The 174,273-nt window shown below is 69.4% G+C and carries 177 protein-coding genes and 2 pseudogenes; 94 read left to right on the plus strand and 85 right to left on the minus strand.

Going from position 1 to position 174,273, the window contains the following annotated elements; all coding sequences use genetic code 11:
- On the minus strand, positions 1-177 hold a 177-nt coding region (locus tag C1I89_RS29850; protein ID WP_219929622.1), incomplete at its 3' end, for a DNA-binding protein.
- Positions 174-470 carry a helix-turn-helix domain-containing protein gene (locus tag C1I89_RS29855; protein WP_102775890.1) on the minus strand — a complete coding sequence of 99 codons (297 nt, stop codon included), beginning with the start codon at positions 468-470 and terminating at the stop codon, positions 174-176. The genes C1I89_RS29850 and C1I89_RS29855, both read right to left, overlap by 4 nt.
- A gap of 161 nt (positions 471-631) precedes the next feature.
- On the opposite strand from C1I89_RS29855, the gene C1I89_RS29860 reads away from it, so the two are divergent.
- From C1I89_RS29860 to C1I89_RS29865, 3 genes are all read left to right on the plus strand, one after another.
- On the plus strand, positions 632-1,366 hold the full coding sequence (locus C1I89_RS29860) for a S24 family peptidase (protein WP_102775891.1): 735 nt from the start codon (positions 632-634) through the stop codon (positions 1,364-1,366).
- A 474-nt stretch (positions 1,367-1,840) separates the two neighbouring features.
- A complete protein-coding gene (locus C1I89_RS34720) occupies positions 1,841-2,008 on the plus strand; it encodes a hypothetical protein (protein WP_181391086.1) in 168 nt (55 codons plus the stop codon).
- Positions 2,005-2,331 carry a hypothetical protein gene (locus C1I89_RS29865; RefSeq protein WP_102775892.1) on the plus strand — a complete coding sequence of 109 codons (327 nt, stop codon included), beginning with the start codon at positions 2,005-2,007 and terminating at the stop codon, positions 2,329-2,331. The genes C1I89_RS34720 and C1I89_RS29865 overlap by 4 nt, the downstream gene beginning before the upstream one ends.
- A 34-nt stretch (positions 2,332-2,365) precedes the next feature.
- Here the strand turns inward: C1I89_RS29865 and C1I89_RS29870 are convergent, their stop codons facing one another.
- Complete coding sequence (locus tag C1I89_RS29870) at positions 2,366-3,124, minus strand: DUF4365 domain-containing protein (protein WP_102775893.1); 759 nt, start codon at positions 3,122-3,124, stop codon at positions 2,366-2,368.
- 214 nt (positions 3,125-3,338) lie between these two features.
- On the opposite strand from C1I89_RS29870, the gene C1I89_RS29875 reads away from it, so the two are divergent.
- The 10 genes from C1I89_RS29875 to C1I89_RS29920 all read left to right on the plus strand — a co-directional run bounded on the left by C1I89_RS29875 (position 3,339) and on the right by C1I89_RS29920 (position 11,934).
- Complete coding sequence (locus C1I89_RS29875) at positions 3,339-3,968, plus strand: hypothetical protein (protein ID WP_146196956.1); 630 nt, start codon at positions 3,339-3,341, stop codon at positions 3,966-3,968.
- Positions 3,968-4,909: a hypothetical protein gene (locus C1I89_RS29880; RefSeq protein ID WP_102775895.1), complete on the plus strand. Its 942-nt coding sequence runs from the start codon at positions 3,968-3,970 to the stop codon at positions 4,907-4,909. Before C1I89_RS29875 ends, C1I89_RS29880 begins: the two co-directional genes overlap by 1 nt.
- Positions 4,906-6,849, plus strand: coding sequence for a hypothetical protein (locus C1I89_RS29885; protein ID WP_102775896.1), 1,944 nt, complete (start codon positions 4,906-4,908; stop codon positions 6,847-6,849). The genes C1I89_RS29880 and C1I89_RS29885 overlap by 4 nt, the downstream gene beginning before the upstream one ends.
- 106 nt (positions 6,850-6,955) lie before the next feature.
- Entirely contained in the window at positions 6,956-7,819 is an 864-nt protein-coding gene (locus C1I89_RS29890) for an N-6 DNA methylase (protein ID WP_219929621.1), read from the plus strand.
- A 99-nt stretch (positions 7,820-7,918) separates the two neighbouring features.
- Complete coding sequence (locus C1I89_RS29895) at positions 7,919-8,725, plus strand: DUF7694 domain-containing protein (protein WP_102775897.1); 807 nt, start codon at positions 7,919-7,921, stop codon at positions 8,723-8,725.
- Complete coding sequence (locus tag C1I89_RS29900) at positions 8,707-9,327, plus strand: hypothetical protein (RefSeq protein ID WP_102775898.1); 621 nt, start codon at positions 8,707-8,709, stop codon at positions 9,325-9,327. The genes C1I89_RS29895 and C1I89_RS29900 overlap by 19 nt, the downstream gene beginning before the upstream one ends.
- A 60-nt stretch (positions 9,328-9,387) precedes the next feature.
- Positions 9,388-10,002, plus strand: coding sequence for a hypothetical protein (locus C1I89_RS29905; protein ID WP_102775899.1), 615 nt, complete (start codon positions 9,388-9,390; stop codon positions 10,000-10,002).
- 2 nt (positions 10,003-10,004) lie between these two features.
- Positions 10,005-11,162 (plus strand): phosphoadenosine phosphosulfate reductase domain-containing protein, encoded by a 1,158-nt coding sequence (locus C1I89_RS29910; RefSeq protein WP_102776050.1) that lies wholly within the window; start codon positions 10,005-10,007, stop codon positions 11,160-11,162.
- A gap of 77 nt (positions 11,163-11,239) precedes the next feature.
- On the plus strand, positions 11,240-11,527 hold the full coding sequence (locus C1I89_RS29915; RefSeq protein WP_102775900.1) for a hypothetical protein: 288 nt from the start codon (positions 11,240-11,242) through the stop codon (positions 11,525-11,527).
- Entirely contained in the window at positions 11,524-11,934 is a 411-nt protein-coding gene (locus tag C1I89_RS29920; RefSeq protein WP_102775901.1) for a hypothetical protein, read from the plus strand. The genes C1I89_RS29915 and C1I89_RS29920 overlap by 4 nt, the downstream gene beginning before the upstream one ends.
- Before the next feature lie 81 nt (positions 11,935-12,015).
- On the opposite strand, the gene C1I89_RS29925 is transcribed toward C1I89_RS29920, so the two are convergent.
- Entirely contained in the window at positions 12,016-12,333 is a 318-nt protein-coding gene (locus C1I89_RS29925) for a hypothetical protein (RefSeq protein WP_102775902.1), read from the minus strand.
- 284 nt (positions 12,334-12,617) lie between these two features.
- Here C1I89_RS29925 and C1I89_RS29930 point away from each other — a divergent pair, with 284 nt between their 5' ends.
- The 11 genes from C1I89_RS29930 to C1I89_RS29980 all read left to right on the plus strand — a co-directional run bounded on the left by C1I89_RS29930 (position 12,618) and on the right by C1I89_RS29980 (position 20,860).
- Positions 12,618-13,292 (plus strand): tyrosine-type recombinase/integrase, encoded by a 675-nt coding sequence (locus tag C1I89_RS29930; protein WP_181391087.1) that lies wholly within the window; start codon positions 12,618-12,620, stop codon positions 13,290-13,292.
- Between the two features lie 67 nt (positions 13,293-13,359).
- Positions 13,360-13,860 (plus strand): hypothetical protein, encoded by a 501-nt coding sequence (locus C1I89_RS29935; protein ID WP_102775904.1) that lies wholly within the window; start codon positions 13,360-13,362, stop codon positions 13,858-13,860.
- Positions 13,861-13,964: 104 nt separating this feature from the next.
- The gene (locus C1I89_RS29940; protein ID WP_102775905.1) at positions 13,965-15,728 is read left to right on the plus strand and encodes a PRTRC system ParB family protein; all 1,764 of its coding nucleotides are present in this window, start codon (positions 13,965-13,967) and stop codon (positions 15,726-15,728) included.
- A 76-nt stretch (positions 15,729-15,804) separates the two neighbouring features.
- Complete coding sequence (locus C1I89_RS29945; RefSeq protein WP_102775906.1) at positions 15,805-16,293, plus strand: PRTRC system protein E; 489 nt, start codon at positions 15,805-15,807, stop codon at positions 16,291-16,293.
- 101 nt (positions 16,294-16,394) lie between these two features.
- Positions 16,395-16,823 (plus strand): PRTRC system protein C, encoded by a 429-nt coding sequence (locus C1I89_RS29950; RefSeq protein ID WP_102775907.1) that lies wholly within the window; start codon positions 16,395-16,397, stop codon positions 16,821-16,823.
- A 32-nt stretch (positions 16,824-16,855) separates the two neighbouring features.
- Positions 16,856-17,875: a PRTRC system protein F gene (locus C1I89_RS29955; protein ID WP_258231552.1), complete on the plus strand. Its 1,020-nt coding sequence runs from the start codon at positions 16,856-16,858 to the stop codon at positions 17,873-17,875.
- Positions 17,876-17,900: 25 nt separating this feature from the next.
- A complete protein-coding gene (locus C1I89_RS29960) occupies positions 17,901-18,641 on the plus strand; it encodes a PRTRC system protein B (RefSeq protein WP_102775909.1) in 741 nt (246 codons plus the stop codon).
- Positions 18,638-19,345 carry a PRTRC system protein A gene (locus C1I89_RS29965; RefSeq protein WP_440130673.1) on the plus strand — a complete coding sequence of 236 codons (708 nt, stop codon included), beginning with the start codon at positions 18,638-18,640 and terminating at the stop codon, positions 19,343-19,345. The genes C1I89_RS29960 and C1I89_RS29965 overlap by 4 nt, the downstream gene beginning before the upstream one ends.
- Positions 19,333-20,166, plus strand: coding sequence for a PRTRC system ThiF family protein (locus C1I89_RS29970; RefSeq protein ID WP_102775910.1), 834 nt, complete (start codon positions 19,333-19,335; stop codon positions 20,164-20,166). The genes C1I89_RS29965 and C1I89_RS29970 overlap by 13 nt, the downstream gene beginning before the upstream one ends.
- 5 nt (positions 20,167-20,171) lie before the next feature.
- Entirely contained in the window at positions 20,172-20,381 is a 210-nt protein-coding gene (locus C1I89_RS29975) for a hypothetical protein (protein WP_102775911.1), read from the plus strand.
- A gap of 131 nt (positions 20,382-20,512) precedes the next feature.
- Complete coding sequence (locus C1I89_RS29980; RefSeq protein WP_102775912.1) at positions 20,513-20,860, plus strand: H-NS histone family protein; 348 nt, start codon at positions 20,513-20,515, stop codon at positions 20,858-20,860.
- Positions 20,861-20,880: 20 nt separating this feature from the next.
- Here C1I89_RS29980 and C1I89_RS29985 read toward each other — a convergent pair whose 3' ends face one another.
- The gene (locus C1I89_RS29985) at positions 20,881-21,999 is read right to left on the minus strand and encodes a phage integrase N-terminal domain-containing protein (protein ID WP_102775913.1); all 1,119 of its coding nucleotides are present in this window, start codon (positions 21,997-21,999) and stop codon (positions 20,881-20,883) included.
- 1,188 nt (positions 22,000-23,187) lie between these two features.
- On the opposite strand from C1I89_RS29985, the gene C1I89_RS29990 reads away from it, so the two are divergent.
- The 4 genes from C1I89_RS29990 (at position 23,188) to C1I89_RS30005 (ending at position 25,490) form a co-directional block, all read left to right on the plus strand.
- A complete protein-coding gene (locus C1I89_RS29990) occupies positions 23,188-24,219 on the plus strand; it encodes a PRTRC system protein D (protein WP_102775914.1) in 1,032 nt (343 codons plus the stop codon).
- The gene (locus C1I89_RS29995) at positions 24,216-24,497 is read left to right on the plus strand and encodes a hypothetical protein (RefSeq protein WP_102775915.1); all 282 of its coding nucleotides are present in this window, start codon (positions 24,216-24,218) and stop codon (positions 24,495-24,497) included. The genes C1I89_RS29990 and C1I89_RS29995 overlap by 4 nt, the downstream gene beginning before the upstream one ends.
- A 139-nt stretch (positions 24,498-24,636) precedes the next feature.
- Positions 24,637-24,957, plus strand: a complete 321-nt coding sequence (locus C1I89_RS35665; RefSeq protein ID WP_308810296.1) for a CFI-box-CTERM domain-containing protein — start codon at positions 24,637-24,639, stop codon at positions 24,955-24,957.
- Entirely contained in the window at positions 24,945-25,490 is a 546-nt protein-coding gene (locus C1I89_RS30005) for a PD-(D/E)XK nuclease family protein (protein ID WP_181391088.1), read from the plus strand. The genes C1I89_RS35665 and C1I89_RS30005 overlap by 13 nt, the downstream gene beginning before the upstream one ends.
- A gap of 53 nt (positions 25,491-25,543) precedes the next feature.
- Here C1I89_RS30005 and C1I89_RS30010 read toward each other — a convergent pair whose 3' ends face one another.
- Both C1I89_RS30010 and C1I89_RS30015 read right to left on the minus strand, forming a co-directional pair.
- On the minus strand, positions 25,544-26,353 hold the full coding sequence (locus C1I89_RS30010) for a hypothetical protein (protein WP_102775916.1): 810 nt from the start codon (positions 26,351-26,353) through the stop codon (positions 25,544-25,546).
- An 869-nt stretch (positions 26,354-27,222) separates the two neighbouring features.
- Entirely contained in the window at positions 27,223-27,573 is a 351-nt protein-coding gene (locus C1I89_RS30015; protein WP_102775917.1) for a nucleotide pyrophosphohydrolase, read from the minus strand.
- A 127-nt stretch (positions 27,574-27,700) separates the two neighbouring features.
- Between C1I89_RS30015 and C1I89_RS30020 the strand changes: the two genes are divergently transcribed.
- Together C1I89_RS30020 and C1I89_RS30025 are read left to right on the plus strand one after the other, a co-directional pair.
- Entirely contained in the window at positions 27,701-27,964 is a 264-nt protein-coding gene (locus tag C1I89_RS30020) for a helix-turn-helix domain-containing protein (protein WP_102775918.1), read from the plus strand.
- Between the two features lie 3 nt (positions 27,965-27,967).
- On the plus strand, positions 27,968-29,314 hold the full coding sequence (locus C1I89_RS30025) for a type II toxin-antitoxin system HipA family toxin (RefSeq protein WP_102775919.1): 1,347 nt from the start codon (positions 27,968-27,970) through the stop codon (positions 29,312-29,314).
- Positions 29,315-29,426: 112 nt separating this feature from the next.
- Here C1I89_RS30025 and C1I89_RS30030 read toward each other — a convergent pair whose 3' ends face one another.
- A complete protein-coding gene (locus C1I89_RS30030; protein ID WP_102775920.1) occupies positions 29,427-30,233 on the minus strand; it encodes a hypothetical protein in 807 nt (268 codons plus the stop codon).
- 184 nt (positions 30,234-30,417) lie between these two features.
- Here C1I89_RS30030 and C1I89_RS30035 point away from each other — a divergent pair, with 184 nt between their 5' ends.
- Positions 30,418-31,689, plus strand: coding sequence for a hypothetical protein (locus tag C1I89_RS30035; RefSeq protein ID WP_102775921.1), 1,272 nt, complete (start codon positions 30,418-30,420; stop codon positions 31,687-31,689).
- Here C1I89_RS30035 and C1I89_RS30040 read toward each other — a convergent pair whose 3' ends face one another.
- From C1I89_RS30040 to C1I89_RS30065, 6 genes are all read right to left on the minus strand, one after another.
- Complete coding sequence (locus C1I89_RS30040) at positions 31,690-32,253, minus strand: hypothetical protein (RefSeq protein ID WP_102775922.1); 564 nt, start codon at positions 32,251-32,253, stop codon at positions 31,690-31,692. It abuts the gene before it with no gap.
- Entirely contained in the window at positions 32,250-32,831 is a 582-nt protein-coding gene (locus C1I89_RS30045; RefSeq protein ID WP_102775923.1) for a hypothetical protein, read from the minus strand. The genes C1I89_RS30040 and C1I89_RS30045 overlap by 4 nt, the downstream gene beginning before the upstream one ends.
- The gene (locus C1I89_RS30050; RefSeq protein WP_102775924.1) at positions 32,828-33,406 is read right to left on the minus strand and encodes a hypothetical protein; all 579 of its coding nucleotides are present in this window, start codon (positions 33,404-33,406) and stop codon (positions 32,828-32,830) included. Before C1I89_RS30050 ends, C1I89_RS30045 begins: the two co-directional genes overlap by 4 nt.
- Before the next feature lie 127 nt (positions 33,407-33,533).
- Positions 33,534-34,709: a DJ-1/PfpI family protein gene (locus C1I89_RS30055; protein WP_102775925.1), complete on the minus strand. Its 1,176-nt coding sequence runs from the start codon at positions 34,707-34,709 to the stop codon at positions 33,534-33,536.
- A 220-nt stretch (positions 34,710-34,929) separates the two neighbouring features.
- The gene (locus C1I89_RS35480) at positions 34,930-36,078 is read right to left on the minus strand and encodes an MFS transporter (RefSeq protein WP_258231553.1); all 1,149 of its coding nucleotides are present in this window, start codon (positions 36,076-36,078) and stop codon (positions 34,930-34,932) included.
- 220 nt (positions 36,079-36,298) lie between these two features.
- Positions 36,299-37,678: an MFS transporter gene (locus C1I89_RS30065; RefSeq protein WP_102775926.1), complete on the minus strand. Its 1,380-nt coding sequence runs from the start codon at positions 37,676-37,678 to the stop codon at positions 36,299-36,301.
- Between the two features lie 155 nt (positions 37,679-37,833).
- Between C1I89_RS30065 and C1I89_RS30070 the strand changes: the two genes are divergently transcribed.
- On the plus strand, positions 37,834-38,643 hold the full coding sequence (locus tag C1I89_RS30070; RefSeq protein ID WP_102775927.1) for a fatty acid hydroxylase: 810 nt from the start codon (positions 37,834-37,836) through the stop codon (positions 38,641-38,643).
- 25 nt (positions 38,644-38,668) lie between these two features.
- Here the strand turns inward: C1I89_RS30070 and C1I89_RS30075 are convergent, their stop codons facing one another.
- Positions 38,669-39,322, minus strand: coding sequence for a GntR family transcriptional regulator (locus C1I89_RS30075; protein ID WP_102775928.1), 654 nt, complete (start codon positions 39,320-39,322; stop codon positions 38,669-38,671).
- A 200-nt stretch (positions 39,323-39,522) separates the two neighbouring features.
- Between C1I89_RS30075 and C1I89_RS30080 the strand changes: the two genes are divergently transcribed.
- The gene (locus C1I89_RS30080) at positions 39,523-40,257 is read left to right on the plus strand and encodes an alpha/beta fold hydrolase (RefSeq protein ID WP_102776054.1); all 735 of its coding nucleotides are present in this window, start codon (positions 39,523-39,525) and stop codon (positions 40,255-40,257) included.
- Entirely contained in the window at positions 40,247-41,497 is a 1,251-nt protein-coding gene (locus C1I89_RS30085) for an iron-containing alcohol dehydrogenase (protein ID WP_102775929.1), read from the plus strand. The genes C1I89_RS30080 and C1I89_RS30085 overlap by 11 nt, the downstream gene beginning before the upstream one ends.
- A 15-nt stretch (positions 41,498-41,512) precedes the next feature.
- On the opposite strand, the gene C1I89_RS30090 is transcribed toward C1I89_RS30085, so the two are convergent.
- Complete coding sequence (locus C1I89_RS30090; protein ID WP_102775930.1) at positions 41,513-42,505, minus strand: XdhC family protein; 993 nt, start codon at positions 42,503-42,505, stop codon at positions 41,513-41,515.
- A gap of 152 nt (positions 42,506-42,657) precedes the next feature.
- On the opposite strand from C1I89_RS30090, the gene C1I89_RS30095 reads away from it, so the two are divergent.
- From C1I89_RS30095 to C1I89_RS30190, 20 genes and pseudogenes are all read left to right on the plus strand, one after another.
- The gene (locus C1I89_RS30095) at positions 42,658-43,476 is read left to right on the plus strand and encodes an AraC family transcriptional regulator (RefSeq protein WP_102775931.1); all 819 of its coding nucleotides are present in this window, start codon (positions 42,658-42,660) and stop codon (positions 43,474-43,476) included.
- A gap of 89 nt (positions 43,477-43,565) precedes the next feature.
- Positions 43,566-46,406 carry a xanthine dehydrogenase family protein molybdopterin-binding subunit gene (locus C1I89_RS30100; RefSeq protein WP_102775932.1) on the plus strand — a complete coding sequence of 947 codons (2,841 nt, stop codon included), beginning with the start codon at positions 43,566-43,568 and terminating at the stop codon, positions 46,404-46,406.
- Entirely contained in the window at positions 46,403-46,963 is a 561-nt protein-coding gene (locus C1I89_RS30105; RefSeq protein WP_102775933.1) for a (2Fe-2S)-binding protein, read from the plus strand. The genes C1I89_RS30100 and C1I89_RS30105 overlap by 4 nt, the downstream gene beginning before the upstream one ends.
- Positions 46,953-48,257 carry a cytochrome c gene (locus C1I89_RS30110; RefSeq protein WP_102775934.1) on the plus strand — a complete coding sequence of 435 codons (1,305 nt, stop codon included), beginning with the start codon at positions 46,953-46,955 and terminating at the stop codon, positions 48,255-48,257. Before C1I89_RS30105 ends, C1I89_RS30110 begins: the two co-directional genes overlap by 11 nt.
- A gap of 292 nt (positions 48,258-48,549) precedes the next feature.
- Positions 48,550-49,263, plus strand: a complete 714-nt coding sequence (locus C1I89_RS30115) for a gluconate 2-dehydrogenase subunit 3 family protein (protein WP_102775935.1) — start codon at positions 48,550-48,552, stop codon at positions 49,261-49,263.
- A 3-nt stretch (positions 49,264-49,266) separates the two neighbouring features.
- Complete coding sequence (locus C1I89_RS30120) at positions 49,267-51,042, plus strand: GMC family oxidoreductase (protein ID WP_102775936.1); 1,776 nt, start codon at positions 49,267-49,269, stop codon at positions 51,040-51,042.
- A gap of 12 nt (positions 51,043-51,054) precedes the next feature.
- Positions 51,055-52,368, plus strand: a complete 1,314-nt coding sequence (locus C1I89_RS30125) for a c-type cytochrome (protein WP_102775937.1) — start codon at positions 51,055-51,057, stop codon at positions 52,366-52,368.
- A 99-nt stretch (positions 52,369-52,467) separates the two neighbouring features.
- On the plus strand, positions 52,468-54,111 hold the full coding sequence (locus tag C1I89_RS30130) for a VRR-NUC domain-containing protein (protein WP_102775938.1): 1,644 nt from the start codon (positions 52,468-52,470) through the stop codon (positions 54,109-54,111).
- Positions 54,108-56,378, plus strand: a complete 2,271-nt coding sequence (locus C1I89_RS30135) for an ATP-dependent DNA helicase (protein ID WP_102775939.1) — start codon at positions 54,108-54,110, stop codon at positions 56,376-56,378. Before C1I89_RS30130 ends, C1I89_RS30135 begins: the two co-directional genes overlap by 4 nt.
- Before the next feature lie 91 nt (positions 56,379-56,469).
- Positions 56,470-57,942 carry an amidase gene (locus C1I89_RS30140; RefSeq protein WP_102775940.1) on the plus strand — a complete coding sequence of 491 codons (1,473 nt, stop codon included), beginning with the start codon at positions 56,470-56,472 and terminating at the stop codon, positions 57,940-57,942.
- A 213-nt stretch (positions 57,943-58,155) separates the two neighbouring features.
- Entirely contained in the window at positions 58,156-59,775 is a 1,620-nt protein-coding gene (locus C1I89_RS30145; protein ID WP_102775941.1) for a methyl-accepting chemotaxis protein, read from the plus strand.
- Positions 59,776-59,783: 8 nt separating this feature from the next.
- Entirely contained in the window at positions 59,784-60,284 is a 501-nt protein-coding gene (locus tag C1I89_RS30150) for a chemotaxis protein CheW (RefSeq protein ID WP_102775942.1), read from the plus strand.
- Positions 60,281-61,540, plus strand: coding sequence for a CheR family methyltransferase (locus C1I89_RS30155; protein ID WP_102775943.1), 1,260 nt, complete (start codon positions 60,281-60,283; stop codon positions 61,538-61,540). The genes C1I89_RS30150 and C1I89_RS30155 overlap by 4 nt, the downstream gene beginning before the upstream one ends.
- A 4-nt stretch (positions 61,541-61,544) precedes the next feature.
- Positions 61,545-61,652, plus strand: a pseudogene (locus C1I89_RS35485) (chemotaxis protein CheW); the annotation flags it as partial.
- Positions 61,653-61,660: 8 nt separating this feature from the next.
- A complete protein-coding gene (locus C1I89_RS30165; RefSeq protein WP_440130674.1) occupies positions 61,661-62,059 on the plus strand; it encodes a chemotaxis protein CheW in 399 nt (132 codons plus the stop codon).
- Entirely contained in the window at positions 62,056-63,315 is a 1,260-nt protein-coding gene (locus C1I89_RS30170; RefSeq protein ID WP_102775943.1) for a CheR family methyltransferase, read from the plus strand. The genes C1I89_RS30165 and C1I89_RS30170 overlap by 4 nt, the downstream gene beginning before the upstream one ends.
- A complete protein-coding gene (locus C1I89_RS30175; RefSeq protein WP_102775945.1) occupies positions 63,308-63,967 on the plus strand; it encodes a chemotaxis protein CheW in 660 nt (219 codons plus the stop codon). The genes C1I89_RS30170 and C1I89_RS30175 overlap by 8 nt, the downstream gene beginning before the upstream one ends.
- The gene (locus C1I89_RS30180; protein WP_102775946.1) at positions 63,964-66,204 is read left to right on the plus strand and encodes a hybrid sensor histidine kinase/response regulator; all 2,241 of its coding nucleotides are present in this window, start codon (positions 63,964-63,966) and stop codon (positions 66,202-66,204) included. Before C1I89_RS30175 ends, C1I89_RS30180 begins: the two co-directional genes overlap by 4 nt.
- Positions 66,201-67,211: a chemotaxis response regulator protein-glutamate methylesterase gene (locus tag C1I89_RS30185; RefSeq protein WP_102775947.1), complete on the plus strand. Its 1,011-nt coding sequence runs from the start codon at positions 66,201-66,203 to the stop codon at positions 67,209-67,211. Before C1I89_RS30180 ends, C1I89_RS30185 begins: the two co-directional genes overlap by 4 nt.
- Positions 67,212-67,245: 34 nt before the next feature.
- A complete protein-coding gene (locus tag C1I89_RS30190) occupies positions 67,246-68,268 on the plus strand; it encodes a response regulator (RefSeq protein WP_102775948.1) in 1,023 nt (340 codons plus the stop codon).
- Between the two features lie 212 nt (positions 68,269-68,480).
- Here the strand turns inward: C1I89_RS30190 and C1I89_RS30195 are convergent, their stop codons facing one another.
- Positions 68,481-68,960 carry an Lrp/AsnC family transcriptional regulator gene (locus tag C1I89_RS30195; RefSeq protein WP_102775949.1) on the minus strand — a complete coding sequence of 160 codons (480 nt, stop codon included), beginning with the start codon at positions 68,958-68,960 and terminating at the stop codon, positions 68,481-68,483.
- Between the two features lie 168 nt (positions 68,961-69,128).
- Here C1I89_RS30195 and C1I89_RS30200 point away from each other — a divergent pair, with 168 nt between their 5' ends.
- The gene (locus C1I89_RS30200) at positions 69,129-70,412 is read left to right on the plus strand and encodes a cystathionine gamma-synthase family protein (RefSeq protein WP_102775950.1); all 1,284 of its coding nucleotides are present in this window, start codon (positions 69,129-69,131) and stop codon (positions 70,410-70,412) included.
- A 2-nt stretch (positions 70,413-70,414) separates the two neighbouring features.
- On the opposite strand, the gene C1I89_RS30205 is transcribed toward C1I89_RS30200, so the two are convergent.
- Entirely contained in the window at positions 70,415-71,923 is a 1,509-nt protein-coding gene (locus C1I89_RS30205; RefSeq protein WP_102775951.1) for an MFS transporter, read from the minus strand.
- Between the two features lie 96 nt (positions 71,924-72,019).
- Between C1I89_RS30205 and C1I89_RS30210 the strand changes: the two genes are divergently transcribed.
- Entirely contained in the window at positions 72,020-72,910 is an 891-nt protein-coding gene (locus tag C1I89_RS30210; RefSeq protein ID WP_102775952.1) for a LysR family transcriptional regulator, read from the plus strand.
- Here the strand turns inward: C1I89_RS30210 and C1I89_RS30215 are convergent.
- The 8 genes from C1I89_RS30215 to C1I89_RS30250 all read right to left on the minus strand — a co-directional run bounded on the left by C1I89_RS30215 (position 72,907) and on the right by C1I89_RS30250 (position 82,786).
- Positions 72,907-73,593: a GntR family transcriptional regulator gene (locus C1I89_RS30215; protein ID WP_102775953.1), complete on the minus strand. Its 687-nt coding sequence runs from the start codon at positions 73,591-73,593 to the stop codon at positions 72,907-72,909. The two genes, C1I89_RS30210 and C1I89_RS30215, sit on opposite strands and share 4 nt — an antisense overlap.
- A 175-nt stretch (positions 73,594-73,768) precedes the next feature.
- The gene (locus C1I89_RS30220; protein ID WP_102775954.1) at positions 73,769-74,755 is read right to left on the minus strand and encodes a tripartite tricarboxylate transporter substrate binding protein; all 987 of its coding nucleotides are present in this window, start codon (positions 74,753-74,755) and stop codon (positions 73,769-73,771) included.
- Between the two features lie 48 nt (positions 74,756-74,803).
- Positions 74,804-75,805 (minus strand): Bug family tripartite tricarboxylate transporter substrate binding protein, encoded by a 1,002-nt coding sequence (locus C1I89_RS30225; RefSeq protein WP_102775955.1) that lies wholly within the window; start codon positions 75,803-75,805, stop codon positions 74,804-74,806.
- 34 nt (positions 75,806-75,839) lie between these two features.
- Positions 75,840-77,090, minus strand: coding sequence for a CaiB/BaiF CoA transferase family protein (locus C1I89_RS30230; RefSeq protein ID WP_102775956.1), 1,251 nt, complete (start codon positions 77,088-77,090; stop codon positions 75,840-75,842).
- 4 nt (positions 77,091-77,094) lie between these two features.
- Positions 77,095-78,231: an acyl-CoA dehydrogenase family protein gene (locus C1I89_RS30235; protein ID WP_102775957.1), complete on the minus strand. Its 1,137-nt coding sequence runs from the start codon at positions 78,229-78,231 to the stop codon at positions 77,095-77,097.
- A 12-nt stretch (positions 78,232-78,243) separates the two neighbouring features.
- On the minus strand, positions 78,244-79,440 hold the full coding sequence (locus C1I89_RS30240) for an acyl-CoA dehydrogenase family protein (RefSeq protein ID WP_102775958.1): 1,197 nt from the start codon (positions 79,438-79,440) through the stop codon (positions 78,244-78,246).
- A gap of 14 nt (positions 79,441-79,454) precedes the next feature.
- The gene (locus C1I89_RS30245; protein ID WP_102775959.1) at positions 79,455-80,636 is read right to left on the minus strand and encodes an acetyl-CoA C-acyltransferase; all 1,182 of its coding nucleotides are present in this window, start codon (positions 80,634-80,636) and stop codon (positions 79,455-79,457) included.
- Positions 80,637-80,662: 26 nt separating this feature from the next.
- Positions 80,663-82,786: a 3-hydroxyacyl-CoA dehydrogenase NAD-binding domain-containing protein gene (locus tag C1I89_RS30250; protein ID WP_102775960.1), complete on the minus strand. Its 2,124-nt coding sequence runs from the start codon at positions 82,784-82,786 to the stop codon at positions 80,663-80,665.
- Between the two features lie 147 nt (positions 82,787-82,933).
- On the opposite strand from C1I89_RS30250, the gene C1I89_RS30255 reads away from it, so the two are divergent.
- The 3 genes from C1I89_RS30255 (at position 82,934) to sodC (ending at position 85,890) form a co-directional block, all read left to right on the plus strand.
- Positions 82,934-83,863: a LysR family transcriptional regulator gene (locus C1I89_RS30255; RefSeq protein WP_102775961.1), complete on the plus strand. Its 930-nt coding sequence runs from the start codon at positions 82,934-82,936 to the stop codon at positions 83,861-83,863.
- Positions 83,864-83,901: 38 nt separating this feature from the next.
- Positions 83,902-85,227 (plus strand): DUF445 domain-containing protein, encoded by a 1,326-nt coding sequence (locus C1I89_RS30260; protein WP_102775962.1) that lies wholly within the window; start codon positions 83,902-83,904, stop codon positions 85,225-85,227.
- Between the two features lie 138 nt (positions 85,228-85,365).
- Positions 85,366-85,890, plus strand: coding sequence for a superoxide dismutase family protein (gene sodC, locus C1I89_RS30265; protein ID WP_102775963.1), 525 nt, complete (start codon positions 85,366-85,368; stop codon positions 85,888-85,890).
- A gap of 4 nt (positions 85,891-85,894) precedes the next feature.
- Here sodC and C1I89_RS30270 read toward each other — a convergent pair whose 3' ends face one another.
- The 11 genes and pseudogenes from C1I89_RS30270 to C1I89_RS30320 all read right to left on the minus strand — a co-directional run bounded on the left by C1I89_RS30270 (position 85,895) and on the right by C1I89_RS30320 (position 97,160).
- Positions 85,895-86,518, minus strand: coding sequence for a glutathione S-transferase family protein (locus C1I89_RS30270; protein WP_102775964.1), 624 nt, complete (start codon positions 86,516-86,518; stop codon positions 85,895-85,897).
- An 85-nt stretch (positions 86,519-86,603) separates the two neighbouring features.
- Positions 86,604-87,824: an MFS transporter gene (locus C1I89_RS30275; protein ID WP_102776055.1), complete on the minus strand. Its 1,221-nt coding sequence runs from the start codon at positions 87,822-87,824 to the stop codon at positions 86,604-86,606.
- A gap of 80 nt (positions 87,825-87,904) precedes the next feature.
- On the minus strand, positions 87,905-88,786 hold the full coding sequence (gene map, locus C1I89_RS30280) for a type I methionyl aminopeptidase (RefSeq protein WP_102775965.1): 882 nt from the start codon (positions 88,784-88,786) through the stop codon (positions 87,905-87,907).
- Positions 88,787-89,032 (minus strand): ParD-like family protein, encoded by a 246-nt coding sequence (locus C1I89_RS30285; RefSeq protein WP_102775966.1) that lies wholly within the window; start codon positions 89,030-89,032, stop codon positions 88,787-88,789.
- Positions 89,033-89,106: 74 nt separating this feature from the next.
- Positions 89,107-89,751 (minus strand): DUF2894 domain-containing protein, encoded by a 645-nt coding sequence (locus C1I89_RS30290; protein WP_102775967.1) that lies wholly within the window; start codon positions 89,749-89,751, stop codon positions 89,107-89,109.
- Positions 89,741-90,391, minus strand: a complete 651-nt coding sequence (locus C1I89_RS30295; protein WP_102775968.1) for an OmpA family protein — start codon at positions 90,389-90,391, stop codon at positions 89,741-89,743. Before C1I89_RS30295 ends, C1I89_RS30290 begins: the two co-directional genes overlap by 11 nt.
- Positions 90,388-91,740, minus strand: a complete 1,353-nt coding sequence (locus C1I89_RS30300; RefSeq protein WP_102776056.1) for a DUF802 domain-containing protein — start codon at positions 91,738-91,740, stop codon at positions 90,388-90,390. The genes C1I89_RS30295 and C1I89_RS30300 overlap by 4 nt, the downstream gene beginning before the upstream one ends.
- 313 nt (positions 91,741-92,053) lie before the next feature.
- Positions 92,054-94,538: pseudogene (locus C1I89_RS35675) on the minus strand (DUF802 domain-containing protein); the annotation flags it as partial.
- A gap of 10 nt (positions 94,539-94,548) precedes the next feature.
- Positions 94,549-95,316: a DUF3348 domain-containing protein gene (locus C1I89_RS30310; protein WP_102775969.1), complete on the minus strand. Its 768-nt coding sequence runs from the start codon at positions 95,314-95,316 to the stop codon at positions 94,549-94,551.
- Positions 95,317-95,423: 107 nt separating this feature from the next.
- Positions 95,424-96,335, minus strand: a complete 912-nt coding sequence (locus C1I89_RS30315) for a LysR family transcriptional regulator (RefSeq protein ID WP_102775970.1) — start codon at positions 96,333-96,335, stop codon at positions 95,424-95,426.
- A gap of 39 nt (positions 96,336-96,374) precedes the next feature.
- A complete protein-coding gene (locus C1I89_RS30320) occupies positions 96,375-97,160 on the minus strand; it encodes a MipA/OmpV family protein (RefSeq protein WP_102775971.1) in 786 nt (261 codons plus the stop codon).
- Between the two features lie 134 nt (positions 97,161-97,294).
- Between C1I89_RS30320 and C1I89_RS30325 the strand changes: the two genes are divergently transcribed.
- From C1I89_RS30325 to C1I89_RS30370, 10 genes are all read left to right on the plus strand, one after another.
- A complete protein-coding gene (locus C1I89_RS30325; protein WP_102775972.1) occupies positions 97,295-97,957 on the plus strand; it encodes a response regulator transcription factor in 663 nt (220 codons plus the stop codon).
- On the plus strand, positions 97,954-99,312 hold the full coding sequence (locus C1I89_RS30330; protein WP_102775973.1) for an ATP-binding protein: 1,359 nt from the start codon (positions 97,954-97,956) through the stop codon (positions 99,310-99,312). The genes C1I89_RS30325 and C1I89_RS30330 overlap by 4 nt, the downstream gene beginning before the upstream one ends.
- Before the next feature lie 50 nt (positions 99,313-99,362).
- Positions 99,363-100,592, plus strand: a complete 1,230-nt coding sequence (locus C1I89_RS30335) for a helix-turn-helix domain-containing protein (RefSeq protein WP_102776057.1) — start codon at positions 99,363-99,365, stop codon at positions 100,590-100,592.
- 31 nt (positions 100,593-100,623) lie between these two features.
- On the plus strand, positions 100,624-101,253 hold the full coding sequence (locus tag C1I89_RS30340; RefSeq protein WP_102775974.1) for a Vgb family protein: 630 nt from the start codon (positions 100,624-100,626) through the stop codon (positions 101,251-101,253).
- A 175-nt stretch (positions 101,254-101,428) separates the two neighbouring features.
- On the plus strand, positions 101,429-102,556 hold the full coding sequence (locus C1I89_RS30345) for a TRAP transporter substrate-binding protein (protein WP_102775975.1): 1,128 nt from the start codon (positions 101,429-101,431) through the stop codon (positions 102,554-102,556).
- A 136-nt stretch (positions 102,557-102,692) separates the two neighbouring features.
- Positions 102,693-103,316, plus strand: coding sequence for a TRAP transporter small permease subunit (locus C1I89_RS30350; protein ID WP_102775976.1), 624 nt, complete (start codon positions 102,693-102,695; stop codon positions 103,314-103,316).
- The gene (locus C1I89_RS30355; protein ID WP_102775977.1) at positions 103,313-105,238 is read left to right on the plus strand and encodes a TRAP transporter large permease; all 1,926 of its coding nucleotides are present in this window, start codon (positions 103,313-103,315) and stop codon (positions 105,236-105,238) included. Before C1I89_RS30350 ends, C1I89_RS30355 begins: the two co-directional genes overlap by 4 nt.
- Positions 105,239-105,310: 72 nt before the next feature.
- Positions 105,311-105,841: a MarR family winged helix-turn-helix transcriptional regulator gene (locus tag C1I89_RS30360; protein ID WP_246842359.1), complete on the plus strand. Its 531-nt coding sequence runs from the start codon at positions 105,311-105,313 to the stop codon at positions 105,839-105,841.
- Positions 105,838-106,623, plus strand: coding sequence for a DNA alkylation repair protein (locus C1I89_RS30365; RefSeq protein WP_102775978.1), 786 nt, complete (start codon positions 105,838-105,840; stop codon positions 106,621-106,623). The genes C1I89_RS30360 and C1I89_RS30365 overlap by 4 nt, the downstream gene beginning before the upstream one ends.
- Positions 106,624-106,677: 54 nt before the next feature.
- A complete protein-coding gene (locus tag C1I89_RS30370) occupies positions 106,678-107,463 on the plus strand; it encodes a DUF169 domain-containing protein (RefSeq protein WP_102775979.1) in 786 nt (261 codons plus the stop codon).
- A gap of 4 nt (positions 107,464-107,467) precedes the next feature.
- Here C1I89_RS30370 and C1I89_RS30375 read toward each other — a convergent pair whose 3' ends face one another.
- Complete coding sequence (locus C1I89_RS30375) at positions 107,468-108,376, minus strand: LysR family transcriptional regulator (RefSeq protein WP_102775980.1); 909 nt, start codon at positions 108,374-108,376, stop codon at positions 107,468-107,470.
- A 107-nt stretch (positions 108,377-108,483) separates the two neighbouring features.
- Between C1I89_RS30375 and C1I89_RS30380 the strand changes: the two genes are divergently transcribed.
- A complete protein-coding gene (locus tag C1I89_RS30380) occupies positions 108,484-109,662 on the plus strand; it encodes an MFS transporter (RefSeq protein ID WP_102775981.1) in 1,179 nt (392 codons plus the stop codon).
- A gap of 70 nt (positions 109,663-109,732) precedes the next feature.
- Complete coding sequence (locus tag C1I89_RS30385) at positions 109,733-110,401, plus strand: HAD family hydrolase (RefSeq protein ID WP_102775982.1); 669 nt, start codon at positions 109,733-109,735, stop codon at positions 110,399-110,401.
- Between the two features lie 35 nt (positions 110,402-110,436).
- Here the strand turns inward: C1I89_RS30385 and C1I89_RS30390 are convergent, their stop codons facing one another.
- The 4 genes from C1I89_RS30390 to C1I89_RS30405 form a co-directional block, all read right to left on the minus strand.
- A complete protein-coding gene (locus C1I89_RS30390) occupies positions 110,437-110,721 on the minus strand; it encodes a type II toxin-antitoxin system RelE/ParE family toxin (protein WP_102775983.1) in 285 nt (94 codons plus the stop codon).
- 105 nt (positions 110,722-110,826) lie between these two features.
- Positions 110,827-112,110, minus strand: coding sequence for an RNA polymerase sigma factor (locus C1I89_RS30395; RefSeq protein ID WP_102775984.1), 1,284 nt, complete (start codon positions 112,108-112,110; stop codon positions 110,827-110,829).
- A complete protein-coding gene (locus tag C1I89_RS30400) occupies positions 112,107-112,514 on the minus strand; it encodes a VOC family protein (protein WP_102775985.1) in 408 nt (135 codons plus the stop codon). The genes C1I89_RS30395 and C1I89_RS30400 overlap by 4 nt, the downstream gene beginning before the upstream one ends.
- Positions 112,515-112,565: 51 nt before the next feature.
- The gene (locus tag C1I89_RS30405; RefSeq protein ID WP_102775986.1) at positions 112,566-112,976 is read right to left on the minus strand and encodes a YciI family protein; all 411 of its coding nucleotides are present in this window, start codon (positions 112,974-112,976) and stop codon (positions 112,566-112,568) included.
- 227 nt (positions 112,977-113,203) lie between these two features.
- On the opposite strand from C1I89_RS30405, the gene C1I89_RS30410 reads away from it, so the two are divergent.
- Positions 113,204-113,362: a hypothetical protein gene (locus C1I89_RS30410; RefSeq protein ID WP_102775987.1), complete on the plus strand. Its 159-nt coding sequence runs from the start codon at positions 113,204-113,206 to the stop codon at positions 113,360-113,362.
- 16 nt (positions 113,363-113,378) lie between these two features.
- On the opposite strand, the gene C1I89_RS30415 is transcribed toward C1I89_RS30410, so the two are convergent.
- From C1I89_RS30415 to C1I89_RS30425, 3 genes are all read right to left on the minus strand, one after another.
- The gene (locus C1I89_RS30415; protein WP_102775988.1) at positions 113,379-113,732 is read right to left on the minus strand and encodes a YciI family protein; all 354 of its coding nucleotides are present in this window, start codon (positions 113,730-113,732) and stop codon (positions 113,379-113,381) included.
- Between the two features lie 137 nt (positions 113,733-113,869).
- On the minus strand, positions 113,870-114,280 hold the full coding sequence (locus C1I89_RS30420) for a VOC family protein (protein ID WP_102775989.1): 411 nt from the start codon (positions 114,278-114,280) through the stop codon (positions 113,870-113,872).
- On the minus strand, positions 114,280-114,771 hold the full coding sequence (locus C1I89_RS30425; RefSeq protein ID WP_102775990.1) for a helix-turn-helix domain-containing protein: 492 nt from the start codon (positions 114,769-114,771) through the stop codon (positions 114,280-114,282). The genes C1I89_RS30420 and C1I89_RS30425 overlap by 1 nt, the downstream gene beginning before the upstream one ends.
- A 148-nt stretch (positions 114,772-114,919) precedes the next feature.
- On the opposite strand from C1I89_RS30425, the gene C1I89_RS30430 reads away from it, so the two are divergent.
- Positions 114,920-115,273, plus strand: coding sequence for a glycine zipper 2TM domain-containing protein (locus C1I89_RS30430; RefSeq protein WP_102775991.1), 354 nt, complete (start codon positions 114,920-114,922; stop codon positions 115,271-115,273).
- 10 nt (positions 115,274-115,283) lie between these two features.
- Here C1I89_RS30430 and C1I89_RS30435 read toward each other — a convergent pair whose 3' ends face one another.
- Entirely contained in the window at positions 115,284-116,225 is a 942-nt protein-coding gene (locus tag C1I89_RS30435) for an OmpA/MotB family protein (RefSeq protein ID WP_102775992.1), read from the minus strand.
- Positions 116,222-117,088, minus strand: a complete 867-nt coding sequence (locus C1I89_RS30440; RefSeq protein ID WP_102775993.1) for a motility protein A — start codon at positions 117,086-117,088, stop codon at positions 116,222-116,224. Before C1I89_RS30440 ends, C1I89_RS30435 begins: the two co-directional genes overlap by 4 nt.
- 245 nt (positions 117,089-117,333) lie before the next feature.
- Between C1I89_RS30440 and C1I89_RS30445 the strand changes: the two genes are divergently transcribed.
- Together C1I89_RS30445 and C1I89_RS30450 are read left to right on the plus strand one after the other, a co-directional pair.
- Positions 117,334-118,758 carry an NYN domain-containing protein gene (locus C1I89_RS30445; protein WP_102775994.1) on the plus strand — a complete coding sequence of 475 codons (1,425 nt, stop codon included), beginning with the start codon at positions 117,334-117,336 and terminating at the stop codon, positions 118,756-118,758.
- A 17-nt stretch (positions 118,759-118,775) separates the two neighbouring features.
- Positions 118,776-119,282 carry a DUF523 domain-containing protein gene (locus tag C1I89_RS30450; RefSeq protein WP_102775995.1) on the plus strand — a complete coding sequence of 169 codons (507 nt, stop codon included), beginning with the start codon at positions 118,776-118,778 and terminating at the stop codon, positions 119,280-119,282.
- 92 nt (positions 119,283-119,374) lie between these two features.
- On the opposite strand, the gene C1I89_RS30455 is transcribed toward C1I89_RS30450, so the two are convergent.
- A complete protein-coding gene (locus tag C1I89_RS30455; protein ID WP_102775996.1) occupies positions 119,375-120,355 on the minus strand; it encodes a Bug family tripartite tricarboxylate transporter substrate binding protein in 981 nt (326 codons plus the stop codon).
- Positions 120,356-120,435: 80 nt separating this feature from the next.
- Positions 120,436-121,560 carry a muconate/chloromuconate family cycloisomerase gene (locus C1I89_RS30460; protein ID WP_102775997.1) on the minus strand — a complete coding sequence of 375 codons (1,125 nt, stop codon included), beginning with the start codon at positions 121,558-121,560 and terminating at the stop codon, positions 120,436-120,438.
- Between the two features lie 107 nt (positions 121,561-121,667).
- On the opposite strand from C1I89_RS30460, the gene C1I89_RS30465 reads away from it, so the two are divergent.
- Entirely contained in the window at positions 121,668-122,549 is an 882-nt protein-coding gene (locus C1I89_RS30465) for a LysR family transcriptional regulator (RefSeq protein WP_102775998.1), read from the plus strand.
- Here C1I89_RS30465 and C1I89_RS30470 read toward each other — a convergent pair.
- The gene (locus C1I89_RS30470; protein WP_102775999.1) at positions 122,546-123,133 is read right to left on the minus strand and encodes a hypothetical protein; all 588 of its coding nucleotides are present in this window, start codon (positions 123,131-123,133) and stop codon (positions 122,546-122,548) included. The two genes, C1I89_RS30465 and C1I89_RS30470, sit on opposite strands and share 4 nt — an antisense overlap.
- Positions 123,134-123,250: 117 nt before the next feature.
- Positions 123,251-123,712 (minus strand): hypothetical protein, encoded by a 462-nt coding sequence (locus tag C1I89_RS30475; protein WP_102776000.1) that lies wholly within the window; start codon positions 123,710-123,712, stop codon positions 123,251-123,253.
- Positions 123,713-123,784: 72 nt separating this feature from the next.
- On the opposite strand from C1I89_RS30475, the gene C1I89_RS30480 reads away from it, so the two are divergent.
- Both C1I89_RS30480 and C1I89_RS30485 read left to right on the plus strand, forming a co-directional pair.
- A complete protein-coding gene (locus tag C1I89_RS30480; protein WP_102776001.1) occupies positions 123,785-124,411 on the plus strand; it encodes a TetR/AcrR family transcriptional regulator in 627 nt (208 codons plus the stop codon).
- Positions 124,412-124,613: 202 nt separating this feature from the next.
- Positions 124,614-124,925 (plus strand): helix-turn-helix domain-containing transcriptional regulator, encoded by a 312-nt coding sequence (locus tag C1I89_RS30485; protein ID WP_102776002.1) that lies wholly within the window; start codon positions 124,614-124,616, stop codon positions 124,923-124,925.
- 2 nt (positions 124,926-124,927) lie between these two features.
- Here C1I89_RS30485 and C1I89_RS30490 read toward each other — a convergent pair whose 3' ends face one another.
- The 7 genes from C1I89_RS30490 to C1I89_RS30520 form a co-directional block, all read right to left on the minus strand.
- Positions 124,928-126,322, minus strand: a complete 1,395-nt coding sequence (locus C1I89_RS30490; RefSeq protein ID WP_102776003.1) for a M20 family metallopeptidase — start codon at positions 126,320-126,322, stop codon at positions 124,928-124,930.
- On the minus strand, positions 126,319-127,293 hold the full coding sequence (locus tag C1I89_RS30495; RefSeq protein ID WP_102776004.1) for an ABC transporter ATP-binding protein: 975 nt from the start codon (positions 127,291-127,293) through the stop codon (positions 126,319-126,321). The genes C1I89_RS30490 and C1I89_RS30495 overlap by 4 nt, the downstream gene beginning before the upstream one ends.
- Entirely contained in the window at positions 127,290-128,279 is a 990-nt protein-coding gene (locus tag C1I89_RS30500; RefSeq protein ID WP_102776005.1) for an ABC transporter ATP-binding protein, read from the minus strand. The genes C1I89_RS30495 and C1I89_RS30500 overlap by 4 nt, the downstream gene beginning before the upstream one ends.
- Before the next feature lies 1 nt (position 128,280).
- On the minus strand, positions 128,281-129,186 hold the full coding sequence (locus C1I89_RS30505; RefSeq protein ID WP_102776006.1) for an ABC transporter permease: 906 nt from the start codon (positions 129,184-129,186) through the stop codon (positions 128,281-128,283).
- A 1-nt stretch (position 129,187) separates the two neighbouring features.
- Positions 129,188-130,105 carry an ABC transporter permease gene (locus C1I89_RS30510; RefSeq protein ID WP_102776007.1) on the minus strand — a complete coding sequence of 306 codons (918 nt, stop codon included), beginning with the start codon at positions 130,103-130,105 and terminating at the stop codon, positions 129,188-129,190.
- 67 nt (positions 130,106-130,172) lie between these two features.
- The gene (locus C1I89_RS30515) at positions 130,173-131,747 is read right to left on the minus strand and encodes an ABC transporter substrate-binding protein (protein WP_102776008.1); all 1,575 of its coding nucleotides are present in this window, start codon (positions 131,745-131,747) and stop codon (positions 130,173-130,175) included.
- Positions 131,748-131,810: 63 nt separating this feature from the next.
- A complete protein-coding gene (locus C1I89_RS30520; protein ID WP_102776009.1) occupies positions 131,811-132,527 on the minus strand; it encodes a GntR family transcriptional regulator in 717 nt (238 codons plus the stop codon).
- Positions 132,528-132,724: 197 nt separating this feature from the next.
- Here C1I89_RS30520 and C1I89_RS30525 point away from each other — a divergent pair, with 197 nt between their 5' ends.
- The 3 genes from C1I89_RS30525 to C1I89_RS30535 all read left to right on the plus strand — a co-directional run bounded on the left by C1I89_RS30525 (position 132,725) and on the right by C1I89_RS30535 (position 136,051).
- On the plus strand, positions 132,725-133,900 hold the full coding sequence (locus C1I89_RS30525; RefSeq protein ID WP_102776010.1) for a pyridoxal-phosphate-dependent aminotransferase family protein: 1,176 nt from the start codon (positions 132,725-132,727) through the stop codon (positions 133,898-133,900).
- Positions 133,901-133,917: 17 nt separating this feature from the next.
- Entirely contained in the window at positions 133,918-134,973 is a 1,056-nt protein-coding gene (locus C1I89_RS30530; protein ID WP_181391089.1) for a serine hydrolase domain-containing protein, read from the plus strand.
- Between the two features lie 67 nt (positions 134,974-135,040).
- A complete protein-coding gene (locus C1I89_RS30535; RefSeq protein WP_102776011.1) occupies positions 135,041-136,051 on the plus strand; it encodes an aldo/keto reductase in 1,011 nt (336 codons plus the stop codon).
- Here the strand turns inward: C1I89_RS30535 and C1I89_RS30540 are convergent.
- A complete protein-coding gene (locus tag C1I89_RS30540; RefSeq protein WP_102776012.1) occupies positions 136,024-137,358 on the minus strand; it encodes an MFS transporter in 1,335 nt (444 codons plus the stop codon). The two genes, C1I89_RS30535 and C1I89_RS30540, sit on opposite strands and share 28 nt — an antisense overlap.
- A gap of 57 nt (positions 137,359-137,415) precedes the next feature.
- Entirely contained in the window at positions 137,416-139,053 is a 1,638-nt protein-coding gene (locus tag C1I89_RS30545; protein ID WP_102776013.1) for a GMC family oxidoreductase, read from the minus strand.
- Positions 139,054-139,275: 222 nt separating this feature from the next.
- Between C1I89_RS30545 and C1I89_RS30550 the strand changes: the two genes are divergently transcribed.
- Entirely contained in the window at positions 139,276-140,088 is an 813-nt protein-coding gene (locus tag C1I89_RS30550; protein WP_440130675.1) for an IclR family transcriptional regulator, read from the plus strand.
- Positions 140,089-140,098: 10 nt separating this feature from the next.
- Here C1I89_RS30550 and C1I89_RS30555 read toward each other — a convergent pair whose 3' ends face one another.
- Positions 140,099-140,815 (minus strand): GntR family transcriptional regulator, encoded by a 717-nt coding sequence (locus C1I89_RS30555; RefSeq protein WP_102776015.1) that lies wholly within the window; start codon positions 140,813-140,815, stop codon positions 140,099-140,101.
- 136 nt (positions 140,816-140,951) lie between these two features.
- Between C1I89_RS30555 and C1I89_RS30560 the strand changes: the two genes are divergently transcribed.
- Both C1I89_RS30560 and C1I89_RS30565 read left to right on the plus strand, forming a co-directional pair.
- Positions 140,952-141,962 (plus strand): Bug family tripartite tricarboxylate transporter substrate binding protein, encoded by a 1,011-nt coding sequence (locus C1I89_RS30560; protein WP_258231555.1) that lies wholly within the window; start codon positions 140,952-140,954, stop codon positions 141,960-141,962.
- A 58-nt stretch (positions 141,963-142,020) separates the two neighbouring features.
- Positions 142,021-143,220: a M20 aminoacylase family protein gene (locus C1I89_RS30565; RefSeq protein ID WP_102776016.1), complete on the plus strand. Its 1,200-nt coding sequence runs from the start codon at positions 142,021-142,023 to the stop codon at positions 143,218-143,220.
- 7 nt (positions 143,221-143,227) lie between these two features.
- Here the strand turns inward: C1I89_RS30565 and C1I89_RS30570 are convergent, their stop codons facing one another.
- Together C1I89_RS30570 and C1I89_RS30575 are read right to left on the minus strand one after the other, a co-directional pair.
- Positions 143,228-144,667, minus strand: a complete 1,440-nt coding sequence (locus C1I89_RS30570) for a DHA2 family efflux MFS transporter permease subunit (RefSeq protein ID WP_102776017.1) — start codon at positions 144,665-144,667, stop codon at positions 143,228-143,230.
- A gap of 29 nt (positions 144,668-144,696) precedes the next feature.
- Positions 144,697-145,125, minus strand: coding sequence for a VOC family protein (locus C1I89_RS30575; protein WP_102776018.1), 429 nt, complete (start codon positions 145,123-145,125; stop codon positions 144,697-144,699).
- A gap of 98 nt (positions 145,126-145,223) precedes the next feature.
- On the opposite strand from C1I89_RS30575, the gene C1I89_RS30580 reads away from it, so the two are divergent.
- The 3 genes from C1I89_RS30580 (at position 145,224) to C1I89_RS30590 (ending at position 147,139) form a co-directional block, all read left to right on the plus strand.
- Complete coding sequence (locus tag C1I89_RS30580; protein ID WP_102776019.1) at positions 145,224-145,568, plus strand: GFA family protein; 345 nt, start codon at positions 145,224-145,226, stop codon at positions 145,566-145,568.
- Positions 145,569-145,683: 115 nt separating this feature from the next.
- The gene (locus C1I89_RS30585) at positions 145,684-146,295 is read left to right on the plus strand and encodes an LON peptidase substrate-binding domain-containing protein (protein ID WP_102776020.1); all 612 of its coding nucleotides are present in this window, start codon (positions 145,684-145,686) and stop codon (positions 146,293-146,295) included.
- Between the two features lie 22 nt (positions 146,296-146,317).
- Positions 146,318-147,139 (plus strand): hypothetical protein, encoded by an 822-nt coding sequence (locus C1I89_RS30590; protein WP_102776021.1) that lies wholly within the window; start codon positions 146,318-146,320, stop codon positions 147,137-147,139.
- A 7-nt stretch (positions 147,140-147,146) separates the two neighbouring features.
- Here the strand turns inward: C1I89_RS30590 and C1I89_RS30595 are convergent, their stop codons facing one another.
- From C1I89_RS30595 to imuA, 4 genes are all read right to left on the minus strand, one after another.
- On the minus strand, positions 147,147-147,518 hold the full coding sequence (locus C1I89_RS30595; RefSeq protein WP_102776022.1) for an I78 family peptidase inhibitor: 372 nt from the start codon (positions 147,516-147,518) through the stop codon (positions 147,147-147,149).
- An 84-nt stretch (positions 147,519-147,602) separates the two neighbouring features.
- On the minus strand, positions 147,603-150,821 hold the full coding sequence (locus C1I89_RS30600; protein ID WP_102776023.1) for an error-prone DNA polymerase: 3,219 nt from the start codon (positions 150,819-150,821) through the stop codon (positions 147,603-147,605).
- Between the two features lie 8 nt (positions 150,822-150,829).
- Positions 150,830-152,299, minus strand: a complete 1,470-nt coding sequence (locus C1I89_RS30605; protein WP_102776024.1) for a Y-family DNA polymerase — start codon at positions 152,297-152,299, stop codon at positions 150,830-150,832.
- Positions 152,229-152,933 carry a translesion DNA synthesis-associated protein ImuA gene (gene imuA, locus C1I89_RS30610; RefSeq protein ID WP_102776025.1) on the minus strand — a complete coding sequence of 235 codons (705 nt, stop codon included), beginning with the start codon at positions 152,931-152,933 and terminating at the stop codon, positions 152,229-152,231. Before imuA ends, C1I89_RS30605 begins: the two co-directional genes overlap by 71 nt.
- Positions 152,934-153,099: 166 nt before the next feature.
- On the opposite strand from imuA, the gene C1I89_RS30615 reads away from it, so the two are divergent.
- The gene (locus tag C1I89_RS30615; protein ID WP_102776026.1) at positions 153,100-153,402 is read left to right on the plus strand and encodes an addiction module antidote protein; all 303 of its coding nucleotides are present in this window, start codon (positions 153,100-153,102) and stop codon (positions 153,400-153,402) included.
- On the opposite strand, the gene C1I89_RS30620 is transcribed toward C1I89_RS30615, so the two are convergent.
- On the minus strand, positions 153,399-154,934 hold the full coding sequence (locus C1I89_RS30620) for an amino acid permease (protein ID WP_102776061.1): 1,536 nt from the start codon (positions 154,932-154,934) through the stop codon (positions 153,399-153,401). The two genes, C1I89_RS30615 and C1I89_RS30620, sit on opposite strands and share 4 nt — an antisense overlap.
- A gap of 135 nt (positions 154,935-155,069) precedes the next feature.
- Here C1I89_RS30620 and ypfH point away from each other — a divergent pair, with 135 nt between their 5' ends.
- Positions 155,070-155,774 carry an esterase gene (gene ypfH / locus C1I89_RS30625; RefSeq protein ID WP_102776027.1) on the plus strand — a complete coding sequence of 235 codons (705 nt, stop codon included), beginning with the start codon at positions 155,070-155,072 and terminating at the stop codon, positions 155,772-155,774.
- Here ypfH and C1I89_RS30630 read toward each other — a convergent pair whose 3' ends face one another.
- From C1I89_RS30630 to queE, 7 genes are all read right to left on the minus strand, one after another.
- Complete coding sequence (locus C1I89_RS30630) at positions 155,775-157,196, minus strand: efflux transporter outer membrane subunit (protein ID WP_102776028.1); 1,422 nt, start codon at positions 157,194-157,196, stop codon at positions 155,775-155,777. It abuts the gene before it with no gap.
- Positions 157,197-157,248: 52 nt separating this feature from the next.
- A complete protein-coding gene (locus C1I89_RS30635; RefSeq protein WP_102776029.1) occupies positions 157,249-158,163 on the minus strand; it encodes an efflux RND transporter periplasmic adaptor subunit in 915 nt (304 codons plus the stop codon).
- Entirely contained in the window at positions 158,160-158,378 is a 219-nt protein-coding gene (locus C1I89_RS30640; protein ID WP_102776030.1) for a DUF1656 domain-containing protein, read from the minus strand. Before C1I89_RS30640 ends, C1I89_RS30635 begins: the two co-directional genes overlap by 4 nt.
- Positions 158,375-160,429 (minus strand): FUSC family protein, encoded by a 2,055-nt coding sequence (locus C1I89_RS30645; protein WP_102776031.1) that lies wholly within the window; start codon positions 160,427-160,429, stop codon positions 158,375-158,377. Before C1I89_RS30645 ends, C1I89_RS30640 begins: the two co-directional genes overlap by 4 nt.
- Positions 160,426-160,902, minus strand: coding sequence for a MarR family winged helix-turn-helix transcriptional regulator (locus tag C1I89_RS30650; RefSeq protein WP_102776032.1), 477 nt, complete (start codon positions 160,900-160,902; stop codon positions 160,426-160,428). The genes C1I89_RS30645 and C1I89_RS30650 overlap by 4 nt, the downstream gene beginning before the upstream one ends.
- A 144-nt stretch (positions 160,903-161,046) precedes the next feature.
- Positions 161,047-161,490, minus strand: coding sequence for a 6-carboxytetrahydropterin synthase QueD (gene queD, locus C1I89_RS30655; RefSeq protein WP_102776033.1), 444 nt, complete (start codon positions 161,488-161,490; stop codon positions 161,047-161,049).
- 28 nt (positions 161,491-161,518) lie between these two features.
- Positions 161,519-162,151, minus strand: a complete 633-nt coding sequence (gene queE, locus C1I89_RS30660; protein ID WP_102776034.1) for a 7-carboxy-7-deazaguanine synthase — start codon at positions 162,149-162,151, stop codon at positions 161,519-161,521.
- Between the two features lie 125 nt (positions 162,152-162,276).
- On the opposite strand from queE, the gene arfB reads away from it, so the two are divergent.
- From arfB to C1I89_RS30680, 4 genes are all read left to right on the plus strand, one after another.
- Positions 162,277-162,693: an alternative ribosome rescue aminoacyl-tRNA hydrolase ArfB gene (gene arfB / locus C1I89_RS30665; RefSeq protein ID WP_102776035.1), complete on the plus strand. Its 417-nt coding sequence runs from the start codon at positions 162,277-162,279 to the stop codon at positions 162,691-162,693.
- Between the two features lie 2 nt (positions 162,694-162,695).
- The gene (locus C1I89_RS30670; protein WP_181391090.1) at positions 162,696-163,379 is read left to right on the plus strand and encodes a DUF2238 domain-containing protein; all 684 of its coding nucleotides are present in this window, start codon (positions 162,696-162,698) and stop codon (positions 163,377-163,379) included.
- Between the two features lie 75 nt (positions 163,380-163,454).
- Positions 163,455-163,784: an ArsR/SmtB family transcription factor gene (locus tag C1I89_RS30675; protein WP_102776037.1), complete on the plus strand. Its 330-nt coding sequence runs from the start codon at positions 163,455-163,457 to the stop codon at positions 163,782-163,784.
- A 26-nt stretch (positions 163,785-163,810) separates the two neighbouring features.
- The gene (locus C1I89_RS30680) at positions 163,811-164,866 is read left to right on the plus strand and encodes an alkene reductase (RefSeq protein ID WP_102776038.1); all 1,056 of its coding nucleotides are present in this window, start codon (positions 163,811-163,813) and stop codon (positions 164,864-164,866) included.
- A gap of 5 nt (positions 164,867-164,871) precedes the next feature.
- Here C1I89_RS30680 and C1I89_RS30685 read toward each other — a convergent pair whose 3' ends face one another.
- Positions 164,872-165,675 (minus strand): CPBP family intramembrane glutamic endopeptidase, encoded by an 804-nt coding sequence (locus C1I89_RS30685; RefSeq protein WP_102776062.1) that lies wholly within the window; start codon positions 165,673-165,675, stop codon positions 164,872-164,874.
- A gap of 134 nt (positions 165,676-165,809) precedes the next feature.
- Here C1I89_RS30685 and C1I89_RS30690 point away from each other — a divergent pair, with 134 nt between their 5' ends.
- Positions 165,810-166,184, plus strand: a complete 375-nt coding sequence (locus tag C1I89_RS30690; RefSeq protein ID WP_102776039.1) for an MAPEG family protein — start codon at positions 165,810-165,812, stop codon at positions 166,182-166,184.
- Between the two features lie 9 nt (positions 166,185-166,193).
- Here the strand turns inward: C1I89_RS30690 and C1I89_RS30695 are convergent, their stop codons facing one another.
- The 9 genes from C1I89_RS30695 to C1I89_RS30735 all read right to left on the minus strand — a co-directional run bounded on the left by C1I89_RS30695 (position 166,194) and on the right by C1I89_RS30735 (position 174,254).
- The gene (locus tag C1I89_RS30695; RefSeq protein WP_102776040.1) at positions 166,194-166,628 is read right to left on the minus strand and encodes a carboxypeptidase-like regulatory domain-containing protein; all 435 of its coding nucleotides are present in this window, start codon (positions 166,626-166,628) and stop codon (positions 166,194-166,196) included.
- Between the two features lie 121 nt (positions 166,629-166,749).
- Positions 166,750-167,535, minus strand: a complete 786-nt coding sequence (locus C1I89_RS30700) for an NRDE family protein (protein WP_102776041.1) — start codon at positions 167,533-167,535, stop codon at positions 166,750-166,752.
- 3 nt (positions 167,536-167,538) lie between these two features.
- Complete coding sequence (locus C1I89_RS30705) at positions 167,539-168,048, minus strand: YbaK/prolyl-tRNA synthetase associated domain-containing protein (RefSeq protein ID WP_102776042.1); 510 nt, start codon at positions 168,046-168,048, stop codon at positions 167,539-167,541.
- 57 nt (positions 168,049-168,105) lie between these two features.
- Positions 168,106-168,825: a response regulator transcription factor gene (locus C1I89_RS30710; protein WP_102776043.1), complete on the minus strand. Its 720-nt coding sequence runs from the start codon at positions 168,823-168,825 to the stop codon at positions 168,106-168,108.
- Between the two features lie 140 nt (positions 168,826-168,965).
- Positions 168,966-170,447 carry an efflux transporter outer membrane subunit gene (locus C1I89_RS30715; RefSeq protein ID WP_102776044.1) on the minus strand — a complete coding sequence of 494 codons (1,482 nt, stop codon included), beginning with the start codon at positions 170,445-170,447 and terminating at the stop codon, positions 168,966-168,968.
- A 6-nt stretch (positions 170,448-170,453) separates the two neighbouring features.
- A complete protein-coding gene (locus C1I89_RS30720; RefSeq protein WP_102776045.1) occupies positions 170,454-171,599 on the minus strand; it encodes an ABC transporter permease in 1,146 nt (381 codons plus the stop codon).
- On the minus strand, positions 171,596-172,558 hold the full coding sequence (locus C1I89_RS30725) for an ABC transporter ATP-binding protein (RefSeq protein WP_102776046.1): 963 nt from the start codon (positions 172,556-172,558) through the stop codon (positions 171,596-171,598). Before C1I89_RS30725 ends, C1I89_RS30720 begins: the two co-directional genes overlap by 4 nt.
- Positions 172,555-173,523, minus strand: coding sequence for an HlyD family secretion protein (locus C1I89_RS30730; RefSeq protein WP_102776047.1), 969 nt, complete (start codon positions 173,521-173,523; stop codon positions 172,555-172,557). Before C1I89_RS30730 ends, C1I89_RS30725 begins: the two co-directional genes overlap by 4 nt.
- 2 nt (positions 173,524-173,525) lie before the next feature.
- Entirely contained in the window at positions 173,526-174,254 is a 729-nt protein-coding gene (locus C1I89_RS30735; protein ID WP_181391091.1) for a TetR/AcrR family transcriptional regulator, read from the minus strand.
- Between the last annotated feature and the right edge of the window lie 19 nt (positions 174,255-174,273).

A 174,273-nucleotide genomic window follows, 5' to 3' on the forward strand; every position in this document is an offset into this window, starting at 1 on the left:
CGCCGCTTGGGTTTCGACGGGCAGCGACGCGAAGGCATACTCACGGCCGCCGCCGCGACCGGCGCGGCAGCGGTGGCTCCAGGCGTCCGCCTTGGCGCGACGCACTACCGCGCTATGCGTGGCGGGCATGCCGGGTAGCCCGGCAAGCTCCTTTGCCGTGAACCACTCGCGGCTCATGCGGCCTTCCTTTCCGCCATGTTTTGGTCGGGTTTGTAAGCGGCAGTGTTATCCTTTTTCGGATAACGTCCGGGCCAAATGTCAGCCGGGGCAACACCAATCGCGGCAGCGATCAGCCGCTCACCCTTGGGCCAGGGCCGCGCCAGCGCGGTGGTCAGTGTCGTGGGCGAGGCATAGCCGTGGTGTGTTGCCAAGCGGCGCAGACTCCAGCCGGACTTACGCAGCGCCGCGACGATGTCCGCGCGATGCCAGTCTTTCAGGCTGGCTTTTTTCGGGCCGTTGCGTTTGGTCATGTAGTAACGTCCTCATGCGTTTTCGTTTACTTCATGGCCTAAAGGATGCGACACAAATGGAGCGCCGTCAAGCACATTTGGAGCGGTCAAAGTTCGCAGCGCCGATATGCCCGTAGCGATTTTTATGTTTTTCTTTAATTATCAATGACTTGGATATAACTATGACGCGTCAACCTAAAAAGCCTCCAAGGGTCAGTGTTCAGAAGTCGAAGATTGACGCGTTCGGTGAACGCATGAACGTAGCGATACAGCGCGCTGGTGGCGCCACGGTTATGGCGGAAAAAGCCGGCGTTTCCGGCTCGGTCCTAAGGAAATGGCGGGCCGGCCACTCCGAGCCGACGCGCATCAACCTAATCAACATGGCCCGCGCGGCCGGCGTTTCCTTGGAATGGCTAGCGACCGGCAGCGGCGATATTGATGGCGGGGCAGCGGCTTACTCGGGGGCAGGGCTGGCGCCGGCCGAGCTAGGCAAGGAATATGCGCTGGTGCCGCTTTACGACGTGCGCGCGGCAGCCGGGCATGGCGCGGTGGTTGAGCATGAGCAGGTGGCCGATGTCCTGGTGTTCAAGCGCGAATGGATACACCAGGAACTGCACGCTAATCCGGCCGACCTGTACCTGATTCATGTGGATGGTGAGTCGATGGAGCCGACGCTGCGGCCTGGCGACGTGATCCTGGTGGACAGGCGAAACGCCCAGGCCGTGCCGCGAGACGGCATCTACGTGCTGCGGATGGACGGCAGCCTGCTGGTAAAGCGCCTACAGCGCCTTCCTGGTCGCCAGGTGAAGGTCAGCAGCGACAACCCAGCGTATGAGCCATTCGACCTGCGTCTGGACGCGCCCGGCGAGGATCTGGCCATCATCGGCCGCGTGGTGTGGGCCGGGCGCCGGATGTAGGGTGGACTTTCAAGTTTGCGCACGCATGGCTACACGGTGCGCCGCAAATAATATCTTTTAAAACATTGACTTATGAGAACTTGAAAACGCCAGCAGCGGTCCACCCGCTTTTTCAAGTTGCACCACCCAGCCTGAAAGCCGGAATCGGAACGGGGCTTCCGATTCCGGTGGCACGCATCGGAAATATGGGCGTCTGAAAGCCCGGTTAAACTGGTTTTACGCGCCCTGTAATGACGGCCCGTTAAACGCCGACGCCCAGGCTTTCGGGCTTGTCGCAAATCATGTGGCGCAATTCCGCCCGCTTGGCCTGTTTGTCGCAAACCGCCCGCCACCGCTCGCCGTGTGCCAGGCACCACCCAATGCCCGCTAAGCCTTTGTTTTTCTGGGCTTCATCCCGCAGCAACCCGCATCAACCCACATAGACCCGGTTGTCGCAATCCTCTTGTCCCCTCACAGCGAGGCCTCATCGACGCGGTGACGCTGATCTACGACAGCTCGCAGGCAGTCGACGCCATCGGCTATGTGCTGGACGAGGAGATATCCAGGATCGATCCCGATTGGCGCGAGCACGACCGCGAGTTGGGGGATGGGCATCCGGCCAGCGCGGCGGCCCGGGGCGGTACGGACGAACAACGCGGATGACGTCTTCGGTTGATCTCAAGGTACGCGAGCGGAGGCCGGCGCATACGATTCCGCAGGATCTGGTGGCATTCCTGCGAATGCAGGGCTACCGTGAACTCCGGCTTGTCGGCGCCGGGGTCTGCGGCTTGCACAGGTTCAACTTCACCATGGGGCTGGTGGTCGGTTTGACGTTCGAAGGCTACGAGCGGCGCTACTGCTACAGGTATCAGAAGGACGCGCGGTCGGCCCTGGCAACCTGGGACGGCCACGAGCATCCGGGCGGCCCTTGGATCAAGTGCAAAGGCGCGGGCATCGATCTGCTCAACCCGGCATTGATCGCATAGCGGGAGGAAACCGGGCGTTGGGCCGCCGCCACCGCTAGCGCCCTTCGGCAACGAACCTGGTGATTTCCCCGTCGTCATCCCAGTCCCTGTGCATGTTGCACTCGACCATGTGGTCCCTGAGCGACTGCAAGGCTTCGTCAAGCTCCTGCTCGGCGCCCTTGCATCGGTCCGAACCGATGCGAAGCGCGCCGGCCAACGCTTGGGCTTGTGCCAGCTTCTCTCGCAGGGATGTTCGCTCTTGCATGGTTTCGATCAGCTCGCGGGGGTTCCCGTACGCTTCGGTCCGAGCTATCTCGCCGCGAATGGACTGGATGCCTTCACGGACTTCGCTCAGATATTTTTCGATGTGGGCAAGTGCGGCCTCGTTCGCTGCAGCCGTGATGCGCTTCGCGCTTTTCTTGTCGAAACGGTCCTTGGCAAGGTCGAAGTCGATCCGGACTGATCCCTTTTTCGTAGGGGGATAGGCCTTGTCCAGACGGACATGGTGCAGGTACATCCATTCCTTCGACAGATCCACGAGCACCACGAAGACGGGCAGATCCAACTCGCGCCAGTAGGCCAGTTGCCTTTCACTGACATACCGGCAGCTTTGTTCTTCCACGCTGGTGGCCTTCACCTGGAAGGCGACGAAGCGCCCTGTGCTCGTTCCATCCTCGTTGAGGATCTCGACCTGGGCGTCGATGCCAATGTCGATGTCCAGCAATCGGCACGGCCACTTGAGCACGCTTGCCACCTTGTAGGCGAAGAAGAACTCGCCCGCATCGCCATTCGCTGCCTTCTCCGGGTATTTCATCGAACTCCTCGCCTGCCTGGCCGATTGCCGTGGTCTGCCTTGATGCGACGCCGGCCTGGCCGGAGGGCATCCATTGGGTAAGGGCGTCGTCGGGTTGCAGGGGAATTATCCCTTGCGCGTGGCCGTGCTGCCATAGCGCCCAAAGGGCAGTCCCCCGTGCCAGGCCTTGATGACGCCGAAGCGGCCCGTAAGGTGGTTCCCAAAGGAGCCACCCATGCCTTCTGCTACAGCCCACCATACCGCGCTCAACGGTTTCGCCACGGCCCGCCACCGCGTTTCCGGCATTCCGACCGGCGCGGCCCCGGTCTTACCGACGCCTTCCGCAACCGCCGTCCGCTGCCGGTTGTGCACCTGCCTGCTCGGCGCGGAGGATGACGACGATCCGGCACTCGAACTGTGCGGCTCCTGCCGGCGCCGGCCCGAGGCGCGCCGCCTGGGCTTGCCGGTGCCGCCAGCCACCGAGCGGCCCGCCGCCGCGGCCAGGCCAGCGCGCGACTTCACCGAGGCCGAGCGCGCGCTGATCCGCAAGATCCACGGCTTCATGCCTGCGCAGCAACTGCTGGCCCTGCTCAACGAGCGCCTGGCCTGCGACCTCGGCCCCGACGCCACGCCCTACAGCATGGAGCAGCTGCACGCCGCGATCGGCGGCCTCGCGTCCCCGGCGCCGGCCGGTGGCCACGGCTGGGCCGCGCAGCGCAAGCTGATCGCCCAGGCGCGCAGGGCCGGCCTGCTGGCCGCCGTCACCGAACAGCTCATCGACGACTTCGCGGTCGTGTTTTCCCTCAACCCCAAGCAGGTGCTCGTGCTGCGCGACACCCTGCTGCAACCTCAGGAGGACGCCTGATGCAACACGCCGTCATCCAGCGCGACGAAATGCTCACCGCCCAGCTCGACCTCGGCGGCGCGCCCATCGACCTCGCCGAATACGCCACCACCGGACTGCTGGCCGTCGCGGTCGGCCCGCGCGGCATGGGCAAGACCAACGCTGGCCTGCTCATGGCCGAGCAACTCGCGGCCCAGGGCTGGGTCAGCGTGCTGATCGACCCCGAGAGCGAAATGGAATCCCTCTACGGCGCAGCCGTGCGCGACGCCGCCCACCTGGGCACGCTGCTGGAAACCCGCGAGCAGCCCATCGTGGTGGTCTGCGCGCGCGACGCCACCGAGTTTCTGCCCTACGGCCGCGCCATCCTCGACGCCGCCGAACGCTGGCGCAAGCCGCTGTTCGTGATGATCGACGAGGGCCAGCTGTTCAGCGCCACCAAGAAGCGCAAGGAGGACGTGGGCGAGGCCGCCGAGATCATCAACGAGTTCGCCGGCCGGGGCCGCAAGCGCGCGCTGGACCTGTTCATCACCGCGCTGCGCTACACCGGCACGCTGCACCGCTCCATCTTCAGCAACAAGAACCTCACCCTGATCGGCTGCCAGGAGGACCCGACCGCCTGGGCCGCGCTGGCGCCGCAGTTCCGCGCCTCGCGCATCGAGTTCAACGACCTCAACGCGCTCGCGCCGGGCGAGTTCTTCTGCTTCTCGCGGCGCGGCGTCGAGAAGGTCAGGATGCCGATGGCCGACGCCCTGCGCCAGGTCGCGCCCAAGGCCCGGCCGGTGCGGCGCACGCTGCCGGCCACCTTCAGCCAGTGGGACCGGGCGATGCGCGCGATTCCGACCGAACGCCTGCGCGCACTGTCCGACCCGCTCGTGGGCCTGCTCGGGGCCATCGCCGGGTTGTCCAGCCAGCAGATGATGGCCGGCGCCGGCGCGCTGCAGGACGAACTGGAGACGCGATGATGGCGGCGAGCGACGACACCAGGGCCGCGCCCCGCTGGCAGGATTTCGCGCTGGTACACGGCTGGCGCGCGGCCCGGCACGAACTGGCCGCCGTGCTCGGCGTGCCGGCCGACGCGGTCGAGGCGCTGCGGCGCACCGGCGCCTGCACGCGGCTGGCGCAGCCCCACGACTTCCCGGCCTTGTTCGCGCTCTGGCATGGCCGCCCGCCCGTGGAGGACGACTGGCCGGCGCCGCGCAAGGCCGGACACGGCGGCTACGAATGGCAGGCGCCAGAACTCGCGCTGCTGGCCAGCCTCGTGGGCCAGGTCGGCATCCCCGAGATCGCCCAGGTGCTCACGGCCCGGCTGCGCGAACGCACCGGGGACGCCGGGGCCGAACGCAGCGCCACAGCGGTGCAGGTCCGCACGAACCTGATCGGGCTGCAGAGCAGCGACGTACTCGGCGGCATCACGGTCGCCGACGCGGGCCGCGAGGCCGGCTCCACCGCCGTCATCCATCAGGCGATCCGCAAGGGCACGCTGGCCGCCCACAAGACCGGCCGGCTGCTGGTCATTCCGCACGACGCCTGGGCGGCCTGGAAGACGCAGCGGTCCGCGCCGCCCGAGGGCCATGTGCGGCTGGCCACGCTGCGCCAGCCGCTGGGCATCCGCAGCGACAAGCTGTCCGAGTTCGCCCGGATGGGCTACGTGCCCGGTGCGGTGCGCTGCAATCCCTTCGGCGCCAGGGGGCCGTCCACGCAGTACGGCACCTGGTACATCGACCCGCAGGCGGCGGACCGGCTCGTGGCCGACCGCCGCGCGGGACGCCCGATGCCCTGGCACGGCAAGCCCTTGCTCGACAACCTGCGCATCACCTACCGGCTCTGGCAGCAGCGCCGGCATCCGCCCGGCTGCCGCGCTTGCGCGGAGATCTGGGGCGAGCAGGGCGCGCCCGCGGACTTCGACGACTACCTCGCGCGCTACCCCGCGCTGGCCCAGGGTGCCAAGCGCCACCTGACGATGCCGTGGTCGCCGGGGCTGACGGTGGCCGAGACGGCGGCCCAGGCCGGGCGCAGCCCGCAGCACGTGCGGCGAGCCATCGCCAACGGGGTGCTGGCGGCTTCTCCGGTCGAGGGGGTGCTGCGCGTGACGCGCACGGACGCCACGCGCTGGATAGCGCGCCACTGCCCGAGCGGCGATGGCGAGAAGTCCTGGATCGCGGTTAGCACGGCCTGCCGCCAGTACCTGTTCACCGAGAGGGAGCTGCGCCAGCACATCGCCGGCGGCCGGTTGCGCTCCAAGGTGGGTACCGAGGGCGCGATGCGCGGCATCGAATACGTGCCGCGCCAGCAGTGCGCGCAGTTGCGCGAGACGCAAGGCTTCACCGAGGAAGAGGCCGCGCGGCGCGTCGGCGTGAGCGTGGAGCGGCTGCGCGCGCTGCTCGACGGGTTGGCTTGGCGCCAGGCCGAGGGCATCCCGCTGGCGACGGTGCAGGCGGCGATCAAGCGCCGGGACTCCCAGGAGGGGCACACGCTGGAGGAGGCCGCCGAACTGCTCGGCGTGCCGCTGGCCTGGGTGAAGGCGCGCAAGCGCGACGGGACGGTGCGGGTGTCGCAGGTCCGCTGGGATCGGCGCCGCCAGTACCTCAGCGCGCCGATGCTGGAGCGCCTGCGCGAGGCGCTGCGCCGTCCGGCCCCGCAGGCCAGCCTGCCGTCCGGCGACTGGCTCCGGCTCGGCGACGCCGCGCTGGAGGCCGGCGTGTCGGCGGCGACGATCCAGCGCTGGGCGAACGACGGCGAACTCGAGCGGCGCGAAGCCATCGGCGGCCACCGCTACCACCGCGAGGCGGTGCGTGCCCGCGCGCGTCGCTACTGGGTTCAGGTGCGCTTTCACCGGGCGAGGCCGCCGGCCTGGCTGGCCATGGAGGGGCGCGCACGGATGCCGGCAGAGGTCGCCGCGTAGCCGGGCCGGTGGGGCGATGGGCGCCGGCACGGTGCCGTTGACCCGGGGCGGTCCGGCGCGAAGCTGTTCCTGACGACTCGCAGGGGCGAGTGCGAAGGGAACTCCTTTGGCACATAAGACCTTTTCGGCGCCGCGCGGCCCGTTCGGCGCCGATCAGGCGCAGGCGCTGGTGAAACTGATCCAGACCACCGCGCACCGCTGGGGCCAGCACGAGGTGTTCTCGGACTTCGTGGAGCTGGCGGCCCTGTCCATCAGCAACGCCGTGGACCGCCGGCAGGCCGAGCCCCGGGAGGCGCGCTACCTGGAGATCGCCAAGAAGTACCCGAAGCCGGATTTCGAGCGCTTCCCGCAGATGCTGGGCCATCTGACCCTGGCGCTAGAGGCGTGCGGCATCGTCGGCGAACTGGACGACGTGCTCGGCCGCGTCTACATGCAGCTCGAACTGGGCAACGAGCGGGGCGGGCAGTTTTTCACGCCCTACCACGTCTCCCGGATGATGGCGATGCTGCTCATCGGCGACGGCGTGCAGGTGCGAGAAAAGGGATTCATCGACGTCCTGGAGCCCGCCTGCGGCGCCGGCGGCATGGTCATCGCGATGGCCGACGCGCTGCGGCAGGCGGGGCTCAATTACCAGAATGCGATGCACGCCTCTTGCATCGACATCGACGCCCGCTGCGTTCACATGACCTACCTGCAGGCTTCGCTGCTGCACATTCCCGCGACCGTGCTGCACGGCAATTCGCTGTCGGGCGAGGTCTGGAGTCGCTGGTACACGCCGGCGCACGTGCTGGGGGGCTGGCGTGCCCGTCTTCATGTCCGGCGTTTGCGCGAGCCGGTGCCGGTCGTGGTCGAAGATGCGCCCGCCCCAGCCCCAGCCCCAGCACTGGCCACCGATCCGGCACGGCAGGCACGCCGCAGGCCGCCCGTGTCGCCGAGCGTGGTGCAGCAGCTCAGTCTGTTCGAGGAATGACAGCCGGGGCCGTGGCGTGGTCGGGCTTGAACCCGGCGCGCGGCGCGAGATGCTGGTCCAGACCGCCAAGGTCAAGCGATCAACCGCACCGACACCACCATGAACTCCATCGAATTCTCCGAGGAAGTCCGCTGCCAATTGCGCGCCGACGGCTACGAGGTCCGTCAGGGCAGCGAGGCCCGCAGCGAGGAACACGCCGGCAAGCACGGGTTCACCTGGACGAGGCCGGGCAGGGCCAGCGCCGAGCCCGGTCCCCCGCAGGGGAGCGAATGGGAGGCCTGGGCCGCCGCCTTGGCGCATCGGCTCGCCGAAAGCACAGTCTCGCCGTACCGGGTGGGGGAGTCGCCACTTCCGGCGATGGGGCCGTTCTTCACGGCACACCTGCCCGACAGCGCTTTCGATGCGGACGCCCTGGCGGCACGCTTCGGCATCACGCACGAGGCCGCGCAGGAGCAGGTGGAGCAACTGCGCAGCCAGACGGTCTACATGAACGAGCGCTACCAGGTCAACGTGCAGGTGATCCCCGCGCCCTTCGGACCGGACGCCGGCGACATGGTCTGGCTGTCCATCAAACGCAGCGACCGCGAGGCGATCCACGACTGGCGCGAGCTGCAGGCGATCAAGAACCAGATCGTCGGCGACGAGCACGAAGGCTTCGAGGTCTATCCCGCCGAGTCGCGGTTGGTGGACTCCGCGAACCAGTTCCACCTGTGGGTGTTCGCCGATCCGAAGGTGCGGCTGCCGGTGGGCTTTCGCGCGCGGGAGGTGATGGGCGCGCGGGCCGCGGCGTCGGTGGGTGCCAGGCAGCGGCCTTTTGCCGGCACGCAGGATGCGCAGCCGCAAGGTGCCGATGCCTGCGGTGGATCCGCTGAGAAGGGAGAGCATGAATGGCCGAGTTCAAGCTGACGCCGCCGCTGGTGCGGCAAGAGATCAGCGCCCGCCGACGCAGGGGAGGGGCGGGAGGCGTGGCGGATCGAGACGTCGAGTGGCTGCGGCGGTTGCAGCGCGAAGCGGCTACGCTACCCGGCGGTTTCGTCAAGAAGATCGTATGGGACGGGGAAGACGGCTATCCCGAACACGCCTGGGGTTTCATTCAGTGGACGGTTCGCCCTTTCGTCCAGGGCTACGGCTGCGACGGCACCACCGACCGCAACGTGCATCTCGTGGCGCTGACGCTGTGCGGCATGCTGGGCATCGACTACCAGCGCTGCTACCGCGAGGCCTATGCGGACAACGACCATGCCTGGATCGACGCGCTGCCCGATGACGCGAGCTTGGTCGAGGAAACCCGTTTGCCGGCCGAACCATCGCTGGACGCCATCGTGCTGATGCTCGCCGACCTGGAGCAGATCAACAACCGATCGCTGGTCGCCGTTCTGGCCGGCGTGCTGGAAGAACGGAGGCGGCTGCCGGCGTGCTACTGGGAGCGCGAGGATGCCGCCAAGGCGCGCGTGCGCGCTGCCGTGGACGCGGAGGGCCGGCTTCCCACATGCGCGCGTGTGCTCTGAAGGCAGAGTAGCTGAAAAACCTGCTCTTGTGCCTGCGGGTTCCGATGGGAACCTGGGCACATGAACACCCCGACACCTCCCCCAATCGGGCCGCTGTACCACGGCACCCGCGCCGCGAGTGCGCGCAGCATCCTCCGCGATGGATTTCGGCGCTCGGGTTCGCGCAGCTACACCGGCACGGGCGTCTGCCTCAGCGAGGCGATCACGGTGGCCTACGAATACGGCATGTACGAGACGGGCGGCTGCGTGCTGGAGGCCCGGCTGGCGCCGACGGCACGCTGGACTGACCGGATCGACGGCGATGGAGGCCGACGCACCATGGGCGAAGTCTGGGATCGGTTCTTTGCGCGCACGCACCATGATGCGGTGCGCAGCTTCGGCGGGAACGTCTGGGTGGTCTGGAATCCGGCCGTCCTGGTGTCGGTTCGCAGGCTGTCGCACCGCGAGGCGATCGGCCGGCTGTGCGCCGCGTTCGACGAGGACGGCCCGGACTGCGGCTACAACGGCGTGGCCTCGGAATACGCCGCCATCTGGTGGGGCCGTGAAGCACTGGATCCGAACCTGACGCGCTTCCCCGAAGAAGAAAAGCGGCTGCGGCAGTCCCTGCAGCGCTTCGTGGGCCGCAGCCGGTCGGCGCTCGCCGCCACGCCTTGCGCGCAGTCGGCAGGGGTTTGATCGTGCAGCAGATCGAACTGCCCGGACTGGCGCTGGCGGTGCCGCAGGCACCGGCCTTGTCCGGTGTCGCGGCGCCGGCGCGCTTCGGCATCGCGCTTGACCCGATGATCGACCTAGCGCTGGCGGGCCATGCGCCGGTCTATGTCGGCGTGAGCGGCGGCAAGGACAGCCAAGCGCTGGCCTACCGCGTCCGGGAACACCTCGACGCCATCGGCCATGTCGGCGTGCGCGCGTTGATCCATGCCGACCTCGGGCGCATCGAATGGCGCGATTCGGCACCGGTGTGCGAGCGGCTGGCCGAGCGCCTTGGATGGGAACTCGTGACGGTGCGCCGCCCGGCCGGCGACATGGTGGACCGCTGGCTGTCGCGCTGGGCGGCCAACATCGAACGCTATCGAACCCTGTCGTGCGTGAAGCTGATCATGCCCTGGAGTTCGGCGGCACAGAGGTTCTGCACCAGTGAAATGAAGCCCCAAATCATCGCCCGCGCGATCCGCGCACGTCACCCCGGCGGTCCGGTGGTTTCGGCGGTCGGGTTGCGCAGGGACGAGAGCGCGGCGCGGGCGCGCCGGCCGGTGGCCAAGCAGGATGCCGGGCTGACCCGCGTGCGGGGCGTGGGGCTCGCCTGGAACGCCATCCTCCACTGGCCGCGCCAGGACGTGCTCGACTACATCGCGCAGTGCGGCGGCGTGCTGCACGAGGCGTACCGGATCTACGGCAGCACCCGTGTGTCCTGCGCCTTCTGCGTGCTCGCCTCGCGCGGCGATCTGCGGGCATCTGCGCGCTGCGAGGACAACGCGGCGGTCTACCGCGAACTGGTCGAACTCGAAACGCGCAGCACCTTTTCGTTCCAGCCGGGCCACTGGCTGGGCGATGTCGCGCCGGAACTGCTCACCGCCGAACTGCGGTCGCAGCTTGTCGAAGCGAAGGAGCGAGCCGCGTTGCGGCAGGCCGCCGAAATGGAGATTCCCGCGCATCTGCTCTACGAGGCGGGTTGGCCGACGTGCCTGCCAACACCCGCGGAGGCGCGGCATCTCGCGTCGGTGCGCCGGCGCGTCGCGGAAGCGGTCGGGATCGCTGCTGACTGCCTGGACGGTGAAGCGGTCCAGGCCCGCTATGCCGCGCTGATGCAGGAGCACGCGCAACGCCGGCCGGCATGAGCCACCGCAAGCCGTCAGGCCGGCTTGACGCCCTCCCGTAAACTGGATATCTTATTGATATCCAAAAGGAGTCTCCCATGCCTTCCCGCAACACTGCGAACCAGATCGCCTTCCGCTACCGCTCGGTGGACAGCGCCACCGGCGTCACGCGGGAGACCGCCAAGCGTCTGGCCGAGCACCTCGGCGTCGACGAGACGCAGGCGATCCACCGCGCGCTGCATGAACTAGCCGTGCGGGTGCTGCCGCAGTACGAGGCCGACGACGGTCCGCTGACGGCCGCCCAAATCCGCCAGATCAAGAAGCGGGTTCCGCAGGGAGAAAAGCGTTCGGTACGGTCGAGCCTGTTCGACATGGAGACGGCGTGATCCATCCGTGGTGGGGCGAACCCACCGCTGGCGAGATCGTCTGGTGCCATTTCCCCGATGACGTTCATCCCCGGCCGAAACCCCGGCCCGCGCTGATCCTGGCCGTGTTCGACGACGACGCGCCGCAGTTCACGGTGCGGGTCGCGTATGGCACCAGCCAGCGTACGACGACGTTGTACCAGGGCGAATTCGCCATTCTGCGCGAGCGCAACCCGGCCGCGTATGCGGCCGCAGGCTTGAGCTACGACACCAAGTTCAACCTCAAGCGCGCCCTGGATCTGCCCTATAGCGCCGAGTGGTTCTCGGTGCCGCCCGCCGCCCCCCACGGGCAGACGCCCAAGCTGGGTGTGCTGCACCCCTCTTTGGTCCGCGCGGTTCAGGCCGCTTTCCGCGCCGCTTCCGAATGACCGGCTGAGGCCGGTCGCCATCGCTCTCCCATTACCCCGGCATCCCGCAGCGCGGATGCCGCCGCGGACTTTCACCCGCGCTCAGTTCAGGTGCTGGTGGATCAACTGCTGGAACGCGGGGCGCAGCGTACGGCTTGGATCGACCGCCAGCACCTCGCACCGCCCGCTGGGCCATAGCAGTTCGCCGCGTGTGCCATCGACCGTCAGTACGGCGCGGTCGAAGATGCGTTTCGACGGCTGGCCGCTGCCGACCACTTCCAGCGACGTGACCGTGTTGCCCTCGATCCAGAGCCATCGGCTCTCTTGCTTCGGGGGCAGGTCGGGCCGCGCCAGCTCGATCTCGGCGAGGTTGCCGTGGGCGGCGTCGAGCAGTTGGAGGATGGTGTAGCGGACGGACATGGGCAGGAGAAAACCGGGAGGCAGGACAGGCCCCTCCATTGTCCCCGAGGCGCGGGGCGGCGCGTGGCATCGAGGGGGCGCAGGCGAAATCCCACCCAATCAGCCGTCATTGCGCGTGGCGGCCGTGCGCGGATCGGGAGATGCTGGGGGCGCGGTCGCATCGGCTGTATCCGTGCCAGGGGCGCATTGCCGGGATACACGGGGTTGAGCGCCGCGTCACGCGTGTTTCCATGGAACAGCGAGTTCGGGCCGGTCGCGCCCGACGCATCGGGAAGGAGTTGAAGATGGTGATCAGAACGGGAAGTGATAGTGCCGCCGGTGGCGGTGCCCACCGGCAAACGCCCCGGCGTTACGCCGCGCTCCGGCGCTTGCGGATCAGGCCGACGTTGCGGGCGAACGATCTGCCTTATCAGGAAATCGGCGCCTTCGTGCTCGGCTTGCGGCAGGAGCAGGACATCGCCGCGCGGGCGTTGGAATTCATGGTGCTTACCGTCTGCCGTCTGGAAGAAGCCTGCCAGGCCGCGTGGCGCGAGTTCGATTTCGAGGCGCGGGTCTGGACGATTCCGGCCGAAAGGTCCAAGAGCGGCAAGGTGCATCGCGTGCCCCTGGGCGACGCGGCCATCGCGGTGCTCGAACAGGTTCGCGGCTGCGATCCGACCTGGGTGTTTCCGGGCATCGGGAAGGAGAGGGGCCGGCATCTGGCATTCAAGAAACTGCTCGACCGGCTCGAGTGGCCCGCCACTGCGCTGCATGGGGTGCGCACGGCCTTCCGGGACTGGGCGCTGGCACGGACGCAGTACCTTGAAACCAGGGCGACCGTGGCCCGGTGCCTGGGGCACAAGACCGCAGAGCAGGAAGCGCCGATCACCCGCTACGCCCATCCCGACCGCTTCGAGGAGTGCCGCGCCCTGATGGCGGACTGGGCGCGCTGGTGCGCAACGGTGAGGCCCGCTCGCTGAGTCGATGGCCTTGAAGCCCGCATGCCGCATGGAAACATGGCCTGCATCGCTTCAAGGAGAACCGACGATGACGACCTACCTGACCGCGATGGCCTCGGCCCTGGCCATGCGCGACCTCTGCCAGCGGCAGATCGACAAGCATCGCCCCCTCGACAGTCTCATCCTCAATGCCGTCGTGGAGCGGGTGATGCGCGATACGGCGGCCCTGCTGCCATGTGCGGATGACGTGTTCCAAGGCATAGCCCAGGCCATTCAGGCGCAAAGCCATTGCACCGAAGCGGACGCCTTCGCGCAGGCGCTGCATCTTCTGGACCCCTCGCGCTCGTTCGCCTACACGCGGTGGCGGCACGGCGGCTGGTACGTGAGCGGGGTCCGCTATCCGAGCGGGGCCTGCGGTTGCGTGAGCAGCAACTACCCCGACAAGAAGTGGCGGATCGTCTGCGACGGGCGAAGGCAGGACTTGAACGCGCCGGGCGACGTGACGTTTCGCTCGCGCGAGGAAGCGGCGCGCGCCGAGCAGGTGCTGGCACTGGAAGCCTGGGCGGCGGCGGTTCGCTCGCCGGCCTGACCGATTTTTCCGAGAGGTGGCCCCGCTGCGCGACGCCCTTGAAGGCGTGCGGTGCGGCGGGACCATGACTGCATCGCAACCGATGCAGCCAGCCAGGAGAAACCATGACCCTGCCCATTCAGCCCACCTTGAAGATCCGACTGATCGTTCAAGGCAAGAACCCCCGCGAATACTTCGACCCGGTCGAGATGGCCGAACTCGAGGAAAGCATCCGTGCCCTCGGTGTGATCGAACCCATCGTGGTGCGGCCCATTCCCGGCAGCGACCTCTACGAGATCATCGCAGGCGAGCGCCGCTGGCGCGCCGCCAAGAACGTGTTCGGCGACGACTACGACATGCCCATCACCTTCAAGGCGGTTGGCGATGCCGATGCCGAGGCGATGGCGGTCAGCGAAAACTACCACCGCGCCTCGATGTCGGCGGCCGAGGAAGCCCGCGCCGCGCAACGCCAGCTACACCGCAACCACGGCGACCGCGAGGAAACCGCACGCGCCATGGGCTGGTCCCCGGACGTGCTGGACCGCCGGCTGGCGCTGCTGACCTGCACCCCCGAAGTGCTCAAGGCGCTGACCGAGCGGCGCATCCAGATCGGCCACGCCGAACTGCTGGCGGGCATCGCGCCCGAGAAGCAGGACAGCGTGCTCACCGGCATCGTCACGCACAAGGTGACGGTCGCGGTGCTCAAGGCCCAACTCGGGCAATTCGCCCGCAAGCTGGTGGACGCGATTTTCGACACCGCGCCCTGCGCGTCCTGCCAGCACAACTCGGCCCGGCAGGCCGGCCTGTTCGCGGAATCCCTGGGCGAGGGCTATTGCCAGCACCCGAGCCACTTCGAGGAACTGACGCAGCAGGCCATCCAGGCCAGAGCCGACGCGTTGCGCGACGAGTACCCGGTGATCCGCATCGTGAAGGCGTCCGACGGCTTCGCGCCGCTGCCGGTGGGAGCGGATGGCGACCTCGGGGTGGGCGAATCGCAGTACGCCGCCTGTCAGGGATGCCAGTCCTTCGGCTGCGCTGTCTCCGCGATGCCGGGCAGCTACGGGCAGGTGACGGCTTCGCTTTGTTTCGATGCCGCATGCAACAGCCAGAAAGTCGCCCTGTGGCGCAAGACGCAGCGCGAGGCATTTCAGGAGGACACGCCCGACGCCGATGCGGCCACGAAGCCCGGCACGTCCCGCGCCGCCAAGGTCAGTACCAAGCCCGCCGCCAAGGCCTCCAACCAGACCCCGCAGCGTGTCGTCTCGCACCGGCTGTCCGAGTGGCGCAAGTGGACCGCCCGTGCGTTGATGAAGCAGCCGCAGCGCAACCAGCGCGTGCTGATCGCGCTGGCCCGCTACGGCCATGCGGGCGATGCGCGGGTGATCGAGTACGGCGTGGCGATGCAGCGGATCGCGGGCGGTTGGACCAGCGAATCCGGCTGGGGGTTGGCGTCGCACCTGTCGCAGGCCGATCAGCTCGCGCCCGAGCACCTGGACCCGCTGGTGCAGGCCGTCGCCGCGTCCGCCGCCTTCGGCGTGACCGAGCGCGACTTGCTGGCGCTGCTGAACTACCTGCAGGTGGAGGAGGCGGACTACTTCAAGTGGGACAAGGAATTTCTCGACCTGTTCACGATGAGCGAACTGGAAAGCCTCGCCGGTGAAGTCGGGTTGAAGAAGGCGATGGGCTCGCGCTTCAAGGTGGCGCGGGCGGCACGCAAGCCGGAGTTCATCGCTGCGCTGCTCGGCGTCAACGGCTTCGCCTACCAGGGCACGGTGCCCGCCGTGATGCGCTACCCCCGGCAGCCCCTGGGCGGCGCGGCCCGGCCCGAGGGCCATCGCGCCAGCCTCGCGCAGGCCGAGCAGGAGGCGCTGGAAGCCGAACCCGCGTGACGACGCAGGCCCTGGACGCGGCAGAACCGGGGCCTAGCATGGACGCATGCCCCTGAACCCTTCAAGGAGAACCCAGATGACGATGTTCGAGGAACTGTATGCGCTGGCGCTGAACGCCACGCTGACGATGACCGTGAGCGCCGACGAGAAGTCCGGGCGGCTGACGGTCAACGTGATCCCCAAGCCCCGCGCCGACGCGGGCGAACCGGCGCTCGCGCAGCCGTTGAGCCTGACGGCCACGCCGCAGGAGTTCGATACCGGCTTCATCGATGCCCTGTGCGGCTACCGCGAGACGCGCCAGAGCCTCGCGCAGCAGGTCGAGGCGACCAAGGAAGTGATCGAGGCGGCGAAGGCCGCATCCGTGAAGAAGGCCAGCGAGGCGACGGCCAAGGCCAGCACCGCGAAGGCTGCGCCCAAGCCCGCGCCCGCCGCTTCCAGTCCCGCGCCTGCGCTCGCATCCACCGATGACGATGGCGATGATGGCGAAGGCGACGACACCCCGGCATCCGGGTCTGCCACCGCCCCCGCTGCGGCCAGCGGCGACTCCTTCGACCTGTTCGGCTGAAGGCGCAATGCCGGGTTGAAGGCAGCGGACGCACTGAGAAACTGATCTGTAAGGCGGTCGTGGGGACCGCCAATACCCACCGACACAAGGAGAGCGACACCATGTCGATTGAAGTCAGTCCCATCGTGCGGACGTTCACCTACCAAGGCATCATGCTGCCGGACGTGCCCGGCCTCGCGCCCGGTGAAGTGCGCAACCTCTACAGCGCGCAGTACCCCGAACTCATCAGCGCCGAAATCGACGGCGGGGAAGTCGTCAACGGGCGGCAGGATTACACCTTCCGCAAGGCGGTCGGCGTCAAGGGGGCCACGCGCAGCGGCGGGCGGCTCGCCGCGCTGCGCCAACGCGTGCAGGACGAGGCCGAAGGCCGCAGCGGTTCCGACCCCCGGCTCGACCTTGCCCTGACGCGGCGGGCATCCCAGGCCTGCGCACAGGCGTGGAGCGGTTTCGCGGAACTGGACAACGCCCGGCATGCGAATGCCCGCGCTGCCGTCACCATCACCAGCGACATGCTCGCGCCGCTGCCATGAACGCCGTCCGCCAGCCGTCTCCAGCGTCCGCCATGCCGCTGACGCTGCCCCGCCTGTCGGGCGCGGTGCCGCGTACCGTGGTGCCGGGCGTGCTGGCGGCGGCGAACACGCGCATCGCCCGCTTCCTGATCGACGCGGACGTGTTCGGCGCAGCGGATATTCCCGAGTCCTGGGACGATTCCCTGCGGGCGTGCGAGCAGGCCATCGCCGCCTGCATCCGCCGCGAGATCGGTCCGCTGCATTGCTTGCGGCCCGGTTTCGGGATGCACGTGCTCGACGCGGACGGCTTCCCCATCGGCGGCTACAGCGTGGGCCGGGCTTCCGACAAACCCCGCGTTTATACCGCCGTCGAGGTCTATTGGGGGGAAACCAGCGAGCAGGCATGGCCGGTCGGGCAGCGACTGCAAGCCTTGGAGGCAGCCCTGCCGGGCCTGGGCCGCACGGTCCTGCAGGCATTGCGAGAGGGCTGCGCCCAGGTGTATCCGCTGTTCACGCCCGACATCGCCTGCGACGTGGCCAGCATGATCTACTGGTGCGGCGAGGAAAACGAGGAAATCGCCCTGGACATGAACTGTGGCGATGACGAGAAAGAACGCGAGGCCATGCGCTGCGACATGCTGACCCGCGCCGAATTGGACGAAACCTATCCTGAGTGGGTGAGGCAATGGATGGGGCAGACAGCGAAGAAGCGCCCCGGCCGCTGCAGCCTGCGCCGTGCCGTCAAGACCCTGACCGACCCCGGCCTGCGCCAGATCGCCGCCGATGCGCTATCGCTGTCGCGGCTGCAATGCGATGACACGTTCCGTCCCGAGATCGAAGGCGAGTACGTGGGGTTCGGTGCCGTCCTGTCCTGGGAGGACGGCGACCTGACCACGCGCATCTACGACGACTTGCTGCAACTGGCCCACCAGAGCGAGTTCTGCGAACGCATGGGCGAGTTCACCATCGCGTTGAACGATCCCGGCGCACTCGGCGCATGGGTGCGGGCGATGCGCCCGCGCTTCCGGGCCATCGGCCTGATCGACCGCTTGATCCACCAACTCGCGGCCTGAGACTGTTCCCAGGAGGTCATCGACCATGAACGAAGCGGAATTCCATATCCATGCGCCATCGGACGGCGTGCTGGCGCTCGACGCCGCCGTGCTGATCTACCGGGGCGCGTCCGGCGGCGCGCTGGCCACGCTGCACGACGTGCATCACGTGGACGGCGAGGCTGTCATCGGCGCGGGCCAGCCGATGACGCCGCGCAAGGCCATCGAACTGTCGCGGGCGTTGCTCAAGCGCGTCGCCCACGGCGGCTTCCTGCCCGCCAACGTGCTCTATATGGATGGCGACCTGATCCTCTGGTGGGAGCCGCCGGCGCGGCGGCATGTCACTTTCCGGGTGGCCGACAGCCACGCCGACCTGTTCGGCGGCAGGGAGCGCGGCGAATCGGTGCCGCATCCGGGCTTGATCTTCGCCGCATCCACCCGCGTCTGGCGGGTGTGGGCCGTCAAGGGCCGCGAGCGTCCGACGCCGCAGACGGCGCTCTACCAGGCTCCGTATTTCAACGTCAACGGACAGGGCCAGATTTGCCAGGGCAATGTGCCCCGGCCCGAAGGCACGACCATCGACAAGATCCAGATCTGGAACGACGCCTTTTTCCGTTCCTACTTCACCCACCCCAACGTCCCGGCCAAGCTGGTCAAACACCGGGGCGGCGCCTATGCCTTCTGGCGCGAACTGCTCGACGGCCGATTCGAGCGATTCCCGGAGCGCGTGCTGGTGCCCGCCAAGAGCACCCTCGGGGCGCTGCTCGGCATGAAGGAGAAACCATGATGGACCCGCGCGATGTTGCGCTGCAGACCAGTTGCCCGGTCGTGGCCGCGCCGCGTTTCGGGGAACTGCCCGAGATGGCCAACGGCCAGCGCCTGATCGTCGCCGCCAACGGCTTGTTTGTGCAGGTGCGGCTGGATTGGCTCGACTGCGTGCAGCGGCTCACGCCGGCCATTGGCCTGCCGCTGCCCTATGGCCTGCTGGATGAACGGCTGCGGTTCGCGTTCGGCGTGCTACCGATCCGGCTCATCGAGGATTTCGTTGAAGCGGGCCGCAAGGGGCTGCCCGACGAGGTCGCCGGTGTGCTGATCTACCGGCGCTCCACGCGCAGCCTGCGGTTGGCCCTGTGCGAGCCGCTGTACGCCTCGCCGGGCCGCATCGAGTACCGCCGTCCCGCGATGGCGGACGGCGAAACGGTCGCGGTCGATCTGCACACCCACGGGCGCGGCCGGCCGTTCTGGTCGGCGGACGACGACCGCGACGACCAGGGCATCAAGGTCGCTGGCGTGTTCGGATGCCTGCACCAACCCAGGCCGCTGGCCGAGTTCCGGCTGGTGCTCAATGGACGGTACAAGGCGCTGCCGCATCCTTGGCAGGCCGCGCCAGGGAACGCGGTCGATGCGGACCTCGACCCCGGCCTTGAGCCGGGCCTGATGCACCGGATACTGAAACGGTGGCATACGAGAGGACTTCCATGGAACACCTGATCAACCCCGATCTCATCGACCGCCGCGTCACTGTGCATCTGGTGGGTGTGGGCGGCAACGGCGCGCAGATGGCGGCCTGTCTGGCACGGCTGGACATCGCCATGCGCGCCCTCGGTCACCCCCACGGCCTGCATGTCACGGCCTTCGACGCCGACCGCGTGAGCGAGGCCAACGTGGGGCGGCAACTCTACAGCGCCGCTGACGTGGGTCGCCACAAGGCGCTGGTGACCATCCACCGGCTCAACCAGTTCTACGGTCTGGATTGGGAAGCCGAGCCACTGCGCTACGAGGTCCACCAGCAGCAGGCCAGGGTCGGCAGATCGGCCCATCTGCTCATCAGTTGCGTCGATAGCCGAGAGGCGCGCCGCCAACTGCATCGGTTGGCCTTCCACGACCAGATGGGCTACCTCTACTGGCTGGACCTGGGCAACACCGAGGCCACGGCTCAAGTGGTCCTGGGTGAGCCTGAAGGCCGCTGCAAGCCATCGTTAAGAGGGCCACGGCTGCCGTGCGTGACCGAACTATTCCCGGAACTGCTGGACGAAGGCGTTCCCGAGGACAACCAGCCCTCGTGCTCGGTGCGCATGTCGCTGGCATCCCAGGGGCTGTTCGTCAACGACGTGGCCGTGCGGTTCGCGGCGCAGATGCTCTACGAACTGTTCTCGAAAGGACGGCTGTCGGCGCATGGCGTGGTCATCAATCTGGACTCGAAGCGTACCGGCCCGATAGAGGTCGATCCCCGCACCTGGGCACGGTTCGGCTTCCATGCCGAGGAAGCCAAGGAATCTCAACAACCCGAAGAAGCAGCGATGACGGAGTGAGTGGCATGAGCATGAAGCAATGGAATGTGCGCGTGGTGCGCGGCGGCGAAGCGGTGCATATCGGGCAGGTCGCGGAAACCACGGAAGCCATGGCGCGGTGCGCCGCGCTGTCGCACTACGGCGTTTCCGAAGACGAAGTCGAAGCTGGTGGCGTCAGGCCGCGCGGCGAGGCCATCTATCCCGACGAGGCGTTCGAGGTCACGCCCGCGCTGTAGGGACGGACGCCGGTATCGGCAGCGTGCCGGGAACCGGCCTTGGGGCTGGCAGGTTACTATTACCTGGGATGAGGCATGGGACGGCTGCACGCCATGCCCCGCATGCTTGCCCTTCGTGACGACAAGGTTCTATGGCCCGCAAACTCACTCTCCTCGAAATCAACCAGCAGATCACCAAGCTGCAGCAGCAGGCCGACGAGGTCAGGCTTGCCGAGAAAGCGGAAGTCGTGGCCCGCATCAGGAAGGCCATCCCGGTCTACGGCATTACGCCGGCCGATCTGTTTGACGCGCCCGCCAAGCGAGGAGGGCGCAAGACCAACGGGAAGGCGACTGTGAAGGACAAGCCCAAGCCTGCGAGGACGGGACGCATCAAGTACCGGGACGATGCCGGCCATACTTGGTCGGGCTACGGCCCCAAGCCGCAATGGCTTGTCGCCGCGCTGGCCAGCGGCAAGACCGAAGCCGATCTGCTCGCCTGAACCGCCGCCCTCGCGGCGCATCACTTGTCCGGCTGGCGCGGCAGGACTGCGCCGATGTACGCGCCCGAGGCGCGCATCCTCGAATGGCCGGCTCGTTCGGCCACCGCCAGTCTGGCGGCACGATCCACGTCCACCGGCACCGGCCCCCCGCCGCGCACTGGCGAGGCGCTGCCTGACTGGCTCTCGTAGAAGTCGTTCAGGTTGCCATGCCGCAGGCCATGTCCTGTGACGCCAGCCTGCCGCCGCGTGATCCCGAATTTCTCCAGGGCGTAGTCGAACCGGCGCAGGTTGCGTTCAAGACTGTGGGCCGGGTGGCCCATGTGCGCATCGCGGCTCGTGACCAGCGAGCGCGCCAGCGCCACCGCCGACTGCTGTTCGGGCGTCTCCAACGCCACCCACCGAACGCGCCCGCCTTTTCCTTTCACCCACACATACTCATCCGCCTTGCGCTTGTCCGTGGGCAGCCCGGTCTGCTCGAAGGGCATGACGTGTTCGTAGGGCCGGAACATCACGGATTCCTTGCGACGCAGCGCCAGGGTGTGCATGAGGCGCAGCGAGGCGGCCACGCGTGCGTCGAACACGGCCACCTCGGCCAGTTTCGCTTCCACGTCCACCCCTTGCGCGGCCCAGCTCTTGTCGCGCTGCGCGTATTCGTGCCGCTCGTATTCCTCCAGGCTCAGGCCGTAGTGGGCGGGGCCACGCACGAAGCCGGGCTTGTCGAGCCAGGACGCGAGTCCGCGCAGGAAGCTCAGGTAAGTCTGGATGGTCGCCGGTGCCAACTGCTCGCGCTGCCACACCTGCACCATCGCATGCACATGCTTCTGGCCCAGGTTGCGCGGGTCGGGCGGCGTGCGGAACCCCGCCTTGCGCTGGAGATCGCGGAAGAACTGCCGCAGGAAGCGCGCCCGCTCGTGGCGTGTCTTGTGCGAGACGGTTTTCTCGCGGGCCGTGTGCTGGGTGTTGAACAGCGTGATGAGCACGTCGAGCACTTTCATCGGGTCGGCCCTGCCGGGCTGGTAGCGCGCCAGCACTTCCTTCGGTGACTTTCCGGCCCAGTCCTGGCGGCGGGGCGTGTCAGAGCCTGGGATGCGGCCGGGGCTTACCGGATCGGCGGTGCCTGGGCGTGAGATACGGGACATGGCGGTTCTCCATCAAGATCGGCCCGCCGCCCGAACGGCTCACCGGCTGGAATCGAAGGGCTCGCCACAGCGGACGGATTCCGTCATCCGCTGCGGCGCGTGGTCTGGCGATGCCGGCGGCGCGCGACCACGATGCGCGCCGCCTCCCCAGGGGTTGTGCCGAATGCGCTTGCACGCGCCGGCTCGGTCGGTCTTAAAAATGAAAACGTGATCCAACTCCGCCCGCGCATTTCTGCGACCACGGAGGGGGTTGACGCGCAACCGCCTCTAAGGGCGTGCTGCCGCGTCGGCGCGAAGGTCTGGCCTTGCGCCCGCTTGGGGGATCAGTCCTGGTGTGCGTAGCGCCATCCGCTCGCATGGGGCCGCCCCTGACCGAAAGTCCAGGGCGGTGTCGAGCGTCTGAGCGGGGACCAGCAGGGAGCCCACGAGGGCAAACACAACTGCTGGCGGCGTGAAACACGCGTGCTCGGTGATGGCGGGATCGGGAATCGGCATCGGGTGCCGGTCCGGGAGATCGACGGTCTTGACGCGCTTCGGGGAGCGCCCAGCCGCAGGGCTGGCGATGGTCAGAGGCCTGTTCACTACGAAAGGAAACCTCGGGGCGGTCGCCTCGGGGGCGACGGCCACCCCGGCTCGGGGCCGGGGCTTGAAGGGCAGGTAACGACTGCGACGCCTTTTGCTCCATCAAGGAGCGGGCCAAGGGTGGCCCTCGGGAGTCTGTAGTGGATGACGAAAGCGGGTTGCGCGTCAACGGCCATGCGGTAGTGCGACGGCATGGGACGCCGGTTCGCCGTGGCGCTTGCGGCAACGCGACGGCGTGATAGGGGCGATCTAGCGTCCCAAACGCCCGCAGAGCGTGTCTGCGCGCGGGCTTGACAAGGGAATGCTCTGCCTCTGGTCCCAGACGGGGGCCTCAAGGCGGCGAAGGGGGCAACGCGCCGGCGTGTGCTGGCGCGGCGCGGACGGGGTTGACGAGTGTCGAAGTGGTGAGACCGTGGTGACACGCGCACAACTTGCGGCGGAGAAAAGCAGCGGTGGGTGTCAGTGCGGTGTCGCCGCGCTCCCAGTGGAGTGACGGCTGACAGCCGCCGATGCCGAAACCCGGTTCATTCCGTGCGGATTGTGCGTGGCGTGGCCGCGTCGGTTTGCCGATGCTGGCTGACATCTTTCTTCACCAGGAGCACTCTCATGGAATTGATCGTCCGAGCCGTGGATGTCGGATCCGGCAACACCAAGTTCGTTACTGGCGTCGCAGGGGCCGACATCCGCTGCGCCAGCTTCCCCTCCGTTGCTTATCCGTCCAGTGGCGAGGCGCCGCACTGGCCGGCCAGCGAACGGCGCAAGACCGTCTGCATCCCGGTCGGGCCGCTGTTCTACGAGGTCGGGCCCGATGTGGGCCTGGCCGCCGATACTTTCCGCGCCAAGCAGTTGCACGACGACTACATCGACTCGCCCGAGTACATGGCGCTGTTGCGCGGTGCGCTGAGCCTCATGAAGGTGCCGCACATCGACCTGCTGATCGTCGGCCTGCCGGTGGCGTTGTTCACCCTCAAGAAGACGGCGCTCGAAAAGGCCATGACGGGCAGCCATCCCGTCGGCAACGGCAAGACCGTGACGGTTGCCAAGGCGATGGCCGTGGCCCAGCCCCAGGGGGCGCTGGTCCACTATGCCGCCGAGCACGAGAAGATGGCGAGCATCGGCAACGAACAGAGCCTGGTGATCGATCCCGGCTCGCGCACCTTCGACTGGCTGGTCACGCGCGGCATGCGTCTGGTGCAGAAGCAGTCGAATTCGATCAACCGCGGCATGTCCGATGTCCTGCGGCTGCTGGCCGACGAGATTTCCAAGGACATCGGGACCCCGTACCGCGACTATGACGCGATCGACTTGGCGTTGCGCACGGGCAAGGCACCGGTGATCTTCCAGAAGTCCTACGACATGAAGAAGCACCTGCCGCTGGCCGAGAGCGTGGCCCAACAGGCGGTCTCGACCATGCGGCAGTGGATCGAGACGCCGGAGAGCCTGCAGAACATCATCCTGGTCGGCGGCGGAGCTTTCCTGTTCAAGAAGGCCGTGAAGGCGGCCTTCCCGAAGCACCGAATCCACGAGGTCAAGGAACCGATGTTCGCCAATGTCCGGGGTTTCCAGGTCGCGGGGCAGAACTACGCAACCACCACGCTGGCCGCGAGCCGGGACCGTGGGGCAGGGGAGGTCGCATGAACGGGAAGGCGCAACAGGAGCCGAAGCCGATCCGGCTGGTGTTCGAGCTGGCACGCGCGGACAACCCTCGGCTGTATGACGAACTCGTGCGCTTTCCCCAAGGGGCGAAGCGGGTCAACCGGCTGCGCGTGCTGGCCTATGACGGGTTGCTCGCCCAGTACGGGGTCTTTACTTCGGTCGGGGCGGGAGTCATGCCGGCCTCAGCGCGAATTGACACGGTGGCCGCGGGATCTGCCGCGGTGACCAACGCGGTCTTCGAGCCTGGTTTTTCCGAGTGAGGTGGTCATGACACAACGTAGACCAGGCCGCCGTGGCGAGGTAAGCGCCACGGATCTGGCCAAGATGGGGTTCTGCGAGAAGCGAGTGCAACTCGCGCATCTGTACGGGGAACGCACGACGGCCGAACAGCGCAGGGGTATGGCCCGTGGGCAGGCTGTGCATCAACGGTATTTCGAGGAGGGCGTGGCAGCCACCGCGGACCGCCGTTGCTTCGTTGCGACCTGCGTTTTCGGTCCAGACGCAGCGGAAACGCAAGTGCTTCGCGCCTACCGCGATGTGGTGCTCATGCGCTGGCGCTGGGGACGGTGGGCGGTGGCGGCGTACTACCGGACTTCACCGACTGTTTGCAGGGTTCTGGACCGTTCCCCTGTGATGGTGGCATGCGTGCGTGCGGTGCTGCGCATCGTGGTCGCAGGGTGCTGCAACACGCTGGCCGGAGGTACATCATGGAAGAACTGAGCTTTGCGGCATTGGGCGTGGCGTTGCTGCTGGTACTGATCTGGTGGTTGGCCAGGAGGCCCAGGACGGACGAGCGGGCGTCGAGGCCCAGGGCGTTGGCCGGGGCCGAGCTGGTCTACATGGAGACGCTCTTTCGCATCAAGGTCCCCATTCCGTTGGTGGCAAAGGTCGATCGCGGCTATCGGCTGCCGGGAGGTTCGCTGGTGCTGGTGGAGCTGAAGACCAGGCGGCAGGATCGCCCGTACCTGTCCGACGTCATACAGCTGTCGGCGCAGCGGCTTGCGATCGAGGCGCAGACGGGAGAGGTGGTTGAGCCCTATGCGTTCGTTTCCATCCCGAAATCCGGACGGCTTGGAAAGGTCAAATCGCACCGTGTTTCGCTGCTGGATGCGGAAACTGTCGTGCGCATCTACGAAAGGCGTGAAGCAGTTCTCGCAGGTGTGGTCGCCCCTTCTTACGCTTCGTCGGAGCGGGCGTGCCACGGATGTGCTTTACGGCCTATGTGCGATCGGTTCGCCAAAACCGGCAGGTGATGGATGCCGTAAGCCTTCCAGTTTCTTTACCTCAAGATTGGAGGCGCTTGCGCTCAAATTTTGGCCTTCAACTGACCTTGGGCACCAAGCAGAAAACTTCGCAGGTATTCCGCCCTGGTGGCAACCAGGCAGCCATGGTTTGAGGGCCAGCCCCATACGACGCCGGTGACTTTTGCGAATTCCGGTGTCCACGTGATCCCACGCATTCTTGCCTCGACGAATCCGGTATTCCAAACCGTGGACCCGCTGAGTCCGGGAGGAAGCGGCAGGCTCTTGTCGCCGATTACCGTGGACGCCAGATCAGGACGGTAGTCGATACCGAAATGAAACCGAGGGGAGAAGCGGTCATCTTGCGGAAGCTCAACCTCCCGTGCGGTATAGCAGGTTCCGTTTGCAAGGAGCGTGTTGAAGTGGAAGGCCACATTGCTGCCTGAAAAACCGGTGAACGTGAGCAGTTCGGTTTCTACCGGGGCATGGCAGATGGAAATTTGGTCAATTTCAATGGCCTTTGATCCGTGTGGAGAGGTCGACCAGGCATCAATGGAGACAGGCAGGAGTGCAAGATCGAGCGGCGCTGGATATTCGCAGTGGTCGCCGACGACGCGCCGAATATCGTCTTGATCTTCGAATTGATATGCCAATGTCCTGTTGTCGCTTCTGATGCACGCAACATGTTGGTTGGTGAGTATGGAAACCTGGCCGTTAAGGCGCAAGTAGGATCCGCTTCCCCAGCCTGCGCCGTGACTCTCGTGGTCCTCATAAACCGCGACTCGATATTGCCTGAGATAGGCGGTCATCTCTCGGACGACACGTGGTATTTCGGCATTCCATTCGGCTTCGGTAAAGAGAAGGGATTGGGTCATGTTTTGGTTTTTGCAGATATGGCTACAGAGGTGTCACAGAGGTCTTGCTGGAGTAAAATACAACGGTTCTGAAGGTCGAGCATTGTGATGTCAGTTCGGCTGCTGTAGGTGAACCGTCGTGCCGTGTGCCAGTGGGCTTTGGTGAGACTCCATTGGACAGCATGGGACTACTTTTACGGTATCAAGGAGGGTGTCCGGGGCCCGTCAGCGCCGATACCGTCGAGGTACCGGATGTTCCAAGCCTCTGATACCGTCAAATCTACCGTGGCGGTGCAGGTAGGATGTCGGCGTCAGGTTCGCGATGCACGGATGCGGTCTATCTAACGCCCGTGTGGTCGCCTGACAGTGGGCTTTGGTGGCACTGCATGGCACGGCATGGGACTGGTTTGACGGTATCAGAGACGGTGTTCGAGGGGCTTCAGCGCCTGCTACCGTCCGGAAGCGGTCAGTGGCTCCGGTGCCGATACCGTCAGCCCCTCTGAAAACGCCGCCGCCGATACCGTCAGGCAGAGGCCGAAAGTCGCTTCTGATACCGTCAACTTCCCAGTTGAAGAGGCTGCGAGGCCTGCTGGAGGGATCCGACGGAGGGTGTGAGAAGGGGGTGTGAAGGGATGGCCAGCTCGATGGGACAACATGAGCCTGCATGGAGCCAGTGGGATGAACTTGCCAAGGCACGTCGATTTGTCGGTATCGCTGGCGGTATCAGAAGCCCCTCATCGGGCTGGAAGCCTTGCTACACAACGGTTTCCACGGGGCTATTGACAATCGAGTGGGAGTGATCCTGCCCTCGATGTAGGAAGGCAAGAGAAAAGGCGCTTCGGCGCCTTTTCTCATTTGCGCCGTCTGTCACGCGCACCCGTTCCCGCAGCTCATATCTGATCGTATTTCCTGCTGCTGCCTTTGGCGCGGCTGACCGGATACTTCTGCGCATTGATGCGGATTTTGGCCTGCGCGGCTTTCACGGGGTCGATGCCCAGCACGTTGCTCAGCTGGACGAGATAAAGCAGCACATCGGCGATTTCGTAGCCGACGGCTTCCCGCTTCTCGGGAGAGAGCGCCCGGCTTTGTTCTTCGGTCATCCACTGGAAATGTTCCAGTAGTTCTCCCGCTTCGACGATCAGGGCGGAAGCCAGGTTCTTGGGCGAGTGGAACTGCTCCCAGTCGCGTTCGTTGGCGAACTCGCGTTGCTGCTGGCTGAGGTGCTGGAGCGTATCGGTCATGGATATTCAGCGGGGGAGGCTGCCGGTCGATGTGTAGCGGTCGCAGCAAGAATAGTTGGTTTACAACTAATTGACAATTATCTGATTTACAGCTATTTCTTATTTAGCTGTACCTCGGGTATTCGCCATGTCTGCGCGATCACATACGCTGCTCACCGCCGTTCAACTGGGTTCGATCCTCCAGGCCGCCCGCAAGGCGCAAGGCCTGACGCAATCGGCCCTGGCCGCTCGCATCGGCCTGAGCCAGTCGCGCGTGTCGCATCTGGAATTGAACGCGGATGAATTGAGCGTGGAGCAGCTCATGGCCTGGTGCGCGGTCTTGGGGCTGGAGTTGGCCATCGGGACGCGGGGCGGTCCCGCGCCGGCTTCGGGCGCGCAGACGGATTGGTGAGATATGGGACGCCGCTCGCATAGTCGCAGTCTGTCGGTCTGGACCAACGGCCTGCGCGTGGGGCGATGGACGATTCCCGCCCGCGGAGAGATGGAGTTGCGCTATGACGCGGATTGGGTCGGCCTGGATGCAGGCCGACCGCTTTCGCTGTCGCTGCCGTTCAATCTGCAGAATCTGCCGCTCAAGGGCGAGCGGGTCGCCAATTATTTCGACAACCTGCTGCCGGACAGCGATGCCATCCGCCGCCGCGTGGCCGAGTGGTTCAGGACGGGCTCGACCGGCGCATTCGATTTGCTCAAGGCGGTGGGGCGCGATTGCGCGGGCGCGGTGCAGATCCTGGGCGAGGACGAGGAGCCAGAGGGTTTCGACCGGATCGACGGCGTGCCGTTGTCGGAAGAGGATATCGAGCGGCATTTGATCGAGATCGTGTCGCCTCGGGCCTTCGCCGCGGGTCGGGACCCGGATGCGGATTTCCGGATTTCTCTGGCCGGGGCGCAGGAAAAGACGGCTTTTCTACGGTGGGACGGCCGGTGGCTCGCGCCGCGCGCTGCGACGCCCACAAGCCATATTTTCAAGCTGCCGATGGGACTGGTGGGCGGACGGCGGGCGGACTTCAGCACCTCGGTGGACAATGAGTGGTTGTGCCTGCGTTTGTTGAAGGCCTACGGCCTGCCCGTGGCCGAGGCGCATATCGCGACCTTCGGCCGCCAGCGCGTGCTGGTGGTGGAGCGCTTCGACCGCCGCGTTTCGCCCGATGGGCGGTGGCTGATGCGTTTGCCGCAGGAAGATTTCTGCCAGGTCGAGGGATGTTCGCCGCTGCGCAAGTACGAGAACGAGGGCGGTCCGGGGCTCAAGGCCCTGTTCGGGACGCTGCGCCAGTCGTTGAACGCCGAAGCCGACATGAGAACCTTGATGGCGGCGCAGGTGCTGTTCTGGCTGCTGCGGGCGCCCGACGGGCATGCCAAGAACTTCAGCATTCAGCTGCTGCCACGCGGGCGTTTCCAGTTGACCCGGCTGTACGACGTGATGTCGGCCTATCCGGTGTTGGGAGACGGTCCCAGCCAGTGGTCGCCGTACGAAGTCAAACTGGCGATGGCTTTGCTGGGCAAGAATCGCCACTACGAGATGCACGCCATCCGGCGCAGGCACTTCGGCAGCACGGCGCAGAAAGTGGGCTTAGGGTCTGGCGCCGAGCCGATCATCGAAGAGATCCTGGCCCGCACGCCGGCGGCCGTGGCCGAAGTGCGGGCCGAGTTGCCGCGGGATTTTTCGCCGCGGGTCGCCGAGTCCATTCTGGGCGGGCTGGAGCAGGCTGTGCGGGCGCTGGGCGACCAGCCTTCGCGCCGGTGATACGCCGCGAACCGGCGTTCGTGGGATAGCCGACCGCGTCGGCGGCTGCTGGGACTGGACTCGGCCGGCAACGTCGGCAAGGCACAGGCGGCCCGGGCCGACCGGGATGGCGTCAGCGCGCCATCGCCAGCCGCCGCCGGATCACCAACGCCAGCGTGAACGTCATCGACGCCGCCAGCGCCCAGGCCAGCGCCGCGTTCGGCGTCCAGTGCGGGGCGGCGAGCGCGAGCGCCGCGCAGAAGGCGGCCAGGCTGGCGGTGCCGAGCAGCGCGGAATAGAGCGTGGCGATCAGGCTGGCGGTGCCGAGTTTCTGGTGCAGGGTGATGGCGACCACGCTGTAGCCGATGGGAAACGCCAGCAGCAGGCCGGCGCCGGTGGCGCCCAGCCATTGGCTGGCGGTGGTGACGGCGGCCACCAGCGTGCCGGCCAGCAGGCCGCGCAGGGCGAGCAGGCCGAAGCCGGCCTTGCCTTTGGCGGGGCCGCGCGGCAGCAGGAAGCGGCGGCCGATGCGCAGGCATAGCGCGGTGACCGCGATGAAAAGCAGGGCGCCGGCCACGGGTTGCGCGGGCAGCTGGCGCAGCGCCAGCGCGGCCAGCAGCCAGGCGCCGACGGCGCAGCCCAGGCTGGTCCAGGGCGGCGTCCTGGCGGCGACGGCGATGTAGCACAGCAGAAAGCATTGCGTGGCGCACAGCGACAGCAGCGCGTAGGCGGCGGTCTGCGCGACGAAGGCGGCCGGGGCTTGCGCGGCCAGGAAGTAGAAGCCGGGCCCGAGGATGATGGGCAGGCCGGCCAGGGCGCCGCCGATGAGCGGGCCGAAGGCGCCCACGGCCCATGAAACCGCCATGACGACGAAGGCCGTGGCCAGCATTCTTACGGCGAGCGCGTCCAGGGGGACGGTGGAGAGCAGGGTGTCCAGCATGGCGATCCGGTGTCCGGGGTTGGTGGATCGTACATTATCTGGAACATCCGTTCCAGTATTGCCGGCCGGGGCGGGGCCGCGGCGCTGACACGCTGTGCGCAATCGTGGCAAGCGGTAACAAGTCGCCCGCCGGCGTAGTCTTATGATCGACCGCTACTGATCTGCGCGACGACAGGGTGGCGAAATGCTCGATGCGGTGCTTGCGCCGTGGGCGCTTACCGGCAGGCTGTGGCTGCGGTTCTGGCCGCAATTGATGGCCCTGGTGCTGGCCGGCTCGCTGGCCCACGATGTGCTGCTGTGGGCGGCGGTGCATACCGGTTTCGCCCACCATCTGTCCGGCCTGGCGGTGCTGACGCTGGTGGCGCTGGCGCAGCTGGTGACGACGGTGGCCATGTTCCTGGTGCTGCTTCCGGGCCTGCCGGCCTTGCGCGGCGCGCAGGAAGCGGCGCGCGCCGGCGCGGCGGCGGATGGCGGCGGGCAGGGGCGGCTGGGGCAGGTGCTGACCGTGGCCTTGCTGCCGTTTTTCGCGTATTACGCGGCCTGGGGATTCCTGGGCGATACGGTGCGGCAGTATTCGCGGCTGGCCTTGGGCCTGGACCCGCTGGGCGAGCACGGGCAGGTGCTGGACGCGCTGGATTCGCGCTGGCTGCTGGTGTCGGTGGCGATCTCGTGGCTGGTGCGCAAGGCGGCGGTGGCGGCGCGCGACCGCACGGGGCGCAGCGGCTGGCAGTGGCTGGTGGTGCTGTGCGAGACCAACTGGATTCTTATCGGCCTGTACGTGATCAGCCGCTGGAAGGACCAGGCCTGGCAATGGCTGATCGACAAGCGCGGGCTGGACGCGCTGCTGCAGTCTTTTCTGAACGCGCTGACGCCGCTGTCGGACGCTTGGGCCGCGGGCATGACGCCGGTGGAGGCGCAGGGCCCGACCCTGGGGGCGGCGCTGGCGCGCCTGTTCTTCTATGCGCTGCTGCCGGTCGTGTGGCTGGTGATGGCGGCCCTGGTCTATGGCTACGACGTGCGCGAGGACGCGGAGTTGCGGCGCTATGACCGTCTGCAGCGCCTGGGCGAGCGCTACCGTTCGATGCCGCGTTTCCTGCGGGATTTCGTCGAGCATTTCGTGGCGGGCTATCGCAAGCGCTATCTGCCGCTGGCCAATGGCGTGCGGCTGGCCTTCCATAGCGGCACGCTGCTGCTGGTGACGCTGATCGTGGGGTATCGGCTGATCGATTGGGGCGCGGCGTGGCTGTGGTATGGCGCGGCGCGCCTGATCGGGCCGCATGACCTGGACACCTGGCAGGTGCTGGCGCAGGCGGTGTCGCTGTTGTTCGGCAGCCCGTTCCGGGATTCGTCCACCGGCCTGCTGATCGAGCCTTTGCGCATCTGCTTTCTGGCGGCCGTGCTGGAGAGCGCGTTCGCGCCATGGCAGTCGCGCCGCGCGGCGGCCGCGGCCGCCTGATCAGCCGGGCGCGGGCGGCGTGAAGCGCAGGTAGGCCGGCCGGTCGCTGTCCATGGAGACGGACAGCGACCAGGGCGGCTCGGCGTCGGCCGGCACCATGAAGGCTTCGATGATGACGACACGCGAGCCGGGCGCGATGCCGCGATGCGCGGCGGCCACGCAGCCGCGCGCCGCGGCCGGCGGCACGCGCAGCGCCGGCTCGATGGCGGGCAGCCAGGTGCGTCCGCGCGCGTCGTGCAGGGCGATGCGGCAGCCGCGCCAGCGCACGGGCAGGTCGGAGGCTTCCACGTGCACCGAAAAGGCGGCCAGCGCCGCGCGCGAGCCGGGCAGCCAGCCTTTGTTGGCCGGCGGCTCCATGACGCCGAATTCCTGCAGGCTCCAACGGGCGCCACCCAGCGGCGCCGTGGCGCCTGCCGCCACGTCGTGCGGCCGCAGTTCGCGTCCCTGAAGCCAACGGGCCGCGTTTTCGCGTCCGCCCCAGAAGAGCGTCAGCAGCAGCAACGGAGGCAGGAGCCAGAGGCTGCGCCGGCGCCAGCGGCGCTCGGCGGGCTGGACGTCGTTCAAGGGGGGCTCTCCTGGTCCAGATCGTATCGGGCGATGGCTTGCGGCCGGCCATCGGCGTCGACGGGTACGTCGTCCAGCGCGATGCGCGCCTGCGAATCCAGGCGCGGCCCGTAGCGCGAGGACAGCAGCAGGGCGGCGCCGCGCGCCTGGTCGGGACGGATTTCGAACACCAGCCGCACGCTGCGCGGCAGGCCCGGGTCCAGTGCGTAGGGCGGCACGCCGCGCGCCAGCGACAGGCGGTCGGTGTGGCGGTAGGCCAGGCCGTCGGGCCCGAGCCACGCGGCTTCGGCCATGGTGGCCGAGGTGTCGGCGGCGGCCAGGCGCAGCCACACGATGGCCCATACCCCGCCGGTGTCGCGGACCTGCTCCGCGCCCAGGCGCCGATAGGCCAGTTGCCGCGCGAACTGGACGCGCTCGACCGTGGCCTGGAACAGGCGGGTGTCGACCGCCTCGCCCATGACGCCGCGTTCGACGATGGGACCGGTCAGGTCCATGTAGCGCGGCGTGCTGCGCTGCATGCCGTACAACGCCAGCGCCGAGGCAAGAATCAGCAGCAGCGAGCCCAGCCGCGCGCTCATTGCACCGCCTTCGCGCCGTCTTGCGCCACGGGCAGCTCGACCCGGCCCACGACGGCGGGATTGAACCAGCCGGGCGCGCCGTACAGGTTGTCGATGGGCTTGTAGGTCTTGCTCGCCACCGCGAAGGCGGCCTGCGCGGGCGCGGCGGCGGAGGGCGGCAGCGTCCAGATGAAGGCGACGCGTTCGGGCAGGCCGGGCTGCAGGTAGGGCATTTGCAGCGAGTCGCGCAGGCCCACCACATACGGCTTGCCGGCGGCCGCGTTCCAGCGGAACACGCCGAGATAGTCGGCGCTGGATTCCGCCGTGCGGTTGGTCAGTTCGGCTTCCAGCACCAGCGCCGTGGCGCCGGGCTTTACCGGCACGCCGTAGGCCTTGCCCGACGCGGTCCAGGCGCGTTGCGGCACCACCCGCCATTGGCCGGTCTGGATGGCCGCGCCGGCGGCGAACACCGGCTCGGCGCCGCGGCTGATCTTGCCATACGCGCCATAGAGCGCCACGCTGGCCGCGGCCACGAGCGTGCCGATGCCGGCCAGCGCGGCTGCGATACGGGACTTGAGCGACTGCAATACGCGCATCGGAGCTCCAGGGCGGCGCGAGTCGAGTCACCGATCGTAGGCGGGTGTTTCCAAACCGGCCAGCCCGGATGTTTCCAGGCGTGTCATCAACGGCCGGACGGCGCGGCTGCGCCAGGTTTTGACACAATTACCGCGGCAGCGCTGCGGAAAAACGGCCATGCGCTTCTTGCCACGGGTATTCCAATTGCACGGCGACCATGTCGGCGGTGGACGCGCCGTAGCGGCCCGCGATGGCCTGCAGGGTCCGGTCCAGCGCCTGGGCCGGCCGCTGCTCGGTCGCGGTGGCGATGCGCGCGTGCGCCGGCCAGTCGGCCGCGGCCGCGTCGGGAACGATGCGTATGCCGTTGCGGGTCTGTACCGGTTGCGGCGAATCCGCGTACGACGCGGCTCTGGAACGGTAGGTGCGCGACCAGGCGTCGGCCACCAGCGCAAGCGAGACTTCGTCCATGCCGGGCGCAAGCGCCACGCCGATCCGTTCGCGGTTCCAGAACGCCAGCGAGTTGCCCAACACCGTCGTGACGAAGGGCCGGGTCAGCGCATAGTTGCGGCTGGCGTGGCGAGCGTCCCAGGCGGGCAGGCCGAGGTCGCCGGCCACGGCCTCGGCCTTTTGCCGCCCGGCGATGGCCTCGATCAGCATGAGCATCATGGGCATGGAGGCGGAGATTCCGGTGCTGGTCGCCACGCCCCGGTCCGTCACGACGCGCCGGTCCGCGACGTAGGAGATCGACGGATGCGCGCGCAGCAGGTCGTTCAGGTAGTACCAATGGGTGGTGCCGCGCTTGCCGTCGAGCAGGCCGGCGGCGGCAACGACCTTGGCCCCGGCGCACACGCCGAGTATGGTCGCGCCCTTGCGGGACTGTGCAAGCAGCCAGGCCAGGATGGCGGGATCGTCGTCGCGGCTCATGGCGGGCACGATGACGTAGTCGGCCCCGGCCGGATGGCGCGCGTCGAAACTGGCGAGCGTGGCGTCGGGCTGTACCGCGAGCGCGGGATACAGCTTTACCGGACCGGCCGCGCTCGCCAGCATTTCCACGTCGGCGATGTCGGCGCGGCGCAGTATGCCGGCGGGCATCAGATAGTCGGTGGTCTCGGTGGCGTCGTTCAGGCCCACCACCGCTACCAGCGGGCGCTGCCGTTTGGGCGGCGCGAGCGCGGCCAGCATGGCCTTGGTTTCATCGGCCGCGATGGGCGGCGGTTCGGCGCGTCCGGGCTGGGACGGCAGGCTGAGTATCCAGGCGCCGAAACCGGCCAGCGCGAGCAGCGGCAGGGCCAGCGCAATCCGGACGGCATGGCGGTTCGGCATGATCGGAATTCTTCGAATGCGGGCCGTTGGCCGGCGGTGCTGCAATGGCCGGCGGCAGGTTGGGGCGGGTGTTGAAATAGTACTTCCCGCCGTCACACGGCACCGGAATTGGCATATATGCCAATATTGTTATATTCACCTGAGCGCCATCCACAGGCGGGCAGCTCGATGGCTGGATTTCGGCTCTCCACTACTGCGCAATCCGATATTCTCGACACCCTCAATGCGACAGCTCCTCCAGCGACCGCCCCTTGGTTTCCGCGCCCAGCACGATCACGACCAGTCCCGCGATGACGAAGGACGCCGCGCCCAGCGCGAAGATGCCGGCCTGGCCGGTAAGGGGCAGCAGCACGCCGACCACGTAGGGGCCGACCAGCGAGCCGACGCGGCCGATGGACGAGGCGAAGCCGGCGCCGGTGGCGCGCGAGCGCGTGGGGTAGAGCTCCGGCGTGTAGGCGTATAGCACCGACCACATGCCGAAAAGGAAGAACTGCATGCACAGGCCGGCTCCGATCAGGTAGGGCAGGGGCGCCTGCATGGCCGCGGCCTGTCCGTAGAGGTAGGCGGACACGGCGCTGCCGAGCAGGGTCAGCACGCAGGCGGGCTTGCGGCCCCAGGCTTCCAGCAGCCAGGCGGCGAAGATGAATCCGGGGATGCCGGCCAGCGAGATGTACACGGTGTACAGCACCGACTTGGTGGCTTCGTAGCCGGCCTGCTGCAGCAGCGCGCCCAACCAGGTGGTCAGGCCGTAGTAGCCGAGCAGGGCGAAGAACCACAGTATCCACAGCATGGCCGTGCGCTTGGCGTAGATGCCGTGCCACAGTTCGGCATAGAGCGCGCGGCGGCTGGGGCGGGCCTGGGCGGTGAGGTCGGTGACGGGCGGCAATTCGCTCAGGCGGCCCGAGCGCATCACGGAATGTTCGAAGCGGCCGGTGACGGCGNGGATGGCGGGATCGTCGTCGCGGCTCATGGCGGGCACGATGACGTAGTCGGCCCCGGCCGGATGGCGCGCGTCGAAACTGGCGAGCGTGGCGTCGGGCTGTACCGCGAGCGCGGGATACAGCTTTACCGGACCGGCCGCGCTCGCCAGCATTTCCACGTCGGCGATGTCGGCGCGGCGCAGTATGCCGGCGGGCATCAGATAGTCGGTGGTCTCGGTGGCGTCGTTCAGGCCCACCACCGCTACCAGCGGGCGCTGCCGTTTGGGCGGCGCGAGCGCGGCCAGCATGGCCTTGGTTTCATCGGCCGCGATGGGCGGCGGTTCGGCGCGTCCGGGCTGGGACGGCAGGCTGAGTATCCAGGCGCCGAAACCGGCCAGCGCGAGCAGCGGCAGGGCCAGCGCAATCCGGACGGCATGGCGGTTCGGCATGATCGGAATTCTTCGAATGCGGGCCGTTGGCCGGCGGTGCTGCAATGGCCGGCGGCAGGTTGGGGCGGGTGTTGAAATAGTACTTCCCGCCGTCACACGGCACCGGAATTGGCATATATGCCAATATTGTTATATTCACCTGAGCGCCATCCACAGGCGGGCAGCTCGATGGCTGGATTTCGGCTCTCCACTACTGCGCAATCCGATATTCTCGACACCCTCAATGCGACAGCTCCTCCAGCGACCGCCCCTTGGTTTCCGCGCCCAGCACGATCACGACCAGTCCCGCGATGACGAAGGACGCCGCGCCCAGCGCGAAGATGCCGGCCTGGCCGGTAAGGGGCAGCAGCACGCCGACCACGTAGGGGCCGACCAGCGAGCCGACGCGGCCGATGGACGAGGCGAAGCCGGCGCCGGTGGCGCGCGAGCGCGTGGGGTAGAGCTCCGGCGTGTAGGCGTATAGCACCGACCACATGCCGAAAAGGAAGAACTGCATGCACAGGCCGGCTCCGATCAGGTAGGGCAGGGGCGCCTGCATGGCCGCGGCCTGTCCGTAGAGGTAGGCGGACACGGCGCTGCCGAGCAGGGTCAGCACGCAGGCGGGCTTGCGGCCCCAGGCTTCCAGCAGCCAGGCGGCGAAGATGAATCCGGGGATGCCGGCCAGCGAGATGTACACGGTGTACAGCACCGACTTGGTGGCTTCGTAGCCGGCCTGCTGCAGCAGCGCGCCCAACCAGGTGGTCAGGCCGTAGTAGCCGAGCAGGGCGAAGAACCACAGTATCCACAGCATGGCCGTGCGCTTGGCGTAGATGCCGTGCCACAGTTCGGCATAGAGCGCGCGGCGGCTGGGGCGGGCCTGGGCGGTGAGGTCGGTGACGGGCGGCAATTCGCTCAGGCGGCCCGAGCGCATCACGGAATGTTCGAAGCGGCCGGTGACGGCGTCGGCCTCGTCGGTGCGTCCGGCGTCTTCCAGCCAGCGCGGGGATTCGGGCACATAGCGGCGCACGTAGAAGACAAAGAGGGCGGGGATGGCCAGCAGGATGAAGATGCCGCGCCAGCCTATCAGCGGCAGACAGAAGTACGCCACGATGCCGGCGGCGATAAAGCCGATGGGCCAGAAGCCTTCGAGGATGGCGACGTAGCGGCCGCGGCTTTTGGCGGGCACGATCTCGGACACCATGGACAGGCCGATGGGAAACTCCATGCCCATGCCGAAGCCCAGCAGTACGCGGTAGATCATCAGCGAGTCGACGTCCTGGGCGAAGCCGCAAAGCAGGCTGCCCATGCCCCAGAACACCATGCTGACCTGGAACACGGGCTTGCGGCCGAAACGGTCGGCCAGCAGGCCGGCGGTAGCCGCGCCGAGAAACATGCCGAGGAAGCTGGAGCTGGCCAGCAGGCCGGTCTGCATGGCCGTCAGGCCGAATTCGGCTTTGATGGAACCCAGCACGAAGGTCATGATTCCGAGGTCCATGGAATCGAAGAACCAGGCGGTCGCAATGATGGCGAACAAGCCTCGCTGATAGCCGGTGATCGGCAGGCGCTCTAGACGAGCGGCGACACTGGTGCGTGCTGCTACCGCGCTAATGGACATATCCATAGCTAGTCTCCCGTTGTGGTCCTGCGATTGTTGTACTCAACTAATATATTAGTTGGATTCAAAAAATATCCGATAGGGGTTTGTACCGGGGCGCGCACTTGCCTGTGCAAACTAATATATTAGTTGTGTATGTTATCGGCGTAAGGAGGCTGGCCATGATGACCGAACGACAACGCAAGTTCCGCGAGGAGTACAAGGCGGACATCAGTCCGCTGTACAACGGCCTGCTGCACATCGGCGTGATGTACGCCGTGGGCGCGGCGGCGATCTGGTACTGCCTGACCCAGATCCAGGGCGCGACCTGGGAGTGGCTGCTGGTCGTGCCGGTGTTTCTGGCCGGCAATTTCGTGGAGTGGTTCCTGCACCGCTACGTGATGCACCGGCGCATCGACGTGTTCGCGCTGCGCGCCATCTATGAACGGCATACGCGCCAGCATCACCAGTACTTCACGGACCTGGAGCCCACCATCGACAGCACGCGGGAGTTTCGGATCGTGTTCTTTCCGTGGCGGGTGCTCGCCACGCTGGGCGTGGCCGGCACGGCGCTGGGTTACATCGCTTCGCTGGTGTTCAATCCGAACGCGGGCTACATCCTGTTTCTGACGATGGTGGGGCAGTACCTGATCTACGAAACCTTCCACTATTGCTGCCACGTGCACGACAACTGGTTCGTGCGCAACATGCCTTTCATCAATACGATCCGGCGCCATCACACCGCGCACCACAATATGGGGATCATGATGAAGTACAACATGAACCTGACGTTTCCCATCGCCGACTGGTTCATGGGCACCTCGGACCTGCGCCGGGGGCTGGCCGGGCACCTGTTCAACGGCTATAGCGAGAAGCACGTGAAAGAGGAGCTGCGGCCGGTGATCGCGCGCTTTCGCAACGACCACTCGCGCGTCACGCTCGACGGCCCGCAGCTGTCGGACGAAGAGGCCGCCATCCTGCAGGGGCGCTAGGGTGCGGCGGCGGGCAGGGGCCGGTTCAAAGCCGGTCGAGCGCCACCGTGGCCCGGGCGAAGGCTTCGACGTTGTCGACCAACCGGTCCAGCGCCTCGCCGGCGCCGGCCACGTCGCCCTGCGCGATCGCCGACGCGACCGCCGCATGCAGGCGCGCCATTTCCGGCAGGTCGGCCGCCTGCTTGTAGTGCAGATACCAGAACCGGCGCGACAGGCCGTGCAGCGCGCGCATGGCGCTTTCGGTGAATTCGTTGCGCGCCACGGTCAGGCACAGTTCGTTGAATTCGCGGTCCGAACGCATGAAGGCGACGTCGTTGTTCTTGGCCGAGGCCGCGCTGAATTCGTCGGCCAGCCGCTGGAAGCGCTTGCGTTCGCTGGCCGTGGCGCGTTTGGCCGCGCTGCGGCACACCAGCCGCTCGATCTCGCGCCGGGTTTCCAGCAGCCGCAGCTGCCTGCCGATGTCTATGGTTGGGATCTGCAGGCCGCGCTGCGGCATCACCACGATCAGGTGTTCGCGCGCCAGGCGCTGGACGGCCTCGCGCAGCGGCGTGCGTCCGACGCCGGTCATTTCGCTCAGGCGCTGCTCGGACACCAGCGTGCCGGGAGGAATCTTCAGCGTCACGATGGCCTCCTCCAGAAGCTGATACGCCACATCGTTCAGCTTGGACTTGGCCTGCATCGGGGCGACTGCGGGCAACGGCGCGCTGGACTTGCGCTTGGCGCCGGCGGCGCCGGGGCTTGCGGCTCGTGCCAATCCCTCTCTCCTTACTCGTTCGACAGCGCAAGAATAGCAAAACACCAGTCATCCTCTGGAGATATATAAGCCGTGTATTGTCTTTTCCATCATCTGCCCGTTGCTTTCCTTTGACGGACGTCAACATGGACATTGAAATCAAGGGTAGCGGGCCGCTTCGGGTGGTGGCGGTCCACGGCATCCAGGGCACGCGCGCCGCCTGGTCGCCGGTGGCCGAGGCGCTGGCCGACGCCGCGACCTGGGTGCTGCCCAATCTGCGCGGACGCGGCGCCGCGCCCCGGCCGACCGCGGCCGGCGGTTATGCGCTGGAACGCTACGCCGACGATCTGGACGACGCGGTGCGCGCGCACTGCGGCGGCCGCCCCTACGTGCTGGCCGGCTGGAGCATGGGCGTCTCGGTCATCCTGGAGGCCCTGCGCCGCAGCAACGCCGCGCGTCCGGCCGGACTGGTGCTGGTGTCGGGCACGCCGTGCCTGGCGCAGGCGCGCTGGTTCAGGCAAGAGGGCGATGCGCTGTTGCGCGAGGTGGCGCAGCGCCAGCAGCGCCTGGGCATGCGCGTGGCGGCCGACCATGCCGCCGTCGCCGCCACCTGGCAGGCCATCCGCGGCCTGGACCATCGCGCATCGCTGGCGGCGATCGCCGAACCCGCGCTCGTCATCCACGGCAGCGACGACACGGACTCGCCGCTGAGCCACGGCCTATGGCTGGCCGAGGGGCTGCCGCGGGCGTCGCAATACGTCATTGCCGGCGCCGGCCATTCCGTGCTCACCGAGAACACGGCGGACGTGGCGCGGCAGATCCGCCGCTTTCTTCAGCACGGGATTTTTCCCGCCGTTCCGGAGTCCACCCATGAGAACTGAAGACCTGATCCATTTCTGCGCGCCCGGCCGCCTGATCGTCGGCTGCGGCGCCCGCAGCCAGTTGCCGGCATTGCTGGAACGCCTGGGCCATCGGCAGGGCGTGGTGGTGACGGACGCCTTCTTCGCCAGGCAGACGCCCTGGGTGCGCGAGCTGGTCGAGGCCGCCGGCGCGCGCGGCGTGCGCCTCGCGGTGTACGAAGGCGGCGAGCCCGACCCGACCACCACGCTGTGCGACCGGGCGACCGGGCAGGTGCGTGCGGCCCTGGACGGCGCGCGGCCCGACCACGTCATCGCCTTGGGCGGCGGCAGCAATATCGACCTGGCCAAGGCGCTCTGCCTGACCTTGCCCGAAGGCCGGCCGGTGCGCGATTTCCTGGGCGACCTGGCCGGCTGCCGGCCGCTGCCGCTCATCGCCTTGCCGACCACCTCGGGCACCGGTTCGGAGGCGACGCCGGGGGCGATCCTGGTGGACCCGGACAACGCCACCAAGGTCGCGGTGATGGACAACGCGCTGCGGCCGCAGATCGCGCTGGTCGATCCCGAATTCACCTATACCTGTCCGGCGCGGGTCACGGCCGACGCCGGCATCGACGCCTTGACGCACGCCATCGAGTCGCTGGTGACGCTGGACAGCGCGCAGTACGACCGCGGCGGCAGCGCGGACCCGGGCTACAGCGGCCGCTCGTCGCTGACCATGATGTTCGCCAGGGAGTCGCTGCGGCTGTGCGCGGCGTGGCTGGAACGGGCCTACGCCGACGGCGCCGATGCGCAGGCGCGCATCGGCATGTCGTACGCCAGCCTTTATGCCGCGCTTTCGTACGGCAGCGCGGGGCTGAACGCGGCCCACGGCATCGCCTATGCGATCGCGGGGCAGACCCATAAAAGCCACGGCAGCACCAACGCGGTCATCCTGCCGTATGTGCTGGACGCGCTGCGCGAGGAGCGCTTTACGGAACTGCTGGAGGCCGCCCGCATCTTCGGCATTGCCGATGCCGACGAGGAAGCGGCGGTGCGCCGGCTGCCGGTGGCGCTGCGCGCGCTGGTGGGAAGGCTGGGCATCCCGACCGATCTGCGCAGTTTCGGCATCCAGGAAAGCGCGCTGGACGCCTTACTGCGCGATGCGCTGGACGTGACCCGGCTGGCCAAGGCCCTGCCGGTGGCCGACGTGCCCGCGGCCTACGCGCGCATCATCGGGCACGCATGGCGCGGCGCGCTGGCCGGCGACCGCGATCAGCCCTGACGCCCGGCGCGGCGCTCAGCGCGGCTTGGACGCGGCGATGGAAAGCGCGGCGGGCAGGTCCACGCCGTTTTTCACGGCCAGGATTTCGGCCATGATGCTGACCGCGATCTCGGCCGGCGTCTTGCTGCCGATGTGGATGCCGACCGGACCCCTGAGCCGGGCCAGGCTGGCGTCCGTGTGGCCGAAATACGTTTTCATTCTGGCCCGGCGCGCCGCGCTGTTGCGCCGCGAGCCGATGGCGCCGACGTAGAAGGCCGGGCTGTCCACGGCCTCGAGCAGGGCCATGTCGTCCAGCTTGGGATCGTGGGTCAGCGCCACGATGCAGCTGCGCAGGTCGGGGGCGAAAGCGGCCACGGCGTCGTCGGGCATGTCGGTCACCATGCGCACGCCGGGCATGCGCCAGCCGTCGCGGTGTTCGGCGCGCGGATCGCAGACCGTGACCGAGAACCCATTGAAGCGCGCCATGGTGGCCAGGTATTCGGCCAGCGCGCCGGCGCCGATCAGCAGCATGCGGTACGCCGGCCCCAGCGTGTATTCCAGCGTGTCGTCGTCGAACCGCAGCGTGCCGGGCGCGTGCGCGCGGTCCAGCCGCATGGCGCCGTCCTGGCGGCGGACCGTGCGGCGCACCAGTTCGCCGGCTTGCAGCCGTTGAAGCAGTTCCGCCAAGGGTTCGAGCGCGGGATTGAATTCGGCCAGCAGCTCCAGCGTGCCGCCGCAGGGCAGGCCGAACCGATGCGCTTCGTCAGCGCTGACGCCATAGCGGATCAGTTGCGGCGGCTGCGCCGGCATGCCTGCGGGGCGGCGCGCATGGCGCAGGATCAGGTCGTCCTCGACGCAGCCGCCGGATACCGAACCGGCGCTGCGGCCGTCCTCGCGCAGCGCCATCATGGCGCCCACCGGGCGCGGCGACGAGCCCCAGGTCCGCACCACCGTCAACAGCATCGCGCGCTGCCCGGCCTGCCGCCACTGGCAAAGATGGCGCAGGACGTGGAGCTCGATATCGTCCATCGCCTGCGTTGAGCTGTCCGGGGTTGACGGGTGATAGGGCTGCATGGCGGCATGAGCGGGTAGGGGCGGAGCAGGCAGGATAGGATGCCCCCGTTAGTATGTATACGGCTTAAAATGGCAAAAAATCGGTCAATCAGGTCAACGTGAACGGCATGACGACTTTGGCGGATCTGGACATCGACAGGCTCGATGAGTTTGAGGCGTCCGACGCGCCCGTGATCGGCCGGCAGGTGGAGCTTGCCGGGCGCAGGAGCGAGGTGCCCGTGCACCGGCATCGCTACGGGCAACTGGTGCTGGCCTTGCGCGGCGGCGTGACCTGCGAGGTGCCGAATTCGATCTGGATGGTGCCGCCCGGATGCGCGGTGTGGATACCCGGGAGGATGACGCACAGCATGCGCGCGACGGACAACGCGCGCATCTGCAATCTCTTCGTGCGGCCGGACGCCGCCCGTCTGCCGCGGCAATGCTGCACCCTGTCCATTACGCCGCTGGTGCGCGAGCTGATGCTCGACATGGCGCAGGCCGACGCCAGCTATCCGCCGGACAGCCCCACGGGCCGCAAGGCGGTGGTGTTGCTCGAAGAGCTGGTGAAGATGCCGGTCGAGCTCTTGCACCTGCCGACGTCTTCCGATCCGCGCCTGCAGAAGATCGCCAGAATGCTGACGGAGAACCCCGCCGACAGGCGCACGCTGGCGGCCTGGGGCAGGGAGGTGGCCATGAGCGAGCGTTCGCTGGCCCGGCTGGTCCATCAGGAAACCGGGCTGTCGTTCGGCCGCTGGCGCCAGCAGCTGCACCTGATCGTGGCCATGCACCAGCTTGCCGCCGGCAACTCGGTGCAGCGCGCCGCCGACCATCTCGGCTATGAGTCGGTGACGGCGTTCATCTCCATGTTCCGCAAGGCCGTGGGCAAGCCGCCGGCAAAGTACTTCGCCGAACTCGCCCGGCCCGATTCCGCGCCTGGCCGGTCTTAGCGATTTTTTGTCGCTTTCGTGCAGGACGAGCGCGGACGCGGCTGACAGAATCATTGGCTTCTTCCCTCCGTGGCACAGAGGCCGAAAATATGAGCAATGGTTTCACCAGGCGCGACTTCCTGTGGAGCGGCGTCGTCTCCGGAATCGCGGTCGCTTTGGTCAGGCCCGCCCAGGCGTTCGCCGCCGCGCCCGTGCGGCAGCCCCCGCCGCTGTCGGCATGGGACGCGGAAGCAGGCAGGATGCGCCATCGCATCGACGCGCTGGCCAAGGTGACGGGCGAGAAGACCTTCGGGTTCGATATGCGCGCCGTCGACCTGCCCGGATGGCCCGACACGCAATCCCATGCCATGCTGCTGCGCGCCACGCGGGCCGACGGCGTCTATGCCGGGATCGACCTGGGCATGCTGGAAGCCGGGCTGCAGCCCGACCGTGTGGTCACCGCGCAAGACCTGGAGCGCGACGGCATCGCGATAGCCGATGGCGAGCTCTTGCTGCGCGCCGGCACGACGCCGGCCTATCTGGGGCAGGCCGTGGCCATGCTGATCTGGCATGATTTCGCGCGCTTCAGGGCGGCCAAGACGATACTGAAATCCAGCCCGGGCGCGGTCCGCTTCGAAGGCGGCGGGCAGCCGCTGGTGCGCGACCCCTGGGCCAGCCTGCGCTATGTGCGCGTGGGCGGGCAGGACCCGTTCGCCGATGACGTCTACTCCAGCTTCAAGGACAAGGCATTGCGCCCGGCGCGCTTCGTCAAGCAGGCGCCAGAATGGGCGCGCAGCGACGCGCTGGACGCCGCCGGCCTGGCGCACGCGCAGCAGATCGCCGAGGCGCTGGAACAGCCCCGCCTGGGGCAGCTGGTGCTGGAGCGGGAATACTTCTCCCAGTCCATCGAACCGGCGCCATTGGAAACCGATAACGGCAACTGCTGGTACGAAAGCGCGGACGGCACGCTGCACGTGATCGTCGCGACGCAGGCCCCGCAGGAGATCCTGCAGCATGCCGCCCGGATGTTCGCCGCCAGCCGGCGCGACATCCGGCGCATTCTGCTGACGCCGTGCCATACCGTGGGCTACGGGGCCAAGGAAGCCAGCATGTTCCAGTTGCTGCCGATGATCGCGGCGCTGTACGCGGACGGCCGTCCCGTGCGGCTGGCCAACGACCGCTACGAGCAGTTCCAGGCCGGCACCAAGCGCCACAGTTTCCATATCCGCTACCGCATCGCGGTGGATCGCGCCAGCGGGAAATTCCAGGTTTTCCAGGCCAGGCTGGTCGGCAATGGCGGCGGGCGCAGCAGCGGGTCGCCCATCGTGGGCTTCGCCACCCTGGTCGGCGCGCAGTCTCTTTATTATTTTCCGCGTAGCGATCTGATGAGCACGATGCAGGCGTCGCGCGCGGTGGATGCGGCCGCCGTGCGCGGCGTCGGCATGGTGCAAAGCATAGGCGCGACCGAAATGCTGGTCGACGAGGTCGCGCAGGAACTGGGGCTGGACGCCATCGAGCTGCGTCTGGCCAACGTGCTGCGCGCCAACATGAAGAACACGCAGGGCGCCATTCCCGGCGGCGAGCTGCGCGGCGCCGAAGTGCTGCACCGGATGGCCGCGCATCCGCTGTGGCGGGAGCGGCAGCGGCGCAAATCGGCCTACGAGGCCGAGCATCCGGGCCGGCTGTACGGCGTGGGGGCCGCCTGCGCCTATCGCGAATACGGCAACGGGGCCGACGCCGCATACGCCGGCGTCGCGTTGTCGCCGGACGGGCGGATCGAGCTGCGCCACGTCGCGGTGGAGATCGGCACCGGCTCGACCACCAGCCAGGCCTACGCCTGCGCCAAGTGGCTGGGCCGCCCGGCCGACGCGGTGGAGTGGGGCCAGACACGTTGGCCCGAGCTGCCCATGCAGACCAGCGAGAATCCGCGCACCATCTCGCAGGCGGCGCAGGACCTGCTGGCGCAGAACCCGTACTGGACGCCGTATATTTCCTCGCCCTCGTCGGCGTCGAACTCCTCGTATTACTTCAGCCACGCCACCATCGAGGCCAGCCGTTTTCTGTTCATGCACGGCCTGTGGCCCGCCGCGGTCGCGATCTGGAGCCGGGGCATCGGCGGCGGCCAATGGGCGTCCTCGGCGGTGCGGCCGGAGGAGGCCCGCTGGGTGGGCGGACGGCTGACGGCTGGCGGGATGACGCCGCTGCCGCTGGAGACGCTGGCGCGCAAGGCCTATGAACTGAACCTGGTCACCGGCGTCGCGGTCCACGACTTCAGCCGCGGGCAATGGACGGAATCCGATTTCGCGCTGCCGTCGGGCGTCGAACGCTGGCAGATCGACGGCCTGGCCGTGCGCCGGGGCGACGGCGGCGGGCCGGCGGCCGGCGGCACGCCCACCGCCGGCGGCTATTGCTTCATTCCGCGCACGCGGGTGGCGTACCCGGCGGTGCAGCGCAATAACGCGGGATTCCTGTTGAACAGCGTGCTGGGCGTGCTGGCCGAAGTCGCGGTCGAGAAGGCCAGCGGCAAGGTCGAAATCCTGCGCCATCACGCGGTGCTGGAATGCGGCAACCAGCTGGTGCCGGAGCTGGTGTCCGGGCAATTGCAGGGCGGGGCGGCCATGGGCATCGGCCACGCGCTGCACGAATACCTGCCGCTGTACGAGGACGGGCCGGGCAACGGCACGTGGAACTTCAACCGCTACAAGCTGCCGCGCTCGCGCGACGTGGCGGTATGGACGCAGACCGCCGAAATACTGCAGCCCCTGTCAGGTTCCGATCCCTACAAGGGCATAGGCGAACTGTCCATGATGCCCATCGTGCCGGCGCTGGCCAACGCCGTCGCCCATGCCACCGGCCACCGGTTCCGGGAACTGCCGGTCAGCGCGGACAAGATTCTCGCCGCGCTGCAATCAGGGCCCGGTGCACAGGCCCGGAACAGGAGCGCCACATGAAAAATTCCATCGTATCCCTGCCCCTGACGCTGGACGTCAATGGCAAGACCTACGGGCCATATGAGGTGCCGCAGGACATGATGATGATAGACGTGCTGCACGAGTACCTGAATCTCACCGGCACGCGGTTCGGCTGCGGCCAGGGCGAGTGCGGGGCCTGCACCGTGATCGTCGACGGCCAGGACGGGCCGCAGGAGGTCCGCACCTGCATCACTGGCGCGCACTATTTCAAAGGCAGGAAGGTGCGCACCATCGAAGGCCATGCGCGGCGCGACGCGGACGGCGCGGTGGTCGAACTGTCGCCGGTGCAGCAGGCTTTCGTCGATGGCTACAGCTTTCAGTGCGGCTATTGCACGCCCGGCTTCGTCAACGCGGCCACCGTGCTGGTGGAAAGGCTGAAGCGCACGCCGATCGCCGAGCATGAGGTCGACGCGGCCGTCGAGGCCGCGCTCGACCCGCACCTGTGCCGCTGCACCGGCTACGTGCGGTATTTCGAAGCGGTCAGGCAGGTCGTCCTGCAAACCCCCGGACTGGTGAGGCGCGACCATGGCCGATGACACCGTCCGCAAGCGCCGGCAAGGCGCGAAACGCTGGCTGGCGGCAGGCGCCGCCGCGGCCGCGCTCGCCGTCATCGCCCTGGTCGCGGTGCAGGAAGGCCGGCGGTGGCTGGCCCAGTCCGATCCGGTGCAGCACGTCGATGCCGCCGCCGGGCAGATCGAGCTGGGCAGATACCTGGCGACCGTCGCCGATTGCGCGGCCTGCCATACCGCGCATGGCGGCGCGCCGTTAGCCGGCGGACGGCCGCTGCAGACGCCGTTCGGCGCGATTCACTCCACCAATATCACGCCGGACCCGGACCACGGCATCGGCCGCTACACGGCCGAGGAATTCCATCGGGCGCTGACGCGCGGCACGGCGCGCGACGGGCATCTGCTGTATCCCGCCATGCCGTATACCTCGTACCGCGGCATCAGCAGGCAGGACAGCGATGCGATGTACGCCTACCTGATGAACGTGCCGGCGGTCGCGCAGCCCAATCGGGAGAACGGGCTCTCGTTCCCGTTCAACCTGCGCTTTGGCTTGTACTTCTGGAACTTCCTGTTCGCCGGCGACGGGCAGGCGCAGGCGCGGCAGGACGATGCGCCCGCGCTGCTGCGCGGCAAATACCTGGTCGATACGCTGGGCCATTGCGCCGAGTGCCACAGCCCGCGCGGCGCGCTGGGGCAGACGGACCGGCGCCGGCCGCTGGCCGGCAACAACACCCTGGCCCGTTTCGCCGCGCCGGACATCACGCGCGCCGGCCTGCTGGCCCGCGGCTGGACCGAGGACGAACTCAGGCGCTACCTGCGCACGGGCGTCAGCGCGGTGGCGGTGGCGTCGGGCGAAATGCTGGAAGCGGTGAATCTCTCGACCAGCCGATGGCGCGAATCGGATATCGACGCCGCGGTGTCGTACCTGTTCGCTTCCGGCCCGCAAGCGGCGCCGCCCGCCGTCGCCCAGGCCGAGGCTGGGCGGCCGATGGAACAGGACCTGCCGGGACGCTCGCATTACCTGAACCTGTGCGCCGGCTGCCATGCGGCCAATGGCCGGGGCGTGCCGCACGTGGCGCCGGGCCTGCTCGGCAACAGCAGCGTGACCGACGCCGATCCGCACAACCTGCTCGTTTCGATACTGGACGGGCTGCCGGCGCACGAGCTGCCCGGCCTGGAGCGCATGCAGGCCATGCCGGGGTTCGCGCGCACGCTGTCCGACGAGGACATCAGCGCGCTCGGCAACTGGCTGCGGGTCGAGTACGGCAAGCGGCCGGCCAGCGTGACGCCCGGCGACGTGGCCAGGCTGCGCCAGCGCTGAATTTGCGCGAAATCGTTCAAGGAGTTGTCAGAAAAGCCCGCTTATGCGGGCTTCTTACATAGTCCTTAATGCAAAACACATTTCCACACTGAGAAAATGAAACTGATACGGTCAATCGAGCGTATCAGTTGGCGGGAAAAGCGCATAATGTCGGCACCTTTTCTTGTGCCCCTTTCACAGGAAGAGTCGATTTTCTGTAAGCGTAGAGCTTGTTGTCTCTAGCTCGGCGGTTCGTGTTTCCAGGTTCATGTTCTGTAGGGCTAGGGCGGCTTGGGTTATCACGGAGATGTTTATGACAGAAGACGCAAAGCCGCGCAGGCGGTTCCTGCAGGCGTTGGCCATCGTGCCGGCGTCGACGTTGGCGGTGGGGGCAATGACCACCGGCTGTACCAACGGGTCGGAAAGCGCCAAGGCGCCTGCGGCCAAACCTTATGAACCCACCTACTTCAGCAAGGCCGAATGGGCCTTCATCGTCGCCGCGGTCGATCACCTGATCCCCGCCGACGAGTACGGCCCCGGCGCCATCGAAGCCGGCGTGCCCGAGTTCATCGACCGCCAGATGGAAACGCCGTTCGGCCACGGCAAGCTCTGGTACATGCAGGGGCCGTTCCCCCCCGACGTGGTGCCCGAGCTGGGCTACCAGATCAACCAGAATCCCCGGCAGGTCTACCGCAACGGCATCGAGGCCTGCGACGCCTGGTGCACGAAGACGCACGGCAAGGTCTACGCGGAACTGGACAAGCCGCTGCAGGAGCAGATCCTGAAGGACCTGCAGGCCGGCAAGATCGAATTCGAGACCGTGCCGTCCAGGACCTTCTTCAATTTCCTGCTGGCCAACACCAAGGAAGGCTTCTTCGCCGATCCGATGTACGGCGGCAACAAGAACATGGTGGGCTGGAAGATGGTGGGCTTTCCGGGCGCGCGCGCCGACTACATGGACTGGGCGGACCAGCCCAACGTGAAGTACCCCTACGGTCCGGTTTCGATTTCCGGGGAGAGGGGCTGAACCATGGCGATCAAGAAAGACAAAGTCGATGCGGTGCTGGTCGGGTTCGGCTGGACCGGCGCGATCATGGGCCAGGAGCTGACCGAGGCCGGCCTGCACGTGCTGGCGCTGGAGCGCGGCGGCATGCAGGACACGCCCAAGGACGCCGAGTACCCCAAGGTGATCGACGAGCTGGCGTATTCCGTGCGCGGCAAGCTGTTTCAGGACCTGTCCAAGGAAACCGTGACCATCCGCCACGGCGTGGACGACGTGGCGGTGCCGTACCGCCAGAACGGCTCGTTCCTGCTGGGCAACGGCGTGGGCGGGGCGGGCTTTCACTGGAACGGCATGCACTACCGCGTGCTGCCCGAAGAGCTGGAGCTGCGCACCCGCTACGAGACGCGCTACGGCAAGGACTTCATTCCCGAAGGCATGACCATCCAGGACTTCGGCGTCACCTACGACGAACTGGAGCCGTACTTCACCAAGTTCGAGTACGTGTGCGGCACCTCGGGCAAGGCCGGCAACCTGAACGGCAAGGTCGTGGAGGGCGGCAATCCGCTGGAAGGCAAGCGCAGCAAGGAATATCCGCTGCCGCCCCTGACCACCACTTACGGCGCGCAGCTGTTCGAGAAGGCCGCGCGCGAGGTGGGCTTCAACCCGTATCCGGCGCCCGCGGCCAACGCGTCCGGCCCGTACACCAATCCGTACGGCGTGCGCCTGGGCCCCTGTAATTTCTGCGGCTTCTGCGAGAACTACGGCTGCTACATGTATTCCAAGGCCTCGCCGCAGACCACCATCCTGCCGGTGCTGCTGAAGAAGCCCAACTTCGAACTGCGCACGCAGTCGCAGGTGATCAAGGTGAACCTGGACGCCAGCGGCAAGAAGGCGGTCGGCGTGACTTACATCGACGCGCAGGGCCGCGAGGTGGAGCAGCCGGCCGACCTGGTGATCCTGTCGGCCTACCAGATGCACAACGTGCGCCTGCTGCTGCTTTCGGGCATCGGCAAGCCCTACGATCCCAAGACCAACGAAGGCGTGGTCGGCAAGAACTACGCCTACCAGATGAACGGCGCGGTCAGCATGCTGCTGCCCAAGGGCACGCAGCTCAATCCGTTCGTGGGCACGGGCGCCGGCGGCGTCAGCATGGACGACCTCAACGGCGACCAGTTCGACCACGGCCCGCTGGGCTTTCTGGGCGGGGCCAGCATCCGCCACGTGCGCTATGGCGGGCGTCCCATCAAGCAGACGCCCACCGCGCCGGGCACGCCCAGCTGGGGCACGGCCTGGAAGGCGGGCGTGCAGGACGCCTACCAGCGCCACCTGAGCATCGGCATCTCGGGCTCGGTGATGTCGTACCGCGACGCCTACCTGTCGCTGGACCCGACCTACAAGGACAGCAACGGCCAGCCGCTGCTGCGCATGACCTTCGACTGGCACGACAACGAGTTCGAGATGCTGGGCTACATGGGCAAGCGCATGGAGGAAGTGGCCAAGGCCATGAAGCCCGAGAAGTACTTCGTGGGCGTGCGCAAGAAGGGCGCGCGCTACGACACGCGGGTCTACCAGAGCACGCACAACACGGGCGGGGCCATCATGGGCTCCAATCCCAGGGAAAGCGTGGTCAACAAATACCTGCAGAGCTGGGACGTGCCCAATGTGTTCGTGATGGGGGCCTGCGTGTTCCCGCAGAACATGGGCTACAACCCGACGGGCCTGGTCGGGGCGCTGGCCTTCTGGTCCGCGCAGGCGATCCGCGACCAGTACCTGAAGAACCCCGGCCCGCTGGTCCAGGCGTAAGGAGACGGAACAATGATCAAGCACACCATTGTCGCCGCGCTCTCCGTCCTGGCCGCCGGCTCCGCCTGGGCGGCGGATGGCACGCCGGCTGCGGCCGACGCGCAGCTGGTCAAGCAGGGCGAGTACCTGTCGCGCGCCGGCGACTGCATCGCCTGCCATACCGCCAAGGGCGGCAAGCCGTTCGCGGGCGGACTGGGCATCGAGTCGCCGCTGGGCACGATTTACTCCACCAACATCACGCCGGACAAGGAAACCGGCATCGGCGAGTACAGCTACGAGGACTTCGACCGGGCGGTGCGCCACGGCGTGGCCAAGGACGGGCATTCGCTGTATCCGGCCATGCCGTACACGGCCTACGCCAAGGTCACGCCCGACGACGTGAAGGCCTTGTATGCCTACTTCATGCACGGCGTCGAGCCGGTGAAGCAGGCCAACAAGGACACCGACATCACCTGGCCGCTGTCCATGCGCTGGCCGCTCGGCGTGTGGCGCTGGATGTTTGCGCCGGACGCGGTCAGCGGACCCGCCGCAAGCGACCTCAAGGGCGCCGACCGCGAGGCGCTGCTGCGCGGGCAATACCTGGTCGAGGGCCTGGGCCATTGCAGCACCTGCCATACGCCGCGCGGCTTCGCGCTGCAGGAGAAGGCGCTGACCGAGGCCGACGGCTCGGCGTTCCTGTCGGGCGGCGTGGTCGAGGGCTGGCTGGCCAAGAACCTGCGCGGCGATATGGCCGACGGCCTGGGCGGCTGGACCAAGGAAGACATCGCGGCCTTCCTGAAGTCCGGGCGCAACGGGCATTCGGCGGCCTTCGGCGGCATGGCCCAGGTGGTCGGCGACAGCACGCAGCACCTGTCCGACGCCGACGTCAACGCCATCGCCGTGTACCTGAAGAGCCTGCCGCCGGTGAACAAGGACGACGCCAAGCCGCTGGCCTATGACGATTCCGTGGCGCAGGCGCTGCGGGCCGGCAAGGACAAGGGCGACGGCGCCATGGCCTTCCTCAACAACTGCGCGGCCTGCCACCGCAGCACCGGCAAGGGCTATGCGGAAACGTTCCCGCAGCTGGCGCTCAGCTCCACGGTGAATTCGGCCGACCCCGCGTCGCTGATCCACATCGTGCTCAAGGGCGCGCAGATGCCGGCGACGGCCACCGCGCCGACCGCGTACGCGATGCCGGGCTTCGACTGGCGCATGACCGACAAGGAGATCGCCGACGTGGTGACCTTCGTGCGCTCCAGCTGGGGCAACAAGGCCGGCGCGGTCAGCGCCGCGGACGTGGCCAAGGTGCGCAAGGAAGTCGGCGCCCAGCCGCAGCCGGCGCGCTGAGGTATCGCGGCGTCTGCCCGGGGACGGCCGGCAAGCCTCGCGCTTGCCGGCCGTCCTGCTATGATTGCTGGATAAATATCCAGTCATCCGGCCGCGCCGATGTTTCCTCCGCACCGCTATTACTACCTGCACAATTTCGAGCGCGCCCTGGCGTGGATCGCCGAGCGCTACGGCGACCTGCTGGACGACGCCGAGCGGCGCTTCCTGGCGGATTTCCAGGCCCTGCCGCAGGCGTCGCGGGCGCTCATGGTGCGCATGCTGATGCGGCGCGGCCCGTGGTTCCGGGCCACCCGCCTGAGCTACGAAGAAATCCCCGGCACGCTGGCGGCCGCCGCGCCGCTGGCGGCGCTGGGCTGGCTGGACGCCGCGGCGCCCATGACGCTGGACGAGCTCTTCGGCCTGCATACCAAGGGCGAACTGGCCGCGATATTCCGCGACGCGCCGGTGAAGGCCGGCGCCCGCAAGGCCGAGCTGCTGGAGGCGCTGCGGCCGCTGCATCCGCCGGCGCAGCCTTATGCCGCCTGGCATCCGCGCGCCGCCGAGCCGGTCTGGCGGGTGATGGCGGCCGATCTCTGCGAACGCCTGCGCCTCATGTTCTTCGGCAATCTGCATCAGGACTGGTCGGAGTTCGTGCTGGCGGACCTGGGCGTGTTCCAGTACGAAACCGTGGCGTTCGACGCGGACTCGCGCGCGTTCCAGGCGCGCGCCGACATCGACCGCTACCTGGCGCTGCACGCGTGCCGCCAGGCGCTCGAAGCGGGCGCGCAACTCGATGCGCTGCTGCCGGCCATCGACGCCTGCGCCAGCGATAACCCCTGGCTGGAAAAGCGGCGCGGCAAGCTGCTGCTGCGCATCGGCCAGGCCTGCGAGCGCGCGCAGGACTGGGGCGCGGCGCAGCGCGTGTATGCGCTGTGCGCCTATCCCGGCGCGCGCCACCGCCGCATCCGCGTATACGAGCGCATGGCGCGCTTCGACGAGGCCCTGGCGCTGGCGGCGCGCGCGCAGGCCGAACCCGAAAGCGAAGAAGAAAGCCAGCGGCTGGCGCGCATGATGCCGCGCCTGCTGCGCGGCGCCGGGCAGGCCGCGGCCGCAAGGCGCCGCGCGCCCGCGGTGGCGCGGCGCGACCTGTCGCTGCCGCGCCCCGGCCAGCCCATGCCGGTCGAGTTCGTCGCGCGCGATCACCTGCACCGCGACGACGCGCCGGTGCATTACGTCGAGAACGCGCTCATCAATTCGCTGTTCGGCCTGCTGTGCTGGCCGGCGGTGTTCGCGCCCGTGCCGGGGGCGTTTTTCCATCCGTTCCAGCGCGGGCCGGCGGACCTGGACGCGCCGGACTTCCACCAGCGCCGCGAGGCGCGCTTCGCGCAATGCCTGGCGCAGCTGGACACGCCGGACTACCGCGACACGATCCTGGCGCGCTACGCCGAAAAGCGCGGCGTGCAGTCGCCGTTCGTGTTCTGGGGGGCGCTGTCCGAGCCGCTGCTGGCGCTGGCGCTGGACTGCCTGCCGGCGGCGCACCTGAAGCTGTACTTCACGCGGCTGCTGCGCGACGTCAAGGCCAACCGCTCGGGCCTGCCGGACCTGATCCGCTTCTGGCCCGGCGAGCGCCGCTACGAACTCATCGAGGTCAAGGGGCCGGGCGACAAGCTGCAGGACAACCAGGTCCGCTGGCTGGAGTATTGCGTGGCGCACGGCATGCCGGTCAGCGTCTGCCACGTGAGCTGGCAAGAGGACGCGCCATGAAGCACGCGGTCGCGGTGCGCACGCTTTGCGAGTTCACGGCCCGCGCCGGCGACCTGGATTCGCGTTTCACGCCCGCGCCCAGCGGCCTGGAGGGCATGGCCGGGCACGCCGCGGTGGCCGGGCGGCGCGGGCCGGACTACGAAACCGAGGTGGCGCTGTCCGGCGAATACCAGAACCTGCTGGTGCGCGGCCGCGCCGACGGCTACGATCCGGCGGCCAACCAGCTCGAAGAGATCAAGACCTATCGCGGCCGCTTCGAGAGCGTGCGCGACAATCATCGCGCGGCGCATTGGGCGCAGGCGCGGGTCTACGGGCACCTGCTGTGCCAGGCCCGCGGGCTGGCGCAGCTGCGCGTGGCGCTGGTGTATTTCAACCTGGCCACCGAGGAAGAAACCGTGCTGGTGGAAACCCAGGACGCGGCGGCGCTGCAGGCGTATTTCCACGACTACTGCGGCCGTTACCTGGCCTGGGCCGCGGCCGAACAGGCGCACCGCCGCGCGCGCGACGCGGCGCTGGAAGCGCTGGCGTTTCCGTATGGCGCGTTTCGCAGCGGCCAGCGCGAGCTGGCCGTGGCCGCGTACCGCACGGCGCGCGACGGCGGCTGCCTGATGGCGCAGGCGCCCACCGGCATCGGCAAGACGCTGGGCACGATCTTTCCCGTGCTCAAGGCCTGCCCGGGCGCGGGGCTGGACAAGGTCTTCTTCCTGGCCGCCAAGGGGCCGGGCCGCGGCCTGGCGCTGGAGGCGCTGGAAACCGTCAACGCGCAGCCGGCCGCGCCGCGCCTGCGGGTGCTGGACATGCAGGCGCGCGACAAGGCCTGCGTGCATCCGGACAAGGACTGCCACGGCGAATCCTGCCCGCTGGCCCGGGGCTTCTACGACCGGTTGCCGGGCGCCCGCCAGGCCGCGCTGGCGCACGCGCGCATGGACGCCGCGGCGCTGCGCGCCACGGCCGCCGAACATGAGGTCTGCCCGTACTACCTGTCGCAGGAAATGGCGCGCTGGGCCGACGTGGTGGTGGGCGACTACAACTACTACTACGACGCCACCGCCATGCTGCATGCGCTGACCCAGGCCAACCAGTGGAAGGTGGCGGTGCTGGTGGACGAGGCGCACAACCTGGTGGAACGGGCGCGCCGCATGTACACGGGCGAGCTCGACCAGGGCATGCTGGCGGGCGCGCGCCAGGCCGCGCCCAAGCCGCTGAAGAAAGCGCTGGACGGGCTGAACCGTTCCTGGAACGCCCTGAACAAAAAGCAGGCCGAGGCCTACCAGGCCTATGACGAAGCGCCGGCCGGGGTGCTGGCGGCGGTGCAGAAGGCGGTGGCCGCGATCACCGACCACATGGGCGAGCATCCGCTGGCGCAGGACGATCCGGTGCTGGCGTTCTACTTCGAGGCCCTGCATTTCATGCGCCTGGCCGAGCAGTTCGGCCCGCATGCGCTGTTCGACGCCACCCTGGACGCGGGCGGCGCGGCCGGCGCCAGGACGCCGCGCTCCACGCTGTGCGTGCGCAACGTGATCCCGGCGCCGTACCTGGCCGGGCGCTATGCGGCGGCGCACGCCACGGTGCTGTTCTCGGGCACGTTCAGCCCGCAGCAGTTCTACCGCGACACGCTGGGCCTGCCGCCGGCGGCCGCCTGGATCGACGTGGCCGCGCCGTTCCAGGCCCGGCAACTGGAGGTGCGGGTGGTGGGCGATGTGTCCACGCGTTTTCGCGACCGCGAGCGTTCGCTGGCGCCGATCGCCGACCTGATCGCGCGCCAGTACGCCGAGCGGCCGGGCAACTACCTGGGCTTTCTCAGCAGCTTCGACTACCTGCGCCGCGTCTCGGACCTGATGCGGGAACGCCATCCGGACGTGCCGATATGGGCGCAGACGCCGGGCATGGACGAGGCCGGGCGCGCCGCGTTCCTGGCGCGTTTTTCCGAGGACGGGCGGGGCGTGGGCTTCGCGGTGCTGGGCGGCGCTTTCTCGGAAGGGGTGGACCTGCCGGGCAGGCGCCTGATCGGCGCCTTCATCGCCACGCTGGGGCTGCCGCAGGTCAACGCCGTCAACGAGCACGTCAAGCGCGCCATGGACCGGCGCTACGGCGAGGAGAACGGCTACGACTACACCTATCTGTATCCGGGCATGCAGAAGGTGGTGCAGGCGGCCGGCCGGGTGATACGCACCGAAGACGACGTGGGCACGGTGCACCTGATCGACGACCGCTACCGGCGCGCCAAGGTGCGCGGCCTGCTGCCGGGCTGGTGGCGCGTGCGCTGATCAGCCGCAGGCGGCCGCGCGCCGCCGCCGCGCTTTGGGTAGTATTTCGTCTGCGTCCGCCTGGCAGGCGGCGCACCACAAGGAGACAAGCATGCCTACTGCCGCCCCCGCGCCCGCCGCGCTGAACGATATCGTGGCCATGCCGGCCCATGCGCTGTCCGAGGCGATCCGGCTGCGCCAGGTGTCCTGCCGCGAAGTGATGGCCGCCTACCTGGCGCATATCGACCGGGTCAATCCCAAGCTCAACGCCATCGTGGCCCGGCGCGACAGCGACGAACTGATGCGCGAGGCCGCCGAACGCGACGCCCAGCTGGACGCCGGGCAATGGCTGGGCTGGCTGCACGGCATGCCGCAGGCGCCCAAGGACCTGACGGCGGTGCGCGGCATGGTGACCTCCATGGGCTCGCCGGTCTACAAGGACCAGGTGACGGCGCACGACTCCATCATGATCGAGCGCATGCGGGCCTCGGGCGCCATCTTCATCGGCCGCAGCAACGTGCCGGAATTCGGGCTGGGCTCGCATACCTACAACGCCGTCTACGGCGCTACCGGCAATCCCTACGATCCTTCCCGGACGGCCGGCGGCAGCAGCGGCGGCGCGGCCGCGGCGCTGGCCGCGCGCATGCTGCCGGTGGCCGACGGCAGCGACTTCGGCGGATCGCTGCGCAACCCGGCCGCGTTTTGCAATGTGTACGGTTTTCGGCCGTCGGCCGGGCGCGTGCCGTCCGGGCCGGCGCCCGAGGTCTTCCTGAAGCAGTTGTCCTACGAAGGCCCCATGGGCCGCACGCCGCGCGACGTGGCGCTGCTGCTGTCGGTGATGGCGGGCTACGACGCGCGCGCGCCGCTGTCGCTGTCGGACGATCCGGCGCAGTTCGCGCAGCCGCTGGAGACCGACCTGCGCGGCAAGCGCGTGGGCTGGCTGGGCGACTGGAACGGCTACCTGCCCATGGAGCCCGGCATCCTGGACCTGTGCGAGCGCGCGCTGGGCGATCTGGCGGCGGTGGGCTGCGAGGCGCTGGACTACCGGGTGCCGTTCGCCGGCGACCGCTTGTGGCGCATGTGGCTGGTGCACCGCCACCTGATGGTGGGCGGCCAGTACCATGCCCTGGTCCACGATCCCGAGACCCGCAAGCTGGCCAAGCCGGCGCTGATCTGGGAGGTCGAGGGGCTGGACGGAATCACGGCGCGCCAGGTCTACCAGGCCACCGAAGAGCGCAGCGCCTGGTACCAGACGGTGCTGCGCATGTTCGAGGAAGTCGATTACCTGGCGGTGCCGTCGGCGCAGGTGTTCCCGTTCGACGTCAATATGGACTGGCCCAAGCAGATCGCGGGACGGCCGATGGACACTTACCACCGCTGGATGGAGACCGTGACGCCGTGGACGCTGGCCGGCTGCCCGGTGATCAGCGTGCCGGTGGGCTTCAACGCCGCCGGGCTGCCGATGGGCATGCAGCTGATCGGCCCGCCGCGCGGCGACCTGGCGGTGCTGCAGCTGGCGCATGCCTACGGACAGGCGCAGGACTGGGTCCGCGAACGGCCGCCCGTCGCGCTCTGGCGAGACTGAGGCGGCGGGGCCGAATGCGCCTGGTTTTGTAAGCTTTTTTTGCTTTTTTCAGACGAAACGACCCCAATCGGGGTCGTTTCGTCATTTTTCATGGCTGGCCGGAGCCGCCTTTGCAATAATTGCCGACGAACTCAACATCCCGTAATAGACACGAGGACCGGCGCGGGCCGGCGGCCGAACAGGCGAGTCGACACTGTAGAAAAGGTTTCCGGCATGAATAATCTGACACTGCGCCAGCGCATCCTGGCCAGCTTCATGGTCATCCTGGCCATCATGGCATTGATGGTGGTGGTCGATTACCGGCGCCTGCTGGTGATCGAATCGGAAGCCCAGCTGATCAACAGCGACGCGGTGCCGGGCATCTATCACAGCGCCTCGATCCGCGCCGCCTGGTTGACGGGTTTCATCACGGTGCAGGACGCCCTGAGCCTGGATACCGCGCAAGAACGCGCCACCGCCCTGGAGGCCCTGCCGAAGAACGACCAGGCGCTGGACGAAGAGGTCGCGCAATACCGCCGCACCATCGAACGCAACGACGACATGCAGCTCTTCGAGGCCTTCGAGCGCGAACTGCGGGAGTACAAGCGCATCCGCGCCGAGATCCTGGCGCCGGGCACGCTGGCGGACGCCGCGCTGGCGCAGGCACGCGTCAAGTCGGACCTGCGGCCGGCGTTCTACAAGGGCCGCGACATCCTGGCCACGGTGGTGACCGAGAACAAGCGGCAGGCCGACGCGGCGGCCGAGGCCATCCGCAAATCGGTGACCGACGCCGAGGTCGGCATGATGGTGTCGCTGGCCCTGGCCATCGCCGCGGCGGTGATCTGCGGCGTGCTGCTGATGCGCGCCATCGCCGACCCGATGCGCTACATCGTCAAGACGCTGGAGTCCACCGGCGGCGGCGATCTGACCCGCCGCCTGAAGCTGGCGCGCAAGGACGAGTTCAACGCCATCGAGACGGGCTTCAACGGCATGCTGGACGAGCTGACCGGACTGGTCGGCAAGACCCAGCGTTCGGCGGTGCAGGTCGCCACCTCGGTCACCGAGATCGCGGCCACCTCGAAGCAGCAGCAGGCGACCGCCTCGGAAGTGGCCGCCACCACCACCGAGATCGGCGCCACCTCGCGCGAGATCTCCGCCACTTCGCGCGAACTGGTGCGCACCATGACGGAAGTCTCGGGCGCGGCCGAGCAGACCGCGGCGCTGGCTGGCAACGGCCAGGTCGGGCTGGCGCGCATGGAGGACACCATGCGCAACGTGGTCGGCGCGGCCGGCTCGGTCAACGCCAAGCTGGCGATCCTCAACGAGAAGGCCGGCAACATCACGCAGGTCGTGACCACGATCACGAAAGTGGCCGACCAGACCAACCTGCTGTCGCTGAACGCCGCCATCGAGGCCGAGAAGGCGGGCGAGTACGGCCGCGGTTTCGTGGTCGTGGCCACCGAGATCCGGCGGCTGGCGGACCAGACCGCCGTCGCCACCTACGATATCGAGCAGATGGTGCGCGAGATCCAGTCGTCGGTCTCGGCCGGCGTCATGGGCATGGACAAGTTTTCCGAGGAAGTGCGCCGCGGCATGGCCGACATGCAGCAGGTGGGCGACCAGCTGTCGCAGATCATCCAGCAGGTGCAGACCCTGGCGCCGCGCGTGCAGATGGTCAACGAAGGCATGCAGGCGCAGGCCACCGGGGCCGAGCAGATCAACCAGGCGCTGCAGCAGCTGAGCGACGCGGCGCAGCAGACGGTGGAGTCGCTGCGCCAGTCCTCGCTGGCCATCGATGAGCTGACGCTGGTGGCCAACGACCTGCGCAGCGGCGTGTCGCGCTTCAAGGTGTGACGGCGGACATGGCGGACTCCCACGCCCGCGCGGCGGCCGCACGCCGGCTGTACCTGCTGTTCTGCATCGGTGCCGACCGCTATGCGCTGGAGGCGCGCGACGTCGCCGAGGTGCTGGGCCTGCGCGCGCTCAAGCAGGTGCCCGGCGCGCCGTCGTGGGTGGCCGGCATGCTGGAGCGCCGCGGCGCGGCGGTCCCGGTCATCGACATGAGCGCGCTCGCCGGACGGGGGGCGGCGGCGGCCGTGACCAGCACGCGGCTGGCGCTGGTGCGCTACCGCGGCGCGCCGCAAGCCGAACCGCGGCTGCTGGGGCTGATCCTGGAGCAGGCCACGGAAACCGCGCATTTCGACCCGGCCGCGTTCCGGCCGGGCGGGCTGGATCATCCCGAGGCCCGCTACCTGGGGCCGGTGCTGAGCCACGCCGGCGGCCTGGTGCAGGCCGTACGCGTCGACGATCTGCTGCCGGCGGCGGTGCGCGCGCTGCTGTTTCCGGATGAGGCCCGGCCATGATGCTGGCCGACGATTTCAGCGCGCTGCTCAAGCGGCGCATGGGCCTGGACAGCGGCTCGATCGGCAAGGCGGCCGTGGAGCGGGCGGTGCGGCGCCGCATGAGCGTGGCCGGCGTGGACGACGAGGGCGATTACCTGCAGCATGCCCGCAGCTCGCTCGACGAAATGCAGCAGCTGATCGAAGCGGTGATCGTGCCGGAGACCTGGTTCTTCCGGTATCCGGAGTCGCAGGCCGCGATGGCCGCGCTGGCGCGCGAGCGCCTCTACGCTCCAGGCGCCGAGCACCGCGTGCTGCGGGTACTGAGCCTGCCGTGTTCCAGCGGCGAAGAACCGTATTCCATCGTCATGGCGCTGCTGGACGCCGGCGTGCCGGCCGAACGCTTCCAGGTGGACGCGGTGGACATCAGCGTGCGCATGGTCGAGTTCGCGCAGCGCGCCGTGTATGGCCGCAACGCATTCCGCGGCGACGACCTGGCCTATCGCGACCGTTATTTTTCCGAAACCGGCGACGGCCATCTCCTGGCCGGGCACGTGGCCGCGCGCGTGCGGTTCCGTTCGGGCAACCTGTTCGATCCGGGGCTGCTGGCGGGCGTCGCGCCGTACGACTTCGTGTTCTGCCGCAATCTGCTGATCTATTTCGACGCGGCCACGCAGGAACGCGCCGTGCAGGTGCTGCTGCGCCTGGCGCGAGACGACGGCGCGCTCTTCGTCGGCCCGGCCGAGACCAGCCTGCTGACGGCGCGCCGGCTGCCCGCGCTGCCGATGGCGCGCGCCTTCGCCTTCGGCGCGCGCGCCTTGCCGGCGGCGGCCAAGGCCGCGCCGCGGCCGGCGCGCCCGCTGGCGCATGGCTGGACGCCGCCCCGGCGGGCGCTGCCGCAGGCGCCCGCACCGGGCCTGGCCCGGCCGCACGCCGCGCGGCCCGCGCCGGCGCCGGCCAGGCAGGACGCCGATGCCTCGTTGCAGCGCATAGCCGCTCTGGCGGACCAGGGGCGGGTGGACGAGGCCGCCGCGCAGTGCCAGGCCCATATCGACGCCCACGGGGTCAGCGCCGAGGCGCTGTATCTGCAAGGGCTGCTGCAGGACGCCGCCGGCGACGCGCGCCAGGCCCAGGCCGCGTACCGCAAGGCGCTGTACCTGGAGCCGACCCACCGCGAGGCGCTGCTGCACCTGGCCGCGCTGGTCGCCTCCGAGGGCGACCACGAGGGCGCCCGCCGCCTGCAGGCGCGCGCGGCGCGCGAGGAGACGCGCCGTGAGTGAAACCCTGGACAGGCTGGCCGACGTGGACGACTGCTGGAACCGCATCGGCATCCGCGGCGACCAGAGTTGCGCGCAGTTGGCGGGCCACGTGCATTGCCGCAACTGTCCGGTCNCGCCGAGGTGCTGGGCCTGCGCGCGCTCAAGCAGGTGCCCGGCGCGCCGTCGTGGGTGGCCGGCATGCTGGAGCGCCGCGGCGCGGCGGTCCCGGTCATCGACATGAGCGCGCTCGCCGGACGGGGGGCGGCGGCGGCCGTGACCAGCACGCGGCTGGCGCTGGTGCGCTACCGCGGCGCGCCGCAAGCCGAACCGCGGCTGCTGGGGCTGATCCTGGAGCAGGCCACGGAAACCGCGCATTTCGACCCGGCCGCGTTCCGGCCGGGCGGGCTGGATCATCCCGAGGCCCGCTACCTGGGGCCGGTGCTGAGCCACGCCGGCGGCCTGGTGCAGGCCGTACGCGTCGACGATCTGCTGCCGGCGGCGGTGCGCGCGCTGCTGTTTCCGGATGAGGCCCGGCCATGATGCTGGCCGACGATTTCAGCGCGCTGCTCAAGCGGCGCATGGGCCTGGACAGCGGCTCGATCGGCAAGGCGGCCGTGGAGCGGGCGGTGCGGCGCCGCATGAGCGTGGCCGGCGTGGACGACGAGGGCGATTACCTGCAGCATGCCCGCAGCTCGCTCGACGAAATGCAGCAGCTGATCGAAGCGGTGATCGTGCCGGAGACCTGGTTCTTCCGGTATCCGGAGTCGCAGGCCGCGATGGCCGCGCTGGCGCGCGAGCGCCTCTACGCTCCAGGCGCCGAGCACCGCGTGCTGCGGGTACTGAGCCTGCCGTGTTCCAGCGGCGAAGAACCGTATTCCATCGTCATGGCGCTGCTGGACGCCGGCGTGCCGGCCGAACGCTTCCAGGTGGACGCGGTGGACATCAGCGTGCGCATGGTCGAGTTCGCGCAGCGCGCCGTGTATGGCCGCAACGCATTCCGCGGCGACGACCTGGCCTATCGCGACCGTTATTTTTCCGAAACCGGCGACGGCCATCTCCTGGCCGGGCACGTGGCCGCGCGCGTGCGGTTCCGTTCGGGCAACCTGTTCGATCCGGGGCTGCTGGCGGGCGTCGCGCCGTACGACTTCGTGTTCTGCCGCAATCTGCTGATCTATTTCGACGCGGCCACGCAGGAACGCGCCGTGCAGGTGCTGCTGCGCCTGGCGCGAGACGACGGCGCGCTCTTCGTCGGCCCGGCCGAGACCAGCCTGCTGACGGCGCGCCGGCTGCCCGCGCTGCCGATGGCGCGCGCCTTCGCCTTCGGCGCGCGCGCCTTGCCGGCGGCGGCCAAGGCCGCGCCGCGGCCGGCGCGCCCGCTGGCGCATGGCTGGACGCCGCCCCGGCGGGCGCTGCCGCAGGCGCCCGCACCGGGCCTGGCCCGGCCGCACGCCGCGCGGCCCGCGCCGGCGCCGGCCAGGCAGGACGCCGATGCCTCGTTGCAGCGCATAGCCGCTCTGGCGGACCAGGGGCGGGTGGACGAGGCCGCCGCGCAGTGCCAGGCCCATATCGACGCCCACGGGGTCAGCGCCGAGGCGCTGTATCTGCAAGGGCTGCTGCAGGACGCCGCCGGCGACGCGCGCCAGGCCCAGGCCGCGTACCGCAAGGCGCTGTACCTGGAGCCGACCCACCGCGAGGCGCTGCTGCACCTGGCCGCGCTGGTCGCCTCCGAGGGCGACCACGAGGGCGCCCGCCGCCTGCAGGCGCGCGCGGCGCGCGAGGAGACGCGCCGTGAGTGAAACCCTGGACAGGCTGGCCGACGTGGACGACTGCTGGAACCGCATCGGCATCCGCGGCGACCAGAGTTGCGCGCAGTTGGCGGGCCACGTGCATTGCCGCAACTGTCCGGTCTATGCCGCGGCCGCCAAGCGCATCCTAGACCGCCTGCCGCCGCAGATGGCCGAGGGCGACGGCGCCGCGCCGGAGCCCGCGCATGGCGACCTGTCCGCGCTGCTGGTGTTCCGCGTCCAGCGCGAGTGGCTGGGCCTGCCAGCGCAGGCGCTGGACGAAGTGGCGAGCGTGCGCCGCATCCTGGGCCTGCCGCACCGCCGCGACCCGGCGATGCTGGGCGTGGCCAATGTGCGGGGCACGCTGACCGTATGCGTGTCGCTGGCGCGGCTGCTGGGCCTGGAGGCCGCGCCCGAGGCGCGCGAGCGTCCGGCCGCGGCGCGCATGCTGATCCTGGGCGGCGCGGGCCGCGCGGTGGTGCTGCCGGTCGACGAGGTGCAAGGCATCCACGCCGTCGAACTGGACCGCCTCGAACCGCTGCCTGCCACGGTGGACGGCGCCGCGCTGAAATACACGCGCGGCGTGGCGCGCGCCGGCGGCCGCGCCGTGGGCGTGCTGGACGAAACCCTGCTGATGCAGGCCTTGGAACGGAGCCTGGCGTGAACCCGGAACAGATGCGCGACGCCTCGCTCCTGGAGTTGTTCCAGATCGAGACCCGCACCCAGGTGCAGGTGCTCAACGACGGCCTGCTGGCGCTGGAGCACGACCCCACGTCGGCGCCGCACCTGGAAGCCTGCATGCGCGCCGCGCATTCGCTCAAGGGCGCGGCGCGCATCGTGGACCTGCACCCCGCGGTGCGCATCGCGCACGCGATGGAGGACTGCCTGGTCGAAGCGAAGGAAGGGCGGCTGCGGCTGCAGGCCGCCGATATCGACGCCTTGCTGCTGGGCGCCGACCTGCTGCAGCGCGTGGCCACGCCGGGCGTGGAACTGGGCGGCGAGATCGACGATCTGGTGGCCCGGCTGAGCGGCGCGGCGCATGCGCCGCAGGCCGCGGCCGTTGCGCCGCCCGCGATGCCGGCCATCCCGGAACCGCCGGAAGTTCCCGTGGCGCTGCCGGCGCGGCGCAAGTCCGACCTCGGCGCGGGCGAGGGCGAGCGGGTGCTCCGGGTTACCGCGGACACGCTCAACCGCTTGCTGGGCCTGTCCAGCGAAACGCTGGTGGAGTCGCAGTGGATCGCGCCGTTCGGCGCGTCCATGCTGCGCCTGCGGCGGCTGCAGGCCGGTGCGTTGCAGGCGCTGGAAGGCGCGCGCACCGCGCTGGCCGGCAAGACGCTGGACCCGGGCGCGCAGGCCGCGCTGGAGGACGCCTACCGCATCGTCGAACAATGCCAGCAGGAACTGTCGCAGCGCACCGGCGAGGTCGACGAGTTCGGCTGGCGCATGGGCCATCTGGCGCGGCGCCTGTACGACACGGCGCTGGCCTGCCGCATGCGGCCCTTCGGCGACGGCGTGGGCGGCATGGCCCGCATGGTCCGCGACCTGGGCCGCGCGCTGGGCAAGCAGGTGCGCCTGGAGATCGAGGGCGAGTCCACCCAGGTCGACCGCGACATCCTCGAGAAGCTGGGCGCGCCGCTGACCCATCTGCTGCGCAACGCCGTCGATCACGGCATAGAAATGCCGGCGGTCCGGGCGGCGGCCGGCAAGCCGCCGGAAGGCCTGATCCGGCTGGCGGCGCGGCACGCGGCCGGCATGCTGCTGATCGAACTGAGCGACGACGGCGCCGGCATCGCGCCCGAACGGCTGCGCGACGAAGTGGTGCGGCGCAAGCTGGCCAGCGCGGAGACCGCGGCGCGGCTCAGCGAGGCCGAGCTGCTGGAATTCCTGTTCCTGTCCGGCTTCAGCACGCGCGGCGAGGTCACCGAGATCTCGGGCCGCGGCGTCGGGCTGGACGTGGTGCAGACCATGGTGCGACAGTTGCGCGGCGCCGTGCGCATCCAGCAGCAGACCGGGCAGGGCACGCGCTTCATGCTGGAGATGCCGCTGTCGCTGTCGGTGGTGCGCAGCCTGCTGGTCGAGATCCAGGAGCAGATCTACGCTTTTCCGCTGGCCTACGTCAGCCATGCCCTGCAGGTGCGGGCCGAGGACATCGAGCAATTGGAAGGGCACCAGCATTTCCGGTTCATGGGCCGGCAGATCGGGCTGGTGTCGGCGCGGCAGATCTTGCACACCGACCAGCCCGCGCCGTATTCGGAAACGGTCAGCGTGGTGCTGGTGGGCGAGCACGACCGACTCTACGGCATCGCCGTGGACCGCTACGTCGGCGAGCGCACGCTGGTCGTGCAGCCGCTGGACCCGCGCCTGGGCAAGGTGCAGGACGTGATGGCGGGCGCGCTGATGGACGACGGCACGCCGCTGCTGATCCTCGACGTGGAGGACATGCTGGTGTCGGTGCAGAAGCTCGTCGAAGGCGGGCGGCTGGCGCGGGTCGACGGCCCGGGCGCGGCGGCCCCGGCGCGGCGCCGCAAGCGCGTGCTGGTGGTGGACGATTCGCTGACGGTGCGCGAACTGGAGCGCAAGCTGCTGCTGAACCGCGGCTTCGACGTGGCCGTGGCGGTCGACGGCATGGACGGCTGGAACATGCTGCGCAGCGAATCCTTCGACCTGGTCGTGACCGACGTGGACATGCCGCGCATGGACGGCATCGAGCTGGTGTCGTGCATCAAGACCGATCCCAGGCTGCAAACCCTGCCGGTCATGGTAGTGTCCTACAAGGACCGCGAAGAGGACCGCCGGCGCGGGCTGGACGCCGGCGCCGACTACTACCTGGCCAAGGGCAGCTTCCATGACGACGCTTTGCTCGACGCCGTCGAAGACCTGATCGGAAAGGCGCACACGTGAGAATCGGGATCGTCAACGATATGCCGATGGCGGTGGAGATGCTGCGGCGCGTGATCGCGCTGGAACCGGCATTCCAGGTGGCGTGGGTGGCGGCCGACGGCCAGGAGGCCGTGGACCTGTGCGCGCGCGACCGCCCGGACCTGGTGCTGATGGACCTCATCATGCCGGTGATGGACGGGGTCGAGGCGACCCGGCGCATCATGGGGGCCACGCCCTGCGCCATCGTGGTGGTCACCTCCGACGTGGCCCGCCATACTTCGCGGGTTTTCGACGCCATGGGCCACGGCGCGCTGGACGCGGCCGACACGCCCGTGGTGGGCGCGGCCGATCTGGGCGCCGCGGCCGCGCCGCTGTTGCGCAAGATCCGCAACATAGGCTGGCTGATCGGCCGCTACGGCAGGCGTCTGCCGCTGAGCCCGGTGGCCGTGCCGGCGCCGCAGGCGCATGCGCAGGGGCTGCTGGTCATCGGCGCTTCGGCCGGCGGACCGGCGGCGCTGGCGCAGCTGCTGTCCGGCATCGCGCCGGGCTTTCCGGCCGGCATCGTGCTGGTGCAGCACGTGGACGCCTCGTTCGCCGCCGGCATGGCGGACTGGCTCAACGAGCAGGCGCGGCTGCCGGTGCGGCTGGTGCGCGAGGGCGAGCAGCCCGCGCCGGGCCAGATCCTGCTGGCCGGCACCGACGATCATCTGCGGCTGCTGGCCGATGGTACGCTGCGCTATGCGGAAGATCCCAAGGAAAGCCTGTACCGGCCTTCCATCGACGTGTTTTTCCATAGCGTCGCGCAGCATTGGCGCGGCCGGGCGGCCGGCGTGCTGCTGACGGGCATGGGCCAGGACGGGGCGCGCGGCCTGCGGGCGCTGCGCGAACGGGGCTGGCTGACGATCGCCCAGGACCAGGCCTCCAGCGCCGTCTACGGCATGCCCAAGGCCGCGGCCGCCATGCAGGCGGCCGTGGAAATCCGCCCATTGGACCAAATCGCTTCCCGCCTCACGCAGGCCTTTGCCTGAGCGGCCGGACATTGAACAAAAAGAAGGACTGAATATGTACCCTCCCACAGAAGGCGCGGCGCCGTCTAACCTGCAATCGCACGCGGCCATGGTGCTGCTGGTGGACGACCAGGTCATGGTCGGCGAGGCCATCAGACGGGCGCTGGCGGCGGAGGGCAATATCGACTTCCACTACTGCTCGGACCCGGAAAAAGCGCTGACCGTGGCGATCCAGACGCGGCCCACGGTCATCCTGCAGGACCTGGTGCTGCCCGGCGTGGACGGCCTGAGCCTGGTGCAGCAGTACCGCCAGCATGCGGTCACGCGCGACATTCCCATTATCGTGCTGTCCACCAAGGAAGACCCGGCGATCAAGAGCGCGGCGTTTTCGGCCGGCGCCAACGACTACCTGGTGAAGCTGCCCGATTCCATCGAGCTGGTGGCGCGCATCCGCTACCACTCGCGCTCGTATATGGCGCTGGTGCAGCGCGACGAGGCCTACCAGGCGCTGCGCCAGAGCCAGCAGCAGCTTCTGGAAAGCAATATGGAGCTGCGCCGCCTGACCAATTCGGACGGCCTGACCGGCCTGGGCAACCGCCGCTATTTCGACGAGTACCTCACCGCCGAATGGCAGCGCGCGCAGCGCGACGGCCGCGAGATCAGCATGTTGATGATCGACGTGGACCACTTCAAGTCCTACAACGACACCTACGGCCACATCGCCGGCGACGAGGCGCTCAAGCGCGTGGCCGGCACTATCTTCGCGAGCTGCGACCGCTCCACCGACCTGGCGGCGCGCTTCGGCGGCGAGGAGTTCGCGCTGGTGCTGCCCGGCACGCCCGCCGGCAGCGCGCGGCTCGCGGCCGAAAAGCTGCGCCGCGCCATCGAGGCCATGCAGATTCCGCAGAAGGACGCCGGCTCGGGCCCGTGGCTGACGGTAAGCATCGGCGCGGCCACCGCGGTGCCGCGCGAAGGGCAGGCCTGCACCGACCTGATCCAGGCGGCCGACCGCGGCCTCTACCAGGCCAAGCGCCAGGGCCGCAACCGGGTGGTGGCGGGGGCGCTGGAGGCCGTGTAGCGTCGTGGCGTAGGATGGGTGCAGCGCGAGCGTTCTTGGACAAGAACACATAAGCTCAGCGCGCGAAACCCATCAGGCGGCGCGAGCCGCCGCCTTTCGTGGCAAGAGGCCAACATCAGCACGCGGCGAAAAACGGCGGCTCGCGCCGCCTGATGGGTTTCGCGCGTTCGGCAGCCGGGTTCTTGCCTCAGAACTCCCGCGCTGCACCCATCCTACAAATGCAGCTTCGCCGACGACTTGACCTCGTGCATCGACAGCGTGCTCAGCAGTTCCTTCACGCCGGGCAGCGGGCGCAGGCGGTTGCGCACGAAGTCCGAATAGGCGTCGAAATCGCGCGCCACGATGTGCAGCAGGTAATCGTGCTGGCCGGTGGTGTTGTGGCAGGCCAGCACCTCGGGCATGGCGAGCACGCCGGCCTCGAACGCGCGGCAGGTCTTTTCGGTATGGTTTTCCAGCGAGATGCTGACGAAGGCCACCACGCCCATGCCCAGCGCGCGGCGGTCCAGGATGGCCTGGTAGCCGCGGATCACGCCGGTGTTCTCCAGGCGCTTGAGGCGCTTCCAGCAGGGCGAGGCCGACAGCGACACGCGCTCGGCCAGCTCGGCGTTGCTGAGCCGCCCATCTTCTTGAAGGATTTTCATGATTTTCCAATCGATCGCATCAAGTTGATGTAACGAGGCAGTGTCTTTCATCGGGTTTGGCTTCAAGGAAAGGTTGTTTCCCATTATCGCCGCCACGCAATAGAAATGGAAAGAATATTGGCGGCCGGCGCAGCCATACTGCCATGCATACCCGCGCCGCCGGCGCTATCGTCTGCGCATGCGCGATTTCCACCCCGGGACTACCGAGAGAGGCAGATCATGAGTTACTCCAGCTACCACAAGAAAGACATCTTCGGCCGTCCGCTGCACGCCGAAACGCAGATGATGTCCTACGGCTTCGACCCCTTCCTGTCGGAGGGCGCGGTCAAGCCGCCGGTATTCCTGACCTCGACCTTCGCGTTCCGTTCGGCCGAGGACGGGGCGGCGTTCTTCGATCTGGTGTCGGGCCGCAAGCCGCTGGGGCAGGACGAGGCCGCGGGGCTGGTCTACAGCCGCTTCAACCATCCCAACCTGGAGATCGTGGAGGACCGCCTGGCGCTGCTGGACGGCTCGCAGGACGCCGCCGTGACCTCCAGCGGCATGTCGGCGATCAGCGCGGTGTTCCTGGCGTTCCTGCGTCCGGGCGACCAGCTGGTGCAGTCGGTGCCGCTGTATGGCGGCACCGAGACCCTGATCTCGCGGATCTTTCCGGAATGGGGCATAGGCTCGCACGCGGTGCGCGACGGCCTGTCGGCGGCCAGCATGCGCGAGGCGCTGGAGGCGGCGGCCGCGCGGGGGCCGGTGCGCCTGTTCTATGTGGAAACGCCGGCCAACCCGACCAATGCGCTGATCGATTTCGCGGCCATGAAGAGCGAGCTCGACGCGTTCGAAGGCCGCCACGGCTACCGTCCCATCTCGGTCTGCGACAACACGCTGCTGGGGCCGATTTTCCAGAAGCCGGCCGAACATGGCGTGGACCTGTGCGTGTATTCGCTGACCAAGTATGTCGGCGGCCATAGCGATCTGGTGGCCGGCGCGGTCACCGGCGGCAAGGACCTGATCAAGAAGGTGCGCGCCATCCGCAGCGCGTTCGGCTCGCAGCTCGATCCGCATTCGTGCTGGATGATCACGCGCTCGATGGAGACCGTGGTGCTGCGCATGAAGCAGGCGGCGCGCACGGCGACCAAGGTGGCGCAATGGCTGGCCGGCAATCCGCTGGAGAAGGTGCAGCTGTTCCACCCCGAGCTCATCGCCGACAGCGCCTACCAGGAGGTCTACAAGCGCCAGTGCACCGGGCCGGGCTCGACCTTCGCCTTCGTGCTCGACGGCGGGCGCGAGAAGGCGTTCCGCTTCATCAACGCGCTGCATCTGTTCCGCTCGGCGGTGAGCCTGGGCGGCACCGAATCGCTGATCTGCCATCCGGCCTCCACCACGCACTCGGGCGTGCCGGCGGCCGAGCGCGAGGCCGCCGGGGTGTCGGAAGGATTGATCCGGGTCTCCATCGGGCTGGAGCACGAAGAAGACTTGATCGCCGACATGGAACACGCGCTGCGCAGCTGCTGAGTTCAGGCGGGCAGCCGGCGGCGGTTGAGCAGCACGAACGCCGCCGTGGCCAGCAGCAGCAAGGTGGCCGTGGCCAGCACGGCGGCGTAGCCGGTGTCGAACGCGCCGCGGGCCAGCGCCGCCAGCGCGGCGCCCAGGTCGGCCGGCACGTGCTCGGCCACGATGAGCGCCTGGTCCAGGCTGTCGCGCGCGGCGTCCGCGGGCAGGCCCGCCGGCACGTCCAGCGCGTGGGCGTACACGCCCGACAGGATGGAGCCCATCAGCGTGACGCCCAGCGCGCCGCCCAGCTCATAGGACACCTCTTCGATCGAGGCCGCCATGCCGGCGCGCTCGGGCGTGGCGCTTTGCATGATGGTGCTGGAGGCCGCCGTCATGGTGGCGCCTATGCCCAGGCCCAGCACGCACAGGCTGGCCATCTGGGGCAGGATGGAAGCGTCATAGCTGAGCAGGTAGCCGGCCATGCCGGCGCCCGAGACCAGCAGCGCCAGGAACAGCAGGCGCGGTCCGTCGACGCGTCCCAGCAGCCAGCCCGCCAGCGGTCCGGACACGAAGGCGGCCAGCGACAGCGGCAGGATGAAGAGCGCGGCCTCCAGCGGCGACTTGCCCATGACGAGCTGCAGCCGCTGGCTGAACACCAGCTCCATGCCCAGCAGCGCGGCAGCGGCGAACAGCGCCGCCGCCACCGCCGACGAGAAGGCGCGGTTGCGGAATATCGCGAAGTCGATCAGCGGATAGGGCCGCCCGCGCTGGCGCCGCGCGAACACCGCGAGCAGCGCCGCGCCCGCGGCGCAGGCCAGCGCGGCGTGAGTCCACGAGGGCGCGGGCTTGCCCAGTTCCTTGAGCGCGTAGGCGCACAGGATCAGCCCGGCCATCACCTGCAGCGAACCGGCCAGGTCCCACGGACGCCCGGTCTGCGGCCGGCTGGCCGGGATGCAGCGCCACGCCAGCGGCAGGGCCAGCAGCACGATGGGCACGTTGATCAGAAACACCGAGCCCCACCAGAAATGCGCCAATAGCGCGCCGCCGATGACCGGGCCGATGGCCGCGCCGCCCGAGGCCACCGAGGCCCAGATGCCGATGGCGACCGCGCGCTCGCGCTCGTCGGCGAAGGTCAGGCGCAGGATGGACAGCGTGGCCGGCATCATCATGGCCGCGCCCACCGCCAGCAGCGCGCGCGCCGCGATCAGCGCGGCCGCGCCGGGCGCATAGGCGGCGGCCAGCGAGGCCACGCCGAACACCGCCAGGCCGGCCATGAACAGGCGCTTGTGGCCCAGCCGGTCGCCCAGCGTGCCCATGCCCAGCAACAGGCCCGAGACCACCAATGCGTAGATGTTCACGATCCACAGCTTGGCCGAGGCGCCGACGTTCAGTTCATGCGTCAGGCGCGGCAGCGCGGTGTAGAGCACGGTCATGTCGACCACGATCAGCAACAGGGCGCTGGACACAATGGCCAGCACCAGCCAGCGGCCGGGCGCGGCCGTGGCGACAGCGTTCGGTTCAGTCCGCTGCATGGTTCCACTCCTTCAAGAGGCGCTATTATTCATCAGGTAATTCGTACGAAAAAGTTTGATTTCATCTATTTAGTAGATGGATAACGGGAGAACCGCATGCAATGGACGCTGGAGCAGCTGCGCCAATTCGTGGCCGCGGCGCAGGCCGGATCGTTCTCCGCGGCCGCGCGCCAGCTGGGCCGGGCGCAGTCGGCCGTCAGCACGTCGGTGGGACTGCTGGAGGCCGACCTGGGGGTGGAACTGTTCGACCGCTCGCGGCGCAACGCCACGCTGACCCCGGCCGGCGAGGTGATGCTGCAGGAGGCGCGCGAACTGCTGCGCCAGGCCGGCGGGCTGGAACAGCGCGCGCTGGCGTTCGCCGGCGGGCGCGATGCGCGCCTGTCGATCGCGCTGGACGAGGCCTTGCCGCATCTGGTGCTGGGCGCCTTGCTCAAGGAACTGGCCGAGCGCTTTCCGGCGCTGGAGCTGACCCAGCTGAACGGCACCGCCACCGAGGTCGCCGACTACCTGCGCCAGGGCCGCGCCAGCCTGGCCTTCCACCTGGACCGGGGCGATCCTGGCCCGTCCTTTGCGCATCGCCGCCTGGGCGACGTGGCGCAGGGCATTTTCGTGGCTCGCGGGCATCCGCTGGCCGCGCTGCCCGCCGCCGGGCGCAGCGACCTGGCCCGGCACCGGCAACTGGTCATGCAGATGGATGGCGTCGACGACCTGGTGCTGAGCCCCACGGTATGGCGCGCCGACAGCTGCTACGCCATCGCGGCCATGGCGGCCGACGGCGTGGGCTGGGCCATCCTGCCGCTCAATATCGCGGAGTACGAAGGCAATCGCCAGGCGCTGATCCGGGTGCCCAGCGAGGACCTGTCGCTGCCGATGCTGCCGGTGCGCAGCCTCTGGCTGCAGGGCGGCAGGCTGGGCGAAACCGAGAGCTGGATGCAGCAGCGCATGGAGCAGCTGCTGCGCGAGCAACTGCGCGCCGGGGCGCGCTAGCGCAACAGCGCGCTGACCAGGTCGCCGTCGCTGCGCCCGCCCTGGGAGAAGTCCAGCGCGGTCTGCACGTGTTCCAGGTGCGCGTCCATCAGCGCGCAGGCGCGCTCGGCGTCGCCGGCGCGGGCCGCGTCGATGAACTCCTGGTGTTCGCGCGACGAGCAGCTCGCGTCGCGCGAGCTCTGGTAAAGCATGGTGATCACGGCGCTGCGGGCCGACAGCTCGCGCAGCATGCCGGTCAGCACCGAATTGCCGACCACCTCGGCCAGCAGGATGTGGAAATGGCCCAGCAGCTGGTTGCGCGCCTGCACGTCGCCGCCTTCCAGCGCGCGGCGCTCGGCCGCCAGGTGGGCGTCGATGCGGCGGTAGTCGGCGGCCGTGGCGCGCGCCACGAATTCGCGCGCCAGCGCGGCCTCGAGGATGCGGCGCACGGCGTAGACCTCGCGCGCCTCGTTGGCGTCGGGCTTGCTGACGAAGGCGCCCTTGTCGGGAACGATCTGGATCAGCTTGTCCTTGGACAGCATGAGCAGCGCGGCGCGCACCTTGGTGCGGCTGACCTGGTAGACGCGGCCCAGCGCCTCTTCGCGCAGGCGGGTGCCGGGCGGAAGCTGGTGCGCCACGATGGCGGCCGCCACTTTCCTGGCGATGTCGTCGGCGCTGAGATCGGTGGGGACGTCCTGGGGCATGGGCGGCGGCGGGGGAATACGGGCAGCCAGTCTAGCAAATGTCGGATGGGGGGGCGAGATGGGTTCCGCGCGTTCCGTGACGGGGTTCTTGCGTCGGGAATCGCGCGCTGCACCCATCCTACGTCCCTGGCGCTTCCAGCGCGCGTAACCCATCTTCCGCCCGCCACCCGCTCCGTCAATTCTTCGCCATCAATCCCAGATACTCGATCAGGGACTTCTCCTTGACATAGGTTTCCTGGGCCCAGGCCTTGTAATCCTGGCTGTCGCGGTAGGCGGGTTCCTGGTTCAGCTGTTTCATGACCTCCATGCTGGCCGGGTCGTACAGCGCGCGCTTGAAGGCGTCGTGCAGCGTCTTGACCACGGCGGGGTCCATGCCCTTGGGGCCGGCCAGGCCGTAGGGCGAGGTCGACACGACCTTGTAGCCCAGTTCCTTGGCGGTGGGCACGTCGGGCCAGCGGGTGGTGCGTTTTTCGCCGAAGGTGACCAGCAGGCGCATCTTGCCGGCGTCGACGAACTGGTCCCAGCCGGTGGCGTCGCTCTGCGCCATGACGTGGCCGCCCAGCAGGGCCTGCTGCATGTCGGCGTTGCCCTTGAAGGGCACGTGGTTCAGCTTGACCTTGGCGTTGATGGCGACTTCCTCGATCAGCAGGTGGGGCGAGGAGCCCACGCCGGTGGAGCCGTAGTCGATGGTGCCCGGCGCCTTGCGCGCGGCCTCGATGTATTCGTTGAAGGTCTTGTAGGGCGAGTCGGCGCGCACGGTGAAGCCGAAGGTGTAGCCCGACAGCCCGATGATGAAGCTGAAGTCGTTGATCGGGTCCCAGCTGCTTTTCTGCATGTAGGGCATGCGCAGCATCGCCAGCGTGTACAGGCTGATGGTGTAGCCGTCGGGCTTGGCGGTCTTGGCCATGGTGGACGGGCCCAGGGTGCCGCCGGCGCCGGGCCGGTTTTCGACGATGACGGGCTGGCCCAGGTATTTGGCGGCGTCCTGTGCCACGATCCGGAGGTGGCGGTCGGTGGAGCCGCCGGCCGGGAAGGGCACGATCAGCGTGATGGGCTTGGACGGGAACGCGGCCTGGGCGCCGGCCTGCAGCGGCAGGACGGCGCCCAGCGCCGCGGTCAGCGCCAGTCCCAGGCAGGCGCGGCGGGTGATGGATGGTTGCATGTGCTTGGTCTCCTCTGGTGGACGCCGCCGGTTCCGCCCGGTCGGTCGTTATTCTGCGGTCATGCCTTTGTCGCGCGCGAGCGCGCCCCATTTCTGGTAGTCGTCGGCGATGCGCCGGCCCATCGCGTCGGCCGGCTCATAGTGCGCGATGGTGCCCGCGCCGATGAGCTTGGCCTGGATCGCCGGGTCGGCCAGGATGGCCTGGACTTCGCGGCCGAGCCGTTCGATCACCGCGCCGGGCGTGCCGCGCGGCGCCAGCAATCCGCCCCAGGACACCGCGTCGAAACCGTCGAAGCCCTGTTCGCCGATGGTGGGCACGTCGGGCAGCACGGACACGCGGCTGGGCGAACCGACCGCCAGCGCGCGCAGCTTGCCCGCCTGGATATGCGGCAGGGCCGCCACCAGGTCGGCGTACATCATGGGCACCTGTCCGCCTATCGTGTCGGTGATGGCGGGCACGCCGCCCTTGTAGGCCACGTGCTGCATGCGGAAGTCGCCCACGTCCTGCAGCCGTTCCATGGTCATGTGGCCGAAGCTGCCGGCGCCCGAGCTGGTGTAGTTCAACTCGCCGGGGTGGGCGCGGGCATAGTCGACCAGCTGCTTCAGGCTGGCGACCTCGGGCAGCTTCTGCGGATTGGTCACGACCACGATGGGCAGGTCGTACACCGTGGCCACGGGCTGGAAGTCCTTGGGCGTCTCGTAGCCGACGTTCCTGTAGAAGAAGGGCGCGAACAGCGTGGGCGTGGCCAGCATCATCAGGGTGTAGCCGTCGGCCGGCGAACGCTTGAGCAGGTTGGCGGCGATCGACCCCGAGGCGCCGGGCCGGTTCTCCACGATGACGGGCTGCCGCAGCCGCGCTTCGAGCTGCTGGCCGATCAGCCGCGAGGCCACGTCGGTCGGGCCGCCGGGCGGAAACGGCACGATCAGCCTGATGGGCTGGCTGGGATAGGATTGCGCGGCCGCGCCGCCCGCCACGAGCAGGCTTGCCGCCAGGGCCAGCACGGCGCGCCGGGCGCGGGAGGGATGGGTGCACGAAATCGGTGCCGTCATGATCGATGTTCCTGGTCTGCGTTCTTCGGAGATTTCAATCGGCGCGGCCGTCGCCGGGCAGGGTCAGCACGCCCTGCGCCTGCAAGGCCTCTAGCTGCGCGTCGCTCATCTGCAGCAGGCGCTGCAGCACGTCGCGCGTGCCTTCGCCCAGCGTGGGCGGGGCGTGGCGGATGGGCAGGCGCTGCCCGTCCAGGCGGTACGGCGGCGCATAGACGTGCGTGCTGCCGGCCACGGGGTGCGGCAGTTCCTGCACCAAGCCGCCGCGGCGCGTGCGCGGGCCGGTCAGGGCTTCGTGCAGCCCCAGCACCTCGCCGCAGGGAATGCCGCACTCGGTCAGGCGCGCCAGCAGCAGGTCGCGCGGGAATTCGCGGATCAGGCCGGTCACCACGGGCAGCAGGGTCAGGCGGTTCCTGGCGCGCTCGACGTTGGTGGCGTAGCGCGGGTCCTCGACGATGTCGGGCCGCATCACCACCTGGCGGCAGAATTTGTCGAACTGCGCATTGGTGCCGACCGCGATGATGAGCGGGCCGTCGGCGGCTTCGAACATGCCGTAGGGCACGATGGACGGATGGGCGTTGCCGTAGCGCTGCGGGTCGCGGCCCAGCAGCAGGGCGTCCAGGCCGTAGTAGCTGGTGACCATGATGCCGCAGTCGTACAGCGCCATTTCGATCAGGCGGCCGCGGCCGCTGCGTTCGCGCCGGTAGAGCGCGGCCAGGACGGCCTGCGCGGCGTACATGCCGGTCATCATGTCCACCGCCGCGACGCCGAATTTCAACGGCGGCTGCTGCGCTTCGCCGTTGATCGCCATGAGGCCGGTCTCGCCCTGGATGACGAGGTCGTAGCCGGGGCGCGCCGCCTCGGGTCCGGAACTGTCGTAGCCGGCGATGGCGCAATAGATCAGGTCGGGCTTGACGGCCTTGAGCTGCTCGTAGCCCAGGCCCAGCTTCTCGGCGCCGCCGCTCTTGAAGTTGTGGATCACCACGTCGAACTGCGGCAGCAGGCTGTAGACGATCTCCACGCCGGCGCTGGACTGCAGGTCCAGCGTGATGGACCGCTTGTTGCGGTTCATGCTGTTGTAGTAGGTGGTCTCGCCCTTGCCGATGCGCAGGCCCCAGTCGCGCGTGTCGTCGCCGCGCACCGGGTGTTCGACCTTGACGACCTCGGCGCCGAAGTCGGCCAGCACCTGGCCGCACAGCGGGCCGGCGAAGACGCGGGAAAGGTCCAGGACCCGCACGCCTTCGAGCGGCAGGTCGAGGGCGTCGGGGGGCGGGGTGCCGCTGTTCATGGCATTACTCCTGCGGGGCCAGTGCGATGAAACGGGCGAGATGATGGTCTTCGTCGCCGAACTGATGGTCGATCATGACCAGGCGCTTGGCATAGTGGGCCAGCGGCAGTTCCCAGGTCATGCCGATGCCGCCGTGCAGCTGGATGCATTCTTCGGCCACCAGGATGCCCACGCGTCCGATGGTGTACTTGGCGGCCGACAGCGCGCGCTCGCGCGTGGCGCGGTCGGCATGGCCGAGCTGGGCGGCGGCGTTGATGACGGCCGAGCGCGCCTGTTCGATCTCCAGCAGCACGTCGGCCATGCGGTGCTGCAGGGCCTGGAAGCGGCCTATCGGCACGCCGAACTGCTTGCGGGTCTGCAGGTATTCGAGGGTGGCGTCGCGCGCGGCGTCCATCGCGCCCACGGCTTCGGCGCACAGCGCCAGCACGCCCTTGCCGATGCTGCGTTCCAGCACGGCATGGCCGGCGCCGGCCTGGCCCAGCAGGGCGTCGGCGCCCACGCGCACATGGTCCAGGGTCAGGTCGCCGGCGCGGCCGCCGTCGATCAGGGGGTAGCCCTGCACCCGCAGGCCGGGCGCGCCGGCCGGGACCAGGAAGAGCGAAATGCCGTCGGCGTCGTCGTCGCCGCCCGAGGTGCGCGCCGACACCACGAACAGGCCGGCCTGTTCGGCGTGTCCCACCACGGCCTTGGCGCCGTCGAGCCGCCAGCCGTCGCCGTCGCGCTCGGCGCGGGTCCGCACGTGCGCCAGCTCGTAGCCGGCCTGCGCCTCGGCGTGGGCCAGCGACACGATGGCGGCGCCGGACTGCAGCTCGGCCAGCACGGCCTTCTGCGTCGGCGTGCCGGCCGCGGCGATGGCGTGGCCGGCCACCAGCGCGTCCAGGAAGGGCTCCACCACCAGCCCGCGGCCCAGGGCCTCGAACACGACCGCGATGTCGAATCCGGCGCCGCCCAGGCCGCCGTCGTCTTCCGGGAACAGCGCGCCGATGGCGCCCAGCTCGGCATAGCGCCGCCAGAAGTCCGCGCTATAGCCCTGGGACGAGCGCGCGATGTCGTCGCGCACGGCGAAACCGTACTGCTCGGCCACGAAGCGTCGCAGCATGTCCGACAGCATGCGCCGGTCTTCGGTATGGTCGAAATTCATCTGCTTGATTCCTTACAGTCCCAGGATCATCTTGGAGATGATGTTCTTCTGGATTTCGTTCGAGCCGCCGAAGATCGACAGCTTGCGGAAGTTGAAGTACTGCGCGGCGGCGCTGTCGGCGCCGTCCGGCCCGATCTGCGGGCCGTCATAGCCGTCTTCGAGCGCCTGCTTCACGTAGGGCCGGGCATAGACGCCCATGGCGCGGCGGTTGAGCGCCGTGATTTCCTGGCGGATCTGGGTGCCGCGGATCTTCAGCATCGAGCTTTCGGCGCCGGGCGCGCCGCCGTGGGCGGCCGCGGCCAGCACGCGCAGATTGGTCACGCGCATGTTGTCCAGTTCGATCTCGACGCGCGCCAGCCGCGCCGCGAACAGCGGGTCCTCGGCCAGCGGCTTGCCGTTCTTGCGCTGGCGCGCCGCCACGGCCTTGAGCTGCTGCAGCGCGGCCGTCGACAGGCCCACGCCGGCGATATTGGTGCGCTCGTAGGTCAGCAGGTACTTGGCGCAGGACCAGCCGCGGTTTTCTTCGCCCACCAGGTTGGCCACGGGCACGCGCACGTCGGAGAAGAACACTTCGTTGACTTCGTGGTCGCCGTCCAGCGTGACGATGGGGCGCACCTCGATGCCGGGGCTGTTCATGTCGATGAGCAGAAAGCTGATGCCTTCCTGCGGCTTGCCTTCGCTGCGCGTGCGCACCAGGCAGAAAATCATGTTGGCGTGCTGGCCCAGCGTGGTCCAGGTCTTCTGGCCGTTGACGACGTAGTGGTCGCCGTCGCGCACCGCGGCGGTCTTGAGCGAAGCCAGGTCGGAGCCGGCGCCGGGCTCGGAATAGCCCTGGCACCACCAGTCCGAACCGTCGAGGATGCGCGGCAGCCAGTGGCGCTTCTGCGCTTCGTTGCCGTACTTGATGAGGACCGGGCCCAGCATGCTCAGGCCGAAGGGTACGATGCGCGGGGCGTGGGCCAGGGCGCATTCGTTCTCGAAGATGAACTTCTGCACGGCGCTCCAGCCGGTGCCGCCGTATTCGCGGGGCCAGTGGCTGGCCAGCCAGCCGCGCGCGTTCAGGATGGCGTGCCAGCCTTCCATGTCGGCCTTGGACAGGTGGCGGTGCCCGCGCACCTTGCGCGCCAGTTCCGGCGGCAGTTCGGCCGCCAGGAAGGCGCGCACTTCGGCGCGGAACGCTTCTTCTTCGGGGGTGAAAGTCAGATCCATGGTTGCTCTCGTGATCAATAGATTTCGAACAGTCCGGCCGCGCCCATGCCGCCGCCCACGCACATGGTCACGACCGCGTAGCGGGCGCCGCGGCGGCGGCCCTCCAGCAGCACGTGGCCGGCCAGGCGCGCGCCGGTGACGCCGAACGGATGGCCCAGCGCGATAGCGCCGCCGTTGACGTTCAGGCGTTCCATGGGGATGCCGAGTTTTTCCTGGCAATACAGGGCCTGCGAGGCGAAGGCCTCGTTCAGTTCCCAGAGGTCGATGTCCTGCACCGACAGGCCGTGGCGGGCCAGCAGCCTGGGCACGGCGTAGACCGGGCCGATGCCCATCTCGTCGGGTTCGCAGCCCGCGATCGCCAGGCCGCGGAACGCGCCCAGCGGCTGGATGCCGGCGCGCTGCGCCTGCGAGGCCTCCATCAGCACGCAGGCCGCGGCGCCGTCGGAAAGCTGCGAGGCGTTGCCGGCGGTGACGAACTGGCCGGGGCCGCGCACCGGCGCCAGCGCGGCCAGCGCCTCGTAGGTCGTGCCGGGACGGTTGCAGGTGTCGCGGTCCACGGTCACTTCGCGTTCGCTGACCGTGCCGGTGGCGCGATCGGTGACGGCCATGGTGGTGGTGACGGCGATGATTTCTTCGCGGTAGCGGCCGGCGGCCTGCGCGGCCTCGGCGCGCGCCTGGCTCTGGGCGGCGAAACGGTCCTGGGCCTCGCGGCTGATGCCGTAGCGCGCCGCGACGATGTCGGCGGTCTCGATCATGGGCAGGTAGAGCTCGGGCTTGTTGGCCACGATCCACGGGTCCATGCCGCTGACGCCGTCGTCGCGGGTGCGGATCTGCGAAACGCATTCCACGCCGCCGGCGATCATGGCTGGCGCGCCGTCCATGACGATGCGGCTGGCGGCGCTGGCGATGGCCTGCAGGCCCGAGGCGCAATAGCGGTTGACGGTGGCGCCGCCCACGCTCAGCGGCAGGCCGGCGCGCACCACCGCCTGGCGGCCGATGTTGCGGCCGGTGGCGCCCTCGGGGTAGCCGCAGCCGATGATGGCGTCCTCGATCAGCGCCGGGTCCACGCCGGCGCGCTCGACCGCGGCGCGCACGGCGTGGGCGGCCAGCGTGGGGCCGGCGATCAGGTTGAATTCGCCGCGCCCCGCCTTGGTGATCGGGGTGCGGGCGGTGGAGACGATAACGGCTTCACGCATGGCAATGGCCTTCTGCAGGTTGAAATTCAGGCGTTGCGGTTCAGGCTGGCGAAATCGCGGCCGCTCTCGGCCAGTTCGACCAGCAGCGGCGAGGGCTTCCAGAACGCCGGGTCCTGGGCCGCGTACTCGCGCAGATCGGCCAGGATGCGAGGCAGGCCCGCCTGGTCCGCGTAGTGCATCGGCCCGCCGCGGTAGCGCGGAAAGCCGTAGCCGGACAGGGCCACTACGTCGATGTCCGACGGCCGCAGGGCGATGCCTTCGCTCAGCACGTTGGCCGCTTCGTTGATCATGGCGGCCAGGTAGCGGCGCTGGATCTCTTCCTCGGAGAAGGCGCGCGGGCTGACGCCGGCGCGCCGGCGTTCGGCGTCGATGATGGCCAGCACCTCGGAGTCGGGCTGGCCCTGGCGCGCGCCGTCGGGGTAGAGGTAATAGCCGCGGCCGGTCTTCTGGCCGAACCAGCCGCGTTCGCACAGGCGGTCGGCGATCTGCACATAGCGCAGCGCCGGGTCGCGGGTGGCGGCGCGGCGCTTGCGCGTGGCCCAGCCGATGTCGCCGCCGGCCAGGTCCATCATCTGGTAGGGGCCCATCGGATAGCCGAAGGCGCGCACGGCGGCGTCGATCTCGTAGGGCGAGGCGCCGTCTTCCATCATCATGTCGGCGGCCTGGCGGTAGGCGGCCAGGATGCGGTTGCCGATGAAGCCGTCGCAGACCCCGGCGCGCACCGGGATCTTGCGCAGCCGGCGCGCCAGTTCGAAGCCGGTGGCCACGGTGTCGGGCGCGGTCCGGCTGCCGACCACCACTTCCAGCAGCTTCATGATGTTGGCCGGCGAGAAGAAGTGCAGGCCCAGCACGTCGGCCGGGCCGCGGGTGGCCTGGGCGATGCGGTCCACGTTCAGGTACGAGGTGTTGGTGGCCAGCACGGCGCCGGGCTTGGCCACGCGGTCCAGCTGCGCGAACACGGCGAGCTTGGCGTCCATGTCCTCGTAGATGGCTTCGATGATGAGGTCGGCCTCGGCCAGCGCGTCGTAGGACGTCGCGCCGGTGAAGCGCGCCAGGCGGGCGGCGCGTTCGTCCGCGTCCATCCGTCCTTTGCCGACCAGCAGGTCGTATACCCGCGCGACGCGCGCGCGGCCGCGCTCCAGGGCCGCCTCGTCCTGCTCGACCATCACCACCGGCAGGCCGGCGTCCAGCACCGCCACGGCGATGCCGGCGCCCATGGTGCCGCCGCCCACGACGCCGATCCGCTCCAGCCGCCGCGGCCGGGCCTGCGTCAGTTCCGGCGCCTTGGCGGTCGCGCGTTCGGCGAAGAAGGCGTGCACCAGGCCGGCGCGCTGCGGGCTGTCCAGGCATTGCAGGAACAGCGCGCGTTCGGCTTGCAAGCCCTGTTCGAAAGGCAGTTCGATGGCGGCGCGCACGGCCTCGACGATGCGCGCCGGCGAATACAGCCCGCGGGAGGTGGCGGCGACGCGCTCGGCGGCGGCGTGGACCGCGGCCAGGGCCGCCGGCTTGTCGGCCAGGGCGGCGCTCGCGTCGCGGGTGCGGCGCGGGCCGGCGTGCATGGCGAGCAGCTGGCGGGCATGGGCCAGGCCGGCGCCGAGCGCGTCGTCGCCGTCGGCCACCGCATCGACCAGCCCGGCGGCCAGCGCGTCCTGGGCCGACAGGTGGCGGCCCGACAGCATCAGGTCCAGCGCGGCCTGCGCGCCCATCAGGCGCGGGGCGCGCTGCGTGCCCCCGGCGCCGGGCAACAGGCCCAGATTGACTTCGGGCAGCCCCAGCCTGGCGCCGGGCAGGGCCACGCGATAGTGCGCGGCCAGCGCCACTTCCAGTCCCCCGCCCAGCGCGGCGCCGTGCAGCACGGCCACCACCGGCTTGGGACTGGCTTCGATCAGGTTGCACACCTCGGGCAGCGAAGGCGGCTGCGGCGGCTTGCCGAATTCGCGGATGTCGGCGCCGGCGATGAACGCCTTGCCGGAGCCGGTCAGCAGGATGGCGCGGACCTGCGCGTCGTCCCGGGCCTGGCTCACGGCCCGCGCCAGGCCGGCGCGCACCGCGGCGCTCAGGGCATTGACCGGGGGATGGTCGATGGTCACGACCAGGATGTCCTCGTAGCGGCGCGCGTGAACCGCGCCGGTGCTTGCGCTGTCTGTCATGGACAGGTGTCTCCGTCAGGGCATGCCGGGTTGGCCCGCCTCTTTTTTGTGTGCCATATTCTTTCCCAGTCAATAAGTCTTGACAATTCCAGCCGCAATTGACATAACGTTTAAAAAAATTTGACGATGGCCGTGTAGGAGAGGCGGATGGACACCAAATCCCTGACCTTGCTGGTGGAAATCCTGGATGCCGGCAACCTGAGCGAGGCGGCGCGCCGGCTGAAGATGACGCGCGCCAACGTCAGCTATCACCTGAGCCAGCTGGAACGCTCGGTCGGCATGCAGCTGGTGCGGCGCACGACGCGGCGGGTCGAACCCACCGAGATCGGGCTCAAGCTCTATCGCCACGGCCGCAACATCCAGGATGAGATCACCGCGGCCCGCGAATCGGTCGAGACTCTGGGCAAGACGCCGCAGGGCAAGGTGCGGCTGAGCGTGCCCAGCGGCTACGGCGGTTTCGTGATGACGCCCTGGCTGCTGGAGTTCAAGCAGGCCTATCCGGACATCGTGCTGGACGTGCTGTTCGAGAACAGCGTGGACGACCTGCTGCGCGACGAGGTCGACATCGCGGTGCGCATCATGTCCGAGCCGCCGCAGAACCTGGTGGCGCGCGAGCTGGGCCAGGTCCGCTACGTGGCCTGCGCGTCGCATGCCTATGCCGCCGCCCGCGGGCTGCCGCAGCGTCCCGAGGACCTGGCCAATTGTCCGGTCATCAGCGCCGCGGTCATCGGCCGGCCGTTGCGGCTGTCGGCCTATTACGGCGGCCTGCCGCGCCAGCACGTGGTGCTGGAGCCCACGGTGGTTTCGCGCAATTACGTTTTCCTGCGCGACGCGATCCGCGCCGGGCTGGGGGTGGGCATCGTGCCGGATTACGTGGTGCACCGAGACCTGGCCGCCGGCGAGCTGCTGCCCGCCCTGACGCCGTGGCGGCTCAGCATTTTCGGGCGCGCCATGTATATGCTGTACATGCCGAACCGGCACCATCCGCGGGCCATCTCGATGATGATCGAATTCATACTGGCGCGCGCCCAGGCCAGCCATGAAGGCATGCCGGGCCTGCTGGCCCCGGCCGGGTAGCGCCTGCTGGCCCTGGCCCCCCTCATCCCGGAGACTCCATGACAGACACGTCCACGTCCGGCGCCGCCCGCGCGACCCGTTCCGCCCTGGCGTCCGAGGCGCGCCGCGCGCAGCTGCGGCGCATGAAGATCGGCGCGCTGGCGTTGCTTGCGGCCATGATGGGCGGCTTCGTCCTCAGCCATGCGATGGGCGGGCAGGGGATCTGGGCCTGGGTGCGCGCCTTCTGCGAGGCGGCCACGGTGGGCGCGCTGGCCGACTGGTTCGCGGTGGTCGCGCTGTTTCGCCGCCCGCTGGGACTGCCGATTCCACATACCGCCATCATCCCGAGCAACAAGGACCGCATCGGCGACAACCTGGCGGTGTTCGTGCGCGACCACTTCCTGGACCCCGACGCGCTGATGGAAAAGCTGCGCGTGTTCGACCCGGCCGCGCGCCTGAGCCGCTGGCTGGGCCGCCCGCGCCAGGCGCGCGCGCTGAGCGAGGGCGCGCGCAACGTGGCGCTGCAGACGCTGGACCTGCTGGACGACCGCGCGGTGCGCGGCGTGATCCAGGAATTCGCGGTGAAGACCTTGCGCCGCTGGGACGCGGCCGACACGGCCGGCGAGGTGCTGGGCCTGCTCACGCGCGACGGCCGCCACCAGGAACTGCTGGACGCCGCGCTGGAACGGCTGGGCGGCTACCTGAGCGAAGAAGAGGTGAAGGCCCGCGCCTCGGGCCTGCTGGTCAAGTTCGCCAGGAAGGAATGGCCGCGCATCATCGCCGCGGTGGACGTGGTCAAGTCGGTCGAGGGCATCGCCGACAACCTGGCCGACCGGCTGGCGCGCGCACTGGTGGAAGAACTGCGCGACGTGCTGTCGCAGCCGGAGCATCCGGTGCGCCGCGACTACGAGGCCTGGGTGCTGAACTACATCCGCCGGCTGCGCGACGATCCCGCGCTGGCCGCGCAGGTCGAGGCGCTCAAGCAGCGCGCCATCGACCACCCCAAGGTGCAGGAATACGTGCAAGGCCTGTGGGACGACATCCACGCGGCGTTGCGGCGCGATCTGTCCGAGGAGGATTCGGCGCTGGCGCGCCACCTGGAAAACGCCTTGCTGGCGCTGGCCCGCAAGCTGGGCGAAGACCCCGGCCTGCGCGAGGCCGTCAACCGCCACGTGCTGGGCGGCGCGCGCCGCCTGACCGGCCGGCTGCGCAGCGGCGTCACCGAGCATATTTCGCGCACGGTGAAGAACTGGGACGAGCGCCACCTGGTCGACGAGCTGGAGCTGAGCGTGGGCAAGGACCTGCAATACATCCGCTTCAATGGCACCGTGGTCGGCGGGCTGATCGGCGTGGCGCTGCACGCGGTGGTGTCGGCGGTCTGGTGAGAGGCGCGGCAGGCCCGCGCCCTCCGTTTGTATCAGGAACGAAGATTGCTGGCGGGCGGCTCGGCGTGAATGCTATTGTTTTTGACGGCATGGGGCGGCGACCGGCCGGCCCTGGCCTGCGATTCCTGGAGGCACCACATGAAGAAAATATCGTTGCTGGTTTCGGCGCTTGCGCTGGCGGGCGCCGCCGGCGCGGCGTCGGCGGAAAGCGTTTCGATGTCCTTCCTGAGCGCGGACGGCGTGGGCAAGAGCGCCGGCACCATCACGGTCAAGGACACCAAGGGCGGGCTGGAGCTGACGCCGAACCTGAAGGGCTTGCCGCCCGGCGAACACGGCTTCCACGTGCACGAGAAAGGGTCTTGCGAGCCCGGCATGGTGAACGACCAGATGGCGCCCGGCGGCGCGGCCGGCGGGCACCTGGACCCCAAGGGAACCAAGGCCCACAAGGGACCGATGGCGACCGACGGGCACCAGGGCGACCTGCCGTTCATCGTGGTCGCGGCCGACGGCTCGGCCAAGAATGCGGTGGTCGCGCCGCACCTGAAGCTGGCCGACGTCAAGGGCCGCGCGCTGATGGTGCACGTGGGCGCCGACAACTACAGCGACACGCCCAAGCCGCTGGGCGGCGGGGGCGGACGCCTGGTCTGCGGCGTGGTGAAGTAGGCGCTCAGACCGTGCCGTTGCGGCCGTGCTGGCGGTAGCCTTCGCGCTCGGCCAGCCGGTCGTAATAGGCCTCGACGGCCGGCAGCCGCGGCTTGTCGAAGGGCGTGAGGAACCACCGGTTCACCGACAGGCCGACGGCGACGTCGGCCAGCGTGAAGGCCGCGCCCGACACATAGGCGCCGGTCTGTTGCAGGCGCTGGTCCAGGATGCCCATGAAGCGCGACCAGGCCTGGCACGAGGCCTCGATCGCGGCGGCGTCGCGGTGCGCGGCCGATTGCCGCGCCAGCGCCATGAAGGCATAGGACCAGGAACGGTTCAGGTCGCTGGCCTGCCAGTCCAGCCACTGGTCGACGCGGGCGCGCAGCTTCGGTTCGGCCGGATACAGCGCCTGGCCGCCGTATTGCGAAGCCAGGTAGCGGATGATGCTGTTGGACTCCCACAGCACGAAGTCGCCGTCCTGGATCACGGGCACCATGGCGTTGGGGTTGAGCGCCAGGAAACCGGGCTCTTGCGTGGGCCTGAACCCCGAACCCCAGTCTTCGCGCTCGAAAGGCAGCCGCAGTTCGGCGCAGGTCCACAGCACCTTGCGCACGTTGATGGATGAGGCCTTTCCGAGGATTTTCAGCATGCTGTGCGCGCCGCGCGCTCCGTTGGTATGAACGGGGCAGTCTAGCGGCGGGCGGGCGCGGCCGCCAGATACAGATGCGCGCCGATCAACCCGCAACAGTTGCGGGCTGGCTGCGCAGCCGCCGCACCGGCGAGCCGAACAGCACCGCGAACTGCACGGCGAAGCCGGCGGTGGACGCCCACAGGCAGGCTTCGATTCCGACCCGCGCGGCCAGCACGGCGCCGATCAGCGCGCCGACGGGGCGGGCGCCGTAGGTCGCGGTGAGGATCACCGAAGAGACCCGGCCCAGCATGGCGTTGGGCGTGACCGCCTGGCGCAGCGTGGTGGTGGTGATGGTCCACAGGATGGGGCCGGCGCCGAACAGGAACAGCCCGGCCGCCGCCCACGCGCCCGACGGATGCGCCAGCGTGGCCAGCAGCAGGAGGCTGGCCGCCAGCGCGGCCAGCGGACCCGCGCCGATCATGGCGCCGAAGGACAGCCGCCGGGCCAGCCACGGCGCCAGCAGCGCGCCGGCCACCATGCCGCCGCCATACACGCCCAGCGTCGCGCCGACGGCCGCGGCCGACAGGCCGAGCCGGTCCACGGCATAGGCCACGTAGACGGCCTGCAGCACGAACCAGGCGGTATTGAAGAACACGGCGGTCACCAGCACCGGGCGCAGCAGCGGATGCGCGGCGACGAAGGATGCGCCTTCGCGCAACTCGGCCAGCATGCGCCGCCGGGGCCTGGGCGCGGGCGTCTCGCGCGGCAGGCCGGCGAGCAGCAGCGCCGCCAGCAGCGACAAGGCCGCGGCCAGCGCGTAGGCGGGCCGCGCGCCCATCCAGCCGACCAGGGCGCCGCCGGCCGCGGGGCCGGCCGAAAACGCCGCGCTGCGCGCCAGTTCCAGCCAGCGGTTGGCGCTGGCCAGTTCGGCTTGCGCGACCAGCCGCGGCACCAGCGCGGGCGCGGCCACGTTGTAGGCCACGGTGCCCAGCGCGCCCGCGAATCCCAGGGCGGCCAGCCAGCCCAGGTTCAGCAGGTTCGTCCACAACAGCGCCAGCAGGCCCAGCAGGCTGGCCGCGCGCACGGCCTCGGCCACGCTCATCAGGGTGCGGCGCGGCATGCGGTCGGCTAGCACGCCGGCCGGCAGCGACAACAGCAGGAACGGCAGGGTCTGGGCGGCCTGCAGATAGCCGGTCTGCGCGGCGCTGGCGCCCAGCGCCAGCACCGCCACCAGGGGCGCGGCGGCCAGCGCCATCTGTTCGGAGGACTGGGCCGCCAGGTTGGAGGCGGCCAGGCGGCGGAAGGCGCGGGGCAGGGCGGGCATGGAAGCGGGGCGCAGGAACGGCGAGGGCACGATCATGATCGCGCCCCGGCCCGCCGGCACTCCGTTTCTTGCCGCGCCGGTCAGGGTATGGGCGGATAGGCGCCGAAGCCGTCCGGCCAGGGCGTCAGCACTTCATAGCCGGTGTCGGTCACGACCACCATGTGTTCCCACTGGGCCGACAGGGAGCGGTCCTTGGTCACCACGGTCCAGCCGTCGGGCAGCTGCTTGGTCTGGGGCTTGCCGGCGTTGATCATGGGCTCGATGGTGAACATCATGCCGGGCTGCAGCACCAGGCCCTCGCCCGGGCGGCCGTAGTGCAGCACCTGCGGTTCGTCGTGGTAGATCTGGCCGATGCCGTGGNTCATGCCGGGCTGCAGCACCAGGCCCTCGCCCGGGCGGCCGTAGTGCAGCACCTGCGGTTCGTCGTGGTAGATCTGGCCGATGCCGTGGCCGCAGTACTCGCGCACGATGCTGAAGTGCTCGCGGTGCGCCACCGTCTGGATCGCGTGGCCCACGTCGCCCAGGGTGGCGCCGGGCCTGACCGCCATGATGCCGGCGCGCATGGCCTCGTAGGTCGTTTCGACCAGGCGGCGCGCCAGCGGGCTGGGCTGGCCCACGTAATACATGCGGCTGGTGTCGCCGAACCAGCCGTCCTTGATGACGGCCACGTCGATGTTCAGGATGTCGCCGTTCTTCAGCACCTTGGCCGAGGGAATCCCGTGGCAGATCACGTGGTTGGCCGAGGCGCAGATGGTCTTGGGAAAGCCGTGGTATCCCACGTTGGCCGGGATCGCCTTCTGCACGTTGACGATGTAGTCGTGGCAGATGCGGTCGAGCTCGTCGGTGGTGACGCCGGGACGCACGTGTTCGGCGATCATGTGCAGCACTTCGGCGGCCAGGGCGCCGGCCTTGCGGGCCATTTCGATGTCGGCGGCGGACTTGATGGAGACTTTGCGCGCCATTTACGCGGCCTCCTGCTGGGCCGCCTGCGGCCGGCCCTGGGACAGCGCGGCGATGGCGAAACCTTCGGCCTGCTCGATGCGGATCAGCATCTGGCAGATGTCGGCGTGGCGCAGTTCGGGGTAAAGCTCGGACAGCATGCCGATGCGCATCCAGTGCTCGGCCTGGGAGTTGATGGAACGGCTCAGCGCGCCGCTGGCCACGCGCAGGTTCTCGTGCATCTGCTCGGAAATCTTGACTATGCCCATAAGTGATCCATATATAAACCGTATATGGACCGTATCTTACTCCGGCGCACGCGGCGCGCGCAAATCGCGGGCCGCTAGCGCGCCTTGCCGCGCGCGCTTTTCTTGGCGCCGGCGCGCGGCGCTTCCTTGGGCGGCGGCGCGGTGGCGGCCGCCATCTGCTCCATCCAGATCAGCGCGTCGGTATAGGACAGGAACTGCTGCAGGTAGCCGGGCGACAGCTCGCGCATCAGCGACAGCGCGCGGTGCACGAGCTGGTTGGAATTGAGCGGGCCGGCGTTCTTGTGGACCTGCTCCTGCGACTGCCGCACCTGGCGGTCGGCGCTGACCCGGGACCAGACGCCCTGGAAGTATTCCAGCACCGCCAGTTCCGGATAGGAGGCGCGCAGCTGCGCCGGCAGCGATTCCGCGGGTTCGTCCGGCGCGGGGGCGGCCAGCGCGTCGGCCAGCCGGGCCAGCGGGCCGGGGGCGGCCTCGGCCTGCGGCGCGGGTTCGGCCCGGCCGGCGGCGCGTTGCAGGTCGTCGGCGTAGGCCAGGATCAGTTCGGCCAGCCTGGCGTCCAGGCGCTGGCGCGCCGCGCCGTCATGCGCGGCGGCGCGCCGCGCCATCGCGTCGATCAGGCGAAAGCGCGCCGGCGCGTGGCGGTCGGCGCCGCTTTCGCGCCAGCCGTCCAGCACGGCCTGCGCGTCCAGCATTTCCGCGCGCGCGCCGTCAGCGCCCATGAGGCTGTTCCGCGTTGCCGGAGGGGCGGGGAACCGGCGTGATCTCGACCCGGCGGTTCTTGGCCCGGCCGGCTTCGTCGGCGTTCGAGGCCACCGGCTGCTCGGCGCCGAAGGCGGCCGCGAATACGGACGAGGAGGGCACGCCTTCGTCGATCAGCGCGCGCGTGACCGTCAGCGCGCGCTGGGCCGACAGGTCCCAGTTGTCCGCGAAGCGGCGGTTGCCTTCGCGCACCTGCTGGTCGTCGGTATAGCCGCTGACCATCAGGATCTCGTTGTGGGTCCTCAGGTAGGCCGCCAACGGCTCGATCAGGGTCTTGAGCACCTCGCGGCCTTCCGGCTGCAGCTGGTCGGAGTTCAGCGCGAACAGCACGCTGCCGCTGATGCCGATGCGCCCGTCGATCAGGGTCACGCGCCCGGCGGCTAGCGGGCCGGCCAGCGCCTGTTCCAGCGTCTCGCGGCGCTGGGTTTCGGCTTCGCGCTGCTTGACCTCTTCTTCGAGCTGGGTCGACAGCTGCAATTGCAGCGCGACGACGCTGACCAGGATCAGGACGAAAGCGCCCAGCAGCACCGACATCAGGTCGCCGAAGACGGCCCAGGCCGGGACCGTCGGCTCCACGCCGCCGTCGATGTCCTCGTTCATGCCGTTTCCGCCGCGGGCGCCGCGCGCTGGCTGGCCAGCTGCTGCAGGTTCTCGACGATCTGCTTCTGCGACATCATGCTCAGGTCCACGACCTCACGGGCCTGCGCCACGTAATAGGCGAGCTGTTCGTCGCCGCGCGCGATGGACTTGTCCAGCGCCGCTTCGATGCGCTGCAGATGGGTGAGCAGCTTGTCGTTGGATTCGCCGAACAGCTGCACCGCCGCGCCGAAGGATTCGCCCAGGCTGGCGACCTCGACGGCGCTGCTGGTGACCTGCGCGGCCACGTCGGCCAGCCTGCCGGCCTCGCTTTCGACCAGGCCGGTGAACTGCGCGCCCACCCGGTCGAGCAGACCGGCCGAGGAGGACACCAGCGCGTCCACCGCCGAGCGCTGTTCGGCGGCCGTGTGGTTGACGGCGTCCAGCAGCGTGCCCAGGGTTTCGAGCAGGCGGCTGCGTTCTTCCAGCATCTCGTTGTCGCGCTCCATGCTGTCGGACAGCTTCTGGCGCAGTTCGCCGATGACCTCGGCGGCGGCGCGCGGCGCCTCGGAGGCGGCCTGCACCAGGCGGCCGATCTCGGCGATGGTCTCGCTGGCGTGGGCCTGCGTCTGCGAGGCGATGTCCTGCGCGGTCAGCGCCAGGGTGTCGCAGATTTGCTGCTGCTGGCTGGCGGTGCTGGCGCCGGCCTGTTCCCACTGGTCGCGCAGCGTGTCGGCCATTTCGCCGAGCTTGCCGGTCCAGGCGGCCAGGCGGGCTTCGTCGCTGCCGGCCAGCGCGGCCTGCAGTTCGGCATGCGAGCGCTGCAGGGTCTGCAGCAGCTGTTCGGCCTGCCGGCCGAAGGCGGCCGTGGCGCTTTCCAGCGCCTGCTGGTTGCTGCCGGCCAGCTGCGCGCCGACCTGTTCCTGGCGCGCCTGCGCGTCGATCCAGGCCTGCGTGACGCCGTGGGCCGCCGCCTCCAGGCGGGCGCAGATGTTTTCCAGCAGGCTGGAATGCGCCTGGGCCTGTTCGGCCAGTTCGCGCGACGCCTGGGTCAGCGTGTCGCCGATCTCCAGCTGGCGCAGCGCGGCCTGGGTGCCGGCCTGTTCCCATTCGTGGCCGAGGCGCTCGGCCAGCGTGGACAGCGTGCCGGTCCAGGCGGCCAGGCGTTCCTGGTCGCGCGAGGCCAGCGCGGATTGCAGTTCGGTCTGAGACTGGTCCAGCGTGCGCAGCAGGCCGGCGGCGTGCCGTTCGAAGGCGGCGGCCGCGGCTTCGAGCGCCGCCTGGTTGTCGCCGGCCAGCTTTTCGCTGAGCTGTTGCTGCTGCGCCAGCGCGCCAGTCCATTGTTCGGAGACGCCGCGCGCGGCGCTCTCCATGCGCGCGGCCACGCCTTCGAGCAGCGCGGCCTGGGCCTGCGCCTGGGTGGACGCGTCGTGCACGGTCCGGGCCAGCGACTCGGTGATCTCCTGCTGGCGCGCCACGGTCTGCGCGCCGGNTGCCGGCCTGTTCCCATTCGTGGCCGAGGCGCTCGGCCAGCGTGGACAGCGTGCCGGTCCAGGCGGCCAGGCGTTCCTGGTCGCGCGAGGCCAGCGCGGATTGCAGTTCGGTCTGAGACTGGTCCAGCGTGCGCAGCAGGCCGGCGGCGTGCCGTTCGAAGGCGGCGGCCGCGGCTTCGAGCGCCGCCTGGTTGTCGCCGGCCAGCTTTTCGCTGAGCTGTTGCTGCTGCGCCAGCGCGCCAGTCCATTGTTCGGAGACGCCGCGCGCGGCGCTCTCCATGCGCGCGGCCACGCCTTCGAGCAGCGCGGCCTGGGCCTGCGCCTGGGTGGACGCGTCGTGCACGGTCCGGGCCAGCGACTCGGTGATCTCCTGCTGGCGCGCCACGGTCTGCGCGCCGGCCGCTTCCCATTGCTGGCCGAGCGCCGCGGTCATCGAGGCCAGGGCGCCGCTCCACGCGGCCAGGCNCCTGGGTGGACGCGTCGTGCACGGTCCGGGCCAGCGACTCGGTGATCTCCTGCTGGCGCGCCACGGTCTGCGCGCCGGCCGCTTCCCATTGCTGGCCGAGCGCCGCGGTCATCGAGGCCAGGGCGCCGCTCCACGCGGCCAGGCGTTCCTGGTCGCGCGCGGCCAGCGCGGCCTGCAGGTCGGCGTGCGATTGCTCCAGCGTGCGCAGCAGCGAGGAGGAATGCTGCTCGAACGTGGCGGCGGCCGCTTCCAGGGCCTGGCGGTTGTCGCCGGCCAGGCGTGCGCTGGCGGCTTCCTGGCGCGACAGCGCATCGGTCCATTGCTGCGACACGCCGTTGGCGGCGGCTTCCATGCGCGCGGCCACGCCTTCGAGCAGACCCGCCTGGGTGGCGGCCTGCGCGGTGACGTCGCGCACGGTCTGCGCCAGCGTCTCGGCGATGGCCTGCTGNAGGCGTTCCTGGTCGCGCGCGGCCAGCGCGGCCTGCAGGTCGGCGTGCGATTGCTCCAGCGTGCGCAGCAGCGAGGAGGAATGCTGCTCGAACGTGGCGGCGGCCGCTTCCAGGGCCTGGCGGTTGTCGCCGGCCAGGCGTGCGCTGGCGGCTTCCTGGCGCGACAGCGCATCGGTCCATTGCTGCGACACGCCGTTGGCGGCGGCTTCCATGCGCGCGGCCACGCCTTCGAGCAGACCCGCCTGGGTGGCGGCCTGCGCGGTGACGTCGCGCACGGTCTGCGCCAGCGTCTCGGCGATGGCCTGCTGGCGCTCGGCGGCCTGGGCGCCGGCCTGCTGCCATTCCTGGCGCAGCGTCGCGCCCATGGCGCCCAGCGTCTCGGTCCAGGCCGCCAGGCGCTGCTGGTCGCGCGAGGCCAGTTCGGATTGCAGCGCGCTATGCGACTGGTTCAGGGTGCGCAGCAGCGAGGCCGAGTGCTGCTCGAAGCTGGCGGCGGCCGCGGTCAGCGCCTGCAGGTTGTCGCCGGCCAGTTTTTCGCTGGCCTGTTCCTGGCGCGCCAGCGCCTGGCTCCAGGCCTGCGACATATCGCCGGAAGAGGCCTCCAGGCGCGCGGAGACCTGATCCAGCAGCGCGGCCGAGCGTTGTTCGAAGGTCTGGGCGTAGCGGTCCAGCGATGCGCGCAGGTCCTGGGCCAGGGCTTCGCTGGCGCGCTGCTGTCCGGCCAGGGCCTGGTTCCAGATCTCGGCCACGTTGGCGGTCGAGGCCTGCAGGCCGGCGGTCAGGCCGTCGAGCTGGCGCTGCACGGCCTGGGTCACGGTGTCCTGCAGGTTGGCGGTTTCGCGCGACAGGCTGGCCATGGTGGCCGCGACCACCGGCTGCAGGGCTTCGCCGGCCGAACGGGCGCTGTGCGCCACGCCGTCCTTCATCGATTGCTCCATGACCGACGCCAGGCGGGCGTAGGCCGCCTCGGCCTTGCCCTGGAAGGCGTCCTGGCTGGCCAGCTGGCGGTCGTTGAGCGCCTGGTGCTGGCGCGTCATGCCGTCCATCATGGCCTGCAGCTTGTCGACCAGCGCGGGCATGGCCTCGGCCTGGCGCTGCATGACTTCGGCCTGGCGTTGCAGCAGCTTGAAGGACTCTTCGCGCTGATAACCTTGCGAATACACGCGCAGGGCGGTGGCGGCCTTGGCGTCGAGCAGCTGCGCGGCGCGGATGCGGTCGCGCCGGCACAGGGCGGCCAGCAGCCCCAGCATCGCCGAGGTGGCCACGCCGGCGATCGAGGTGCCGAACGCGAATCCCAGGCCCTTGACCGGCGCGGCCAGCGAGGCGCGGATGGCGGCGAGGTCCGTGGCGCTCTCCAGCGCCAGGCCGGTGCCGCGCAGCGTCACCACCATGCCCAGGAAGGTCCCCAGCATGCCCAGCAGCACCAGCAGCCCCACCAGGTACGGCGTCAGCGCCGGCCCGGGCAGGCCGGCGCGCTCGCCCTCGATGCGCAGGCGCGCGGCGTTGCGCAGGCTGGCGGGCAGCTGGTCCAGCCAGCTGGCCAGGTTGCCCGGCGCCTCGGCCAGCCCGGAGAGGGCGCGGCTCAGGGCCGAGGTGGCCCGCTGGTAGCGCCACAGTTCGTACGCGCCGGCGAGATAGCAGACGCCGATGAGCAGGGTCACGGCCAGCGCCAGCGGGTTGGTGCCCGCATAGCCCAGGCCGATCCAGCCCGCAACGGCCAGGCCGGCCAGGAAAACAACGAGATTGATCAGGTATCGGGACATAGTGTCCTGGTTAGTGTGTACGGATCTGGCCGGTGCGCAGGGCGGCAAGCAGCCCCTCGACCGGTTGTAAACGGACATCCAGTTCGGCGAGCAGGACGCTGCGCATGTCCTTGCGGAACGTCTCCAGCCAGGCGCCGGCCGCGGCCGCAGGCGCCTCGGCGCCGTCGTCGCCGGCTTCGGCCAGGGCCTGCGCCTCGGCCTGGCGCAGGCGTTCGAAATGGCCTTGCAGCAGTTTCGGGATGGCGCCCAGCAGGGCGCGCTCCTTGGGCAGCAGGGCGCGGTCCATGATGGCGTCGACCACCGCCAGGCGCGTCCATTCGCCATTCCTGGCCGCGACCATGCCGCGCAGCCGGCTGCGCAGGTTGCCCACGGCGGTTTCCATCGTGTGCTGCAACGACAGATAGCGCTGGCGGAAATTCGCGTAATCGGCCTCGGCTTCGGCCAGGGCCGCCAGCTTCTTTGCCGGCGCCTGTCCCGGCGCGGGACGCCTGGCGGCCGTGGCCGCGGTATCGCTGGCGATGGCGTCGGCCAGGGTGGCGCGCACGCGCTCGCATTCGCGCTCCTCGGCGCTGCTGAACATGCGCGCGCCCGGCGCGATCACGGGCGGGCTGGTGTTGAGCGCCGCCGAAAGGGCGATCGCGTCCGTCCAGCCGAGCCACTGGCTCAGATGGTCAGAGAGCGATTGCCTGGATTGCGCGACATCGACATCCGTCAGGCGAGTCAGCAAGCGAATGAGCGTCGGGCCGCTTAAACCGGTGCGCTGGGGGGCCTGCAACATACCACCAGAGTCAAAAAGGGGGGAGTTTACACGGTGGCGGGCGGCGTGGCGGGCGGAAAGGGGGCGGGGCCGGGTAAACGGGGTCGTATCACCCGGCGCATGTCGCGCTAGGCCGCGCGGGCCAGCGGCGGTTCGGCGGCCAGCGCGGCCGCGGGCGCGTCCAGATACTCTGCCAGGAAGTCGATCAGGCGGCGGGTCTTGGCCGGCAGCAGGCGGGTCTCGGTCACGGCGTGCACGGCGACCGGTTCCAGGCTCCAGGTCGGCAGCACGCGCACCAGTCCGTCGGCGCCGCCGCCCAGCGCCGCGATGCCTGCGCCCATCTGGGCCAGCTGCCTGGCCATGCAGGCGTCGTTGGCGCCATAGCGCAGGGACGCCGGGACGTCGCGCCGCTCGGTCCCGCGCCGCAGCCGCCAGGGGCCGGCCGGGCAGGCGCCCTGGCGCAACCCGATGCAGTCGTGGCGTTCCAGGTCTTCGGGTTCGCGCGGCGCGCCTCGCGCGGTCAGATAGGCGGGCGAGGCATACAGCCCGGCCTGCACCGCGCCCAGGCGGCGCGCCACCAGCGTGGAGTCGGGCAGCTCGCCCAGGCGGATCGACACGTCGGCGGCATCGGGCGCGCGCTCGGCGCTTTCGCGCTCGGCCACGGACAACTGCAGCCGGATGTCCGGGTAGCGGCGCCCGAAAGCCACCATGGCTGGCATCAGCGCGTCCAGCGCATGGGCCGCCGGCAACTGCACCCGCAGCGGCCCGCTGGGCGTGTCCAAATGCTCGCGCAGCTCGGCGTGCGCCAGTTCGGCTTCGGCCACGATGCGGCGGCAGCGCTCAAAATACAGGCGGCCCGCGTCGGTCAGTTCCACGCGCCGCGTGTTGCGGTTGAGCAGGCGCAGCCCGACCGAGCGCTCCAGTTCGGCGACGTGGCGCGACACCGTGGAGGTGGGGACGCCGAGTGCGGCGGCGGCGCGGCTGAAGCTGTGCGCCTTCGCCACTTCGGCGAACAATTCCATGCCATGCAGGCGTTTCATCTGGGATCTCCCTGGTTGCGGGCCGGCCGGCCCTGGCCGTCAGAATGCGTAGATGACGCCGACGTGGGCGAACGCGTTGGTCTCGCGGTCGGTCAGCGGGCTGTCGCGGGCGTCGCCGGCCAGGGTGCTGACGCCCAGCGTGGTCACCGCGGCCCAGCGGTCGTTGAAGCTGTGCGTCCAGGTGCCGAAGACCGACACGGACTTGAAGCCGGACGAGGCCGAGTAGGGTTCCAGCCCGGCGCGGCTGCGCGCGGCCTGCGACGGCGTGACGCCAAACCACGTCTGCATGTAGTCGCTGTCGGCCCATTGCGTGTTGGCGCCGATCGAGACGCGGTTGCGCGAGTCGCGCCATGCCGTGTAGGTGGCCCGCAGGTCCAGCGTGGCGCCATAGCCGCTTTTCGCGGCCTGCCGGTAGGCCGCGATCACCGAGAAGTCCCCGGGCGACCATTCGATGAAGGCGCCGTAGGTGCCGTGGAAGTCGATGTCTTCCAGTCCCTTGGTGAGGTCGGCGTCATCGGCCTTGCGTCCCAGCCCCATGCCGACGAAGGCGCCGGTGGTCCAGTCCGGCGCCAGGTCGAACTTCAGGCCCATGGCGGGCAGGCCCGCGCGCGGCGAAATGAAGAAGTGTCCGGACTGGTATTGGATCAGCGGCACGGGCAGGGCGCGGTATTCGCTGGAGCCTTCGTACACCGGTATGGCGCCCACGCCCATGCCGATGAAGTTGCGGCGCTGTCCCTCGTTCTCGGCGCGTGCGTTGCCCGTCAGCGCCGCCAGCAGCGCGGCCGAGGCCGCCAGCGTCCTGCTTGATAAAATCAGTGGCTTCATTCCATTGCTTCCTTTGTTCCCAGGCGGGCCGGCTGCCTCGCCCTACGCGAACCGCATTGTCGGCATGGGGTTTTAATAATTTTTTAAATGGGCGCCGGCATGCTTCGCCCTCGTTCGTTTGCCTTGGAGTTCTCTTGCGTGTCCTGTTAGTCGAAGACGACGCCATGCTGGGCGACGCCTTGCATACCGGCCTGGGTCAGTCGGGGGTGGACGCGCACTGGGTGCGCGACGTCGCGCAGGCCAGGCTAGCCTTGGTCGAACATGCTTTTCAGGCCGTGCTGCTGGACCTGGGGCTGCCCGACGGCAGCGGCCTGGCGGTCCTGAAGCAACTGCGCGCGCGCTACGACGCGACTCCGGTGCTCATCCTGACCGCGCGCGACCGGCTCAGCGAACGCGTCCAGGGCCTGGACCTGGGCGCCGACGACTACATCGTCAAGCCGTTCCAGCTCGATGAGCTGCTGGCCCGGCTGCGCGCCGTGGTCCGGCGCAGCAGCAACACGGTGGTGTCGGCGCTGCGCTGCCGCGACGTGGTGCTGGAACCCGCAAGGCGAGTGGTGACGCGCGCCGGCGTGGAGATCGGACTGAGCGCACATGAATACCGCACGCTGCTGGCGCTGATGGAGCGCATCGGCCATACCGTCAACCGCGAGCAGCTGGAGGCCGCCGTCTATGGCGACAGCGGCGCGATCGAAAGCAACACGGTGGCCGTGTACATCCACCAGCTGCGCCGCAAGCTGGGCGACGGGCTGATCACGACGGTGCACGGCCTGGGCTATCGCATCGAAGAGGCGTCATGAAGACCTTGCGCAGGCAGTTGACGGTCACGCTGCTGCTGACCCTGTTGCTGGCCTGGATCGGCGTGTCGGCCTTCCAGCAGTACGAAACCATGCGCGCCCAGACCGGCGTGCGCGACCTGTGGCTGCGCGACGCGGCCACGCAGATGCTGGCCTCGCTGCCGGTCAGCCTGCTGGGCAGCGTGGCGCCCACCGAACGCTTCGCGCCGCCCGGAGCGGAACTGGTCGACGGCGACCGGGTGCGCTTTCATGTGTGGTCGCTGGCCGACCGGCGGCTGCTGCTGCGTTCGCCTGAGTCGCCCGAAGCGCCGCTGAGCGCGACGCTTGCCGACGGCTACGCCGACGTGACGCTGGACGGCGCCGCGTGGCGCGTGTTTTCGCTCACCGACGCCAGCGGCCGCGTGCAGGTGCAGGTGGCCAAGCCCGAGAGCGAATGGCGCGCGCGGTCCTGGTACAGCGTCAAGCGCGGCCTCATCATCGTCTCCATTCTGTTCGTGCTGCTGGCGGCGGTGAGCTGCGCGGTGGTGTGCCGGGCTTTCCGCAAGGTGGACCAGACGGGCGCGGCGATCGCGCGCCGCGAGCCGTTCGACCTGGCGCCCGTGCCGTCGGCCGGCATGCCGGGCGAACTGCATCCGTTCATCCAGTCGATCAACCAGTTGCTGGGACGGGTGAAGGCCGGCATGGACCGCGAGCGCCGCTTCCTGGAGGACGCGGCGCACGAACTGCGCACGCCGCTGGCCGCGCTCAGCGCGCACGCCGAACTGGTGGCGCGCAGCATCGGAACCGGCGGCGAGACGGCCTCGATCGAAAAGCTGCGGCAGGTCGCGCAGCGCACTTCGCGCCTGTCGGAGCAGTTGCTGGATCAGGCCCGCATGGATGCGTTGAGCGCAGGCGCCGACGCGCCAGAGACGATCGAACTGGACAAGCTGGTCGTGATGCTGGCGCGGGATTGCGAATCGGACGCGACCCGCAAGCGCCAGCGCATCCTGCTCGAAGTCCGGGCCTGTACGGTCCAGGGGCGAGTCGACGCGATGGGCGTGCTGCTGCGCAACCTGCTCGACAACGCGGTCCGCTATACGCCAGAGGGCGGGCAGATCGCCGTGTCCTGTGGCCCCTTGCCGGATGGCGGCGCGTTCCTGCGCGTGGCCGACGACGGCCCCGGCATCGCGCCGGCCCAGCGCCGGCGCGTCTTCGACCGCTTCTACCGCGCCGCCGGCAGCGCCGGCGGCGGCAGCGGCATCGGCCTATCGCTGGTGGCGCAGATCGCCCGCCAGCATCACGCCGAGATCAGCCTGGACGAGGGCCTGCGCGGCGCAGGCGTGGCGCTGACGCTGAATTTCCCGCCGGCCGGTCGGTGATAGATTAGGGCTTGCACACTGAATGGAGCCGCGCACGTGGCGCAATGTCCATGGATTCCCTGATCGCATCGGCGGCGCGGGCGCTGGCGGCCGGCGATCCGCTGGCCGCGCTGAATCTGGTCGCCTTGCGCGGCGACGCGCCGGCGCTCGCCCTGCGCGGCATCGCCATGGCGCAGTTGGGCGATTTCCGCCGCGCCCGCACCCTGCTGCGCAGCGCCGCCCGCGGCTTCGACGCCAAGGACGTGCTGTCGCGCGCCCGCTGCGTGGTGGCCGAGGCCGAGATCGCGCTGGTCTCGCGCGAGCTGGCCTGGCCGGAGAAGGCGCTGGAGGCCGCGCGCGCCGCCTTGCAGGCGCACGGCGATCCGGCCAATGCCGCGCACGCCCGTCATCTGCAGGCGCGCCGGGCGCTTCTGATCGGCCGGCTCGACGACGCCGAACGCGCGCTGGCCGCGCTCGACCCGGCCGCGCTGGCGCCCGCGTCGCGCGCCATCCATGAACTGATCGCCGCCGGCATCGCCTTGCGGCGGCTGCGGATACAGCCCGCGCGCGCCGCGCTGGCCCAGGCCGAGATCGCGGCCAATCACGCCGGCATTCCGGCGCTGGCGGCCGAGGTCGAAAGCGCGTCGATGGTGCTGACCGCGCCGGCCGCGCGCCTGCTCGGGCGCGGCGGCGAACGCCTGTTGCTGCTGGACGAGGTCGAGGCGCTGCTGGCGTCCGACACGCTGGTGGTGGACGCCTGCCGCAACGCGGTGCGCGAGGCCGGCGCGGTGGTGCCGCTGGCGAGCCGGCCGGTGCTGTTCGCGCTGGCCCGCGCGCTGGCGCAGGCCTGGCCGCAGGCCGTCGCGCGCGAGGCCTTGAGCCGGCAGGCCTTTCGCAGCGCGTACTTCGACGACACGCACCGCGCGCGCCTGCGCGTGGAAATCGGCCGGCTGCGCACGGCGCTGCGGCCGCTGGCCGGCATCGTCGCCACGCGCGAAGGCTATGCGCTCGAGCCGCGGCCGGGACGCGAGGCCGTGGTGCTGGCCCGCCCGGTCGAAGACGCCGACCGCGACCACGGCGCCATCCTGGCGTTCCTGGCCGACGGCGAGGCCTGGTCCAGTTCGGCGCTGGCGCTGGCCCTGAACGCCAGCCAGCGCACGGTGCAGCGCGCGCTCGATGCGCTGGCCGCCGCCGACAAGGTGCAGTCGCGCGGGCAGGGCCGCGCGCGGCGCTGGATCACCCCGCCCATGCCCGGATTCACGACAACCTTGTTGCTCCCGGCGGCGCTGGCGGCGGACTAGCATGGAGGCGTCTCTTTTGGAGGATACCGACATGAAACGCTCCCAAGCCCGCATCATCCGCGAATACGGTCCGTTCGAGAACGTGAGCGCCGTGCACGGCCTGACCTACGATGGCAGCCAGGTGTGGTTCGCCGTGGGCGACAGGCTGCTGGCCATGGACCCCGACAGCGGCGCCACGACGCGCGCCATCGACGTCGCGGCCAGCGCCGGCACGGCCTACGACGGCAGGCATCTCTACCAGATCGCCGACGGGCGCATCCAGAAAATCGAGCCGGCCAGCGGCCGCGTGGTCTCCACCATCGCCGCGCCGGGCGGCGGCGAGGACTCGGGCCTGGCCTGGGCCGAAGGCAGCCTGTGGGTGGGCGTGTACCGCCAGCGCAAGATCCACCAGGTGGACCCGGAATCCGGCCGCGTGCTGCGCACGATCGCTTCGGATCGCTACGTCACGGGCGTGACCTGGGTGGACGGAAAGCTGTGGCACGGCACCTGGGAGGACGGCGCCAGCGAGTTGCGCGAACTGGACGCGCGCACCGGCGAAGTGCTGCAAAGCGTGGAAATGCCGGCCGGCACGGGCGTCTCGGGGCTCGAGTCCGACGCCGGCGAACGCCTGTTCTGCGGCGGCGGCGACAGCGGCAAGGTGAGAGTCGTGCAGAGGCCTTAGCGCTTAAGCGTTAAGCAGTTCTAGGGTAAATCCTGACATAAAGCTGATTGTCACCGATTAGTCGGAAAGGTTTAATCAGCTCACAGTTTCGCGTCATCCGCGGGCCGCTCCCGCGTCCACGTAGCAGAAGTAACTATTAGCTGGTCCATGTAGTCCTTTCAGGAGACAACACACCATGCAACACGTTACAAAGCCCCGCCGCCGCAAGTTCATCTCCGGCGCAGCCGCGGCCGGCGCCGCAGCCCTGGGATTTCCGGCGGTCAGCCGGGCGCAGAATGCCCCGATTTCCCTGCGCTTCCAGAGCACGTGGCCAGCCAACGACATCTTCCACGAGTTCGCCCGCGACTATGCCCAGAAGGTCAACGACATGGCCGGCGGCCAGTTGAAGATCGAGGTGCTGCCCGCGGGAGCGGTGGTCAAGGCGTTCGATCTGCTGGACGCGGTGTCCGCGGGCACGCTGGACGGCGGGCATGGCGTGGTGGCCTACTGGTACGGCAAGAACACGGCCGTGGCGCTGTGGGGGTCCGGGCCGTCTTTCGGCATGGACGCCAACATGCTGCTGGCCTGGCATGAATACGGCGGCGGCAAGGAGCTGCTGGTCGAGATCCAGAAGGCCATGGGCGTGAACGTGGTGTCGCTGATGTACGGCCCGATGCCGACCCAGCCGTTCGGCTGGTTCAAGCGCCCGATCACCAAGATGGACGAGGTCAAGGGCCTCAAGTTCCGCACGGTGGGCCTGGCCATCGACATGTACACGGCCATGGGCGCGGCGGTCAACGCGCTGCCCGGCGGCGAGATCGTGCCGGCGCTGGACCGGGGCCTGCTCGACGGCGCCGAGTTCAACAACGCGTCCTCGGACCTGGCGCTGGGCTTCCAGGACGTCTCCAAGATCTGCATGCTGCAGAGCTTCCACCAGAGCGCAGAGCAGTTCGAGGTGCTGTTCAACAAGTCCAAGTACGACAGCCTGCCGGAGCACCTCAAGCACATCCTCAGCTACGCCGCGCAGGCCGCCAGCGCCGACATGTCCTGGAAGGCGGCCAACCGCTATTCGCAGGACTACGTCAAGCTGCAGAAAGAGCACAACGTCAAGTTCTACAAGACGCCCGACGCCATCCTGCAGCAGCAGCTGAAGATCTGGGACGAGATGATCGCCAAGCGCTCGGCCGAGAACCCCCTGTTCAAGAAGGTGCTGGAGTCGCAGCGCGCCTTCGCCGAGCGGGTGGGGCGCTGGAACGGGGATACCTCGGTCAACTTCCGCATGGCCTACAACCACTACTTCTCGCGCAGCAACAAGACGGCCTGAACGCAGGGCCCGTCCCGCGCCCGCCCAGGCGGGCCGGGGCGCCGTTGCGCCTTGACTGATTGACACATCGTCTCATGCGTCGCGCGCTCGTCCAGGTCGCGCGGCGGGAAGCCTTGCGCCTCAACCAGGACGCCAGATGATCCGAATCATACGTTTCATAGACCGCATATCCACCTTCGTCGGGCAGGCCTTCGCCTGGTTGATCGTCGTTCTTACCCTGCATGTGTGCTGGGAAGTCGCCGCCCGGTACGTGTTGAACCAGCCCAGCGCGTGGGCGTTCGACCTGCAGATGATGTACTACGGCATCCTGTTCATGATGGCCGGCGCGTACACCCTGGCCAAGAACGGCCACGTGCGCGGCGACATCCTGTACGGCTTTCTGCCGCCGCGCATGCAGGCCGGGCTCGACCTGACGCTGTACATCGTGTTTTTCTTCCCCGGGGTCATCGCCCTGGTGTGGGCGGGCTGGTACTACGCCGGCTATTCCATCGCCATCCGCGAGCATTCCTCGCTGATGGCCGACGGGCCGCCCATCTACCCGTTCAAGGCCTTCATCCCGATCGCGGGCGCGGTCCTGCTGGTACAGGGGCTGGCCGAAGTCATGCGCTGCCTGCTGTGCCTGCGCCGCGGGGCGTGGCCGGCGCGTGAAGAGGACGTCGAGGAAGTGGACGTCGACAAGCTCAAGGAGATGGTGCACGTGAAGGACGAGGACATCGCCCGCCTGGACCGCTACGTCACGCACGAGGAGCCTCGCCAATGAAAATCCACAAGGCATTGTGGTTCGGCCTGTCGTGCATCGGCCTGGTCATCCTGATGATCGTCTTCCTGACGCCCTGGGACAACCTCACCACCGGGCACATCGGGCTGCTGATGCTGGCGCTGATCGTGGTGGCGATCATGCTGGGGTTTCCGACGGCGTTTACCCTCATGGGCATGGGCGTGCTGTTCACCTTCCTGGCGTACTACATGCAGAACCCCGATCCGGCGCGCTCGATCGGGCAGACGCTGGACCTGATGGTGCAGCGCACGTACGCCACCATGACCAACGACTCGCTGATCTGCATCCCGCTCTTCGTGTTCATGGGCTACCTGGTGGAGCGCGCCAACCTCATCGAAAAACTGTTCCGCTCCATGCACCTGGCGCTGGCGCGCCTGCCGGGCGCGCTGGCGGTGGCCACGCTGGCCACCTGCGCCATCTTCGCCACGGCCACCGGCATCGTCGGCGCGGTGGTCACGCTGATGGGCCTGCTGGCCATGCCGGCCATGCTGAAGGCCGGCTACAGCGTGCGGCTGACGGCCGGCGCCATCACGGCCGGCGGCTGCCTGGGCATCCTGCTGCCGCCTTCGGTGATGCTGATCGTGTACGGCGCGACCACCGGCGTGTCGGTGGTGCAGCTGTATGCCGGCGCGCTGTTCCCCGGCATCATGCTGGCCGGCCTGTACATGCTTTACGTCATCATCCTGGCCAAGCTGCGGCCCGACCTGGCGCCGCCGCTGCCCATGGCCGAACGCGGCGTGCCGCTGTCGCCCGAATCGAAGGCGCTGGCCTCGGGCGGACACGTGCGCGCGCTGTCCGGCATGGTGGCGGCCCTGTTCAAGGGGCGCCGCAACCGCGACGTGCCGCTGTCGGCGCTGCTGCGCTACATGGCGATGGCGCTGGCGCCGCTGGCGGTGACGGTGCTGCTGGTGGCCGTGGTCTACCAGGCCACGACGCGGCCCGAAGTGGTCTACGACGTGCCCGCGGAACTGCAGCTGGGTTCGGTGGATTTCGATTCGGGCCTGAGCGAGCCGCCGTCCGGCGGACTGGCCGAGCCGCCTTCCAATGACGCGGGCGGCCTGTCCGAACCGCCCGGCGCCCCGTCCGGCGCGCCGGCGGCGCCGTCCGCCGCGGCCGCGGCGGATGCGCCGGCCGAGGCCGGCGAGGGCATCGCCGCGCCCACCGGCTTCTGGATCTTCGCGGCGATATGCGCGGCCGCCATGCTGGCGTTCTATGGCCTGTTGACCTGGGCGCGGCTGGAAATCTTCAAGATGCTGATGTCCTCGTTCTTCCCGCTGGCCGTCATGATCGCGGCGGTGCTGGGTTCGATCGGCTTCGGCCTGGCCACGCCCAGCGAGGCGGCGGCCATGGGCGCGCTGGGCGGCGCGCTGCTGGCGCTGGCGTACCGGCGGCTGAACATGCCGGTGCTGCGCGAATCGGTGTTCCTGACCGCAAAGACCAGCGCCATGGTGTGCTGGCTGTTCGTCGGCTCGTCGATCTTCTCGGCGGCCTTCGCGCTGCTGGGCGGACAGCGCATCATCGAGGAATGGGTGCTGTCGCTGGGGCTGTCGCAGCTGCAGTTCCTGCTGCTGGCGCAGGTCATCATCTTCCTGCTGGGCTGGCCGCTGGAATGGACCGAGATCATCGTGATCTTCATGCCCATCTTCGTGCCGCTGCTCAACACCTTCGGCATCGATCCGCTGTTCTTCGGGCTGCTGGTGGCGCTGAACCTGCAGACGGCGTTCCTGTCGCCGCCGGTGGCCATGTCCGCCTTCTACCTGAAGGGCGTCTCGCCGCCGCACGTCACGCTGAACCAGATCTTCATGGGCATGATGCCGTTCATGGGCATCCAGGTGATCGCGATCTTCCTGCTGTACGTGTTCCCGGAGATCGGGTTGTGGCTCCCCACGGTGCTGTATCGCTGAAGGCAGGCCCGTGGTTGCAGGATATTAATTAGCCGGCGTACTATACGCCGGCTAATTAATTTTGGAGCGGTCATGAAGGACGGACAAGCCATGCTGGAACGCAAGCACCGCGCGCTGCTGGAAATCGCGGCAAGGCGGGGGTTGCCGTCGGCCGGCGGCATCGGCTTGTGCTTTCAGTTGCTGTCGCTGGCCGCGGCCATCGATCGGGATTGCGCCGCCCGGCTCGCGCCGCGCGGGCTGTCCGAGGGCAAATTCGTGCTGCTGTTCCTGCTGCACGAACAGGCGCAGGGCCTGGCGCCGCACGAACTGGCCGCAGGCGCCGGCGTCACGCGCGCCACGGTGACCGGCCTGCTCGACGGGCTGGAGCGCGACGGTTTCGTGGCGCGCCAGGCAGGCAAGGACGACAGGCGCAGCATCCAGGTGAAGCTGACCGTCAAGGGCCGGACGGCCGCGGCCAGGCTTTTCAAGGAGCACACCGACTGGATCGGCTCGCTGTTCGCGGGCTTCGGCGACGCGGACCGGGAGCGACTGGCCGGCCTGCTGGAGCGGGTCTGGCAAGGCACGGACGCGGGCCGTGCCGCCATTCGGGAGCCGGCGCGGTGAGCCCGCGCAAGGCTGCGGCGCCGAAGCCGGCCGGCAGGGGCGTGAAAGACATCGCGCCCGAGCGCCTGGCGCAGTTGAACGCCGGAGAACCGGCGGCCACGCTGACCGAATGCCTGGCGGTGGATTTCGCCGCGCTGATGCAGGCCGTGGCGCCGCAGGCCGGGGCCGCGGCGGTGGCTTCGATGCGCGCGCAGGCGGGGCTGGGCATTTCCCGGCGCATGGCGCTGGCCGCGCACATCCTGGGCGAACGCCTGGGGCCCGACGGCTTCGAAGTCTTGAAGACGCACCGTTGCGACACGGTGCGCGGCTGGGCCTGCTTCATGGCGGGCGCCATGCTGGCCGGGACGCTCGGCGCGCGCCTGGATCTGATCCGTCCGCTGGCCGACGACGCGCATTTCGGCGTGCGCGAATGGGCCTGGCTGGCGCTGCGCGAGCATCTGGCGGCGCAACTGCAGGAGGCGCTGCGATTGCTGCAGCCATGGACCAGTGAGCCGTCCGAGCGGCTGCGGCGTTTCGCCTGCGAGTCGCTGCGTCCGCGCGGCGTCTGGTGCGCGCACATCGCGGCGCTGAAGTCCGATCCGGGCCTGGCGCTGCCCTTGCTGGAAGCGCTGCGGGCGGACCCGGCCGTCTATGTGCAGGATTCGGTGGCGAACTGGCTCAACGACGCCAGCAAGAGCCGCCCGGACTGGGTGCGCGAAGTATGCGCGCGCTGGTCGGCGGGCCGGCCGGCGGCCGCCACCGAACGCATCTGCAAGCGGGCGCTGCGTTCCATCGGTCCGTAGGCCCGGCCGTTTCGTTATAGTCCTTGCTGTACTACGACAGTCCAAAGGACGGGCATGGAAGAGACGACACTGAACTGGGCATCGCTGGTCGATGACCTGAACAAGCTGCTGCGCCTGAAGACCACGGTCATCGGCATGAAGCTGTATGAGCGGGCGGAGGACATGGCGGCGGTCAAGGGCCTGCGGCGTCCGCAGGCCACGCACACCACCGACCAGATCGTCGGCATGGCGGCGCGGCTGGGCTGGACCGTGGGCATCACCGGCGACGATCTGGTGGGCGCGCAGTGCCGCGCCGTGATCGGGCTGGGGCCGCAGGACGAGGCCTGGCGGCGCGGCGAGGACTATGTCGGCGTATGGCACGCCACCCAGGCCGACGCCCAGGCCCGCCAGGAAGCGCTGTCCTGCGTGCCCGCGGGCAAGTACCAGGGCATGGTGGTGTCGCCGCTGGCCTCGGGCCGGCTGGACCCGCCCGACATCTGCCTGGTGTACGCCACGCCGGGCCAGATGATCATCCTCATCAATGGCCTGCAATGGAAGAACTACCGCCGCTTCGACTGGAGCGTGGTGGGCGAGACCGCCTGTGCGGACTCCTGGGGCAGGGCGCTGGCCACCGGCGAACCCAGCCTGTCCTTGCCCTGTTTCGCCGAGCGCCGTTACGGCGGCGTGCCGGACGAGGAAATGCTGATGGCCATGCCGCCGCGCTACCTGCCCATCGCCATCGAGGGCATGAAGGCCTTGTCGGCCAACGGACTGCGCTATCCGATCCCGCCCTACGGCATCCAGAACGACGTGCGCGCCGGCATGGGCGTGAGCTACGCGCGGCCCCCCGCCAAGTCCTGAGCCCTCAGCGGGCCGCGTCGCGCAGCGCGGCCGCCAGCACCCGGGCGGCCGGCCCCAGCGGCTGGTCGATGCGGTGCGCCAGATAGGTTTCGGCGGCCACCTGGCTGCCGCGGCCCAGGCTGTCGGTCGGCAGGCGCAGCAGCCGGCCTTCGGCCAGGTCGCGCTCCACCTGCCACAGCGGCAGGCGGCCCCAGCCCGCGCCGGCGACGATCAGCGCGTGCTTGGCGTCCTGCGTGTTGACGCGGCAGGTCTGCGGCGACAGCACGGCGAAGTCGCGGCCCTGGCTGAGCGCCGAGGGGTCCGACTGCACGATCTGCACATGGTCGGCGAGGGCGGGCGGGGCCAGCGGCTCGCCCGCCGCGACGTGGCGCGCCAGCGCGTGGGCCGCGCCGACCACGGCCACCATCTGCACCGAGGACAAGGCCTGCATGGCGATGTGCGGATGGCGGAAGTGCTCGCCCGCCACGATGCCCAGCGTATGGCTGCGCGCCAGCAGCGCCTCTATCGGCCCGCCCAGCGGCAGCACCGAAATCCGCGTGGCCACCGAAGGATAGGCCGCGCGCAGCGCGTTGATCGCGGCGCCCACCGCGGCAAGGGGAAACAGCGTGTCCACGGCCAGCGACAGTTCCAGCTCGACGCCTTCGCCCAGCCCCTGGGCGCGGGCGCGCATGGCGTCCACGCGCAGCAGGATGTCGCGGGCGTTGGCCAGCAGCGCCGCGCCCTCGGGCGTCATGACGGGACGGTGGCCGCTGCGGTCGAACAGCCTGACGCCCAGCTGCGTTTCCATATTGGCGATGGCGTGGCTGACCGCCGACTGCACGCGCGACAGGCGGCGTGCGGCCGCGCGGAAACTGCCGGTGTCGGCCACCGCCGCGAATACGCGTAGCTGGTCCAGGGTAAGAGCGTCTATCATCGCGCCGGACGATCTAATAAATCGATCAAGTCAATCAGAAGATTATCACTTACCGGAATCGGCCGGCGATGGCATCCTGGCCGGGTTCTGACAAGGCGGAGACAGGAATGGGGCAGGAAGGAACGCGCTGGGGCGCGGTGGCGGCGATCGTGGGCGCGGGCGTGGCGGCGGCGCTGCAGGTGGGCAAGCTGATCATCGCCGCGCCGTTGCTGCGCCGGGATCTGGGGCTGGACCTGGCCGCGATAGGCGCGCTGGCGGCGGTGTTCTCCGTGCTGGGCATGTTCGGCGGCATCGCGGCCGGCGGCGTCATTGGCCGCTACGGCGCGCGTCGCATGCTGCTGGCCGGCCTGGCGGCCACGGCCGTGGGCGCGGCGCTGGGCGCGATGGCGCCGGCCTACGGCCTGCTGCTGGCGTCGCGCGTCATGGAAGGGCTGGGATTCCTGATGATTTCGGTGGCGGGCCCGGCGGCGTTGCAGCGCATGGTGTCGGCCTCGAACCGCGATATCGCGTTCGCGCTGTGGAGCTGTTATATGCCGGCGGGCATGGCCATCGCGATGCTGGCCTCGCAGGCCTTCGGCGACTGGCGCGGCTACTGGTGGTGCGCCAGCGCGGCGGTGGTCGTGTCGCTGGCGAGCGTCGCGGCGCTGGCCCCGGCCACGCCGGGCGGGGCCAGCCTGTCCTGGCGCAGCCTGCGCCAGGACACGGCGGACACCCTGGGCGCGCCCGGCCCGCGCCTGCTGGCGCTGACGTTCACGCTCTACAGCCTGATGTTCTTCGCGCTGTTCACCTTCCTGCCGGTGCTGCTGACCGAGCAGCTCGGCCTGTCGCTGGCCACGGCCGGCGTCTACAGCGCCATCGCCAGCGCCGCCAACGTGATCGGCAACCTGGGCGCCGGCGTGCTGCTGGCGCGCGGCTGGCGGCGTTCCACGCTGATCGCCTGCGCCAGCGTGGCGATGGGCGCGGTGGCGCTGCTCATCTTCCGCTCGGTGTTGCCGGCGATGCCGACCTTTCTGCTGTGCGTGCTGTTCTCGGCGGTGGGCGGGCTGATACCGGCCACCCTGCTGGGCACCGCGCCCACGCTGGCGCCGCGCGCCGGCTTGGCGGCGGCGTCGGTGGGGCTGGTGATGCAGGGCAGCAACCTCGGCCAGGTGATCGGGCCGCTGGCGGTGGGCGGCGCGATCGACCGCTACGGCTGGACGTCGGCCTCGTTCATCGTGGCCGCGGCAGGGCTGGGCGGCGTGGCGCTGGCGTGGCGTTTGCGGCGCCTGCGCGGCGCGGGGCTGTAGGCGCGCGCGGCCGACCTTGCGGCGTCATGCCGCCGGCCTATCATGGGGGCTTGTTTCCCACGGAGCCACTATGCATACGCCTGCCCCCCGCCTGGTCATCTTCGACTGCGACGGCGTCCTGATCGATAGCGAGATCATCGCGGCGCGCGCCCAGTCGCAGGCGCTGGCCGCGCACGGGATCGCCATCACGCCCGAAGAGGCCGCGCGCCGCTTCGCCGGCATTCCCGACGCGGACATGTGGCAGACCCTGCAGCAGGAAAGCGAACGCCGCCTGCCCGACGGGTTCGCGCGGCAGTACGCCGACCGCCTGCAGGCCAGCTTCCGCCAGGAACTGCGCGCGCTGCCCGGCGCGGCCGAAACGGTGGCGGCGCTGCGCGAGCGCGGCATGCAGCTGTGCGTGGCTTCCAGCAGCCAGCCCGCCAAGCTGGAGGCGGCCTTGAGGATGGTGGGCCTGTGGGACGCGTTCGCGCCCAATGTCTTCAGCGTGGCGCAGGTGGCGCGCGGCAAGCCGGCGCCGGACGTGTTCCTGTTCGCGGCCCGGCAGATGCGCGCGGCAATCCTGGATTGCGTGGTGGTGGAAGACAGCGTGGCCGGCGTGCGCGCCGCGCGGGCTGCGCGCATGCGCGCCATCGGCTACGTCGGGGCCTCGCACAACGGTCCCGGGCAACGCCAGCGGCTGCTGGACGAAGGCGCCAGCGAGGTCATCGACGACCTGCGCCGTCTGCCGGAACGGCTGTAGCGGCGCGTGGATGGCCCGGGCCGGCCGGTCCCGGGTCAGTGGTAATCGAAGATCTCGACGTCGGCGGGGCCGTCGGCGGTCCAGACGAAGCAGATGCGCCATTGGTCGTTGATGCGTATGCTGTGCCGCCCGGCGCGCTTGCCGTCTTTCAGGTATTCCAGACGATTGCCCGGCGGGGTGCGCAGGTCCACGAGCTGGCGCGCCGCATGCAGCAGGCGCAGCTTCTTGAGCGCAGGGGCTTCGGCGTTGACCCACCTGGGGACCCGCCGCAGCTCGAACAGGGCCTGCGTATCTGCACACCGGAAGGACTGGATCGCCATGATCGGACGGTGACGCGTTGCGGTATCGACGCAAACGGTATCCATCGCGCGTACAGGGCGCCAGCGGGCCGGATCGGATCTAGGACGCCGCGATGGCGTCGCGCTTCATGTCTGCGAATTCATCTGGTCTGCGCGTTCCAGCAGCAATGCGCGCTCGCGGGCATTGCGCGTCATGCCGGCGGCGCGTTCGAATTCGGCGCGGGCCTCGGCGCGGCGGCCCAGCCTGGCCAGCAGGTCGGCGCGCACGCTGGGCAGCCAATGGTAATTGGCCAGCGCCGGGTCCTGCGCCAGCCGGTCGGCCAGGTCCAGTCCAGCCTGCGGGCCGAAGGCCATGCCCACGGCGACGGCGCGGTTCAGTTCCACCACCGGCGAGGGCTGCGCCTGCGCCAGCGCGTCGTACAGCGCCACGATGCGCTGCCAGTCGGTGTCTTCGGGCGTGCGGGCGCGGGCATGGCAGGCCGCCAGCGCGGCCTGCAGCGCGTAGGGGCCGCGTGCCCCGCCCAGCGCGTCGGCGCGGTCCAGCGCCGCCAGCCCGCGGCGGATCAGCAAGCGGTCCCAGCGGGCGCGGTCCTGGTCCATCAGCAGCACGGGACGGCCCTGCGCGTCGGCGCGCGCGCACAGGCGCGAGGCCTGCAGTTCCATCAGCGCGACCAGCCCGTGCACCTCGCTTTCCCCGGACGCCAGCTCGGCCAGCACGCGGCCCAGGCGCAACGCTTCGTCGCACAGGGCGGGGCGGGTCCAGTCATCGCCCGAGGTGGCCGAATAGCCTTCGTTGAAGATCAGGTAGATGACCTCCAGCACCGAGGCCAGGCGCGGCGCGCGCTCGTGCGCCCGCGGCACTTCGAACGGCACGTTGGCGGCCGAGAGGCTGCGCTTGGCGCGCACGATGCGCTGCGCGATGGTGGACTCCGAGGCCAGGAAGGCGCGCGCGATCTCGGCCGTGGACAGCCCGCCCAGCAGGCGCAGCGTCAGCGCCACGCGGGCCTCGGTCGACAGCAGCGGATGACAGGCGGTGAAGATCAGGCGCAGCAGATCGTCGCCGATGTCGTCCTGGCGCGCGGCGTCCAGCGCGTCGACGAAATCCGGCTCCACGTCGGCCTGCAGGGCCTCCAGCTCGCGGCCGATCTGCTCGTGCTTGCGCGTATGCAGCGCGTCCAGCCGCAAGCGGTCGCGGGCGCGGTTCTTGGCGGTGGTCATCAGCCACGCTCCCGGGTTGTCGGGCACGCCGGTCTCGGGCCAGCGTTCCAGGGCGGCGACCAGGGCATCCTGCGCCAGTTCTTCGGCCAGGCCGACGTCGCGCACCAGGCGCGCGACGCCGGCGATGACGCTGGCGGCTTCGATCCGCCAGACCGCCTCGATGGCGCGATGCGTGGCCGCCTGCGTCGTCATGCTTCGGGCATCTCGCCGGGCACCATGTACACCAGCTCCCAGATGTGGCCGTCCAGGTCTTCGAAGCCGTGCGCGTACATGAAGCCGTGGTCCTGCGGCTGGCGCGGCGCGCTGCCGCCGGCGGCCAGCGCGCGCGCCACCAGGTCGTCGACCTCGGCGCGGCTGTCGCAGGACAGCGCGATCAGGACTTCGGTGCTCTTGTTGGCGTCGGCCACCGGCTTGCCGGTGAAGGTCTGGAAGAAGTCGGTCACCAGCAGCATGACGTAGATGTCGTCGCTGACGACCATGCAGGCGCCCTGGTCGTTGGTGAACTGGGGATTGAAGGAAAAGCCCAGGCTCTTGAAGAAAGCCTGCGATTTCTGCATGTCGGCGATGGGCAGATTGACGAAGATCTGTTTGGGCATGATGTGGGTTTCCGGTGGGTCGGCTTGGGATCGGTGCAAGAGCGATGGCTGTCAGCGGCTGATGGCCGGCAGGCGCCGGAACCGTTCGATCGATTCGCTGGGGCCGAGTTCGTCCAGCTCGTACATCTGGCGCACTTCGATGGAGCAGGGCTGGTCGGGAAAAGGCTCGGGAAAGCGCAAGGCCCATTGCATGGCCTCTTCGCGCGAGCGCGCCTGGATCATGGTGTAGCCGGCGATCAGCTCCTTGGTGTCGGCGAACGGGCCGTCGATCACCGAGCGCTGGCCGTGGTCGTAATGCACCCGCCAGCCGCGCGAGGAGGGCTGCAGGCCGTTGGCGTCGAGCAGCACGCCCGCCTTGGCCAGGGCTTCGTGATAGGTCGTCATCGCGGCGAACATGCTTTCGGGCGGCATGACGCCGGCTTCGCTGTCGGGCGTGGCCCGTACTAGGATCATGAATCGCATTCCTGAATCTCCTGGGTTCGGAAATCACAGCCCGTCGTGTTTTTCCGGGCTTGTACAGGCACGACGAACGACGCGGCGCCGGATCGACATCTGTGCGAAAAACCTAGGGTAAGTCCCAGGTCTGCGGGACGGCGGCGCAACACAACCAGCAGATTGTTACGAACACTCAGCCCTGGTTGCAGCGCGCCTGCCTACACTCGCAGGCGTCCACAACTTTGAATACAGATATGAAAATCCTTTGCAGCTTTGCCTTGATGGCGGCCCTGTTGTCAGGCTGCGCCGTCTATACGCCCGACGGCGCGGTGATCGTCGATCCTCACGGCGGCTACGGCGGCGGCGGCGGCGGTTTCTGTCCGCCGGGACAGGCCAAGAAAGGCAACTGCTGAAGCCGGGCCACGGCGGCTACATGAAGCAGGGGCCTAGCTCGCGCACCTCCACCGTGGCCCATTGCGCGGCCGGGCACTGCGCCGCCAGCGCCAACGCTTCCTCGCGCGTCTCGCAGCTCAGCAGGAAGAATCCCCCGATCATCTCCTTGGCCTCGGCATAGGGGCCGTCGAGCAGGGAGCGCTCGCCGTCGCGGATCTGCAGGCGCACCGCCTCCGAATCCGACTTGAGCGACTCCGCGCGCACCAGCAGGCCGCGCGCCTGCAGGTCCTCGGCATAGCCGACCATCTGCGCATAGGCCTTGCGGCCTTCCTCGGGCGTGCGCCGGGCGCGCTGGCCCGCCGGTTCGACGATCAATAGCAGGTACGACATGGGAGCTTCCTGGACGGACGACGGATCGGGTCCGCCAGATTACCGCCGATCGCGGCGGTTTCGCCATTGTTTTCGCAGCCGGATTGGGCTGGCCGTCCTGCAAGGAGGTCCGGTGCTGGACCTCGGCGGGTACGTGCTCAGGTTCGTGGCGCCTGAATCATTTTCCAGCCATTGCCGGCGGGATCGCGAAAGCCCGCGTCGATGCTGCCGTAGCGCTCCATCGGCTCCTGAGTGAATTCGACCCCGGCGGTCTTCAGCCGGGCATATTGCGCACGACAGTCGGAAACGTGCAAGACCAGGGGCGGCATGGCGCCCTTGGCGACCATGGCGAGCAGGGTTTGCGTGGTGGTGTCGTCGTGCACCGGCGGGCCGGGTCTGAACAGGCCGAGCTGGAAAGAGGGCTGGTCGGGATGCTGGACCGTCAGCCATCGGTACGGCCCGTTCTGCACGTCGGTATGGACCTTGAAACCGAGCTTGCCGACATAGAAGGCGAGCGCCTCGTCCTGGTCGTCGACGTACAGGCCCACCACATTGATTCCTGGGTTCATTAGACCTCCTGGGTTGGTGTGGGCAATGTAGTCCTGCTCTTGCGGCGGCGCTTCTCCAAAACTGCGGTTTCGAGTTCAGGCCGCAACGCGGCTTTCAGAATACAGGCCGGCACCGGGGCGAGCTGTTCATACGAAGTCCGGGCCTGGCGGCGCACGGCGCCGGGGCTGTGGCCGGTCACGTCGCGAAACACGCGGCCGAAGCTGCCCAGACTCTCCCAGCCGCTGGCGTAGGCGACGTCGGTAATGCTGAGCGCGGTGTCGCGCAGCAGGGCCGTCGCGCGTTCGATGCGCCGGGTCAGCAGATAGCGGTGCGGCGGCAGGCCGAAGGCCTGTTTGAAGCTGCGGGCGAAATGCGCTTCGGTGACGCCTGCCACCGCGGCCAGACGCTCGACCGGCCAGGCCTCGTGCGAGGCGGCGTCGATGCGGTCCTTGGCGCGCAGCAGGCGGCGCAGCAGGGCGGGGGCCATGGGTTTGGGCGTGGCGGGCGGCATTTGTCCAGTTTAGGCGCTGGAAAGCGACTGAAACAGCTTATACACCCGGTATCCCAGCCAGCAGGACTGACACACGGCGGCGATGCTAATTTGGGTCCCGATCGTGCGATCCCCGTGGGGCGGGGACGCCGGCTACAGGAGAATAATCATGGCCATCACCAAACGACTGATTCAAGCGGTACTTGCGGGCGCGCTGGCGCTGGGCGTCAGCGCCACGGCGTTGGCCGACCGCGAGACGCGCAACACCGTCATCGGCGCCGGACTGGGCGGCGTGGCGGGTGCGTTGCTGTCGGATGGCGATCCCTGGGTCACCTTGGGCGGCGCGGCGGCCGGCGGGGTGCTGGGCAATGTGCTGACGGACGATAACGACCACCGCCGCGGCGGCCGCCGCCACTGGAACCGCGACCGCGGCCGCGACCATCATTCGTACCGGCGCGCCGGCTATCGCGGCGATGGCGGCTATCGCGGCCACCATCGCTCTTACGGCCGCCATCGCCATTGAGGACGGCGGCTCAGGAACGCGGCGCGGCGGGACCCTGCGCCGCCTTCTGCGGCGCGGTGATGTCCATGATCAGTTCCACGCGCCGGTTGGCGGCGCGGCCCGCGGCGGTGTCGTTGGATTCGAGCGGGCGGGTTTCGGCGTAGCCGACCGCGCGCAGGCGCTGCGGCGCGACGCCGTCGCGCACCAGTTCGCGCAGCACGCTGGTGGCGCGGCTGCTGGACAGTTCCCAGTTCGAGGCGAACTGCCGGGTCTGGATGGGCACCGGGTCGCTATGGCCTTCGACGGACACCTGGTAATCGTTTTTGTTGAGGATGCCGGCCAGGCGCTTGATGACGTCCAGCCCGGCCGGGCTGAGGGTGGCCTGGCCGGACGGGAACAGCAGTTCGTTGCTGATGCGGAAGCTGACCGATTGTTCGTTGATGATGACGTCGACCGAGTTGCCCAGGTCGGCCAGGCCCAGCGATTCCTTGGACGGCGCGCGCAGCGGCGGCGCGGCTTCGGCCACGATCTCGCCTTCCTGCTCGGGCGCGGCGTCGGCCACGGCGGCCGCGGGCGGCGCGGCCGGGGCCGGCGGCTCGGCCCAGCTGGCCGGGATGGCCACGGCGTCGAATTCGGAATATTCGCCTTCATAGGCCGGCAGGCCGCTGGCGGCCAGCGAGCCGACCAGCTGCACCGGCTGCTCGTTGCCGAAGAAAGCCAGGCCCTGCAGGCGGGTCAGCGCCAGCAGCACGACCAGCAGCGCCAGCAGCAGCGTGATCAGATCCAGGTAGCTGAGCAGCCAGTGTTCGGATTCCGGTTCTACGTTGTCCTCGACGTGCCAGCGGGCGTAGCGGTCCTGGCGGCCGCTTCTGCCCTGGCGCCAGGCGCCGCCGGCGGCCGCCTTGCGGGCGCGCAGCTCGGCCTGGCGGGCCTGCTCGATCCGCTCGGCCAGGGTGGGCGAGATCAGGCTCATTGGCGCGCGGCGGCCGGGCGGGCCAGGGGCACGGAACGGACGGCGGGCTTGGCCGCGCCGTCGGCCTTGGGCTGGGCCGGCTCCTGCAGGCCGCCGTCATGGATTTCGTCTTCGATGTGCATGACGAAGGAATTGAGCGTTTCGCGCACGACGGCGGGGCCGCGCTTCTCGCACATCATGGCGATGCCTTGCAGCACCATGTTCATGGATTCGACGCGGCGCGCGGTGCGGCGCTCCAGTTTCAGGGCGATGGGCTTGCACACCAGGTTGGCCAGCAGGATGCCGTAGAAGGTGGTCATCAGGCCGATGGCCAGCTGCTGGCCGATGGTCTGAATGCTGCCGTCGCCCAGCACCGACATCAGGTTGATCAGCCCGACCAGGGTGCCCAGCATGCCGAAGGCGGGCGCGAAGGTGGCCATGACGCGGAACATCTGCGCTTCGGCCTGTTCGCGGGCGCGCAGGCGCGCCACGCGCCATTGCAGCAGTTCGATGATCTGGTCTTCCGGCGTATTGTCGATGATGAGCTGCACGCCGGTGCGCAGGAAGGGATTGGAGACTTTTTTCAGCGCCTCTTCGACCTTGCGCACGTCGGTGTTCATCCAGAGCTGGGCCATGGTCACCAGTTCGTCGATGTCGCGCTGCTGGTCGTGCTGGTCGTTGCGGAACACGGTGCGCACCAGCCTGAAGATCCGCACCACTTCGGACAGCGGATAGGCGATGAACAGCGCCGCGCAGGTGCCGCCCAGCACGATGGCCAGCCCGGGCAGGTTGATGTAGAGGCTGGGGTCGGTGGCCGCCAGGGCCACCACGATGACCAGGGTGAACAGGCCGACGGCGGCGCCGATGAGGGTAGACGGATTCATGGATCTTGCCCGATAACGAAGGCGCTCCGCGCGCGGAGTGCCGGAATTTCGGGAAATTCTAGCCAGGACCGGCGCCGCTCAATCGGCCGGAAAGCGGGGCGAAATAGGCCGTAAGCATCGGCTTGGCCTGCGCGCCCGCGCTGCCTGGCGATCCGTCAAAATGGGGGCGGACCGGCGGATATGTATATCATGAGCGGCATCTGGCGGCGCCTCGCCCGGCGGCCGCCGCCGAACTGGAGCAAAACATGAACAACCCCAACGAAAGCGTCAGCATGGCGCTTTTCTGTGATTTCGAGAACGTGGCGCTGGGCGTGCGCGACACCAAATTCCACAAGTTCGACATCCGGCCCGTGCTGGAACGCCTGCTGCTCAAGGGCAGCATCGTCGTCAAGAAGGCCTATTGCGACTGGGAGCGCTACAAGGAATTCAAGGCTCCCATGCACGAGGCCAATTTCGAGCTGATCGAGATCCCGCACGTGCGCCAGTCGGGCAAGAATTCGGCCGACATCCGGCTGGTGGTGGACGCGCTGGACTTCTGCTACACCAAGTCGCACGTCAACACCTTCGTGATCATCAGCGGCGACTCCGATTTTTCGCCGCTGGTGTCCAAGCTGCGCGAGAACGACAAAAAGGTGATCGGCGTGGGCGTGAAGCAGTCCACCTCCGACCTGCTGATCGCCAACTGCGACGAATTCATTTTCTATGACGACCTGGCGCGCGAAGGACAGCGCGCCGCCGAGGCCCGCCGCGACAACCGCGGCGCCAACGGCGGCCAGCGCCGCACGCCCGACGAGGAACGCCGCCGCAAGGAAGAGCAGGAGGCGCGCCGGACCCAGGCCGTCGAGATGGTGGTCGAGACCTTCGAGGCGCTGGTGGCCGAGCGTGGCGACAGCGGCAAGATCTGGGCCTCGGCGCTGAAGGACGCGCTCAAGCGCCGCAAGCCGGATTTCAACGAGTCCTACTACGGCTTCCGGGCCTTCGGCAACCTGCTGGAAGAGGCGCAGTCGCGCGGTTTCCTGGAAGTGGGCCGCGAGGAAAAATCCGGCACTTATGTGTACCGCGACAGCGCCGGCGGCGAGCCGGCCGGGCGTCCTGCGGCGCGCGCGCAAGCCAGCGACGCCGCCGAAGCGCCGTCCGCCGCCGCGGCGCCGGAAGCCGCCGGCGCCAGGCCGGCCCGCAATGCCCGGGGCGGGCGCAAGACGTCCGGCCGGGGCGCGGGCCAGAAGCCCGACGCCGCCCCGCGCGAAGAATCCGCCCCGGCTGCGGCCGAGGCCTATGCGCAGCCGGAGGCCCCCAGGCCAGCCGACGCGGCGCCCCCTGCCGTCGCCGCGCAACTGCCGCCCATCCCCAAGCCCGCTCCGCCGCAGCGCCAGCCTATGGCCGTGGTCGCACCGCCGCCCGTGGTCGACGTGACGGAATGGACCTTCGTCAAGCCGTCGCCGCAGATCGAGGAGCCGGCGGCGGAACCCGCGCCAGCCCCCGCCAAGCGCGCCCGCGGCGCCCGCAAGACCACGCCCAAGGCCGCCGAGGACAAGGCGCAATCGACCGCCGCCGAACCCGCGGCCGCCGCGCCTGCCGAGACCGAGCCGGCCGCCAAGCCCGCGCGCAAGACGGCCCGCAAGGCCGCCGCCCCGCGGCGGACGCGCAAGGCGGCCGAGGAATCCTCCTGAGCCTGCCGGAATTGCGTATGGAATACGTGCTGGTCAGTTCCTGCCTGCTGGGCAAGCCGGTGCGCTACGACGCGCGCGCCGTCTCGCACGACAACGCGGTGCTGGCGCGCTGGCTGGAGCAGGGCCGCGTGGTGGCCGTCTGTCCCGAGGTCGCCGGCGGCCTGCCCGTGCCGCGTCCGCCCGCCGAGATCGAGCCGGGCGCCGCGGCGGCGACGGTGCTGGCCGGCCGCGCCCGCATCGTGGCGGTGTCGGGAGAGGACGTGACCGCGCCCTTCGTGCAAGGCGCGCGCGAAGCGCTGGCGGCCGCGCGCCGCCACGCCATCCGGGTCGCGGTGCTCAAGGAGGGCAGCCCGTCCTGCGGCAGCGGTTATGTGTACGACGGCCATTTCGCCGGCAACAAGATCCCCGGCTCGGGCGTGACGGCCGAACTGCTTGCGCAGGCGGGCGTGCGCGTGTTCAGCGAACACCAGTGGCGCGAAGCCCGGGACTGGCTGGCGCGCCTGGAGGCGGGCGACGGCGCTTAGCGCGCCGTTCCGCGGTCGGTCATGCAGGATTGCAGCATGCGGTTGTAGGTGTCGGCGCCCGCAGCCGTCGCCGCAGGGCCTGCCCCGGTGCATCAGTTGATCTTGATGTTGCGTTCCTTGACCAGGGCCTTCCACTGTGTGGTTTCCTTGGCCAGATGGTCGCGCAGTGCGTCCGGGCTGCTTCCGATAGACTCCGCGCCGATCGAATCCAGGGTTGCCTTCACCTTCGGTTCCACTAACGCATTGCGCATGGCTTCGTTCAGCCTGGCCACCACTTCCGGCGGGGTGCCGGCGGGGGCGAACGCCGCGAACCAGGGCATCAGTTCGTAGCCCGGCACGCCGGCTTCCCGCAGGGTCGGCACGTCAGGCAGGGCGGCGGAGCGCTTGGCCGTGGTGACGGCCAGCGCGCGCAGCTTGCCGCTGACGACGTGCGGCTTGGCGGACGTGATGCTGTCGAACATGTAGTCCACCTGGCCGCCCAGCAAATCCGCCACGGCCGGGCCGCTGCCCTTGTAGGGCACGTGCAGCATGTCGACGCCCGTCATCGATACGAAGAGTTCGCCCGCCAGATGGATCGACGTGCCCACGCCGGCCGAGGCGTAGGTGTAGTGGCCGGGCCGGGCTTTCGCCTTGGCGATCACGTCCTGCACGCTGGTCGCGCCGGTGCGGGCCGGATTGGTGACCAGTACGTTGGGCACCACGGCCAAGAGCGAGATAGGTGCGAAGTCCTTGATGGGGTCGTAGTTCAGGTCGGCGTACAGCGCCGGGTTGACGGCCATGCCGTTGGCCACGATCAGGATCGTGTAGCCGTCGGGCTTGGCGCGCGCGACCGAGGCCGCGCCGATGTTGCCGCCCGCGCCGGCGCGATTCTCGACGATGACTGACGTGTTCAGCTGCTTGCCCATGGATTCGCCCAGCGTGCGGGCGATGCTGTCCATGGCGCCTCCCGGCGGGAAGGGCACGATCCATTTGACCGGACGGTCAGGGTAGCCGTCGGCCAGCGCGGCGGACGCGCCGCCCAAGAGCGATAGGGCCAGGATGGCGCGGGCAAAGGGTTTGAATAGGTGGCGCATGGTCGTCTCCGTAGTGCATGAATTATTGTGGGTGCGCCCTTCGAGGCGGGCGCGGCCGGATGTCGCGTGTCTGCGGTCCGTCAGCGGTCCCGCCGGTAGAAATTCAGCTTGTCTTCGTCCAGCGTCAGCCCCAGGCCGGGGCCGTCGGGAAGTTCCAGTTCGAAATCGGCGTAGCGCGGCGGATTGACGACGATGTCGTCCTTCAGCAGCAGCGGGCCGAACAGTTCGGTGCCCCAAGACAGGCGCGGCAGGCAGGCAAAGCCGTGCGCCGACGCGATCGATCCCACCGAGCCTTCCAGCATCGTGCCGCCGTATAGCGACATGCCGGCGGCATCGCCCACCGCCGCAGTGCGCAGCATCTCGTGCAGGCCGCCCGACTTGGCGATCTTCAACGCCAGCACGTCGGCCGCGCCTTGGCGCGCGATGTCCAGCGCGTCTTCCGGGCCATTTACGGCTTCGTCCGCCATGATCGGGACGACGAAGCGCGCGGCCAGCCGGGCCATCCCGGCCAGGTTGGCGCGGGCTATGGGTTGTTCGATCAGGTCCACGCCCGCCGCTTCCAGCCGCGCGATGGCGCCGGCCGCATCGGCCTCGTTCCAGGCCTGGTTCACGTCCACCGTCACGCGGGCGCGGTCGCCCAGCGCCTGCTTGATGCGCGACACGTGCGCCACGTCTTGCGACACGGCGCGGCGGCCGACCTTCAGTTTGAACGTGTTGTGGCGGCGGCTTTGCAGCAGCGACTCGGCTTCCTCGATGTCACGGGCGGTATCGCCGCTGGCCAGCGTCCAGAGCACCGGCAGACGGGTGCGCACGGCGCCGCCCAGCAGGGTCGACACCGGCACGTTCAGCCGCTTGCCCTGGGCGTCCAGCAGCGCGGTTTCCAATGCGGACTTGGCGAAGCGATTGCCGCGGGCCACCTTTTCCAGGTGCTGCATGGCCGCGTGGATGTTGGTGGCGTCCAGGCCGGTCAGTGCCGGAGCTAGATAGGTATCGATTGCCAGCTTGATGCCTTCGGGGCTCTCTTCACCGTAAGACAGGCCGCCAATGGTGGTGGCTTCACCGATGCCTTCGATGCCGTCGCTGCACGTCAGGCGCACGATCACGAGCGTTTGCCGCTGCATGACCGCCATGGCCAGTTGATGGGCGCGGATGGTGGGCAGATCCACCAGAATGGCCTGAACCGAGAGAATGCTTGGCAGATTCATACTTTTATTATCAGAAATGACATGACAGGGGCAGTATGACTTGCGCTTCCCGCTCGAGTCCAAGACTATATGGCTTCCTATTGATATCTATTGGGTATAAATATGCCATGCAACTCAGACACCTAAGATACTTCCAGGCAGTGGCGGAAGAGGGGAGCTTCACGCGTGCCGCCGCCCGGCTGCATATTGCCCAGCCGCCGCTGAGCCGTCAGATCCGCCAGTTCGAGGAAGAACTGGGGGTGCAACTGTTCGAACGCACTACCCGCGCCTTGCGGCTGACGGAAGCCGGGCGCTTCCTGCTGGAGCAATCGCGGCTGTTGACCGCCCGGCTGGAAGAAGTGCTGGAAGGCACGCGCCGTCTGGGGCAAACGCAGCGACGCTGGTTCGGCATCGGTTTTGTTCCGTCGACCCTGTATGGCTTCGTGCCCGAGCTGATCCGCCAATTGCGCAGCGCCGATCCCAAGGTGGAAGTCGGCTTGGCGGAAATGACCACGCTGCCGCAATTGGAAGCGCTAAAAACAGGGCGCATCGATCTAGGTATCGGCCGGATCCTGCTGGATGATCCGGCGATCGAACGCCGGGTGCTGATGACCGAACCATTGATGGCCGCCGTGCCGCTGCATCATCCATTGGCGGCGATGGGCAGCGTGTCGGCGCAACGCCTGGCTCAGGAACCGTTCGTGCTGTATCCGGCGCGGCCGCGGCCGAACTTTGCGGACCATGTGCTGGGGCTGTTCCGCGCCGCGGGCTACGCGCTGCAGGTCGAACAGGAGGCCAACGAGCTGCAGACCGCGATAGGCCTGGTGGCCGCGGGCGTGGGCGTGTCAGTGGTGCCGGCCTCGGTGCAGCGCTTGCAACGGCAGGACGTGGCCCACGTGCGGATCGAAGGCGATGCGTTCGTGTCGCCGGTGATCGTGAGCTACCGCAAGGATGACCAGTCTGCGTTTTTGCAGCGCGCGCTGGCGCTGGCTGCGGGATTGGCAACCTAGTTGGTGTACTCGCGGCCTGCTGCCATGCAGGATTGCAGCATGCGGTTGTAGGTGTCCACCGAGACCTGCGTGGTCCATTGCGAGATGTGCGCCGGGTCGTAGCCGCTCTGGTTCATGGCCCAGCGCTGGCAATCGCTGCTGGCGCCGGCCTGGGGCGAGCCCATGGGCGCGGCCTGTTCGTATTGCGGCGGCGGCACGTATTGCGGCTGCTCGGGAGGCTGATATTGCGGCGTCTCGTACACCGAGTCCGGATAGGTCGGCGCGCCGTAGACCGGCGGGGTGGTATAGCCCACGCCCGGCGCATAGACGCCGGCCTGCGCGTAGGAAGGCCCCGAGTCCGCCGCCAGCAGCAGGCCGATCGCGGCCAGCGCGAACGCGCCGCCCACCCACCAGCCGTCGGAGCTGCTTCCGCCGCCGCCGTGATAGTGGTGATAACCGCCGCCGTAGCCGCCATAGCCGCCATAGCCGCCGTGGTGGCCGCCGCCCCAATAACCGCCGCCGTGCCTGCCGCCGGCCAGCGCGGGCGCGCTGACCACCGCCAGCGCCAAGGCCAGCGCCGTGGCGCGGACCGAAAACCGATTCATGATTCTGCTCCTGGATCGCCCCGGCCGGCATGGCGCGCGGCAAGAGGCAACATGAATACTTTACTGCTGCGCGGGCGTCACGGGTTGTCGCAAGCGCTACCGGGATTTCAAGCCGTTTCAGGGCCGCGGGCGCGGCGTCAGGGGCGGTTGCGCGCTGTTGCATGAGCGCGACTCGCCGGCCCGCAGGCGCACCTGCGCGCGCGGCTCGAAACCGTCAGGCTCGCGGTTCATGGTTTCGTAGGTTTCATAGCCGGTTTTTTCCACGCACCAGTTCCAGAAGTAGGTCTGCGCGCCGTGCAGCATCATCGATTCCGCGCGCCATTCGCGGATCGCGGGAAACGCCGCCGCGCCGTCGGCGGCGCTGCGCGTTTCGTTGCGAAAGCGTTCGCGGCCGTAGGGGTATGCGCTGCTGATCAGCACCACGCGGGCATCCGCCACGGGCCGCTCGGCCTCGTCCAGCACGGTAAGGCGCGCTTCGGGTTGCAGGGTCTTGTAGACGGGGTAGGGAACGCAGCCGGCGCTGGTGAGCGCGAGGGCAAGAACGGGGGCGGCGGGCAGGATGCGTAACGGCAATCTCATCGGCTGGCCGGACGGCGGTCCGGTAGGGGGTTGGCAGTGGCTAAAACTGTTGATAGGTAGTATTTTCTCGCGATGATCACGTTACCACCTTCTCCTGCGTCGCAAGACGAGCGTCTCACCAAAGGCAAGCGCACCCGGCTGCAGCTTCTGGCGGTCGCGGCGGCGGAGTTCGCGCAACGCGGGTTCCAGCACACCCGGATCAGCGACATCGTCGCCCGCGCCGGCGTGACGCAGCCGGTCTTCTACCAGTACTTCAGCAGCAAGCAGGCCGCGTACGACGAGCTGGTGGACATGTTCATGCAGCGCTTGCGCCAGGCCATCGGCCAGGCGCGCCTGCCGGACGACCTGCCCGAGGCCGAACTGGCCGGCCGCATCCGCCAGGGCGTGGGCGGGCTGCTGGACATCCTGCAGGAAGATCCCAACCTGACCCGCATCGGCTTCTTCCAGGCGGCGTCGGCCGAGGCCCTGAAGGACGAACTGGTGGCGATGCTCGCCGACAACGTGCGGGCCGAGCAGCAGGCGGGCCTGTTGCGCACGCAGCCGCGCGCCGACTGGTTCGCGCAGTCGCTCATGGGCATCATCGAACGCTTCACCCGCCAGACCCCCGACGCCGAACAGCGCGAGCGCCTGGCGGACTTCATCACGGACCTGCTGCTGGAAGGCATGCGAATACGGCTGCCGCCCCAGCCCGCCTCCTAGCAGGAGGCTTTTTTTTTCGTCCGTGGACGGCCGCGGGGAGCGCGCCGGCTGGACGAAATGCTCGTGCTTGAGGCCTCATACTTGATTGATATTCGTCTATAAACGAAAATGCCCATGTATCGAATCGAGCGGGTGTACTGCGCCACGCGGATATCGAGCGCGCAGTGCAGTGCTGGCAAGACTGGCAACGGAGAACCGACGCATGAAAAGCAGAGCCCATGACGAAGCAATGGCGGAGCTATACCGCAACGATCCGACGCTTGCGCTGGAAGTCATCAATGACATTCTCCAGGACGGCGAGCAGGCCGAGTTGCTGATCGTGCTGCGCCAGCTCGCGCGCGCCTACGGCGGCGTGCAGGCGGTGGCCGAGCAGGCCCGCCTGAATCCGACCCAGCTTTATCGCACGTTGTCGCCCCAGGGCAATCCGGCGTTGAGCAGCCTGATCGCCATACTCAAGGCGATGGGCCTGCGCCTGGCGGTCCAGCCGCTGTCGCCGGCGCGGTCCGCGCCCTGAGTTCAGCGCGCCAGCGCCGGCGTGCCGCCCGCGCCCAGGTCCCAGTACAGTCCCGTCATCAATCCGAGCGCCTGGCGCAGCAGCTCCGGCGGCAGGTGTTCGTTGGGCGCGTGCTGGGAGCAGCCCGGATAGGAATGCGGCACCCAGATCGTGCGCAGGCCCAGCACGTCGGTGAAGATGTCGTTGGGCAGCGAGCCGCCCAGGTTGGGCAGCACCGCGGCCTTGACGCCGGCGGTGCGCTCCAGCGATTCCACCGCCCAGCGCACCCACGGGTCTTCCGGGTCGATGCGGGTGGCGCGGAACATGCTTTCGCGGGTGAGCGCGATCTGGACCATGGGAAAGCCCTGGCGGTCCAGGTGGCGGCGCAGGGCGGGGATGAGTTCGTCGGGGTCCACGCCGACCACGAAGCGCAGCTGGCAGCGCGCCCAGGCGCGCGGCGGGATGGCGTTGACGGGGGTGTCGGGGTTGCCGGTCTTGTAGGCCAGCACTTCGAACGAGCACCAGCCGAACACGCGTTCGGCCGGCGACAGGCCGGGCTCGCCCCAGCCGGGTTCGATCTCCGGGCCGTCGGCGCCGCCGTCGACCTGGCAGCCGGCCAGGGCGCGGCGCACCGCCGGCGGCAGTTCCGCGGGCACCCATTCCGGCACGCGGATCTGGCCGGTGGGCGAGACCAGCGTGGAAATCGCGTGCGCCAGCTGGATGCCGGGGTTGGAGATCAGCCCGCCCCAGTTGCCCGAATGATGGCCGCCGGCGCGCGCCTCGATGCTGAGGTCGAAGTTCAGGCTGCCGCGCGCGCCCAGGAATACCGTGGGCCGCTCGGCGCTCAGGCGCGGCCCGTCGGAGGCGATGAGCAGGTCGGCCGCGAGCAGATCGCGGTGCGCTTCGCATAGTTCCCGCAGGCCCATGGAGCCGGTTTCCTCGCCCATCTCGATCAGGTACTTGGCGTTGAATCCCAGCCGGCCGCGCGTCTCCAGCACCAGCCGCAGCGCTTCCATATTGATGCTGTGCTGGCCCTTGTTGTCGGCGATGCCGCGGCCGTACCAGCGGCCTTCGGATTCGGTCAGGCCCCAGGGCGACAGGCCTTGCTTCCATTCCCGCTCCAGCCCGCGTATGACGTCGCCGTGGCCGTAGCCCAGCACGGTGGGCAGGGCGGGGTCTTCGATGCGCTCGGCGTACAGGAACGGCGCCAGCGCCTTGGGATGCGTCAGCGTGCGGCAGGTGAAGCCCAGGGCTTCGAAGGCCGGCCGGATTTCAGCGTCCAGGTAGTCGGCCAGCACGGCCGCGCGTTCGGGGTTCTGGCTTTCGGTGGGCATGGCCAGGCGGCGCGCCAGCAGCGCGCGGAAGGCGCCGGAATCGAAGCATTGCTGGGCCTGGGCGAGGGCGTCTGCGCGGGTCATGATGGGCGGGCTCCATGCTGGGGATCGGAAGGATAGAGATTGCAGGCCACCAGGGCCTGCCCGCGCTGCGCCAGCGCGGGGCGTTCGGTCTTGCACTGGTCCATCGCATGCTGGCAGCGCGGGTGGAACGGGCAGCCCGCCGGCGGGCGCAGCGGATCGGGAAAAGACAGGCCCAGGCCCATGTCGGGGATGCCCAGGCCCGGCTCGGGCGTGAGCACCGAGGCCAGCAGCGCCTGGGTGTAGGGATGGCGCGGCTCGTGGAACAGGCGGGCGGTGGCGGCGGATTCCACCACCCGGCCCAGGTACATCACGGCCACGTGGGTGGCGATGTGCTCCACCACGGCCAGGTTGTGGCTGATGAAGACATAGGTCAGGTTGAATTCGCGCCGCAGGTCCATGAGCAGGTTCAGGATCTGGGCCTGCACCGACACGTCCAGGGCCGAGGTGGGCTCGTCGCAGATGACGATTTCGGGATGCATGACCAGCGCGCGCGCGATGGCCACGCGCTGGCGCTGGCCGCCGGACAACTGCCCCGGCGTGTTGTGCGCCAGGCGCGGCGGCAGGCCCACGCGCTCCAGCATCTCGATGGCCTTGTGCTGCCTGGGGTTGGCGATGCCGTGCACTTCCAGCGGCAGGGAGACGATGGAAGCGATGGTGCGCCGCGGGTTCAGCGAGGAGTACGGGTCCTGGAACACCGGCTGCACGCGGCGCGCCAGCGCGCGCCGGTCCAGGCCGCGGATGTCCTGGCCGTCGAGCCGCACCGCGCCCTCGGTGGGCGGCGTCAGCCCCAGCAGCATGCGGGCCAGCGTGGACTTGCCGCAGCCCGATTCGCCGACGATGCCCAGCACCGCGCCGCGCTCGACCGCCAGGTCCACGCCGTTGACCGCGTGCAGGGTGCTGCGCGGGCGGAACATGCCGGCGCGCACCGAGAACTGGCGGCTGACGCCATCGGCTTGCAGCAACGCGCTCATGCCCGGCCTCCCTCTGGATGCAGCACGCAGCGCCAGCGCTGCCCCGTGTCCAGGCCATGCACCGGCACCGCCTGGCGGCAGCGCGGCTGCGCATGGGGGCAGCGTTCGAAAAAGGCGCAGCCTTCGAGCTCGCCCACCAGCGCCGGCACCACGCCGGGGATGGTGCCCAGCGCCGCGCCCGGCGGCGTGCGTCCGGGCACGGGGATGCAGCCCAGCAGCCCCTGGGTATAGGGATGGCGGGGCGCGGCGAAGAGTTCGGCCACCGGCCCTTCCTCGACGATCTGGCCGGCGTACATGACGGCCACCTGCCGCGCGATGCGCGCGACCACGCCCAGGTCGTGGGTGATCAGCACCATGGCGATGCCCAGCTCGGCCTGCAGCTCGGCCAGCAGCCGCAGGATCTGCGCCTGGATGGTGACGTCCAGCGCGGTGCTGGGCTCGTCGGCGATCAGCAGTTCGGGCCCGCACATCAGCGCCATCGCGATCATCACGCGCTGGCGCAGCCCGCCGGAAAGCTGGTGCGGATACTGGCCCAGCCGCTGCGCGGCCGAGGCGATGCCGACCTTCTCCAGCAATTCGACCGCGCGGTCGCGCGCCTGCCGCTGGCCCGCCTTGCAGTGGTGGACGTAGTGTTCGGTCAGCTGGTCGCCGATGGCGTAGGCGGGGTTGAGCGCCGTCATGGGCTCCTGGAAGATCATCGCCATCTTGCTGCCGCGCAGCGCGTTGACGCGGCGCGCGCGGGCGGCCGACAGATCCTCGCCCAGCACGGCCAGGCGCCGCGTGCGGCGCTGGGCGGCCTTGGGCAGCAGGCCCATGATGGCCAGCGAGGTCATGGACTTGCCGCAGCCCGATTCGCCGACCAGGCACAGCGTTTCGCCGCGCCTGACCTGGAAGGACACGTCGCGCACCGCATGCAGCGGTCCGCGCGGCGTGGCGATGTCGACGGTCAGCCCCTGCACGTCGAGGACGATATCCGTGCCGCTCATCTCAGGACCTCTCTTCCGGCGCGAGGAGCTGGTGCAGCCCGTCGCCGGCCAGGTTGATGGCGAAGATCAGCAGCGCCAGCGCGGAGCCGGGTATGGCGATCAGCCAGAACGAGAAGAACATATAGGCCTTGGCCTCCGAGATCATCAGGCCCCAGGACGGCAGCGGCGGCTGCACGCCCAGGCCCAGGAACGACAGCGAAGCCTCCAGCAGGATGGCGCTGGCCGCCTCCAGCGTGGCGATCACGATCAGCTGCGGCACCACGTTGGGCAGCACTTCGCCGCGCACGATGCGCCAGGTGGAGGCGCCGGCGGCCTGCGCCGCGGCCACGTATTCCAGCGAGCGGACCTGCTGGGTGGCGCTGCGCATGACGACCGCGTAGCGGTCCCACTTGAGCAGCCCCAGCACCAGGATCACCACCCACAGCGAACCGCCGACGATGGCCACCGTGGCCAGCGCCACCAGGATCACGGGCATGGACAGGCGGGTGGTGATGAGGAAGGACACGGCCATGTCGGTCTTGCCGCCGAAGTAGCCGGCCGCCATGCCCAGGGCGGTGCCGATCAGGCCGGAGATCAGCGCCACGCTGACGCCGATCAGCAGCGAGATGCGCGCGCCGTAGAACAGGCGCGAGAGATAGTCGCGGCCCAGCTGGTCGGTGCCCAGCGGATGCAGCCAGGTGCCCTTGGCATACCAGACCGGCGGCGCGGTGCGGTAGGCGAGGTCCTGGTAATACGGATCGTGCGGCGAGATCCATGGCGCCAGCAGCGCGATCAGCACGATGGCCAGCAGGATGCCGCCGCCGGCCAGCAGCGCCTTGTTGCGCCGCAGCCGCCGCCAGCGCAGGGCGGAGACGGACAGTTCCGGGGGCGCGGCGGGCACGGCGGGAGTGAGGATGGGCGCGCTCATGTCAGGACACCCGGATGCGCGGATCGAGCCAGGCGTTGGCGATATCGGAGGCCAGCGTCAGCAGCACGTACAGCACGGACAGCAGCAGCACGATCAGCTGCATCACCGGATAGTCCTTGTAGGTGATGCTCTGGTAGGCCAGGTAGCCCAGGCCGTCCAGCGCGAAGATGGTCTCGATGACCACCGAGCCGCCCAGCAGGTAGCCCAGCTGCACCGCCGCCAGCGCCACCACCGGCACGATGGCGTTGCGCAGCGCGTGCTTGAAAACGATCTTGCGCGCCGGCAGGCCCTTGGCCCGCGCGGTGCGGATGTAGTCGGCGGCCAGCACCTCGATCATGCCGGCGCGGATCAGCCGCATGAAGGCCGGCGCCACGTAATAGCCCAGCGCGATGGCCGGCATCACGAAGTGCTGCCAGCTGCCGCTGCCCGAGACCGGCAGCAGGCGCAGCGTGATCGAGAACAGCATGATGAGGATCAGCGCGAAAAAGAAATTCGGCAGCGCCTGGCCCAGCACCGCCACGGCCAGGCAGAAGCGGTCGACCAGGCTGTCCTTGTACAGCGCGGCCAGCACGCCCAGCGGAATCGACACCAGCAGCGCGAAGCCCAGCGCGGCCAGGCCCAGCATCAGCGTGGTCTCCAGCTTGGACAGGATCAGCGGCCCGGCCTCGGTCTTGAAATACACCGAGGTGCCGAAGTCGCCCTGCAGGATGTGCCAGAGCCAGTCCGCATACTGCACGGCCAGCGGCCGGTCCAGGCCGTAGGTCTTGCGGATCATTTCGATGTCGGCCTGGCGCGCGCCTTCGCCGGCCAGCGCCAGCGCCGGGTCGCCCGACAGGTGCAGCAGCAGGAACGCCAGGATCGAAACCGTCAGCGCCACCAGCAGCGCCAGGCCCAGGCGCCTGATCGTGAAATAAAGCATAGGACTCAGCCTCTTTCGCTTCCGTCTGCGATGCGCGCCGCCGGAACCGCCCGGCGGCGCGCGCCTCTTACTTCCAGCTCATGTCCCAGAAGCGCACCAGTTCGTCCGAATACGGTTTGAAGTTCACGTCCTTGGTGGCGACGTAATAGGCCGGCAGCGTCCAGAGCGGCACCGCGTAGGCCTTCTTGGCGATCAGGTCCAGCGCCTCTTTGTAGGCCGCCTTGCGGGCCTCGGCGTCTATGGTGTGGTCGCCCTTATCGAGCAGGTCGCGCACCTGCGGGTCGCGGGTGATGTCGTCGTTGCCGAACGAGAAGTACACCGGCGTGGAGGCCGACACGTCGTTGACCAGGTTGGAGCCCCAGGTCTGGTGCGTGAGCGAGGCCTTGCCGGCGCGGATCATGTCGCGCATGGCCGCGTACTGCAGGAAGTTCAGCTTGGCGCGTATGCCCACCGCCTGCAGGTAGTTGATGATCGCTTCGGTCTGGTTGCGCTCGCGGTAGGCCACGATGTCGATGTCGAAGCCGTTGGGATAGCCGGCCTCGGCCAGCAGCTTCTTGGCCTGGGCCGGATCGTACTTGTAGACCGGCGCGCCTTCCTGGGTACAGCCCACCTGCGACGGCGTGCAGATGGTGTTGATGAGGCCGCCGCCTTCGCCCACGATGTTCTTCAACATGGATTCGCGGTCGATGGCGTGGATGATGGCGCGGCGAACCCGCTCGTCCTTGAGCTGCGGCGCCGGCGTGCCTTCCAGGATGTTCATCTGCATGAACACGATGCGCATGGTGTTGCCCGTGACCATCTGCAGCTGGGGCATGGAGCCCAGCTGCTCGGCCTGGTCCTTGGGCACGCTCATGATCAGGTCTTCGCCGCCCGAGATGACTTCGGCCATCTGCGTCTGGCGGTCGGGTATGAAGCGGATGACGACCTTGCCGATCTTGGGCTGCGCCTTGGGCGAATCCTTGAAGTAGTCGGCGTTGCGCTCCAGCGTGATGGACTTGCCGGGCTGGTAGTCCACCACCTTGTACGGGCCCGAACCCACCGGCTTGGCGTTCATGCCCTTGGGGCCGACTTCCTGGTAGTACTTGGCGGGATGGATGGCGGCGGTGGTGGACAGGTATTCCTTGGCGCCCGGGAAGGGCTCCTTGGTGGTCAGGCGCACCTTGTACTTGTCGATCTTCTCGACCTTGTCGATCCACGCAACGTTCTGCTGCGTCACGGCCTTGTTCTTGGGGTCGGCCACGTAGTTCAGGGTGTACACCACCGAGTCGGCGTCGAACTCCTCGCCGTTGTGGAATTTGACGCCCTGGCGCAGTTCGAACTCCATGGTCTTGTCGTCGACCTGCTTCCAGCTCTTGGCCAGCTGCCCCTTGTACTCGTTGGTGACCGGGTCGCGGTAGAGCAGGGTGTCCCAGACGTTGGCGGCGATGATGACGCCGATGCGCACGTTGTTGAAGTACGGGTCCACGCTTTCGGGCGCCTGGTCGTAGGCCATGCGCAGGGTGTCGTCCTTCTTGCCGGCCAGGGCCGGTTGGGCGAGGACGGCGGCGCAGGCCAGCGCGGAGGCCAGGATCGCGAACCTGGGACGGCGGTGAGACGGGAGTGAAGCAGGAACGATACGAGGGGGGACGCGGTAATCGGCCATGGCGAGGCTCCTGTGGAAGTCACTGCACGTACTGCGTATCTGCTGCGTGTCCGGGCGGGCGGTTCAGCCGGAATCCGGCGCGGGCGGCTGCAAGGTCCTGAGGGCGGCGTCGCACTTGCGCTGCAGGTGCTGGCGCATGATGCCGGCCAGCCGGTCGGCGTCGCGCGCCTCCAGCGCCTCGGCCATTTCGATGTGCTCGCGCATGGCCAGGTCCCACTTCTGGCGGTTTTCGTTGGACACGAAACGCAGGTTCTGGATGCGCGCGTTCTGGGCGTCGTACAGCTGCTTGAGCAGGCCGTTGTGCGAGGCCAGGCTGATGCGCTCGTGGATCTCGCGGTTGAGGCGGAAATACGAGGGCAGGTCGCGGCGCGCGTGGCTGGCCATCATCTCGTAGGTCAGCGCCCGGATCTCGGCGATCTCCAGGTCGGTGGCCCGTTCGCAGGCCAGCCGGCAGGACATGGCTTCCAGCCCGCCGATGACTTCGAAGGCTTCGCGGATATTGGCTTCGGACAGCGCCACCACCTGGGCGCCGCGGTTGGGTTCGATCTGCACCAGCCCTTCGGCGGCCAGCAGGCGGAAGGCCTCGCGCAGCGGCGTGCGCGACACGCCCAGCAGGTCGCACAGCGCCCGTTCGTTCAGGCGCGAGGCCGGCGGGAATTCGCCCTGGATGATGCGCTCGCGCAGCTGCCCGGCCACCGTGGCCGGCAGCGTGCGGCTGGCGCCGGACAACTGCGCCGCGGGCGCGGGGTCGGCGTCGGGTAGGCTAAGCGCGCTGCTCATTGGTATACAAAAATTCCCCTGTTTTTCCGCACTATAAACCTGCTTGCCCCTCGGCCTGATGAGTGTATACCCTAGGTTAATTACGTAAAAACAATGGGATAGAGTGACGCATACCGTAGGTCCGCACGCCGGGCATACGCTGTTCGTTTGCCGGGCTTTTCGTTGGTATACAAAAACTATTCCATCTGGGGTGACATATGTTCAGCCTGAACCCGCACTCATCCGGCCGCCACTTCCTGCAGATTCCGGGCCCCACCAACGTGCCCGACCGCGTGCTGCGCGCCATCGACCAGCCCACCATCGACCACCGCGGGCCGGTCTTCGGCGCGCTGGGCCTGGAGGTGCTGGCCGGCATCCGGCAGGTGTTCCAGACGCAGGGGCCGGTGGTGATCTATCCGTCCTCGGGCACCGGCGCCTGGGAGGCCGCGCTGGTCAACACGCTGTCGCCGGGCGACCGGGTGCTGATGGCCGAGACCGGGCATTTCGCCAGCCTGTGGCGCAAGCTGGCGGGGCGGCTGGGCCTGGAGGTCGACTTCCTGGAAGGCGACTGGCGCCATCCGGCGGACCCGGTGGCCATCGGCGCGCGCCTGGCCGCCGACGCGCAGCACCGCATCAAGGCCGTGTGCGTGGTGCACAACGAAACCTCCACCGGCGTGACCAGCGACGTGGCCGCGGTGCGCGCGGCCATCGACCGCGCCGCGCATCCGGCGCTGCTGATGGTGGACACGATCTCGTCGCTGGGCTCCATCGACTACCGCCACGACGAATGGGGCGTGGACGTGACGGTGGCGGGTTCGCAGAAAGGCCTGATGCTGCCGCCCGGCCTGTCGTTCAACGCCGTCAGCGCCAAGGCGCTGGCCGCGGCCGACACGGCGCGCCTGCCGCGCTCGTACTGGGATTGGCGCGAAATGCTCGGGCCCAACGAACGCGGCTACTTTCCGTACACGCCCTCGACCAATCTGCTTTACGGCCTGCACGAAGCGCTGGCCATGCTGCGCGAGGAAGGCCTGGCGCAGGTCTACGCGCGCCACCGCCGCCATGGGCAGGCTACGCGCCTGGCGGTGCAGGCCTGGGGGCTGGAATTGCTGAGCCTGGACCCGGCCGCGCACAGCCCGGCCCTGACCGCGGTGCTGATGCCGCCCGGGCACAGCGCCGACGCCTTGCGCAAGGCGGTGCTGGAGCGCTACGACATGTCGCTGGGGCAGGGCCTGGGCAAGCTGGCCGACCGCGTCTTCCGCATCGGCCACCTGGGCCATTTCAATGACCTGACGCTTTGCGGCGCGCTGGCCGGCGTGGAGATGGGCCTGGCCGCGGCCGGGGTGCCGCATCGCGCCGGCGGCATGCAGGCCGCCATGGAATTCCTGAAATCGTAACCATAACGAGGCAAGCAATGAACACCCTCATGCAGCAGGCGATCCAGTTCGCCAACGACCACGAAACCGCCTGGGACCGCAGCGTCGACGGCGTCTTCGGCGTGCACCTGAACGATCCGCCGCCCTGGAACCGCCTGCTGGGCCCCATCCACGACCGCGGGCCGGTCTCGGGCGTGGTGGTGGTGGACGGCAAGACCGTCGCCGAGTGGGGCGAGCCCAAGCGCGCCGACCTGACCTTCAGCGTGGCCAAGTTGTACCTGGCGATCCTGGCCGGCGTGGCGCATGACCGAGGCCTGCTGCCGGACGTGGACGAGCCGGTCGGCAGGCGCGTGCCCGGCATCGGCTTCGACAGCGGCCAGAACGCCGACATTACCTGGCGCCACCTGCTGCAGCAGACCAGCGAATGGGAGGGCGAGCGCTTCGGGGTGTCCGACCAGGCGGACCGCTACCGCGCCGTCACCTTCGGCGTGCCGCCCGACGGCAAGAAGGGTGACGCGCGGCCCTTGCAGCGCCCCGGCACGTATTGGGAATACAACGATGTGCGCATCAACCAGCTGTCCTATGCGCTTCTGCACCTGTTCCGCAAGCCGCTGCCCGAGGTTTTCCGCGAGGCGGTGATGCGCCCGATCGGCGCGAGCGAGAACTGGCGATGGGTGGGCTACGACAACGCCTGGGTCGAGATCGACGGCCAGCGCATGCCCTCGGTGCCGGGCGGCTCGCACTGGGGCGGCGGCATGTCGATCAGCGCCCGCGACCAGGCGCTGATCGGCCAGATGCTGCTCAACGGCGGGCGCGCCAACGGCCGCCAGGTGCTGTCGGAAGATTGGATACGCGCCATGCGCACGCCCTGCGACATCGCGCCGTACTACGGCTACCTGATCTGGCTGAACCACGAAGGCCGCGTGTTCCCCAGCGTGCCGGCCTCCAGCTTCTTCGGCGTGGGCGCGGGCAGCTCGTTCACCTGGGTCGAACCGGAACGCAAGATGGTCGTGATCGTGCGCTGGCTGGATTCGGCCCACGCCGACGCCTTGTTCGGCAGGATACTGGCGGCGGTGGACGCGGGCGGGGCGTGACGGGGCCGCGGCGCGCATAATCCGGGGTATGGTGTATCCAACCCCCCACAACCCAAGGAATCCACTCATGAACTACCGCCGGCTGGGCAGCAGCAATCTCCGGGTATCGCCGTTGTGCCTGGGCACCATGATGTTCGGAGAGCAGACGCCCGACGAAGAGGCCGCGCGCATCGTCGCTTCGGCGCGCGACCGCGGCCTGAATTTCATCGACACCGCCGACGTCTACAACGGCGGGCGCTCGGAAGAAGTGGTGGGCCGGCTGCTGGCCGGGCAGCGCCACGACTGGGTGCTGGCCAGCAAGATCGGCAACGCCGTGGGCAAGGGCCCGAACCAGTCGCACTATTCGCGCCAATGGCTGATCCGTGGCGTCGAGGCCAGTCTGGTGAGGCTGGGCACCGACTTCCTGGACATCCTCTACCTGCATCGCGACTACCACGAGGAAAACCTCGAAGAAGCGCTGTGGGCGCTGGGCGACCTGATCCGCGCGGGCAAGCTGCGCAGCTACGGGCTGTCGAACTTCCGCGGCTGGCGCATCGCCGAGGTGATGCGCCTGTGCGAACGCATGGGCGTGCCGCAGCCGGTGGTGTGCCAGCCGTACTACAACATGCTCAACCGCGGCCCCGAGGTCGAGATCCTGCCGGCCTGCGGCCATTACGGCCTGGGCGTGGTGCCCTACAGCCCGATCGCGCGCGGCGTGCTCACCGGCAAGTACCTGCCGGGCCAGGCGCCGGCCGCCGATACCCGCGCCGGGCGCGGCGACTCCCGCATCCTGGCCACCGAGTTCCGCGAGGAGTCGCTGCAGATCGCGCAGAAGCTGGTGGCGCACAGCGCCGCGCGCGGCGTGCAGGCGGGGCATTTCGCCACCGCCTGGGTGCTGGCCAACCCCATCGTCACCGCCGTCATCGCCGGGCCGCGCACGCTGGCGCAGATGGAGGACTACTACGCCGCGCTGGACGTCGCCATCACGCCCGAGGACGAGGCCGTGGTCAACGGCTGGGTGACCCCGGGGCACGCTTCATCGCACGGCTACAACGACCCCAACTATCCGTTCTACGGCCGGCCCGTGGCGGCCGGCTGAAGCGCGCGGGCCGCGGCGTCCTCGTCGGGCTGCTTGCCGCGCCCGATGAGCCACGCGCACGCCGCCGACACCACGCCCGAGAACAGCACGTACAGGCAGATCAGCCAGGGCTGGCCGCCGCCGGCCTTGAGCAGCGCGGTGGCGATGATGGGCGTGATGCCCGAGGCGAAAATGCCCGAGAACTGGTAAACGAAGGAGATGCCGGTGTAGCGCACCCGGGCGTCGAACAGTTCGCAGAACAGCGCCGCCTCCGGCCCGTACACGGCCGCGTACAGGATGCCGAACGGGATGATGATGGCTACCCAGATCAGTACCGCGCTGCCCTGGCTGTTGAGCATCAGCCAGAAAGCGGGAAACGAGGCCAGCGCGGTGATCAGCGAGCCCCAGAAATAGACGCGCGTGCGCCCGACGCGGTCCGACAGGCGGCCGAAGAACGGGATGAAGAAGCACATGACCAGGGCCGCGGCCATCACGCCGATCAGCGCCTCGGTGCGCGTGATCTTCACGGTCTGCGTGAGATACGAGATCGTGAACACGCCGAACACGTTGAAGAACACCCCGTCGATGTAGCGCGCGCCCATGCCCTTGAAGACGTTGCCCGGAAAGCGCCGGAACATGTCTGCGAAAGGGATGCGGCTTTCGGCGTTGTTCTTCTTGACCGCGGCGAACTCCGGCGTTTCCTTGATGTTCAGGCGGATGTACATGCCCACCAGCACCATCACCGCCGACAGCAGGAACGCCACGCGCCAGCCCCAGGCCATGAATTGCGCGTCGGTCAGCAGGGTGGACAGCAGGGCCACCGTGCCCGAGGCCAGGCACAGCCCGATGGCCAGGCCTATCTGCGGCAGCGACGCGTACAGCCCTTTCTTGCCGGGCGGCGCGTATTCGTAGGCCATCAGCACCGCGCCGCCCCATTCGCCGCCCAGCCCGATGCCCTGGAACACGCGCAGCAGCAGGAGCAGGATGGGCGCCCAGATGCCGATGCTGTCGTAGGTGGGCACCAGGCCGATCAGGAAGGTGGCCACGCCCATGATCATCAGGGTCATGACCAGCATGCTTTTCCTGCCGATGCGGTCGCCGAAGTGGCCGAAGATCAGCCCGCCCAGCGGCCGGGTGACGAAGCCGACCGCGAACGTGGTGTAGGCCAGCATGGTGGAGACCAGCGGGTCCCCGGCCGGGAAATACAGCTTGTTGAACACAATGCCTGCGACGACGCCGTACAAGAAAAAGTCGTACCACTCGATGGTGGCGCCGATCAGCGACGCGGCGACGACCCGGCGCACCGCGGCTTCGTTCTGCTTGGCCATGTCTAGTCTCCTTTGGTGTGGCGGCCGGCCCGTCTGCGCGGGCCTGGGCCGTGGGTGTCAGGCGGCGGCCTGCAGCGTCTGCGGATGCGCCTGGGTATGCTCCTGCAAAATGAAATCGGCCGCGCGCTCGGCCAGCATGACTGCGGGCACGTTGGTGTTGCCGGAAACCAGCGTCGGCATGATGGAACAGTCCACCACCCGCAGCCCCGCCACGCCATGCACGCGCAGCTGCGCGTCGACGACCGCCAGGGGATCGCTGCGCGGCCCCATCTTGGCGGTGCCGCTGGGGTGGAAGATGGTGGCCCCGTACTCGCGGCAGAAATGCAGGATCTCGTCGTCGCTGCGCACCTCGGGCCCGGGGCGGAATTCGCGCTTCATCATCGCCGCCAGCGGCGCCGTGGCGGCCAGCCGCCGCGCGTACTTGACCGCCGCCACCGTCATGCGGCGGTCCAGTTCGGTGGACAGGTAGTTCGGCTGCATGGACGGCGCCTCGAAGGGATCGGCGCTGCGCAGGCGCACGCGCCCGCGCGACGAGGGGCGCAGATGGCATACCGAATAAGTGCAGCCCGAGAACGGGTGCACCTTGCCGCCGGCCATGTCGGCCGACAGCGTGGCGAAATGGAACTGGGTGTCGGGCGTGAGGCTGGCCGGATCGACCCGGCAGAACAGCCCGCCCTGGTTGATGCCCACGGCCAGCGGTCCGCCGCGCAGCAGCAGCCATTCCAGGCCCATGCGGATGCGGCCGGGCAGCGTGCGCAGCTGGTCGTTGGTGGTGATGGGACGCGTGGTTTCGTAGATCAGCCGGATCTGCAGGTGGTCCTGCAGGTTCTCGCCCACGCCGGGCAGGTCGCGCACCACGCCGATGCCGAACTGGCGCAGCAGCGCGGCCGGCCCCACGCCGGAGAGCTGCAGCAGCTGCGGCGACTGCAGTGCGCCGGCGCACAGTATCACTTCGCGGCGCGCGCGCACGGTGCGCACCTGGCCGTGCTGGCGGTAGCGCACCCCGCAGGCGCGGGTGCCCTCGAACAGAATGGCCATGGCGTGCGCGTCGGTTTCGATGCGCAGGTTGGCGCGGCCTTGGGCCGGACGCAGGTAGGCGACGGCGGTGGAGCAGCGCCGGCCGTTGCGGGTGGTGAGCTGGTAGTAGCCCACGCCTTCCTGTTCGCCGGTATTGAAGTCGTCGACCTGGGCAATGCCCAGGTTCTGCGCGGCGGCGATCAGGCCCTGCACCAGCGGATGCGGGGTCTTGATGGAGGTGGCGTTGAGCGGGCCGTCGGTGCCGCGCGTGGGGCCGGGGCCGAGGTCGTTGTTTTCGAGCTTGCGGAAATAGGGCAGGCAGTCGTCCCAGCCCCAGCCGGGATTGCCGGCGGCGGCCCAGGCGTCGTAGTCGCGCCGCTGGCCGCGGATGTAGATCAGGCCGTTGATGGCGCTGGAGCCGCCCAGCGTGCGGCCGCGCGGCCAGTAGATGCGCCGGTCCAGCATGTTGGGATCGGGATCGGTGTAGTAGCCCCAGTTCACGACCTTGTGGAACATGGTCTTGCCGTAGCCGATGGGGATGTGGATCCACGGATAGCTGTCCTTCGGCCCGGCTTCCAGCAGGCAGACGGAATGCGCGCCGCTGGCGCTCAGCCGGTTGGCCATCACGCAGCCGGCCGAGCCGGCGCCTACGACGATGTAATCCACGGTATCGGACATATCCGCAAGCTCTCCCTGCAGCGGGCCGCCGCAAGCCCCTGACGGCGCGTTTACCCTGCTTGTCGTTGTGGGGCGCAGTTATATACGCTGTGATGCCATGCGCTGCAGTGCCTGGACCCGGCGTCGCGCGGGCCTGCGGGCACTGACGCTGAGAGCGATTCTAGGAAGCGTGCGCGCAGCGCAAAGCACAACCGGCGCAAGCGCGGAAAAGTGGAACAGAAAATGCAAAACCGGTTTCAAAATCGCAGCGCAGCATCGGAGGAGCAGCAGGACACGGCGCGCTCGCTGCGGGCGCTGCTGGTGCTGGAACATCTGGCGCGGGCCCAGCATCCGCCCACGCTGGCGCAGCTCGCGCAGCGGCTGGACATGCCCAAATCATCGCTGATGCGCCTGCTGGCGGCCATGCAGCGCGCCGGCTTCGTGGCCGCCACGCCCACCGAGAACGGCTACGTGCCGGGCCCGCAGGCTTCGGCGCTGGCGCTGGCCACGCTGCGCGCCTCGGCCTTCACCCGCGAATGCCGCGCGGTGCTGGCGCAACTGGTCGGCACGCTGGGTGAAACCTGCAATCTCACCGCGCCCGACGGCGACCGCGTGGTCTATATGGAACGCGTGGAGACTGCCGAACCGCTGCGGCTGTTCTTCGCGGTGGGCAGCCATGTGCCCATGCATTGCACCGCCAGCGGCAAGCTGTTCCTGGCTTCCATGAGCCGGCTCGAGCGCAGCCGGGTGCTGGCGCGGCTGCCGCTGACCCGCAACACGCCGCGCACGCTGACCGATCCGGCGCGGCTGGAGGAAGAGCTGGAGCGCCTGGCCGCGCGGGGCATCGGCATCGACAACGAGGAGTTCGTGCGCGGCATGAGCGCGGTGGCGGTGCCGGTGCGCGCCGCCGATGACCGCGTGGTGGCGGCGGTGGCCTGCCATGCGCCCACGGCCCGTGTGATGCTGGACGAACTGCTGCGCGCGGTGCCGGTGCTGGAGCGCGCGGCCCAAGCCATGTGCGAGGTGCTGGCGCAGCACCGCGCCGGCGCGGGCTGAGCGGCGCGCCTCAGGCCGAAGGCGTGAACAGTTCGGGCGGCAGCTTCGCGACGGCTTCGTAGGTGAGGCGGATGTGGCTGGCCAGCAAGGAGCAGGCCAGGTCGGCGTCGCGCGCCAGCGTGGCGTCGAGGATGCGCTGGTGCTCGTCGTGCAGGTCGCGCGCGATGGGCTTGCGGGTGACGGTCAGGCGGCGGTAGCGCTCGGCCTGCTGGTACAGGATGCCCAGGAAGTGGTGGCGCCAGCGCGAGGGACAGGCGCGGATCAGTTCGCGGTGGAATTCGCGGTTGCGCTGTTCCCATTCCTCGAAGCGGGCTTCGGGGTCGGCGGCCAGGCGCTGCTCGGCCTTGCCCAGCCGGTGAAAGGCCGCCAGCACCGCGCTTTCCCAGTCGTCGTCGCCCACGGCGATGGACTGCCGCAAGGCCTCGGTTTCCAGCAGCACGCGGTTCTCGGTGATGTCGTGGAAATCCTCCAGCGAGATCGGGGTGACGTGAAAGCCGCGCTGCCCGTGGGCGATGACCAGCGCGTCCGAGACCAGCAGCGCCAGGGCCTCGCGCAGCGTGCCGGCGCCCACGCCGTAATCGTCCTTCAGATGTTCGACCCGCAGGCGCGAGCCGGGCGGAAGTTTGCCCTGGATGATGTCGCGGCGCAGGTTGACGTAGGCCGTGCCCACGAGCGTGTGGGCCGAGGCGGAATGAGCGAGCGGGGGCAGGGAAGTACCGTCAGACATGACGCTACTTTATCATGCGCGGAAAAAATCTCGATAAAAATTGTTGACGCCGAGATTTGTGGTGCTTATCGTAGAAAAGCGCGCCGCGCAGAATGACCGGCATCCAAGCCGGCGGCAGGCGCACAGGAGACATACTGTGACACGGCTACACGAGTCCCGCCGACGGCGGCGGCCCTTTCTGCGCCGCGCCGCGGCCGGCCTGACGGCGCTGGCCGCGCTGCTGATCGCCCCGGCGCCGCACGCCGCGGACTGGCCGAGCCGGCCGGTGACCATCCTGGTCAACGGCGGGCCCGGCAGCCTGCCCGACCTGTTCGCGCGGCCGCTGGCCGAGCGGCTGCACCGGTCGCTGGGCCAGCCCGTGGTGGTGGAGAACAAGCCGGGCGCCGGCGGCATGCTGGCGATGCAGCAGCTCAAGTCCGCGCCGGCCGACGGCCATACGCTGGCGCTGGTGACCAACGCGCACCTGGTGTGGAATCCGTATATTTTTCCGGCCCTGACCTACGATCCGGCGCGCGACCTGCTGCCGGTCAGCCCGCTGGCCATCATCCCGATGGCGCTCACGGTCAACGACAAGCTGCCCGCGCAGTCGCTGGGGCAACTGCTGGCGCAGGCGCGCCAGCAGCCGGGCAAGCTGAACTACGCCTCGTCGGGCAACGGCAGCCCGCCGCACGTGCTGTTCGAAATGCTGCGCGAGCAGGCCGGCGTCGACATCATGCACGTTCCGTTCAAGACCGGCACCGGCGCGCTCAACTCGGTGCTGGCCGGCGATACGCAGATGTACTTCGCCGGCACCGCGCTGGTCGAACCCATGGTCAAGGACGGCCGGCTGCGGGTACTGGCCATCAGCGAGACGGTGCCGGACGCCGCCTTCGGCAAGGCGCCGACGCTGGCCGAGCAGGACTTCCGCGGCTTCGAGGGCGCGGTGTGGCTGGGCGTGGCCGCCAGCGCCGGCACGCCCGAGGCGATCGTGCAGCGCCTGAACGCCGAGATCGGCCGCGCGCAGCAGGACGGCGCGCTCAAGCAGATGTACGCCAGCCACGGCTCGCTGCCGTACCATCTGGCGGCGGCCGACTTCGCCCGGCGCGTCGCGGCCGAACGGGACGCCTCCGGCCCGGTGCTGCGCAAGCTGGGCATCAAGCCCGACTGATCCCCCGCCTTCTTTTCAACCCGTTATCGCGGCCCCTGCGCGGGGCCGGCATCGCCACATGAACCTGATCGAAGACATTGTTGAACACGCGCCTTCCATCCGCGCCATCCGCCGCGACATCCACGCCCATCCGGAGCTGGCGTTCGAAGAGAATCGCACCGCCGACCTGGTGGCGCAGCAATTGGAGAGCTGGGGCATCACGGTGCATCGCGGCTTCGGCAAGACCGGGCTGGTGGGCGTGATCCGCAACGGCAGCTCGGCGCGCACGGTGGGCCTGCGCGCGGACATGGACGCGCTGCCCATGCAGGAGGCCAACCGGTTCGACCATGCCAGCAAGCACGCCGGCGTCATGCACGCCTGCGGCCATGACGGCCATACCGCCATGCTGCTCGGCGCGGCGCAGCACCTGGCGCGCCATCGCAATTTCGACGGCACGGTCTACCTGATTTTCCAGCCGGCCGAAGAGCGCGGCGGCGGCGCGCGCGAAATGATGCGCGACGGCCTGTTCGAGAGATTCCCCATGGAAGCGGTGTTCGGCATGCACAACATGCCCGGCATTCCGGTCGGCTGCTTCGCGTCGTCGCCGGGGCCGGTGCTGGCGTCCAACAGCGAATTCCACGTGACCATACGCGGCAAGGGCGGCCACGCGGCCATGCCGCACCTGGCCATCGACCCGATACCGGCGGCCGGCCAGATGATCGAGGCGTTCCAGACCATCATCAGCCGCAACAAGAAGCCGCTGGAGACCGCGGTGATCTCGGTGACCATGCTGCGCGCCGGCGAAGCGGTCAACGTGATCGCCGACACCTGCGAGCTGCGCGGCACGGTGCGCGCATACACGCGCGAAACGCTGGACCTGATCGAGCGCCGCATGGGCGAGATCGCGCGCCACGTGGCGGAGATGTTCGGCGCCGAGTGCGATTTCGTCTTCACCCGCCACTATCCGTCGACCATCAACCACGAGGCCGAAACCGCCTTCATGCGCGAGACGCTGGCCTCGGTGGTCGGCGCCGGGCGCGTGCTGGCGCAGACGCCCATCATGGCGGCCGAGGATTTTTCCTTCATGCTCGAAGCGGTGCCGGGCAGCTATTGCTTCATCGGCAACGGCGACGGCGACCACCGCGAGGCCGGCCACGGTGCCGGCCCCTGCCTGGTCCACAACACCAGCTACGACTTCAACGACGAGCTGCTGCCCATCGGCGCCAGCGCCTTCGTGAAGCTGGCCGAAGCCTGGCTGGCGCGGCCCGCGCGGGGCTGAGGCCGGCTCAGTGCGGCGCGCCGGCCTCGGCCGGCACGCCGCGGTTGCGCGCACGCAGCAGCGCCGCGCTCAAGGCCGCCGCCAGCGCGGCGATGACGGCGCCTGCCAGGAAGGTGAGCTGGTAGCCGCCGTTGAGCGCCGCGGTGGCGCTTGCGCCCGCCTGCGTCAGCGTGGCGCTGCGGGCCGCGGCCAGGCTGGCCAGCACCGCCAGGCCGAGCGCGCCGCCCATCATGAAGGCGGTATTGACCACGCCCGAGGCCAGGCCCGACTGGCTGGGCTCCACGTCGTTCATGGCCGCCAGCAGCAGGGGATTGAAGGCCACGCCGGCGCCCAGGCCCAGCAGCAGCATGCCGGGCAGCACGTCGGCGGCGAAGGCGCCGTCGATCGGCGCGCGCGCGAACAGCGCCAGCCCCAGCGCCGCCAGCGACAGGCCGGCGGCCAGCGGCAGCCGGATGCCGAAGCGCATCACCAGCTTTGCCGACAGGCCCAGCGAGAAGGCCGCCATGATGAGGTTGGCCGGCAGGAAGGCCAGCCCGACCTGCATGGCCGTATAGCCCAGCACCAGCTGCATGTACAGCGCCGACACGAAGAACCACGCGAACATGGCCGCGGCCCACAGCACGCCGACGACGTTGGCGGTGGCCACGTTGCGCAGCCGGAACAGCGCCAGCGGCATCAGCGGCGATTCGACGCGCGCCTCGATCCACAGGAACAGCGCCATCAGCGCCGCGGCCACGCCCAGCAGGGTCAGGGATTGCGCCGAGGTCCAGCCGGCCTCGTTGCCGTTGACCACGGCATACACCGCCAGCATCAGCGAGGCCGTGACGGCCAGCGCGCCGGCCACGTCCAGGCGGGCGCCGGCGGCCGTCGGCGCGGCGCGCGGGATCAGCCGCAGGCACAGCGCGTAGACCAGCACGCCGATGGGCAGGTTGACCAGGAAGATCCAGTGCCAGGACAGCGCGCTGGTCAGCAGCCCGCCCAGCAGCACCCCGATGCTGCCGCCGCCGGCGCAGACGAAGCCGTACACGCCCATGGCGCGGGCGCGCTCGCCGGTCTCGGTGAAGAGGTTCATGATGAGCGAGAGCGACACGGCGGAGACCACCGCGCCGCCCAGCCCCTGGACCGCGCGCGCGCCGATCAGCAGCGCCTGGCCCTGGGCCACGCCGCAGGCCAGCGAGGCCAGCGTGAACAGCGTCAGGCCGGCCAGGAACATGCGGCGGTGTCCCAGCAGGTCGCCCAGCCTGCCGCCCAGCAGCAGGAAGCCGCCGAAGGTGAGCATGTAGGCGTTGACCACCCAGACCAGCGAGGTCTCGGTGAAGTGCAGGTCCTGGCGGATAGAGGGCAGGGCGACGTTGACGATCGTGGTGTCCAGCACGATCATCAGCACGCCCAGGCATAGCACCAGCAGCGCCCACCAGCGCTGCCTGCCGTGGATTCCATGCGTCATCGGGTATCGCTTCCTTGGAGAGGTCGTGTTCAGTGGGCCATGCGGCCGCCGCTGACCATCCAGCGGGTGCCGTAGCGGTCGATCAGCGCGCCGTAGGCCTCGGCCCAGAAGGTCTTCTGCAGCGGCAGCGTGATGTTGCCGCCGTCGGCCAGCTGGTCGAAGACGCGCTGCGCGTCGGACACCGTGGGGTAGGCCAGCGCCAGCGCCACGCCCTGCTTGCCTGGATAGGGATGGGCGGCGGTGGCGTCGCTGCCCAGCAGCGTCTGCTGGTCCAGGCCCAGGCGCGCGTGCATGATGCGCCCGGCGTCCTCGGCCGACAAGGGCGGCATGGCGGCGTCGGGCGGCGCGTCGGCGTAGCGGATCAGCGCCTCCAGCCGCCCGCCCAGCACGCGCTCGTAGAACTGCATGGCCTCGGCGCAGTTGCCGTCGAAGCTGAGATAGGCGGATAGTTGGGGCATGTTCTCTCCGGAAGATGAGACGGAAGCGGTGCCAAGAAGGCCGCCGCCGCTCTATGATGGAAGCCCGACTCACGTAATCAGTAATCAGGAGCCAGGCCATGCAAAAAGGAAGCTGCCACTGCGGACAGATCGCGTTCGAGGTCGACGGCGACGTGTCCCAGGTCCTGGAATGCAATTGCTCGTACTGCAGCCGCAAGGGCTATCTGCTGTGGTTCGTGCCGCGCGCCAGCCTGCGCATCACTTCGTCCACCGATCGCATGTCGACCTACCAGTTCAACAAGCACGTGATTTCGCATCACTTCTGCGCCGATTGCGGCTGCGCGCCGTTCGCTTTCGGCGTGAGCCCGCAGGGCGAGGAAACGGCCGCGGTGAACGCGCGCTGCCTGGAGACGGTGGCCCTGGACACGCTCACGCGCATTCCGTTCGACGGGCGCAGCGCGTAAGCGGCGCGGCGCACCCGGCCGCGCCGCGGGCTCCATCATAGGGCAATGGCGGGCGCCGCGATACGACGGCCGCGTGACATGTTTTTTCAGCGTTTGCGTCCAATAGGAGGCTGCCATGTCGCTGATACCGCTGTTTCCGCTATCGAACGCGCTTTTTCCCGAGGGCGTGCTGCATCTGCGCGTCTTCGAGGTGCGCTACCTGGACATGATCCGGCGCTGCATCGCCGACGGCAGCGAGTTCGGCGTGGTGGGCCTGCTGTCGGGGCAGGAGGTGCGCACGCCGGGCGGCGGCGAGACGCTGGCGCCCGTGGGCACGATGGCCCGCATCGACGCCTGGGACGCGCCCATGCCGGCGCTGCTGGAGCTGCGCTGCGTGGGCACGGGGCGTTTCCGGCTGCTGTCCAGCGAGGTGGCAAAATACGGCCTTTGGATGGGGCAGGCCGAGCCCATCGCCGACGATCCGCCCGCGCCCGTGCCGGCGGCCATGCAGGCCAGCGCCGACGCGCTGGGGCGCCTGGTGGCCCAGTGGCAGCGCGAAGGCGTGAGCGCCGAGCGCATGCCGGTGGGGCCGCCCTTCAGGCTGGACGACGGCGGCTGGGTCGCCAACCGCTGGTGCGAGCTGCTGCCGCTGCCGCCGGACGACAAGGCGCGCCTGCTGGCCATGACCGATCCGGTCGGGCGGCTGGCGGCGGTCCAGGACGTGCTGCGCGGCCAGGGGCTGGCTTGAGGCAAACCTGCATTTGGACACAATGGACATCAGGATAGACGAGGGCCTGCGCGCCTATATAGACCCTTTGACCGAAGACGAGTACGCGGCGCTGGAACGCAGCCTGCTGGCCGAAGGCTGCCGCGACGCGCTGGTGCTGTGGGGCGACCTGCTGGTCGACGGACACAACCGCTACGCGCTGTGCCGCAAGCACGGCATTGCCTTCCAGACCATCCAGAACACGCGCTTCCAGTCGATCGAGGATGTGCACCTTTGGATGATAGAAAACCATCTGGGCCGGCGCAGCGTGTCGGACTTCCAGCGCGGCGTGCTGGCGCTGCGCAAGAAGGAAATCCTGCAGGCGCGCGCCGCCGCCGCCGCGCCCGACGATCCGCCCTGGGACGAGGGTTCCGATGCGCCGCCGCTGCCGGCGCAGGCCATGCCGGTCCCGAGCCGCCAGGCGCTGGCGCGCGCCGCGCGCATCAGCAGCAACACGCTGGGGCAGATAGAAAAAATCCAGAAGGCCGCCGCGCCCGAGCTGGTGCGGGCCGTCAAGGAAGGGGCGATCTCGATCAACGCGGCCGCCGCGGTGTCTTCGCTTCCGGTCGAGCGGCAGGCGGCCGCGGTGGCGGGCGGCAGAAAGGAATTGCAGCAGGCGGCGCGCGAAGTGCGCCAGGCCAAGGCCCCGCCGCGCGAGCCGCGTCCCGAGGAACCCATCGAGAACATCGCCGACATGCCGGCCGAAATCGCGCGCCTGCGCGAACTGCTGGCGCGGCTGACGGACGAGCGCGACCAGCTGAAGAAAAAAGTGATGCACCTGACGGTGGCGCTGGCCGAAGCGCGCAGCGCCGCCGGCGGCGACTGAGGCGTCTTCAGCCGCAGCGGATCGCGGTCATGACGTCCTTGTCGTCGACGATCAGGTTCAGGCGGGTGGCGTTGTATTCCATGGTTACGACCTGGCCCGGGCGCAGCATGCGGGCGGTGGAGCTGCCGCTGCGCGTGCGCAGGTCTTCCATCACGGACGGGGTGGCCTTCTGGCCGATCTGCGACTGCAGCGCCGCGGCGTCGCAGGTCTTGCCGCCATAGCCGGAGGCGCTGGACATGCCCGACGAGGAAGCGGCGCCGGACGAGGACGAAGCGCTGGAGGAGCTGGAGCCCGATGCGCTGGACGAACGCGGTGCTCCGGTGTTGGCGCATGCGGCCAGACTGGCGACCAGCAGGAAGGGAATCAGCTTGCGGATCATGTAGAACTCCTTACAACAACGCGTCGAAAAAGCCATGATAGACCAGCCGCGGCGCGCTGTGCTCAGGGCGGGCGCGAGCCCGTCCTAATGGAAGTTGCGGCTGCGCGCGGACAGTCCGCCCAACAGCTCGGACAGATCCACCAGCCGCTGCGCCACCAGGTGGCGCACGCCGTCCACGCTTTGCCAGGAACCGTATACGCCCAGCAGCGCCGACCCCAGCAGTTCGCGGCGCTGGCGTTCTATCAGTTCGGGGCGCACGATCACGTTGACCGGACCGGTCTCGTCTTCCAGGGTGACGAAGATGACGCCCTTGGAGGTTTGCGGGCGCTGGCGCACGGTGACGATGCCGCAGGCGCGCGCCACGCGCTTGTCGGGGTAGCCGTTGAGCACCGCGGCGGGCTGGAAATTGCGCGCCGCCAGCTCGGCGCGCAGCAGCGCCACGGGGTGGCTGCGCAGGGTCAGGCCCACGCTGCGGTAGTCCGCGGCCACGGCCTGGCTCTCGGTCGGGGCGGACAGCCGCGGCGCGGCGGTTTCGACGATGGCGGCGTCGCGCAGCAGGTCGCGGCTGTGCACGCTGGCGGCGGCTTCCCAGCTGGCCTGGCGGCGGTGGCCGGCCAGCGTGCGCAGGGCGTCGCCGGCGGCCAGGGCGTTGAGGTCGTGGCGCGTGAGCGCGGCGCGGCGCGCCAGGTCGCCGGTGTCGGCGAACGGCGCGGCGGCGCGCGCGGCCTCGATGCGCCGCACGGCGTCCTCGCGCATGCCCTGCAGCAGGCTCAGCCCCAGCCGCACGGCGGGACGCGGCGCATCGGGGGCGGGCGCGTGCGGATGCGGCGCGCGCCGCGCGCCGGGGTGGCCCGCCGGCAGGGGCTCCAGGGCCGAGTCCCAGCCGCTGACCGTGACGTCGGCCGGCAGCACGCAGACGCCGTGGCGGCGGGCGTCCTGGACCAGCTGGGCCGGCGCGTAAAAGCCCATGGGCTGGGAATTGAGCAGGGCGGCCAGGAAGGCCTCGGGCTCGTGCCGCTTGAGCCAGGAGCTGGCATACGCCAGCAGCGCGAAGCTGGCGGCGTGGCTTTCGGGAAACCCGTATTCGCCGAAGCCTTCGATCTGCCGGAACAGCGCTTCGGCGAATTCCAGCGTGTAGCCGTGGGCCAGCAGGCCGCCGACCAGCTTGGCGCGGTATTTGTCCACGCCGCCCTTGCGCTTCCAGGCGGCCATGGAGCGGCGCAGCTGGTCGGCGTCGCCCGGCGTGAAGCCGGCGGCGACCACGGCGATCTGCATGACCTGTTCCTGGAAGATCGGCACGCCCAGCGTGCGTTCGAGCACGCCGCGCACTTTTTCGCTGGGATAGCTGGCGCCTTCCTTGCTCTGGCGGCGGCGCAGGTAGGGGTGGACCATGCCGCCCTGGATCGGTCCGGGCCGCACGATGGCCACCTGCACCACCAGGTCGTAGTATTCGCGCGGGCGCAGGCGCGGCAGCATGCTCATCTGCGCGCGCGATTCGATCTGGAACACGCCGATGGTGTCGGCGTCGCAGATCATGTCGTAGGTGGCGGCGTCGTCCGGCGGGATGTCCTGCAGCCGCAAGGGCCGGCCGCGGCGCTGCCCGGCCAGCTCCAGCGTGCGGCGCAGCGCCGACAGCATGCCCAGCGCCAGCACGTCCACCTTGAGCAGGCCCAGCGCGTCCAGGTCGTCCTTGTCCCATTGCACGACGCTGCGGTCCGGCATGGCGGCGTTTTCGATGGGAACCAGGCGCGACAGCTTGCCGCGCGCAATCACGAAGCCGCCCGGGTGCTGCGACAAATGCCGCGGAAATCCCATCAGGGTGTGCGCCAGCGCCGCCCATTGCCGCGCCACCTGCGAATCCGGGTCCAGCCCGCAGCCGCCCAGCGTGCGCAGCATTTCCTTCTTGCTGTCCCACCATTGGTGGGCGCGCGCCACCGCGTCGATCACGCCCGGGTCCACGCCCAGCGCGCGGCCGGTGTCGCGCAGCACGCTGCGCGGCCGGTAGGAAATGACCACGGCGGTCAGCGCGGCGCGGTGCCGGCCGTACTTGTCGTAGATGTACTGGATGACTTCTTCGCGGCGCTGGTGTTCGAAGTCCACGTCGATGTCGGGCGGCTCGTTGCGCTCCTTGCTGATGAAGCGTTCGAACAGGCTGTTGCCGCGCGCGGGATCGACCTCGGTGATGCCCAGGCAGTAGCAGACCGCGGAGTTGGCCGCCGAGCCGCGGCCCTGGCACAGAATGCCCTGGCTGCGGGCGTACTGGACGATGTCGTAGACGGTCAGGAAATAGGCTTCGTAGCGCAGCTCGGCGATCAGGCTCAGTTCTTTCTCGATCTGCGCGGCCACTTCCGGCGGCACCCCGCCGGGAAAGCGGCGCACGGCCCCGGCCTGCGTTTCCTGGCGCAGGTAGGTGGCCGGCGTGTGCCCGCGCGGCACGATCTCGTCCGGATATTCGTAGCGCAGCTGCTCCAGCGAAAACGCGCAGCGGCGGGCCACCACCAGCGTCTGGGCCAGCGCCTGGGGCGGATAGAGATTGGCCAGGCGCATGCGCGTGCGCAGGTGCTGCTCGGCGTTGCCGGACAGTTCATAGCCGCACTGGGACACCGGCTGGCGGGTGCGGATGCCGGTCAGCGTGTCGTGCAGCGGCTTGCGCGAGCGCACGTGCATCTGCACCTGGCCCAGCGCCACCACGGGCAGCTGCGCGGCCTGCGCCGCCTGTTCCACCGCGGCGCGGTGCAGGTCGTCGCGGCAACGGTGGAGCAGGCTCAGCCCGACCCAGGCGCGCTGGCCGAAGGCGCGCGCCAGCCAGCGCGCCTGCTGCGTCATGCGTTCGGCGTCGAGGCCGTAGGCGGGGCTGAGGATGGCCAGGCATTCGGGCATGTGACGCAGATGGGCGTAGCCCGCGGGCGGATGGGTCAGGTCTTCCGGAGCCAACCGGTATTCGCCCTTGGGGGCGCGGGTGCGCGCCAGGGTGATGAGTTCGGACAGGTTTCCATAGCCCTCGCGGGTCTGGGCCAGCAGGGTCAGGTCCAGCGGCGCGGCGTCGGGCGCGGCGCGCAACTGGAAGGTGGCGCCGATCAGCAGCGGCAGGTTGCGGGCCTTGGCCTCCACGTGGGCGCGGACCGCGCCCGCCAGCGAGCACTCGTCGGTGATGGCCAGCGCCGCGTAGCCCAGCTCGGCGGCGCGGGTGACCAGCTCTTCCGGATGCGAGGCGCCTTGCAGGAAGGAGAAGTTGGACTGGCATTGCAGCTCGGCGTAGCCGGGCAGGCCGGCCGCAACGGCCTCGGGGAGATCGTGTTCCATCTGGACTCTCAGGCATAGAGCCCGTGCAGGAACCAGCGGGCGTGCTCGGCGTCGCGCTCGCGGTAGATCCAGTAGCGCGCGGCGGCCTCGTCCTCGGCGACGAAGTAGTCGCGCACGGTCAGGTCCGGGTCCCACCAGCCGCTTTCGATGCGCTCGGGGCCGCGCATCAGGCGCAGCGCATGGCCGCCGTACTGCGGACGGTGGCCGGACAGCTTCAGGGGCAGCGGCGGGTCCAGCAGCCAGAACGGCCGGTCCAGCAGCTCGGGCAGCGGGGCGGGACGGGCCGCGGGAGCCAGCGCATCGCCCCAGGCGTTGGCGGCCTCGGGGCGATGGTCGGGCACGGGACAGGCGTGGCGCACCTGGCCGCGGCCCAGCCGCGCCGCCAGCAGGTCCAGCAGCCTGGCGTGGTCGGCGGCGCTGCCGCCGGGTTCGGGAAACAGCGTGGCGCTGGCGGCGGGCTGCTCCTGCGTGTCCGGCGCCAGCAGCGCGACGGCGATCACCGGCGCCTGCAGCGTGTAGCGGGCCAGTTTTTCGCGCAGCAGGCCGAGGATCTGCTGCGCCTGCCAGACCGGCTGCGCCAGGGCCAGCTCCACCTCGGCGGGCGGCCGGGCATGGCGGCCGCGCTCGTGTTCCAGGCTGAGCACCACGCGCCGCACCGCGAGCCGGCGCGCGCTCAGCCAGCCGGCCAGTTGCTCGGCCAGGCGGCGCGCCACCGCCAGCACGGCGTCGGTGTGCTCCACGTAGTCCATGAGTTCGATGCGCCGCTCGAACCGGGGCGGCGGTTCGATCCAGCGGTAGAGTTCGGGCGCCTGGCCATAGGCCGCGTCCAGCGCCTGCAGCAGTTCGGGCGCGCTGCGCCGCTGCAGGCCGGCGCGCGGCAGGGCGCGCAGGTCCGCCAGGCTGTGGCAACCGATGTCGTCCAGCCAGTCGCGGCGGGCCTGGGCCTGCGGCAGCAGCGCCAGGGGCAGGGCGTCCAGCCGCCGGACCAGCGTGGGCAGCGTCAGCACGCGCCGGGGCGCGCGCCGGCCGGGACGGCGCGCCAGCAGCCAGGCGCCCATGGCGGTGGGGGCCATGCCCAGCGTGACGCGCAGGTCCAGCGCGCGCAGCGTGGCGGCCACCCGGCGGCTCAGGGCGCGCGGGCCGCGGAAGAACATCAGGCTGGCGCCCACGTTCAGCAGCACCGTGTCGTCGCCCGCCAGCGCGACTTCGGGCGTGTATTGCAGCAGGGCCAGCGCCGCGCCCTGCAGGGTTTCGGCCTCGGCCAGCGGATCGCGCGCCAGCAGTTCGACCTGGGGCGCGATGGCGGCGGCGCCGGCGCGGCGCATGCCGGGCCGCACGCCGGCCAGGCGGGCGGCGGGCGTCAGGGCGGCGACGCGTTCCTGGTCCAGGACCGCGAACGCCGGCCCCTCATGCGGCCAGTGCGGGCGTATGGCGTCCAGCGGCAGGCAGCGCAGGCAGGCGGCGATCCAGAGGCGCATGGCGGGAAGGAGAAGTAGAGGCGGCGCCGGGCTCCAGGCCGATATACAGCGGCGTGTCGCAGGCCGGCCCGCGGCGCTTGAGTATCTGCACCGACAGCCCGCCCGGCGCGGGCGCCAGCGCCAGCCGCAAGGGCGCGGGCGTGGCGTTGCGGGCCGCCTCGGCGGGACGCAGGGCGACGAACAGCAGGTCGCTGGCCTGGGCGGCCAGGTGCAGGCGGCGCAGGGACTCGGGCCGTACCCGGGGCAGCCAGCAGATCAGGGCCCCGCAGCTGCCGTTCTTCAGGATCTGCTCGGCGGCCCAGAGCGCATCGGCGGGTTTCTCGGGGGCCACCCACAACAGCTGGCGCGGGTCCAGCCGCCAGCTCATCCAGCTGGCGATATGCGGCGCGTGCGGCGGCTGCACCAGCGCGATGGCGCGGCGGGTTTCCAGCTGCGCCAGGGCCGGACGCAGCAGGCGGATTTCGCCGACGCCGGGATGCGGCGCCAGCAGCTCGATCAGCGAACCCAGCGGCCAGCCGCCATCCGGCAGCTCGGCCGACAGCGCCGCATGCCCGGTGGGCAGGCAGCGGGCGGCACCCTGAGCCAGTTGGGTGGCGCGCCATAGCGCGGGATGGATGCGTTCCGGGGACTGCATGGCAACACGTAGGAAAGGTCTGAGAACCAATTATAGCTGTATGAATATACAGTAGTCGTCGTGGGCAGACCATCTACATTTTGCTGTGTGGCGGCGACAAGAAATCCCAATCGCGGGATATTGCAATAGCCAAGAGCTTATGGGCCGAACTTAAACGGAGTGCAACATGACAAAGCTGCGTGATTTCGATCCGGCGAACTATCTGACCGATGACGAGACGATTGCCCACTATCTGGCAGATGCGATTCAGGATGCCGATCCGGATGCTTTCCTTCAAGCGCTGGGCGATGTGGCCCGCGCGCGCGGGATTGGCACGATAGCTGAGGAATCGGGATTGGCCCGCACCAATCTTTATCGCGTCCTCGCTCCTGGGGCCAATCCCAGCTACCGCACGCTGCGCCGCGTGATGGACACGTTGGGCGTATCCTTCACGGCGGTATCCAAAACCAGGGATACGGTACCCGCCTAACCGCGAACGTCGGCAGCAGCGGGCCGGGCGCTCGGCGCGCCGGTTTCGCGGGCCAGGTCCACGCCGTAGAAGCGCATGTCCTGGTACCGGATCCAGCGCGATCCGCGCAGCAGCCGGTGGCCCAGCCAGAGGGCCAGGAACAGCGGAATCGCCAAGTAGGTGGAGATCACGCCGATCCAGTCGATGCGTTCTTCCAGAAAAGCCTGGTAGTTCTGGCCCAGCGTGACCAGCAGGCACAGTACGAAGGCCAGCAGCGGGCCGAAGGGGAACAGGCCGGCCTTGTAGGGCAGGTCGGCGGTGTCGTAGCCGTGCCTGACATAGCCCTGCCGGAAACGGTAGTGGCTGACCGCGATGCTCAGCCACACGATGAATTCCGTCATGCCCGCGAAGTTAAGCAGCCAGATATAGACCGCCTTGGGGCTGTAGACCAGGCTGAACAGGCACAGGCAGGCCAGCAGCGCGGTCGCCAGCAATGCGTACAGCGGCACGCCGCTGCGGGTCAGGCGCATGAAAAGGGCGGGGGCCTGGCCTTCGCGCGCCATGTTGAACAGCATCCGCGTGGCCGCGTACATGCCGGAATTGCCCGCCGACAGCACCGAGGTCAGGATGACGGCGTTCATCACCGTGGCCGCCGACAGCAGCCCGGCATGCTGGAATACCAGGGTGAAGGGGCTGACCGCGATGTCCTCGACCTCGTTGCGCAGCAGCTGCGGATCGGTATAGGGCAGCAGCAGGCCGATGATGAGAATGGCCAGCACGTAGAACAGCAGGATGCGCCAGAACACGTGATTGATGGCGCGCGGCACGTTGCGCCGCGGGTTCTCGGATTCGCCGGCCGCCACGGCCACCAGTTCGGTGCCCTGGAAAGAATAGGCCACCACCATGGCCACGCCGACCCAGGTGGCCGCGTTGCCCACGAAAGGCGCGTCGTCCACCGTCCAGTTTTGCAGCCCCACCGCGGGGCCGCCGTGGATGATGCCCACCAGCATCGCCAGCCCCACGCCGATGAAGCACAGCACCGCGGCTACCTTGATGATGGCGAACCAGTACTCGGCCTCGCCGAAGCTGCGCGCCGAGAACGCGTTCAGCCCGAAGGTCAGTGCCAGGAACGCCACGCTCCAGATCCATCCCGGGGTGTCGGGGAACCAGTACGCCATGACGAGCTGCGCGGCCACCACGTCCACCGCCACCACCGTGGCCCAGCTGACCCAGAAATTCCATCCCAGCGCGAAGCCGAAGCCCGGGTCCACGTAGCGCGAGGCGTAGGTGCAGAAAGAGCCCGAGACCGGCATGAAGGTCGCCAGTTCGCCCAGGCTGGTCATGATGAAATACACCATCAGCCCGATCGCCAGGTAGACCAGTAGCGCGCCGCCGGGGCCGGCCTGCGCGATGGCCGCGCCGGAGGCGACGAACAGGCCGGTGCCTATGGCCCCGCCTAGCGCTATCATCGTGAGGTGGCGCGCCTTGAGCACGCGGTGCAGCTGATTCTGGCCGGCCGGCGTCGCGCCGGCTTCTGTTGTGGATGTTTGCATTGCTGGGTGGGTGATGGCCGCGCACGCGGGCCACATATCTGGGGTGTCGGACTTTCAGGGACACCGGGCCGCGCATTTTACAATGCGGCAATAGGGGGCTGCCTGAGCGGCCCCAGGCCCGTACGGAGCAGTCTCATGGCGTCTTCCAGTTCTATCGAATTCCTTCCCGATCCGGGCGTCGACGTGCGCCAGCTTTTCATCCTGCTGCATGGCGTGGGCGGCTCGCCCGACAATCTGCAGCCGCTGGCCCAGGCCGTGCGCGCGGCGTTTCCGGCGTCGGCCGTGCTGATCCCCGAGGGCTTCGAGCCCTTCGACGGCGGCGGCGCGGGCCGCCAATGGTTCTCGGTGCGCGGCGTGACCGAGGAAAACCGCCCCGAACGCGTGGCGCGGGCCCTGCCGCCCCTGGAGGCCTATGTGCGCCAGGCGCAGGCCCGTTTCGGCCTGCTGCAGTCCGACACGGCGCTGGCGGGGTTCTCGCAAGGCGCCATCATGGCGCTGGAACTGGTCCAGGCCCACGACGGCATGGCCGGCCGCGTCCTGGCCTTTTCCGGCCGCTACGCCCAGCTGCCGCGCTCCGCGCCGCAATACACCACGCTGCACCTGCTGCACGGGGCCGACGATCCGGTCATGGACGTGGCCCACATCCAGGCCGCCCAGGCGCGCCTGACCGAACTGCACGGCGATTCCACCATCGACGTGGCCACCCACGTGGGCCACGAACTGCATCCCGCCCTGATCGAGCGCGCCATCATGCGCCTGCAGACCTGCGTGCCGCTGCGCAGCTGGGAGGCGGCGCTGGGCCTGAACCAGACGCCGCCGGACGGCAGCACGGTGCACTGATTACTTCTCCCAGCCCCCGCCCAGCGCCAGGAACAGCGCGATCTGGTCGTTGCTGAGTTCGGCCTGCGAGGCCGCCAGCGCGCTTTCGTTGGTGGCCAGCGTGCGTTCGGCGTCCAGCACGGTCAGGTAGTCGGTCTTGCCCAGGCGGAACAACTGGCTGGCCTGGGAGGCGGCCTCGGCGCTCTGGTCGCGCGCGGCGCGCAGGGCGCTGTCGCGGTCGAGCTGGCGGGCGTAGACCACCAGCGCGCTTTCGGTTTCGCGCAGCGCGTTGAGCACGGTGGCGTCGAAGCGCGCGGCGGCGGCCTTGGTGCCGGCCTGGGCCTGGGCGATGCGGGCCTGCGCGGCGCCGGTGTTGGGGATGGTCCAGGAGATCAGGGGGCCGACGCTCCAGCTGAAGGTGCCGCGGTCTCCGAACATGGTGGCGGGGCCGCCCGAGGCGGCCGACAGGCCCAGCGTGATCTTGGGGTAGAGGTCCGCGGTGGCCACGCCGATGCGCGCGGTCGCGGCGGCCAGCGCGCGCTCGGCCTGGCGGATGTCGGGACGGCGGCGCAGCAGTTCGGCGCCGTCTCCCACCGGTATGGTGTCGGCCAGCCGGGGAGGCTCGGCGCATTGCAGCAGGGCGGGCGTGATTTCCGCGGGCGTCTGGCCGGTCAGCGCCGCCAGGCGGTAGAGCGCGGTGCGCTGCTGCGCCTCGAACGGCGGCAGGTTGGCCCGCAGCTGCTGCAGCTGGCTGCGCGCGCGCGTCACGTCCAGCACGGTGCCGCGGCCGGCCTGCTGCAGCCGCTGCACCGCGTCCAGCGATTCCTGCTGCACTTTCACCGAATGCCGGGCCGAAGCCAGCTGCATGCCGGCCGAACAGACGGTGGCGTAGGCCCGGGCGGTTTCGGCGGCCACGGTGACGCGGGTGGCGTCGTAGGCGGCCTGCGCGGCCTGGGCGTCGCCGCTGGAGGCTTCGATCGCGCGGCGGATCTGGCCGAACAGGTCCAGTTGGTAGGACACGCCGGCGCCGGCGGAGTACGACCAGCGGTTGGGCGGATCGATGCCGGGCTGCATTTCCTGCAGGCCCGAGGCGTGGCCGTAGGTGGGCGAGGCGTTGACGCCGAGGCTGGGCTGCTGCTGCGCCTGGGTTTCGCGCAGGACGGCCTGGGCGCGTTCGAGGTTGGCGCCGGCCACGCGCAGGTCGGTGTTGGCGGCCAGCGCCTTTTCCACCAGTCCGTCCAGCGTGGGGTCGTTGTACAGGCGCCACCAGCGGCCGGGCACCGCGTCCTGCCGGAACACGTCCTCCTGGGCCTGCGCGAAAGGCGCCTGCGCGCTCTGCCGCTCGGCCACCGCGTCCGCGGGCACCTGGTAGTCGGGGCCCACGGTGGTGCATCCGGCCAGCGCAAGGGCCAGCATCAGCGGCAGGAGGTTTCTGGTATTCATGGCAATCACACGGTATGGCGTCGGGTAAAGGGTAAAGAGGGTAAAGACGGGATCAGGAAGACTGCGGGGTGTGCGCAGAGGCATGCCGGGGCGGGCTGTCGACCGCCACGGTGGCGGTCTGGCCGGCCACCAGGCGCACGCCTTCGGGCACGTCGTCGATCTTCACGCGCACCGGGATGCGCTGCGCCAAGCGGACCCAGTTGAAGGTCGGGTTCACGTTGGGCAGCAGGTTGGCGCCGGTGCTGCGGTCGCGATCGGCGATGCCCTGGGCGATGCTTTCCACGTGGCCGCGGATCAGCCGCGAATCGCCCATCAGCGTCACCGTGACGGGATCGCCTTCGTGCACGCGCGGCAGCTTGGTTTCCTCGAAGTAGCCTTCGACGTAGAACGAGCCCGCGTCCACCAGCGCCATCACGCCGCGGCCGGCGGTGGCGTAGGAGCCCGCGCGCAGGTCCAGGTTGGTGACGCGGCCGTCGGTGGCCGCGACCACGCGGCTGCGTTCGAGATTCAGGCGCGCGGTGTCGAGCTGGACTTCGGCCTGCGCCAGCGCGGCCTCGGCCTGCTGCAGGCGGGTCTCGCTCTGTTCCAGCGCCTCGGCGGCCACCAGCCGGCCCAGCGCGCGGTTGCGCTTGGCGTCGCGCAGCGCCTGCGTGCGCGCCACCTGCTGCGAATGCACCGAGGCCTGGGCCTGGTCGAACGCCAGCTGGAAGCGCGCGCGGTCGATTTCGAACAGCACGTCGCCGGCCTTCACGTCCTGGTTGTCGTGCACCGGCACGCTGGTGACCAGGCCGGAGACGTCGGGCGCGACCTGCACCACGTAGGCCTTGACGCGGCCGTCGCGCGTCCAGGGTTCGACTTCATAGTGCACCCAGAGCTGCCAGCCGGCGTAGGCGGCCGCGGCGACGACGACGGCCGTCACGGCGAACCTGCCGATGGCGGAAGGGCGCAGGGCGTTGGGGAGTTTCATGCGGATCTCTGAAGAAAATACGGGGAAATGAGGGAAACGCCATACAGCAGCACCACGAACAGCGCCAGGTCGAACAGCGCGGGGTGCCATACCAGGCGGTACAGCCCGGCGCGGGCCAGCACGCGGCGCACGGCCCAGGCGATGCCCAGGGTGGCCACGCCCAGCACCAGCAGCCAGGGGAAGTAAATGCCGTAGAGATTGAATTCGCCGATCATGATGTCTGGCCCTCCAGCGTCGGATGGGGCGGTTGGTAATCGGGGGCGTCGGGGAAGAAGGCGCGGCGGATGCCCACCAGGGCCACCACGGCGCGCGCCCGCGCGCCCTCGTGCTGCGCGGTGCTGGCGACGCTGGACAGCGCGCGGTCGATCTGCGCCAGGAATTCCGGCGTTTTCTGTCCCGGCTGCCAGGCCTGGCGAGCCCGGAAGAAGCCGGCCAGGCTGGCCAGCAGCGGCGCGATGGCGGCCTCGGCCATGGGCAGGTGGCGGCGCACGCGCTGCAGTTCGGTGATGTCGCGGCCCACGCGCAGGTCCTTGAGCGCGTCGGCGGCGACCACGTCGTCCGGGCGCTTGGCCAGCGCCAGGCGCGGCTGCAGCAGGCCGATGCGGTCCAGCATGCGGGCGGCGTAGGTGTGGCGCTCGGGGGCGCGCGGCGAACTTGCCAGTATTTCCAGTTCTTTCCAGTTGGCGGCCTGGATGCGGCGCGCGCTGCGGTCGGCGCTGACCGTGCGGAAGAGGGCGGCGACGATGGCGGCGGTGGCCACGCCGATGTTCTGCGCGATCTGCGCGTCGATGAAGGACACGATGTCGGCGGTATGGGTGTCCTGCAGCGCCAGCGTGCCCACGAAGCCGAACACGAAGGCCATGGCCTTGCCGACGGTGGCGGGGCGCGAGATGTACACCCCCAGCACGAAGGCCGTGGGCAGCATCGCCAGCACCAGCATTTCGAACGAATGGATGGCGGGCATGATGCCCAGCAGGTACAGCGCCGACAGCGGAATGGAATAGATGGTGTAGGTCAGGAACTGCATGATGCCGGGCACGGGATTGTCCTGCGAGGCGAAAATGCAGCTGGCGATCGCGGCCATCAGCGCGGCCGAGCCGCCGTTGCTCCAGGCGGTGCCGATCCAGAACGCGCTGCAGATCGAAATCGCCACGCCGGCGGCCAGCGCCGACAGCAGCGCGAGCTGGCGGTCGCGGTGCAGCACGGTATTGGAGGAAACGCGCCTGGCGCGCGACGGACGCAGCGGCGCGCCCTGCAGCCCGGCGCGGATGTCGCGGCGCAGGGCCAGGCATTGGTCGTAGGTGTCGATGAGTTCGCGCAGCCGCGTCATCAGGCTGGCCAGCAGCGCGTCGCGCCAGGTGGCGCGCCCGTCGATGGCGGGCGTGAGCCTGGCCGCCTCGGCGCGCAGGCGCAGGGCGTCCTCGTGCGTGGCGAGCGCGCCGGCGTTGATCCATTCGGAGATGTCGCGCAGCAGCGCGGAAACCTCCTGCGGCAGCGCCTGGCCGTCGGCCTGCAGCGCCAGCATGCGGTCCTCCACGGCGGAAACGATGGGCGTCAGGGCCGCGACCTGGTCCTGCATGGCGCGCACCGCGCCCGCGGTCCAGCGCAGGTTGCCGGTGTCGAAGGGCACGTGGGTGGACAGCAGGCGCAGTTGCGTGATGTCGTTGGCCAGCGTGCGGCGGTCGCGGTCCTTCTGCTCGTCGGTCTGGCCGCTGAGCGTGTCGTGCATCCAGTTGCGCGCCCCGCGCACCGCCTTGTCCAGCAGCTGCAGCAGCGTGGGGGCCAGGCCTTGCGGCAGCACGATGCTGTGGACCAGCGTGGCGCTGACGATGCCCAGGCAGATTTCCTCGACCCGGGCCAGCGCCGTGTCGAACACCAGGGACGGCTCGGTCACGCTGGAAAAGCCGATCATGGCGGCGGTATAGCCGGCCAGCATGAACAGGTACGAACGCGGGGTGCGGTCCAGCACCGACAGGTACAGGCAGACGCCCACCCACACCACCATGGCCGCGACCATGACGACCGGGGAGTTCGACAGCTGCGGCACCATGTAGACGGTGACGGCCGAGCCGACGAAGGTGCCCGTCAGGCGGTACAGCGCCTTGGAGCGCACCGCGCCCGACCAGGGCTGGGCCACGATGTATGCGGTGGTCATGGCCCAGAACGGGCGCGGCAGGCCCATGCTGTACGCCACGTACAGCGCCAGCACGGCGCTCAGATACGCCTGGAGCGAGAAGATGGTTTCGCGCAGGGTAGGCAGTTTCACGGCTGCTCGTCCTGTTGCTGCGCGCCGGCGCCGCTGCGGCCCAGCGCGGCCTTGAGGCTTTCGAAGACCCGGTGGCAGGCCTCCAGGTCCGCCGCGTCTATGCCGCGGAACAGGTGGCGGCGCAATTCGACCAGCACGTCCTCGACCTGCGCGCGCAAGGCCTGGCCGGCGTCGGTCAGGTGCAGGGTGCGGGCGCGGCGGTCATGCGGGTCCTCGCGGCGTTCCATCAGGCCGGCGGCGACAAGCTGGTCCAGCACCCGCACCAGCGAGGGGCCTTCGACGCCCAGCGCCTCGGCCAGGGCGCCCTGGCGCACGCCGTCTCCCAGACGGCCGGTCAGGATGACGGGCCAGGCCGTGGCCTGGGAAAGTCCGTAGTCGGCCAGGGCCTTGTCGGCGGCGCCGCGATAGGCGCGCGACAGCACCATCAGGTTGGACGTGGTGGCCATGAGCTGGAAGTCGGTGGGCGTGTTCATGGAATAGATTGTATCCTATCTATTAGCTTACTATTAATTGAAAATGACGAAGATCTCCATTGATTGTTTCAATCGAAAAGATAAGAGCCCGGTTTTCCAGGGATGGAAAACCGGGCTCGGATGGGGCGATCGGCCGGGGCGCGCTCAGCCGTTGCAGTCGGCCCAGCAGTTGGGCGTTTCGTACAGGCGCACGCGGGTCAGGCGCAGCTCGGCGCCGTAGTGGCCGTGGTAGTGGGGCGCCAGCGTGGCGAAGACGATGGCGGCCAGGTTTTCGGCCGTGGGGATGCGGTCCAGCACCACCGTCTTGTGGCCGGGCAGCGAGTCCAGGAAGGCGCGCACGGCGGCGTCGCCCTCGTAGACCAGGAACGCGTGGTCCCAGACGTCGACGATGTGGGTCTTGGCGATCTGCTTGATCTCGGAGAAGTCCATCAACATGCCGTTGTCGGACTCGCCCGGGGCCTGCACCACGTCGCCGCTGAGGGTGATCTCCAGCACGTAGCGGTGGCCGTGCAGGTTGCGGCACTGGCTGCGATGGTCGGGAATGCGGTGGCCGGCGTCGAACTCCAGCCTGCGGGTCACGGAAATCATGGCGCGCTCCGCAGGGGACGGGGGTAAATCATGGAATGCCTATGTATTTGTGGGTTTGCAGGCTGAGCCGCCATTGCGGATGCTGCATACAGTACTGGACGGCTTGCCGGGTGTTGGCCGCGCGTGCGGGGCCGTCCATGGGTTGCAGGAAGAAGTGGTCGAAGTCCAGGTGGGCGAAGGCCTCGGGCAGGGCGTTGGCCTGCGGATAGACCAGCTTGAGCTCGTCGCCGCGCTCCAGCACCACCGGGGCGGTGCCCTTGGGGCTGACGCAGATCCAGTCGATGCCGGCCGGCGGCTTGATGGTGCCGTTGGTTTCGATGGCCACGGTGAAGCCGCGCGCGTGCACGGCCGTGAGCAGCGCGGCGTCCAGTTGCAGCAGCGGTTCGCCGCCGGTGAAGACCACGTAGCGGTCTTCGGCGCCCGGACCCCAGCAGGCCGCGATGGTGTCGGCCAGCAGTTCGGCGGTGGCGAACTTGCCGCCGCCTTCGCCGTCGGTGCCGACGAAGTCGGTGTCGCAGAAGGTGCAGGCGGCGCTGGCGCGGTCGCTTTCGCGGCCGCTCCAGAGGTTGCAGCCGGCGAACCGGCAGAAGACCGCCGCGCGGCCGGCATGGGCGCCTTCGCCCTGCAGCGTCTTGAAGATTTCTTTGGCGGAATAAGTCATGGATGGTGTCGGCGGCCGGACGCCGGAAAAGCAGGCAAAGCGCGTTATTTTACTTGGCGCGGCGCATCGCTCGCCAGCGCCGCCGCGTAACCGCGCCCGCAAGGGCATGGATATACTCCCGCCATATGCTTCACGTCCTAGATTCCCTCTACCTGGATGAGCGCGAGCTGGCGTTCTCCATGATCCGCGCCCAGGGCGCGGGCGGCCAGAACGTCAACAAGGTGTCCAGCGCCGTGCACCTGCGCTTCGACGTGCGCGCCTCCAGCCTGCCCGACGAGATCAAGGACGCGCTGTGCGCGCTCAGCGACCACCGCGTTTCCAAGGACGGGATCATCGTGATCAAGTCGCAGGCGTTTCGCAGCCAGGAAAAGAACCGCGCCGAAGCCGTCGAGCGCCTGCTCGCCATGGTGCGTTCGGTGGCGCGGCCCGACAAGCCGCGTCACGCCACCCGGCCGACCCGCGCCTCGCAGCGCCGGCGCGTGCAGCGCAAGGTGCGGCACGGCGAGATCAAGCGCCTGCGCGGCCGGGTCGAGGGAGAGTGACCGTGGCCGACGCGCGGCGCCGCTACCTGTACACGCTGGGCCTGCTGTTCGCGGTCATCTGGACGGCGCTGGCGATCTCGCCGCACGACCGCGCCGACTGGGCGCTGGAGAACGCGCTGGTGCTGGCCTTCGGCGCGGCGCTACTGCTCACGCGCCGCTGGTTCGTGTTTTCGCGCGTGTCCTACACGCTGATCTTCCTGTACCTGTGCCTGCACGCGATAGGGGCGCACTACACGTATTCGCTGGTGCCGTACGACGACTGGTGGCGCGCGTTGACCGGCGGCAGCTTCAACGCGCTGGTCGGCTGGGAGCGCAACAACTTCGACCGCGTGGTGCATTTTTCCTACGGGCTGCTGCTGGCCTATCCCATCCGCGAGATCTTCCTGCGCGTGGTCGAGGTACGCGGTTTCTGGGCGTATTTCCTGCCCATGGACGTCACGCTGTCGACCTCGGCGCTGTACGAACTGCTGGAGTGGGGCGCGGCGGCCACGGTGGGCAGCGAGCTGGGCGCGGCCTACCTGGGCACCCAGGGCGATATCTGGGATGCGCAGAAGGACATGGCGCTGGCCGCGGCCGGCGCGGTGCTCGCCATGGCGCTCACCGCGCTAGTGAACCGGCGGGCCCGGCGCGACCTGGCGCGCGACTGGGCCGACAGCCTCAAGCCGGGCCGGGTGGACGGCCGATAGCCCTGGAATCCGCATGGGCATGACTATATATCGAATAGTTTCGATATAAGATTCGATAAATTGCGATATTTCAATATGACTGCTTCCAATGCCGCGCAACCCGTCATCGACGCCGACGCCATCCTGAAGGCGCTGGCCAATCCGGTGCGGCGCGAAATCCTGGCGTGGCTGAAGACGCCGCAGGCCTATTTCGAGGAAAGCCCGGGCCACAGCTTCGAGCATGGCGTCTGCGCGGGCCACATCGACAGCCGCTGCGGCCTGTCCCAGTCCACCGTGTCTTCGCATCTGGCGGTGCTGCAGCGCGCGGGCCTGATCTCGGCCACGAAAGTGGGGCAGTGGGTGTTTTTCCGTCGCAACGAAGCCGTGATCGCCGCGTTCCTGCGGCAACTCAACCAGGATATGTAGCCCCCGGCAGGGGGCGGAGGATTTGCATGAGCCAGCTATTCGAACCTCTGCGCGTCGGCGAACTGACGCTGCCCAACCGCGTCATCATGGCGCCCCTGACCCGCATGCACGCCGACCCCGGCCGCGTGCCCAACGACCTGATGGTCGAGTACTACACGCAGCGCGCCGGCGCCGGCCTCATCCTGACCGAGGCCACCGCCGTGACCCCGCAGGGCGTGGGCTACGCCGACACGCCGGGCTTGTGGACGCCGGAGCAGGTCAAGGGCTGGCGCAAGGTCACGGCCGCCGTGCACGCGGCCGGCGGGCGGATCGTGGCGCAGCTGTGGCACGTGGGCCGGATTTCCGACCCGATGTTCCTGGACGGCGAACTGCCGGTGGCGCCCAGCGCCATCGCGCCGCAGGGCTACGTCAGCCACGTGCGCCCGCGGCGCGCCTACGTCACGCCGCGCGCACTGGAAACCTCGGAGCTGCCGGGCGTGGTCCAGGCCTACCGCCACGGCGCGCAGATGGCCATGGAGGCCGGTTTCGACGGCGTGGAAGTGCACGCCGCCAACGGCTATCTGCTGGACCAGTTCCTGCAGGACAGCACCAATCTGCGCACCGACGCCTATGGCGGTCCGGTGGAGAACCGCGCGCGTCTGCTGCTGGAAGTGACCGACGCCTGTATTTCGGTATGGGGCGCGGGCCGCGTCGGCGTGCATCTGTCGCCGCGCGGCGAGATCCACAGCATGGGCGATTCCGACCCGGCCGCGACCTTCGGCTACGTGGCGCGCGAACTCGGCGGGCGCGGCATCGCCTTTCTGTGCGTGCGCGAACACGAGGCGCCCGACAGCCTGGGGCCGGCGCTCAAGGCCGCGTTCGGCGGCGTCTATATCGCCAACGAAGGCTACACGCGCGAATCCGCCGAGGCCGCCATCGCCGCCGGCCGTGCCGACGCCGTGGCCTTCGGCGTGCAGTACATCGCCAATCCCGACCTGGCGCGCCGCTTCGCGCTCAAGGCGCCGCTGAACACGCCCAACCCGGCCACCTTCTACGCGCCGGGTCCTGGCGGCTATACCGACTATCCGGCGCTGCCGGCCTGAGGCGGTCAGAACGCGGCGCGCATCGGGTAGGTGTACAGGCCGAAGTGCGCCACGTTCAGGCCCAGGTGCGCCAGCACCGCGGCCGCCAGCCCGCCATAGCGGTAGGCCAGGCCGTAGGCCGCGCCCGCCAGCGTGGCCAGCAGCACCCATTGCCAGCCGCCGGCGTAGTGCGCCAGCCCGAACAGCACGGCCGCTACCGCCAGCGCCGCCGCGCCGCCCCACGGACGGCCGCGCCAGCGCTGGCTCAGCTGCTGCTGCAGATAACCGCGAAACAGCGCTTCCTCGGCCAGCGTCACCAGCAGGGCGTTGTTGAGCAGCCAGACCGGGGCCGCCTGCGGCCACTTGGGGTCCCATTGCACGACGCCCAGGGCCAGCGCGCATCCCAGGCAGGCCGCGATCGCCGCGGCGCAGGCCAGCACCGCCGCCGCCAGCGTGGCGCGCGCCCGCGCGGCGGCCATCGGCGGGGCCAGCGCCAGCACCACCCAGAACGCGGCCAGCGGCTTGTCCAGGTTCAGGTACATGCCGAAAGGCGCGGCGCCGGGGCTGAGCGGCGCCGGCTCGATCACGCGCAGATTGTGAAAGCCCGGCAGCGCATGCATGAACAGCAGCGCGGCCAGCGCCAGGAACAGCGCATGTCCCGCGCCGCGCGCGGCCGGACCGGATGGCGATTGCACCAGTGCGGCCGCCAGCGCCAGCAGCGCCAGCCAGGCCAGCGCCACCGTATCGATGCTGCCGTCGGCCCAGGCCCAGCCGTAGGCCGCGGCCAGCGGCGCCAGCGCCCAGCGCCGCGTCGCCGGCGGCCAGAGCATGGCGGCGGCAAGAAACAGGGCGGACCAGGGGCTGAGCAGCGGCACGGGCGGGGAAGGGGCGCAAAGCGCTGAGTGTAAGCGCGGCCGGGCTGCTTGCGTTATCGTCGGCGGATCGCTCACCCGGGAGTCGCACCATGAAGACCATTGCGTGGCTGATGCTGGCCGCGGCGTTGCTGCCTTTCGTATCCACGATCATCGCCAAGGCCGGCGGCCGCCAGTTCGACAACAACGACCCGCGCGCCTGGCTGGCGCGGCAGCAAGGCTGGCGCGCCCGCGCCAACGCGGCGCAGAACAATGCTTTCGAGGCGCTGCCGTTCTTCTATGCGGCGGTGCTGTTCGCGCTGTACAACCAGGCGCCGCCCGCGCACGTGGCCACCTTGATGGCGTGCTGGCTGGGCGTGCGCCTGGGCTATCTGGCCATGTACCTGGCCAACTGGGGCGCGCTGCGCTCGCTGGTCTGGGCGGTCGGCGTGGGCTTCGTGATCGCGATTCTGTTTACCGGCGTGTAGGGCCGCCGGCTACTTCCATTCGAACACGGCGCGCGCCGTGGCGCCGCCCTGCACCGAAACCTCGCGCTCCTGGGCCGCGCCGTTATAGGTGGCCGACACCTTGTAGCGGCCCGCCGGCAGCTTCACCAGCATGTAGGGGCCTTCGGAAGTGGCCTGCAGCACCGGCTTGCCTTGCGCGTCCTGGATGGACACGCCGACGTTGGCCACGTAGTCGGCCGTGCCGTTGCGCTGCGCGGCGAAGGTCAGCGCCAGCGGGTAGTCCTTGGCGGCGGCCTTCATGGCTTCGGATTCATCCAGGCCGATGCCGCCGCTGACATATTCGACGGCGCCCTGGCGCTGCACCGGCGGCAGGCCGGCCTGGACGGTCGACAGTATCCCGGCAAAGGCCATGCTGCCCACGGCCATCGCGGCGGCCATGGTGCAGCGTTCGATACGCTTGTTCATGAGATGCTCCTCGATAGGATCGCCGGCCTCGGAGCCGGCTGCAGTCGCCGCCGCGCCACGCGGGGCGGCAACAGGTTCGACCTTGGCCGGCGCGCGGAGTTCGCGTATGGCGTCCGGGATCTCAAGCGATGGTGTCGGCCGGCTGCCAGGAAAATGTCAGCCGGCTTTCGCCGCTGGCCGAGCCGTCCGGGGCGAAGCGCCTTTCGTCGAGCTGTCCGGCCCCGTCCTCGCGCAGCGCCAGCACGCTGGAGCTGCGGGTGCCGTAGTTAGGGCTGACGATGAAGGGGCTGCTCAGCAGTCTTTCGCGCTCCAGCGGCAGGCCGGTGGCGGGCAGGTCGGCGTCGTCGGCGGGCTGGCGGTCGGCCAGGGCGGCCATGAGCGCGGGCAGGTCGGGCTGCGGGCCGCTGCGCAGCACCGCGCCGAACGCCGCCTTGGTGCGCGCGAGCTTGGGCCAGGGCGTGTCCAGCAGATGGTTGGACAGGGCATAGATGCCGGGGGCGAGCTCGCGCGGGCCGCCGTCGCGGTTGCTCAGATACCAGGCCGAGCGCGCGTCGCCCACGATCAGGTTGAAGCCGTTGTAGGCCTGGTCCCCCCGGTGCACGCGGGCCAGGTAGGCCGCGGGCGGTTCGGCGCCGCGCAGATAGTCTTCGACCAGTGCGCCGCGCGATGGCGCCGGGTCGCGGAAATGGCCGGGTTCGCGGAAATTGGTCACCAGCGCATAGCGGCCGCGGGCGCTCACGCCCATCCAGGTGCCGCCGGCCCGGCCATCGCGCCCCGCGTAGATGTCGGGCGCGTCGGGCCATTGCGCGGCGGGCAGGGTGGGCCGTTCGTGGAATTCATCGCGGTTGGCGGCGATCAGGACGGGAATGCCCGGCAGCGTGCGCAGGGCCAGTACGGCGAGACACATGGTTCAGACCTGGTTGGCGGGAAGTTCGGGGGCGGCCTTGACCAGCGACGCTTCTTCGGGCGCGGCCAGCCGGAAGTAGTCTTCCGTGTTCAGCAGGATGGAGGCGTCCAGGCGGCCGGCGTTGAACACGATTTCCTCATGCCGGTGGCGCAGGCTGGGATCGACCAGCAGGTGCAGCTCGGGATTGAAGCTGAAGGGCGGGATGGCGCCGATCTCGCAGCCGGTCAGCTCGCGCGCCAGGTCCTGCGAGGCGAGCGAGGCCTTCTTGCCGCCGGCGGCGCGGGCGATGGCGGCGAGGTCGGCCTGGCGGTCGGCCGGAAAAACAGCCAGCACGTTCCTGCGCTGGTTCGACGACAGCTTCACGCGGCAGACCAGCGCCTTGGCGCCCTGGCTGACGGCGGTGCCGCGGATGGCGGCCACTTCGACCGAGCGGCCGGCGGCGGGGTGTTCGATCAGGCGGTAGCGGGCCTGGTGGCTGGCCAGCAGGGCCTGCAGGCGTTCAAAGACTTCCACGGCGGCGTGGGCGAAAGAGGATCCTGGACCGCATGATACGCCGCGCGGGACGGGAGGCTAGATGTCGCCGGTGAAGGCGTAGCCCCATCCCCAGACGGTGCGGATCGGCAGTTCCACGTTCACGTCCTGGGCCTTGCGCCGCAGCCGGCTCACGACCACGTCGGTGCGGCGCATGGATTCGCGTCCGCCCTGGGCCTCCAGCCCGGGCGCATCGGCGCGCGGCAGGCGCTTGTCGGCGGTGGCGGTCAGCTTGAGCAGGAATTCGCGTTCGGCCTGGGTCAGCGACAGCCGCGTGCCCTGCGGGCTGACCAGGGTCCAGGCGGCGTCGAGGAACTGCCACTTGCCGCCGCCGCTGGGCGCCTGCGCCGACGGCTGCGGCTCGGACTCGGCGGGCTTGCGCCGGCCCGCCGCCGGCACGCGGCGCACCAGCGCCTGCAGCGCGGCCACGATTTCCGGCGTGTCCACGGAGGCCGGAAAACAGACGTCCGCGCCGCAATGCAGGCCCAGGATGCGGTTTTCGGGGGAGTCGAAGCTGGAGATGGCGACGATGCCGGCGGCGGTGTCCATGGCGCGCAGGCCCGCCACCGCCATGCAGAGATCGGAAAGCTCGGCCTCCATCACCAGCAGGGGCGCGCGGCGGGCCTGGAACAGGCGGAACAGGCCGTTGGAGTCGTGGCACTGGCGGGGCGAGAAGCCCATTCCGGCCAGTGCGCCGCTACGGCGCTTGCATTGACCGGCATCGGGCGAGAAGACGATCAAATCGAGTAAGTCATTCATGAATCGTTGTTATCTTTGCAGCATAAGCCTCTGCATGATGCAACGAACCCTGCGGTTTCCTAAACCTTGCACAACGCCACTTTCAGCCCCGAATTCTCGGCCAAGCGCGTTTGCCGCACCGTTGTGGTGCGCGCCGGCCCTCAGGGCGGGGGCGCCTCGTTCCACCAGCCGCCGCCCAGCGCCTGCAACAGCGCGGCGGTGTCGGCGTAGCGCGCCGCGTCGGCCGCGCTGCGCGCGATGCGCGTCTCCAGCAGCTGGCGCTGGCTGTCGAGCAGGCTCAGGTGGCTGATGCCGCCGGCGCGATAGCGGCCCTGCGCGATGCGCTCGGCCTCGGCGGCGCGCCGCCAGGCCTCGTCCTGGGCCTGGAAGGCCGCGCCGTCGGTCTGCACGGCGCGCAGGGCGTCGGCGACCTGGCGCAAGCCGTCCAGCACGGTCTGGCGATAGCCCGCGGCCGCGGCGTCGTATGCCGCCTGCGCGGCGCGCTGGCGGGCGCGCAGCTCGCCGCCGTGAAACAGCGGCTGGGCCAGGCCCAGTCCCAGGTTCCACACATTGACCCCGTCGGACAGGTCGCCGGCGCGGGTGCGCTGCGAGCCGAAGCTGGCGGTCAGCGTGAACTGCGGGTATAGGTTGGCGGTGGCCACGCCCACGTCGGCCGAGGCCCGGTGCCACAGCGCTTCGGCGGCCAGGATGTCGGGGCGCTGCCGCACCAGCGCCGACGGCACCCCGGTGGGCACGTCCGGCGGCAGCGTCAGGTCGGCGAGCCGCAGGGGCGGCGCGCTCAGGGCGGCGGGCGGCTGGCCCAGGTAGGCCGCCAGCTGGTGCGTGGCCTGCGACAACTGGTACTGCAGCGGCGCCAGCGTGGCCTGCGTCTGCGCCACCAGCAGCTCCTGGTTGCTGAGGTCGGCCTGCGATATGCCGCCGGCGTCCAGGCGCTGGCGCATGATGTCGCGCTGGCGGGACTGGGCCGCCAGCAGTTCGCGCGTGGCCTGCAGCCGTTCGCCCAGGTCGGCCTGGCGGATCGCGGCCGTGACCACGTTGGCGGCCAGCGCCATGCGCGCGGCCTGCAATTCGTGGCGCTGGTAGTCCACCTGCGCGCCCAGGCCTTCGAGCGCGCGCCGGTTGCCGCCGAACAGGTCCAGCGTGTAGGACACGTCGATGGAGGCGTTGTAGAGCGTGAACGGGGCCGGCGGCTCGGCCACCGGCACGCCGAAGGCCGAGGGGTCCACCTTCTGGCGCGCGGCCGACAGGTTGGCGTCGGCCGAGGGCAGCAGGCGCCCGCCGGTCTCGGCGTTCAGTTCCTCGCCGGCCTGGCGCAGCCGGGCGCGGGCCTGCGCCAGCGTGGGGCTGGCCTCCAGCGCCTGGCGCACCAGCGCGTCGAGCGCCTCGGAGCGGAACAGGCGCCACCATTGGGCCGGAATGTCGGCGCCGGCCACCAGCCGCTGGTCCGCGTCGGCCGCCGTGGCGTCGGCCGTAGGCGGAAGATAGGCGTCGACCTGCGGGGATGCGGGGGTCTGGAAGTCAGGCCCCACGGTACAGCCGGCGAGCAGCGCGCCCAGGGCGAGCGCGGCCAGGCGCCGCGGCGCGGCGGGAGAAGGACAAGGCGTGGACGGACGGCGGAGCATGTCGGTTCAATCCAGGGTGCGGCGGTAGAACTTCACGGCGGCGGCCATGACGATCACGGTGAACAGCAGCAGCGGCCAGATGCTGGGCCAGAGGTCCCACCAGCCGTTGCCCTTGAGCAGAATGCCGCGGATCAGCCGGTTGAAATGCGTCAACGGCAGCAGGTTGCCCAGGTATTGCGCCCAGACCGGCATGCCCTGGAACGGGAACATGAAGCCCGACAGCAGGATGTTCGGCAGGAAATAGAACATGGTCAGCTGCATGGCCTGCAGCTGGTTGCGCGCCAGCGACGACAGCGTGATGCCGACGGTCAGGTTGGCGGCGATGAAAAGCAGCGAGGCCAGGTAGACGCTGACGAGCGAACCCTGGAACGGCACGTGGAACACGAAGCGCGCCGCCAGCAGGATGATGCTGGCCTGGATCAGGCCGATGGCGATGTAGGGCACGATCTTGCCCGTCATCACTTCCAGCGGACGCACCGGCATGGCCAGCAGGTTCTCCATCGTGCCGCGCTCGCGTTCGCGCGTCATGGCCAGGCCGGTCATCATCACCAGCGTCATGGTCAGGATCACGCCCATCAGCCCCGGCACGGTGTTGTACTGCGAAATCTGCTCCTCGTTGTACAGCCGGTGCACGCGCACCTCGAAGGGCGGCTGGCCGCCGGCCAGCGGCGCCAGCGCGCCGGTCAGGTCTTTTTCCGCCACCGCCTGCGTCAGCTGGGTGGCCGCGCCGATGGCCAGGCCGGTCGCCATCGGGTCGGTGGCGTCGGCCTCGATCAGCAGCGCCGGACGTTCGCCGCGCAGCAGGCGGCGGCTGAAGTCGGGCGGGATGGTCAGCACGAACAGCACGCGGCCCTGGGCCAGCGCGGCGCGCCCGGCTTCCTCGTCCTTCAGCTCCTCGGTGATGCGGAAGTAGTCGGACGCCTTCATCGCCGCCACGAAGCTGCGCGTGAACGGGCTGTGGTCGGCGGCGATCACGGCGGTGGGCATCTGCTTGGGATCGGTGTTGATGGCGTAGCCGAACAGCGCCAACTGCATGATGGGCATGCCCACGATCATGCCGAAGGTGATGCGGTCGCGGCGCAGCTGCAGGAACTCCTTGAGCACCATGCTCCACCAGCGCGACCAGGAAAAGCCTTGCAGGCGTGGACTCATGGCGGGCTCGCGTAGTTGTCGGTGGAACGCTTCATCAGGTAGATGAAGACGTCCTCCAGGCTGGTGTCGATGCGTTCCAGTTCAAGCGCCTGGCCGGCGACGGCGTCCCGCAGCGTGCGCTCCAGCAGCGCGGCGTCGCGGCCGCTGATGTGCAGGGCCGAGCCGAAGGCCACCGTCTGGTCCACGCCCGGCGCGTCGCGCAGGCGCTGCGCCAGCGGCACCAGGTTGTGCCCGCGGATGGCCCAGGTGGTCAGGCCCTGCTCGGCGATCACGTCGTCGGCCGTGCCCTGCGTCAGCAGCCGGCCGTAGGACAGGTAGGCGAGCTTGTGGCAGCGTTCGGCCTCGTCCATGTAGTGCGTGCTGACCAGCACCGAAATGCCGCGCGCGGCGAGTTCGTGCAGCTGCTCCCAGAAGTCGCGCCGCGCCGTGGGGTCGACGCCGGCGGTGGGTTCGTCCAGCAGCAGCAGGCGCGGCTCGTGCAGCAGGCAGGCGGCCAGCGCCAGCCGCTGCTTCCATCCGCCCGACAGCGAGCCGGTCAGCTGCCGCGCGCGGCTTTGCAGGCCCAGGCTTTCCAGCGCCCGTTCCACGGTTTCGCGGCGCGCCGGCATGCCGTACATGCGGGCCACGAAATCGAGGTTCTCGCGGATGCTCAGGTCGTCCCAGAACGAGAACTTCTGCGTCATGTAGCCGACGTGGCGCTTGATCTGCTCGCTGTCGCGCAGGATGTCGTAGCCCATGCAGGTGCCGCTGCCCGAGTCCGGCGTCAACAGCCCGCACATGAGCCGGATACAGGTGGTCTTGCCGCTGCCGTTGGGACCCAGGAAGCCGAAGATCTCGCCCTCGCGCACCTGCAGCGAAACGTCGTCGACCACCTGCTTGTCGCCGAAACGCTTGTTCAGGCCCCGCACGTCGATGACGTAGGGGCGGGCGGCGTTTTGCCGGGCGGGCGCCGCGCTCATTGCAGCGCCGCCTCCAGCGGCTGGCCAGGATGCAGCCGCGCTGCGGCCTCGGGCGCGGGCCGGGCCTGGATCATGTAGACCAGCTTGCTGCGGCTTTCGCGGCTGTAGATCACGGGCGGCGTGTATTCGGCCTGGGTCGAGATGTAGTCGATGCGTACCGGGATGGGGTCGCCGCAGCCGTCGCAGCGCACCATGAGCTGCTGGCCCAGTTTCAACACGCCCAGCGCCGACTGCGGGACGTACAGACGCACCTTGATGTTGCCCGGCGGCAGCAGGCTGACCACGGGGCTTCCGGCCGGCACCCATTCGCCCACGCGGTACAGGGTGTCGAACACCAGCCCGGCGGCGGGCGCGGCCTGGCGTTTCTGCGCCAGCGTCCAGTCCGCCTGCGCCAGGGCCGCGCGGGCCGCTTCCACGTCGGCGGCCTGCGCCGCGCGCTGCTCGTCGCGTCCGGGCAGGGCGGCCACGTCCAGCTGCGCCTTGAGTTCGCGCACGCGGGCGGCGTCGGCGCGCGCCCGTTCGCGGCTTTCGTCCAGCTGCGCGCGCGCGATGCCGCCGATGCGCAGCTGCTCGGTGTCGCGCCGCAGCTGCGCGGCCGAACGCTGGCTGGCCGCCTCGGCCTGCGCCAGCTGCGCCCGGGTGACGTCGACTTCGGCCGGGCGCTTGCCGGTGGCGGTGTCGGCCAACTGGGCCGAGGCCGCGGCCAGCTGGGCGCTGGCCTGCTCGCGCGCGGCGGTTTCGCGCCCGGCTTCGAGGGCGAACAAGGGCGCGCCGGCGGCAACCTGCTGGCCGCGGCGCACCGGCAGGTCGGCCAGCCGCCCGGGCTCGGACGAGGCCACGTAGACGTACTCGCCTTCCGCATAACCCTGGAAGAACGGCTGCTCGTCTTTGCCGCAGCCGGCCAGCAGCAGGGCCAGCGCCGCGGCGGCGGGCAGGGGGCGGCGCAAGGCGGTGGAAATGCGCATGGTCAGCATCCTGTAGAGGCCTGGGAAGGGGCGGCCGGCGAGAACAGGCCGCCCGTCAGCATGGCGATGGCGTGGGCCGCGATCGCTTCGGTGTCCAGGGCCTGGGCCTGCGGGTCGCCCTGCCACACGCGCCGCCACAGGCTGGACGTGGCCAGGGGCAGCAGGGTCAGGCCGAGCAGCGAAAGAAACACCAGCCGCGGCTCCACGCCCGGCGTGATGGCGCCCTGGCGGTGGCAGTCGGCGATCAGGGCGGCGAAGGCGTGCAGGCGGTCGGCGGGCAGGTGGCGCAGCACGCGTTCGCGCAGCTGGCCGCCTTCGTTGACCACTTCGTGCAGCCACAGCGCCGGCAGCCAGGGGCGTTCGGCCGCGCTGCGCACCACGCGGCCGACGATCTCGGCGATGAAGGCCCGCACCGTGGCGGCCGGGTCCGCGGGCGGCTCCTGCGCCTCGCCGGCGGCTACCGGCACCGGCGCCCAGACATAGGCGATGACGGGCACGAGCCGTTCCTGCACCACGGCGTCGATCAGCTGGTCGCGGCTTTTGAAGTAGTAATGCACCATGGCCGGCGTGACGCCGGCCAGCTGCGCGATGTGGGCGATGGTGGTCGCGGCCACGCCGCTCGCGGCGAACCGTTGGGTGGCGAGGTCGAGCAGCCGGGCGCGCATTGCGGCGCTGTCGGGGCGCGGCGGACGGCCGGGGCGGCGGGGCGTGGCAGGCGGTGGGGAGTTCATGGCCGATATCTTAGGAACC

It is taken from the genome of Achromobacter pulmonis (assembly GCF_002885955.2).
GTDB classification, from domain to species: domain Bacteria; phylum Pseudomonadota; class Gammaproteobacteria; order Burkholderiales; family Burkholderiaceae_B; genus Achromobacter; species Achromobacter pulmonis_A.

Excerpts from the sequence above, each read along its gene's own strand:
- C1I89_RS29855 (WP_102775890.1), bottom strand. The coding sequence starts at position 470 with ATGACCAAACGCAACGGCCCGAAAAAAGCCAGCCTGAAAGACTGGCAT.
- C1I89_RS29860 (WP_102775891.1), top strand. The coding sequence starts at position 632 with ATGACGCGTCAACCTAAAAAGCCTCCAAGGGTCAGTGTTCAGAAGTCG.
- C1I89_RS29865 (WP_102775892.1), top strand. The coding sequence starts at position 2,005 with ATGACGTCTTCGGTTGATCTCAAGGTACGCGAGCGGAGGCCGGCGCAT.
- C1I89_RS29870 (WP_102775893.1), bottom strand. The coding sequence starts at position 3,124 with ATGAAATACCCGGAGAAGGCAGCGAATGGCGATGCGGGCGAGTTCTTC.
- C1I89_RS29875 (WP_146196956.1), top strand. The coding sequence starts at position 3,339 with ATGCCTTCTGCTACAGCCCACCATACCGCGCTCAACGGTTTCGCCACG.
- C1I89_RS29880 (WP_102775895.1), top strand. The coding sequence starts at position 3,968 with ATGCAACACGCCGTCATCCAGCGCGACGAAATGCTCACCGCCCAGCTC.
- C1I89_RS29885 (WP_102775896.1), top strand. The coding sequence starts at position 4,906 with ATGATGGCGGCGAGCGACGACACCAGGGCCGCGCCCCGCTGGCAGGAT.
- C1I89_RS29895 (WP_102775897.1), top strand. The coding sequence starts at position 7,919 with ATGAACTCCATCGAATTCTCCGAGGAAGTCCGCTGCCAATTGCGCGCC.
- C1I89_RS29900 (WP_102775898.1), top strand. The coding sequence starts at position 8,707 with ATGGCCGAGTTCAAGCTGACGCCGCCGCTGGTGCGGCAAGAGATCAGC.
- C1I89_RS29905 (WP_102775899.1), top strand. The coding sequence starts at position 9,388 with ATGAACACCCCGACACCTCCCCCAATCGGGCCGCTGTACCACGGCACC.
- C1I89_RS29915 (WP_102775900.1), top strand. The coding sequence starts at position 11,240 with ATGCCTTCCCGCAACACTGCGAACCAGATCGCCTTCCGCTACCGCTCG.
- C1I89_RS29925 (WP_102775902.1), bottom strand. The coding sequence starts at position 12,333 with ATGTCCGTCCGCTACACCATCCTCCAACTGCTCGACGCCGCCCACGGC.
- C1I89_RS29930 (WP_181391087.1), top strand. The coding sequence starts at position 12,618 with ATGGTGATCAGAACGGGAAGTGATAGTGCCGCCGGTGGCGGTGCCCAC.
- C1I89_RS29935 (WP_102775904.1), top strand. The coding sequence starts at position 13,360 with ATGACGACCTACCTGACCGCGATGGCCTCGGCCCTGGCCATGCGCGAC.
- C1I89_RS29940 (WP_102775905.1), top strand. The coding sequence starts at position 13,965 with ATGACCCTGCCCATTCAGCCCACCTTGAAGATCCGACTGATCGTTCAA.
- C1I89_RS29945 (WP_102775906.1), top strand. The coding sequence starts at position 15,805 with ATGACGATGTTCGAGGAACTGTATGCGCTGGCGCTGAACGCCACGCTG.
- C1I89_RS29950 (WP_102775907.1), top strand. The coding sequence starts at position 16,395 with ATGTCGATTGAAGTCAGTCCCATCGTGCGGACGTTCACCTACCAAGGC.
- C1I89_RS29955 (WP_258231552.1), top strand. The coding sequence starts at position 16,856 with ATGCCGCTGACGCTGCCCCGCCTGTCGGGCGCGGTGCCGCGTACCGTG.
- C1I89_RS29960 (WP_102775909.1), top strand. The coding sequence starts at position 17,901 with ATGAACGAAGCGGAATTCCATATCCATGCGCCATCGGACGGCGTGCTG.
- C1I89_RS29965 (WP_440130673.1), top strand. The coding sequence starts at position 18,638 with ATGATGGACCCGCGCGATGTTGCGCTGCAGACCAGTTGCCCGGTCGTG.
- C1I89_RS29970 (WP_102775910.1), top strand. The coding sequence starts at position 19,333 with ATGGAACACCTGATCAACCCCGATCTCATCGACCGCCGCGTCACTGTG.
- C1I89_RS29975 (WP_102775911.1), top strand. The coding sequence starts at position 20,172 with ATGAGCATGAAGCAATGGAATGTGCGCGTGGTGCGCGGCGGCGAAGCG.
- C1I89_RS29980 (WP_102775912.1), top strand. The coding sequence starts at position 20,513 with ATGGCCCGCAAACTCACTCTCCTCGAAATCAACCAGCAGATCACCAAG.
- C1I89_RS29985 (WP_102775913.1), bottom strand. The coding sequence starts at position 21,999 with ATGTCCCGTATCTCACGCCCAGGCACCGCCGATCCGGTAAGCCCCGGC.
- C1I89_RS29990 (WP_102775914.1), top strand. The coding sequence starts at position 23,188 with ATGGAATTGATCGTCCGAGCCGTGGATGTCGGATCCGGCAACACCAAG.
- C1I89_RS29995 (WP_102775915.1), top strand. The coding sequence starts at position 24,216 with ATGAACGGGAAGGCGCAACAGGAGCCGAAGCCGATCCGGCTGGTGTTC.
- C1I89_RS35665 (WP_308810296.1), top strand. The coding sequence starts at position 24,637 with ATGGCCCGTGGGCAGGCTGTGCATCAACGGTATTTCGAGGAGGGCGTG.
- C1I89_RS30005 (WP_181391088.1), top strand. The coding sequence starts at position 24,945 with ATGGAAGAACTGAGCTTTGCGGCATTGGGCGTGGCGTTGCTGCTGGTA.
- C1I89_RS30010 (WP_102775916.1), bottom strand. The coding sequence starts at position 26,353 with ATGACCCAATCCCTTCTCTTTACCGAAGCCGAATGGAATGCCGAAATA.
- C1I89_RS30015 (WP_102775917.1), bottom strand. The coding sequence starts at position 27,573 with ATGACCGATACGCTCCAGCACCTCAGCCAGCAGCAACGCGAGTTCGCC.
- C1I89_RS30020 (WP_102775918.1), top strand. The coding sequence starts at position 27,701 with ATGTCTGCGCGATCACATACGCTGCTCACCGCCGTTCAACTGGGTTCG.
- C1I89_RS30025 (WP_102775919.1), top strand. The coding sequence starts at position 27,968 with ATGGGACGCCGCTCGCATAGTCGCAGTCTGTCGGTCTGGACCAACGGC.
- C1I89_RS30030 (WP_102775920.1), bottom strand. The coding sequence starts at position 30,233 with ATGCTGGACACCCTGCTCTCCACCGTCCCCCTGGACGCGCTCGCCGTA.
- C1I89_RS30035 (WP_102775921.1), top strand. The coding sequence starts at position 30,418 with ATGCTCGATGCGGTGCTTGCGCCGTGGGCGCTTACCGGCAGGCTGTGG.
- C1I89_RS30045 (WP_102775923.1), bottom strand. The coding sequence starts at position 32,831 with ATGAGCGCGCGGCTGGGCTCGCTGCTGCTGATTCTTGCCTCGGCGCTG.
- C1I89_RS30050 (WP_102775924.1), bottom strand. The coding sequence starts at position 33,406 with ATGCGCGTATTGCAGTCGCTCAAGTCCCGTATCGCAGCCGCGCTGGCC.
- C1I89_RS30055 (WP_102775925.1), bottom strand. The coding sequence starts at position 34,709 with ATGCCGAACCGCCATGCCGTCCGGATTGCGCTGGCCCTGCCGCTGCTC.
- C1I89_RS30065 (WP_102775926.1), bottom strand. The coding sequence starts at position 37,678 with ATGGATATGTCCATTAGCGCGGTAGCAGCACGCACCAGTGTCGCCGCT.
- C1I89_RS30070 (WP_102775927.1), top strand. The coding sequence starts at position 37,834 with ATGATGACCGAACGACAACGCAAGTTCCGCGAGGAGTACAAGGCGGAC.
- C1I89_RS30075 (WP_102775928.1), bottom strand. The coding sequence starts at position 39,322 with ATGCAGGCCAAGTCCAAGCTGAACGATGTGGCGTATCAGCTTCTGGAG.
- C1I89_RS30080 (WP_102776054.1), top strand. The coding sequence starts at position 39,523 with ATGGACATTGAAATCAAGGGTAGCGGGCCGCTTCGGGTGGTGGCGGTC.
- C1I89_RS30085 (WP_102775929.1), top strand. The coding sequence starts at position 40,247 with ATGAGAACTGAAGACCTGATCCATTTCTGCGCGCCCGGCCGCCTGATC.
- C1I89_RS30090 (WP_102775930.1), bottom strand. The coding sequence starts at position 42,505 with ATGGACGATATCGAGCTCCACGTCCTGCGCCATCTTTGCCAGTGGCGG.
- C1I89_RS30095 (WP_102775931.1), top strand. The coding sequence starts at position 42,658 with ATGACGACTTTGGCGGATCTGGACATCGACAGGCTCGATGAGTTTGAG.
- C1I89_RS30100 (WP_102775932.1), top strand. The coding sequence starts at position 43,566 with ATGAGCAATGGTTTCACCAGGCGCGACTTCCTGTGGAGCGGCGTCGTC.
- C1I89_RS30105 (WP_102775933.1), top strand. The coding sequence starts at position 46,403 with ATGAAAAATTCCATCGTATCCCTGCCCCTGACGCTGGACGTCAATGGC.
- C1I89_RS30110 (WP_102775934.1), top strand. The coding sequence starts at position 46,953 with ATGGCCGATGACACCGTCCGCAAGCGCCGGCAAGGCGCGAAACGCTGG.
- C1I89_RS30115 (WP_102775935.1), top strand. The coding sequence starts at position 48,550 with ATGACAGAAGACGCAAAGCCGCGCAGGCGGTTCCTGCAGGCGTTGGCC.
- C1I89_RS30120 (WP_102775936.1), top strand. The coding sequence starts at position 49,267 with ATGGCGATCAAGAAAGACAAAGTCGATGCGGTGCTGGTCGGGTTCGGC.
- C1I89_RS30125 (WP_102775937.1), top strand. The coding sequence starts at position 51,055 with ATGATCAAGCACACCATTGTCGCCGCGCTCTCCGTCCTGGCCGCCGGC.
- C1I89_RS30130 (WP_102775938.1), top strand. The coding sequence starts at position 52,468 with ATGTTTCCTCCGCACCGCTATTACTACCTGCACAATTTCGAGCGCGCC.
- C1I89_RS30135 (WP_102775939.1), top strand. The coding sequence starts at position 54,108 with ATGAAGCACGCGGTCGCGGTGCGCACGCTTTGCGAGTTCACGGCCCGC.
- C1I89_RS30140 (WP_102775940.1), top strand. The coding sequence starts at position 56,470 with ATGCCTACTGCCGCCCCCGCGCCCGCCGCGCTGAACGATATCGTGGCC.
- C1I89_RS30145 (WP_102775941.1), top strand. The coding sequence starts at position 58,156 with ATGAATAATCTGACACTGCGCCAGCGCATCCTGGCCAGCTTCATGGTC.
- C1I89_RS30150 (WP_102775942.1), top strand. The coding sequence starts at position 59,784 with ATGGCGGACTCCCACGCCCGCGCGGCGGCCGCACGCCGGCTGTACCTG.
- C1I89_RS30155 (WP_102775943.1), top strand. The coding sequence starts at position 60,281 with ATGATGCTGGCCGACGATTTCAGCGCGCTGCTCAAGCGGCGCATGGGC.
- C1I89_RS30170 (WP_102775943.1), top strand. The coding sequence starts at position 62,056 with ATGATGCTGGCCGACGATTTCAGCGCGCTGCTCAAGCGGCGCATGGGC.
- C1I89_RS30190 (WP_102775948.1), top strand. The coding sequence starts at position 67,246 with ATGTACCCTCCCACAGAAGGCGCGGCGCCGTCTAACCTGCAATCGCAC.
- C1I89_RS30195 (WP_102775949.1), bottom strand. The coding sequence starts at position 68,960 with ATGAAAGACACTGCCTCGTTACATCAACTTGATGCGATCGATTGGAAA.
- C1I89_RS30200 (WP_102775950.1), top strand. The coding sequence starts at position 69,129 with ATGAGTTACTCCAGCTACCACAAGAAAGACATCTTCGGCCGTCCGCTG.
- C1I89_RS30205 (WP_102775951.1), bottom strand. The coding sequence starts at position 71,923 with ATGCAGCGGACTGAACCGAACGCTGTCGCCACGGCCGCGCCCGGCCGC.
- C1I89_RS30210 (WP_102775952.1), top strand. The coding sequence starts at position 72,020 with ATGCAATGGACGCTGGAGCAGCTGCGCCAATTCGTGGCCGCGGCGCAG.
- C1I89_RS30215 (WP_102775953.1), bottom strand. The coding sequence starts at position 73,593 with ATGCCCCAGGACGTCCCCACCGATCTCAGCGCCGACGACATCGCCAGG.
- C1I89_RS30220 (WP_102775954.1), bottom strand. The coding sequence starts at position 74,755 with ATGCAACCATCCATCACCCGCCGCGCCTGCCTGGGACTGGCGCTGACC.
- C1I89_RS30225 (WP_102775955.1), bottom strand. The coding sequence starts at position 75,805 with ATGACGGCACCGATTTCGTGCACCCATCCCTCCCGCGCCCGGCGCGCC.
- C1I89_RS30230 (WP_102775956.1), bottom strand. The coding sequence starts at position 77,090 with ATGAACAGCGGCACCCCGCCCCCCGACGCCCTCGACCTGCCGCTCGAA.
- C1I89_RS30235 (WP_102775957.1), bottom strand. The coding sequence starts at position 78,231 with ATGAATTTCGACCATACCGAAGACCGGCGCATGCTGTCGGACATGCTG.
- C1I89_RS30240 (WP_102775958.1), bottom strand. The coding sequence starts at position 79,440 with ATGGATCTGACTTTCACCCCCGAAGAAGAAGCGTTCCGCGCCGAAGTG.
- C1I89_RS30245 (WP_102775959.1), bottom strand. The coding sequence starts at position 80,636 with ATGCGTGAAGCCGTTATCGTCTCCACCGCCCGCACCCCGATCACCAAG.
- C1I89_RS30250 (WP_102775960.1), bottom strand. The coding sequence starts at position 82,786 with ATGACAGACAGCGCAAGCACCGGCGCGGTTCACGCGCGCCGCTACGAG.
- C1I89_RS30255 (WP_102775961.1), top strand. The coding sequence starts at position 82,934 with ATGGACACCAAATCCCTGACCTTGCTGGTGGAAATCCTGGATGCCGGC.
- C1I89_RS30260 (WP_102775962.1), top strand. The coding sequence starts at position 83,902 with ATGACAGACACGTCCACGTCCGGCGCCGCCCGCGCGACCCGTTCCGCC.
- sodC (WP_102775963.1), top strand. The coding sequence starts at position 85,366 with ATGAAGAAAATATCGTTGCTGGTTTCGGCGCTTGCGCTGGCGGGCGCC.
- C1I89_RS30270 (WP_102775964.1), bottom strand. The coding sequence starts at position 86,518 with ATGCTGAAAATCCTCGGAAAGGCCTCATCCATCAACGTGCGCAAGGTG.
- C1I89_RS30275 (WP_102776055.1), bottom strand. The coding sequence starts at position 87,824 with ATGCCCGCCCTGCCCCGCGCCTTCCGCCGCCTGGCCGCCTCCAACCTG.
- C1I89_RS30285 (WP_102775966.1), bottom strand. The coding sequence starts at position 89,032 with ATGGGCATAGTCAAGATTTCCGAGCAGATGCACGAGAACCTGCGCGTG.
- C1I89_RS30290 (WP_102775967.1), bottom strand. The coding sequence starts at position 89,751 with ATGGGCGCTGACGGCGCGCGCGCGGAAATGCTGGACGCGCAGGCCGTG.
- C1I89_RS30295 (WP_102775968.1), bottom strand. The coding sequence starts at position 90,391 with ATGAACGAGGACATCGACGGCGGCGTGGAGCCGACGGTCCCGGCCTGG.
- C1I89_RS30300 (WP_102776056.1), bottom strand. The coding sequence starts at position 91,740 with ATGGAGAGCGCCGCGCGCGGCGTCTCCGAACAATGGACTGGCGCGCTG.
- C1I89_RS30310 (WP_102775969.1), bottom strand. The coding sequence starts at position 95,316 with ATGTTGCAGGCCCCCCAGCGCACCGGTTTAAGCGGCCCGACGCTCATT.
- C1I89_RS30315 (WP_102775970.1), bottom strand. The coding sequence starts at position 96,335 with ATGAAACGCCTGCATGGCATGGAATTGTTCGCCGAAGTGGCGAAGGCG.
- C1I89_RS30320 (WP_102775971.1), bottom strand. The coding sequence starts at position 97,160 with ATGAAGCCACTGATTTTATCAAGCAGGACGCTGGCGGCCTCGGCCGCG.
- C1I89_RS30330 (WP_102775973.1), top strand. The coding sequence starts at position 97,954 with ATGAAGACCTTGCGCAGGCAGTTGACGGTCACGCTGCTGCTGACCCTG.
- C1I89_RS30335 (WP_102776057.1), top strand. The coding sequence starts at position 99,363 with ATGGATTCCCTGATCGCATCGGCGGCGCGGGCGCTGGCGGCCGGCGAT.
- C1I89_RS30340 (WP_102775974.1), top strand. The coding sequence starts at position 100,624 with ATGAAACGCTCCCAAGCCCGCATCATCCGCGAATACGGTCCGTTCGAG.
- C1I89_RS30345 (WP_102775975.1), top strand. The coding sequence starts at position 101,429 with ATGCAACACGTTACAAAGCCCCGCCGCCGCAAGTTCATCTCCGGCGCA.
- C1I89_RS30350 (WP_102775976.1), top strand. The coding sequence starts at position 102,693 with ATGATCCGAATCATACGTTTCATAGACCGCATATCCACCTTCGTCGGG.
- C1I89_RS30355 (WP_102775977.1), top strand. The coding sequence starts at position 103,313 with ATGAAAATCCACAAGGCATTGTGGTTCGGCCTGTCGTGCATCGGCCTG.
- C1I89_RS30360 (WP_246842359.1), top strand. The coding sequence starts at position 105,311 with ATGAAGGACGGACAAGCCATGCTGGAACGCAAGCACCGCGCGCTGCTG.
- C1I89_RS30370 (WP_102775979.1), top strand. The coding sequence starts at position 106,678 with ATGGAAGAGACGACACTGAACTGGGCATCGCTGGTCGATGACCTGAAC.
- C1I89_RS30375 (WP_102775980.1), bottom strand. The coding sequence starts at position 108,376 with ATGATAGACGCTCTTACCCTGGACCAGCTACGCGTATTCGCGGCGGTG.
- C1I89_RS30380 (WP_102775981.1), top strand. The coding sequence starts at position 108,484 with ATGGGGCAGGAAGGAACGCGCTGGGGCGCGGTGGCGGCGATCGTGGGC.
- C1I89_RS30385 (WP_102775982.1), top strand. The coding sequence starts at position 109,733 with ATGCATACGCCTGCCCCCCGCCTGGTCATCTTCGACTGCGACGGCGTC.
- C1I89_RS30390 (WP_102775983.1), bottom strand. The coding sequence starts at position 110,721 with ATGGCGATCCAGTCCTTCCGGTGTGCAGATACGCAGGCCCTGTTCGAG.
- C1I89_RS30395 (WP_102775984.1), bottom strand. The coding sequence starts at position 112,110 with ATGACGACGCAGGCGGCCACGCATCGCGCCATCGAGGCGGTCTGGCGG.
- C1I89_RS30400 (WP_102775985.1), bottom strand. The coding sequence starts at position 112,514 with ATGCCCAAACAGATCTTCGTCAATCTGCCCATCGCCGACATGCAGAAA.
- C1I89_RS30405 (WP_102775986.1), bottom strand. The coding sequence starts at position 112,976 with ATGCGATTCATGATCCTAGTACGGGCCACGCCCGACAGCGAAGCCGGC.
- C1I89_RS30410 (WP_102775987.1), top strand. The coding sequence starts at position 113,204 with ATGAAAATCCTTTGCAGCTTTGCCTTGATGGCGGCCCTGTTGTCAGGC.
- C1I89_RS30415 (WP_102775988.1), bottom strand. The coding sequence starts at position 113,732 with ATGTCGTACCTGCTATTGATCGTCGAACCGGCGGGCCAGCGCGCCCGG.
- C1I89_RS30420 (WP_102775989.1), bottom strand. The coding sequence starts at position 114,280 with ATGAACCCAGGAATCAATGTGGTGGGCCTGTACGTCGACGACCAGGAC.
- C1I89_RS30425 (WP_102775990.1), bottom strand. The coding sequence starts at position 114,771 with ATGCCGCCCGCCACGCCCAAACCCATGGCCCCCGCCCTGCTGCGCCGC.
- C1I89_RS30430 (WP_102775991.1), top strand. The coding sequence starts at position 114,920 with ATGGCCATCACCAAACGACTGATTCAAGCGGTACTTGCGGGCGCGCTG.
- C1I89_RS30435 (WP_102775992.1), bottom strand. The coding sequence starts at position 116,225 with ATGAGCCTGATCTCGCCCACCCTGGCCGAGCGGATCGAGCAGGCCCGC.
- C1I89_RS30440 (WP_102775993.1), bottom strand. The coding sequence starts at position 117,088 with ATGAATCCGTCTACCCTCATCGGCGCCGCCGTCGGCCTGTTCACCCTG.
- C1I89_RS30445 (WP_102775994.1), top strand. The coding sequence starts at position 117,334 with ATGAACAACCCCAACGAAAGCGTCAGCATGGCGCTTTTCTGTGATTTC.
- C1I89_RS30450 (WP_102775995.1), top strand. The coding sequence starts at position 118,776 with ATGGAATACGTGCTGGTCAGTTCCTGCCTGCTGGGCAAGCCGGTGCGC.
- C1I89_RS30455 (WP_102775996.1), bottom strand. The coding sequence starts at position 120,355 with ATGCGCCACCTATTCAAACCCTTTGCCCGCGCCATCCTGGCCCTATCG.
- C1I89_RS30460 (WP_102775997.1), bottom strand. The coding sequence starts at position 121,560 with ATGAATCTGCCAAGCATTCTCTCGGTTCAGGCCATTCTGGTGGATCTG.
- C1I89_RS30465 (WP_102775998.1), top strand. The coding sequence starts at position 121,668 with ATGCAACTCAGACACCTAAGATACTTCCAGGCAGTGGCGGAAGAGGGG.
- C1I89_RS30470 (WP_102775999.1), bottom strand. The coding sequence starts at position 123,133 with ATGAATCGGTTTTCGGTCCGCGCCACGGCGCTGGCCTTGGCGCTGGCG.
- C1I89_RS30475 (WP_102776000.1), bottom strand. The coding sequence starts at position 123,712 with ATGAGATTGCCGTTACGCATCCTGCCCGCCGCCCCCGTTCTTGCCCTC.
- C1I89_RS30480 (WP_102776001.1), top strand. The coding sequence starts at position 123,785 with ATGATCACGTTACCACCTTCTCCTGCGTCGCAAGACGAGCGTCTCACC.
- C1I89_RS30485 (WP_102776002.1), top strand. The coding sequence starts at position 124,614 with ATGAAAAGCAGAGCCCATGACGAAGCAATGGCGGAGCTATACCGCAAC.
- C1I89_RS30490 (WP_102776003.1), bottom strand. The coding sequence starts at position 126,322 with ATGACCCGCGCAGACGCCCTCGCCCAGGCCCAGCAATGCTTCGATTCC.
- C1I89_RS30495 (WP_102776004.1), bottom strand. The coding sequence starts at position 127,293 with ATGAGCGCGTTGCTGCAAGCCGATGGCGTCAGCCGCCAGTTCTCGGTG.
- C1I89_RS30500 (WP_102776005.1), bottom strand. The coding sequence starts at position 128,279 with ATGAGCGGCACGGATATCGTCCTCGACGTGCAGGGGCTGACCGTCGAC.
- C1I89_RS30505 (WP_102776006.1), bottom strand. The coding sequence starts at position 129,186 with ATGAGCGCGCCCATCCTCACTCCCGCCGTGCCCGCCGCGCCCCCGGAA.
- C1I89_RS30510 (WP_102776007.1), bottom strand. The coding sequence starts at position 130,105 with ATGCTTTATTTCACGATCAGGCGCCTGGGCCTGGCGCTGCTGGTGGCG.
- C1I89_RS30515 (WP_102776008.1), bottom strand. The coding sequence starts at position 131,747 with ATGGCCGATTACCGCGTCCCCCCTCGTATCGTTCCTGCTTCACTCCCG.
- C1I89_RS30520 (WP_102776009.1), bottom strand. The coding sequence starts at position 132,527 with ATGAGCAGCGCGCTTAGCCTACCCGACGCCGACCCCGCGCCCGCGGCG.
- C1I89_RS30525 (WP_102776010.1), top strand. The coding sequence starts at position 132,725 with ATGTTCAGCCTGAACCCGCACTCATCCGGCCGCCACTTCCTGCAGATT.
- C1I89_RS30530 (WP_181391089.1), top strand. The coding sequence starts at position 133,918 with ATGAACACCCTCATGCAGCAGGCGATCCAGTTCGCCAACGACCACGAA.
- C1I89_RS30535 (WP_102776011.1), top strand. The coding sequence starts at position 135,041 with ATGAACTACCGCCGGCTGGGCAGCAGCAATCTCCGGGTATCGCCGTTG.
- C1I89_RS30540 (WP_102776012.1), bottom strand. The coding sequence starts at position 137,358 with ATGGCCAAGCAGAACGAAGCCGCGGTGCGCCGGGTCGTCGCCGCGTCG.
- C1I89_RS30545 (WP_102776013.1), bottom strand. The coding sequence starts at position 139,053 with ATGTCCGATACCGTGGATTACATCGTCGTAGGCGCCGGCTCGGCCGGC.
- C1I89_RS30550 (WP_440130675.1), top strand. The coding sequence starts at position 139,276 with ATGCAAAACCGGTTTCAAAATCGCAGCGCAGCATCGGAGGAGCAGCAG.
- C1I89_RS30555 (WP_102776015.1), bottom strand. The coding sequence starts at position 140,815 with ATGTCTGACGGTACTTCCCTGCCCCCGCTCGCTCATTCCGCCTCGGCC.
- C1I89_RS30565 (WP_102776016.1), top strand. The coding sequence starts at position 142,021 with ATGAACCTGATCGAAGACATTGTTGAACACGCGCCTTCCATCCGCGCC.
- C1I89_RS30570 (WP_102776017.1), bottom strand. The coding sequence starts at position 144,667 with ATGACGCATGGAATCCACGGCAGGCAGCGCTGGTGGGCGCTGCTGGTG.
- C1I89_RS30575 (WP_102776018.1), bottom strand. The coding sequence starts at position 145,125 with ATGCCCCAACTATCCGCCTATCTCAGCTTCGACGGCAACTGCGCCGAG.
- C1I89_RS30580 (WP_102776019.1), top strand. The coding sequence starts at position 145,224 with ATGCAAAAAGGAAGCTGCCACTGCGGACAGATCGCGTTCGAGGTCGAC.
- C1I89_RS30585 (WP_102776020.1), top strand. The coding sequence starts at position 145,684 with ATGTCGCTGATACCGCTGTTTCCGCTATCGAACGCGCTTTTTCCCGAG.
- C1I89_RS30590 (WP_102776021.1), top strand. The coding sequence starts at position 146,318 with ATGGACATCAGGATAGACGAGGGCCTGCGCGCCTATATAGACCCTTTG.
- C1I89_RS30595 (WP_102776022.1), bottom strand. The coding sequence starts at position 147,518 with ATGATCCGCAAGCTGATTCCCTTCCTGCTGGTCGCCAGTCTGGCCGCA.
- C1I89_RS30600 (WP_102776023.1), bottom strand. The coding sequence starts at position 150,821 with ATGGAACACGATCTCCCCGAGGCCGTTGCGGCCGGCCTGCCCGGCTAC.
- C1I89_RS30605 (WP_102776024.1), bottom strand. The coding sequence starts at position 152,299 with ATGCGCCTCTGGATCGCCGCCTGCCTGCGCTGCCTGCCGCTGGACGCC.
- imuA (WP_102776025.1), bottom strand. The coding sequence starts at position 152,933 with ATGCAGTCCCCGGAACGCATCCATCCCGCGCTATGGCGCGCCACCCAA.
- C1I89_RS30615 (WP_102776026.1), top strand. The coding sequence starts at position 153,100 with ATGACAAAGCTGCGTGATTTCGATCCGGCGAACTATCTGACCGATGAC.
- C1I89_RS30620 (WP_102776061.1), bottom strand. The coding sequence starts at position 154,934 with ATGCAAACATCCACAACAGAAGCCGGCGCGACGCCGGCCGGCCAGAAT.
- ypfH (WP_102776027.1), top strand. The coding sequence starts at position 155,070 with ATGGCGTCTTCCAGTTCTATCGAATTCCTTCCCGATCCGGGCGTCGAC.
- C1I89_RS30630 (WP_102776028.1), bottom strand. The coding sequence starts at position 157,196 with ATGAATACCAGAAACCTCCTGCCGCTGATGCTGGCCCTTGCGCTGGCC.
- C1I89_RS30635 (WP_102776029.1), bottom strand. The coding sequence starts at position 158,163 with ATGAAACTCCCCAACGCCCTGCGCCCTTCCGCCATCGGCAGGTTCGCC.
- C1I89_RS30640 (WP_102776030.1), bottom strand. The coding sequence starts at position 158,378 with ATGATCGGCGAATTCAATCTCTACGGCATTTACTTCCCCTGGCTGCTG.
- C1I89_RS30650 (WP_102776032.1), bottom strand. The coding sequence starts at position 160,902 with ATGAACACGCCCACCGACTTCCAGCTCATGGCCACCACGTCCAACCTG.
- queD (WP_102776033.1), bottom strand. The coding sequence starts at position 161,490 with ATGATTTCCGTGACCCGCAGGCTGGAGTTCGACGCCGGCCACCGCATT.
- queE (WP_102776034.1), bottom strand. The coding sequence starts at position 162,151 with ATGACTTATTCCGCCAAAGAAATCTTCAAGACGCTGCAGGGCGAAGGC.
- arfB (WP_102776035.1), top strand. The coding sequence starts at position 162,277 with ATGCTTCACGTCCTAGATTCCCTCTACCTGGATGAGCGCGAGCTGGCG.
- C1I89_RS30675 (WP_102776037.1), top strand. The coding sequence starts at position 163,455 with ATGACTGCTTCCAATGCCGCGCAACCCGTCATCGACGCCGACGCCATC.
- C1I89_RS30680 (WP_102776038.1), top strand. The coding sequence starts at position 163,811 with ATGAGCCAGCTATTCGAACCTCTGCGCGTCGGCGAACTGACGCTGCCC.
- C1I89_RS30685 (WP_102776062.1), bottom strand. The coding sequence starts at position 165,675 with ATGCTCTGGCCGCCGGCGACGCGGCGCTGGGCGCTGGCGCCGCTGGCC.
- C1I89_RS30690 (WP_102776039.1), top strand. The coding sequence starts at position 165,810 with ATGAAGACCATTGCGTGGCTGATGCTGGCCGCGGCGTTGCTGCCTTTC.
- C1I89_RS30695 (WP_102776040.1), bottom strand. The coding sequence starts at position 166,628 with ATGAACAAGCGTATCGAACGCTGCACCATGGCCGCCGCGATGGCCGTG.
- C1I89_RS30700 (WP_102776041.1), bottom strand. The coding sequence starts at position 167,535 with ATGTGTCTCGCCGTACTGGCCCTGCGCACGCTGCCGGGCATTCCCGTC.
- C1I89_RS30710 (WP_102776043.1), bottom strand. The coding sequence starts at position 168,825 with ATGAATGACTTACTCGATTTGATCGTCTTCTCGCCCGATGCCGGTCAA.
- C1I89_RS30715 (WP_102776044.1), bottom strand. The coding sequence starts at position 170,447 with ATGCTCCGCCGTCCGTCCACGCCTTGTCCTTCTCCCGCCGCGCCGCGG.
- C1I89_RS30720 (WP_102776045.1), bottom strand. The coding sequence starts at position 171,599 with ATGAGTCCACGCCTGCAAGGCTTTTCCTGGTCGCGCTGGTGGAGCATG.
- C1I89_RS30725 (WP_102776046.1), bottom strand. The coding sequence starts at position 172,558 with ATGAGCGCGGCGCCCGCCCGGCAAAACGCCGCCCGCCCCTACGTCATC.
- C1I89_RS30730 (WP_102776047.1), bottom strand. The coding sequence starts at position 173,523 with ATGCGCATTTCCACCGCCTTGCGCCGCCCCCTGCCCGCCGCCGCGGCG.
- C1I89_RS30735 (WP_181391091.1), bottom strand. The coding sequence starts at position 174,254 with ATGAACTCCCCACCGCCTGCCACGCCCCGCCGCCCCGGCCGTCCGCCG.